Genomic DNA, 180,607 nt, shown 5'->3' on the forward strand with positions numbered 1-180,607 from the left:
TGACCGAGATCAAGCGCACCGGCGGGCTGGTCGACGCGCTGCTCGCCGACCACGGCCTGTTCCACCTCGAGGCCGACCTGCGGTGGATCGAGCTCACCGCGGCTCGCCTCGACGCCCTCGCCAAGGAGGTACGCCGATGAGCCTCATCGCCGCCCACGACGTCTCGCTGTCCTTCGGGCAGACCCCTGCCCTGCGGGGCGCGAGCCTGGCGGTCGACGCCGGGGAGATCCTCGCCATCATGGGCCCCAGCGGCTCCGGGAAGTCCACCCTGCTGCACTGCCTGGCCGGGATCCTCACCCCGGACGCCGGGGAGATCCACTTCGACGGCCGTCGCCTCGACACGCTTGGCGAGACCGCCCGCAGCGCGCTGCGGCGGGACACGTTCGGCTTCGTGTTCCAGTTCGGACAGTTGGTGCCCGAACTCACCGCCGAGGAGAACGTCGCGCTGCCCCTGCTGCTCAACGGCGTACGGCGGGCAAAGGCGGTGCGGGAGGCACGGGACTGGTTCCCCCGGCTCGGCCTCGACGGCCTCGAGCACCGGCGCTCCGGCGAGCTCTCCGGCGGCCAGGCGCAGCGGGTCGCGCTCGCCCGTGGCCTGGTCGGCCGCCCCCGGGTGCTGTTCGCCGACGAGCCGACCGGCGCCCTGGACTCGCTCACCGGCGAGCACGTCATGGACCTTCTCGTCGACGGGGCCCGCGAGCAGGGCACCACCGTCGTCCTGGTCACCCACGAGCCGCGGGTGGCCGCGTACGCCGACCGCGAGGTCGTGGTCCGCGACGGCCGGGTCCACTCGCTCGCCGCCGAAACGGCCGTATCGTGATCCGCTTCGGGCTGCGCCTCACGGTCGCGGGGGGCCGCGAGGCGGTGCTGCGGCTGGCGATCATCGCTGTCGCGGTGGCGTTCGGCGTCGGCATGCTGCTGACCGCCGTGGCCGGGATGTCCGGCGTCGAACGCCAGAACGACCGCTACGGCTGGGCGAACGCCGCCGTGCAGCCGGACGGCCAGGGCCCGCTCTGGTGGCAGCTGCGGGTGGACAGCTACGACAAGCGGGCCATCGGCCGGGTCGACCTCGCCGCTGCCGGGCCGGGAGCGCCCGTGCCGCCCGGCCTGCCGCGGCTGCCCGGGCCCGGCGAGTTCTACGTGTCGCCGGCCCTGCGCGACCTGCTGGCCACCGAGCCCGCGGACCAGCTCGGCGCCCGCTTCCCCGGCCACATCGCCGGCACGATCGGCCCGGCCGCCCTGCCCGCGCCGGACTCGCTGGTGGCCGTCGCCGGGTACGCCCCGGCGGAACTGTCGAAGCGCCCCGGAGCCGTCCGAGTCTCCCGAATTCCCGACGGCCCTCCGGCGAACTGTCCGGGCGGCTGCTGGGCCGGCATCCCGACCTCCGGACTCCAGCTCATCCTGGCCGTGGTGGCGGCCGCGCTCATCTTCCCGCTGCTGATCCTCGTCGGCTCGGCGACCCGGCTCAACGCCACCCGGCGCGAGCAGCGGTTCGCGGCCATGCGGCTGGTCGGCGCGACGCCCCGACAGGTGTCGACCGTCGCCGCGGTCGAATCCATGGTGTCCGCGCTGGCCGGAACCGTCGGCGGCTTCGGGCTGTTCTACGGATTCCGCGACATGCTGGCCGCCATCCCGTTCACCGGTGCGCCGATGTTCCCGTCGGACCTGTCACCGGGTGTCGCCGGGACCCTGGCCGTGGCGGTGGGCGTACCGGTGGCCGCTGCCCTGGTGGCGCGGTTCGCGCTGCGCCGCGTCCGGATCTCGCCCCTGGGGGTGAGCCGGCGGGTCACGCCGCGGCCGCCGCGGGCGTACCGTCTCATCCCGCTGGCGCTCGGAATCGCCGAGCTGGCGTATTTCATCGGCCGCAAACCGGACTCCACCAACGGCCAGGTCCTGGCGTTCCTGCCCGGCATCCTGATCGTCATGGCCGGCCTCGTCGTCGCGGGCCCCTGGCTCACCATGGCCGGCTCCCGGCTGCTGGCCCGCCGGGCCCGGCGACCGGAGTCGCTGATCGCCGCCCGCCGCCTCGCCGACGACCCCAAGGCCGGATTCCGCGCGGTCGGCGGCCTGGTGCTCGCCCTCTTTGTGACCAGCGTCGCCGTCGGTGTGATGACGACTCTCGCGGCGGACCATCACCAGCCCGGGGTGGGCTACAACGGCGAGCTGGGCCTGATCTTCCGGGAGCAACGGACGGCGCCCACCGGGCCGGTCGTCCCGGCCGGGCTCCCGGACCTGCCCGGGGTACGCGCGGTGGCCGTCGTCCGCGTCGCACCCGACGACCTGCCGCGGCCGCCGGGACGCGCGGACATGTTCTTCTTCCCGGACGGCCTCGCCGCCTGCGCGGACGTCGCCCGTACGACCGGGGCGCGGCAGTGCGAGCCCGGCGCGGAGGTCGCCTGGGTGTGGTCCGACCTGGTCGGACCGGACGAGTTCACCGGTCCCTGGCCGGCCGCGGACCTGCCCGCCGCCCGGCTCCGGGCACTGCCGGCGATGTCGCTGGTGGCGGAGACGGACGGTACGGCGGCCGCCGTCGAGCGGGCCCGCACGGTGATCACCGCCGCGTATCCGACTCGGTGGGGACCGATCACGCCGGCCGAGTGGGAGGCGGACGGGGCGAAGGTCTTCGACGGCTGGCAGCGCCTGGCCGACGTGGTGGTGCTGACCAGCCTCGCGATCGCCGGCCTCAGCCTCGCTGTCACCGTGGCCGGCGGCCTGGCCGAACGCAAACGGCCGTTCAGCATGCTGCGCCTCACGGGGATGTCCCTCGGCACCCTGCGGCGGGTGGTGGCGCTGGAGAGCCTGACGCCGCTGCTGACGGCGGCGCTGGTGTCCGCCGGTGCGGGGTTCCTCTGCGCGCATCTGTTCCTCGAGGCGCAGATGGACCTGTCGCTGAGGGCGCCGGGGGTGGGGTACTACGTGATCGTGGCGTTCGGGCTGGCGGTGTCGGTGGCGGTGATCCTCTCGATGCTGCCGCTGCTGCGCCGGGTCACGGGTCCGGAGGCGGCGCGCAACGACTGACGCGCGGGCTCGGGGCTCACCCGGCGGTGCGGTGCATGATGTGCCCGGTCACGGGCCTGCTGACCGCGCCGCCGGGGTCCCCGGCCGGCAGAGGCGGGTCTCCGGCCGACAGGGCCGGGTGCCCGCGCGGCTGGCAGGCGCGAGGGTGTGGGGTCAGGGGACGCGGGCGACCACGCCGTTGCAGGAGACGTCCTCGATGGAGGGGCGGGGTTTCGGGGCGCCTTCCGCGCGCCAGCGGGACACCGACACCAGGCCGGGCTCGAGGAAGTCGAGGCCGTGCAGCAGTTCGCCGAGACGCTCGCCGGTGCGGGGGACGAAGCGCCCGTCGCGGTTGTTCGCGCTCAGCTCGGCGATCGCCTCCGGGGTCTGGTATTCCCAGGTGGCGTGCGACGCGACGACGTAGCTGCCCGAGGGCAGGGCGCCCACGAGCTTGTCGATGATCCCCTGCCGGTCCTCGTCGTCGCGGATGAAGTGCAGGACCGCGACGAGCAGCAGCGCGACCGGCTGGGTGAGGTCCAGGGTGGCGTGCAGGTCGGGGTGGGCCAGGATGTCCTCGGGACTGCGCAGGTCGGCGTCGAGATACGCGATCGCGCCCTCGGGCCCGCTCGTGATCAGCGCCCGGGCGTGGGTGAGCACGATCGGGTCGTTGTCGACGTACACCGTGCGGGTGGTGGGCTGGAGCGACCGGGCGACGTCGTGGGTGTTGCCCGGGGCGGGTATGCCGGTGCCGATGTCGAGGAACTGCCGCACGCCCTGCCCGGCCAGGAACTCCACGGCCCGCCCGAGGAACATCCTGTTCTCCACGGCCATGAGCCGGATGGTCGGCATGGCGGCCTCGATGGCGTCCCCGGAGGCCCGGTCCGCGGCGAAGTGGTCCTTGCCGCCGAGCCAGTAGTTGTACCGCCGGGCCGGATGCGCGACCGTCGAGTCGAACCGGTCCGCACCGGATTCCGCATTACCGCCGCTCACGCTGCCTCCCACCGCCGGACGGGGAAACGTCCCGTACCGATCTTAATGACTGGATCGAACGAGATCACGCCGCCCGTTCGTGGACCAGCTCGAGGCCGTCCTCGTCGTCCCACTGTTCGCCCACCAGGGTGAAGCCGAAGCGGTGGGCGAGGGCGAGCGAAGCCGCGTTGTCCGGGCCGATGCTCAGCAGGACGGTCCGCACGGCCGGCTCGCGGGCCGCGCGGTCGAGCAGGACGCTCAGCGCAGCGGTGGCAAACCCCCGGCGGCGGAACGCCGGGTCGATCGCGTACCCGATCTCCACCAGGCCGGACGGCGACGGGCGGCCGTGGAAGCCGGCGCGCCCGACCGATCGCCGGCCGTCCTCGTCCCAAACGATGCCGGTGACCCAGTCCGCCTCCGCCAGGTCGGCCGAGGCCTGCAGATGGCGCCGGCGCCAGACCCCGGCATTCTCGGGACCGGCCAGGTACGCCGAGAGCGGCACCGGACTCAGCGCCTCCGCGGCCGCAAGGTCCTGCCGGGCGAGTGCCTCGAAGATCGGGGCGGACAGCTGCACGATCCGGACGCGGACGGGGGCGGCACCCGTCACGGCAGGAGCGCGCGGAGGATGACGACGGCGAGGAACACGACGATGAAGGCCAGGTCGATGCCGATGCCGGAGAAGCGCAGCGGGGGCAGCACCCGGCGCACGGGGGCGAGCAGCGGCTCGGTCGCCGCCCGGACACCGGCGGACAGGCGGGAGCGGACGGAGCCGGGCAGGCTCGGACCGGCGATCGCGACGGTCCAGTCGAGCACCGCCCGGGCGATCAGCAGCACCTCGACCAGCAGCAACAGCAGGCTCACGATGGCGAGCACGATACCCATGGGGCACCTCCAGAGAGCCGGTGGGGTGGCTCCACTATGCGGGCTTTGTTGTGAAATCGCTGAGTCCCTGATGAGAAGGGGGTGGACGGCAGCTGATCGCCGCCGCCCAGCCCGGGGACCAGGCGGTCACCGGCCCAAGTGGTAGCGGCCTTATGGCGCCGACCCTAATTGGCCGTGTCCACCAGGCGACCGCCGCGCTGGGCGGGCGCCGGGCCGCTGGGGCTGCGCGGCTGGGGCTCAGGCGGCTGTGGCTGAGGTGGCTGGGGCTGGGGCGGCTGGGGCTGAGGTGGCTGGGGCTGAGGTGGCTGGGGCTGAGGTGGCTCGGGCCCGGGTGGCTGGAGCCCTGCGGCTGGGGGCGCGGCGGCTGCGGCGGACGACCCGTTCGGCGACCGCGAGGTTGATGACCCAGCCGGCGAGCATCAGGAACGAGCGGGTGAACGGGCTCGGCGTGCCGAGGAACAGGAGCCAGGGCACGTGGGTGAGGAACTGGGTGCCGGCGCCGAGGCCGATCGCGTAGCCGCGGATCATCCACGCCTCGTGGCCCCGGAAGTCCCGGCGGCGGACCGCCGCGAGGCCGAGCAGGATCGACGCGAGCATCCCCGTTCCGAAGATCACTCGGTAGACGTTGGTGGCCGTGTTGTCGGCGGCCGGCAGGTCGTACGCGAAGGTCATCCAGAGGCCGGAGGCCGCCGTGACCAGGCCGCAGAGCACCAGTACGCGGCCGGCGAGGCGGTGCCATCGGGGCCACCGGCGGCGCACCGCCGCGGAGAACTGGAACGCGCCGACGATGCAGAAGGGCACTGCGCCCAGGATGTGCAGGATCACCGGCAGGGGCAGGTCGAAGAACCGCTGGTTGGCCTCGGTCACCTCGGCCCCGGCGGCCAGCTGGGTGAGGCGCGCGGCGCCTGCCACCGACGGGACGAGGGAAAGCGCGACGAGTCCGGTGGGCACGAGCCAGGTTCGGGAAGCCATGGATCGATCGTCGCGGGGGAGCGGGGTGCGGCTCATCGGTGCAGAGGCCGGAGCTTTCTCGTACCGGGGACTGAGGCGCGAGCCGTACTTATGGCCGGGTCACGCGGCGGTGCTCGTACGCCCACATCGCGATCTCCACCCTGTTCCGGGCGCCGAGCTTGGCCATGAGGCTGGCGACGTGGGTCTTCACCGTGCTGAGGCTGATGTGCAGTTCGCCGGCGATCTCGCTGTTGGTACGCCCGACCGCCACCGTCCGCAGCACCTCCTCCTCCCGGTCGGTCAGCGGGTCGACCGGCTGCCGTTGCGCCCCGGCGGGCCCGGCCGCGGCGAAGGTCCGCAGCAGGCGCGCGGTGATGCTCGGCGCGATCAGCGCGTCACCGGCTGCGGCGGCGTGCACGGCCTCGGCCAGCATCGCGGCGCCCGCCTCCTTGAGCAGGAAGCCACGGGCCCCGGCGCGCAGCGCTGCGTACACGAGTTCGTCGAGGTCGAAGGTGGTGATGACGACGACCGCGAGGGGATCGGCGACGCCTGGGCCGGCGAGCAGGCGGGTCGCCTCGATGCCGTCGACGCCGGGCATGCGGATGTCGAGGAGGCACACGTCGGGGCGCAGCTCCCGGGCCAGCTCCACGGCGCGCTGACCGTTGGCCGCCTCGCCGACCACGGTGATGTCCGGATGGGCGTTGAGCAGGATCGTCAGCCCCGTGCGGACGATCTCCTGGTCGTCGGCGACCAGCACCCGGATGCTCATCCGGCCGCCCCGGCGAGTCCTGACGCGCCAGCGACTCCGGACGCGCCAGCGACTCCGGACGCGCCAGCGACTCCGGACGCGCCAGCGACTCCGGATGCCCCAGCGACTCGGGACGCCCCGGCGAGCCCTGACGCCCCAGCGACTGCGGATGCCCCGGCGGCGCCTGACGCCCCGGCCAGTGGCAGGGTCGCGGTGACCGTCCAGCCCCGGTCGGGCCCGGGACCCGCCGCGCAGGTACCGCCGAGCAGGCCGGCCCGCTCGACCATGCCGGTGATGCCGAACCCGCCGCCGCCGAACCCGCTGCCGGCCGAGCCGCCGCCGGCCGGGCGTCCGTGCCCGCCGTCGCCGTCGTCGCTGACCCGGAGGCGGACCTCCTCGTCGCCCGCGTCGACCCGGACCTCGATGCGGCTCGCGTGGCGGGCGTGCCGCCGGGCGTTGGTGACCGACTCCTGGGCCAGCCTGTAGACCGCGGCGCCGACCGAGGGCGGCACCCCGCTCACGTCGCCGGTGATCCGCACGTCCACTTCTGGACCCCCGCGCGCCCGCCCGGCGAAGGTCGTCACGTCGCCCATGCCCGGGCTGGGCGCCAGGTCGAGGGGCTCGCCGCGGCGCAGGACGCGGACCATCGCGCGCATCTCGGCGAGCGCCTGCGCCGCCTCGGTCTCGATGAGGCGCAGGGCGTCGGTCGCGGCGGCGGGGTCGTTCGGGGAGGTGGCCAGGCCGGCCTGGGCCCGGATGGCCATCGCGGAGACGTGGTGGGCGACGGTGTCGTGCAGGTCGCGGGCGAGCCGTTCCCGTTCCAGGAGCTTCACCTGGTCGAGCTCCCGGGCGCGGGCCCGGGCGCGGTTGCGGAAGGCGAGGCCCAGCGCGGTGACCGAGGACATGACGATCAGGCCGGTGAGGGCGTCGTCCAGCACCAGCTGACTGATCGCCACGGCGATGAGGATCTTGGACGCGATGACCGCCGCGCCGAGCACGATCTCCCGGCCCGAGCCCCATCTGACCAGCGCGTACGGCAGGACCAGCAGGTAGGCCATCGTGTAGAGCTCGGGGCTGACCCCGCCGGTGACCAGCGGGAGCAGGGCCGTGGTCCCGAACGCTACGGCGACCGCCGCCAGGGGCCGCTCCCGGCGCCACAGCAGCGCCGGTAGCAGCGCGACGAGCAGCGCCGCGCCGGCGATCCGCGCGGGCAGGGCCGGCCGGAGCACGGCCTCGAGCGGGATCAGGACCGCGAGGGCGGCGGCCAGCAGCCAGTCGCGCCACATCCGCGCCGGGGCCGCGGCGGGGCGCGGTTCGTCCCAGACAGAGCGGAGTAGTGATCGCACGCTCTGATGGTAGGAGCCGGCAGGCACTAGTGATAGGTGAGCTCGCCCGCAGGGATCGGCTCGGTGAGGGTGTTCTCGGGTGGGGCCAGCGGGCAGAGCCAGGCGTCGTCGTACGCGCAGCTCGGGTTGTAGAGGTAGTTGAAGTCGAGCCGGACCCGGCCGGAGCCGAGCATCTCGACGCCGCGCCCGTGGGTGCCCTTGACCGTGTCCGTCAGGTAGCGTCCGCCGCCGTACGTCTCCTTGCCGCTGGTCGCGTCGCGGACCGGGAGGAACAGCCCACCGCCGTACGCCGCGAGCCACCACAGCGACAGCGGGCCCCACGGTGTGTCCAGGATCCCCACCCGGTCGTAGTGGCAGATACCGTCCTCGCCGCCCGTGTCGATGTCGATGGCACCGGGGGCCTCGCGCAGCTCCGCCTCGGTGACGTACTCGTCGGCGGGCGGGTAGTACCTCAGTCCGCGGAACGGCTCGCCGCGAGGGATCGCCGACTGCGGGTGGGTGGCGAAGAGGGCGTCGCGGCGGGTGCGGAAGTCGGTGAGGTCGGCCGCGGTCAGGTAGAGCCGGGCGACCGCGGCCCGGTAGTCGGCCAGTTCGAGTGCCTGCACGGCTTCCACCGTAGCCCCAGACCCTTGAGTGGATCTTAGAACTCCGCCTACCCTCGAAGGGCCATCGTATTGAAACGTTTAAATGCATAACTGGAGGTTCGCATGGCAAGAACCGCCCCGGCCAGAGCCGCAGCAGCCGTCCTGGCCGCCATCATCGCGCTCCCGCTGTCCGCCGCCCCCGCCGCTGCCCGGCCGATTGAAATGCGCATTGAAACGCTGACCGGCGCGCACTGGATCTGGTTTCCCGAGGGCGACCCCGCCACGGGCGCCCCCGCCGCCACCCGCTACCTGCAGCGCGCCTTCACCGCCCCGGCCGGGCCGTACACCGAGACCGAACTCCTCCTCACCGGCGACGACACCGTCGACGTCTGGCTCAACGGCACCTGGCTCGCCGGTTCCCCGCGCGCCGCCGACTCCTGGAAGCGGGCGCAGTCCGTCGATCTCGCCGCCGCTCTCCAGCCCGGTGCCAACACGCTCATCGTCGCCGCGCGCAACACCGGGGGCCCGGCCGGCGTCGTCGGGCGCCTGCGCGTCGCCTCGGCGCAGGGGGTCATCGACCTCGGCACCGACGGCGCCTGGCAGGCCGCGGACGCCGTGCCGCAGCGCTGGGTGCCCGCGAAGGACCTCGGCGCGTACGGCACCGGGCCCTGGCGCTCGGACGTCACGGTGCCCGCCGCGGACGCCGCGTCGCCCGTCACCGTCGGCGGGCTCACCACCGAGCGGCGTACGGACCCGGTGGGGATCGACGCGGCGAAGCCGCGCTTCGGCTGGCGGCTCAGCACCGCCGCGAAGGGCCAGGTCCAGGGCCGCTACCAGGTCATCGTCGGCACGAGCCCGGGCGCGGCCGACGTCTGGGACAGCGGCCGGGTCGCCTCGCGGCAGTCCGTCGACATCGCGTACGGCGGACCCACGCTGACCGCCGATCGCACCTACCACTGGCGCGTACGGATCTGGGACGCGCAGGGCCGCCCCAGCCCGTGGAGCGAGTCCGCCCGCTTCGACACCGCGCTCGCCGGATGGCAGGCCGGCTTCATCGGGGCGCCGGGCACCGCGACCCTCGCCGGCGCCTCCTGGATCTGGTACCCCGAGGGCGATCCGGCGGCCGGCGTCCCGGAGGGTACGCGCTACTTCCGGCGTACGGTCGACGTCGCCGCCCCGGGGCGTACCACCCTGGTCGTGACCGGCGACGACACCGCCGACGTCTGGGTCAACGGCGCCCGGGTCAGCGCGTCCCGGCGGGTCGCCGACTCGTGGAAGCGGGCCACCACAGTGGACGTGACCGCGCAGGTACGGGCGGGCGCGAACACGATCGCGATCGCCGCCACCAACACCTCCGCCGGCCCGGCCGGGGTGATCGCCCAGCTCCAGGGCGCGGCGACGAGCGGCACCGACGCGGCGTGGAAGGCGTCGCAGACCGCCCCGGACGGCTGGCAACAACCCGGCTTCGACGACGGTGCCTGGCCGGCCGCGCGGGTCGCCGCCGCGTACGGCTCCGGCCCGTGGGGTGACCAGGTCGTCGTGCCCAATCCGGCACCGCGGCTCGCCAAGACCTTCAGCGTCGCCAAGCCCGTCGCCCGCGCCCGGCTCTTCGCCACCGCCCTGGGCCTGCACGAGACGTACCTCAACGGCGCGAAGGTGAGCGAGGAACGGCTCGCCCCCGGCTGGACCGACTACACCAAGCGCTTGCAATACCGCGCCTATGACGTGACCGCCGCCCTCCGGCAGGGTGACAACACGCTGTCCGCGCTCCTGGGCAACGGGTGGTACTCCGGCAGCCTCGGATTCGCCGGGAGCCGGCGTTACGGCAGCTCGCCGTGGTACTCGGCGGACCTCGTCATCGAGTACGCGGACGGGACGCGGAGCGGTGTGCGTACCGATGGATCCTGGTCGGCGACCGCGAGCCCGATCGTCTCCGACGACCTGTACCACGGCGAGGACCAGGATGCCCGCATCGCGGGCGGTCCCGCGCAGCCGGTGACCGTGCGCAGCGGGCCGGCGCCGCGGATGGTGGCCCAGGTCGACCCGGGCGTGACCGTGCAGCAGGAACTCCGGCCGGTGCGGCTCACCCAGCCGAAACCCGGCGTGTGGATCGCCGACCTCGGCCAGAACTTCGCGGGCTGGAACCGCCTGCGCGTCCAGGGGCCGGCCGGCACCACGGTGACGCTGCGGCACGGCGAGATCCTGAACGCGGACGGGACCCTCTACACGGCCAACCTCCGGGCGGCCCAGGCCACCGACACGTTCACCCTGGCCGGCGGCGGGATCGAGACGTTCGAGCCGCACTTCACCGTGCACGGCTACCGCTACGTGGAGCTGACCGGCTTCCCGGGCACCCCGGCCGCCGAGAGCCTCACCGGGCTGGCGGCGTGGACCGCCGGCGCCGAGACCGGCACGTTCACCACCTCGGACCCGCTGGTGAACCAGCTCCAGCACAACATCCTGTGGGGTGCCCGCTCCAACATGCTGTCCATCCCGACCGACTGCCCGCAGCGCGACGAGCGGCTCGGGTGGACCGGCGACATCGCGGCGTTCGGGGCCACGTCGACGTTCAACTTCGACACCCACGGCCTGCTGGCGAAGTTCGCCGACGACCTGGCCGACGCCCAGCACGCCGACGGCGCCTTCACCGACGTAGCGCCGGATGTGCTCGGCGGGGCGGGCAAGGCCGGCTGGGGCGACGCGGGCGTCATCGTGCCGTACGTGGTCTGGCAGCGCTTCGGCGATCTGTCCGTCGTGGACCAGCACTTCGACGCGATGGCCCGCTGGGTGGACTACCTCAGGGCGACCGCCGGCCCCGACCTCATCCGCAACCAGGACACCTACGGCGACTGGCTCAACGTCAATGACAACACCGCCAACGATCTGACGAGTACGGCGTTCTTCGGCTGGTCGGCACGCCTGGTGTCACGGATGGCGGCGGCGACCGGGCGTACCCAGCAGGCGGCCACGTACGGCGACCTCGCCGACCGGATCGCCGCGGCGTTCACCGGCCGCTTCGTCGGCGCCGACGGCACGGTCCGCGGCAACAGCCAGACCGGCTATGTGCTCGCGCTCGCCTTCGGCCTGGTGCCGCAGGATCGTACGCAGGCGGTGGCGGACAAGCTCGCCGCGAAGGTGGCCTCCCGCGACGGTCACCTGTCGGTCGGCTTCATGGGCGTCGAGAACCTGCTGCCGGTCCTCGCCGAGCACGGGCATCTCGCGACCGCGTACCAGATCCTGCAGCAACCGGACTATCCCGGCTGGGGCTACATGAGCTCCCGGGACGCGACCACGATCTGGGAGCGCTGGGACGGCATCCGGCCGGACGGCTCGCTGCAGGACCCGGGCATGAACTCCTTCAACCACTACGGTCTCGGGTCGGTCGGCGACTGGCTCTACCGCACGGTCGGCGGCATCGCCCCCGGTTCGCCGGGATACCAGACGTTGCTGATCGCACCCAAGCCCGGCGGTTCGCTCACGGCCGCGACCACGTCCCTTGATTCCGGGTACGGCCAGACGCGCACCCAGTGGACGCGAAACGGCGGAAAGCTGACCCTGACCGTCGTCGTGCCACCGAACACCACGGCGACGATCGAGGTCCCGGCGCCGTCCGCGGCCGCTGTCACCGCCCCGGCGGAGGCTGTGCCACAGGGCTTCACCGGCGGCGCCGCCGCGTACGCGCTCGGCTCGGGCTCGTACACCTTCACCGTGGCCTGATCACCGCCGGTGACCAGCCGCAATCGTCCTGGCAGGAGGGACGGTATGAGCCCCACGCCGATAACTCGTTCGGTCGGACTGCGCATGCGACATTGTGCAAAGCGCCCGGAAGGAGAAACCTGGAGAGGTTCGCGATGTGGCTCCAGCGCCGGGAGGGGTACAGACCCTGCATGACCGTCCGTGACGAACGGCCAAGGTTGGCGGAACGCAATCGGGACATCACCGTCCGCAATGGGCGCCCGGTGCCCGTCGCACCCCCGTCGGGCGCCGATGACCTGCCGCGATACCTCCGTGCCCTACGCCGGCTGTCGAACGCCGACGACCTGGCGGTCGCGTATGCCGGCTGCTCGCTCGCCGTCGAGGTGGCCGGGCGGGAGGGTACGGCGGCGGGGCTCGTCATGGCGTACTCGGAACGCAGCTCCGCGGCCCGCCGCCTGGGCGACCTGCCCGCCGCGCGCCGCGACGCGGAGGCCGCGGCCGAACTGCTGGAGGTCTCCGGCGCCGATCCCGAGGGCGCCACGGCGGCGCTGCTCACGTCCCGGCGGATCGCGGTCCGCCTCGACCTGGGCGACGCCGAGTCGGCGGATGCCCTGCTCGCCGCCGGGCCCTTCGGCGGCGACCTGCCCGACGACACGGAGTTCCTGCTCCTGCGCTATGTCCGCGGCCGGTTGCACACCGAGGCCGGCCGCCCCGGTGAGGGCCTCGCGGACATGTACCAATGCGGCGAACGGGTGGCGGCGCGCCGCTCCGACCACCCGGGCGTGCTGCCCTGGCGCTCGGCCGCGGCCCTCGTCCTCACCGGGCTCGGCGCCGCGGAGGCGGCCGAACGGCTCGTCGCCGAGGAGGTGTCGCTGACCCGCCGGCACGGGCTGGCGTCGGCCCTCGGGCGCGCGCTGCGGATCCAGGGCCAGGTGCGGCCCGGGCCGGCGGGAATGAGCTCGGCCGAGGAAGCGGTACGTGTGCTGCAGGGCACGCCCCGCCGCTTCGAACGAGCGGCGGCGCTGGTCGACCTCGGGGGCCTGCTCAACCTGGCCCGCCGCCGCCCGCAGGCGCGCCGGGTGCTGCGGGACGGGCTGGAACTGGCGGAGGCCTGCGGATCGCCGGCGTTGGTGGCGCGAGCGCGGAGCTATTACGCCGGGCGGTCGCCCGGCCGGTGACGCCTCGTCAGGCGGCCAGGGGTTCGCGAGGTGCCCACTGGGTGTGCTCGGCGAAGGTGCGGTAGCGGTGCAGGGCGACGAACAGCCAGCCCAGGCTCAGGATCGCCAGGACGACGAAGGGGATCACGCCCCCGAACGTGTCCCAGGCCGTGTGCATGGCGACGGCGCCGATGAACGTACCGATGAAGGCAAGCAGCTTCTTCACGGTCGGGGTGGCGACCAACGCCCAGAGCGCGCCGCAGGTGAGACCGGTCCACGCGGTGTGGCCGGCTGGAGCGGTCAGCCCGCGGACGAACAGCGTCTCCTGCACGGCGTTGATGTTGCCCTTCGACGCCAGGAGGGCGCTGAACCCGTACCCCATGGTCTCGAGCGCGGCGAACCCCATCCCGGACGCGACCCCGATGACCAGCCCGTCCGACGGGAGCCGCCGCCCTCGGCGCGCGAGCAGCGCGAAGAGCAGCACCACCGGAATGATCATCTTCGCCGCCTCCTCGATGACCGCGACGAAGAGCATGGGCAGCGCCCCCAGCCCCCGGAGAGCGTCGTACTCGAGCGTGCCGGCGACCACGACCCCGATCACGCCGCCGAAGAACGCGGCGATGACCAGTGCGGACGACGGGACCTGCCATCGTCCGGTCCGGGCCTGGGCGAAGGTCAGGAAGGCCAGGGGTACGACGGTCGCCCCGAGCAGGAGCAGGGACGGCACGAAGTTCGGGTTCTGGGTCCGTACCAGCGTCCTGAGGACGACGACGTAGAGCGCGAGCCCGATGACGAGGACGCCCAGCCAGGCCGAGCGGCGGGAGAGATCTCGCATGCCCGGAGTCTTTCGCAAGCCCTGGCTTTGCGCTACCCGGCCTCACCAATCATTGCAGCCGGCGCCCGGGCCTTGCTGACGTGCTCCGCTCGATGTGCCTGCACAACGTGTGGTCCGGGCGTGCGACCATCCATGCCGTGGGATCGAACCCGACCGCCTCCCCGGGGTGGCGCTGATGCCGCCCGACGCGGAGCTGGCCCGCCTGCTCGACGACCTGCGGCCCGCGGAGATGGCGTTACGGGACTGGGTGCGTACCCGGTTGAACGCGTCGATCGTGCGGGAGATCGCCCACCTGGACTACGGCATGCGGGTCGAGGAGCACCGGCAGGGGATCGAGGCGATTCTGGTGGCCCGCCGACTGCCGGAGGAGCTGGGGTTCGTCCCGGGTGAGGTCCTCGACCTGGCGAGCTTCGAGGTGCCCGCCGACCCGGAACGCCAACCGGGTTCGAAGGGATGGCGTGACCATGTCGCGCGGCTCTTCTCCTGCCTCGTCCTCGTCCACGCGAAGGAGACGATCGTGCCCGCCGGAACTCTGGCGGGACTGGTCGAGTCTGCGCTGGAACTCGGCCCGGAGGCGACGGACCAGGCGATGCACTACCTGGCATGGTGCCGCCTGCACGAACCGGGCGCCTGGCGCCACGATCCCGAGGCACTGCCGTTCCTGACGCTCGGGTTGCTGCTGCTGTACGTCATGGCACCGGGCCGAGAAGACCCGGCCGTCGCGGCCGCATTGGCCCGGACGTTCGTGGCCGAGGTGACGCAGCTCCCCGGGCAGTGGTGGCCGGACCAGCCGCCGACGGCGCTGCTCAAGGCGACGGCCGGTGCCGAGGGCTGGCGGATCTGGCGGGCGTTGATCCACCGCTGCCTGACCGACGATCCGGCCGGCCGCGGCGGTCCGGACGACCGGCAGGCGTCCGTAGCGACGCTGCGCACCTGGGCCGGCGGGTGAGCGCCAGCTCGAGCCTCCTGGTAGTTCAGCGGCTGATCCGGCGCCTCCCTACCGGGTCGACCTTCCACCGTGATGGAGACGACGCCCCCGCGGCGATCAGCTTCGGGCCGCCCGTGCCGTCCGCCGGAACGGACCAGACCCCGCCGTCGCGACCGTAGGCGACGGTGGTGTCGTCCAGCCACTCGATCTGGTCGTCGAACGGCCTGGTGTCCGCGAGCCGGGTGACCTTCCCGGTCGCCAGGTCGAGCACCGCCGGATACCACTTGCCGTCGATCTTCACCTTGTACGCGATCCGCGTCTCGTCCGGCGACAGCGACGGACACTCCACGTCCGGCGCCACCGAATCGGCGCGCCAATGGTCGGTGTCGCCCCGGATCAGCCAGGTCTTGCCGCCGAAACCGACGGTCGCGTAGAAGAAGTTGTCGTCGACGAACGTGATGCCCCAATAGTTGAGGTCGGGTGCCGTGAATCGCTTGCCCTCTATGTAAAGAGCGATCGTCTCCATCGTCGTCACGAGGTAGCCGGTCTCGATCGTGTAGAACGACGTCCGGGTGCTGAAGTTCCCGCTCGCGTACGTGTCGCCCACGGTGAACCGGGTCCACGCCACGACCCGCCCGGAAGGCGACACCCGGGCCCGGCTCGGCACCCCGGGGAACCGGATCTCCTTGAGCTGCCGTCCCTTGTCGTCGTACAGCGTCATCAAGGTCTGCGGCCCCGCCAAACCTGGCACACCCTGGATGCAGATCATCGTTCTGGCGGCCTGGTAGGTCCGGTCACAGGCCGGCCCACCCGCGTCCCGGACGCCGCCCCTGATCGACGCCACCCGCCCGGTCGCGGAGTCCCGCACGAGGAGATCTCCGCCTGGCCGCCAGCGGCCAACCGCCGGGGCCGCCGGGCCGGTGGCAGGGCGCGTCATCACCGCGTAAATCGTGGCCACGAGGACGAGCATCAGGGTTCCGCCGATGGCGACCAACCGCCGGGTACGGGGCTTCACGCGGCCACCTGCCGCAGCAGCGCCATCGACCCGCCGAGCGCCGCCACCAGGCCTACCGCGGCCACGAGCACAGCCGTGCCGGGTCCCCATACCGTCCAGGCGGCACCGAAGCCGATGCCGCCGACCAGCCGGGCCACCGCCTGCGCGGTCTGCACCATCGCGAACCCGGTCGTCGCCGACTCGACCGGCAGGGACGGAGCCAGCAGGGCCATCAGCACCCCATCCGTCGCCGCGTAGAACGTGCCGTGCAGGGCCAGCACGATCACGGCGAGAACAACGCCGGTGGCTGGGCCGAGCAGTACCGCGTACACAAAAAGCAGTGCGACGTGACCTGCGATGAAGAGCGTCCGGCGGCCGAACCGGTCGGCGAGCCGGCCGAACGGCACCGCGAGCACCAGGAACCCGGCGGCGGTGCCGACCGGCAGCAGCGGGAACAACGTGGGGGACAGGTTCATCCGCTGCTGGAGCAGCAGGTAGACGAAGGCGTCGCCGATGGTGACCGCGCCGAGCAGTGCCGTGGCCGCGCACGCCCGGCGGACCGGCGGCGTCCAGGCCCACGGCACCCTGGCCTTCGGGATCGCCGGCATCGGCGGCGGCACGTCCCGGACGAAGAGCACCAGCAGCAGTACGGCGACCATCGCGATGCAGAAGCTGGCGACGAAGACCGTGTCGTACCGGCTTCCGGTGGTCGCCAGCAGCCCGACGGCGACCAGCGGCCCGCCCAGCGCGCCCACCGTGTCCATCGCCCGGTGCACGCCGAACGACCGGCCCAGCATCCCGGGCGAACTGCTGGCGGCGATCAGCGCATCGCGCGGCGCCGTCCGGATGCCCTTGCCGGACCGGTCGACGGCGAGCACCCCGCCGAGCATCGGTACGGAGGCACCGGCGGCGGGCAGCAGCAGCTTGCAGACGCCGGAGAGGGCGTAGCCGATTCCGGCGACGAGCTTGCGCCTGCGGGTACGGTCCGCGGCCCGGCCGGCCGCGATCCGGACGATCGCCGTCACGCCCCCGTAGAGGCCGTCCAGGAAACCGAACTGGAGCGGGCTGAGACCGAGGCCCAGCACGAGATACAGCGGCAGGACGGCGGTGACCATCTCGGAGGAGATGTCGGTGACGAGGCTGACCACCCCGAGCGCCAGGATGTTCGCGGCGACCCGGCCGCGACCACGAGGCGCCCGGAGGCGGTCAGTCGTGTTCTGGTGCGCCAGGTACATCAGTGGCAGGTGTACGTCGGGCTGCTGTCCAGCGGGGTCTGGCTCGTGCCGGTCGGCAGGAAGTCCCACTTGAAGGTGGTCGCCCCGAAGTGCAGCTTGACCACGCCGAGCTTGCCGTACACGGTCTTCTGGCTGTTCGGCGCCTTGGCGTCACCCGGGTCGTAGAAGGGCGCGCCACCGGCACCGTTCACCAGCTCGACGATGCCGCCGGCGGTCGCCCTGCCGTTGGGATCCTGCGGCCCGAGCCGCTCGTACGAGTGGTCGTGACCGTTCAGGAAGAGGTCGGCCCTGGCCGCATAGAGCGCGTCCCAGTACGGCTTCATCCCGCTGTTGTTGCCGTGGTCACCGGAGGAGAACCGGGGGTGGTGGGCGAAGGCCGCGATGCACGGCTTCGTGGTGGATGCCAGGTCCCTCTTCAGCCACTCCAGCTGCTTCTTCGAGTCGACGTCGCTGCCTTCCTCCTCGATGAAGTTCGAGTCGATCGCGATGAAGTGCCAGTTCTCCCTGTCGAAGCTGTACCAGGTCGTACCACCCGGCCCGGTGCCGTTGCTGCCGAAGTACCTTTTGAAGCCGTCGTAACCGTCATCGTCGTACAGGTCGTGGTTGCCGACGACGGCCTTCGTCCTGGATTTCAGCCGGCCCCAGGTCTTGTCGTAGTAGGTGTTGTAGAGCGTGAGGTTCGAGTCGTCGTACTGCGCGTCTCCCATGACCAGGACGAGGTCCGGGCTCTCGGCGATGGCCCGGTCCGACGTCAGCTTGTGCGCACAATTGGTGGCCGTCGGCGTCTTGCACTTGTCCAGAACGGCCTGTTCGGCCGAGTCGTCGGACTCCTTGTTCGGGTCGACGGCCAGGTCACCGACCGCGATCGCAGTGAACGGCTTGGCGCCGCCGCCAGGGGGCGGGCTGGTCGGCGTCGGGCTCGGAGACGGAGATGTGGCGGTGCTCCCGTACACCTCGAACTCGAACATCGAATAGCCGTAATCGGTGGCGCGCTCCTGCGCCAAGATCCGCACGTAGCGACCGGTGGCCGACAGCGCCGAGGTACTGTCGACGCCGCCGTCGCTGGCGCTGGTGGACCACACGCGGGTCCAGCTCTGGGAGTCGTCGGAGACCTCAAACCGGTACGCCTTCGCATACGCGGCCTCCCAGACGACCCGGACCTTGCTGATGTCGGCGGTCTCACCGAGGTCGACGGCGATCCACTGCTCGCCGGCGCCTTCCTTACTGGCCCACCGGGTGGAGCTGTTGCCGTCGACGGCCTTACTGGCCTCGAATCCGGCACCTTCGGTGGAGGACGCTGTCGCGGGGCGCCCCGCGGTGAGCAGGGTCTCAGCCGCTTCAGCGGAATGAGCCAGCACCACACCGCCGGCCACGGCGAGCGCGGCCACGGCACCAGCGCCGATGAATGATTTCCAGCGAGCAACCACGTCGCCTCCTGGTCAGAGAATCCAGTTCGCTAGCGAGCAGGAGGCAGAAGCTCACACTGGCGGGGACCCGGCCTCCAAGCCACCCTGCGGGTGACGGCACCCGTCTCCACTGCCCAGAAGGAGCGGGCATGGCAGACGCGAGACGGCCGGGTCAGAACGAATTCACTGAGCGCGTCACACCCGAGAGCCGGATGCCGCGCCGAGCCGTGCCGTGATTCAACCCAAGTTCATAGGCACCTGTCAATGAGGGAACTGTCGTGGGGGGTTCACCTGTGAAGATGACCTGGTGCCGGACTTCAACTACGACGCCGTCGGCGGGACGCAGCCGGAAGAGGCAAGCTGGCCGGCACACCCCGTTGGCTATCGGTGCTTCGAGCGAACCGTGTGCCTCGGCCAGGGCGCCGAGCGATGGGAGACGGTGGCCGCCGCCGTTCTGCGCTGGCAGGTCAAGACCCGTAGCGGCTTCCACGTCCACCCCATCGACGGCGCCATCGAGGCACGCCGTGATGCCGACTACGAGCTGACGGCGAGGTTCGGACCGGTGACCGTTCGCGAACCGGTACGAGTGGTAACCGTCGTCGACCGACCGGCCCGGCGCGGCTTCTCGTACGGGACGCTCCACGGTCATCCCGTCAGCGGGGAGGAAGCCTTCATCGCGAGCCGCTCCTCCGACGGGAGGGTGTGGCTCACGATCAGATCGCTGACCAGGCCGTCGGGAGGCGCATGGCGATGGGCGTTTCCGGTGCTCCTCATCGCCCAGCGGTATTACCGCAGCCGCTATCTCCAGGCGTTGACCCGTACGGGTTGACGAGCCGACCGGCTGGTTCGGAGAGTGGGCGGCCGCCACCGGCTGGGCCGTGGTGCTCGCCGAACTGGCCGTGCACTCTCTCTCGCATGGCGTTCACGATGAGCCTTGAGGCGCCTGGCCTGGTGGCTAAGCGCCACCGTCGAGGGGTTGAGCACGGCCGCGCGAGGCGAACGCTGAAGATCATGTGGTGGCATGCTGTGTGCCATGACGGGAACGGACCAGTCTGCCAGCGATGCCGCCCGATTGGACCCTGCACCCCGGTGGGTCGCACCGGTGTTCGCCGTGCTCGGTGCGGCTGCCGTCCCGTGGACCGCCTACCTCGCGATGTCACTTCCAGAGCAGGCACGTACCCACAACTACCGGACGGCTTGGGTGGGCTTCGACATGATGCTCATCGTGCTGTTGCTACTCACCGCGTACGCCGCCTGGCGTGGCCGGCCGATCGTCGGGATCCTCGCCGCAGCCACCGCCACCATGCTCGTCCTGGACGCCTGGTTCGACGTGACCACGTCACGCCGCATCGATGTACCCACAGCGGTCCTGTCAGCCCTGCTCGTCGAGTTACCCCTTGCCATCGTGTGCGGCTGGATCGCCCTGCACGTCGAGCAGGTCGTCGAACGTCGACTCCGCCAGCTCGCCAGGCGCGCCGCACGGGCACCGCGAGCACACCGTCGGCCCGGGCTCCCGTTGCGGTCCCACGATTCTTCGGACTGAACGCCGTGGGGTGACCGACGGCGTGATGACAAACGAATGGCCGAGAGTCATCGGCATCTGGACGAACGACCGCGAATCTGCGCTGGCCTGGGGCGACGAACTCGCCAAGACGTGCGCCCACACACTGCCAAAGCTGTCCGTACCCCGAAATTATCCACCGCGTACCGGCGTCGGAACAGCACGACGGCCCTCCGACAGGAGGGCCGCTGTGTGCTCAGCCGGGCCAGGGGATCTCAGCCACACCGACCCAGACGGTTACTGAAGCCAGACTCACAGCCTTACCTCAAGCCCAGCGCAAGCCCACCTCACAATCCCGTTTTTTCGTGCTCGCCGGAAGTGTCGGGTGATCGACCGGCGTCGTAGCGGCCCTGCTCGTACCCGGACCAACCGGCAACCGGTCCCGGCCAGCCCGCCCGCCCGGGGCGATCCTCGAAACCGTCCATCACTCAACGTAAGTTGGCAGCGGATGGCCTCTACCGTGTGCATTGTCATGCCGAGATGAGGCCGTCTCGGCCCGACCTGGAGAACGGGGGCCGCCGATCTCCGGGGAAGTGGTTAGGCTGCCGCGGTGATGAATCGGGGGCGTATTCGTGGAGTGATGTTCGATGCCGGCGGTGTCCTGACACGGCCGATCGGTGGGCGATGGAATCCTCGGTACGACTTCGAGGACATCGTCATGTCGCACCATCCTCAGGTACGGCAGGGCCTGTTCCCACGAGCTATCGAAGCCGGGCAGGATTTCCTGGACGCTGCTACGGCAACAGCGAACCGGACCGACTATCACCGGACGGTGCTGGCGACACTCGGTGTCGAGCGCCCATCGGAACAACTGCTGCGACAGTTGGAGGCTCCGGCCGCCGGACCGGTCATCGAGCTCTATCCCGATGTTCGCCGCGTGCTCAGTCAGCTTCAGCTTCGAGGCATCCGCATGTCGGTCGTCTCCGACAACTGGGTCGGTCTGGAGGCCACGTTCGCCGACCTGGACATCCAGAACTACTTCGAGGGCTTCGCGATCTCTGAAGCGCTGGGCTGCCGCAAGCCCGACCCCCGGATGTACGCCGAGGGAAGCCGCCTGCTCGGGCTCGAGCCGCACGAGTGCCTGTTCATTGATGACGACCCGCAGTTGGTCGACGCAGCCCAGGAACTCGGATACCAGGGCATCACGCTCGACCGTGAGGCACAGCGCACGACCACGAGCGTCATCGTGTCTTTGGACGACCTCCTGCCCATCATCGAAGCCTGGCGAACCACCGGCACAAGTGGCTGAGCAGGCCACAGCGAATCTCAGGCACCTGGCCAACCTATGGCTCAGCCAGAGCCTCTATGTCTTGATCCAATGCACTGTTCTGCCGCGGACAACGTGAGGCTCGGGTCGGTCGATGCGCGGCCTGAAGGCCAGGAGGCGCGGCCGCGTAGCGGTAGTGTCCCCAGCGTGGGCCTTGATGTTGAGCTTTTCACGTTCGAGCAGGAGGGCACGAGCCCACGGCGACGCCGATCTGTCGAGCTGGCAGTGATCGGTGACACGCGTTTCCGGTTCGCGCAGGCTGTCGAACGTGCGCAGCACTGCGGGTCGACGCCGATGCTTGACCGTATCGACCCGTATGGAGTTCTGGAACTCTCCTCGGACGAGATGCCGCAGTTCCTGAGCGAGTTGAACCAGATGCTTGCCGCGGCTGTCGACGACCGGGATCGTCAGGTCCTCGAGGCGGTACGCAGTCTTGCGGAACGGTGCCGGGATGACCGGCATCTGTCCCGGCGGTTGGTCGGTGACTGAGCCTGTCCGGCGGCCGACCTTTCCAGATCACGCGCACTCAACTGCCGCGAGGCGCTCGCTACGTAGCGTTATGTAACCGGGGGGCCCCGGCGGGCCTCGGCGCGGGTTCGCTGCTCCTGCGTTCGCTCGAACGCTTGTTACCGGCGAGGAATGAAGCATTCAGAGTGCACCCAGTCGGGCATGCTTGGATTGTTGGTCATGGCCAACCCTTTGCAGCGCCGCGCCGGTCACCCCGGGTCGCGCATCTTGAGCGTCGCCACGTACCGCCCACGGACCGAGGTGGGCAACGAGACGGTCGCCGCCCTGATCGACTCGAGCGACGAATGGATCCGCCGCCGCTGCGGCATCGAGTCGCGCCGGCGCGCCGCACCCGACGAGGACCTGGTCACGATGGCCGCGGCGGCGGCCTCCAAGGCCCTGGCCGGCGCCGGCGTCGATCCGCGCGACGTCTCGGCCGTGCTGGTGGCGACGATGTCCCACCGCGGCCGCGCGACCACCGCGGCACCCCTGGTGGCCGACGCGCTGGGCGCCTCCGCGGCCGCCGCGATGGATCTAGGAGCGGCGTGCGCCGGATTCCCGTACGCCCTTGCGACCGCCGACGCGCTCGTTTGCAGCGGCGCGGCCGGCTACGTGGTCCTGGTCGGCGCCGAGCGCATGACCGACATCATCGACGAGCGCGACCGCGGCACGGCGTTCCTTTTCGGCGACGGCGCGGGTGCGGTGGTCGTCGGTCCGGCGCAGACGTGCGGCATCGGCCCGGTGGTGTGGGGCGCCGACGGTTCCCGAAGCGAGCTGCTGCGCTACGACGAGGCGGGGATCCTGCGTATGGCCGGCCCTGAGGTCTTCCGCTGGGCGACCGCCGTCATTCCCGACCTGGCCAGGCGTGCGCTGGATGCGGCCGGCATCTCCGCTGCCGACCTTGCGGCCTTCATCCCCCACCAGGCCAACCTGCGCATCACCTCGGTCGCCGCCAAGGCCCTGGGACTCGGCCCGCACGTCCGGGTGGCCACCGACATCACCACCAACGGCAACACCGGCGCGGCCTCCATTCCCCAGGCAATGGCAGCCCTGCCCGACACGACGGGTCCCGCGCTGCTCGTGGGCTTCGGCGCCGGCCTCTCGTACGCGGCTCAGGTCGTCACATTGCCCTGAGCTGCTCGGGACGTCGCGCTGTCCCGACTTTCCCGCCGATATGGGTGCGTCGCAGACACAACAGAGGCCGGGTGCGGGAAGACGAGCCCTCCAGCGTGAATCAAGTGACGGATGCTTCGCGAGCAAGCGACTGGAGATAGTTGTTTCGCCGCAGTTCCGGTTGCTCCCAGACAACAATCTGAGGGCGTCGGCCAAGGCCACGTCCACAAGCTGTTCAAACACCTCGACCGGGCACGAACCGTTGATCCAACCTCCATCGACTCCGCCCCGGATACGCAACCACACCAACCCGCGCTGTCTTGAGAACCACCACTGGTCACCCCGGTCTGACAAATCGATCTCGGCAGTTCCCTGCCGCCGCATGATCGCCTTCGCGGCTTGCAACATCAGGACGAAGTCCAGAATGCTCACGGGTAGGGAAGTCATGCTCTGGCTGAAATCGACCCCGCCGAGCTTGAAGATGACTCTGACCCGGAAATTGGTCCATATGAACGCCGATTGCGGCAGGTCTTCGATCGGAGTCGGATGAGAGAGGGCGTCCGCGGGAACCCCAGTCCCGCCTCCATGACGGGTCTTGCCGGTCCAGGCTGAACGTGACGAATGTATCCGCCGGCATCGTTGCTGCTTCCCTCGCTCGATCCGCTCTGGATGAACGATAGGAGCCAGCCAGGTCCCGCGTCCGTAGTTCTGGCTAACTGTCCTCGACCACTTGGCTCGACTCTGCCCTTACTGCCGCCTATCCGCCCTGATCCAGTCGAGTCCTACTGAGACAAGGGAGTGAAGGCCTGCTCGAAATCGGGTGGTATGAATTGCGAGCCGCCGCTCAGCCACCAGGTGTCGGAGCTGCGATAGAGCACGGTGTATGTCCGCGGGCCGTCCCGGAACGCTATCTGCCGGCCGTGGGTGCGTTCACCGTTGCGAGTCCAAGTGAACTCCCACATGACTGCGGGCTTGCCGCGATACGTCCAGCGCCGGCTCGTCTTCAGCTTCTTGTACTGGTCCTCGGCGTGCTCCTTGGCGAACAGCTTCTCGTCCTGGGTCAGCCGTACCCATGGGTCCACGCTTTCGTAGCTGTGCACTTCGAAGTTTGCCTCGATCATCGTGTCGTTCGACTCGACGAACGTGGTGGGGCCCACGGTGTACGCCTTGTAGACCGTAGGCACGCCGACGGCATACCCGCCGACCGGGTTCCGGGCGGATGAGTAGTTGTCCGGCAGGTCCTGGCCGGGCGCGTCGGCGTCCTCGGTAGTGACCTCGAGCACGCCCTGGCGCCCGACATGTCCCGCGCCCAGCCCCTGGGAGGGTAGATCCGCGGCGGACGGAGCCAGCTCCTCCGAGGTGGTTCCGTTCCCGGAGTCGGCCCTGGAACCGTCGCTGGCCTTCGGCTGACTTGCCGAGGTGTCGGCGTGCTCTCCTATCGCCGTGTCGGCCTGGTCGTCCGCCGTCCGGGTCGCCGCCGGTTCCTGGCTCTGCCGACCCGCCGCCGCGCCACCGTTCCGGCCCGGCGACGCGGAATCGCCCCGCAACAGGAGGAAAGCCACCGCTGCGAGCCCGGCCACGAGGAGTCCGACCAACCCCACGAGAACCCCCGCCAAGCGCCACGGTTGATGCTGTCTCAATGTCCCACCCTTCATCGCGACCGCAGTCCGATCAAGATCGCTGATGAACCCGGCCGACCCACTTCGCATGACGCCTGCATCTCGGCCCGGGCGCGTGCTACATGCTCGGCCAGAGTCTCTGCCGCTCCCGTTTCGCGAGGTCACCGCGCCGCCCGTCGCCTCACCCACCCCGGCGCCGATTCGCCGGACGCTGTGGCCGAGTCAGAATCGTGCAGGATCGCTCCGGCCTTCGCGTCCGTGTAAGCACGTAGATCTCGATTTACGTACGGACGCCGCCCAGGGATCTCGGTGGGCTCCGCCTCCAGCGCCACCACAAGCGGCCACCGTCACGCCGCTGATGACGGAGTTCGATCGCAATGAGGGCGCCATCACCAGCGGCCTCCGCCGCATCGGCGTCACGGAGGTGGAACACACCGGGCGGTCCCTCAGCCTTGAGGCCGTGACCCAACGTTCCCGCAGGTCACGGCCTCAACTAGAAAGCGCGCCCGAAGGCGACTCGAATCACTGACCTTCTGATCCACAGGGTCCAGATGGGGCGGTTACGTCCGGCCCGGTCCGTTGATTCCGCCACGTCAGCGCTAGCCGACCCAGCACCATGCTCCAGGGGTTCAGATCCCGTCGGCGAGCAGAGCCCGTACGAGAAAGCCGGCGAAATGCTGGTCGCCGTCGTCGCTGGTCCACCTCTCCGCCGTCTGCACCCATGCCATCGCGCCAGAGCCTCGTACTGGCTGCGGATCGAAACGACAGTGCACCGTAGCGATCGACACCACCGTGGCCGCTCTCAGCGGGCTGCCGCCGTGGTGGTCTTCGACAGCGCCGACGGTCGCCGCGACACCGGGGGACAAGACGACGTCGAGCCATTCCAGTCCAGTCGCCGGTCGCAGCTGCCACTGCACCTCGGACCCCGTGTGGAATGGAACACCACAACACTCCATCTGCCAATGGTCCATCCACACGTTGATCTCCACCCGCCAAGCCTGCCAGGGACGACGGGCGCGACGCTGCTGAGGCCAGGACCGCCTGCCCAGCGGCCACTCATCTTGCACCGCGTAGTGCAGTCGCTGGGCAGGACGAGAGCCTGTCCTCAACCGTTCGTGCCGCTGTTGGGCCGGCTGCTCGCTCCCGGAGCCCGACCGGAATCGAGTCGGTCAATCGGCCACGTGCTTGTCGAAGCCGATGTACAGGCGGGCCGCCGCGTTCTCGCCCAGGGCGCCGAGCGTTTCCAGCTCGCGGAGCCGGAGCAGGGCCGGGTGCTGCGCGTACGCCTCGGCTGCCGCGGCCAGCCGACGCAGCGCGTCCACCTCGGCGTCGGCGCGGATGCGCTTGGCCTCAGCGTCCGCCTCGGCGCCGACCCGGGTCGACTCGGCGCGTGCGGCGGCCTCGAGCGTCTCCCGGTCGGCGCGTGTGCGCGCCTCGACCATCTGCGCCTCGGCCATCCGCTGCGCGGTGAGCACGCGATTCATGACCTCCTGAAGATTGCCCGGGAAGACCAGGTCCTTCACGTCCGCGCGGATGATCTCGACGCCGTAGCCGGCCGAGACGCCCTCGACGTCGCGCAGGATGTCCTCGCTGAGCTGGTTGCGGTTGGTCAGGATGGCCTCGAGCGTCATCGACGCGAGCGATCGCCGCGCGGCCAGCTGGACGTCGCTGTAGATGCGGTCGTCGAAGTCGGCGACCCGCTCCTTCGCGGCGACCGGGTCGACCACCCGGAAGTGCGTGATGATGTTGACCCGTACGGCCACCTTGTCGGCGGTCAGGATCTCCTGGCCCTTGATGTTGAGCTCGCGCTCGCGCACATCAACGAGCACGATTTCGACGCGCGGCACTCGCCGGCCACCGAACCGCCGACGGGGCAGTTCATATCGGCCCGGCTCGAGCACTTCGCCGAGTCGGCCGTCCACATAGCGAAGACCACGGAATCCGCTGCGAATGATCACCTCTGGGTGATTTGTCATGGAGCACCTCAACACAGGAACGAAAGAATTGGGCGGCCCCGTAGCGGATCCGATGGGAAGGATCGGTCGCCGTGAAGGCAGCGGATAAGCGCGGTGTGATCGCCAGGGCATCCGCCACGGAGGCGCTTTCTTCTGAGTCCGCCGGGGCCGAGTAAAGGATCTCAAGGGCGCCGATCATCCACAACGCAATATCACACACAGCCCGAGCCGGCCGGCCCCTCGTGCCTATCGACGACCCACGGTGCTCCAGGACCAGGTGGAGAGTGTGGGCGCACGCGACTTACTCCGTCGACTCGTCTGCGATCGGTGCGGAACCCGCAGAACCGCCGAGTCGGCCGTTTACCGGCATGCAGCGGTGATCGCATAGGCTCTGCCCGTGTTCGAGGCTTCGCGGATCTGCCGCTGCGTCATCTGCCACGACTACGGCGATCGCGACGACTACGACGCGGCCGACTGTGGCGTGATCGGCAACGTGGAGAAGTTCGGGTGGAGCGTCACCGGAGTTCCGGCGGACGAGCAGGGGCCGGGGTGGACGTACACCATCGGCCGTTGGCACAGCCGTGGCGGGCCGGAACTGGCCATGTTCGGCCTCGACCTGCGCGTCATGCAGTCCTGCTTGAACATCCTCGCTCAACGCGACGGACTCGCCGACGGCCAGGTCCACGACGATGTCGTCAACGGCTATCCGGTGCGCCTGAGGACCATCGAGCCGGCCTGGTACCGGGCCTTCTTCGGCCACGGTATCTGGTTCTACCGGCGCCCGCCGATCCCATTTCTCGAGGTTGTCTGGCCGGACCGCGACGGCGCGTTCCCCTGGGACACCGGCAGCCTCGCCCAGCCACACCTCTGGCTCGCGCCCGGCGAGCACGCGCAAGGGATCTGGACCCAAGACGTCTGACCACTTCCACCTCGTCCGCCGTGACCCAAGCCAGCCGGATAGGTAGCTGTTCTCGTCACGTCGTACCGCTTGCCCCAATCTTTCGGCGTCGCATGCATGAGCGTCGCGCGGCAGTTACGCGCCGTCGTTGCCGTCGCGCAGGGAACGGACCATGCTTTGCAGGATCCGGAACGCGCCTGACTGCTCGGTCTCGGTCAGGCCGGCCAGCATCCTGACTTCGACGGACCGGACCGCTACGGTCGCCTTCTCGAGACTCCGCCGGCCGCGAGGCGTGAGCCGCGTGGGAAGAACCTTCCCGACGGGCGCCTCCGCTGGCCTGGTCACGTACCCCTCTCGTTCAAGGGCCTGGAGCAGCACGTTCATCGACTGCCGGGTCACGAACGCGCCCCGCGCGAGCTCCGAGTTCGACAACCCCGGTCGTTGAGCCAGCAACTCTAGGCAGGAGTAGCGCGTCACGTTCATCCCGAGCGGCCGCAGCACTTCCTCCATGGCCACGCGGAGGGCACTCGAGGCCTCTTTCAGCAGGTAGCCCAGTGACGTCTCCAGGTCGACGCCCGTCCTGTCTTGACTCATGTCAGCATTCTGACATAGATTGCCTCGTGTCAGTTACCTGACACGAGCAAAGGAGCATCATCATGCCCGCCACCGGCCCCGACTTCGTCTCGCTGCAAGCGCGCGACCTTGACGCCTCACGGGCGTTCTACGAGCAGTACCTCGGCCTCGTCCGCTCACAGGCCGGACCTCCGCACGCCGTCGTCTTCGACACGAAGCCGATCGCGTTCGCGCTCCGCACCGTTGTTCCCGGCACCGATCTCGCATCCGTTGCTCAGCCCGGCATCGGTGCCGCGATCTGGCTCCACGCCACAGACGTCCAGGGCATTTACGATGCCCTCGTCGCCGACGGTCACACCATCGTCTCCGCACCGATCGACGGCCCCTTCGGCCGGACATTCACCTTCGCCGACCCCGACGGCTACCAGGTCACTCTCCACGACCGCACCTGATGAGCCAAACGCCGCCGGATGATCGCCGTTCCCGGATCTCTCCCGTCAACGGTGTTTCCGGCGGTTCCCATCAGTAGTTCTTCGGCAGCGGCTCTACCCCCGCCACCGCGCAAGGGCCGGGGCTGCAGGCGCGGAGGTCTATGGATGGGCGGGCGCGACCGTACATCGGCGGTCGTGTTCTGACCGCAATGGTTGGCACGATGAGTCCCATGACACCAACGTGGAAGATCGAACTCATCCCCGTGCCGGTCACCGACGTAGACCGCGCCAAGGCGTTCTACCAGCAGATCGGCTTCAATGCCGACCACGACCACGAAGTGCATGCCGACCTGCGGTTCGTCCAGCTCACGCCGCCCGGTTCGGCCTGCTCCATCGTGATCGGTGCTGGCATCACCGACAAAGTGCCGGGCACCCAGGAGATTCAGGTCGTAGTGGCTGACGCCGGCGCCGCCCGCGAACAACTGTTGGACGCCGGCGTCGAGGCCGGTGACATCGACGTGCAGCCGTGGGGCCAGTTCGTCCACTTCCGGGACCCCGACGGCAACAGCTGGTCGCTGCAGGCGATCCAGTCCAGGCCGAATGGCTGATCGGCGCGCGAGGATACCCGGAGGGCGCCCCGATGGCCGGCGTCGCGGCGGTCCATCGACAAGAGGTGACCGAACGCCTCCGGGTATCCACTCTGCCGAGATCCGAGCGGGTGGGCTGGACGCTCAGCGCCTGATGCCGACGTCTGCGCATCCGGCATCGCTGCCATTCGAACCGTGGCTCATCGAACGATAGGTGCGACGGCGACGTTGTTGGACGGGTTGCTGTCACCGGTGACCAGTAGCCGGACGGTGAGAGGTGCGCAGGAACAGTTCCCGGGCGATGAGTTGATTTCGACGACGAGCGCCATGGTGACTGACCGCTGGGGCACTGGGATCGTCTTCGACGGAATGGCGCATCGGGCCACGTCTGTCCCACCGGGTCGGGTGACTATGCGGCATGGCAGTCCGTTCACGGTGACCTGATGAAGCCGGGACACCGTGTCCACCTCGATGCTCGCGGCGGATGGCCGGGTGGTGCCGAAGTTCGTGATCGTGACGGTGGCGACGCCGGAATCGGGAAGCGTCGCAGGAGGCTGGAACTCCAGCGGGGACGTTCCGACCGCCAGGTCGAGGCTGGCCGTCGCGGCTCCGGCGAGACTGGTGGTTGCGAGGACCGCACCGGCCGCCAAGATCGCTGTCCGTGGGGTGTGGTCGTGGTCTGATTCCCGCTTGGCGTTCAAAGGATTCCGGTTCATGCCAAGGTGGTCATGGCGGTGGCGCGGTTTCGGTGACTACAGACTCGGACTGTCGGCAGCGAGAAAGCTCCGCTCTGACCCGGCTGCACTCAACTGCAGCGAGGCGAGCGTGAACCGGGTCCCGGCTGACCGACCGGCAAGCGGCAAACGGAGAGGGCACCCGAGAGATGGCAAACGACGACCGACCGGTCCAGTGCACCTTCTTCGGCACGACGTCGGTATTCGTGAGCGACGCGACGGCCGGCATCTTCACCGACGCGTTCTTGAGCAGACCACCGCTGCTGCGCGTCGCCCTGGGACGCATCGCGCCCGATCGCGGCCGAATCAGCCAGGCGTTGGCCCGTGGACACGTGGAGCGTCTGGACGGCATCTTCGTCGCCCACTCCCATTACGACCACGCCTTGGACGCACCCGAGGTGATCAGGCAGCTCGGCGGCACGCTGTACGGGTCCGAATCGACCCTCAACGTCGGACGCGGCGCCGGCCTGGGCGAGGACAGCCTGCAGCGCATCGCCGACGGCGATGAGCACACCGTCGGCGACTTCGGCGTACGGGTCTTCGAGGGCCTGCACAGCCCCGGCAACCGGTACCCGGGCACGATTGATGAGCCCCTCACCACCCCGGCCAGAGCGAGCAGCTACCGCGACGGCGGCTGCTACTCCTTCCACATCGCCCATCCCACCGGGTCGGTCTTCATCCATCCCAGCGCCAACTTCGTCCCCGACAAGTTCAAAGGTGTGCAGGCCGACGTGCTATACCTCGGGATCGGTGCGTTGGGGGCGCAGCCAGAGCACTTCCGCGAGGGGTACTGGCATCACGTTGTCGAAGCCATCAGCCCCAAGCTCATCATCCCGGTGCATTGGGACAACTTCATGCACCCGCTCACCAAAAAGCTGCGCCCGATGCCGGCGTTCATGGACAGGCTCACCGACACCAAAGACTTCCTCGACCGCAAGAGTGCTGAAGGCGGTTGGACCGTCCGCTTCCAGGACCCCTTCGAGACGATTACGCCCTTCGTCCCCTGAACCGTGGCGGCGCTCTCGCGGGCCCTCCAGCGTGATGCCAACGCAGGCGCGGGAACGAATGAGAGCACGCCCGCTCGCCGCCGGCTGAACCTGACAGCCGACTATCCGGCGGCAGTCATGCAGCAGCGAGGGACAACGACGGATCTTGGTCGTACTAGGCTTCGCGCCATGGCCTTGCGTCCGGACCAGTTCTATGAGCACGCCGTCGCCGTCGCGGACAACGAGCGGCGGCTTCCGCTGGCTCGCATGACGGGATGGGACATCAGCCCCTTCGAACAGGATGGACTTCGCGTCGCACCGCTGCGCCCGCCGGTGCTTCCCGAACCTGCCCGGCACGGCGAGGACCCGACGAATTGCAGGAACTGCCAGGAGCGCGACGAGGGAATCTGGTTCAACGATCACTGGCGGCTGGCCCGGGTTCCAGGAGTGGGCGTGCCGCTGGCGCTCATGCTGTACCCGCGTGATCACTACGACATGGCGGATCTTCCCGACGAGCTGGCCGCGGAGCTGGGCCTGTTGACCACGCGGATCGTCAGGCACGTGCAGGCCCTGCCGCATGTCTCGCGAGCCCACGTCTATCGCATTGGCGACGGCGCCGCGCATCTGCATGTCTGGTTCTTTGCCCGGCCCGAGGGTCAGGCGCAGCTTTACGGATCCTGGCTGGTCGTCTGGGACGACCTCCTGCCGGAGTACCCCGCCGACGTCGCCGAAGCAGACGCCGCGAATGTGGCAGACGCCTTGGTCGGCTCTCACGGGGGCCGCCGATCAGCCGCCGCGTAGCCGGATGCGTGAGCGGCATCCTCATCCGCCGCAGTGAAGGCGCAGTTCCACCGAGCGGAGCCAGCGGCGGTGAGTGGCGGTGGCGATGCCGTGCACCAGGCGGGCGAAGTCGGCTGCGCCGTCCGGATCATCAGCGCGGCGGACAGTGGTGAGGATGGGACGGACCTCGTCGAGTTCGACGTCGGCACACAGCAGCACGAATTGCAGGACCAGGCCGCCCAGGCGGGCGTTGCCGTCGTCGTACGGGTGGAAGAACGCGACGTCGAGATAGGCCCGGGCCGCACGGGCCACCACCGGGATCGTCAGGTCCGAGGCTCCCGACAAGCACGATTCGTACCGCCGAGGGGTGGTGGCCTGCAGCCCGTACCGATCCCGGCCGTTCTTGGCGAAAGCCGGGCCCCGGCGGAAAGCGGCGGCCGGAATGCCACGCAGCATCGCGTTCGAGCGGGCCGTCAGGTCCGCGGTGAGACCGGCACCGGTAGCCGCCGCACGCCGGACGTCGTCGTGCGCGGCCACCAGCAGACTCTGCCGTCGTTGATCCTCGCCGATCGCGGCATGGGCGGTGAACCCGTCCCGGACAGCGAGTACCGGGGTTTGCAGGTGCGGGACGACGTCGCGCCACGGCACCTGCTCGCGGACCCGCTGCCAGGCCGTGAGCTGGTCAGGCACCGGACACCTGCCCGGCAAGTCGCTCGGCCACCGACGCGATGAGCTTCCGGTCCGGCTCGGCCCAACTGGCGAACCGGCCGCCGATCGCGTGCTCGAGCAGCTTGTCGTGCTCGCCAAAGGAGATGCCGGCCGCTTCCAGGAACCAGCCGAGGACGGTGGTGCAACAGCGGTACCAGGCGGACTCGTACTGGGTTCGGTCCCCGACGGCGGTCACCAGGTGAGCGACCGCGCGTTCCCAGCCGTCGAGGTTGTCGGAGGCCAGCGGGAGGAAGCGGTCGAACCGTTCGGCGGTGTCTTCCAACCAACCGCGCCACTCGATCAGTGAGGCGCAGACAGTGGCAGCGGTTTCCTCCGTGGTCGTGACCGAGTGCGGAAAACAGCACCAGTTGCCGACCGGCCCGCCGTCGAGGTCGCCCTCGCCGACTGACCAACGCCAGCCGACCGTCCACGGCCCGTACCGTTCGGTGAATCCGATCGATATGTTCTCCAGCCACAGGTCCCGCAGACGCCAGTCCGCGTCCTGCCCCGGGAGATTCTCGGCCGTCACGAGTTCGGCCACCACGGCCGCAACCGTCGCCGGATCGAAGTCCCGGCCTCGCGGATCGACGTCGATCCAGCTCAGGCTTGCCGGGTGGGGAACGCTCCGGGTGAAATGCGCGGGGTTGAAGCGGCTGATGCCGGGTGACTTGACCGCCCGCCAGGCCACCGGGTCGCCGGTGCTGCCGGTCGTGGCCGGCGCTGCCGCGGCGAACCGGCCGCAGGCGTCGGTGGCGAGTTCGACGGTCAGTTCGTGCCAGGCCACCAGGGCCTGGGCGAGGCGGTTCAGTGTCTCGGCCGGCGTCGTGATCGTCAGCTCCACGTCCCACCAGATCGGGATGACGCCGCGGCCCGGGTAGTCCTCCATCACCACCGTGTACTGCCAGCCCACCGCCCACTCCCCGAGGCGCTCGACCAGGGCCGCTGTCATCCGATCCCGCCAGAAATCGGCGAGCCGCCAGTCGGTGCCGGCCGGTGGGACCTCGGCGGCCAGGGGCAGCGACCGCACCAGCTCGGCCACACCTGCCGGATCAAAATCAGGGCGGGTGGCAGGGTCGACGTCACGCCAGGTAAGCAGCCGGAAATCGGGCAGGTGGACACGATCAGCGGCCAATGCGGTCAGCCTTCCATGGGACAGCTGACCAGAATATCGGGTCGTCGCGTCCGCCCGCTGCCCCAAGAGCTCGGAAGGTGCCGCGATGGGTGGTGCCGGAGAGTTTGCAGAGCGCTCTCCTGCGCGACCTGAGCTGCGGTTTTTCCGTACGGGCAGAATGGGTCGGTGATCGGATTCCGAGCCCATCGCTTCGCTGTCCTGCTCGCCCTCGCGGCGTTGCTCGCCGGCTGTGCTCCGCCGGCGACCTCGTCCGCCTCGGAGCCGGTCGCGTTCCCGTCGAAGCCGGTGCCCTTCCGGTCCGGCCGCGCCACCCCGTCGGTGACCGCCGTGACCTGCCCGCCCGAGGGTGTCCGGTTCGAGGTGGGCGAGGGGGACGCCGCGATGGGGCTGCGGGTGCTCGGCATCACGCTGGTCAACTGCGGGTCGCGGACCTACCCGCTGAACGGCTATCCGGCCGTACGGTCCCTCGGCGAGGACCGGGTGGCGCTGAAGGTCCGGGTCCTGCACGGGGTGAAAGAGATCATCGGCTCGGTCATGCCGTGGGACGGCCGGCCGCAGCCCGTGGTCTTGAAGCCGGGACAGCGGGCCGGCGCGGCCGTGGCCTGGCGCAACACCTACGACGACATCCGGAAGCCGCCGGTGACTGTGAGGTTCCTCGACATCGCCCCGCTGGCCGGCCGCCCGTCTCAGGTCGTCGCTCCGGACGGCGGTCTCGACCTGGGCAGCACCGGCCGGATCGGGGTCAGCGCGTGGGAGCTTCTCCCGGACACCGACGCCCCGGCGTCTCCGGCCGGCCCGCCGGTCCCCGGCGCCTCCGCCTCGGAACCTGTGGAGACCGGCGGCCCGCTGCCGTGATCCGCCCCCAGCGGGCGGGTCAACCGGCGGGCCTCCTCATTTGACGCGGTGACTGCGATCCGGGTGGCCAGTCGAGCGGCGTTCCTTTCCTGCCGATGCTCGCCGCCCCGGTCGATGGTCGCTGCTTTGCCGGCTACGTCCCCGTTCGGCCGGTAGGTGTCGCGGCGCCGGCCGAGTCGGCGGGCGGTCAGCACGGTGGTGCGACCGCCGCGGTCGTCCGGTCACCCGTGCAGTCGAGTGCGACAAGTCGTCAAGTTGCGGCTCGGCTGGCCGAAAGGAGGCGCCGGACCCCCGTCTACACGCTGTTGGAGCCGCACGTGACCCACGAATACCCGCAGCCCTACGGTGGCGCGTACCAGCACCAGTGGCCATCGCCAACTCAGCCCGTGCCGTACGGATATCCCGCAGTGATGCAAGCGCCTGGTTATCCGCATGCGCCGGCGAGAAAGGCTCCGGGTGTGGTGCTGATCGTCCTGGCCACCTTGTTTTCCGGCATCCTCGGCCTGGCTCTGGTCATCCACCGCGCCAGGACCGCGCGCCACATGGGCCTGCCGACTCGCCGCTACTGGCTGGCCTGGGTCATCCCGCTGACCGTCTGGTTGCCTCTGGTCATCTACATCAACGTCTTCGCCGCCGACCCGAGCTGCTCCTGCTGAACCGCTCCCGACCTGCCGGTCGGCCGGCGAGGCCCTGAAGGTGGGTGGGGACGCGGACCTCGCGGCGAGCGGATAACGGAAGTCTCAGGGCAAAGCCGACTTCATCGCTGATAAGAAAAACTTCTGGCAGGGTGTCGAACAGGCCGGCCGCCGTTCGACGCGTAGGTGAGAAGACACCCTGACATGAGGAGACAGCGATGCGGTTCATGGTGATCACCAAGGCCACCGCGGAGAGCGAAGCCGGCGTGCTGCCCGCCACCGAGGATTTCGACAGGATGGGCAAGTTCCTCGAGGAGCTGGTCGACGCCGGGGTGCTGCTGGCCGCTGAGGGCCTCCAATCCAGCGCGAAAAGCGCCCGGATCTACTTCGACGGCGACAAGAGGACCGTGGTGGACGGGCCGTTCACCGAGACCAAGGAGCTCATCGCCGGATTCTTCCTCGTCGAGATGAAGTCGCTCGAGGAGTGCGTCGAGTGGTTCAAGCGCTGCCCGGTCCAGAGTCCGGGCGGGGAAGCCCAGAACATCGAGATCCGGCGGGTGTTCGAGGCCGAGGACTTCGGCGAGAACTTCACCGCCGAGCAGCAGCAGGCCGTGGACAAGCGGCGCGCGAAGGCCGGCGGAGAAAACTGATCAGCACAGCCTGGAATTGTTGCGTCTGTTCGCGCGGTGGGATAGTCGGGGGTCGTGGCCACTGACACCCACCGTGCGATCGAGGCTGTCTGGCGGATCGAGGCGCCTCGGCTCATCGCCGGACTGACCAGGCTCGTCCGCGACGTCGGCGTGGCCGAGGAGCTTGCCCAGGATGCGCTGGTCGCGGCGCTGGAGCAGTGGCCGGCGGGGGGCGTGCCGCACAATCCGGGCGCGTGGCTGATGACCACCGCCAAGCGCCGGGCCATCGACCAGTTCCGGCGTGCCGAGACCTTCAAGCGCAAGATCGAAGAGGTCGGACGGGAACTCGAGGAATCCACCCCGGACATCGGCGCGATGGTCGCCGAGGACGACGGCATCGGCGACGACCTGCTACGGCTGGTGTTCGTGGCCTGCCACCCGGTGCTGTCCACGGAAGCCCGCGCCGCGCTGACCCTGCGGCTGCTCGGCGGGCTGACCACCGACGAGATCGCCCGGGCCTTCCTGGTGCCGGAACCGACCGTGGCGCAACGGATCGTGCGGGCCAAGAAGACCCTGGCCAAGGCCCAGGTGCCGTTCGAGGTGCCACAGGGCGACGAGCTCGCCGCCCGGCTCTCCTCGGTGCTCGAGGTCGTCTACCTCATCTTCAACGAGGGCTACTCCGCCACCGCCGGCGACGACTGGATGCGGCCCGCGCTGTGTGAGGACGCCCTGCGGCTGGGCCGGATCCTGGCCCGGCTGGCCCCGCGCGAGCCGGAGGTGCACGGCCTCGTGGCGCTGATGGAGATCCAGGCCTCCCGGGCTGCCACCCGCACCGGCCCGGGCGGCGAGCCGATCCTGCTGGCCGACCAGAACCGGGCCCGCTGGGACCAACTGCTGATCCGCCGCGGCCTGGCCGCGTTGGGGCGGGCCGAGGCCCTGATCGACGGCAAGCCCGGCCCGTACGTCCTGCAGGCGGCCATCGCCGCCTGCCACGCCCGCGCCCGCCACTTCGAGGACACCGACTGGGAGCGCATCGCCGGGCTCTACGAGCACCTGGCCCAGGCGATGCCGTCCCCGGTGGTCGAGCTGAACCGCGCGGTGGCACTGTCCATGGCGTTCGGGCCGGAGACCGGGCTGGCGCTGCTCGACCAGCTGATCGCCTTCCCGGCCATGCGGAACTACCACCTGCTGCCCAGCGTGCGCGGCGATTTCCTGGCCAAGCTGGACCGGCACGCCGAGGCGCGGGTGGAGTTCGAGCGGGCGGCGTTGCTGACCCGCAACGAGCGGGAGCGGACGCTGCTGCTGAACCGCGCCGCCGCCTGCGCTCAGCCGGCGCGAACGGACCCTTCCGGCTGACTGCGAAGGGCCTGGCCGCCGCGGGAACCGGCGGCGGGACAGCAGTCCCGCCGCGGTCGATTTACCCGTCGGTCAGCACTGGAACCAGGAGCCCCAGCCGGGGCCGGCGTTGCGGGTCGAGCACCAGATGCTGTTCGAGCCCGCGACGTAGACGCTCACGCCGCGCCGGCCGTCGTTGGAGTAGTAGGCGGTCCAGGTGTCGTCGGCCCGACCATTGTTCGGCATCTGCTTCCACCCGCCAGATCCCGGCCAGGCGTGCCAGATGGTCCGGCTGGGGGCAATGCCGAAACATTCATCGATGCTCGTGCCGGCGTCCTCCCAGTCGACCAGCAAGACGTCCGACCCGTCCTTGAACGTGCCGGTGTAGCCGAAGCAGGCGGCGTCATAGCTCAGGGTGCCGACGCCTCCGGATACCGGAACCTTGGTGACGTGCGGGCCTGCGGCCCCGGCCGCCGGCCTCGGATCCGCTGTGACGTCCGCGTGCGCCGCGGACCCGGTGGAGAGCATCGCACCGACCAGCACCACCGCTGACATGACTCGCACAATCGCAATTTTCATGCTGTCCCCGCTTCTGTCGCTGTCGTACGGCAATCGACAGGCATCACTTTAAACCAACCGTCCGCATTGGACTATCGAACGGCGGGAATGTCGCCATGGCGACAGAGGACGTGCCGCAGGAGGCATCCGGGTGTGCGAGCAACCTCCGCTGCGCGAGATCTGAAGCCGGAACCCCACTGCCGAGCGCCGGCCCAACCGCGAGGCAGGCGACTTCTCCATGGGCCAAGAGGGGCCGCCGTCCGTCGTGCTGAGAAAGGCAGGAGCGCCGTCGACTCGTCTCGGTGCTACGGATCGGCTACTTCGGCGAGGAAGCGACTCGGGCGACGAGGAACTTCGGGGCCATCTCGCAGTAGCTGTCGGTGAGAAGCTCGGCGATCTCGGTCCAGTCGGTGTCGTCGGCGAGGAAGGCCCCGACGACGTCGCGACCCCAGCCGGCGCGGAAGAACGGGAAGCCGCTGCCGGTCAGGCCGAGCAGGTCGTCGGACGGTACGCGAAATGTCATCAAGGTCGGCGGTTCGCCGGCGATCAGATGCCGGGGGTAGAACAGATTACGTTCAGGGTCCGCGGTGTAGACATGGGCGAATGTCCGTTTGCGGATCCGCCAGCGGACGCCGATCCAGGCCGGCTCCTCGTACGTCTCCGGCAGCCTCCGGCAGATCGGTCGCAGCCGGTCCAGAATCTCCGGTGGCACGTCTCCAGGGGCGGACATGGGCCGACAGTACCGGCCGCCGGCGAACCTCGGTCGACCGCTTTCCTGAAGTGCGATTCTGGGTCCCCCGCAACAAGACCGTCGCCTCCGGGCGGTGCAGGATGGCTGCGGTCGCGGCCGGCGGTCAGCACTCCTCTCATCAGACCCCTTCGAGGTTGCCGACGGTCCCGGTGGCGTCGGGCGAGTCGCATGCGGCTGAGGCGGCACGCTCACCCAGTGGGCCGTAGCGCCGCCCGAGCCCGTGGTCGGCCGGCGATCGCGGATCAGGACGCGCTGATTCAATTCGGCATACAGCCCGCAAATCGCGTCCGGGTATTCCTGGGCGCGACCGGACCGCGCAATCAGGTACGCAGCTTGTCGTAGCCGTAGTGGGCTGGGTCGATCTCGTCATATCGATGAAGTTGCTCTAGCGTGTTGCCAACCGTTCACACTCTGTCCTCCCACAATGAGGGTCACCCACCTACCGTCCGTGGGTCGGCTCGCGCTCGTGGGAGTCGTGTCATTCAATTTGGAGGTCGGGTCCGTTGTCCCCTGCGCTCATGAGGCGTTCAACAATCGGGGCCGTTGCAGTGTCGTTGTCCGTTGTCGGGGTCGCCGCACCGGCGTTCGCCGACACGGCCGGCACCGGCCTGGTCATCACCGAGGTCTACGTCAACGGCGGCTCGTCCGGAGCCACATACAGCAACAAGTTCGTCGAGCTCTTCAACCCCACCGCGAGCGCGATCTCGCTGGCCGGGGACTCCCTGCAGTACCGGGCCGCGACGAGTACCGGTACGCCGGCCGGCTCGCAGGTGTTCGCGCTGTCCGGGTCGGTGGCCGCGCACGGCCACTTCCTCGTCCAGTTGCCGGGTAACGGCGCGAGCACCAACCCGGGTGCCGCGCTGCCCGCGCCTGACCTGAACACCGGCGCCAGTGTCAATCCGGGGGGCGCTGGTGGCACCCTCTACCTGGCCGCGAGCGCTTCGGGCGTACTGCCCACGGACACCGCGGTCATCGACCGGATCGGCTGGGGCACCAGTAACGCGCCGGAGGGCACGGCAGCCGCCGGTAATTCGCTCGTGCTGAGCTATCAGCGCGCTGCGTCCGGCCTGGACACCGACAACAACGGCGCGGACTTCACGGCGGCCGCGCCCACGCCGCAGAACTCGTCGGACGGCGGCACGACGCCGCCGGTGTCCGTCACGGTGACCAGCCCCGGTACGCAGAACGCGACGGCCGGCACGGCGATCACGCCGCTCACGATGAAGGCCGCGGGCGGGACCACGCCGTACACGTGGAAAGCGGTTGATCTCCCCGCCGGTCTGACGATCTCGGACGCGGGGGTCGTCTCGGGGACCCCGACCACCGCCGGTACGTCGAAGGTGACCGTGACCGCGACGGACGCGGCCGGGGTGAGCGGTTCGGCGACGTTCGACTTCCAGGTGGCCGCGCCCGCCGTGGCCGTGACGATCGCCGCGCTCCAGGGCACCAACACCGACACCTCGCCGTATGCGGGCCAGGCCGTCACCACCGAGGGCGTCGTGACCGCCGCCTACCCGGCCGGCGGCTTGAACGGCTTCTTCCTAGAGACCGGCGGCGCGGGCGGTGACGACGCCACGCCGGGCGCCTCGGACGCGGTATTCGTGTTCGGCTCGCAGGCTGCCGCGCAGGTCGCCGTGGGCGACTCGGTACGGGTGACCGGCAAGGTCGCCGAGTTCCAGGGCGAAACCGAGATCACCGCTCCGGCCGTGACGAAGCGCGACACGCCGCTGCCGGCAGTGCAGGCGGGCATGCTGCCGTGGTCGCAGCTCACGACGGACGCTCAGAAGGAGGCCCACGAGGGTGAGCTGATCACGCCGCAGGGCGCCTTCACCGTGACCGACAACTACGACGCGAACTTCTACGGCTCGTTCACGCTGGCCGCCGGCGACAAGCCGCTGCGCCAGCCGACCGATGCCGGGCGGGCCGGCAGCGCCGAGGCGCAGGCCGCGGTCGCCGACAACGCCGCGCGCACGATCACTCTCGACGACGCGGCGAGCTTGAACTACAGCACGAGCGCCAACAACGGCCGCCCGCTGCCGTGGCTCACCCCGGACAACCCGGTCAGCGTCGGTTCGAAGGTGGAGTTCCACCAGCCGGTCGTGCTCGACTACCGGTTCTCGCTGTGGAACTTCCAGCCGACCGCGCAGGTCACCGGCGACGGCTCGGCGGTGGCGACGTTCAGCGACACGCGCACCGGCAACCAGAAGCCGGCCGCGCTTGCTGGCAACGGCCACCTGGCCACGTTCAACGTCGAGAACTACTTCCCGATGACCGGTGAACGGTACGTCGCCGCGGGCCTGGGCACGTGCACGTACTACAACGACCGGGCGGGCAACCACATCGGCGTGAACACCTGCACCGGCAAGGACGGCGGCTCAGGACCGCGCGGCGCGGCCGACGCGGCCAGCTTCGCCCGTCAGCAGTCGAAGATCGTCACCGGCGTCAACCGGCTCGGCGCGAGCATCGTCTCGTTGGAGGAGGTCGAGAACTCGGTCAAGTTCGGCGAGCCGCGCGACACCGCGCTCGCCGGCCTGGTCGACGCCCTCAACACCGCCGCCGGCTCGGCGGTGTGGTCGTACGTGCCGTCGCCGGCCGCCGACCAGCTGCCGCCGCTGAACCAGCAGGACGTCATCCGCACCGCGTTCATCTACAAGAAGGCGGAGGTCGCCCCGGTCGGCCCGTCGGTCGTGCTGACCACCGAGTCGGACCCCGGCGAGCCGTTCTCGATCGCCCGTCAGCCGATGGCGCAGGGCTTCAAGAAGGCCGGCGCCGGAGACGGGGACGCCTTCCTCGTCGTCGCCAACCACTGGAAGTCGAAGGGCAGCGGCACCCCGCTGTACCCCGGTGACGTCGAGGACAAGTCGTCACCGGCGGCCGATCAGGGCGCGTTCAACGAGACCCGGGTGCACGAGGCCGAGGCCGTGATCACGTTCGCCGCAAAGACGGCGGACACCCTGCGCACCAACCGGATCTTCCTGCTCGGCGACTTCAACGCCTACACCCACGAGGACCCGATCGAGAAACTGTACGCGGCCGGCTACACCGATCTCGCCGGTGCCTTCGACGTGGACGAGCACACGTACATGTACAACGGTCTCGCGGGCTCGATCGACCATGTGTTCGCCAGCCCGGCCGCCAAGGCCATGGTCACCGGCGCCGACGTGTGGGAGATCAACGCGCAGGAGGCGGTGGCGTTCGCGTACAGCCGCTACAACTACAACGCGACGCTGCTGTTCAACGGCAACGACCCGTTCGCCGCGTCCGACCACGACCCGGAGATCGTCGGCCTGAATCTGCCCTCGACCCCCGCCTGGAACGCCAAGAAGATCTACAAAACCGGCGACCTCGTCAGCTACGACGGTTCGACGTGGCGCGCCCTCTGGTGGACGACCCTCCTCCCGCCCGGCTCCCCGTACGGCGCCTGGGAAGAGATCGCCGTCATCTCGGACGGCACCGCAGTGTGGACGCCCTCGCGCGTCTTCGTGGCCGGTGACACCGCCGTCTACCAGGGCAAGAAGTATGTCGCCCGGTGGTGGAACCGCAACGAGAAGCCGACGAGCTCCGGTCCCCACGGGCCCTGGAAGCCCGTCGCGTAGCGCGACACGTCACCGATTCGGGCCGCCTTCGCTCAGCGGGGGCGGCCCGGAAACGTGGACCCGGATGGTGTCGGCGCCGTCGGCGCCCGGCGTGTTCGTGAATCCGAACCAGGGCATCAGTGCTGACGGCGGCCCCACGGTCCGGTGATGGCGAAGACGTAGCCCGGCCTCCCAGCGTAGGGATGCCAGCAGAACCATTCGTCCAAGACATTACATTGAGATGTCCTGACAAAGGAGACGGTCGATGTAAGTTCGCAGTGTCGGCCGGACCCGCGCGAGCCGGAGGTGCACGGCTTCGCGGCCAGAATCCGTTGTCCCGGACGCATTGTTGACCGCGCGAGCGACCCGACCGGCTGCTTCGGTCAGTGGGCGGCCGCCACCGGCTGAGCCGAAGTGTCAACGGGTAACGACCACGGCCGGACCACTGCGGCCAGCACGAGGTTGGCGGCGAGCATGCCCCCGGCGATGACAAGGCCCATGCTGACCGCGCCGGTCCCCAGCACCCCGACCAGCGGTGCCGCCAGCGCACCCACTCCGAATTGGACCGCCCCCAGGAGCGCAGCCGCCGTTCCGGCCGCCTCCCCGTGGCGGGACAGCGCAAGCGCCGGGGCGTTGGGAAACGCCAGGCCCGCGGAGGCCAGGACGACCCACAGCGGCACCAAGATCCCGACGAGGCCGCCGAAGTCCGTGAGCGCAAAGATCAGCAGGACGACTCCCGCCACCGCGCCGACCGCCAAGGCGGTGACGAGGATGCGGGACGGGCTCCAGTACCGGAGCAGGCGGACGTTCAGTTGGGTGGCTGTGATCAGGCCGACCGCGCCGGCGCCGAAGACGAAGCCGAATTGCTGTTCTGTCAGGCCGTACTCGTCTTGGAAGACGAAGGACGAGCCTGCCACGTATGCGAACAGCGCCGCCATCGTCAGGCCCGCCACGATGATGAGGCCGAGGTACACCCGGTCGGTGAACAGTCTGCCGTAGTCGCGGATGGTGCCGGCGAATCCGCCGTTGCGGCGGCGGTCTGCGGGCAGTGTCTCGGGCAGCACCAGTGCGGTCACGGTCAGGATCGCGATGCCGAAGAGCGTGAGTACGACGAAGACGCCACGCCATGACGTCCAGGTGAGGGTGACGCCGCCCAGGGTCGGGGCGAGGATCGGGGCTGCGCCCATGACCAGCATGAGCCGGGAGAGGAGCTTGGCCGCCGCGAAACCGGTGAAGAGGTCGCGGACGATGGCCATGGCGACGACCGTGGCCGCCGCGGCGCCGAGGCCCTGGAGGACGCGCAGGGTGCCGAGGATCGCCAGGTTGGGTGCGATCACGCAGAGCACCGACGCGAGGATGTGCACCGCGATGCCGGCGAGCAGGGGAGTGCGCCGCCCGAGGGCATCGGACACCGGGCCGACCAGCAGCTGGCCGAGCGCCAGGCCGGCCAGCGTGCCGGTCAGGGTCAGCTGCACGGCCGCGGCGGTTGTCTGCAGCTCCGCCGTGATGGTGGGCAGGGACGGCAGGTACATGTCGATCGTGAGCGGGGCCAGCGCGATGAGGAAGCCGAGCACGAGGACCAGCCGGAGCGGTTCGCGGGAGGGCGAGGTTGCCGGGTCGGCCGTCGGTGCTGCGAGGCGTTCTGGCGCCTGCGTCATGAGGAATCCCATTCGAATCGTCTTGCCGGTCCCCGTACGGCGACCGGCACAAGTACGACAAGTTGGGTGGCTCACCCATGATTCCCCGGGAGGCGAAGACGTGGGGGCCGTCACGCATGACGGCCCCCACGCACGTCAGAACGGGGTCAGGACGATTCCGGCCTGCCGCGGGTCGCCGTCGTGCACCAGCGACTCCTGGTTCTGCACGTCGTCGAACGCGAACGCGTACGCCTTCCCGTCCGCCATCTGGTCGTGGATGACCCGGGCGTAGACGTTCGCCGGGTCGCCCTTGTAGAAGTCCGCCGCCTGGCCGCTCGGCTGGGTGTCGAGCCTGCCCAGCGTGGTGCGCTGCACGGCCGCGCAGAGCGTACGGGCGATCGGGCCGACGACCAGGTCGTTCGGGGCGCCCAGGGCACCGTCGCAGCCCCACACGTTGGCCGTCGACGGCTTGGTGAACGACGCCACCACCCGGCCCGAGCTGTCCGTGAAGTTCATGACCGATCCGCTGGTGCGGCCGAAGAACTTGGTGTTCGGGCGGTCGCCGAACGGCACCACGGTCAGGGTCTTGGTGGCGTACGCGTTCCAGGCTCGGTTGATGTACGGGTCCAGGTACGTGGCGCTCATCAGGCCCGCGTCCGCCGCCTTGCCGGGGGCGAGCACGCGCAGCACCGTACCGTCGGAACGGGTCTGGACGCTCTTGGCGAAGTCGGGCTGGGACTTGAGGGTGTTGATCACCTTCTGCCGGCCTCCCGCCTTGAGCTCACCCGTCTTCCGGGTCACGCCGTCGCCGCCTTGGACGCTGACGATGTGCGGGACCGCGAACATGTCGACCTGGGAGCTGTTCAGGAACAGGCCCGAGTCGTTGAGGGTGAACTCGCTCCAGTCGAACAGGATGTCCTTGTTCGGGTCGCCGCCGGCCCACGGCGCGGGCTGGACCAGGCCGTCGTTGCTGAGCCGGAAGTCGAGCTTCCTGCCGAACGCCATGTAGATCCGGCCGGAGAGGTTCTTCGGGATCCTGATCGTGGTGCTGGCGCCGGTGCGCGGTCCAGGGATGGACACGTCCGGGGCGGCCACCGGTGTGGCCGCGCCGCCGCTCCACGGGGTGAATGTGCCGCCGGCGTCGACGTGGCCGAGCTTGCCGGTGGTCAGGTTGACGCCGAGGACGTAGAGGTGGACGGCCTCCGGGCGACCGGTGTTGTTGGTGACCTTCACGGGCAGCAGGTTGCCCGCCGGCGGGGGCTTCGGATTGTCCGCCGGCGGCGTCGTGGGTGCCGTGGTCGGCGCCTTGGTGGTGGGCGCCGTGGTAGGGGTGACCGAGGGTCTGGTCGGTGCGGGCCGGGTGGGCGCGGTGGCCGTACCCGTGCAGGGTCTGCCGTTGATCTTGCAGTTCAGGGGTGTGCCGCCGGAGCCGATGAAGCCGAACGACACCTTGCCGTCGACCGCGACGGAGCCGTTCCAGGGGCGGTTGGTGAACGTACGGTGCCGGCCGGACGCCACCATGTCGGCTTCCCAGAAGCTGCCGACGGTGGCCCTCGCGGGCAGGTCGAACTCGACCTTCCACGACGTCAAGACCTTCGGGCCACCGTTGGTGATCGTGACGGTGCCCTGCCAGCCCGTGCCCCAGTCGGAGGCCTTGCTGAAGACCGCCGTCGTCGCGGCTGCGGACGCCGGCATGGCGATCCAGGCGGTCCCGGCCGCCGCCAGCACGGCGGCCACGGAGAGGATGAGTGTTCGCTTGCGGCGCATCGGACGATTATTGGCGAGGCGCGGTCACCGGGCCGTTCATCGAGGAAAGATTAAAGTTCTCTTCATGGAAAAGCGCCGCCCACCGGCCGTGGAATGCGTGGCCGGCGGGCGATAACACTTTCTCGTAAAAAGATTCTATGAGCGCCGCCACTTTTGATTGGCGGTGCCGGCGCAGTCCCACAACTGCAGCAGTGCGCCGTCGTTGCCGTTCCAGTCCTTGATGTCGACGCACTTGTTGGCCTGCGGGTTCACCAGGTCACCGGCCGCCGAGAGGACGAACTGCTGGGCCGGGTTGCCGCTGCAGCCGACGATCTGGATCGCCGCGCCGTTCGCGGTCGAGCCCCAGGCGACGTCCATGCACTTGTTGTTCGAGGTCTGCAGTGTGCCGTTCACGAAAGTCCACTTCTGGGCGCCCGTGTTGTTGCAACCGTACATCTGCAGTTGTACGCCGTCGGAGAAGTTCGAGTTCGGTACGTCGATGCACTTGTTGTTCCAGTTGCTGACCACCGAACCGGAGCTGCCGCCCCCGCCGCTGGTGGTCAATGACAGCCCGTAGACGCCGAGGATCTCGTTGACCGGCTGGAACCACATCGTGCCGCCCGAGGTGCAGTTGCCGGTACCGCCGGAGGTGACGCCCTGCGCCTGGTTGCCGGTGATCCAGGAGCCGCCGGAGTCGCCCGGTTCGGCGCAGGCGTTGCTGCGGGCGAGGCCGGAGACGGCGCCCTGCGCGTACACGACGGTCTCGTTGCGTCCGAGGATCGTGCCGCAGCGCCATCCGGTGGTGCGGCCCGAGCGGCAGACCGAGCTGCCGACCGCCGCCTCCTGCGAACCGGTGACCACCACGTTGCCGCCCGAGTAGTTGTTGACCCACGGCTGCGGCGTCCAGTTGCCGTTGGTACGGATCCACGAGTAGTCGTTGCCGGGGAACGACGAGCCGGCGAAGGTGCCCTGGGCCACGTTGTTGTAGCCGAGGGTCGGGCTGTTCACGCCGCCGCAATGGCCGGCGCTGACGAAGCCGCCCGCGACGGAGAAGCCCACCGAGCACAGGGTGTTGCCGTTGATGACGTACTGGTCGCCGCCGCGGATGTCGTACACGGGCCGTGGCTGCTCCGCGACCGCCACGACGGTGACCGCGCCGGCGCCGCTGTCGGCGGCGAACTTCCGGGCCTGCGCCGCCGCCCCCGGCTTCGCCATCACGACGACGCTGTTGGTCGCGGTGTCGACGTACCAGCCGCGGACGGCGGTGCCGCGGGCCTCGGCCGCGTGGTGGTCGAGCTTGGCGCGGGCCGCGGCGAGGTCGCGGTCGCTACGGTCGACGATGACGGGTACGGCGCCGGCCGCGCGAATCTGTGCGGCGCGGGCGGCGTCGGTGGTGGCGACGGTGAGGCGGTCGGCGCCGGTGGGGATCCAGGCGCCGGCGAACGTGGCGCCGAGCAGGGCTTGCAGCCGCTTCTCGACGACGGGTGCCGCGGCCTCGGTGGCGAGGCGGCCGGCGATCTGGTCGTCGGTCAGGTGGAGGTCGCGGCGCAGGGCCTCGACCATGCCGGGCGCCATGTCGAACCGGGGCGCGGCGGTGGGTACGGCGGGTGCGGGTGTCTCGGCGGCGAGGCCGGGAGCGGGTATGAGACCGACGAAGGCCAGAGCGAAGGCGGTGGCGCCGATCGCCTGGAGGGAACGGGACATGGGGGGAGTCCTTCCGCTGATCAGGGGAATCGCGGGAGGAGAGCGCTCTCCATATCGAAGTGTTTCGATTGTTGACAACGCTGTCAAGAAACTTTCACAATTCGCGGACCCGGTACCGGTTCCGAGGGCGCTCGCCGTCGTCCCGCCGACGTGGAAGGCTGAACGCATGGGAATGGTCAAGGTCGTCGGGCTCGTCCTGCATCCCCGCCGCGACTGCGGCGCGGCGATCGATGCGATCGTGCAGTGGGCGCAGGCGCGCAACGTGACCGTGCTCGGCGTGCATGACGAGATCACCCGGATCGACTGCGAGGCGGTCGCGGTCTCCGCCGAGGAAATGGTCGACCGGGCCGGGCTGCTGGTCAGCCTTGGCGGCGACGGCACGATGCTGCGGACCATGCGGCTGGTCGAGGGCCGCAAGACCCCGGTGCTCGGTGTCAACGTCGGGCGCCTCGGCTTCCTCGCCGAGGTCGACCTGCCCGACCTGCCCGGCGCGCTTTCGATGATCGACGAGCACCAGTTCACGGTCGAATCGCGTACGGCGGTGCGCACGGTGCTCCCCGACGGCAGGGAGGTGTCGGCGTTCAACGACATCGCGCTGGTACGGGTGCCCGGCGACGGCCTCGCCCACATCGGCATCAACGTCGAGGGCAGCAACTTCGTGCGGTACGCGGCCGATGCGGTGATCGTCGCAACACCGACCGGGTCGACGGCGTACAGCTTCTCGGCGGGCGGCCCGATCGTGTCGCCCAACGTGGAGGGCATCCTGGTGAGCGCCTCCGCGGCGCACTCCTCGTTCAACCGCTCGCTGATGCTCTCGCCCGACGAGCAGCTCGAGCTCGAGGTGGCGGCGACCAGCGGCCGCCTCGCCATCGAGGTCGACGGCATCATCCAGGGGTACGCCGGCGCCGGCGACCACCTGAGGATCATCCCCGTGCCGGCCGCCGCCCAGGTCATCCGCTTCGGCCGGACCTCGTTCTACGAGCGGGCCCGGCGCAAGCTGCGGGTCGAGGGCAGCGCCCAGGTGAGCGGTGGCGACCCGGGCGACGCGGTGGTCGTCGACAGCTTCGAGCAGTCCCGCTACGAGATCGTGCTGGGCGGCGAGGTCGCCGGCGTCCTGCACTACCGCCGCCAGGGCGAGCGGATCGAGCTCGCCCACACCGAGATCGACCAGGCCTTCGAGGGTCGCGGCCTGGCCGGCCGGCTGGCCTCGGCCGCCCTGGAGGACGCCCGCCGCCGGTCCACCCCGGTGCTGGTCACCTGCCCGTTCGTGACCGGGTACGTGGAGCGCCACCCCGAATTCAGCGATGTGCTCGACACGGGAGGAACACCCTCATGACCGGTTCCGTCTGCACGCACCTCGACCAGGCCGCGGACGTCACGCCGTCCGGCGACGGCTGCGTGGAATGCCTGGCCGCCGGCGGCCGCTGGGTGCACCTGCGCGTCTGCATGACCTGCGGCCACGTCGGCTGCTGCGACTCGTCGCCCGGCAAGCACGCCACCGCGCACTTCCACGCCGAGGACCATCCGCTCGTGCAGTCGTACGAGCCGGGTGAGGACTGGTGGTGGTGCTTCCAGGACGAAGTGGCGTTCAAGGTCGCCGACTCCCCGACATTTACCTACGGCTGAGGATACATATGGGACATCCCGCCATCCTGACCGTCGACGACGACCCCTCGGTGTCCCGGGCCATCGCCCGCGACCTGCGCCGCCGCTACGGCGAGAAATACCGGATCATCCGCGCCTCCTCGGCCGCCGACGCCCTGGATGCCCTGCGCGACATCAAGCTGCGCGGCGGCCGGGTCGCCGTCATGCTCGCCGACTACCGGATGCCGCAGATGAACGGCATCGAGTTCCTGGAACAGGGGATGGACCTCTTCCCGAACGCCCGCCGGGCGCTGCTGACCGCGTACGCCGACACCGACGCCGCGATCCAGGCGATCAACGTGGTGGACGTCGACCACTACCTGCTCAAGCCCTGGGATCCGCCCGAGGAGAAGCTCTACCCGGTCATCGACGCGCTGCTCGACGCCTGGCAGGCCACCGGCGACCGCGAACTCGAGGACATCCGCGTCGTCGGGCACCGGTGGAGCGAGCCGTCGTACCAGATCCGGGACTTCCTGGCGCGCAACCTGGTGCCGTACCGATGGCTCGGTGCGGACGAGCCGGAGGGGCGCCGCCTGCTCGAGGCGGCCGGGGTCGGCCCCGAGTCCATCCCGCTCGTGGTCACCGCCGACGGCCGGGCGCTGGCCCGGCCGACCCCGCCGGAGCTGGCCGAGGCCGCCGGCCTGTCCACCGCGCCCAACCGCGACTTCTACGACCTGATCATCGTCGGCGGCGGCCCGGCCGGGCTCGGTGCCGCGGTGTACGGCGCCTCCGAGGGCCTCAAGACGCTGCTCGTGGAGCGGCAGGCGGTCGGCGGCCAGGCCGGGCAGAGCTCCCGGATCGAGAACTACCTCGGCTTTCCCGACGGCATCTCCGGCGCCCAGCTGACCGACCGGGCCCGCCGGCAGGCCGGCAAGTTCGAGGCCGAGGTGCTCAACACCCGGGAGGTCACCGGGCTGCGCCCGGACGGCTCGGCGCGCACGCTGACGTTCGCCGACGGCGGCGAGGTGTCGGCGCATTCCGTCGTGCTGGCCACCGGCGTCGCGTACCGTCCGCTGGTCGCAGACGGTGTCGCCGACCTGACCGGATCCGGCGTCTACTACGGCTCCGCCTCGACCGAGGGCCCGTCGTGCGCGGGCAACGACGTCTACATCGTCGGCGGCGCGAACTCCGCCGGTCAGGCCGCGCTCTTCTTCTCCCGGTACGCCCGCAGCGTCACCCTGCTGGTCCGCGGCGACTCGCTCGAGGCGTCGATGTCGTACTACCTCATCCAGCAGCTCAACGGCATCGACAACGTGCAGGTGCGGACCCGCTGCGAGGTGGTCGGCGCGCACGGCGACGGGCACCTGCAGGCGCTCACGATCTGCGACAGCAAGAACGGCCTCAAGACGACCGTCGAGTGCGGCTACCTCTTCGTCTTCATCGGGGCGGAGCCGCGTACGGACTGGCTCGGCGACGCGGTGGCGCGCGACGAGAAGGGCTTCGTCTACACCGGCCCGGATCTGTTGACGAACGGCACACGGCCGCGGGGATGGGATCGGGACCGGGATCCGTTCTACCTGGAGTGCAGTGTTCCCGGCATTTTCGCGGCCGGCGACGTCCGGGCCAACTCGGTCAAACGGGTGGCCTCGGCGGTCGGCGAGGGCGCGATGGCCGTCACGCTGGTCCATCGGTACCTGGAGGCACAGTGATGAGTGACGTCGAGGAGATCCGCCTGCAGCCCTGCGAACCCGGCAAGCTGACGCCCGCCGAGCTCCGCACGCTGTTCCTCTTCGAGAAGCTGACCGACGAGCAGCTCGCGTGGATCGCCGACCACGGCTGCACCATGCACGCCCCGGCCGGCTCGCTCGTGCTCCGCGAGGGCGACCCGGCGGAGTCGTTCTTCGTCCTGCTCAGCGGCACGATCGCGCTCTCCCGCCGGGTGGGTCAGGACGACGTGCAGACCACGCGTACGGAGCAACGCGGCGTGTACATGGGCGCGACCCAGGCGTACATCCGCGACGAGGGCGTCGAACGCAAGTACATGGCGACCATGCGCGCTCTCGACGACGCAGACTTCTTCATGCTCTCCGCGGCCGAGTTCGGCTGGATGATGCGCGAGTGGTTCCCCATGGCGATCCACCTGCTCGAAGGCCTCACCCTGGGCATGCGCAGCACGCAGGCGGCGATCAGCGAGCGCCAGCGGCTGATGGCTCTGGGCGCGCTGTCGGCCGGGCTGATGCACGAGCTGAACAACCCGGCCGCGGCCGCCTCCCGAGCCACCGGCGCGCTGCGTCAGCGGGTCGCCGGCATGCGGCACAAGCTGGGCATGCTCGCCCACGGCAAGGTCGACCCGGACCGCCTCGACGCGCTGGTGGAGCTGCAGGAGGAGGTCATCGAGAAGGCCGCCAAGGCGCCTGCGCTGACCGCCATGCAGGCCGCCGACCGCGAGGACGAGCTCGGCGACTGGATGGACGAGCGCAACGTCACCGGCGGCTGGGACCTGGCCCCGGTCTTCGCCCAGGGCGGCCTGGACGTCCAGTGCCTCGACGACATCGAGGCCAAGGTGGGCACGCGCGAGCTGCTCGACCAGGCCATCCACTGGATCGGGTACGCGCTGGAGACCGAGCAGCTGATGAGCGACATCGAGGACGCCACCGGCCGCGTCTCCTCCCTGGTGTCGGCCGCGAAGCAGTACTCGCAGCTCGACCGGGCCGCGCACCAGTGGATCGACGTGCACACCGGCCTGGACAGCACGCTGGTCATGCTGGGCCACAAGATCGGCACCGGCGTCAAGATCGTCAAGGACTACGACCGTACGTTGCCCCAGGTGCCGGCCCACCCGGCCGAGCTCAACCAGGTCTGGACCAACATCATCGACAACGCGGTGCAGGCGATGAACGGCGCGGGCACGCTCACCATCCGTACCTTCCGCGAGGACGACCACGTCATCGTCTCCATCGGTGACACCGGCCCCGGCGTCCCCGAGGAGCTGCGCAAGCGGGTGTTCGAGCCGTTCTTCACCACGAAGGCGGTCGGCGAGGGCACCGGGCTGGGCCTCGACATCTCGTACCGGATCGTGGTCAGCGGCCACGGCGGGGACATCGTCCTGCAGTCGAAGCCGGGCGACACCCGGTTCCTGGTCAAACTGCCGCTCGCGGAGCCAGCCTCACGCTGAGTGCTCGCCCGGCAACGCTCAGGTCGGATCCGCAGCGACCGACCTGAACCGGCGACAACGGGCGACACGGGGGAGAGCTGCTCATGATCGGTATTCGGCGCAAGGTCCTGGCGGTGGGCGCGGTGGCGATGATCACCGCGGCCGGGCTGGTCGGTTCACCCACCTCGGCCGTGTTCGCCGAGGGGGCGGCCGTCACCGACTGGATGCAGACCCAGTCGGACGTCGACGCCGCTCAGGGCACCCCGGGCAACAGCAGCAACCAGGGTGGCTGGGCCGACATGGCCGGGGGCCTCACCGCCCGCCCGTACGTGACCTCGATGAGCGTGATCAACGGCGGCGAGACCACCCCGATCTTCACCGCGAACGCGCCGGTGGCGGCTCAGGTGGCCCCGGGCCGGCTCGGCGCCGTGGTCGCACCGGTGAACCTGTGCCCGGCGGGGCAGGCCGAGCAGCCGGGTCACTGCTATTCGACGCCGAACCGCGTGGCCCTGACCGTCGTCTACGGCGCCGAAGGCGGCGGCAACGGCTGGGACTTCAGCTCCGAGCGCGCGCAGACGGTCACGCCGGCCGTCACCGAGGACACGATCATCGACATGACGATCGCGTTGAACACGCTCGGCAAGAGCCTGCGGTGGAGCTGGCTCAACGGCCACCTGACCGACTGGCGCACCGACAACCTCGGCCAGGACGACGCGACCGTGCACGTACGGTTCCGGCCCGCGACCATCCCGTCCGTCGACTGGGCGAGCCTGCCGGCGGGCAACGGCTGTACCGCCACACCGATCTTCAACTGCGAGATCGCGCAGGCCCAGGACGAGATGCTCGGCGCCACGCTGCTGTTCAGCCTCGACGACACGCTGGACCCGGCGCTGACCGGCTCGGTCTTCGCGACCCGCAACGCCATCGCCGGCTTCCTGCAGCCCGGCGGGAGCGCGGCGGCTCCGCTGCTCGACATCCAGGCTGCCTCCACGCACCTCACGTCGCTCGGCGAGCTCCGCAAGGGCACCATCGAGGCGTTCCTGCCGGCGGGTGCCATGCTCAACCTCTACGGCGTGTTGCCGACCGACGCGGCCTGGGTCTTCAGTACCACCCGCACCGGCAGCGCGGGCACGAACGACGCGCCTACGTACGCGCCGTGGGCTGCTTCGCCCGAGCGTTCCGAAGGCGTGCTCGTGACGGTGGACAACATCACGTTCAGCGTCCCGACGTACAAGGTCAAGAGCAGGCTCAAGGCGGTGTCCACCTCGGCCAAGACGGCCGGAAAGACCACCACCGTGCGCGCCGGCGTCACCGGCTGCTCGAAGCAGGCGCCGTGCGTGGCGACCATCTACGAGGTCACCAAGGCGAAGTCCTTGCGATACCGCGGCGCGCGTACCGCGGTGCTGAACCGGACCGTGACGGCAAAGACGGTTGCGCTCAGCGTCCGTTCCACCGTCCTGAAGAAGGGCGACCGCTACCTGCTGGTCGTCCGCAACGCGAAGACCAAGCGGCCGGTCGCTTCCTCGCTCGGCGCCGTCAACTGAGGTTCGCCCGGACGAAGCCGCCGCCGCCCGAAATCACGTGATCGGGCGGCGGCGGCTGTCTAGAGCAGACCGCGCACGTAGGCCGCCTGGCCCGCGTGCTGGACGTCGTCGTCGAGGATGCTCACCAGTCGTACGCCCAGCGTGACCGGTGGGTCCCACGCTTCGTCGACCACCCTGTCGAGCGCCTCCGCGGTGAGGCCCGAGACGTAGGCGACCGTGCGATCGTGCACCGCCCGGTAGTAGTCCGTCAGCGCCTCGGCGCTCTCGGGGCGGACGGCGGCGACGTCCTCGGGGGAGTGGCCGTAGCCCGTGTCGTCCGGGTCGGGCTTGCGGCCGAACCGGGACGCCCGGTCGCCGGCGAGGTAGATCTGCTCCTCGCCGAGCAGCTCCGCGATGTGGCTGTCCTGGACGCGGGTCAGGTGCCAGACGAGCCAGCCGACCGTGTTGCCGTGGCCCGCCGGCGCGGTGCGGAGTTGCTCCGCGGTGAGGCCGTGCACGGCCGTGCGGACCAGGTCGGGCAGGCGTCCGTACGCCTCGGTCAGCAGCTCGGTGACGTTCATGGTGGGCACCTTCCTACTCTGTCGCCGGGTCCTGCTCCTGCTGCGGTGCGATCTGCTGATCGGGTTGCCCGTCCGCGGGCGGCGTCTGCTCCGGCGCCTGCGTGGTCGTCTGCGTGGAGTCCGGGGTCGGCTCCGTGGTGGCCGGCGTCTCCTCCGGGGTGTCCGTCCCCGCCGACTCGCTGGACGAGGGGTCCGGCGTGGACGATTCCTCGTCCGACGGCGTCTGCGAGACCTTGGGCGACGGCTTCTCCTCGTCGTCCGACTTGCCGCCGCTGCCGAACAGCGTCGTGCCGGTCGCCGAGGTGTTGCGCACGGTCGCCGATATCGGCTTGTCGGTGATCGCCTCGAAGACGCTCAGCGCGCCCATGGAGAGCACGAACAGGGTGAGGGCGGCGAGGCCGATGTGACCCCACCTGATCCGCCGCCCGGGCTCCGCGGCCACCGTGTGCGAGGGGTTCTCGTCCTCGCTGGCCGCCGCGACCGGCGGGGTGCCCACCGCGGCCGGCACCTTGATGAAGGCCGGCGCCACCGTCTGCAGATGCTTGGTGCTGCGTTTCAGGGAGTTGTTGAAGAGCTCCGTTCCGACCGAACCGACCACACTGGCCAGCGCGGCCCCGGCCAGGGTCCCGGCGACTCCCAGGAAGGAGCCGAGCACCGCTGCGGCCACCGCCGCGAGTGTGCCGGCGATAACCTTGCTGATCTGGATGCCGGACCACAACCGGTCCGGTGCATGCTCGCTCATGTCCTCCTCACAATGCGACTCCGTCGAGTCGGCGCAAACCATCAGCCTTTACCGAGCCGCTCCGCACTAAACCATCCTCTTTCGACGAGGATCTCGCGCAGCGGGCGTACGTGGATGCCCTCGGCGGCCATGCGCTGCCGGGCCAGCCGGCGGGTGCGCAGGATTCCGGCCACGCCGATGGCGCCGATCGCGTACTGCACCGCCATGGCGGCCTTGAAGTCGGCGATGTCGTAATCGGCACGTCCGCCCGTGCGGGCGTCCAGGATCAGGCCGACCAGCATGATCGTCAGGAGCGACGCCACGAAGCCGCCGACGTTGACGATGCCGGTGGCCGTACCCAGGCGGTGGGGCGGGTTGAACGTGCGGGCGAACTCGAAGGCGATCATCGAGCCCGGGCCGCCCAGGCCCAGCGCGATCACCAGCAGCACCACCACGGCCAGCGGGGCGCGACCCGGCCAGGCGAGCACCAGGCCCCAGCCCAGGCCGTTGGCAGCGATCACCCCGAGCACGAGCCACGAGCGGCGCATCGGATGCCGCTGCACCAGGATGCCGAGCAGCGGGCCGCCCACCATGCCGACGAGCACGAAGAGGGTGAGCAGCGTGCTCGCGGTGCCACGGGACAGGCCCTCGCCCGCGACCAGGAACGGATAGCCCCACATGAGGGCGAAGACCGTGCCCGGGAACTGGCTGGTGAAGTGCGTCCACAGCCCGAGCCGGGTGCCGGGGTGCTGCCACGCGGCGGCCAGGTCGGCGCCGAGCCGCCGGAGGGTGACCGTGTCACCCGAGCTGACCCGGCGCTCCGGGGTGTCGTGCAGGGCCACGGCGGCCACGATCGCGATGAAGAATCCGGTCGCGGAAGCGCAGACGAAGGCGGTGGTCCAGCCCGCGCCGGCCAGCAACGCCGCCAACGGTACGGCGCTGAGCACCTGCCCGACCTGTCCGACGATGCCGGTGAGCTGGGTGACCACCGGCACCCGCCCGGACGGGAACCACTGCGGCACCAGGCGCAACACGCTGATGAACGTCATGGCGTCGCCCGCGCCGACCAGGATCCGGGCGGTCACCGCCCCGCCGACGCCGTCGGTCACCGCCATGAGGGCCTGCCCGGAGGCCATGACCAGGGCGCCGGCGACGACCAGCCGCAGCGAACCGAACCGGTCCAGCAGCAGGCCGACGGGCACCTGAAGGCCCGCGTACACGAGGAGTTGCAGCACGGCGAAGGACGCCAGCGCGCCCGCACCGATGGCGAACCGATGCTGCGCGTCCAGCCCCGCCACGCCCAGCGACGTGCGGTGCAACACGGCCACCACGTACGCCGAGAGCCCGACGGCCCACACCGCCCAGGCCCGGGCACCGCCCTGCATGAAACCCACTCCGTCCGCTCGCGTGCCGTTCCACCCTTTCGCGGAGGGGCCGGAGGCGCCAACGACGAGCGTCACAAATCGGACGTGTGCCTGGTCATAGATCGAATGGGGGTCACGGCGTGCGGGCGGCCGTGCCCAGGTGCTCGGTCAGCCAGCCCACCGTCTCGCGCAGATATTCCGCGCGCGACGAACGGTGCAGCAGCTCGTGGCCCTCGCCCGGGAAGAGCAGATACTTGTGCCGCACACCGCGCGCGGCCAGGGCGGCCACCACCTGCTCCGCCTCGATGACCGGGACGTTGCTGTCGTTCTCGCCGTGCACCACCATCAGCGGCGCCCGCAGCCGGTCGATCCGGGTGATCGGCGACAGCTCCCGCAGCAGGTCGGCGTCGGCGATCGGGTCGCCGTACTTGGACACCGCCGCCGCCGCGATCCACGGCTCGGTGTGCTCGTAGAAGGTGGCGAAGTTCGACATGCCGCAGACGTCGATGCCGACCGCGAACAGCTCCGGGTACGTCGTCAGCGCCGCCAGCGTCAGGTGGCCGCCGTACGAGCGACCCATGCATCCGACGCGCGCCGGATCCGCGATGCCGGAGCTGACGAGGTGCTCGACACAGGCGGCGACGTCGGCGACGGCCGCCCAGCGCAGCGGGCCGTTGTCGGCATTGACGAAGCTGCGGCCGAAGCCCGACGAGCCCCGCACGTTGGCCGCGAACACCGCGATGCCCCGGTCGACCAGCGACTGGAACAGCGGGCTGTGTCCCGGGCGCTCCTGCGCCTCCGGGCCGCCGTGCAGCCACAGCACCACCGGGTGCGGGCCGCCGGCGGCGGGTGCGAAGAGCCAGCCGCTGATCTCGAGGCCGTCGTGCGAGGCGAACCGGCGCAGCGCCGGCTGCACCGCGCCGGGCGCCGGCTCCTCGGCCGACACCGGGTGGGTCCGCTCGCCGTCCCAGGTCCACACGCCGTGCGGCTGTCCCGGGCCTTCGGCGGTGAAGGCCAGGGTGCTGCCGTCGTGGCTCCAGACCGGCCCGGAGACCACCGTGCCCGGCAGGGTGACCGGGGTCGTGGTGCCCCCGGCGAGCACGGTGAGCTCGGACCGGCCGCCGTCGACGTTCCAGAGCACCGCCACCCTGGTGCCGTCGGAGGTGAGCGCGAACGCCTCCACCTCCCCGGTGTCCGAGGCGGCCAGGATCTCGGCGGCGCCGCCGTACGCGCGCAGCAGCACCGGGCGCTCGCCGGCGTCGCCCCGCGCGTAGACCGAGCCGTCCGGGGCGAAGCAGGCCTGCTCGCCGCTGGTGACGTACTCCTCGACCTCGCTCTCGAGGTCACGCAGGGCCACGAAACGGTCGCCGCGCGGGCCGCGCCGGAGCAGGGCACGGCGCCGGTCCGGCGAGACGTCGAAGAGGGAGATCAGCTCACCCTCGGCGACCGTCTCGCGGGTGCCGTGCTCGGCGTCGACGAGCGTGGTGGTGGTCAGGTTCTCGGTCACCGCGAGCAGCGGCCGACCGGGCAGCCAGCGCGGGTTCTCGGCGCCGTCCGCGCCGAAGCCGGCGACCTGGTGCAGGGCCGAGCCGTCCGGGCGGACCAGCCAGACCTCGGTGCGCGGGGCACCGCCGGGAGCGATCACGCACGCCAGCCAGCCGCCGCCGGTGGACCAGTGCACCGAGGCGACCGGTTCCTCGCCGGTGTCGACCAGGAAGGTCAGCTCGCTGCCGACCGGCTGCACCCAGACCTTGGGCGAGCCGCTGCGGTCGGAAACGTATGCCACGTGCCGGCCGTCCGGCGAGAGCGTCGGCGACCAGCTGCCGCCAGCCTCCGAAGGATAGGAGCCCTTCGTCGTCCATCCTGCGGGCAGCACGGTGACGTCGACGCGGCTGAGCTGACCGGTCATACGGGTCCTCCTTCGGCTTCTCAGATTCCCTTGTCCTGCAACCACATCTCGAGCAGGGCGAGCTGCCACAGCTGGTTCGCCCCGAGGGTCGTACGAGGAGTGTTCGGGTCGGCCAGCAGCGCGTCAACGTACTCCTTGCGGAAGAGATTCCGCGCGCGGGCCGCCGGTGCGTGCAGCGCCTCGCGGACCATCTCCAGCATCGGCCCCTCCAGGTGCCGGATCCCGGGAACCGGGAAGTAGCCCTTGGTCCGGTCGATCACCTCGTCGGGCACGACCCCGCGGGCCGCGTCCTTGAGCACCCCCTTGCCGCCCTGGGCCAGTTTGAGCTCCGGCGGGCAGGCCGCCGCGAGCTCGACAAGCTCGTGATCCAGGAACGGTACGCGCGCCTCCAGCCCCCACGCCATCGTCATGTTGTCCACCCGCTTGACGGGATCGTCGACCAGCATGACCTGCGAGTCCAGCCGCAACGCCGCGTCGACCGCGGTGGTGGCGCCGGGCCGGGCGAAGCTCGCCGCCACGAACTCGCGGCTGACGTCCTCGTCAAGGAACCACTCCGGGTTCAGCTGCCGGGCCAGGTCACCGTGGGGGCGGTCGAAGAACTCCTTCGCGTACGCGTCCACGGCGCGGTCCCGGGGCACGTCGGCGAGCGGCGGGTACCAGCTGTAGCCGGCCAGGATCTCGTCCGCGCCCTGCCCCGACTGGACGACCTTCACCTGCTCGGAGACGTCCTCGCTGAGCAGGTTGAAGGCGACGCAGTCGTGGCTGACCATCGGCTCGCTCATCGCGGCGACGGTACGCGTGACGGCGGGCAGGAACCGGTCCCTGCCGATCCGGATCTGGTGGTGCCGGGTGTCGAACTGCTTGGCGATGATGTCCGAGTACGCGAACTCGTCGCCGCTCTCGCCGGCCGCGGACTCGAAGCCGATGGAGAACGTGGTCAGCCCGCGCTGCCCCTGCTCGGCCAGGAGCGCCACGATGTACGAGGAGTCGAGCCCGCCGGAGAGCAGCACCCCGACCGGCACGTCGGCGACCATCCGCCGTTCGACCGCCGTACGCAGCTTGACGTGGATCGCCTCGGCCCACTCCTCTCGAGTCGTCGGGGCGTCGGCGCGGGTGTGGGACGCCTCCCAGTAGACCTTCGATGTCGACGTACCGTCCGGCTTGATGATGCGGACCGTCGCCGGCGGCAGCTTGCGGATGCCGGCGACGATCGTGCGCGGCGCCGGCACGACCGAGTGGAACGTCATGTAGTGCTGCAGCGCCACCTTGTCGATCGACGTGTCGACGTCCCCGGCGGCGAGCAGCGCGGGCAGGGTGGAGGCGAAGCGCAGCCGGCCGGGGGTCTCGGCGAGGTACATCGGCTTGATGCCGAGGCGGTCGCGGGCCAGCATGACCGTTCCGGTGGCGTGCTCGGTGATCGCGAAGGCGAACATGCCGAGGAAGTGCTGGACGCAGTCGGCGCCCCAGCGGTGGTACGCCTTCATGATCACCTCGGTGTCGGAGGTGGAGACGAAGGTGTAGCCGTGGCCGCGCAGCTCCTCACGGAGCTGCCGGTAGTTGTAGATGCAGCCGTTGAAGACCAGGGTCAGGCCGAGCTGCTCGTCCGTCATCGGCTGGCCGCCGGCCTCGGACAGGTCGATGATCTTGAGCCGCCGATGGCCGAACGCGACCGCGCCGCGGTGCCACAGGCCCTCGCCGTCGGGGCCGCGCGACTCCAGGCGCGGCAGCATCCGCCGGACGGCCTCGGGGTCGGCCGCCCGGTCGTCGAACCTGAGCTCGCCGCCGATTCCGCACATGATGGATCAACCTCCACGGTTTGGAGTTTCGAGGGGATTTCTGGGCTGTGAAGGGGCCTCAGCCCAACAGCCAGGTGTCCTTGCTGCCGCCGCCGCGGGAGGAGTTGACGATCATGCTCCCGGCGGGGGCGACCCGGGTCAGGGCCGCGGGGGCGACCACCGACTCCTTGCCGGTGAAGACGAAGGCGCGCAGGTCGACGTGGCGGGGCGCGAGCTCCTGACCGTCGAACACCGGATGGGTCGACAGGTTCACCACCTCCTGCGCGACCCAGCGGTGCGGGGCGGTGTGGATCTGCCGGCGTACGGCGGCCAGGTCGGCGGAGGTCGCATGCGGGCCGATGACGATGCGGTCGCCGCCGTAGCCGTCGACCGGCTTGCAGACCAGCTCCTCCAGCCGGCCGAGCACCTCCGCGCGCTGTTCCGGGATGCCGCACAGGTACGTCGGCACGTCGGCCAGCAACGGCTTCTCGCCCAGGTAGTACTCGATGAGCTTGGGCACGTACGCGTAGACGGCCTTGTCGTCGCCGATGCCGTTGCCCAGTGCGTTGGCCAGCACCACCGACTCGGCGTGCAGGGCCGTGACCAGGCTCGGGCCCAGCGGCATCCCGTCCGCACCGGGCGAGTGCACCAGGCTGTCCTCACCCATGCGCAGGTAGATCACGTCGACGCGGTGCTTGCGCCCGCTCGCGATCCGGAACACGACGCGGTCGTCGACCAGCAGCTCGGTGCTGCGGACCAGGGGTACGCCCATCTCGTCGGCGAGCATCCGGTGCTCGAACCACGCCGAGTCGTCGGTGCCCTGGCTCAGCACCACCACGCCCGGTTCGTCGCCGGCGGCGGGCCCGGCGGCCTCGACCAGCGCCCGCTTGAGCAGCCGCGGCGTCTCCTCGGGGCTGAGCAGGCCGGCCGGGCGGGGGAACTCCGGCAGCACGCTCTCGGTGAGCCGGCGGTTCTGCATCGCGTACGCGATCCCGGACGGCACTCGCAGGTTGTCCTCGAGCACGCACCAGGTGCCCTCGCCGTCGCGCACCAGGTCGACGCCGGCCACCTGCGCCCGGGGTCCCGGCCGGCTCACCAGGGCGCCGCTGGGCCGCAGCTCGGGCGAGCCGTCGATGACCCACTCCGGTACGACGCCGTCGGCGACCACGGCGCGGTCGCCGTACACGTCGTTGATGAACGCGTCGAGGGCGCGGACCCGCTGGATCAGCCCACCGTGCAGCCGGCTCCAGTCGCGCTCGGGCACGATGCGCGGCACGAGGTCGAACGGGAACAGGCGGGTCGCGGCCTCGCCGGCCACGCTGAAGGTGATGCCCCGGGCGCGCTGCTCGTCGTCCTTGGCGTCCTCGCGGCGGCGCAGCCCGGCCGGGCCGAGCGCGCTCAGCACGTTCAGGATCGGCTGGTACGCGGGCACGACGTCGCCGCCCGGGAACGCCTCGTCGCCGATCGCCGCGTACGGGGTGAGCCCGGCCGGGACGGTCTGCCCGCCCGGCCCGACGCCGGTGGCGCCGCCGCGGGTGTCGGCGACCACCAGGTCCACCACGTCCGAGATGCGGCCGCGGCGGGTCAGGGCGCGCCGCTGCCGGGCGGCCGAGCTGCCCCGGCTCAGGGCCTGGACGGACAGGTCGAAGACCTGCTCCCAGTCGCCCAGCTCCTCGAGCTGCGGGCGCAGATCGCCGACGAGGCGCTCGACCGCGACGGCGGCCGGTACGGGCACCGGCGAGCGGGGCAGGTCGAGCAGGTCGCCCTCCAGGCCGGAGCGGGCGGCGCGCCACATCGCGGCCCGGTGCAGCGGCGGGCGGGTCGGCACGAGCGGGCGGCCGGCGCGGTGGTCCTGCCGGGCGCGCAGCACCAGCGCCCGGAAGAGGCCGGCCAGCAGTACGACCGTGTCCGCGTCCGGGCTGGAATCCGTGACTCGCAGCTCCACGGTCGGCAGGTGGGCCGACGGGCGGACGTCGAAGTACACCATCTTGGGGTCGGTGATGGTGCCGGACGCGATCAGGTCGGCCACCAGCGCGTCGTGGTCGGCGGCGTCCCGGACGACGCCGCTGTCGCCGGCGGTCGGCCAGCGCATCCAGACCAGCGAGCGCACGCTGGCGTAACCGCTGTCCTCACCCATCCAGAACGGCGAGCTCGCGGAGAGTGCCAGCAGCACCGGAAGCGCCGGGGTGACCCGCTGCGCGATGGCGACGGCCTCGTCACGGTCCGGGATGCCGACGTGCACCTGCGCGCCGCAGATGAGCTGTTCCCGGGCCAGCATCTGGTATTCGTCCAGCATCCGGCGGTAGCGCGAGGTCGGCGTCACCGGCAGCGAGTCCAGGTCGACCACCGGCACCGTGCCGGCCGCCACGAGGCCCAGCCCCAGCGACTCCGCGACGCCGATCGCCCGGCGGCGCAGCGTCACGATGCCGTCGCGCAGATCGTCGAGGGTCTCGGCCACCGGCGTGTTGGTCTCGACCACCGAGCGGTGCAGCTCGGCGGAGAAGTGCCCCTCGTCCAGCTGGGCGAGCACGTCCGGCGCGCGGGGCACGAGCTCGCGCGTCTTGAGGTCGACGACGTGCAGCTCCTCCTCCACGCCGAGCGTAAGGTCGGTGCCGACGGCCTCTTCCTCGCCGCCCTCGCTGACCCTGAGTGACTCCGTCATGTGTCAACCGCCTATGTCGCATCGTCCGTTGGTCCGGAGCCTCGTCAGCTCATGTACCGAACCTGTGACGTGCCCATTTCCGGCTGCGCCCAAGCGTGACCGACTGCACCCGCGACGGTGCGGGGGGACGGACCCCGCCGGCGGGGACGGCTTGACGGGTCCGTGCGCGCGGATGCTCGAAGTCACGCTCTTCCGCGCCCATCTACGCGAAAGCTTGTGCAATTCTTCACGAATGCTAGGGCCTCCGGTGGCGCCGCACCTACCCTCCGGGACACCATTAACGAGCGTTCGGCGTGGTGGCAATGGGAGGCGACAATGGCCGGGGAGAAGTACGTCTACGATTTTTCGGAAGGTCACAGGGATCTCAAGGACCTTCTTGGCGGCAAAGGCGCGAACCTGGCGGAGATGACCCGCCTGGGGCTTCCCGTTCCGGCTGGTTTCACCGTCACCACGAGTGCCTGCCAGGCGTACCTGTCGACCGGGCGCAACCCGGACGGCCTCGACGCCGAGATCGACGGGCATCTCGCCGCGCTGGAGGCCGCGATGGGCCGCCGGCTCGGTGATCCGGAGGACCCGCTGCTGGTCTCGGTGCGTTCCGGCGCCGCGTTCTCGATGCCCGGCATGATGGAGACGGTGCTCAACGTCGGCCTCACCGACGCCAGCGTCGTGGGCCTGGCCGCCCAGGCCGGCGGCGACGACCGGTTCGCCTGGGACTCGTACCGCCGGCTCATCCAGATGTTCGGGAAAACCGTCTGCGACGTGCCCGGCGAGGATTTCTCCGACGCCCTCGAAGAGGCGAAGAAAGCCAAGGGTGCCACCGACGATCTGCACCTGGACGCGGCCGACCTGCGCGCCCTCGTGGACCGGTACAAGCACATTTTCGCCAAGCACACCGGATATGAGTTCCCGCAGGATCCCCGCGAGCAGATGCGCCTGGCGATGGAAGCTGTCTTCCGCTCCTGGAATGCCGAGCGGGCCGTGCTCTACCGTCGCCAGGAACGCATTCCGGCCGACCTCGGCACGGCCGTGAACGTGGTGGCGATGGTCTTCGGCAACCTCGGCGCCGACTCCGGGACCGGCGTCGCGTTCACCCGCGACCCGGCGTCCGGCGCCCAGGGCATCTACGGCGACTACCTGGCGAACGCTCAGGGCGAGGACGTGGTCGCCGGCATCCGCAACACCATGCCGCTCGAGGACCTGCAGGGCCTGGACCCGCGGTCCTACGAGGAGCTGCTGGGCATCATGGCCAAGCTCGAGGGGCACTACCGGGACCTGTGCGACATCGAGTTCACCATCGAGCGCGGCAAGCTGTGGATGCTGCAGACCCGGGTCGGCAAGCGCACCGCCGCGGCCGCCTTCCGGATCGCGGCCCAGCTGGTCAACGAGGGCATGATCAACCTGGACGAGGCGCTGCGCCGGGTCTCGGGCGCCCAGCTGGCCCAGTTGATGTTCCCCCGCTTCGACCTCTCGGGCGATCCGGTCGCGCTGACCCGGGGCATCGGAGCCTCGCCGGGCGCCGCGTCCGGCAAGGCCGTGTTCAGCGCCGAGCGGGCCGCCGAGCTCGCCGGGGCCGGCGAGGACGTCATCCTCGTCCGCCGCGAGACCAACCCCGAGGACCTGGCCGGCATGATCGCGGCCCGCGGCATCCTCACCGCCCGCGGCGGCAAGACCAGCCACGCGGCGGTCGTGGCCCGCGGCATGGGCCGCACCTGCGTCTGCGGCGCCGACCAGCTGGAGATCGCGGCGGACCGGTTCACCGTGGACGGTTGCACCGTCAACGAGGGCGAGGTCATCTCGATCGACGGCACCACGGGCCGCGTGTACGTGGGCGCGGTACCCGTACGCCCGTCCGAGGTGGTCCAGTACTTCGAGGGCGACGAGGTGGACTCGACCCTGGTCGAGGCGGTGCACACCATCATGAGTCACGCCGACGCCACGCGGCGGCTGGCCGTACGCACCAACGCCGACACCGGCGACGACGCCGCCCGGGCCCGGCGCTTCGGCGCGGAGGGCATCGGGCTGTGCCGCACCGAGCACATGTTCCTCGGCGACCGTAAGGAACTCGTCGAGCGGCTGATCCTCGCGGTCAGCGAGAGCGCCCGCAACGACGCCCTCGCCGCGCTGCTCCCGTTGCAGCGCGCCGACTTCGTCGACCTGTTCCGGGCCATGGACGGGCTGCCGGTCACCGTGCGCCTCATCGACCCGCCGCTGCACGAGTTCCTGCCGTCGCTGGAGGAACTGGCCGTCAACGTGGCCGTGGCCCGCGAGCGCGGCGAGGAGCACTCCGAGGACGAGCGGCTGCTCGACGCCGTACGCCGGATGCACGAGCAGAACCCGATGCTCGGCCTGCGCGGCGTACGCCTCGGCCTGGTCATCCCGGGCCTGTTCGCCATGCAGGTACGTGCGATCACGGAGGCGGCGGTCCAGCTCGCCGGCGAGGGACTGAACCCGCGCCCGGAGATCATGGTGCCGCTGGTCGGCGCCGTGCAGGAGCTCGAGATGGTCCGGCAGGAGTGCGAGCAGATCGTCGCCGAGGTCGTCGCCGGCAGCGGCGTCCAGGTGCTGATCGGCACGATGATCGAGGTGCCCCGGGCGGCCCTCACCGCCGGTCAGATCGCCGAGGCCGCGGACTTCTTCTCCTTCGGCACCAACGACCTGACGCAGATGGGCTGGGGCTTCTCCCGCGACGACGTCGAGGGGGCGTTCTTCTGGCGCTACCTGGAGCTCGGCATCTTCGGCATCTCGCCGTTCGAGTCGATCGACCGCGACGGCGTGGGCCGGCTGATCCGCATCGCCGCGGAGGAGGGCCGGGCGGTACGCCCCGACCTCAAGCTCGGCGTCTGCGGCGAGCACGGCGGCGACCCCGAGTCGGTGCACTTCTTCCACGAGGTCGGACTGGACTACGTGTCCTGCTCGCCGTTCCGGGTGCCGGTCGCGCGCCTGGAAGCGGGCCGGGCGGCGATCACCGGGGGCGACTCCGACAGCCGCTGATCCGGCCGTCCCTCCGGCGGAACCGGCAGGCTGTGTGCCAAATCCGCCGGAGGGATTGAGGTCTGCGCGCGTACGGCCCAAGGTGACGAACATGGAGACGCCGCCGAATCTTTGTCGGAGAGGTCGGTTTACGCCGTCCTCCAGCCCGGCATCCATGAGCCATGACTGACGAGGGTCAGGGGCTGCGGCCGGGCGACGTGGTGTTCGTCGGACGGGCGGCCAGCGTGCAGTTCACCGGCCGGTCCGGATTCGTGTTCCGCATCATCGCCGTCGACGACCGTCCGACGTACGCCGGCTGGGTCTGGCTCGACGGCTATCAGCTCGACCGCCGCGGCCAGGCAGTGGCCCGCCGTCGCATCTTCGTCGTCAAGGCCGGCCTGCGCCGCGCCGGCACACCGGGATCGTCGCTGCGGATGGACCGCCGGCACTGAGAACCGGCGGGGCCCGCGCCGGGGGACTCGGCGCGGGCCCTCTCTTCCGTTGGGGGAGCGGCTAGTTGCGGTTGATGGTGAACGTGGACGTGGTGTTCTCGATGTCCCGCCAGTTGTTGCTCAGGCGCAGGTTGGTGAAGGTGGCCGAGCCGACCGCCGGGCCCTGGTTCGCCTCCGGCATCGGGTTGGCCCAGATGCCGAAGCCCGACTTGGCGTCGAACTCGTCGCCGCTCTTCTGCGCCCCGCTGATCGACACGTTGGTGAAGACCGTGTCCTTGATCGGGTTCTGCGGGCGGCCGCTGCCGTCGTAGTTGGTCTGGAACATGATTCCCGAGTACGTCGGGTCGACGATGTCGACGTTGCTGACCCGGATGCCCTGGAACACCTTGGAGGCCGAGAACACCCAGATCGCCGGGAAGGTCTGGGCGCCCCAGAAGTGGCCGCCGGCGCGGACGATCGAGATGTTGTCGAAGACCGTCGGCGGGTCGGCGCCGAAGCCGTTCATGGGGTAGCCGAAGTCCAGCGAGCTGATGGTGATGCCCGAGTAGACCAGGGTGTCCGCGATGTAGATGTTCTTGAACGTATTGGCGTAGCCGCCGTAGACCGCGATGCCCGCGGCGCGCCAGGTGAGCGTGGTGGACAGGTTGGAGTAGACGTTGTTGATCTCGTCGGCGCCGCCCGCGTCGATCGCCGAGAACAGCGCGAAGCTGTCGTCGCCGGTGGCCCGGGCGTCGTTGTTGTCGACCAGGTTGTCGGTGCTGCCGTTGGTCATGTTGACCCCGTCGGCGAACAGGTTGCGGATGCGCGAGTTCTTGATGACCATGTGGTCGGTATTCGCGCCCCAGTAGAGGCAGACGGTGTGCTCGGCCCAGATGTTGTCGATCGTGATGCCGGAGACGTTCGAGAAGTCGAACACCTTGCCCGGGCCGTCCTGCCGGATCGTGTAGTTGCCGAAGAAGGCGAAGTTCTTGAACGTCGAGCCGTTGGCGGTGCCGTCGGCGCGGAAGCCCGCGTCCGTCTCCGACTGGTTCTGCGGCGTGGAGAACCTCGTGTACCAGGGGCCGGCGCCGACGACCTGGATCGCCCTGCCGTACACCTGGAACTTGCTCGTCGTCTGGTAGTCGCCCGGCGGCAGGTAGACGCCGGCCTTGCCGCTGTCCGTCCGGGCCGCGTCCAGCGCCGCCTGCACGGCCTGCTGGTCGAAGCCGTTCGGGACCACGTACGTGGCGGGATTCGGGTTGGTGACCGGCGCGACCTGCTCGGTGTTGATGAAGTCGATCGCGATGTTCCCCCCGTTGCCCGAGTCCTTCTGCAGCTTGATCACGCTGCCGGCCGGGAACGAGCCGGTGAGCATGATGTTCGCCTCGTCGTAGATGTGCCGCGGCCCGGTGCCCGAGTTCTGCGGCGCGCTCTCGTTGCCGTAGAGCCAGGCGTACCGGGAGGTGAGCGGGAGCGTCTTGTTCAGCGAACCGTTGACGTAGACGTTGATCGAGCTGGTCGTGGTGTCCGGGATGGAGAACCGTGCCACGACGGTGTTGGTGGCCGCCCGGGCCGTCCACTGCACGTACGCGCCGGTGGCGTTGAGCGTCACCGCCCTGCGGCCGGACGCCTCGCCGGCCAGATCACCGATCTTGCGGTTCGGGCCGACCACCTGAGCGCCGCCGCCGACGGTGCCGTCCTCGGCCTCGTACATGTCATAGGGCATGTTCGCGCCGCGGCCGACGAAAAGCGGCTTCTCGCTCGTGTTGTTGGCCTGCTTGACCGGCAGCTCGTTGCCGTCGTTCGCGAGTACGGTCCGGACCGTGTACCTGCCGTTGACCGCCGTCCACGAGCCGACGCTGATCGCCGGCGAGGACGCGCCGGCGGCGAGAGTGCCCGACCACGAGCCGGTCAGGGTCTTCACCACCGAGCCGTTGTCGCCCAGGACGGTCACGGTGACGTCGTGCGCGCCGCCGGCCGAGGCGGCGCTGCCCTGGTTGCGGATGGTGACACTGAAGGCGACCGGCTGGCCCGCCGACGGGTTCGACGGCGACCAGCTGACCACCGCCGCGACGAGGTCCGAGCTCGAGACCGGCGTCACGACCAGGTCGTTCGGGTTGGTGTAGCTGTTGTTCGTGTCGTTCTGCTCGATGACGGTGCCGGCCTCGTCCACCGTGGCGCTCAGCGGGTACGAGCCCGCGTCACGCGCGCCGATGCTCGCGGTGACCGTGGCGGACGCCCCGGCGGCGAGGGCCCCGACGTTCGCGCTGCCGGCTTTGGCCGTACCCAGATAGAAGGTGACCGTGGTTGCCGGACTGCCGGCGCTCCCGGCGTTGCGGACGGTGGCCGACAGGGTGATCTGGTCGGTCTCGACCGGCGCGGACGGGGAGACCGCCATGCCGGTGATCGTCAGGTCCGGGTTGGGTGCCGGCTCGCCGATGACCTGGAACTCCGCCACCTGCCCGCTGGGCGCCCCGGTGTTGGCGGTGAAGCTCAGCCGCACGTCCGCCGCGGTGGCGCTGACCGGGATGGTCACGGTGTTGCCGGTGGCCGGGTCGAACGTGTACGTCGCGGAGCCCACCAGCGTGGTGAAGCCCGGCGCGCTTTGCTCGCGGCCGAGGACCGAGAACGTCTGGGTGCGAGTACCCCACTGGGTCGACGGGTTGAGCTTGACCACGACGGAGCTGGTCGTGGCGTTCGCGCCGAGGGACACGGTCAGGTTCGCCGGGTACGCGCTGCCCTCCCAGTACGTGGCGGTGTCGTTGTCGTTGGCGTTCGTGGCGACGAAGGTGAAGACGGTCGACGAGGCGGTGATCGGCTTGCCGGCCGCCAGATTCGTGCCCCCGGTGCCGGAGCCGGTGCGGGTGACCGTGTTGCTCGCCGCGGACACGTTGCCCGCGGCGTCGCGCGCCTTCACGTAGTAGGCCACGGCCGCACCGGCGGGCCGGTTGTCGGTGTACGTCAGCACATTGCCGGCGACCGTGGTGAGCAGCGACCCGTTGGCGTAGATCTCGTACCCGGTCACCCCGACGTTGTCGGTGGAGGCGTTCCAGGTGAGCCGGATCTGCCCGGACTGCGGCTGGGTGTACGCCAGCCCGCCCGGCGCGCCAGGTGCCTGGGTGTCGCCGGTGGCCGGACCGTAGACCTCGAGCTCCGAGACCTGACCGGCGGGCCAGCCGGTGTTGCCGCTGACGGCCAGGCGCACGTACCGGGTGGTGGCCGCGCCGAAGTCGATGGTGACGGTGTTGCCGGTGGCCGGGTTGAACGTGTAGCCCGTGCTCGCCTTGAGGTCGGTGAAGCCTGAGCCGGTCGCGCTGCCCTGCACGGCCAGCGTCTGCGTACGGGTCTGCCACGCGGTGGACGGCGGCAGCTTCACGACGGCCTGGTTGACGGAGACGGACTGGCCGAGGTCGACCTGCAGCCACTGCGGGAAGGCGTTGTTGGCGCTCTCCCAGTAGGTGCTGGCGTTGCCGTCGCCCGCGTAGCCGGCGCCGTACACGTCGACGAAGCTGCTGGCGCTGAAGGGCTTGCCGGCGGCGAGGTTGGGGCCCGCGGCGGCGGCCGGGGCGGTGGGGGAGACGGCCTGGAGGACGGCGGTGGCGACGATGGCGGCGGCAGCCGCCACCATCATTCGTCGCATTCTGGAGATGGCCATGGGGGAGCCCTTTCGTCAGGTGGCCAGGCGCAGCCAGACGGCGGTGTCCGGGGGAAGACGATCGCCGTCGAGGGGGCCGCTGGTGAGCAGGACGGATCGGTGGGCCGGCAGCGCGACGGCGGCCGGGGACAGGTTGAGGACGCAGGCGAAGGCCGCGCCCCGGGTGTACGCGAGCACGCCCGGCGCGCTCGCCAGCCATTGCATGGGCGGTTCGTGCAGACCCGGCTCGGCCTTGCGCAGGGCGATGGCCGAGCGGTAAAGCTCGAGCATCGAGCTGGGGTCGCCGGTCTGGGCCTGGACCGTGCGGTCCTTCCACTCGCGCGGCTGGGGGAGCCACGGTTCGGCGGTCGAGAAGCCGAACGGCGGTTCGTCGCCGCTCCACGGCAGCGGCACCCGGCAGCCGTCGCGGCTGTGCCCGCGGCGGGCGTACATGGGGTCGCGCATCCGGTCGGGTGGGATGTTCTCGTTCTCCCAGAGGCCCAGTTCCTCGCCCTGGTAGACGTAGGTGGCGCCGGGCAGCGAGAGGGAGAGCAGGGCGGCGGCCCGGGCGCGGCGGGTGCCGAGCTCGAGGTCGACCGGGGTGCCGTCGAGGTTGTCGTCGAAGCTGAAGGTGGTGGTGGTCCGGCCGTACCGGGTGACGTGCCGGGTGACGTCGTGGTTGGACAGCACCCAGGTCGGGGGCGCTCCGACGGCGCGGTGGGCGTCGAGCGTACGGTCGATGCACTCGCGCATCGGCCCGGCGTCCCAGGCGCAGCCGAGGAAGTCGAAGTTGAACGCGGCGTGCAGCTCGTCCGCGCGCAGGTAGCCGGCGAAGCGCTCGACCTCCGGCAGCCACACCTCGCCGATCAGGGCGCGGTCCCGGTAGCCGTCCGACACCCGCCGCCAGGCGCGGTAGACCTCGTGCACCTCGTCGAGGTCGTGGAACGGGTGCGGCCGGCCCTCGACGACCGGCGGCAGGGCCCGGTCCTTGATCAGCAGCGCGGCCGAGTCGATGCGGATGCCGTCGACCCCGCGGTCGAACCAGAACCGCAGGATGTCCTCGAAGTCGGCCCGGACCGCCGGATGGTCCCAGTTGAGGTCCGGCTGCTCGGGAGTGAACAGGTGCAGATACCAGTCGCCCGGCGTGCCGTCGGGGTTCGTGGTGCGGGTCCAGGTGGTGCCGCCGAACTCGCCGACCCAGTCCGTCGGCATCTCGTCGCCGTGCTTGCCGCGCCCCGGGCGGAACCAGAACAGGTCCCGCTCCGGCGCCCCGGGGTCGGCCAGCGCCTTCCTGAACCACACGTGCTCGCTCGAGACGTGGTTGGGGACGATGTCCACGATGGCGCGGATCCCGAGCTCGTGCGCCTCGGCGATGAGGGCCTCGGCCTTGGCGAGGGTGCCGAAGACGGGGTCGATGTCGCGGAAGTCGGCGACGTCGTAGCCGGCGTCCGCCATCGGGGACGGGTACCAGGGGCTCATCCAGATCGCGTCGACGCCGAGGCCGGCCAGGTGGCCCAGGCGCGCCCGGATCCCGTCGATGTCCCCGACGCCGTCGCCGTCGGAGTCGGCGAAGCTGCGCGGATACACCTGGTAGATGACGGCGTCGCGCCACCAGGAACCGGGCTGGGAATGGGGCACAGTGACCTGCTTTCGCCGGAGTTCAGCCCTTGAGGGAGCCGGCGGAGAGCCCGCCGATGATGCTCCGCTGGAAGATCAGGAAGACGACGATCATGGGAAGGCTCGCGATGGCCAGGCCGGCCATGAACTCGGTCGGCGGCACCTGGCTGGTGTTGGCGAGCCGCGCCAGGGCCACGCTCAACGTCTGCGACTCGGGGTTCTGGAGCACCAGCAGCGGCCAGAGGAAGTCCTTCCACATCGCGACGATGATGAAGATGGACGTGACCCCGAGCACCGGCCGCGACAGCGGCAGGATGACCGACCACAGCTGGCGCAGCCTGCCCGCGCCGTCGATCGCGGCGGCGTCGAGCAGGTCGTCGGGGATCTGGTCGAAGAAGCGCTTGAGCACGTAGACGTTGAACGCGTTGGCGGCGGCCGGCAGCCACAGCGCCCACGGCGTGTTCAGCAGGTTGACGTGCAGCAGCGGCAGGTCCACGACCGTCTTGTACGCCGGCACGAGCAGCGCGGCCGCCGGGAGCATCAGGCTCGCGAGCATCGCGCCGAGCACGACTCTCCCGAAGATCGGCTTCAGCTTGCTGAGCGCGTACGCCACCCCGACGTCGACCAGCAGCGAGATGAGCCAGCCGCCGACCGCGTAGAACACCGTGTTGGTGAAGTACTTGGCGATCCGCATGTTCGTCCACGCCGTCGCGTATGTCTCCGGGTGCCAGGACTCCGGGATGAAGGTGGGGGTGCTCTGGGCGTACTCGACCGGCGACTTCACCGCGCTGCTGACCATCCAGTAGAGCGGGAAGAGGAAGACCAGCGTGAAGACCACCAGGGTCAGGCCGAGCACCGCGAGGTAGAGCCGGCGGTGCCGCTGCAGATCAACGGCGGAGATGAGGGTACGGCCGGCAGCGCCGTTGGTGGAGAGCCGCCGCTTGGGACGCGAAGGTACGGGTGCCGGCGCCGGGGCGCCGACCGGGGCTGCGGGCGGGGCGGTCAGGGTCATCGTGCTCTCCTCAGTCCCCGCTCCGGGTCAGCCGCAGGTACAGCGCCGAGAAGGCACCGAGCACCACGAACAGCAGCACGCTCATGGCGGCGGCGAGGCCGAAGTCGTTGTTGACGGTGAACGCGTAGCGGTAGACCAGCACCATCACGGTGATCGTGTCCGGGTTCGAGGTGCCGGTCAGGGCGTACGGCTCGATGAAGACCTGCATGGTCGCGATGATCTGGAGCAGCAGCAGGACCAGCATGATGAAGCGCATCTGCGGGAAGGTGACGTGCCGCAGCCGCTGCCAGATGCTCGCGCCGTCCAGCTCGGCGGCCTCGTACAGCTCGCCGGGGATGCCCTGCAGCGCGGCGAGGTACATCAGCGTGGCGCCGCCGAGGTTGGCCCAGGTGGAGACCAGCACCAGCGAGATCATCGCGGTGCCGGAGGACTGGGTCCACTGCGACTCCGGCAGGCCGGCCTCGCGCAGCAGCGTGTTGAACAGGCCGTTGCCCGGGTCGTAGAAGTACCTCCAGAGCAGCACGGCCACGATCGGCGGCAGCATCACCGGCAGGTAGACCAGCACCCGGAAGTAGCCGCTGAAGTGCCGGAACTCGTTGAGCAGCACCGCGATGAAGAACGGCAGGGCGAAGCCGAAGATCAGCGCGAGCCCGGTGAACAGCAGTGTGTTCTTCCACGCGGTGTAGAACAGCGGGTCGTCGAAGAGCGCCTTGTAGTTGTCGAGTCCCACCCAGTACGGCGGCACCACGAAGTTGTCCTGCTGGAAGCTCAGGATCACGCCCTTGACGAGCGGATACCACGAGAAGAAGGCGAAGCAGGCCAGGCCCGCGGCCAGGAACGCGTACGCCAGGAGGTTGTCGGAGATCTTGCGCCGCAGGCGGCCCGCGCGCGCCTCACGCGCGCGGGCCATCGTGGACAGGGAACTCACTTGACGCTTGCCAGGATCTGGTTGGCCTGCGTTTCAGCGTCTGCCAGCAGCTGGTCGACGTTCGCGTTCTTGTCCGTGAGAACCTTCTGCATCGCCACGTCGAGGGCTGCGTAGATCTGCTGGGCGTTCGGCGGCTCGAGCTTGACCGGGATCGCGCCCAGGCTCGCCACGAACGGCGCGTAGTTCTCCTGCGGGATGTTGGCGTACTTCTTGTCGGCAGCGGCCTGGGTCTGCGCCGCCGCGCCGGTGAAGATGGCCGGCTCGGGCAGGCCGACAGGCTGCTTGGTCTCGCTCGACCACTTGTTCTCGGCCTCGTAGCGGTCCGCCGACGTGAACCAGAACGTCAGCCACTTGAGACCAGCCTGGATCTTCTCGGGGCTGAGCCCGGCCTTGAACATGTAGCCCTCGCCGCCGCCCAGCGTGCCCTTGCCGTCCGGGATCGGGCCCAGGCCGTACGTCTCGTACTTGCCCTTGTACTGGTTGACGATCGTCGGGATGTTGTCGGCGGTGGCGAGGTACATGCCGAGCTTGCCGGAGCCCATCTGCTGCAACAGGTCGGCCCATTCGAGCAGCTGCTTCTGGCCCATGGCGTTGTCGGTCCAGCGCATGTCCTTGAGCTGCTGCAGGACCTGCTTGCCCTGGGGGCTGTTGAACGCCGCCTTCCAGGTGCCGCCCTGGTCGACCGCCACCTCGCCGCCGAGCGAGTAGAGCTCGGTGGTGAAGTGCCAGCCCCCGGTGTTGTTCTTGCTGTAGTCGCCGTAACCCACCGTGCCGTCACCCAGGCCGGCGATCTTCTTCGCGGCAGTTCGCACGTCGGCCCAGGTCTTCGGCGGGCTGTCCGGGTCCAGCCCGGCCTTCTTGAACAGGTCGCGGTTGTAGAGCAGACCCATCGAGTAGTTCTTGTACGGCAGGCCGTACGTGCCGCCCTTGTCGTCCTGGAACACCCGCAGCACCTCCGGCTTGAGCTGCGAGGTGATCGGGTAGTCCTTGAGGTACTTGCTGACGTCGGAGACCTGGCGCTTGGCGATGAGGTTGGCCGGGTCGGTGAAGTAGACGTAGAAGACGTCCTCGAGCTGCCCGCCTGCGAGCTTGGCCGGGAAGGTCTGCGGATCCATCTTGCCCTCGCGGGCGTCGATCTTGATGGTGGGGTTCGCCTTCTCGAACTCGGCGACGTTGGCGAGGAAGCGGTCGTGGGTGGCCTTCTCGGTCCCCGGCGGAAGGCCGTTGATCACCAGGGTGACCTTGCCGTCCTTGGACGTCGTCGATTCGTCGTCACCGCCGCAGGCCGCGGCCGACATGGCCACGCCGGCGACGAGCAGGAGCCCGAGGGCACTGCGCAGCCTTTTCCTGAACATGGGGGTTACGCCCTTCTCGCAGTCTGTTTCGTGGCGATGACGATACAAAGACAAACGAGGGCCCGCAAGAACTCGACGGATAGAAGAAAAAAGCTGACCGCTGTGGTCGGGCGCGCAAAGAAGAGGGCGGACCCGCCGGGCCCGCCCTGGTGAAGGTGATGAATGTGCTGGTCAGGCCGCCCGTGCGGGAGCCGGTGCCGGTCCGGTCGAGCCGCGCACCACCAGCTCGGGCTCGAAGAGCAACTCGTCGGTGGTGGCCGCGGCGCCCTCGATCTGGTTCACGAGTACGTCCACCGCGGCCTGGCCCATCAGCTCGATGGGCTGGCGCACCGTGGTGAGCGGCGGATCGGTGCACGTCATCAGCGCGCTGTCGTCGAACCCGACCACCGAGACGTCCCTCGGCACGTCGAGGTTGAGGCGGCGGGCGGCCCGGATCGAGCCCAGGGCGATCACGTCGCTGGCGCAGATCAGCCCGGTGGCGCCGCGCCGGATGAGGCGGGTCGCGGCGAGCCGGGCGCTCTCCATGGAGAAGCTCGTACGCTCGACGAGCCACTCCGCCGCCGACCCGGTCCACTGTGCCGCCTCAGCGACCGCCGCCAGCTTGCGCCGGGACGGGACGTGGTCCTCCGGGCCCAGCACCATGCCGATGCGCTCGTGGCCCAGCGACCGCAGGTGCCCGTACGCCTGCTCCACGGCCACGGCGTCGTCGGTGGATATGTGCGGGAAGCCGAGGCCCTCCACGCCCGCGTTCACCATCACCACGGGCATCCGCCGGTCGAGCAGTTGCTTGTAGTGCCCGTGCTCGGCGGCGGCCAGCGCGTACGACCCGCCGGCGAAGACGACGCCGGACACCTGGTGGTCCAGCAGCATCTCGATGTAGTCGCGCTCGGGCACGCCGCCGATCGTGCGAGCGCACAGGGCGGGGGTGAAGCCGCGCTGGGCCAGGGAGGCGGTGACCACCTCGGCGAGTGCGGGAAAGATCGGATTCTGCAGCTCGGGCAGGACGAGCCCGACCAGGCGGCCGCGCTCGCCGCGCAGCTTGGTCGGCCGCTCGTAGCCCAGGACGTCGAGGGCGGTGAGCACGGAGGCGCGGGTCGCCTCGGACACGCCGCTGCGGCCGTTGAGCACCCGGCTCACCGTCGCCTCGCTGACGCCGGCTTTCTTGGCCACCTCGGCCAGGCGTTTGATCACAGCGGAATCCTACGTCAGAAAGCTGCAAGACCCGAACTGAGTCTTGCAGCATACGACGGATTGCTGCCATGTCTTGCGGATGCTGTGAGTTCCCATCGCGAGCGGAATGCATTCCATACGCTCGAAGCAGGGCTGTCCCGCCGTCCGATTCGAGGAGGAGACCACATGGTCAGGAAGGGCTCCGCGCGAGCGGGTCAGGACGTACCGGCGCTTCTGCGTTCCCCCGAGATGGTGCTGGCCGCGCTGCACGCCGCCCCGACCGTGCTGATCATCGCCGACTCGAACGGCGACATCGTCTACCGGAACATCGCCGCTGATCAGCTCACCCGGCACACCATCGAGGAATACGGCGAAGGAGTGCTGCTGCACTTGCGGGACGGGCTCAAGAACATCATGCGGACCCAGACCGAATTCCCGCTCACCACGCACATCCCGATGGAGGTCAACGGCAGGAAACTGCACGGTGGCACCACCATCCACCGCTTCGCCGGCGGCTACGTCGTCACGTGGTCCGACGAGACCGACAAGGTCGAGGCGACCGAGCTCGTCAACTCTCTGGTCACCGAGCTGAACCGGGCCAGCAACGAACTCGCCGAGGCGGGCCGGCAACTGGCCGAGGCCGCCGGGCAGAGCGCCGAACGGGCCGACGCCATCTCGCGGAACTCCAGCGAGATGGCCGAGAGCATCCGGGAGATCGCCACCCGGGTCACGAGCGCGACGACGAGCACGGACACCGCTGTCGTGTCGGCGCGGACGACCGCCACCAGCATGGAACAGCTTCAGGGCTCCAGCCAGGAGATCGGCAACGTCACCAAGCTCATCATCGCCGTGGCCGAGCAGACCAAACTGCTGGCCCTCAACGCGCAGATCGAGTCGGCGCGCGCCGGGGCGGCCGGCAAGGGCTTCGCGGTCGTGGCCGGCGAGGTCAAGGAGCTGGCCGGGCGCAGCGCCGAGGCCACCCAGCAGATCATCCGCATGATCGAGGCCATCCAGGGCGAGAGCCTGCAGGCGGTCGACGGCATCTCCGGCATCGTCGGGCTGATCGAGAACATCGCCGAACAGCAGACCATGATCGCCGCAGCGGTCGAGGAGCAGACCGCGGTCAGTGCGGAGATGTCCGGCGGCATGCACGCCGTGGCCGAGTCCGCGTCCGCGGCAGCCCGCGGCGCCGAGACGGTGCTCGCCGCGGCCGCCAACCTCCGCGAGCAGGCGGACCGGCTCCGGCAGCTCACCGCCTGAACCCTCGGCTCAGGCCATGGCCACCCGGTTGCGGCCGCCTTCCTTGGCGAGATAGAGGGCGTGGTCGGCCCGGGCGACGAGAGTGTCGAGAATGTCGTCGTCCGGGTCGAGGGACGCCAGGCCCACGCTGATGGTGACCGTCACCGGCCCCGTCCGGGTCGGCACCGGTTCGGCCGCGACGGCCGCCCGCATGCGCTCGGCCAGCTCCGCCCCGCCGTCCCCGGCCTCCGGCAGGATGATCAGGAACTCCTCGCCGCCGTACCGGCCCAGCACGTCCGACGAGCGGATGACGCCGCCCAGCCGGGCCGCCACGTCCCGGATGACGTCGTCACCGCAGCCGTGGCCGTACCGGTCGTTGATGGTCTTGAAGTGGTCGATGTCGGCCATGACCGCGGTGAGCGGCCGCCGGCTGCGGCGGGCCACGCCGAACAGGGTCTCGCCCAGCTGGAAGGCGTGCCGCCGGTTGGCGATGCCGGTCAGCCCGTCGGTGGTGGCCAGCCGCTCCACCCGGCTGAACAGCTCGGCGTTGTCGTAGGCGCTCATGCCCTGACCGGCGAGCGTCGACACGACCTGGCGGTGGCCGTCGTCGAACTGCTCGCCGCCGAGGAACAGCACGGCGACCAGCCCCTCCCTGCTGCGCAGCGGGACGACGAGCCACGCCGCCGGGTCGCCGAGCACCTCCGCGACGACGGCGGGCGCGTTCGCCGCCCAGCCGCCCGAGACCAGCGAGGTCGTCACCAGGTCGGCCGTCTGGAGGTCGCCGGCGAGGGTCACCTCGTACCCGCATTCGACCGTGCCCGGTCCCGTGGCCGTCACCACCGTCAGCGCACTGTCACCGGCGCGCAGCAGACAGCTCCGGCTCGCCCCGGCCTGCTCGACCAGCGTGCCGGCGAGCCGGTGCAGGACCTCCTGCGGGTCGAGGATCGCGCTGAGCTCGGCGAGGCTGGACCGCAGCGTCTCGGCCAGCTCCTGCTGCCGGATCGCGACCTGGACCGCCAGCTCGAGCTGCGCCGCGCGGGCCGTTTGGAGCGCCACCGCGACATGGCTCGTCACCGTGGCGAGCACGTCGATGTCCTCCTCGGTGAAGACGCCCCGGGCCAGGCGGCTGTCGAGGTACACCACGCCGAGCAGCCGCGCTTTCAACTGCACGGGTGCCACCATGATGCTGCGCAGGCCGTGGGCGACGACGCTGCGCGAACCCAGGGCCGCGCCCTCCTCCGTGCCGGTCACGACCAGCGGCTCGCCGCTGCGGCGCACCCGGTTGAGCAGTGTGGAGCCGAAGTCGCTCACCGCGTCCAGCTCGGCTCCGGTGGCGTCGAGCCCGGCGTAGAGCGCGAGCCGGTCGTCGTCCCCGACGAGGAAGAACAGGGCCCGCTCGGCGCCGAAGATGCGCAGGGTCTCGGCGAGCGTCACCCGGGCCAGCTCGCGCGGGTCAAGCACGGTGGCCGCGGCAAGGGCCACCCGCTGCATCGCCTCCAGGTCGCGCTCCCGGGCGCGCTCCCGGGTGCGGTGGGAGGTGCCGCCGGCCGCCGTACTCGATTCCACCTCGCCGAACTCCGCACGGATCTGCTGCGCCCGGTGCTCCAGGCCGTAGGAGGTGGCGATGGAGTAGGCCAGGCGGGCCTGGCGCTGGGCCTCACCCGTGATGCCGAGCGCCCGCAGCGAGCGAGCCCGGATCCGGGACGCCTCCAAGGTCACCAGCGGGCTGTCGAGCGGACGGGCCTTCTGCTCGGCCGTGTCCGCGAGCTCCAGGGCGCCCGCCGGGTCGCCGGTGAGCTGGCAGAACCCCGCCCGGGCCAGCTGGTGGCCGACCTTGAGCAGCGGGGTGTCGGCATGCCGGCCCAGGTCCTTGATCGCCCGGCGGGCGACGGCGATCCGGGCCGGCCGTTCCTCGGCGGGCGCCAGGCGGCACTGCGCCAGGCGGCCGTGCGCCAGGAAGAGGAAGAAGTACTTGTGGATGGCCATCATCCCGGAGCGGCGCAGCCCGATCGCCTCGAACTCGGCGATCGCCTCGTCGAAGGGCGCGCCGAACTCGCCCTGTTCCACCAGGCTGTGCAGGGCCGCGACGGCCAGGTTCGCGCGCTGCGCAACCGCTGCGCCGTCACCGATAGAGGCTCGCATGGTCGCCAGGGCGGCCGCCGCCTCGCCGCTGTGGCCCTGTTGCGCCGGAACCATGACCCGCGCCATGCCGATGCTGGTGCCGTTGATCCGGCCGGCGGTTCCGGGCAGCAGGGACTCGCATTGCTGCAGCGCCGCCGCGGCCTCGACGGGCCGGCCCCGAAGGAGCAGCCGGATGACCACGGTGCCGAACCCGCCGAGCAGCTGGGCCGGGGCCAGCAGGCGGGCGTGCTTCTCCACCGCCTTCTCCCACGCCCCGCCGTCGTCGTGGCCGCCGAAGAGCAGGCCTGTGCCGCGGACCCAGTCCACGAAGGCGACCAGCACCGGGTCCGCCAGGTCGCGTGCTGCGCCGGCCGCCAGTGCCCAGCACCGCTCCGCCGGCCGGCGCCGGCCGATGAGCGCCGGCACGAGGCCGAGCAGCGCGTACGCCCGGGCGAAGTGCGGCCCGGGACCGAGCCGGTTGACCAGGTACAGCGTGCGCAGCACGTACACGAGGACATGGGGGACCCGCATGCCGATGACCGAGCCGTACGCGCACGCCTCGAGCAGCGATGCCCGGATCAGGAACTCCTCGCGCTGCCGGCCGCGTACCGTGCCGAAGCCGATCCCGGTGCGGCGGACGAACGAACCCGCGATCGCGGCACCGATGGTCGACAGCACCAGCCGGATCCGGCCGCTCGGCGTCGCGTGGCCGAGCTCGGCCAGCGCCGTGGAGGCCGCGGCGACCGCCTGGTCGTCCGCATATTCGATCGTGTGCACCTCGGCCATCGCGTTCCAGAGCTTCGCGCGCCACCACGGGTCGGTCTCCGTCTTCAGGGCCTGCTCGATGCGATCGCGGGCGGAGTCCACCCGCCCCACCCGCAGCGTCGCGGTGACGATCGCGTGGCGCACCTCCGAAGCCACCGGCAGGGAACCCGCCCGGGCCGCCTCCTCCGCCCGCTCCAGGAACCGCAGGGCCTCGGCCGGGGAACCGTCGGCAAGAGCGGTCTGCCCGGCCACCACGAGGGCGCGGTACAAAGCCGCCTCGTCTCCGTCGCCGGCACCGCGGACGTAGTGATCGGCGACCGAGTACGCGTGCTCGGCGTCCCGGGTGGCCGGATCCTGCGCCTCCACGACCTGGGCGATGCGGCGGTGCAGCCGGCGGACCCGGTCGGCGTCGGCGGAGTCGAGCAGAGCCGTACGGACGCCGGCGTGCACGAAGCCGTACCGCCCGTCCTCGCGGACCTCGAGGAGCCGCTGCGCCGTCGCGGCCTCGATGGCGATCGTCACCTCGCCGTCGCGGCGCTCCGCGGCGGCCGCGAGCACCTCGCCCCGGAACCGGTTGCCGATGCAGGCGGCCACGACCAGGACGTCCACGACCTCCGCCGGCAGGTCCGCGATCCGCGACACCAGCAGGTCCTTGCCCGCCGCCGGCAGCGCGTCCAGCCGCGAGTCGTCGAGCTTCCACGTCCCCCAGTACGGCGCGAGCAGCGCCTTGTCGACCAGCGCGCGCAGGTACTCGACCACGGCGAGCGGCAGGCCACCGGTCCGGGCGAGGACGTGCGCGGTGAGCGCGGGGTTGACGGCCGCGCCGGGCAGCCGCGAGCTGATCAGCTCCGCCGTCGCGCCCTGGCCGAGAGCCCCGGTGACCACCTCGGTGTCGAGCACGGCACCGTAGGCGGCCCGCAGCGGAGCGGCCGGAGCGCCCTCCGCCGCGGTGAGCACCACCAGCATCGGCGTGCCGGGCAGCAGGTCGGCGAGCCGGGCGAGGACCTGCCCGGACCGCTCGTCCAGGTCGTGGGCGTCGTCCAGGACCAGCAGGGCACCCGCGCCGCCCCGGGCCAGCTCGGCGAGGAAGACCGCGACGGTCTGCGCGAACTGGTCCTCGCCGGCCGTGGCACCCTCGGGGACGTCGGCGAGCACTGCGGCCAGCCGGGGGGAGAGCGCCTTCACCAGGCCCGCGCCGGCCGTCATCGCCGCGTCGCGGACCCGCTGGTGGGCTGGGTCAGTGCGCGGCAGGGCCGCCACATCCGCGAGGTGCTTCTCCACCGCTTCACGTACCGCCGCCAGCGGCCCGCTTTCCCCGGCGCACCGGGCGCTCAGCACCGCTCCGCCCGCATCGGCCACCACGTCGGCGAGGGCCTGGGCGAGGTGGCTCCGGCCGCCGCCGGCCGGCCCGCGGACCAGCGCCATCCCGCCGCGACCGGCCCGGGCCGACTCCCACCGGGTCCGCAGGACCTCCATCTCGGCCTGCCGGCCGCACAGCGGCCAGCGGTCCGAGGCGGTCACGGGAGCGGCATCGCCGGTATCGCAACACCGGGCCAGGTCGGCGAGCAGCTCCGGCGCGCCGCGGTAACGGTCGTCGGGGTCCTTCGCGAGCAGCCGCGTGATGACGGCGCCGAGCTGCGCCCCGGCCTCCGGTCGCAGGCCGCAGACGTCCGGTACGGCCTGCACGGCATGCATCCGCAGCAGTTCGCCGACGTTGTTCGCCTGGAACGGCGGCCGCCCGGTGAGGCACTCGTACAGCACCACGCCCAGGGAGTACAGGTCGGAACGGTGGTCCACCGGGCGCTTGAGCATCCCCGTCTGCTCGGGGGCCGCGTACACGAAGGTGCCCGTGGCGGTGTCGGCGTCGGAGGGCTGACTCGCCATCCCCGCGAGGCCGAAGTCGATCAGTTTCGCGGGTCCCACCGGCGGCACCATGACGTTCTGCGGCTTCAGGTCCCGGTGCACCACCCCGCCGCGGTGGGCGGCGGCGAGCGCGTCGGCCAGCTCACGGGCCAGCTGGACCACCCGGTCCACCGCGAGCGGCCCGTTCGCCAGGAGGCTCGCCAGCGACTCGCCCGGCACCAGCTCGGTCACCAGCGCGGGACGGCCCTCATGCAGGCCGGACGCGTACGTGCGCAGAATCCCGGGATGGTCCAGGCTCGCCAGCAGGGCCGCCTCCCGCCGGAGGTCCAGCACCGCATCGGGGGAGTCCGCCGCCGCGCCGCGCAGCAGCTTGACCGCGTACCGGTCGTCGCCCCGGCGGGCCAGGAAGACGCTGGTGTACGCACCGCGCCCCAGCTCCGACTCCAGCACCAACTCGCTGAGATCGGCTACCGTCACGCGCCTCACCATCCCGTCCTCAGCGTTCGTCCCTCCCATCGACCGCAGAGCGGTACGCCTGAGAAGGATGCGCCCGATTAGCCGGAAACGCCCGCGAACTCCCTGGGCAAGGTGCGATGTTGGTAATCGCGACGAAGGATGGGGCGGGATGCGATGAGTGAGTGGCAGACCGGTACCGAGGAGTGGTCCGAAGAGGCTCCTCTGGAGACCGGCCAGTACACGACGGACGTGCGGGACTCGGTGCACCGGCTCGCGGACGTCAGCAGCGACATGGCCACGGCGACCCGGTCGGCGGTGCGTGCGGCGGAGACGGCCGTCGCGGTCATCCAGCGGCTGGACGCGAGCAGTACCGAGATCGGCAAGGTCGTGCAGCTGATCGCCACGATCGCCAAGCAGACCAACCTGCTCGCGCTGAACGCCACGATCGAGGCGGCGCGGGCGGGCGAGGCCGGTCGCGGCTTCGCGGTGGTGGCGAGCGAGGTCAAGGATCTCGCGAACGAGACGGCGACCGCGACCAACGAGATCGGCGGGCAGGTGGGCGGCATCCGCGCCGACACCCAGAACGCGGTCTCGGCGATCGAGGAGATGCAGTCGCTGATCGAGGAACTGGACCGCTGCCAGAAGGTGATCAGCGGGATCGTGGCGGAGCAGCAGGCCGGCTGACCTCGCGCAGGAGGTCAAGCCGCTGCGTCGAGCCGCGCACGCAGGCTGTCGTCCACCTTGAGCTCGGCTGCGTCCATCGCCTCGTCGAGGCGCTCGACCGTGGTGGCGCCGAGGATCGGGTGCACCGGCGGGTTGCCGCCGAGCAGCCAGGCCAGCACGACCTGATGACGGGTCGTCCCCGTCTCGGCCACGACCGCGTCGAGGGCCGCGAGGCGCCGGGTGGTGCCCGGGTGGGCGTACGCCTCCTCGAGCCGGTCGGCGCGTGCGTACGCCCCGTTCACGAGCGTTGTGTACGCCCACAGCACGAGGTCGTCCGTGCCGCGTACGAAATCCAGGGTCTCCTCGGTGACGTGCACGTGCGCCGAGGATTCCAGCGGGGCGCCGGGCCGTGGCCGCAGATAGGAGTGCCGCAGCTGCAACGCGCTCCAGCCGGCCACTCCCTGCCGGGCGGCGGTCGCCCGGCCGCGCTCGACCCGCCACACCGCGTGGTTCGACGCGCCCAGCCGGCTCACCGCTCCCCGCTCAACCAGCTCGCCGAAGACGCCAACGGTCTCCTCCAGGGCCACCGACCGGTCCTCGATGTGCGCCCAGTACAGGTCGATCCGGTCGACGCCGAGGCGCTTGCGGCTGCCGTCGACCGCGCGCCGGACGACCGGCGCGGACAGCCCCTCCCCCGAAGCCAGGCCGAGGCCGGCAGCGGTGGGCTGGGCGCCCACCTTGGTGCTGATCCGCATCCGGTCGCGCAGCCCGGGGCGTGCGGCCAGCCAGCGGCCCACCACCTCCTCGCTCTGCCCGCCGAAGCCGCTCGGGTGGGTCCAGAACACGTAGTTGTCGGCGGTGTCGATCCACCGCCCGCCGCGCTCCGCGAACCGGTCCAGCAGGGCGAACGACTCGCGCTCGCCGATCCGGTTCCCGAACAGCATGGCACCCAGGACGATCTCGGTCATGCGGCCGACGCTGCCACCTGGAGCGCGCTCCAGGTCAAGGGCAGAATCGCGGGAATGGCCACTTACACCCCGGGCGAGATCGCCGAGCGGACCGGCTTCAGCCTCGACACCCTGCGCTATTACGAACGGATCGGCCTGCTGGCGGGCATCGCCCGCACCGCCGGTGGGCAGCGGGTCTTCAACGACGACGACATCGCCTGGCTGATGATCCTGCGCTGCCTGCGCGACACCGGCATGCCGATCGCGCAGATGCGCCGCTACGCCGACCTGAGCCGGGACGCGTCGACCGTCGCCGAGCGCCGGGAGCTGCTGGAGGAGCACGATGCCGGGATCGGCCGGCGAATCGACGAGCTGGTCCTGCAGCGCGCGCACATCCGTGAGAAGATCCGCTACTACCGGTCGCTCGGCGTGCCGGTTGGGGAAGAATAGGCGAATGGCCCGACGTGCAACGCGGCGCCGGCCGGTGGCCGCGCCTGGAATCGACGAGACCGCCGCCTGCCCCTGCGGGCTCGGTCAGCCGTACGGCGAGTGCTGCGGCCCCGCCCACCGCGGCAGCGCTCCCGCGACCGCCGAGGCGCTGATGCGCTCGCGGTACGCCGCGTTCGCGCTGGACGACGCCGACTACGTGCTGCGTTCGTGGCATCCCGACACCCGGCCGGACTCCGTCGAGGCGGACTCGGCGATGCGGTGGACCGGCCTCGACGTGCTGGAGGCGAGCGGTGGTGGCCTCTTCGACGCCGAGGGCGTGGTCGAGTTCCGCGCCCATTACCGCGACGGCGGCCGGCCCGGGGACATGCGCGAGCGCAGCCGTTTCGTACGGCACGACGGTCAGTGGGTGTACTGGGGTCCGCTCCTTACCGGCGGGACCCTCGCCAACAGCTGACCTCGTGTGATCTGCTGCAAGGGGATCATCGTCGGGAGGTCATCGTGTCGTCGCACCAACGGCCGCTGGAGCCGGGCATCGTCCGGGACTTCAAGGTCAATCTGTCGTACGGGAAATATCTGGATCTCGACCGGATCCTCACCGCGCAGCACCCGGTCAGCGTGCCCGAGCACCATGACGAGCTGCTCTTCATCCTGCAGCACCAGACGTCGGAGCTCTGGCTCAAGCTGGTCCTGCACGAGCTGCGCGCGGTCCGGCGGCAGCTGGCCGAGGACCAACTGCGGCCGGCGCTCAAGGGTCTGGCCCGGGTGAAGCACATCCAGCGCTGCCTCACCGAGCAATGGTCGGTGCTCGCCACCCTGACGCCCAGCGAGTACGCCGAGTTCCGCAGCTTCCTCGGCACCTCCTCGGGCTTCCAGTCCTACCAGTACCGCGCTGTGGAGTTCACCCTCGGCAACAAGGACCGGCGGATGCTGTCGATCTTCGACGACGATCCGGCGGCGCAGGAGATGCTGGTCGAGGCGCTGGAGACGCCCAGCGTCTACGACGAGTTCCTGCGCTTCCTGGGTCGCCAGGGCCACGACGTCCCGGTCGAGCTGTTGCAGCGCGACGTGACGCTGCCGTGGCGGTTCCATGAGGACTTGGTGCCCGTCTTCGTGACGATCTACGAGAACAAGGACAAGTTCTGGGAGGCGTACGAGGCCTGCGAGGAGCTCGTCGACCTCGAGGAGAATTTCCAGCTCTGGCGCTTCCGGCATCTGAAGACCGTCGAGCGCACGATCGGCTTCAAGCGCGGCACCGGCGGCTCCAGCGGCGTCGACTTCCTGCGCAAGGCCCTCGACCTGACGTTCTTCCCCGAGTTGTACGCCGTCCGTACCGAGATCGGCGTGGTGGAGCTGTGACGGACGAGCTCCTGGAGCGGGCCGAGGCGCTGGACGCCGCCGATCCGCTGGGGCCGCTGCGTGACCGGTTCCTCGCCCCCGCGGACTTCGACGTCGTCTCCTATCTGGACGGCAACTCGCTGGGCCGGCCGCTGCGCGCCACCGAGGAGCTGATGGCGCAGTTCCTCCGCGAGCAGTGGGCGGGCCGGTTGATCCGCGGCTGGACCGACGGCTGGCTGGAGTGGCCCCAGCGGCTCGGCGACCGGCTGGGCGCGATCGCCCTCGGTGCCGCCGCGGGGCAGATCGTGGTCGCCGACTCCACCACCGTGCTGCTCTACAAGCTGGTGCGGGCGGCGGTCGACGCCCGTCCCGGCCGCCGCCGCATCGTGCTGGACACCGACAACTTCCCGACCGATCGGTACGTTTGTGAGGCCGTGGCCGCCGAACGCGGCGCCGAGCTGGTCTGGGTCGACACCGACCCGTCCGCCGGCATCACGCCGGAGCAGGTGTCCGACGTGGTGGACGACGACACGGCGCTCGTGCTGTTCAGCCACGTCGCGTACCGCTCGGGCTGGCTCGCCGACGTCGCGGAGATCAACCGGATCGCGCACGCCGCCGGGGCGCTGACCCTCTGGGACCTGTGCCACTCGGCCGGCTCGGTCGAGGTCGAGCTGGACGCGTGGGGTGTGGACCTCGCCGTCGGCTGCACGTACAAGTACCTCAACGGCGGTCCGGGGGCGCCCGCGTTCGCGTACCTGCGGGCCGGCCTGCAGGACGAGGTGCGGCAGCCGATCTGGGGCTGGATGGGCCACCGGGCGTCGTTCGAGATGGGACCCGGGCACGAGCCGGCCCCGGGCGCCCGCGCGCTGCTCAGCGGCACACCGCCGATCCTGGGCATGGTGCCGCTGCACGCCAGCCTCGACCTGTACGAGGAGGCCGGGATCGCCGCCGTACGCGCGAAGTCCCTGCTGCTCACCGACTATGTGCTGGAGCTGGCCGACCGCTGGCTGGCGCCGCTGGGTGTCGAGGTGGCCGGTCCGCGCGAACCCGGCCGCCGCGGCGGTCACGTGACCCTGCGCCGACCCGGCTTCCACGAGCTGCTGGAGCCGCTGTGGGACCGCGGGGTGATCCCCGACTACCGCCGCCCCGACGGCTTGCGCATCGGCCCGGCCCCGCTGAGCACCGGCTTCGGGGAAATCCACCGGGGACTGGGTGTGTTGCGGGAACTGCTCGAGAAGCACCCATGACGTGGTGGGTGCCGGAATCGGTGTGGTGGGACGGGCGGCTGCACACCGGTACGGCGCTGCGCGACGGCGTGCTCGCCCCGGCCGGTAGCCTGCCGGCCGGGGAGGAGCGGGTTCGGCTGCCCGGCACCGTGCTGCGCGGGCTCGGTGACGCGCACGTGCACTCCGCCCTGGTGGACCTGCCGACGCTGCGGGCCGGCGGCATCGCCTGGGCGTGGGATCTGGGCGGCGCGCCCGGCGCGGTGGCGGCGGTGGCGGCCCGCCACCCGTGGCTGCGGTTCGCCGGGCCGTTCCTGACCGCGCCCGGCGGCTACCCCGGCGACCGGGCGTGGGCGCCGGCCGGGAGCTGCCGCGCGGTCCGCTCGGCGACCGACGCAGGCGAGGCGGTCGGTGAGGCGCACGCCGGGGGAGCGACGCTCATCAAGGTGACCGCGCACGCCGGCGGCCCGGTCCTGGCTCCGCCCGTGCTGACCGCGGTGGTCGCCGCGGCACACGAGCGGGACCTGCCGGTGGTGGTGCACGCCGAGGGGCCCGGGACGGTCGCGGCCGCGTACGAGTCCGGTGCCGACCTGCTAGCCCACACACCCTGGACCGAGGAGCTCGACGACGCGCTGGTGCGGGCCTGCGCCGCGCGGATGACGTGGATCAGCACGCTCGACATCCACGGGTACGGCAGCCCGGTGCCGGAGCGGGCCACCGCCGTCGGTAACCTCCGGCTTTTCCTCGGCCACGGCGGAAAAGTCCGGTACGGCACCGACCTCGGCAACGGCCCCCTGCCGCCGGCGATCAACCCGCGCGAGGTGCGCGCCCTGCAGGAGGCCGGCCTCACCCCGGCGGACGTCCTGGCGGCCATGACCGACCCCGGCCGCAGCGAGCTGAGCTGGCTGCCCGGCGGCCTCGACCTCGACCCCGCGCGCTTCGCCGACTCCCTGGCCACCGCCCGGGTACTGGGCCCCGAGGTCCGCCCCCGGCATATCGTCTGAACCATGCCTACGACAGTGGTGAGCGGCGCGACCGGCCGCCTCGGTGGCCGGGTCGCGGCCCGGCTGGACCGTCCGCAGCGGCTCCTCGTCCGTGACGCCGCACGCGCCCCGCGCATCGCCGGCGCCGAGGTCGCCGAGGCCGACTACGGTGATCCGGCCGCGGTCCGTGCCGCCTTGAAGGGCGCCGGGACCGTCCTCATGGTCTCGGCGTCGGAGAGCCTCGACCGCGTCGACCGGCACCGCGCCTTCGTCGACGCGGCGGCGGCCGCGGGCGTCGCGCACCTCGTCTACACGTCCTTCGCCGGTGCGCGACCGGACGCAACCTTCACCCTGGCCCGCGACCACTGGGCCACCGAGGAGCACATCCGCGCCAGCGGGCTGCCTTTCACGTTCCTGCGCGACAACCTCTACGCCGACTTCGTGCCGGGGCTGGCGGGCGAGGACGGCGTGATCCGCGGCCCGGGCGGGGACGGCCGGGCCGCGGTCGTGGCCCAGGACGACATCGCCGACGCGATCGTCGCGGTGCTGCGCGATCCGGGCCCGCACGCCGGCCGGACGTACGACCTCACCGGCCCCGAGGCGCTCACCTTCGCGGAGATGGCGGCAGCGCTCACCGAGGCCACCGGCTACGAGTTCCGCTACCACGACGAGACGGTCGAGGAGGCGTACGCGTCCCGCGCGTCCTACGGCGCACCGCCCTGGCAGGTCGACGCGTGGGTGAGCACCTACACGGCGGTGGCCGCCGGCGAACTGGCCATCGTGGACCCCGCGATCGAACAGCTCACCGGTCGGCGTGCCAGGACGCTCGCGGAGCTGCTGCACGCATCCTAGAGTCGGCGGGGTGAGACACGGCGGCATGGTGCGGCTCGACCGCGGCGACGAGACGCTCATCGGCGCGGAGTCACCGGTCCGCTACCAGCTCGCCTCGGTGAGCAAGCAGTTCACCGCCACCGCAGTCCTGCTGCTGGCGCAGGACGGCCGGTTGCGGCTGGACGACCCGCTCGGCCGGTGGTTCGCCGGGTGGCCCGGGGTGACCCTGCACCACCTGCTCGCGCACACCTCCGGGATCGGGCACTGGCACGACTACCCGATGATCGACCTCGAGCGCCGGGTCGGGCCCGCCGAGCTGGTCGAGACCTTCCGCCGGGTGCCGCCGCTGTTCGCCCCCGGGGCGGGATGGCGCTACAGCAGCCCGGCGTACGTGCTGGCGGCCCAGGTCGTGGAGCGCGTCGCCGACGTGCCGTACCGGGACTTCCTCGCCCGCCGGGTCTTCGGGCCCGCCGGCCTGACCGCGACGTTCGCCGGCTCGCCCGGCGACCTCGACGACATCGCGCCCGGGCACGACGAGAACGGCGAGCCGCTGCCGTCCTGGGAGCTGGACGTGGTCGGCATGGGCGCGGGCGACGTCTGGAGCACCACCGGCGACATGGTCGAGTGGATGCGCCGACTGTGGGCCGGTGACGTGCTGCGCGAACCCTTGCGCACGCTGATGCTCACCGAGCGCGCGGCGACGGGCAACGCCGACGACCATTCGCGCGGCTACGGGTACGGCTGGTTCGTGGGCACCTACAACGGCGAGCCGTGGTTCCAGCACAGCGGGCACAACGCCGGATACAAGACCTTCGTCGCCTGCCTGCCCGAGTCGGACCGGCGCCTCGTGCTGCTGAGCAACAGCGAGGCGCTGGACCCGTCGTCGATCTTCGCGCTGCTGGGGCGGCTGCTCTAGAGGTCCACGGTCTCGCCGGTCGCGGCGCTCATCCGGGCCGCGTCGAGGACGTCCATGTTCCGCACCGAGTCCCACGGGTCGACCGGCAGCGGTCCCTCGCCCCGTACCGCGGCCGCGAACGCCGGGTAGAAGCTGTCCCAGCGGCCGCGCTCGCTGCGTACGGGCGCGCCGGTCGTGCCGCGGTAGAGGCGGCCCCACGCGTGCTCCGGCTCGACGCCCCAGCGGTCACCGAGGGCGGCGGGGGAGCGGCCGGCCTTGAGGGCGGCCTCCTGACCGTCGATGCCGTCGACGATGTACGTGCCGGTCGTGCCCGTCACGCGGAAGCGGGGGCCCGGCGCCGCCTGTCGCCAGCTGCCCCACAGGTGCGACTCGACGCCGCTGCTGTGGTGCAGTGCCACGAAGACGTCGCTGTCGAGGTCGCCGTCGCCGCGCATCTCCGCGTACACCCGGGAGGCCGGGCCGAAGAGCAGGTGGGCCTGGTCGACGAGGTGGGCACCGAAGTCGAGCAGGGTGCCTCCGCCGGCGGCCGGCGGCTGCCGCTGCGGGTCCCAGCGCTCGAAGCGGGACTCGAAACGGCGGATCTCGCCGAGAACGCCCTCGGCCATCAGCCGGCGCACGGTGAGCAGGTCGGCGTCGAAGCGGCGGTTCTGATAAACGGTCAGCAGCACGCCTTGGTCGGCGGCAATGGTGGTGACCTCGCGGGCCGCCTCGGCGTCGAGCGCGAACGGCTTGTCGACGACGACGGCCAGCCCCTGCGCGATCGCCTCGCGGGCGAGCGAGGCGTGCGTCGCGGCCGGGGTCGAGATCGCCACGGCGTCGGCCCCCGCGGCGGCCAGGTCGGCGATCGAGTCGTACGCAGGCACCCCGGGATGGGCCTTGGCCAGCTCCGCGCGCCGCTCCGCCGAACGCGTCACCACACCGGCGAACTCGACGCCGTCCGCCGACGCGATCAGGGGTGCGTGGAAGATGCGCCCGCCCGAGCCGTACCCGACGAGGCCGATCCGTGTTGCCGTCATGTTTCGGAATCTTACAAACCGCGACCCCGGCCGGCCGTGACGCGGAACACGCCGCGTCCGGACGCGGCGCCGCAGGCCGGACGCCGGTTACGAAACGTGAACGCGGCGTGTCGGAAGGTTGACGTCTGCCCGTCGCGCGGCTCTTCCCGAGCCACCATGGGCGCCATGGAGCCCGCACAGCTGGACCGCACGCCGTTCGCGGACCTCGACCGGATGCCGCCCGACATGTTCGCCATGCTCGTGGCGGCGCTGGAGTCGATGTCCCGCCATCCCGAGATCCGCCGGGTCCGGCACACGGCCTGGGAGGCGCTGCGCCCCTCGCCCGGCCAGCGGCTGCTCGACGCCGGCTGCGGCGCCGGGGACGTGTCCCGGGAGCTGGCCACCGCGGTCGCCCCCGACGGCGAGGTGGTCGCGCTCGACTTCTCCGCCGCCACGCTGGCCGCCGCCCGCGCGCGGGACACCGGAGATGCCATCCGCTATGTCACCGGGGACGTCTGCGCGCTCGACTTCGACGACGAGAGCTTCGACGGGGTCTGGTGCGAGCGGGTGCTCCAGCACGTCGAGGACCCCGACGCCGCCATCGGCGAGCTGGTGCGGGTCACCCGGACCGGGGGCCGGGTCTGCCTGCTCGACACCGACTGGGCGTCGCTCGCCTTCGACGGCGTCGACGGCACGCTGGCCGGCTCGGTCATCGGCCACATGCACGGCCGGCTCACCCCGCGGCAGCTCGACATGGGTCGTACCCTTCGCCGCCGCCTGCTCGACCACGGCCTGGAGGACGTCGTCGCGACGCCGGTGACCTGCTACTTCCCCGACCCGGACTCGGCGGCCGTGGTGCTGCCGATGGTCAACCACGACGTGCCGGAGGGCACCTGGGCGAGCCCCGCCGGACTGCGCGACGAGTGGTTCACGCAGGTGGACTCGGCCGGGGAGCGGGGCGACTTCCTCGCCGTCCTGACCATCTGGGTGGTCGCCGGAACGGTGTGAGAGGCGGTATGTTACCGGCGAGTAGCTTCGAGAGGAGTGTCATGCCGACGCTGGACCGCCACGAGGACGTCTTCGTCCTCGACCTGGGTGACGGGGAGAACCGCTTCCATCCGGACTGGATCGCCGAGGTGAACGCCGCCCTGGACCGGGTGGAGGCCGCCGGCGGCGCCCGCGCGCTGGTCACCGCGGCCACCGGAAAGATCTTCTCCAACGGCCTGGACCTGGACTGGCTGGGGCGCAACGGCGACCGGTTCCAGGAGTACGCCGTCTCGGTGCACGAGCTGTTCGCCCGGGTGCTGTCGCTGCCGCTGATCACCGTCGCCGCCCTTCAGGGCCACACCTTCGCCGCCGGGGCGATGCTGTCGCTCGCTCACGACTTCCGGGTGATGCGCGCCGACCGCGGATACTGGTGCCTGCCCGAGGCGGACATCGAGATCCCGTTCACGCGCGGCATGTCCGCGCTGATCCAGGCCCGGCTGGCGCCGCGCACCGCGCACGAGGCGATGACGACCGCCCGCCGGTACGGCGGCAGTGACGCCCTGGCAGCCGGCATCGCCGACCAGGCGGTCCCCGAGGACGAGGTGCGGACCGCCGCGCTCGCGCTCGCCGCGGCGCAGGCCGGAAAGGCCGGCGACACCCTCGCCACCATCAAGGCCCGCATGTACGCGGACGTGCTGGACACGTTGCGCGACAAGGAGAACCCGCTGGGCTGACGTGGCTAGAGCAGCACCTGGGCCACCCCGGGCACGGACAGCGACCCTGCGACCGCGCCCGGGATCCCGTCGTCCAGGGGCAGCCACGTCACCGTCCCGGAATGCTGGTTGGCCACGTACAGCCAGTGGCCGGTGGGGTCGAGGGCCAGGTGCCGAGGCCAGTTGCCGCCGCATGCCGGGCCGGCCACCCGCTCGAGGCTGGTGCCGCCGTCGCCGGTCGCGAAGACGGCGACCGTGTCCGTGCCGCGGTTGCTGACGTAGACGTGCCGGCCGTCCGGTGAGACGGCGATCTCGCCCGGGTAGTTCTCGGCCCCGGTGTCGTGGGCCGCCGCGATCACCTGGCCCGGCTTGAGCGCGCCGTCGCTCCACCCGCACACGGTGACGGTCGAGTCGAGCTCGCCGGCCACGTAGGCCACCTCGCCGTTCGGGTGGAAGGTGAGGTGGCGCGGGCCGCTGCCCGGTGCCAGCGCGGTCCGGGCGACCTCGGTCAGTGTCCCGGCCCGGGCGTCCAGGGTGTACGTGAAAACGCTGTCGCGGCCCAGGTCGACGGCGAGCACGTACGTCCCCAGCGGATCGATCACCACCTGATGGGCGTGCGACTGCTGGCGGCGCGTGCCCTGCGGACGGGTGTCCGTGGCGGCGCCGACCGTGCCGTCGGTGCCGATCGGGTGGGTGACCACGGCCCCGGCGCCGTAGAGCGACACGAACAGGAAGCTGCCGCCGGGATGCACTGCGACGTGGGCCGGGCCGCCGCCGGTCGCGACGGTGTTGAGCACGGTGAGCTGCGCGGTGAGGGCGCTGACCGTGCCCTCCTCCTGCTCGCTGACCGCATAGAGGATGCTGCCGGCGGGGCTGGTCGCCAGCCAGGACGGGTCGCTCACCGCGGCCGTGGTGCCCTCGACGGCGGGCGCGCCGGTCGCCGGATCGATCCGGCCGCGGGCGATGCCGGGACCGCCCGCGGACGTATAGCTGCCGAAGTGGAATCCCGTCAACGCTGCCTCCTCGCCGGCGACCGCGGGCAGGGCCGTGGCGGCACCGGCCCCGGCGGCGGTCGTCGCGGCGGCGCCCCCCAGTTGGAGGAGGGCGCGCCGCGAGATCCTCAACCCATACACGAGTATCAATGTATAGGAGGGGGCGGCGCCGGCCGGTGGCGGGTCAGGGCACGACCACCATGGCGTCCAGGAGCCGGTCCAGCGGCATGCTGGCGAAGCCCACCCGTACGTCGCTCGCACCGTACGGGAGCCACAGCCGCCCGTCGTGCACGACGCCGCCGCAGGAGTAGACGACGTTGGGGACGTACCCCTCGCGCTCGATGTCGTCGGGCTCCAGCAGCCCGTGCGGGAGGTCGGCGATGACCCGCTCCGGGTGGTCGAGGTCGAGCAGCATCGCGCCGATCGCGTACCGGCGCATCGGCCCGACGCCGTGGGTCAGCACGAGCCAGCCCGCCGGGGTCTCCACCGGCGAGCCGCAGTTGCCCACCTGGATCAGGTCCCACCCGCGGTGCGGGACGAGCAGCGGAACGGCCTCCTGCCAGCGGTTGGACGCGTCGCACTCACTGAGCCCGAGCGTCTCGCCGTCCGAACGGCACAGTGCGAGGCGGCGCCCGTTGACCGTCCGCGGGAACAGGGCCATGCCCTTGTTGCGAGCCGCCGGCCCGCGCAGCGCAACCACCTCGAAGTGCCGCAGGTCCCGGGAGTGCAGCATGCGCCCGCCGATCTGACGGCCGTCGTATGCGGTGTAGGTGGCCAGGTAGGCCATCCGCCCGTCGGGCTCGGCGACCTGCACGAACCGCGCGTCCTCCATGCCGTTGCTCTCGGCCGGCGCGGCGGGCCAGAGCACACGCTGGTGCAGCGGCACCGAGGCCGCGAACGTCACCGCGTAGTCCGTGGCGGTGATGTCCCGCAGCAGAGCGAGCGTCTCCCCGGTGGTGGGGCGGGCCAGCAGCTCGCCGGGGAGATGCCCGAGGACGTCCTCGAACTCCTCGTCGGAATACCGTTCCGGCAGGGAGCCGAGGACGCTGCACGTCAGCTCGTTGTCGATCTCCAGCTCGGCGAGGCCGGCGGCGAGCAGGTCCCGCTGGTGCTTGGCCCCGATCCGCTCGCCGATCACGAGCGGGCCGGTGCGGTCCTCCATCCGGATGGCGTCGTGCGGCCCGAGGACGGCCGAGCAGAAGCCGATCGAGGAGATGTGCCCCTCGCCGATCTGCCGGAGGCTGATCGCCACCCGAAGCTCGCCGGGCTCGACGCCGCTCTGGTCGGGGTGCGGCACCATCGACGGGTTGCACAGCGCCGCGGCCTCGACCGCGAACTCGTGGCTGAAGTACGCCCCGATCAGCGTCCGCGCGTTCGGCGACAGCTCGACGTCCGGCGGCACGCGGTGGTGCACGACGTCGTAGTGGTGCTGGAACGTGGCGAGGATGTCGTGGTGCCGCCCGGAGAATTTCTCCAGGACGTCGTCGAGCAGCCGGCCGATCTCGTTCTCGTCGAGCTGGAGGATCCGCTCGATGAGGCTGGACGCGCGGTTCTGCGCCAGCTGGGCGTCCTCGCCCGGCACGAACAGTTTGATCACCACGCGCCGCCCGTCGGGCTGCATGGTGAGCGCATGGCGCTGGACGAGGGTGGTGGTGCGGACCCCGTACGGGTCGATTGTTGCGGTCACGCTAGGCCGCCTGACGGTCGGGTCGCGCCGCGGCCTGCCAACGCACGAGCGTGCTGCAACGTGGAGACCAGCGCGAGAGTGGATTCGGCACCTTGGTTCAGATTAGGCCCATCGGGCGTCAATCCGTCATATCCTCCGCCGGTCAGGGGGTCGTACATCACCGTGCCGGTGTCGTTGTCGCCCAGGAACCACGCGATCGCCTGCACGAGCGGCGACTCCCAGCTGTCGTCACCGGTCACCGCCGCCGCGGTGGCGCAGGCGTCGGCGGTGGCGGCGGCCTCGATCGGCTGCTGGTCGAAGCGGTGCCGCTCGGCGTCGGGGCGCCAGCCGCCCACCGGCACGGTCGACAGGTGGCCCTGGTGGCTCTGCATCCGGCAGAGCCAGCCCAACATCCGCAGCCCGTCGGCGAGCAGCGACTCGTCGCCGAGCAGGTCGCCGGCGTGGATGAGAACCTCCGGCAGGGCCGGGTTGGCGTACGTCAGCTCGCGCTCCGGCCAGACCCACTGCGGGTCGCGGCCGGGGAGCCCGATGACCGTGGCGGCGTCGCCGAGCAGTTCCGCCGCGTCGCCCGCCCGCGAGTCGACACGCAGCACCTCGGCCGCACCCAGCCCGGCGAACGCCATCGCCCGCGGCCACGGCGAGCGCTGCTGGACGGCGACCGCGAACGCCTCGCGGGCCTCCTTGCGGATCCACGGGACGGTGCTGCGGCCCGCGGCGGTGCCCAGCCCCCAGACGGCGCGGCCCCACCAGTCGCCCGTGCTCGGTTCGTCGAGCCAGCGGCGGTCGTACGAGAGCCGGTTGCGCACCCTGCCGTCCGAGGCCGTCGCGTGGTTCAGGAACGCGAGGTAGCGCTCGGCCAGGCCGACGACCTGCGCGGTCGGCTGGGGTTCCCGGCTGGCGACGACCAGGCCCCGGGCCACGTCGTCGACGCAGTACCCGTGCTCGCGGCGGACGATCGCGTTGCGCGCGTGCTCGAGCAGGCCGGTGTCGTCGGAGAGGCGGGCGACGTGCGACCAGTTGGGCTCGGGCGCGTCGATCAGCTGGAGCGGCGGCGGTACGAGCCGCAGGGAGACGCTCACGCCAGCACGGAGGCGGCGACGGGCGTACGGTCCGCGATCAGCCGGGCGGCGAGGCTCTGGTAGCGGGCGGCCACCGCGGGCCAGCGCAGGGTGGGCCCGCCGGTCAGGCCGGTCAGGCGGCTCGCCGCGTCCGGGGCCTGGAGCAGGCGCCGGATGCCGGCCGCCATCGCCTCCGGGTCCTGGTGGGGCACGAGCAGGCCGGGCCCGTCGGCGAGCAGCTCGACGGCGTGCGGGAACTCGGTCGCGACCACCGGCACCCCGGCGCCGACCGCCTCGATCAGCACGCCCGAGGTCACCTGCTCGGTGGAGTCGTACGGCAGCACGACCACGTCCGCGGAGCGGATCAGCCGGCTGAGCGCGGCCTGGTCCAGGTAGACGTCCTCCCACCGGAGGTGGTCGGTCACGCCCAGCTCGGCGGCCAGCGCCTTGAGCGAGTCCCGGTAGACGCCGCCGTGCTGTTCGAGCACCTTCGGGTGGGTCCGGCCGGCCACGGTGTACACCGGCGCCGGGTTCATGTCGCGCAGCAGGGACAGCGCGCGCAGCGCCCACTCGATTCCCTTGCCCGGGCCGAGCAGGCCCCACGTCAGCAGGTGCGGCACGTCGAGCGTCCGGCGTGGGGCGCTGGAGTGGCTGCCCGCGCCGTGCGGGATGACCGTGACCTTGCGGGAGTCGACCCGGTAGCCGGCCGTCAGCCGGTGGCGGGCGGTGTCCGTCATGGTCACCACCGCGTCGGCGGCGGCGACGATGCGTTCCAGCACGGACCGCTGCATCGGCGACGGCGTGCTCAGCACGGTGTGCAGGACCACGATCGTCGGCACCTTCAGGGCGCGCAGCAGGGGCAGCACCTCGTCGCCGTCGACGCCGGGGTAGATGCCGTACTCGTGCTGCACGACCGCGACGTCGAAGCCGTTCAGGGCCTTCGCCGCGGCGGCCCACCCGCCGGGCCCGTCGGTGTGCCAGGTGTGCACGACCCGTGGGGCCATTCGATCGACTTCCAGCCCGCCGCCGGCCGCGTCCGCGGAGAGCAGCCGGACCACGCCGCTGCCGGGCGCGCCCCCGGTGAGGTGGGACGCCAATGCCGCATTGAACGTCGCCAAACCGCATTGGGTCGGGGGATAGGTGCTGAGAAAGCCGTACGTGGCGGGCATGACGGGCCCTTTCTGGTCAGGTTTGCTGCCTCCCCGCAGCGTGCTGGGAATTCTGGAGGAATCACCGCAAATCAGTAACAGAACGGTAACAAGAGCGGCCGAATCAGCCGACCAGTTCGCGGTAAATCTTCAGGTAGTCGTCGACCATGCGGTCGGCTCCGAAGCGGCTGCGGGCCCGTGCCCGGCACGCCGCCCGATCGATGCGCCCGATGTCCGCGACGGCGGCCACGGCCTCCTCGACACCGGCGACCAGCCGGCCGGTGCGGCCCTCGTCCACCACCTCCGGCATCGAGCCCCGCCGGTACGCGATCACCGGCGTCCCGCAGATCATCGACTCCACCACGGACAGGCCGAACGGCTCGGCGAACCGGATCGGGTGCAGCAACGCCGCGCTGCCGCCGAGGATCCGTGCGCGGTCGCCGGGGCCGACCGATCCGAGATAGACCACCCGGTCCCCGTCGATGTGCGGCTCCACCTGCTCGTGGAAGTAGCGCTCGTCCTGCACGATGCCGCACAGGGTGAGCCGGCGTCCCGCGCGGTGCGCGATCTCGATGGCCGCGTGCGTGCCCTTGTCCGGGTGGATCCGCCCGAAGCACACCAGGCCGTCGCCGCCGTCCGCGCTGAACGGCAGCTCATCGAGGTCGACGCCGTGGTAGACGGTGGCCACGTACTCCAGGTCGGGGGAGCGGTCGGCGTCCGAGATCGAGACGAACGCCGAGCGGGACCGCCGGTACGCCGGCAGGATGTTCGGGCCGGAGAAGCCGTGGATGGTGGTGAGCATCGGCGCCCGGCAGTGCCCGGAGAAGGCCAGCGGCAGCCAGTCCAGATGGTTGTGCACGAGGTCGAAGTCGCCGGAGCGCTCCAGGGCGTACGCGACGTGCAGCGCCTCCCACACCCGGCCGTCGATCTCCGGGTCCTCCTCGTAGCCGCGCGAGACGACGCCGTCCAGGGTGGCCTTGGTGACCGAGTCGAGCGTCGCGAACAGCGTCACGTCCACGCCCCGCGCCGTCAGCCCCTCGGCGAGCAGGCTGGTGACGAGCTCCCACGGGCCGTAGTGGACGGGCGGCGTACGCCACGCGATCGGTCCCAGCAGCGCCACCTTCATGATCCTCAGTATGCGAGGCGATCAGGTGTTTCGTCCGGGGTTCGCGTGTTAAAGAGGGACCATGGAGAACCCCTGGTGGCACAGTGGCGTCGTTTATCAGATCTATCCGCGCAGCTTCGCCGACGCCGACGGCGACGGCATGGGTGACCTCAAGGGGATCATCCGGCACCTCGATCACATCGCCGGCCTCGGCGTCGACGTCATCTGGCTGTCGCCGATCTACCGGTCGCCGCAGGACGACAACGGCTACGACATCAGCGAGTACCAGGACATCGACCCGGTGTTCGGCACCCTCGAGGATTTCGACGAGCTGCTCGCCGCGGTGCACGAGCGCGGCATGCGCCTGGTCATGGACCTGGTGGTGAACCACTCGTCGGACGAGCACGCCTGGTTCGTCGAGAGCCGGGCGGGCAAGGACAGCCCGAAGCGCGACTGGTACTGGTGGCGCCCCGCCCGCGCCGGGATGGAACCCGGCACGCCCGGTGCCGAGCCGAACAACTGGGGCTCGGTCTTCGGCGGCTCCGCCTGGGAGTACGACCCCGCCTCCGGGGAGTACTACCTGCACATCTTCAGCCGCAAGCAGCCCGACCTCAACTGGGAGAACCCCGAGGTCCGCGAGGCCGTGTACGCGATGATGAACTGGTGGCTCGACCGTGGCGTGGACGGCTTCCGGATGGACGTCATCGACCACATCTCCAAGGACACGGCGCTGCCCGACGGCGCGGTGCCCCCCGGCTCGCTCTACGGCGTGGGCGCCCCGCACTACATGAACGGGCCGCGCAACCACGAGTTCCTGCACGAGATGCACGAGCGGGTCTTCGCCGGCCGGGACGAGATGCTGACCGTCGGCGAGATGCCCGGCGTCACCGTCGAGGAGGCGATCCGCTACACCGACCCGGCGCGGGGCGAGGTCGACATGGTGTTCGGCTTCGAGCACGTGTTCGTGGACCGTGGCCCCGACCCCTGGCTGCTGTATCCGTTGCAGCTCACCAAGCTGAAGGCCATCTTCGGACGCTGGCAGGCCGGGCTGGCGGAGGTCGGCTGGAACAGTCTCTACTGGAACAACCACGATCAGCCGCGGGTGGTGTCCCGCTTCGGCGACGACTCACCGGAGTACAGGGTCCGCTCCGCCAAGATGCTCGGCGCGGTGCTGCACCTGCACCGCGGTACGCCGTACATCTACCAGGGCGAGGAACTGGGCATGACCAACGCGCCCTTCGCCACCATCGCCGACTTCCGCGACATCGAGGCGCTCGGCCACTACGCCCAGGCGGTCGATCACGAGGGCCGGTCGCCGGAGGACGTGCTCACCGTCCTGCGGGCGCGGGGCCGCGACAACGCCCGTACACCGATGCAGTGGGACTCCTCGCCGCAGGCGGGTTTCACGACCGGAACGCCGTGGCTGGCGGTGAACCCCAATCACACCGAGATCAATGCCGCGGCGGCGGTGCAGGACCCCGACTCGGTCTACCACTTCTACCGCCGGCTCATCGAGCTGCGGCACAAGGATCCGGTCGTCGTGTACGGCGACTTCACCATGCTGCTGCCCGGCGACGAGAAGCTGTACGCCTTCACCCGCCGCCACGGCGACGCGGAGCTGCTGGTGATCGGCAACTTCTCGGGTGAGCGGGTCCGCGCCGAGCTCGCCGACGCCGAGGCATGGGCGTCGGCGGAACTGGTGCTGACCAACGCCCCGGCGCCGGCCGATCTCGAGCTGGAGCCCTGGCAGGTGGTGATCTACCGGCGCAGCGCTTGACCTCAACCTCACTTGAGCTTGCAGAGTGACGCGCATGAAAGCTGCCGTGTTCGACCGTTTCGGTCCGCCCGACGTCCTGCGCCTCGCCGAGCTCCCCGACCCGGAACCGGGACCCGGCCAGGTCAGGGTGCGGGTCCACGCCGCCGGTGTGCAGCCGTTCGACGTAGGCGTACGGCGCGGCCGGTTCGCGCCGGTCCCGGTCCGCTTCCCGCAGCAGGTCGGCCAGGAGTACTCGGGGGTGGTCGACAAGCTCGGCGAGGGAGTGACCGGGACCGGCGTCGCCGTCGGCTCCGCGGTTCTGGGGTCGACGATGATGAACGGGCACGCGACCCACGTGGTGGTGGACGCGGCGCAGGTCGTACCGAAGCCGCCGGAGCTCGACTTCGCCACCGCCGCGGCGCTGGTCGCCGCCGCCCAGACGGCCTCCGGTGCGCTGCGGGAACTGGCGGTCGGCGAGGGGGACGTCTTGCTCGTGCACGCCGCCGCGGGCTCGGTGGGCACGCTCGCCACCCAGCTCGCCCGGCGGGCCGGGGCCTCGGTGATCGGTACGGCGAGCGAGGCGAACCACGCCTACCTGCGGGAGCTGGGCGCGGTCCCGGTCGCGTACGGCCCGGGGCTGGTGGCGGACGTGCGCGCCATCGGCCCGGTGACCGTCGCCCTGGACGCCGCGGGCGGGGAGGCGATCGCCCAGTCGGTGGCGCTCGGCATCGCCCGGGACCGGATCGGCACGATCGTCGACGACAAGGCGGCCGCCGAGCACGGCACCCGGGTGGTGCGGCCCGCGCGCTCGTCCGTACGGCTGGCGGAGGTGGTCGGCCTGGCGGCCCAGGGGCTCGTCACGATGCCGGTCCGCGCCTATCCGCTGGCCGAGGTGGCGCGGGCGCACGCCGCGGTGGAGTCCCGGCACGGGCGAGGCAAGGTGGTGCTGATCGTGAACCCGTAGGTGGTCAGCGCACGGAGGCGCGGCGGATCAGGTCGGCGTGGTCCGCGGGCAGCTGCGGGCGGCCGTACAGCCAGCCCTGGGCGAGGTCGCAGCCCTGCTCGCGCAGCCAGTCCCGCTGCAGCTCGGTCTCCACGCCCTCGGCGACCACCCGCAGGTTCATCGCCCGGGTCATGGCGAGCACGGCGCGCACGATCGACTCGTTCGCGCCGTGCCGGCCGACGTCCGAGACGAACGAGCGGTCGAGCTTCACGATGCCCACCGGCAGCCGGTTGAGGTAGCTCAGCGAGGAGTAGCCCGTACCGAAGTCGTCGATGGCCAGGGTGACGCCCAGCGCGTGCAGCGCGTCCAGGGTGGCCAGCGCCGTCTCCAGGTCCTCCATCACGCCGGACTCGGTGATCTCCAGCCACAGCGCCTCGGGCGGCAGCCCGGTGGCGGTCAGCACGTCGCGGACGACCTCGGCGAGCGCGTGGTCGCGCAGCTGCCGGACCGAGACGTTGACCGAGACGTGCAGCGGCCGGTCCCGCGGTCCCTGCTCGGCGCGCCACGCGGCGAGCTGCCCGACCGCCTCGCGCAGCAGCCAGGCGCCGCTCTCGACGATGAGGCCGGTCTCCTCGGCGACGGGGATGAAGTCCATCGGCGACACCGCGCCCAGGGTGGGGTGCTGCCAGCGCATCAGCGCCTCGAAGCCGTCGAGCTCGCCGGTCGCCAGGTCGACGATCGGCTGGTAATGCACCGACAGCTCGCCGCGGGACAGGGCGCTGCGCAGCGCCTGCTCGAGGTTCATGCGGTCGCGGACCTGGTCGCGCAGCGAGGTGTCGAACAGCGCGTAGGCGTTGCGCCCCGAGCCCTTCGCCTTGTACATCGCGGTGTCGGCGTCGCGGATCAGCTCGAGCGCCTGCGCCCCGCCCAGGGACTTCGCGACCCCGATCGACGCCGAGACCACCACGTTGCCGACGGACAGCTCGAACGGCCGGGAGAACTCCTCGAGCACGCGGCCGGCGAGCGACTCGGCGAGCTTGGTGTGCGACGGGCTGGCCAGCGCGATGACGAACTCGTCGCCGCCGATCCGGCACACCAGGTCGGCGTCGCGGACCTGGGCACCGAGCCGGCCCGCGACCGCGCAGAGCAACTCGTCGCCGACCTGGTGTCCCCAGTGGTCGTTGACCATCTTGAACCGGTCGAGGTCGATGAAGAGCAGGCTCACCTCGAGCTGCTCAGCCGCCGCCCGATCACCCCAGCTCGCCACGGTCTCGGCGAGCAGTTCCCGGTTGGGCAGGTCGGTGAGGGCGTCGTGGGTGGCGCGCCGCCGGGTGGCTCTCTCGGCGCGGGCCCGGGAGTTGTTGGACCGGACCACCCGGTAGAACACCGCGAGGATCAGCGCTACGCAGAGGCCGGCCCGGACCGCGCCGTTCACCAGGGTTCCGGCGGGCTCGACCGTCGTGATGACCACCGGTACGACCACCACGAGCGCGATCAGCGCGGTGCGTACCTTGCTCAGGTCCTTGACGATGATCTGCTGAGGCGCCGTGAGGCTGCGCATCGACGGGTGCAGCCCGGCCGCCCCGACGAACAGGAAGGTGGCGGTGAAGAGCACGTCGATGGTGTGCTGCGGCACGTCGGCGATCGCGCCGTCGCGGAGCATGAACAGGAAGTCACCGGCGAACATCGCGGCCGCGGCGGTGAGCAGCAGCCACAGCGAGAGCTGCCGGACGCCGCCGGAGAGGGCGAGCTGCGCGGCGAGCACCAGCAGGACGACGTCGAAGACGGGGAAGAACGAGTTGGCCACCCGCAGCGGGGTGAGGTCGGTCTGCGCCATCGAGGGGACCATGACGTACGTCCAGCACATGAACGCCGCCGCGAGGCCCACCAGCAGCGCGTCGACGCGGGCCGGATCGTCCTCGACCGCGCGCCGGCTGCGCAGCATGCTGCCGAACGCGTACCCCATGATCAGGTAGCCGGGCAGCGCGAAGGCATCCGGGATCAGCGCCATGCTCGTGGGCGGGGACGCGCCCGCGCCGGGCACCACGGCCCGGATGACGATGGCGACGAAGAAGAGCCCGGCCGAGGCGAGCAGGCACATCCAGGGGCCGCGTTCGCCGGGCGCCGCCATGCGCCGGGCGCCGTACGCCATCGCCGCCAGCCCGCCCAGGACCGCGACCGCCATCAGCGGGCTGCTCAGCCACGAGGGTCCGACGGCCAGCGCCGCCAGCAGAATGCCGGCCGCGGCGAGGTACGACCAGGCCAGCGTCCGGCTGCGCCGGGGTAGCGCGGACCCGGCTCGGACGGCCACGACGGACGCGGCTTCCGGGCGCTGCGGGGCCAGCACGGAGGGCACGTCCTTTCATCGGCAGCCCGGACAGGGTCATTAACCATCCGTTTCGTGTCCCCCGGAAAGGGCCACACGGCCTGCCGGAGACGCGTACGTTTTCTCCCTATCTGAGCCGGTCCGAAGTCTTTCGCGGGGGGATACGCGTGGAGCGAGTGCACAGGCGAGTCATCAGTACGGCTCTGGGCACAGCCGTCACCTTGAGCGGCGCCGTGGTGGTTCTGGGGAGCGGTAGTCCGCTTCCGGCCGACCTGACGGCGGCCGTCACCGGGACGCAACCGACGTTGCAGACCATCGACCTGAGCCCGGCCGGAGGCTCGTCGCCGACCGGCCGGACCTTCTCGGCCCCCGGCGTGCTGCGGGCCGAGTCCGCGGCGGCCGGGCGGGCGGTATCACCGCGCGCGACCCGGCGGTTCAGCCTGGTCGGCGCGACCTGGACCGATCCGGCGCGCCGGCTCACCGGGACCGTGCAGGTACGGGCCCGCTCGCTCGGTGGCGGCACCTGGACGCCCTGGCAGTCGCTGGAGGCCGACGAACCGAACCCGGCTGAGCCCGGCTCCCGGGATGCCGACGGCGCCCGGGGCACCACGGACCCGATCTGGGTGGGTCCCTCGGACGCCGTCGAGGCGCGCGTCGCCGCCGACGCCGGCCGGACCACGCCGCTGCCGCCCGGTCTGCGCCTGGACCTGATCGACCCGGGAGAGCCCGGCGCCGCGCCCGTGCCGAGGGCGTACGAGCTTCCAGCGGCGCGCACAGCGATCCCGGCCCGGCCGGTGCCGAACGTGGTCACCCGGGCCCAGTGGGGAGCGAACGAGAAGCTGGTGCGGGCCGCGCCGGAGTACACGACCGACGTGCAGGTCCTCTTCGTGCACCACACGGCCGAATCCAACAGCTACAGCTGCTCGGAGTCGGCGTCGATCATCCGGGGCATCCAGGCGTACCACGTCAAGAGCAACCACTGGAACGACATCGGCTACAACTTCCTCGTCGACAAGTGCGGCACCCTCTTCGAGGGCCGGCGGGGCGGGATCACCCGGGCCGTGCTGGGGGCGCACACGCTGGGCTTCAACGCGCACAGCGCCGCCATCGCGGTGCTCGGCAACTACAGCTCGCGCGGGGTGTCCGCGAAGGTGCGTACGGTCATCGCCCAGGTGGCCGCGTACAAGCTGGGGGCGTACGGCAACACGCCCGCCGGCCGGACCGCACTGATCTCCAGCGGCAGCGACCGGTACGCCGACGGCAGCCGCGCGGTGCTCAACCGCATCTCCGGGCACCGTGACACCGGCAAGACCGAGTGCCCCGGCACCACCCTGTACGGCCAGCTCGGCTTGATCCGCGGCATCGCCTCGGCGGCTCCGGCCGACCTCGGGGTCTCGAAGATCAACGGCGCCACGCGGATCGGCGCCACGTACTTCACCCGCGGCACCATCCGCCCGTTCTGGCAGGTGGACACGGCGACGACGCTGATGAACCGCTACGACGTGTCCGTCGACGGCACCCTGACCGCCTCCGTTCCGGCCGGGCAGCGCCAGCAGCTGCTGCGGCTCTCGCCGGGGCGGCACACCGTACGGGTGCGGGCGGTCGCGCTCAACGGCCGCGTCGCGGTGACGGACACCGCCGTGTACGCCGATCAGGCCCTTCCCGAGTTCACCAGCGGCCCGACCGTCACGCTGCGACCCGGCTCGCTCAACGGCATCGTCCCGGTCCGGCTCCGCTGGGCGGTCCAGGACGCGGGCGGGCTGCGGACGGTACGGCTGACGACCCCGGCCACGGCGAACCTCGGCACCGCCGCCACGATCTGGGCCGGATCGGTGAAGCCGGGCGTGGAGACCACGTACGGCCTGCGCGCCACGGACCGGGCCGGCAATGCGCGCTCGGTCGCGGCGGTCCGGACGGCGGTCCTGGTCGCGGAGACGCGGGCGGAACGCGGCGGCACGTGGCGGTCGGTCGGCAACCCGGCCTACCTGGGCGGTTCGGCGCTCCGGGCCACCGCCAAGGGCGCCTCGCTGACCTGGACCTTCACCGGCCGGTCCGCGGCGCTCGCGGTGAGCCGCACGTCGGTCTCGGGCCGCGTCCAGGTGTACGTGGACGGTGCGCCGGCCGGCATCGTGGACCTGCGCTCGCCGGACGCCGTGTACCGCCGCGCGGTGTGGACCCGCTCGTGGAGCTCCAGCGACCGGCACACCGTGAAGATCGTCGTGGAGGGCACCGCGGGGCGGCCGGGTGTCATCTCCGACGGGCTGGTCTACCTGCGGTAGGCGGCTTTTCCGGCCGGAGGACCGGCGACTTGCTGGTCGAGGACGACCCGCAGGGCCCGCATGGCGAAGTACAGGCTGGACTTGAGGGAGCTGACCGGCACGCCGCGCGCCTCGGCGGCGTCCTCCAGCGAGACGCCCTGAAAGAACAGTTCGAGGAGGATCTCGCGGTGCGACTCCGCGAGGTCCTCCATCGCCCGCACGACCGTGGTCTGCGGCCGGGGGGACGGCGAGCGCTCCGCCGGCGCGACGACGGGGCGGTCGTCGTGCCCTGCAGGAGCGGAGCGCTCGCCGTCGCGCAGCACCGTACGGGCCGTGAGCACGAGCCACGGCCGTACGGCGGAGGCCCGCGGGGGGTAGCGGGCAGGATCCTGTGCTGCACGGTAGAAGGTCTCCTTGAGCACGTCCACGGCGGCCGCCTCGTCGCCGCCGGTCAGGCGCAGCACGTACGCCTCCAGCGCGCGCCGGTGCGGCGCCACCAGCTCGTCGAACGCGTCAGCTGCCCGTTCCCGCGCCACCCGATCGGGGCCGACAACGCGGGCGGTGGCGGCCATCGGGTTGAAGAGGTCGGCATGCATCGGCGGCCTGCCGGGCCGGTCGGCCGCGTGGCGGCCCATGGGCGCCCCTTCCCTCGGTGATCGGTCGAGGGGTCCCATCGTGATCCACGGCCGCGCCGGCGACACCGGGAGAAGTACCCGCGTCCGCGGATTCGGGTATCACCCGGGTAGTTTCCCGGTGTCCGCCGGGCGTGTCGCGACGAACTCTTGCTGCCGGAAGGGAGCGAGATGCTGTGCAGTCACGTGCCGCCCTGTCCGAAGGCGGCGGACACCGACCATGAGGCCGCCCGGGTGGTGGCCACCCACCCTGAGCAGGGCTGGAGCCTGCTCTGCAACGGCGTGGTGACCTTCGATGACTCCGGTGAGCTGATGCCCGACGGGCGGGCCGTCGCCGCCCGGGCCCTCGCCGGCCTGGCCCTCGCGGCGCACGCGGGCGCGTCGGTGGGTATCCGGCAGACCGCAATCGGAGGGCGTACGCACTAACGTGCTCGTATGAGCACCGCCACGAGCGCGCGCGGTTCCCTCGGCAACCTGCCGGCCGAAGTGACCAGCTTCGTGGGCCGGCGGCACGAGATGACCGGCGTGCGGCGGATGCTCTCCACCAGCCGCCTGGTCACGCTGACCGGCGCCGGCGGCGTGGGCAAGACCCGGTTGGCCCAGCACGTCGGGCTCGAGATGCGCCGCGCGTTCGCCGACGGGGTGTGGTTCGCCGAGCTGGCCGAGCTGCGCGACCGGGATCTGGTCGCGGTGACGGTCGCCGAGGCGCTGGGCGTGCGCGAGGAGTCGGTCAGCCCGGACGCGCCGGGGCTGGCGACCTTTCTGGCCGACCGGCAGGCCCTGCTCATCCTCGACAACTGCGAGCACCTCGTGGCGGCCTGCGCGGATCTCGCCGAGACGCTGCTGCGCGCCTGCCCTCGCCTGCGCATCCTGGTGACGAGCCGGCAGGCGCTGCGGATCGCCGGCGAGGCGACGCTGACCGTGCAGCCGCTGTCGGTGCCGGAGGCCGACCTCGAGTGCACCCCGGCCGACCTGGCCCGGTACGAGGCGGCGAGCCTGCTGGTGGAGCGGGCGACCGCGGTGCTGCCGGGCTTCGAGGTGACCGACGCCAACTGCGCCACGGTCACCGCGCTCTGCCAGGCGCTGGAGGGGATGCCGCTGGCCATCGAGCTGGCCGTGGCGCGGCTGCGGGTGCTGTCCCTCGACCAGATCCTCGAGCGGCTGACCGACCGTTACCGGCTGCTGACCAGCGGAGCCCGCAACGCCCCCGCGCGGCAGCAGACCCTGCGCGCTCTCGTCGACTGGAGCTGGGACCTGTGCAGCGGCCCGGAGCGCCGGCTCTGGTCGCGGCTGTCCGTGTTCTCCGGCGGCTTCGAGCTGGACGCGGCGGAGCAGGTGTGCGCCGCCCCGCCGCTGGAGGCCGAGTCGATCCTGGACCTTCTCGCGTCCCTCGTGGACAAGTCCGTGATCTTCCGCGTCGGCGACGGCCCGCGAGCCCGCTACAAGATGCTCGAGGTGGTCCGCGAGTACGGCGCCGCCCGCCTCGCCGAGGCCGGCGAGCAGCACGACGTGGCGCAGCGGCACTGCGACTGGTTCGCGGAGCTGGCGCACTACGGCGACGTGCACTGGGCGAGCCCCGACCAGGCGGCGATGATGCAGCGGCTGCGCCACGAGCAGGCCAACCTGCGCATCGCCCTGGAGTACGCGGTCAGCTCCGACCCGCCGGAGGTGGCCCTGCGCTTCGCCGCCGACCTGCAGAACCACTGGTTCGTCCGCGGCTTCCTGTCCGAGGGGCGGCACTGGCTGGACCGCGCCCTGGCGATGCCCCCACCTGCGCACTGGACCCGCGTCCGTGCGCTGCGGGTGGCCTCCTGGATCGCCTGCGTACAGGGCGACCGCGGCCGGGCCTCGGCGCTGCTGACCGACGCCAAGGACCTCGCCGCCACCCTGCCGCCGTCGCCGGAGCAGGCCTTCATTCCGGTGATCGAGGGGAACATCGCGATGTTCGCCGGCGACCACGCGGCGGCGCTGCCGCTCTTCGAGCAGGCGCTCACGGGCTTCCGCGCCCTGGACGCGCGCAGCGGCGAGTTGTGGTGCCTGGCCGTCCTGGGCCTCGCCCGCGGCCTCGCCTCGGCATCACCCTCCGACGGGTACGCCGACCTGGCAGCCTGCCAGGAGCTGGCAGCGGCCAACGGCGAGGTGTGGTGGCGCTCGTTCGCGCTCTGGGCGTTGAGCGTGCTCCGCTGGCGCGCGGGCGACAACAGGGGTGCCGCCGACGCCGCGAAGGAGAGCCTGGAGATCGGCACGATCGTCGAGGACGAGCAGTTCACGGTGGGCCTCTCGCTGGAGGCACTGGGCTGGGTGGCGGGCAGCGAACGCCGCGACCAGCGCGCGGCGCAGCTGCTCGGCGCCTCGGACCGCATGTGGCGGGCGATGCACGCGTCGCTGTCGTCGTTCCGCAGCCTGCACGACTTCCACGACGAGGCGACCTCCCAGGTCCGGGCCCGCCTCGGCGACCGGGCGTTCGAGGCGGCGTACGGCCGCGGCACCGCCCTGCCGACCGCCGAAGCGGTGTCGCTGGCCCTGGAAAGGATTCCGGCGCCGCGTACGGCACCCACCACGGCGGCGGAACCGGCCCGGCTCGGCGACCTCGGCCTCACCCGCCGCGAGCAAGAGGTCGCGACGCTGGTCGCGGAGGGCCTGACCAACCGCGAGATCGCCGCGCGCCTGGTGGTGGCCCAGCGCACGGCGGAGGGTCACGTCGAGAACATCCTCAGCAAGCTCGGCTTCACGTCCCGCGCCCAGGTGGCGGCCTGGCTTGCGTCTCGGCGTACCTGACAGAGGTTGTCAGCTTCTCGGGGCAGGATCACCGGTGACGCATTCGCATCGAGAAGAGGACCACCATGCCCGGCTTCGCCACACTGGCAATGATCAACCTGGATGCCACCGACCCCGCGGCCCTGGCCGACTTCTACTCCCGGGTCCTCGGCTGGGACGTCCTGCACACCGACGCCGACTACGCCATGATCGGCGACGGCTCCACCAGCATCGGCTTCGGGCGGGTGCCGGGTTACTCGGCCCCGGGCTGGCCGCAGGAGACCGCACCGAAGCGCTACCACCTCGACTTCTACGTCGACGACCTGGACAAGGCGGAGGAAGAGGCGCTGGCCCTGGGCGCGACCAAGCCGGAAGACCAACCCCAGCCGGACCGCTGGCGCGTCCTGCTCGACCCGGCCGGCCACCCCTTCGACATCTGCGTGCGCTCCTGACGTCCGGGGGCCGGCGCCTGGCATCATCGGCCGGTGATCGCGCTTCTGCACCGGATCGTGTCCAGGCTCCGGCCCCACGACGACCTCGAGGCCGCGCACATCGCGGACACCTTGGACTGGCTCGCCCACACGGACGACGTACCGCCGGGCGAAGCCGGCCACGCCGCCGCGGCACCTGGTGTCGTACGTGGTCCCGATGGACCCGTCCACCGGCGACGTCCTGCTGGTCGATCACCGCAACGCCCGGCTCTGGCTGCCGCCGGGTGACCAGAACGGTGGGAGTGGACGCCGGGCACACGGACGTGAGCCTCTGGTACGCCGCCGAGCTGACCCGGGACACAGGGCTCGCGGCCGACGAGGGCGAGTTCGCGGCTGTTCGCTGGTGGACCCGGGCCGAGATCACGGCGGCGGACCCACGCCGGTTCGACCCGCACCTGGGCCGGTTCCTCGCGAAGCTCGGGTGAGGCTCAGCGGGCTCTCAGGCGTGCTGCCGCAGGATGACGCGCATGCCTCCGCGGTCAGTCGGCCCGCCAGATCGCCGCGTTCAGCGCGGTCGCGAGCGCGAGCCCGAAGCCGAAGAAGATCGGGGTCCACAGCGCCGGGGCCTACCCGACGAGTCCGGTGATCATGCGTGCGGCGACGTCCTCGAACGACGGCGGGGCCTCGGATCCGCCCTCGGCCAGCACCGCGGCCAGCTCGGGGTAGGCGCCGGTCGCGATCGCGGCTCGCAGCCGGTCGACCTGCGCCGCCACCTGTTCCGGGGCGGTGACGCCGGCGCGGGCCTGGGCGAGCTCGTGCGTCACGTAGCCGACGACGAAGCCGGTGACCAGGGCGAGGATCTCCATCTTCGCCGGGCCGGGCAGCCCGGTGCCGGCCAGTGCCGCCAGGCCTCGTTCGAGGAAGCCCAGCATGTTCGGTCCTTGCAGGCTCCGGCCGGGAACCGCGGTGGGCAGCCACGGGTGGCGCAGCATGAGGTCGCGCTGCCAGGTCGCAAGGTGCAGCAGGGTGGGCGCCGGCGGGCCGTCGTAGTCGCTGACGTGGTCCACCATCAGGTCGACCAGCTCCTCCTTGTCCCGCACGTACGTGTAGAGCGACATCGGGCCGGCGCCCAGCTCGGCGGCGAGGCGCCGCATGGTGAGCGCGTCCAGGCCCTCCGCGTCGGCTATGGCGACGGCCGCGGCGACGACTTCGGTACGGGTCCGCGCGGGCGGGCGGCCACGGGGCACTGCGTCCCTCCGATGTGGGATACCATTTCCAGTACATCGTACGGGAAAGGGGTCGGGTGATGGAGCAACTGCCATTCTTCCTGCGAATGATGCGCCGCCGCGCACGGGCGGCCGCCCGCTATGACGTCGAGTGGCAACCGGGTCTCGAGGTGCCCGCCGCGGACGGCAGCCCGCTGATCACCGACCACTACGCGCCGGTGACCGACGAGCCGTGCCCGGTCCTGCTGGTGCGCAGCGCGTACGGCCGCGGCTTCCCCTGGAACTCGCTGTACGGCGCGGAGTACGCCGCCCAGGGCTTCCGCGTGCTGCTTCAGAGCACCCGCGGCACCGGCGGCTCGGGCGGCGAGTTCCACCTGTGGCGTCACGAGGCGGCCGACGGGCAGGCGACCGTCGAGTGGCTGCGCAAGCAGGAGTGGTTCCCCGGCGCCTTCGCCACGATCGGCCCGAGCTACCTCGGCTACGTGCAGTGGGCGCTCGGGCTGGACCCGCCGCCCGAGTGGCGGGCCGCCGTCCTCCAGGTGCCGGCGCACGACTTCTACGACGGCTTCCATCCGGACCGGCAGTGCACGCTGCGGCTGGAGATGTGCCTGATCAGCGGCGCGGCCTTCTTCCACCAGTCGGCCGGGGCGGTCGCTTACACGCGGGCCCTGCTGCGGCTCGCCCGGCACCTGCGGCACGCCGTACGCGCGGTGCCGCTCCTCGACTCCTACCGCCGGGCACTCGGGGGCCGGCGGCAGGAGTTCGAGGACTGGGTCGGCCACCCGTACCCGGACGATCTGTTCTGGGCCGGTGCCGACGCCGGGCCGGCGGCCGACCGGATGACCGTGCCCGTCAGCCTGGTCACGGGCTGGCACGACCTCGCCCTCGGCCAGACCCTCCAGCAGTACCACCGGCTGCGCCGCGCCGGCCGCGAACCCACCCTGATGATCGGGCCGTGGACCCACACGTCGCTGTTCGAGCGGGGCCGCGCCGAGGTGCTCGCCGATTCGCTGGAGCACCTGCGGGTGCACCTGTCGGGCCGGGGCGAGCGGACCACGAAGGTTCGCGTGCACATCGCCGGCGAGTGGCGCGAGCTGCCGGAATGGCCGCCGCCCAGCACTCCTGCGCGGTTCCACCTCCGTCCGGAGGGCGGTCTCGGTGAGCTCGCCGACGGCGCGACGAGCTTCGCCTACGACCCGCGCGATCCCACGCCGTCGTTCGCCGGCCAGCTGCAGTCCCGCACGGCCGGCGCCCGGGACAACCGCCGCCTGGAGGCGCGTGCGGACGTCCGGACCTTCACGACCGGGCCGTTGCCCGAGGCCCTCGACATCATGGGTACGCCCGCAGCAGACCTGTACGCGACCGGCAGTACGGGCCATTTCGACCTGTTCGTGCGCCTGTGCGACGTGGACCCGCAGGGCCGCTCGGTGAACGTGTGCGACGGCTTCGCCCGGCTCACCCCCGACCACTCCGACGAGGACGTCGTGCACGTCCCGCTCGGCGCGGCGGGACACCGGTTCGCCGCCGGGCACCGCATCCGCCTGCAGATCAGCGGCGGCGCACATCCCCGGTTCGCTCGCAATTACGGCACGGGCGAGCCGCTCGCGACCGCCACCCGCATGGTCGCCACGATGACGACCGTGCACCACGGCCCGGCCCATCCGTCAGCGCTGACGCTGCCGGTGGTTTGAAAGATCTCGATCTCCGGGTATGTGCGGCGCCGCCGTGACAACCCGAGAATGAATCGAGGCTCTCCATGTCGATCCAGGGACTCTTCTACGTGATCGCCGTCATCCTGCTCGTGCTCGCCGCGCTGCCGATCGGCACGCGCGGGGTTTCCCTCGCGCTGCTGGGGGCTGCGTTCGCGCTGCTCGGCTACTCGTGGAACACCATCACCGGCTGAGCGCCCGCCGAGGACGGCCGGGCCCCCAGCCTGTCTGAGGCTCAGCGTGGCGTTGTCGGCGGATACCGACCTGCAACCGGAATGGTCCAGAACCGCACCATGCCGACGGTTTGATGGTCGAACGGCCATGAGCTGCTCGGCTCGGGAGCGCGTCGAAGGCGGTTCTGAATGGAATGGTCTGTGGCGCCGCCACCCCTGGGTGGATCCGGGCAGCGGCTGATGGGTCCCGGCACGTGGGCGGCGTACCTTCTCGTGGGCATCCTCGGCGTGCTGGTGTTCCTGTTCTGCCCGCGCGTCGCCGGCATCGTGGTCTTCGCCCTCGTCATGGGATCGGGCGTGATGGCCGCGATTGTCGGGGTGCGGCGACACCGGCCCGCACGTGCCGCCGGATGGTGGTTGCTGATCGCCGCGCTGGCAGTGTCGGTGCTGGCCAACACCATGTTCGCGATCGGTTTCGAGGTTGGCGGTCAGGCCGTCTTCGGGTCCGTCGTGGACGGGGTCTACTTCCTGATGTACGCGCTGCTGATCGCCGGGCTGACGGTGATCGTGCCGCGGCGCTCCTGGGCGTGGACGGTGGCCGAGTTGATCGACGCCGGAGTGGTCACCGCCGGCGTCGCGGCGATCTGGTGGACCGTGGTGATGCAGCCGTTCCTGCACCAGCCCGGCGCAAGCTCCGCCATGGTGGGCATCTGGTCGGCATATGCGGTGTGCGATCTGCTGGTCCTCACCGGCCTGGCCCGGCTGATCTTCACGACCGGCTCCCGGCGCCCGGCCAGCGGGCTGCTGACCGGTTCGATGTTCGCACTGCTCGCCGGCGACGTCGTGTACTTCGCGCGGGTCGGGCTGGACGGCTACATCTCGGTGAGCAATCTCGACAACGCCCTGTGGCTCACTTGGGCCCTGCTGTTCGGCGCCGCCTCGCTGCACCCTTCGGCCGCAAGCCTCGGCCGGGTCCGCCGGGCCACCCGCGGCGCCCGCCCCGGCCGGCTGCTGGCCTTCGCCGGTCTCGCTTTCCTGTGTCCACTCGCCGTCGTCACCGGCGTACGTTTCGCCCACCGTTACGCCGCGAGCACCGCCTGGTACGACACGCTCGTGCCGACACTGCTGGGCGCCATCATCTCCACCCTGCTCGTGGTGCGGCTCGGGATGCTGGCCCGAGTCGCCCAACGCCGGGCGGCCATGCTGGACCGGCAGGCCGGCGAGCTGACGAGGGCCCTGCGCGACCAGGAGATGCTGCAGCGGCAACTCACCCACCGGGCGCTGCACGACCCGCTCACCGGACTGCCCAACCGTGCGCTGCTGCTCGAGCGGCTGGAGCGGGCGCTGGCCCGCCGCCCGGTCACCGGATCGCCGGCGTTGCTGCTGGTGGGCCTGGACGGCTTCGCCGACCTCAACGACACGCTCGGCCACGAGATCGGCGACCAGGTGCTCGTCGAACTGTCGGCGCGGCTGCTGGGTCTGCTCAGCGAGTCCGACAGCCTGGCCCGGGTCGGCGCTGACGAATTCGCGCTGCTGCTGGAGGACCCGGCGGCCACCGATCCCGCGCTGCGCGCCGCACGGATCGTCGCGGCCAGCCGTATCCCGTACGCGCAGGGCGACCGCGAGGTCGTCGTCACCGCCAGCGTCGGATACCGCGTGATGGATACGCCGCTGACCGCCGCCGAGGCGCTGCGCGACGCCGGGGTGGCCCTGCGTGCGGCGAAGGCCGACGGCCGTAACCGGGTCGCCGCCTTCGACGTCGAGCTGCGCAGCAACCGGCTGGACACGGCCCGGCTCGTGGACGACCTGCGCCGCGCCCTGACCGATGGCGAGTTCCGCGTGCACTACCAGCCGGTGGTCGACTCGCGCACCGCCGAGGTGCGCTCCCTGGAGGCGCTGCTGCGCTGGACCAAGCCCGACGGCACCAGCGTCCCGCCCGACGAGTTCATCCCGGCAGCCGAGGACAGCGGGCTGATCATCCCGATCGGCGCATGGGTATTGCGCCACGCCATTGCTCAGGCCGCCGAGTGGCATCACCGTTTCGGTCTGAGTCTGTCGGTCAACGTCTCAGGCCACCAGCTGCCCGACCCCGGGTTCGCCGAGACGGTACTCGACGCGCTGTCGGCCGGCGGGCTGCCGCCGACCGCCCTGATCCTTGAGATCACCGAGACCGCGCTGGTCGCGGTGACCGGCTCCGCGGCGACCGACGTGCACACCTGCCTGCAATTACTCCGCGACCACGGGATCCGCATCGCCATCGACGACTTCGGCACCGGCTATGCATCGCTCTCGTACCTGCGGCACCTGCCCGTCGACATCCTCAAGATCGACCGCTCGTTCGTCCACTCCGACGGCGGCAGCGCCCCCGGCCCGGAGGACCACGCGTTCATCCGGGCGATCCTGCACCTCAGCGAGAACCTGCGGCTGAGCACCATCGCCGAAGGCGTCGAGACTCCCCAGCAGGCAGCCCTCCTTCAGCACATGAACTGCCACCTGGCACAGGGGTTCCTGTTCCACCGCCCGATGACTCCCGAAGCCATTGACCAACTGCTCGCCGCCATGACCTCCGGCCCGGAGCACAGCTCGCCGAGGCCGACGACCGCCCCCGCTCCGGTCGGCACCCGGACCGCGTAGGTTGCCGGCGATGCAGCCGACCGGGATAAGTGGTCCCGCCGCCAACGAGAAGAATCACCACCTGCGCTGCATCCTGCCGCAGGTCTGGCGGTGCCGCGTCGGGTCCTGCACCAACGTCCCACAGAAGCGTAGAGATTTCGGTAGCCCGGCCCGGAGGGGGGTCTTGGGCATACCGTCGATGGTATGACAAGTTCGGCTGCCGCCAACGGTGACGAGATCCGGTTCGTCCATGTGGGCCGTCAACCGATCTACGATCGCTCCGGTGACGTGATCGCCTACGAGTTGCTGTTCCGCGACGCCTCGGACGCCGAGAACGCATCACAACGATCCGCGCAGGCGACAAGCCGGGTGATCATCGCCGCGTTCACCGAGTTCGGTCTGGCCGAGCTGGCGGGCTCGAAGGCCTGCTTCGTCAACGTCACCCGGGAGTTTCTCGTCGGCGACCTACCGGTTCCGTTCGACGCCAACCAAGCCGTACTCGAGATCATCGAAACGGTTCACGTGGACGACACTGTCGTCGCCGGGGTCCAATCGCTGGTCGACAGAGGTTTCACTCTCGCGTTGGACGACTTCGTGCGGGGCACGGAAAGTGAGCGCTTACTCGATCTGGTCACCTACGTCAAGATCGACATGTTGGACTCCGACGCGACCGAGGCGGCCGAGACGGTCCGGCGCTGCCGCGAGTTCCCCCACCTGCAGTTGATCGCCGAGCGGCTCGAGACGGAGGACCAACTGCAGGGCGCAATGGAGTTGGGATTCGAATTCTTCCAGGGGCACGTACTGGGACGCCCGCACATCCTGTCGAAGGCCTCACTGTCGCCGACACGGATCGGTCGCCTGCAATTGATCGCCGCCCTCAGCGCGACCGAGCAGGATCTCGACGAGGTCGTGACCTTGATCAGCCGTGACCCTGCGATCACCTATCGACTGTTGCAGGCGACGAACGCGGCCGCGTCCGGGCTGAGCGCCCGGGTGTCCTCCGTGCGCGACGCGGCCGTGCTGCTCGGCACGGACACCCTGCGGCAATGGGTGACGCTGATGCTGTTCAGCGATCTCACCGAAGCCACCGAGGAACAACTGATGGCGACCATGATCAGGGCTCGGTTGTGTCAACTCGTCGCAGAAGACGCAGGAATCGCCGGCGGCGCCGCTTTCACGGTCGGTCTGCTGTCCGGAATCGCCGACCTGCTGGCCGAGTCGACCGGCGATCTCATCTCGCAGCTGCCGCTCTCCGCCGCGGTCGCTGAAGCTCTGACGGACGGCATCGGCGACTTGGGGCAGGTTCTTTCCGTGGTGCGTGCGTACGAGCAAGGAGAGCCGGCCGCCGCGCTCAGAATGGTCGGCATCGAGAACATGGTCAGCACCTATCTGTCGGCTGTCGGCTGGTCCAGGCGCACTCTGGACGGTGCTCTGGGCACAGCGGCGGCGGGTGCGTCCGGTGCAAGCGCGCCGTAGCGCGCCACCGCTGCGAGGCCCTCACGCTGCTCGGCGCCGCGTTGCCCGCGGCCGGGCTCTACCCGGCCGACGCGGCCCGGCGGGGACGCGCCCGTAAGGGCCGTCGCGGAGCGCCTCGCGGTGACCGTGGCTCGCCGCCATGCCGGAGGCGGCCCAACGGCCCGGACCGGCGCCGTCGTCGCCGGGTCGAGGCGGCGCCGGACACCGCCCGTACCGTGGAGAGAGCGGAAGCGACCCGCCGAGCGGATGCATCCGGCGGACGCCCGGTCACGATCTGGGGCAGGCCCGGGCCCCGCGGGCGGGGCATCGCTACGGTTGTCGGGTGTCTGAGATCCCGTGGTGGGGCCTGCCCCTCATCGCCGCCGTGTTCGCCCTGGTCGGGGCGGGTGTGACGGTTCTCGTGTCGGCCCGCGACAACTATCTGCGCCGCCGCGCCAAGCGGACCCGGCGGTGGTACGCCGAGCGCCGGGACGCGTACGTGGCGTTGCTGACCCAGTTCGAGCGGGCGACGTACAGGGCTCGTGCCGCGCTGGACGCGGGCCGCCCGCTGCCCGGACCGTTCGCCTATCTGGACGACGTGGGCCCGGCGCTGATGGAGGTGCGCCTGCTGGCCTCGGGGCAGGTACGCAGCGCCGCCCTGGCCGTGCACCTGCTGCTGGAGAAGCTGTACGGGGAGCGCCCGACCCCGCCGCCGGGCGTGGATCCGGCCAAGTCGGTGCGCGAGATGCTCGGGCACGTGCCGCTGGTGATGCAGCAGCTGGAGGCCGCCATCCGGGAGGAACTGGGCATCGAGGCGTCGCCGCCGCCCCCGCCGGCCGAGCAGCCGCCGCGATCGCGCCGGTCGTACATGCGGCGCGGCCCGGCGTCCCAGGAGTCGAGCGTCACTGGCTGAGCCCGGCCGCGGCGCGCGATCATCGGGTCAGGTGGTGGAACTCGTGGGGAGGCGTCCATGTCGGACTTGTCGGTCACGGAAGCGGTGGTGCGCAGCGGCGTCGTGGCGGTCCTGCGGGCGCCGACCGCGGACGCGTTCTCGGCGGTCAGCGACGTGCTGGTCGGGGCCGGCATCACCGCGCTCGAGGTGACCCTGACCTCCCGGGGCGCGCTCGAGGCCATCGCCGGACTGCGCCGCCAGCTGCCCGGGCACGTCGTGGTCGGCGCGGGCACGGTCCTCAGCGCCGACGACGCCAAGGCGAGCATCGACGCCGGCGCCGCCTTCCTCGTCTCGCCGGTCGCCGTGCCCGGTCTCGAGGGGTACGACGTGCCGGTCTACCCGGGCGCGTTCACCCCGAGCGAGATCTTCGCCGCCTCGCGTACGGGTGCGCCGCTGATCAAGCTGTTCCCTGCCTCGGCGGTGGGACCCCGATACCTCAAGGACCTGCACGGGCCGCTGCCCGGCGTACGCATCATGCCGACCGGCGGCATCGAGATAGCCGACGTGACCACCTGGCTTGCGGCCGGTGCCGCGGCGGTCGGGCTGGGCGGTCCGCTGCTCGGGGACGCCGCCTCCGGGGGCAGCCTCGCCCAGCTCGCCGACCGGGCGCGGCGGGCGGCTGACGCGGTCGCGTACGCGCGCTCATGACCGGCCTGCTCACCTTCGGCGAGACCATGGGCCTGGTCTCCGCCGACAGCATCGGCCCGCTCGAGTACGCGCGCGGCTTCGGCTTCGGCATCGGCGGAGCGGAGAGCAACGTCGCGATCGGCGTCGCCCGCCTCGGCCTGCCGGCGACGTGGATCGGCCGGGTCGGCCCCGACGCGACCGGCGACCTGATCGCCCGCCGGCTGCGCGCGGAGGGCGTCGACGCCGTGGTCATCCGCGACCCGTCGTTCACCGGCCTCATGGTGAAGCACCGCCGGACCGGCTCCCTGCTGCACGTCGACTACCACCGGGCGGGCAGCGCCGGCTCCCGGCTCGCGCCCTCCGACATCCCGGTCGACGCCCTGCGCTCGGCGGCGATCGTGCACGTCACCGGCATCACGCCGGCCCTGAGCGACTCCGCCCGGGCGGCCGTCTTCCAGGCCGTGGAGACCGCGCGGGCCGCGGGCGTGGCGGTGTCGGTGGACGTGAACTACCGGGCCAAGCTGTGGTCCCGCTTCGACGCCGGGCCGGTCCTGCGCGACCTGGTCTCCCGGGCCGACCTCGTCTTCGCCGGCCCGGACGAGGCGGCGCTGTTCGTGGACGGGCCGCCCGTCGACGGCCTGGCGGCGCTCGGCCCCGCCGAGGTGGTGGTCAAGGACGGCGCCCGCGGCTGCACCGCCCTCATCGACGGCGAACGGCACTCGGTCGAGGCGCTGGCCGTGAGCGTGGTCGACCCGGTCGGCGCGGGGGACGCCTTCGTCGCGGGCTACCTCGCCGACCGCCTGGCCGGCGCCGCACCCGCCGCCCGGCTCGCGACCGCCATCGCAGCGGGGGCGTTCGCGGTGACAGTTCCCGGTGACTGCGAGGGCCTGCCGTCCCGGGCGGACCTCGCGGCCCTGACGTCGGCCGCCGACGTGTCCCGCTGACCGGATCGTTCCGGTGCAGGACGCGTCCGTGCCTTACCCCGGTGCCCGCCGGTGACGCAGGATTGCCGGTATGACCAACGCGCTCATCGTCATCGACGTCCAGGAGTCCTTCCGCGCCCGCCCGCTGTGGCAGGCCGTCAGCAACCCGGAGATCGCCGAGCGGGTGCAGCGGCTCGTCGACGCCGCCCGTACCGCCGGCGACCTGGTGGTGTGGGTGCTGCACGCCGAACCCGGCAGCGGCGGCGTCTTCGATCCTGCGAGCGGCCACGTCCGCGTCTTCGCCGAGCTCCCTCCGCGCGCCGGCGAGCCGATCATCACGAAGACCTCTCACAACGCCTTCACCACGACCAACCTGCAGCAGCTGCTGACCGCCCGCGGCGTGCGTCACCTGACGGTCTGCGGCATCCGTACGGAGCAATGCGTCGAGACCACCACCCGGGTCGGCTCGGACCTCGGGTACGCCGTCACCTTCGTCACCGACGCCACCGCCACCTTCCCGATCCCGCACTGGGACGCCCCGGCGGACCAGACGCTCGAGGAGCTGCTCGCGGACCCGCGCACCCTGCCCGCCGAGGACGTGGTGTCCCGCACGGAGTACGCCCTCGCCGGCCGCTTCGCTACCATCGCCACCGTGGCCGAACTGACGGGGGAGCTGACCGGATCGTGAGCCGCGTCGTGTTCGTCCTCGTGCCCGGGCTGCACCTGCTGGACCTCGCCGGTCCCGCCCAGGTGTTCTCGACCGCGGCCGACGTCGGGCACGACCACCCGCTGTCCTACGTCGCGGACCAGCCCGACGTCGCCACCCACCAGGGCGTCGGCCTGCGCGCCGAGACCAGCTGGCCGGAGCTCACGCCGGCCGACCTGGTGGTGGTGCCGGGCTGGCGCTCGCCGCACCTGGCCGGAAGCGGCCACCTCGAGCGCCGCACGCTCGACCGCATCGCCGCGCACCACGCCGCCGGCGGCACGGTCGCCAGCATCTGCGCGGGCGCCGACGCCCTCGGCCGCGCCGGCCTGCTCGACGGCCGGCGCTGCACGACCCACCACGACGTGCAGGACGAGCTCGCCCGGCGCTACCCGCGCGCGCAGTTGATTCCCGACGTGCTCTACGTCGAGGACGACCGGGTGGTGACGTCCGCGGGCATCGCCAGCGGCATCGACCTCGCCCTGCACCTGATCGCCGTCGCCCACGGCCCGGCGGTGGCCGCCCGGGTCGCCCGCCAGATGGTCGTGTACGCCCGCCGCAACGGCCACGAGCAGCAGTCCAGCGCCATGCTGCGGCACCGGGCCCACCTCAGCGACGCGGTGCACCGGGTGCAGGACCGCATCGACGCGGGCTTCACCGAGCCGTTGCCGCTGACCGAGCTGGCCGCGGCGGCCGGGGTGAGCGAGCGGACCCTGACCCGGCGGTTCGAGGCGGCCACCGGCCAGACCCCGCTGCGCTACCAGCAGCTGCTGCGGGTGGAGCGGGCGGAACACCTCATCGGGCACGGCGCCACGGTGGAGGCGGCCGCCCGGGCGGTGGGCTTCGGGGACGCCCGCATGCTGCGCCGGTTGCGCTCCCGCGTGCCCGTCATTTGAGTGCGGTGCTCCGGCGTACCAGGGCCGCCAGCTCGTCGCGGGTCGGTGTCGCGGGCACCGGCGGGCGCCAGCCGCCCGCGAAGATCTCCCGCGCCCGCGGTTTCACCTCGGCCAGCGTCGCCGGCAGCGCCTTCATCGCCAGGTACGGCCCGACGATCCGCATCAGCGACGGATCGGCCTGCGCGGCGGCGACGACGTGACCGGAGGTGAGCGGGCGGTCCAGGTCGACATCCTCGCCGGCCCACTGGCGGATCTCGTCGGCGTCCCAGGCCACGTGGTCGTCGAACCAGGGCCGGATGTGGCCGGTGCACCACTCGTCGAAGGCCACGGTCGCCGACTCGACGTCGCCCTTCAGCGTCCGGACGAACTGCCGGGCCTGCATGAGCGACGTCGCGATGCCCCGGCCGGCGGTCGGATTGGTGGTGCAGACCGCGTCGCCGAGATGCACCAGGCCGGGCAGGGGAACCCTGCCACCGGCGTCGAGCTGGCCGCGGAACGAGTTGTGCAGCCCGGCGCCGGCCAGCACCGGCGTCGTCGGCCGGGTCCGGTCCGGCTCCGTCCATTCGGCGATGCCCGGGAGGACGCGTACGGCCGCGTCGAACGCCTCTTGGTGGCGCAGCCCGGCGAGTTCCCGGTCGGAGCTGAGCCGCGCGAGGAACACCGACACGGTCCGGTTGTCCTGGAGGAACATCCCGGCGAGGAAGCCGTGGAACCGGGTGATCAACCCGAGCGGCGAGTTGACCGGCCCGTGTTCCGCGCCGGGCAGCAACGCGTAGTGGCGGGACACATAGGACATCCCGCAGTCCCCGCCCTCGGCCGGGGCGCGCAGGTCGTCGGTGATCCGTCCGGCCCGGCCGGAGGCGTTGACCACCAGGTCGGCCGCCAGCTCCCCGCCGTCGACGCGCAGACCGGCGGCCCGCCCGCGGGCACGCAGCACGTCCTCGGCGCTGCCCTGGACGATCGTCACGCCGGCCTCGGCGATTGCGGCCTCCCGCAGCACCCGCTCGAAGACCATTCGGCGGCAGCGCAGCCCGACCGCCATCGCCGGGCGCCCGTCGGCCGCCGGCACGATGGACCGCTCCGCGCCCGCCGCAAGGAGGGCCGCCTCGACCTCCGGCATCTCCGCCCGGATCGCCTGGAGGACCTGCTCGCGGACGCCGTGCGGATGGTGGAACTGCATGACGCCGCGGCGCGGCCAGCTGCCGTCCGCCGCGGGTCCCGGATCCCGGTCGACCACGGCCACCGGGTGTCCGCGGCGGGCCAGCGCGATGGCGGTGAAGAGCCCGGTCGGCCCGGCACCGACAATTGCTGCCTTCATGCGCCGACAGTAGGCAACCCGGCAAATCCGCGCTGTCGACGAGTCGGGTTGCCGTCACGGGGCTAGGCTCGCCGGCATGGAGATCGCCGGGCTGGTCCTCGCCGCCGGCGCCGGGCAGCGGTACGGGATGCCCAAGGCGCTGGTGCCCTGGCAGGGAAGCCTGCTCGTCGAGCGCGCGGCCGCGGTCGCGACCGAGGCGGGCCTGGCCCGGACGATCGTCGTGGTGGGAGCCGAGGCCGCCCGGGTCCGTGCGGCGGTTCCCGGCCTCGCGTACGTCGACAACCCCGCCTGGGCGACCGGCATGGCGTCGTCGCTGCGGGCCGGCCTCGCCGCGCTGGCCGGCACGCCGGCCGCCGCGGCCGTGGTCCTGCTGGTCGACATGCCGGGCGTCACGGCCGCAGCGGTACGCCGGGTCGCCGCCCTCGCCTCGCCCGCTGCGCTCGCCATGGGCGGGTACGCCGGCCGCCGCTCCCACCCGGTACTGCTCGGCCGCGACCACTGGGACGGGGTGGCCGCCGCCGCGACCGGCGACCGCGGCGCCCGCTCGTACCTGCGCGACCATGCCGCCGAGGTCCGGGTGGTGCCGGTCGGGGACGTCGCGGACGACACCGACCTCGACGTGCCCGGTGACCTTGGTGCCGAGGTGACCGGCCGTGCGTGATGTTCTCGGCGAGCTGCTGCGCGCCTGGCGTGCGGGCCGGCCGGCCGCGCTGGCGACCGTGACCGCGACCTGGTCCAGCGCGCCCCGCGGCCCCGGCGCGTCGATGCTGGTCCTCGCCGACGGCACCACCGTGGGCAGCGTCTCCGGGGGATGCGTCGAGGGCGCGGTGCACGACCTGTGCCGCGAGGTGGCCGAGACCGGCGCCGCCTGCACCGCGCGGTACGGCGTCAGCGACGACGACGCCTTCGAGGTGGGGCTGCCCTGCGGCGGCACGATCGAGCTCTTCGTCGAGCCGGCCGGCTTCCCGGAGCTCCCGATGCTCGTTGAGGCGGTGGACGGCGACCGGCCGGTGGCCCTGCTGGCCTGTGTGGAGGGTCCGCCGGACCGGGTCGGGCGGCACCTCGTGGTCACGCCGGACGGGCGGCACGGCTCGCTGGGCGGCGACCGGATCGACGACGCCGCCACCGACGACGGCCGGGGCCTGCTGGCCGCCGGGCGTACCGGGCTGCTGCACTACGGGCCGGACGGTCAGCGGCGGGGGACCGGGCTGACGGTGTTCGTCCACTCCTTCGCACCGGCCGCGCGGATGCTCGTCTTCGGCGCCACCGACCACGCCGCCGCGGTCGCCCGGATCGGCGCCTTCCTCGGCTACCGGGTCACCGTCTGCGACGCCCGGCCGGTGTTCGCCACCGCCGGACGGTTCCCCGGCGCCGACGAGGTGGTGGTGGACTGGCCGCACCGCCACCTCGCGGCAGAGGCGTCGGCGGGCCGGCTGGACGGGCGTACGGTGGTGTGCGTCCTGACCCACGACCCGAAGTTCGACGTGCCGGTGCTCGAGGTGGCGCTACGACTGCCGGTGGCGTACGTGGGCGCGATGGGCTCGCGGCGTACCCACGACGAGCGGCTCAAGCGGCTGCGCGAGGCCGGACTGGGGGAGGACGAGCTGGCCCGGCTCTCGTCGCCGATCGGGCTCGATCTCGGCGGCCGGACCCCGGAGGAGACCGCGGTCAGCGTGGCCGCCGAGATCGTGGCGCTGCGCTGGAACGGCACCGGCGGGCGGCTGACCGGCACCTCCGGGCCCGTCCACGGCTGACGGATGGTTCGATGACCGGGTGCTGCACCTCCGGATCATCTCGCCGCCGGCCACCACCGAGGCCGTCGAAAAGCTGCTGACCGCGGACGACGCGGTCACCCACGTGGTCGTGCTCGCGGGCACGGCCCGGGACCCGGTCGGCGACCTCGTGCTCTGCGACGTCGTCCGGGAGGGCGCGAGCGACATCATCGAGCGGCTGCGCGAGCTGGGCATCGAACGGGACGGCTCGATCATGCTGGAACGGGTCGACACCACCCTCTCCGCGTCCGCCGCCCGGGCCGAGAAACGCGTCCCCGGCCTCGGCGTCGACGCGGTGGTGTGGGAGGAGATCGAGCACACCACGGCCGCCGAGAGCGAACTCTCCGGCGCCTTCCTGACGTTCATGATCGTCGCGACGGCGATCGCCGGCATCGGCGTCCTGCTGGACCAGCCCATCCTCATCGTCGGCGCGATGGTCGTCGGTCCCGAGTTCGGCCCGCTCGCCGCCCTCTGCGTCGGGGTCGTGCGCCGCCGGTGGACCCTGGTCCGCCACGCGCTCATCGCGCTGACCGTGGGATTCGCCGCCGGCATGGTGGCCACCGTGGCCACCACCCGGCTGCTCGACGCGCTGGGCCTGGTGGAGAAGTCGATGCTGCTGAGCGAGCGGCCGCTGACCAGCTTCATCTGGCAGCCGGATGCGCTCAGCTGGGTCGTCGGCTTCCTCGCCGGCATCGCCGGCATGCTCTCGCTGACCTCGGCCAAGGCCGGCACGCTGGTCGGGGTGCTGATCTCGGTGACCACGGTCCCGGCCGCGGCCAACGCGGCCGTCGCCCTGGCGTACGGGGTGACGAACGAGGCCGCGGGCTCCGCGCTGCAGCTGCTGATCAACGTCGCCGCGATCGTGGCCGCCGGCGTGCTCACCCTGCTCGTGCAGACCTTCGGGCGCCGGCCCGGCCGGCGTTCTGCTCGTCGCGCCACGTGAGCCAGCGGCGCAGCTCGTCCAGGTCGTGGTCCGGCCCGTGGGTGAGCACGGTGAACATCCCGACGCCGTGCTCGCGAAGCTGCGGTCCGACGGTCCACGGGTCGCCGTCCACGAACGACGACCGCTCGATCTCGGCCGGGTCCCGCCCCAGCTCCCGGCAGTAGCCGTCGAGCTGCCGCGCCTTCTCGCCGAGTGCGTCACCCTTCGCGAAGGTGTGCCAGATGTCCGCGTACCGGGCCACCGAGCGCAGCGCCTTGGGCCCGTCGGCGGCGACCAGTACGGGAATCTTGCGCGTGGGCTGCGGGTTCAGCACGGCCAGCCGTCGCTCGATGCGGTCCAACGCGTTCCGCAGGTCCTCGACGCGCTGGGCCGGTGAACCGAAGTCGTAGCCGTACTGCTCGGCCTCCCACCCGCGAAAGCCGGCCCCGAGCCCGAGAATCAACCGCCCGCCGCTGATGTGGTCGACGGTGCGAGCCATGTCGGCGAGCAGGTCGGGATTCCGGTACGCGACACAGCTGACCAGGGCGCCGATCTCGGCACGTCCGGTGGACTCGGCCCACGCGCCGAGCGTCGTCCAGCACTCGAAATGCTTGCCGGTCCGGTCCTTGCCGAGCGGAAAGAAATGATCCCAGGTGAAGATCGCGTCGGCGCCGAGCCGGTCCGCTTCGCTCGCCGCCTCCCGGATCCGGGCATAGTCCGCCCGCTCCGGCGCGATCTGGACCGCCACCCGCACTGTGCCCGATTGCATCGCCATGATCGAGAAGCTTAGATCGACGTGGCGTTCAGGAGCGGGCCGAGGTCGCGCAGGGTGATGAGGCGGGTGGGTTCGCCGGGCGGTCCGGTGCCGAGCCGGTCCAGGTGGGCGGCCCGCAGCCCCGCGGCCCGGGCGGCGGCCACGTCGTACGCGTGGTCGTCGCCGACGCTGAGCACCTCGGCCGGCGCCAGACCCCAGCGGGAGCAGGCCCGCGCGAACGCCGCCGGATCCGGCTTCGCGGCGCCGAGGTCCTCGACCGTGAAGACCGGTCCGACCCGGCCGCCGAGACCGGTCCGCTCCAGCTTCTTGCGCTGCTGCACGGTGGAGCCGTTGGTCAGCACCGCGGTCGCCAGCCCCGCCTCGGCGATCGCCCGCAACGCGTCGGGAACGTCGTCGTAGGCGCGCCAGGCCGCCTCGTAATGGTGCAGGTAGCCGGCGAAGATGTCGTCCAGCTCGGCGTCTGCTGCGGTCGTACCCAGGAAGTCGCGTAACCGGCGACGGCGCTGCTCCGCGAAACTGATCGTGCCCGCCCGCCAGGCCGCGAGGTGCGGTTCCTGGAGGGCCGTCCAGCGGGCGACCGCGGCGTCGGTCGCGGCCCGGCCGATCTTCGGCAGCCAGGCCCGCAGCCCGGCGTCGGCGGCCGACGCGTGGTCCACCAGGGTGCCGTCCAGGTCGAGGAGCACACCCCGCAGTTCCACGCCCGGCATCCTATGCTCGGCACCGTGGATGTCACCCCGATCCCCCTGGGCAGCTGGCCGACCCCGCTGGAACCGGCCCCGCGCCTCGCCGCGGCGCTGGGCCTCGACGAGTTGTGGATCAAACGCGACGATCTCACCGGGCTGGGCGGTGGCGGCAACAAGGTGCGCAAGCTGCAGTACACCTGCGCAGAGGCGCTGCGGGCGGGCGCGACGCGGCTGGTGACCACGGGGGCGGCGCAGTCCAACCATGCCCGGCTGACCGCGGCGGCCGCCGCCCGGCTCGGCCTGCAGTGCACGCTCGTGCTGCGCGGCGAGCCGCCGGCGAATGCGCGCGGCAACCTGATCCTCGACGAGATGGCGGGCGCGTCGGTGGTCTGGGCCGGCGCCGACCCGCTCGACGAGGTCGCGGCCGCGCAGGACGGCTATGTCATCCCGTTCGGCGGCACATCGCCGGTCTCGGCGCTGGGGTACGTCGACTGCGCCCGCGAGTTGCTGACCCAACTGCCGGACTTCGCCACGGTGGTGGTCGCGCTGGGCTCGGGCGGCACGATGGCCGGCCTGGTGGCCCACCTGGGCCCGCACCGCGTGTACGGCGTGGACACCGGCGCCCTCCCCGACCCCCGGGCCACGGTGGCCGCCCTGCTCGACGGCATGGGGGCGAAGGCCGACCCGGCGGAGCTGCAGATCGACGAGTCGCACGTCGGCGCGGGATACGCGGCGCTGACCGACCCGGTGCGCTCGGCCCTGATCCTCGCGGCTCGCACGGAGGGGCTTTTCCTCGACCCGACCTACACCGGCCGCGCCCTCGCCGGTCTGCGGGCGACCCCGCCCGACGGCAAGGTGGTGTTCCTGCACAGCGGGGGCCTTCCGGGGCTGTTCGGCCACCCCGCGATCGGCTAGCGGACGGCGGCCGGCAGGCCCCGCAGGGCGGCCAGGCCGAGGGCGCTGCGCGGCTGGTAGGCGACCCGCCACAGCCCGCCGTGCGCGGCGCCGACCGTCTCGTCCTGCCAGGCCTGCGCCGCGGCCGGACGCGGATTGCGGAGCTGGTGCACGAGCAGCGCGGCCATCAGCTTGGTGCTCGTCGCCGGTTCGAAGATCTCCACCCCGAACAAGTGCGCTCCCGCGTACGCCGCCGCGAGGAGGCGGTTGCTGGTCACGGACCTCGTCCGGGTGGGCGGCGCGACGGAGAAGCTCACCGTCGTGCCGGCGCGCCGGGCCGTCGACGCCCGCCACCGTTGGATGCGTTTGGCGAGGGCGTAGTTCGGGCCCTGCTGCGGGACGAGGCTGTCGGCGATGCCGGGGTCGGCGCCCGGCGGATAGTTGGGTGTCAGCAACCGTTCCGCGGAGACCAGGTGGGCGAGCCGGGCCGCCCGGGAGCGCCGGCGGTAGCGCTCGGTCGCCTGGCCGACGGCGTCGCCCGGCACCGCGAAGACGTCGGTCGGGGTGGCGAGGAAGGCCAGGGCGGTGTCCGGGCGCTTTGCGGTGAGGCGTACGGCCAGCGCGTCCACGGCCGCGGAGAGCCGGGCGTACGCCGCGCCGGGCGCGTACACGTAATTGCCGAGCACCAGGCGCCCCTCGATGCCGAGCAGCCACCGCTCGACCTCGGGCAGCCCGCTGAGCAGGTCGGCGCCGGCCGTGTCGATCGAGGCGCCGGGCGCGATGAGCGTGCCGGCGCCGCGGCGGGCCGTCGCGGCCACCCTGGCCCACACGGCGGGCCGGGGGAGGTCCACGCCCACGACCGTGCCGCCCCACCCGAGCACCGCCGGCAGCGGGCCCATCTCGCTGCCCGCGCCGAGCACCACCAGGCGCAGGTCGGAGAGGTCGAGCTAGCCCGGGTTGGCGGCGACCTCCCGGACCATCTCCGCGCAGGAGGCCTCGATCGTCCCGGCGGCGACCCACCTGTCGAGCTGCCGGTGCAGGCTGTCCCCGCGAAGGGTCTCACCCCGGTACGGCACCGTCAGCTCCCGCTCCGGCTTCTCGTCGCCGGCGACGGTCACCGTCCCGAGGGGTGCCGGGTCCGCGTCGAACACCTCCGCCAGGGGTACGTCGTCACCGTCGTGCTCCACCCGCATCCGCTCGTGCACGGATGCCAGGCCGGCGGCTGCCACGGCGTACCCGTCTCCGGCCTCGACCAGGGCCCGGAAGTGGCGCAGGTAGCCCTTGCGCCAGTCACGTTCCGCCGCGGCGGCGCCGGCGGCCGCCAAGTCCGCTGCGCGCAGCGCGTCGGCCACCACCTGCCGGCCCAGCTCCGAACTGCTGCGCCGACCGTCCGTACCGCGCGGGAACACGACCTCGTTCACGCCCGCCAGTATGGCCACCCGGCTCCTACCCAGGGAGGAGGGGACGGGCCCGCGGGCGGACGATTCCGGCCGTGACGCCGGACAGCATCGGCGGTATGACATCCGTGACGCGCCTGCACCGCCCCCTGATGGTCTTCACCGCCGCGATGGCGGCGCTCGCCCTGGTCGCCGCGGTCGGCCTCATCGCCGATCCCCGGGTGCTGGTCGGCATGCCGATCTGGGCCAAGCCGTTCAAGTTCGCCGTGTCCTTCGCCCTGTACGCCACCACCCTCGCCTGGATGCTCTCCCTGCTGCCCCGGCGCAGCCGTGCCGCGGAGTGGGCTGCCACCGTGGTCGTCGCGGCGAGCGTGCTGGAGATGGTCGTCATCGTGACCCAGGTCGTGCGCGGCAGGACCAGCCACTTCAACGAGGCCACGCCGCTGGACGCGGCACTCTGGCAGGTCATGGGCGCGGCGGTCATGGTGCTCGTCGCCGGTCATTTCGTGGTCGGGATCGTCGTGCTGCGGGCGCGGATCGCCGACCGCGTCGCCGCTCACGCCGTACGGTGGGGCCTCGGGTTGTCCATGCTCGGGATGCTGGTCGCCGTACCCATGACGCTGTCCTCGGCGGTCCCGCCGGGCCGAACCGACATCTCCGGCGGGCACAGCGTCGGCGTGGCCGACGGCGGTCCGGGACTTCCGCTTCTCGGCTGGAGCACGGTCGGCGGCGACCTGCGCATCGGCCACTTCGTCGGACTGCACGCCTTGCAGGCGCTGCCGCTGCTCGCCCTGCTGCTGGGGCGCCGGTTCGACGCGCTCACCCGGGTGCGGCTCCTCGCGGTCGGCGGCGCTGCGTACGGTCTTCTCACCCTGCTCCTCACCTGGCAGGCCCTGCGCGGCCAGCCGCTGCTGCGGCCCGACGCCGTGACCCTCGCCGCCGCCGGGGCGCTGGCCGGGGCGACCCTGCTGGCCGCGCGTACCGTGGTCCGCCGCCGGCAGCCGGAGCTGGAACTCGCCGCATGACGCCTAGGGTGGTTCCCGTGGGATGGGTGGGCCGGCTCTTCGACGCGCGCGACACGCTCGTGCGGATGCTGCTGCTCGACCTCAGCGGCCTCAGCTACCTGCTGTTCACCGAGGGCGACCGCCGGACGACCGGCCAGCAGTGGTTCCTCGCGCTGCTCGCGTTCACCGCCGCGCTCACCCTGCACCGCCACCGCCTGCCGAATCTGCTCGTCCAGTCGGCCCTGCTGGCCGTGGCGTTCGCGATGCTCGACGATCCGACGATCCATCGGGTGGGAACCGGCTGGGCTCTGTTCGAGCTGACCATGGCGGCGTCGCGCCCACTGCTGATCTGGGGTGGCGCAAGCCTCGTGGCGGCCATCTACCTCGTCGCGGGCTATACGCGCGACTTGGCCTCGTGGGTCTCGCCGCTCTCCGGCGCGATCGCGATGATCGGCCTGCCGGTCCTGCTGGGACTGGTCATCCGGACCACCCGCGAGCTGGGCCGCCAGGCCGAGGCCAAGGCCGCGGCCGAGCACCAGCAGCGCGAGTCGGAGAGCCGGGCGGCGCGCGCCGACGAACGCAGCGCTATCGCCCGTGAGCTGCACGACGTGGTCGCCCACCACGTCGCCTCGATGGTGCTGCGGGTGGGCGTGGCCCGGCATGTGCTGCCGGATGTCGATCCCCGGGTCGCGGACGTCTTCGACGACGTCCACCGCACCGGCACCGCGGCCCTGGCGGACCTGCGCAAGCTGGTCTCGGTGTTGCGGGATCCCACGGTACGCACGGACGCGGCGCTCACCGCGATCGACCCGACGTCGCTGCCCACGGCGCTGGCGGCGGCCGTGTCGACGGCGGAGCAGGCGGGGCTGACCGTCGACTGCGCGATCGGCGACGGGGCCGCGACCCTCGACGCGGTCCGCGGCATGGCGGTGCTGCGCCTGACCCAGGAGGCCCTGACGAACGTCGCGAAGCACGCGGGCCCGGCGGCCCGAGCCCGCCTGCGGGTGGACCTCGTCGACGGCGACGTGCTCTGGTCGGTGAGCGATGACGGCGGCGGCACCGCACCGGCGCTGCCGTCCGGCGGCGGGCACGGGCTGACCGGGATGCGCGAACGGGTCGAGGTGCTGGGCGGCCGGCTGACCGCCGGCCCGCACGACGGCGGCTGGCGGGTCGAGACCGTGCTGCCGGCCACGGTTCCGGCCGACCGGCCGGGCGGCGCCGGATGATCCGCGTCCTGCTGGTGGACGACCAGCCGCTCATCCGCGCCGGCCTGCGCATGCTCTGCGAGGCCGAACCGGACCTGACGGTGGCCGGCGAGGCCGGGAACGGCCGCGACGCGATCACGCTGGCGGCCCGCCTGACCCCCGACGTCATCGTCATGGACCTGCGCATGCCCGGGGTCGACGGCATCACCGCCACCGCCCGCATCCTGGCCGAGCGGCCCGCCGCCCGGGTGGTGGTGCTGACCACGTTCGGCGACGACGACCACCTCTACCCGGCGCTGACGGCGGGAGCGTGCGGCTTCCTGCTCAAGGACGCACCCCCGGCGGAATTGCTGGACGGGATCCGGCGCGCGGCATCCGGCGACAGCCCGTTCAGCCAGGACGTCCTGAGCCGGCTGGTCCGCCGCGCCGTCGACGCCCGGGTGGGGGAGCCGAAACGGGTCCCGGGCCTGACCGCCCGGGAGCGCGACGTGCTGGACCTGGTGGCGGAGGGCCTGTCGAACACCGAGATCGCCGAGCGGCTCCACATCGGAGTGACGACGGTCAAGACCCACGTCACCAGCCTGATGGCCAAGACCGACAGCCCCAACCGGGTACGCCTCGCCCTCTACGCCCGCCGCTGAGCCCGATCGCTCCTAGAGCTGGTGGCGGGCCAGCCATGCTTCGACGTCGTCGATGACCGGGCCCGGGGCGCGGCGGGCCCACAGGAAGTGGTCGGGGACGGCCTCGATGCGGGCCCGGTCGACGTGCGGGGGCAGTCGCCGGGCGAGGTGGTCCACCGCGGCCGTCGGAATCATCCGGTCGCCCGCGATGCCGGCGAGCAGCACGGGTATCTCCATCCGGGCCAGCGCCGCCTCGTAGTCGGTGCGGTCGCCGTGCAGCCGGTACCGGCCGTGCCGGGCCTCGTACGCCCAGTCGGTGATCAGCGTGCGCGGTTGCCGGCCCGCGAAACCGAGCCGGTGACCGGGCCAGTAGCCGAGCGAGCAGGTCACCGCGCCGACGAAACGTACGCCGGCCGCGCGGCGGGCCCGGCCCAGGGTGCTGCGCCGGGCGGCCGTGGAACTGGTGCCGGTGCCGAGGGTGACGACGGCGTCGGGGCGTACCGTGCCGGCGGCCCCGGAGAGCAGGGCCAGCTGGCCGCCGAGGCTGTGTCCCACCAGGACCACCCGGCCGGCGGAGGCGACGGCCGGGTCGGCGAAGACCGCGGGCAGGTCGACCCGGACCAGGTGGGCGTACCCGAAGGACTCCTTGCGCAGGTTGCCGACCGGGCTCTGCGGCATGCCCCGCAGCTCGACGCCGACCACGTGCCGGCCGCGGGCGGTCCAGGCCGCGAAGAGCTTGCCGTAGTAGGCGAGCGGGACGCCGAGGGCGGGCAGGAAGACGATCGAGGCGGCAGTGCCGGGTGCGCCGTACTCCTCGACGGTGAGGGTGAGCCCGTCCGGGGTGGCGACGGCGTGCAGGCGCGGTTCCATCCGGACAGCCTCACACACATGATCAAAGGCCGGGAACCCGTGGCGGCGAGTTCCCGGCCTCGCGGGCTCCACGGTATCGCGGATCGGCCGGTCAGGCGGGCCGGACGCGGTCGGTGGCGAGGTGGACGGCGATCGCGCCGAGCACCGTACCCATCAGCCAGCGCTGCATCCGGAGCCAGCCGGGGCGGCGGGCGAGGAAGACCGCGACGGTCCCGGCCGCGCAGATGATCGCGAGGTTGACCGCCAGGCTGACCAGGATCTGTACGCCCCCGAGCACGAACCCCTGAGCCAGCACGTGGCCGGCCTCGGGCCGCACGAACTGCGGGATGAGCGACAGGTACAGGATCGCGGCCTTGGGGTTGAGCAGATTGGTGAGCAGCCCCATGGTGAACAGCCGGCGCGACGAGTCGACCGGCAGCTCGCCCGGCGTGAAGACCGACGTCCCGCCCGGGCGCAGCGTGCGGATGGCGAGCCAGCCCAGGTACGCCGCCCCGGCCAGCTTGACCGTGACGTACGCCTCGGGCACGTGCACGAAGACGACCGACAGGCCCAGATTCGCCGCGGTGAGGTAGGCGAGGAACCCGAGCGCGACGCCGCCCAGGGAGACGATGCCCGCCCGGCGGCCCTGAGTGATGCTGCGCGAGACGAGGTACATCATGTTGGGCCCGGGCGTCAGCACCATGCCGAGTGCGACCGCGGCGACCCCGAGCAGCGAGGCGACGGTGATCATCCGCCCAGCCTGCCGGGGCGCCGGGGGGACCACGAGTACCAATACGTCACCCGTGGCCCGCCGGACCCCCTGGGCTCAGGCGGCGACGTCGACGAGGTCGCCGTTGGTGAGCACGTTGCGCAGGGCGCCCAGGTCCACGCCTTTCTTCTGCAGCAGCTTGACCAGTTCCGTCGCGCTGGAGGCCTGGCTGCTGACGTCGTCCTCGCCCATGTCCAGCAGCTCGCTGAGCCGGCTGAGCTTGGACGAGTCCTGCACCCCGGTGTTCTCGCCACGCGGGCCGCCCGGCGGGCGCGGCGGCATGCCCTTGGTGGAGGCGATCTTCTCGGCCATCGCGGTCGCGTCCACGCCACCGGTCCCGAAGACGGCGTCGCTCGGCATGCCGGCCTTGATCGCGGTGATCAGGTCGTCGTGCGAGACGCCCTGCGCGGTGGCGACGTCCTCGAGACTCTTGCCGTCTTTGAGCTGACTCTTCAGATCGTCGGCGCTCAAGCCCAGCTTCTCGGCCACGGCCGCCATCGGGTTCTGGCGCTCGCCACGCCCGGCCGGCGGGGGCGGCGGCGTGCGGTACGTGCTGGTCGCGGAGCTCAGCGAGCTCATCGACGTCATGGGTGTTCTCCTCCTCGGCGGGACCGGCGGTCGGCCCGTACACCAGGGGGATTCGGCGCGGCCCGTTACGGCCTGCGGCTTTGACAGCGCCTTCATAGGAACCCACAGGTTCCCCACGGCTACGCCCCGATGCGGGCCTTGATCGCGTCCACCGCCTGCTTCGCGGTGAGCAGATCGGCGCCCGTCTCGGCGCGGTACGCCCGCACGGCGTGGACCGGCCGGCCCTGCCGCACCAGCTCCTCCACGGCCGGGTACTCCGGTTCCGGCACGGTCGCGCCGAGGTGGGCGATCACCGCGTCGAGCTTGTGCTCGATGGCGGCCAGGCGCGCGGCCGTACGCCGGCGGTCGCGGTTCGTCGACGCCGACGCCGAGAACACCGCCATGATCAGGCCGAGGATGAGCAGGACCAGCGGGGCGACGACCAGGAACTCCATGCGCCGATCCTGACAGGCACCAGGCGAGTCAGCGAGCCGGTCGGCGCACTACGCACTCCGCTTCAGGTGCGCGTAGCTGCCGTCGTGATAGACGAGCGGGGTTACCGAGGCGTCCTCGTGGTGCTCTCCGGACGACGGCGTGGCCAGCACGATCGTGTGGTCGCCGGCGTCGACCCGCTGGGTGACCCGGCAGACCAGGGTGGCGAGCACGCCCTCGAGCAGCGGTACGCCGTCCGGCCCGGTTCGCCACGCGCCGTGCGTGGCGAACCGGTCGATGCCGCGGGTCGCGAAGGTGCGCGCGACCTGCTCCTGCTCGCGGGTGAGCACGTGGACCGCGATGGTCTCCGCTGTCTGCACGGCCGGCCATGCCGAGGCGGTCCGGGCGAGGCAGAAGGAGACCAGCGGCGGGTCGAGGGAGACCGAGGTGAACGAGGTGGCCGTGAAGCCGGCCGGCGGGGTGCCAGGCGCGGTGATCACGACGACAGCCGCGGCGTGGCGCCGCAGCAGGGAACGGAAGAGGTCGGCGTCCACGAGCGAGCTGACGGTCATGGGTTCCCCTTCGGGCGGTGACGAGGGTGTGGTCCACCAAGTGGGACGATTGAAGCCTTGGCGGGGCTCGAGCATCCGCCGTAGGGAGTGGGCATGGGCCCTACCGTGCCCCCCTCGCTGGAAAGATGTCAATGTCGATCCCATATCCTAGTAAACCTATGGGGTACGGGTTACATATCGAGCCGAAATCGCTTAGAGTTGGCCTCGAGGCAGGTGCGATCGGGAAGGGAGGCGGGCGCCAGGTGCACATCGGGGCGGTCAGCGACGACACTGGATGCATGGTGGACACCAGCCGTACCTCCGCGACCGTCCGTACCGTCGGCGATCTTCCCGGTCCGCGGCCCCTTCCCGTCCTCGGCAACCTGCCGGAATTCGTGCGGGGCGGCGTCGCGAACCGCGTGCTGGAACGGTGGTGTGACGCCTACGGGCTGACCTACCGGTTCCACCTCGCCCGCCAGGAGGCCGTCGCCACCGCGGACCCGGCCGTGGCGGACGTCGTGTTGCGGCGCCGGCCCGGCGACTTCCGGCGCAGCGCGGTGATGTCGCGGATCATCGACGAGATGGCGCCGCACGGCGTGTTCACCGCCGAGGGGGATCGCTGGCGCCGCCTGCGCAAGGTGGCCGCGCAGAGCCTCAACGCCGCTTACCTGCGCCAGTACTTCACCACCATCACCCGGGTCACCGAGCGGCTGGAACGGCTGTGGCGCGCCGCCGCGGACTCCGGGGATCGGGTCGACGTGCTCGACTGCACGATGCGCTACACGCTGGACGTGACGGTCGGCCTGGCGATGGGTCACGACCTGAACGCGCTGGAGCACACCGGCGACGGGCTGCACCGCCGGCTGCCGATGCTGTTCCCGGAGCTCGCGCGGCGGATCCAGGCGCCGTTCCCGTACTGGCGGTATGTGAAGTTGCCGCGCGACCGGCGCCTGGACGCGACCGTGCGCGAGATCGAGGATCTGGTCCGCGACCGGTTCGCCGAGGCGCGGAACCGGATCGCGGCCGGTGCGGCGCCGGCCACGTTCCTCGAGGCGCTGGTCAAGCCGCTGGAGAACGAGCCGGCCGCCACCGACGAGGAGGTCTTCGGCAACGTCCTCACCATGCTTCTCGCGGGCGAGGACACCACCTCGTCCACCGCGGCCTGGGCGATCCACTACCTCGCCGAGAACCCCGCTGAGCTGCGCAGGGTCCGCGCCGAGGCCGACGAGGTGCTCGGCGCCGAGTGGTTCCCGTCCGACCCCGCCACGGTGAGCCGCCTCCGGTACGCGCAGGCCGTGGTCGACGAGACGCTGCGGCTTCGGCCCGTGGCGCCGTACCTGGTCCTGCAGCCGACGGCCGACGTCACGCTGGACACTCAGGACGGTCCGCTGCGGGTGCCCGAGGACAAGCTGATCTTCGTGCTCACCTCGTACGGCGCGCTGCGGGACCGTGGACGTTTCCCGGAGCCGGACGTGTTCCGCCCGCAGCGCTGGCTCGACGGGGACCTGCCCGCCGAGTCCCTGCCGTTCGCGCCGTTCGGCACCGGCCCGCGGTTCTGTCCCGGCCGCAACCTCGCCCTCATCGAGGCCGCCGTCATCGTCTCGGTGCTGTCCCGCGCGTTCGATCTGGAGCCGGACCATTCCGCGGGACCGGTCACCGAACGGACGACCTTCACGTCCTTCCCGCAGAATCTGAACGTCCGGGTACGGCACCGCGCAGATCGGCGAGAACCGTGATGCGAAATGGTCAAATGTGTGCGGCGTCACTTTTCCGGGCATCGATGATCAACCCAGGTGCTTTCGGGGGAAAATACTCCCGCATCGTGGATTTGTTTTGACCGGAGTGGACGCAGCGAGAAGGATTGATGACATGCGGTTGCGCGACGTACGACTGACGTCCCGCCTCGCCATCGATCTACTCCGGTGTGCGAGCGCCAGATGTTGCGCTGTCGGGCCGAACCGGTGAGCTGAGTCTTCCGGATGCTGTGCTCGGGTCGGCGATGATGCCTTTCCCGGCCGTTCCCTCTTTCGCGTGAACCTGTGCGCATCGATGCGCCACTAAACCTATCCCACACATGGGAGAAGTATTGTTCACCCGCCGCCGACACCCGGCAGCGGTGACACCCTCCGGAGGCAATGCATGTCTGTTCTCGCCGTCGCCGACCTGTCCCTGAGCCGTACGGCCCCCGCCCGCCGCGGCCCCGCCGGTCGGCCCCGCCTCACCCGGTTGCGCCCGCTCTCCGCCGGCAACGCCTCGTCCGTGACGGTCACCATCACGCTCGGCTCGCCGGGATCCGAGGAGAGCGAGCGGGTGCTCGCCGCCCTGCGCGACCTGGTGGAGGCCGCGGGCCCCGGCACCGACGTGGCCCTGGACCCGCCCGCGCCCGTGGTGGCGGCCCGCCCCGAGCCGGCGTCCGCCGGCCTCCGCCTGGATCTGCGGCCGCGCAGCGCCACCCTGGACGGCCGGACGCTCGACCTCAGCCGGCTGGAGTACGAGCTCCTCGTCTTCCTGGCCCGCAACCCGCGGCAGGTGTTCAGCCGCAGCCAGCTGCTGGGCCACGTCTGGGGCCACACCCACACCACCGTGCGGACGGTGGACGTGCACGTGAGCCGGCTGCGGACCAAGCTCGGCGACCCGGACTTCGTCACGACCGTGTACGGGGTCGGCTACCGGCTCTCCGAGGACGCCGCGATCACCGTCAACGAATTCTGATCTCCCCGGCCGCCGGCGTTGCCGCGCCCGCGGCCGGGGCGCTCAGCCGGTGCGGTGGTGCTTGCGCACGAAGGTGTAACCGGGGGCGAGGGGATCCGCCACCTCTTCCTCCTCGACGGCCCGCTCGTGCAGCGACACCTGCCGCTCCGACGGGTGGGCCCCGGGCGGGAGCCTGCGGACGAAGCCGTTCACCCGGTGCTCCCGGCGGTCCGCGTCCGGCGCATCCTCGTCGTCCGGATACGGTGCCGGCTCCACCAGCGGTGCGTAGAACAGCATCTCGGCCGGCTTCTGTCCCTCGACGGCGGGATAGGACGGGTATCCCGCCGAGTCGAGGCTGCCGGGCACGCGGGTGAGGTATCCCTCGCGGATCAGCTGGTCGACGGCGTTGCGCAGCAGGAACGTCCCGCGGGCGCCCCGGCCGAGCCCGCAGTGCTGCCCGAGCCCGGGCTCGGGCAGCAGCGCGCTGCCGTCCTCGAAGATGCGGCCCAGCTTGCGCACCGCGTGCAGCACCTTCCCGCGGTTGGAGCCGTCCGCGGCGAACTCCCGGGTGACGACGCGCGGGTCGTATTCGTGGAAGTAGTCGACGCCGTCCACCCGCATCGGTTCGTCCAGGGCGGTGGTGCGCACCAGGATCTCGTCCTTGCCCGCCTGCCACGAGACGCTGACCAGCACGCCGGGGCGGACGTCGGACGGCCAGGCGATGCCGCTGAACTGCCATTCCACGTCCTGCCGCAACGGAGCCTCGAAGACCTCCCGCGTGGGCGTGTTGCCGCGGTCGCGATGCTCGAGCACGAGCGGGGTGTGCTCCCGGCCGCGCAGGCTTTCGACGCACTCCTCGGGGGCGGCGCATACGCCGCCGTCGAGATCTGCCTGCCAGAGGGCCGAGCGACGGGTCACCCTTCCCATGATCCACCTCCCTGAGCCGGCGGCGCGCACCGAAGATACCCCGCCACTCTCCCGGGGAGTCGCCCGCACAGCGAGAAGCAGTCACAGGCCGGTCGCCCCCGAGCCGAGGGGGCCGGCGGCGGCCATCCGGATGGTGGGACCGGATGGCGTACGGTGACGAAACCGGCGTGCTCCCTGGCGCGAAAAGGCGATTTTCCCTATCGTGTTGATAGGAGATAGGGAGGTGCCATGCGGCGCACGGTGGCGGTGGTCGGAGGCGGGTGCTCCGGCGTTCTGATGACGCGGGAGCTGCTGCGATGCAGCGACGACGACGTCGTCCTCGTCGAACCCGGGGAGCCGGGCGGCGGGGTGGCCTACGGCAACGCCCAGCCCTGGCACGTGCTCAACTCGCGAGCCGGCGCGATGAGCGCCGATCCCGGCGACGCCGATCACTTCGTGCGCTGGTCCGCAGCCGCCCCGGCCGAGTTCCGGCCGCGCCGCGAGTACGGCCGCTACCTGCGTGAGGTCTTCGACGAGGCCGTCGCCGGCGAACCCGGCCGGTTCCGCCTGCGTCCCAACCGGGCGACCCGCATCGCGGGGGACGCCGACGGTGGCACGGTCGTCCTCGACGACGGTACGGCGGTACACGCCGACCACGTCATCCTGGCCACCGGCGGCCTGGCCCCTGCCCGCCAATCCCTGGAACACCCCCGCTCGATCGACGATCCGTGGGCGCCCGGCGTGCTGGAGGCGCTCCCGCCCGACCGGCCCGTACTGCTGGTCGGCACCGGCCTGACCGCCATCGACGCCGCCCTCACCCTCACCGCCGACGGGCGCCGTACCGCGCCGGTGGTCGCCGTGAGCCGGCGCGGGTTGCTGCCGCTGGCGCACACCGCCGAGGCCACACCGCCGGCCGCCCCGGCGCTGGACGACTGTGCCACGCTGCGGGACGTCGTCCGGGCCGTACGGTCCGCCGCGGGGGAGGCGGGGGACTGGCGGCCGGTCGTCGACGGGATGCGGCCGTTCCTCGACCGGCTCTGGACCGCGCTGACGCGTGCGGAGCAGGACGCCTTCCTGCGGCACCTGGCCCGGGCCTGGGAGTGTCACCGGCACCGGATGGCCCCCGAGATCGCGGCCCGGGTGGTCGCCCTGCGCGAGGCGGGGCTGCTGGAGATCCGCCGTGGCGGGGTCGCCGCCTGGCCGGGCCTCGCGGACTACGCCGCGGTCGTGAACTGCGCCGGGCCGGGACGGCTGCCGGGCGCCGCGGACCCGCTCGTCGGTGGCCTGCTCGACACGGGCCTCGCCCGGGTGGGTCCGCACAGCCTGGGGCTGGACATCGACCCGGCGGGCCGGCTGGTGGGCGCCGACGGCCGCCCGCACGAGCGGCTCTGGCTCATCGGCCCGCTGCGCCGGGGCGCGCAGTGGGAGACGACAGCGGTGCCGGAGATCCGGGCCCAGGCGCATCGCCTCGCCACCGATCTCCAGGCGCGCCCGGTGCCGGTGGCCGCATAGCAGACGATCGTTAACGCTCGTCGGCATCCCGGTTGAGTGATAACCCGATGCTATGGCACCGACGAATCCCCAGGTCAGGGCCGGTTTGATGAACATCTAGGTGAGGCTCGTGAGTCTTGAGTTGTCATCGAAAGTTCTCAATACTGCGGATGGCACTCGGTATGCCGGGCTTCCGGCGTACCGCCCCCATCCCCCTGGGAGGACCCCGTGCGTAACCCCGGCTCCAAGCTCGGCCGACCGATCGTCGGCCTGGCCGCCGTCCTGCTCGCCGGCAGCGCCTTCGCGTCACCCGCGTCCGCCGCCCCGGCAGGCCCCGCCGCCGACCCCTCGTTCGCCACCTCCGCCCTCGCCACCAGCCTCGACACCCAGCTCGGGGCCAGGACCGCCGGCTCGTACGTCGACTCGGCCGGCAAGCTCGTCGTCAACGTGACGGACGCCGCCACGGCGCGGTCCGTCACCGCCTCCGGTGCCACCGCGCGCTACGTGCCGCGCAGCGGTGCCGCGCTGGCCGCCGCCGACTCCACGCTCAAGGCGACGCTCAAGACGCCCGGCACCTCGTTCGCCCTCGACCCGGTGAGCAACCAGATCCTCGTCACCGGCGACAGCACGGTGACCGGCGCGAAGCTCGCCACCGTCAAGGCCGTCGTGGCCAAGCTCGGCGACAAGGCGCGCTTCGAGTCGGTGCCCGGCACGCTGAGCCCCACCATCGTCGGCGGGGACGCCATCTACACCGGCGGTGCGCGCTGCTCGCTCGGCTTCAACGTGCGCAGCGGCAGCACGTACTACTTCCTGACCGCCGGTCACTGCACCAACATCGGCTCCTCGTGGAGTGACGGCTCCACGACCATCGGTTCCCGGTCCGGCACCAGCTTCCCGGGCAACGACTACGGCATCGTGCGCTACACCAACACCAGCATCTCGCACCTCGGCTACGTCGGCGGCCAGGACATCACGAGCGCCGGCACCCCCGCGGTCGGCAGCACCGTCTACCGCCGTGGCAGCACGACCGGAACCCACTCGGGCCAGGTCACGGCGCTCAACGCGACCGTGAACTACGCCCAGGGCTCGGTGTACGGCCTGATCCGCACCACCGTCTGCGCGGAGCCCGGAGACTCGGGCGGCTCGCTCTACTCCGGAAGCACCGCGCTGGGTTTGACCTCCGGCGGCAGCGGCAACTGCTCCTCCGGTGGCACTACGTTCTTCCAGCCGGTGACCGAGCCGCTCGACGTCTACGGCGTCTCCGTCTACTGAGCATTCCTCCACCACAGAAAGGCCCCGGCCGCCCGCCGGGGCCTTTCTGCACCCTGATCAGAGCCGCCCGAGCGAGCGAACGACCGCGGTCGCCGTACGGGCGATGAGGGTGTTGTCGTAATCGTCGTCCGCCGCCCGCCGGTTGGTGTAGATGGCCAACACGAGCGGCGCACCCGTGGGCGGTTCGACGAGCGCGATGTCGTTCGCCGCGCCGTACGCGTCCGACGAGCCGGTCTTGTCGCCGACGGTCCAGTCCGTCGGCAGCCCGGCACGGATGCGCGCGTCGCCGGTGGTGTTGTTGCGCAGCCACCCGACCAGTCGGGCGCGGTCCTCGCGATGCAATGCCGTGCCCAGCGTCACCGCCTGAAGGTTGCGTCCCATCGCCTTCGGCGTGGTGGTGTCGCGGATCTCGGTGGGCGACCAGTCGTTGAGCTCGGTCTCCCACCGGTCGAGGCGGGTGACGGGATCGCCGAGGCCGCGGGCGTAGCGCGTCACGGCCTCAGGGCCGCCGAGCTGCCGCAGCAGCAGATTGGCCGCGGTGTTGTCGCTGTAGGTCAAGGCGGCCTCGCACAACGCCTCGACGGTCATGCCGTCCTCGACGTGCAGGCTGGTGATCGGCGAGTACGCCACGACATCCCCAGGCATGTGAAACGGCGGCCCCCACGCGGGAGGGCCGCCGTTGCCGGGCTGCTAGTCGGTGCCGCAGCCGGCGTACACCTTGAACTCCCAGAGTGAGTAGCCCCAGGGCGTTCCTCGCTCCGTGCCGCTCATCCGGACGTAGCGGGCGGTGCCGGTGACCGGCACCGTCCGGGTCCCGGCCGCGCCGTCGGTCACCGTCGCGGCGGTGGTCCAGCTGGTGCCGTTCGTGCTGGTCTGGATCTGGTACGCCTTCCCGTACGCCGTCTCCCAGTTCAGCTCGACCCGGCCGAGCTCCTGCGCGGAACCGAGGTCGACCTGCAGCCACTGCGGGTCGGCGAACGAGCTGGACCAGCGGGTGGCGGTGTCGCCGTCGACGGCGAGGTTCGCCGGGAACGCGGCGGACTCCGTCGACGACGCGGTGGCCGTGTGGCCCTGCGAGAGCAGCGGTCCGCCGGTGCACGGCGTCTCCGGATCCGTTGGCGGGGTGGTGGTTCCGCCCCCCGTCGCGTTGCCGCCGGTCCAGTTCAGCGCGCCGGTGGCGACCGTACGCCCGGCCGGCACGTTCAGCGTCCTGCCGTCGGAGAAGGTCACGGTCAGGGCCGTGTTGGTGATGTTGGATGCCACGTACGTCCGCGCGCCGTTCTTGGTGAAGACCTTGGCCAGCGGGTGGTTCGCGGTCACGCCGGTGTCGACCTGGCCGAGGGCGGCGAGGTTGCGGATCCAGTGGAACGTGTGGGCCTTGCTCTCGCCCTCCTCCGGCGTGTACGAGCCGGTGGCCCGGAACTTGGCGAGCGCCGCGTCCGGGTCGCCCAGGGCGAGGTACTGCCAGAGGATGTCGCGCCAGGCCGTCGGCTCGCCGCCGTTGTTGCGGACCATCTCGGCGTACGTGTCACGGACGGCGGCCGGGTAGTCGCCGAGGTAGAGCTGCCCGCCGGTCATCGGCAGCATGTTGATGCCCACGACCATCGCGTGTTCGCCGGAGAACCAGGTCGCGTACGCGCCGCCCGAGCCCCAGACGATCGCCGAGTAGTTGTGCCCCCAGGTCGCCGGGAAGTTCTCGTTGCGGACGTCGAACCAGTATTCGTTGATCGCCGCGGCCTGCGTGGTGTGCAGCCAGATGCCGGCGTCGCGAACCTTGGTGTTGCCCGTGGCCTGTCCCCACTGGATGAGCGCGTTGGCGAAGTTCTGGCCCTCCGACGAGGACTCCTGGTTGTTGCCCGCCCCGAACGCGCCGTGCCCGGAGGCCCAGTCGTGACCCTCGTAGATGTCGAAGTCGCGCAGGTACGGGAACCGGGTGTCGCCGCGGTCGTAGTTGTTGGCGTCGCGGATCAGCAGGTCCACCATGCCGCCGTAGCGGGCGCTCGAGGCCCACGACGGGTCGAACTTGGCGAGGGTGGCCGCCGCGGCGACGTAGTAGCCGTAGTGGAAGTGGTGATCATTCAGGTCCTCGTCGGAGGCGTACGACGCCGGGTAGCCGATCAGCGTGCCCCAGTTCTTGTCGTAGTAGAACACCCGCGACGTCTTGCCGGCGGAGGCGGTGAACCAGTCCGTGAGTCGCGTGCGGATCTCGTTCAGCGCCGAGTCACGGACCGAGGTGAGGTTGAGCTGGTCGGCGATCTCGGCGATCCGGGCCGCGCGGCCCAGGCCCTTGCCGGTCCAGTAGGTGTCGTCGCCCCGGAAGTCCGACGGGTTGTTGAGCTCGTCGGTGAGGAACGTCGTGATCTGGGACTGGTCGGTGCCGCTCGAGTCTGCGACCGCCGGGATCTCGGGGAGTACGCCCGTGTACTTCATCGACGTGCTGAACGACGTACCCGTGACGACCTTCATCGCTCCGCGCGGCGAGACGTAGGTGCGCGCCAGCGGGGTCGCGCCGGTGAGGGAGCGCCACTGGTGGGGGTAGAGCGCGATGACCGTGCCCGAGCCGCTGCCCTCGCGCGCTGTCGTGGTCACCGAGTACGTCGTGTTCACCGTGCCCGCGTTCTGGTCGTACGTGTACGAGACGCGGGTGCCGGTCACGTGGTTGTGCGCGTACTGGCCGAAGGTGTCGGCGAGGGCGATCTTGTCCGCCGTGCTCGCGCTCGACAGGGTCGGGAGCACCGCGACGGAGAAGTAGCCCTTGCCCGCCAGGCTCGACCGGATCGTGCTGCCGCTGACCGTCCACGTCGAACCGGCCGGCCCGTACGCGACGTAGTCGTGCCCGCCGATCGAGAAGCCGACCCGGTTGCCGCTGTTCTCCCACGCGGTCGGCGGCCCGGTGATGGTCAGGAGCGCGTCGCCGCCGGTGATCTGGTAGTACGACATCGGCAGGCCGTGACCGATGGTGGCCTTGAGGGTGCGGGTCCCGTCGTTCCACGAGGGTGTGACCGTCCAGTCGGTCCACCCGTCGACCAGCGCCTGCGAGGCGTTGAGCCCGGCGACCCCGACGACCACGTGCTGCGCGTACGGGTAGTGGTACTCGCCCAGCCCGGTGGCGCTACCGCTGATCGCGGCGTCCGTCTGGTAGGACAGCCCCAGCCCGCTCGCCACCGGCCGGTACGAGGCCGGCCCGGCGAACAGCGGCTGCGAGAAGTTGCAGTCGTCGCCCTTCTTGAACAGCAGCGACGACCACCAGTCGTTGGTCGGCACCGCGCCCGTGGGCGCGTTCGGAGTCACGTACTGCCGCGGGTTGGTGGCCAGCGAGCCACAGCCGTTGGGGAGCTTGGCGCCGGCGGGCAGCGTCTCGGTGTAACTGCCGGCGCCGATGGTCGCCGCGTCGGCGGATCCGGCGACGGTGACGGCGAGTACGCCGGAGCTGAGCGTGACGATCGCGGCGGTGGCCAGGCCGGCGAGGCGGCGCCGGCGTCGGGGGAGCGGGGGATGCATCAGGTGCCTCCGGTGGGGTCGGGGGGCCCTGAACCGCGGTGGGGGACTCCGCGGTGAAGGGTGTGAGAGCGCTCTCACGATGCGGTGAGGCTAACTGTCACACGCTTTTTTCGTCAATGTTAACGGCTATACATTGACATGGCGGATCCTCGCCTCCGGAGGAAGGACCGCGACGCCGGCCCCGAGCTGGGCGACCCTCGTGTCGTAGGGGTCGAGCTCGCCCGGCTCGAAGCGACACAATTTGACGGCCCACCAGAGAATGTCGCCGGGTTCTCCCGACAACTTGTAACTCCCGTCCGGGAGAAGAGCCGCGTGGCCGCCCTCGGGCAGCGGGACGAGAGTGACGAGGAGATCGCCCGCCGCGCCGTCCCAGATCCGCACGGTTCCGTCGTTCGAGGTCGTGGCGAGCAACCTGCCGTCGGGGGAGAAGGCCACCCCGTACACCGCGTCGACGTGTCCGGTGAGGACGGTCCGGACGGCGCCGGTGGCGACGTCCCAGATCCGTACCGCTCCGTCGTTGCAGGCGGCGGCCACGACCGAACCGTCAGGGGCGAAGGAGAGGCCCCAAAGCTGCGTGTGGCCGGACAGGACCGTCCGGACCTGGCCGGTCGCGACGTCCCACAGGCGGGAGGCCTCGTGGTCGGGCGAGGTGGTGGCCAGCAACCTGCCGTCGGGCGAGAACGTCACCCCCCAGAGACGTTGCGAGCGGCTGTTGCGAAGGGTGTGGCGAGTGGCGCCGGTGGCGACGTCCCAGATCCGGGCCTCCCCTCGGACCGATGTGGCGGCCAGCAGGCTGCCGTCCGGGGAGAAGGCCACCCCGTAGACCGCGTCGGTGAGGCCGGTGAAATCCTTGCGGCTGCGGCCGTTCGCGACGTCCCAGGAGAGCACGTTCCCGTCGCCGCAGGCTGCAACCAGCAAGCGGCCGTCCGGGGAGAACGCGACTCCCCACAGCAGTTTGCTCATGCTGGTCTTCCGGCGGGCACCCCTGGTGAGAGCGGAACGGAAGGCGCCGGTGGCCGTATCCCAGAGGCGCGCGGTCCCGTCCTTCGACGTCGTGGCCAGCAGCGTGCCGTCCGGGGAGAATGCGACGCCGGTCGTGTCCTCGGTGTGGCCGGTGAGATGCGCCCGGGTGGTGCCGGTGCCGATGTCCCAGATCCGCGCGGTGTTGTCGGCCGAGGTGGTGGCGAGCAGGGTGCCGTCCGGCGAGAACGCCACCCCCCAGGAGAAGTGGTGAAAGACCCTGGTGGTCTGGACCCGGACGGCGCCGGCGGCAATGTCCCAGATCTGGGCGGTGTTGTTGGCCGAGGTGGTGGCGAGCAGGGTGCCGTCCGGGGAGAACGCCACGCCGGTCACGTCGTCGACGTGACCGGTGAGGGCGGTATGGCCGGTGCCGGTGGCGACGTCCCAGATCTGCACCGTCTGGTCGTTGGACGCGGTGGCCAGCAGCGTGCCGTCCGGCGAGAACGCGACCTCGTTCAACGTGGCGAAGTAGACGGAGGAGGTGGCGAGGGTGGTGCGGATGGTTCCGGTCGCGATGTCCCAGATCCGTATGGCGTCGAAGCTGGCGGACGTGGCCAGCAGCGTGCCGTCCGGGGAGAACGCCACTGCGTTGACGCCGGTGGGGTGCCCGGTCAGAGTCGTCATGACGGTGCCGGCGCCGACCTGCCAGATCCGTACGGTGTGGTCGTTGGAGGCGGTGGCGAGCAGCGTGCCGTCCGGTGAGAATGCCACTCCCCGTACCGCGTCCTCGTGGCCGGTCAGAGCAATGCCGGTGCGGGCGCGGACGTTCCAGATCCGTGCGGTGTGGTCGGCGGATGTGCTGGCGAGCAGGGTGCCGTCGGGCGAGAACGCCACGCCGTTCACCGGCTTGGTGTGCCCGGTCAGCACGGCGTCGCTGGTGCCGGTGCGAATGTCCCAGATGCGTACGGTGTGGTCGTTGGACGAGGTGGCGAGCAGCGTGCCGTCCGGGGAGAACACCACGCCGTTCACGCTGCCGGTGTGACCGGACAGGATCCTGAGGAATCGGCCGGTGTCCACGTCGGCGATGCCCGCGTTGCTGCCCACGGCCAGGGCGAGGAGGTCACCCGCGGCATTGAAGGCGAGCGCGGCCGGCCGGCCCGACGGGAGGATCATCGGCTCGCTCCGGTCGACGCCGACCACGGCCACGGAATCCCACTCCACCGGTGCTTCCGTGTCGGATCCCACGGTGTCGATGCCGTCGACTCCCAGCAGGCCGGCCCGCCGCCAGCTGCTGCCGGTCAGCACCGCCTCCCGCAGCGAGCCGCCGATCAGCTGGGCGCCGTCCAGGCGCGCCTCCGTGAGGTCGGCGCCGGCCAGGTCGACGTCGATGAGCCGCATGCCCCGCAGGTCCGCCCCGCGCATGTCCGTCTGCCGCAGGTCCCGGCCCGCGAGGTCCTGGCCGCGCAGGTCGACTCCGGCCAGCTGCTGCCGCTCCAGCACCTCGAACTCGTCGGGCAGGGTCCGGGCGACGCGCGCGAGGACGGCCAGGGCGTTCTGTTTCGCGGTGGCCGGCGCGTCCGTCGCGGCGACGATCGTCCGGGCCCAGAGGTGCGCCCTCCCGGGATCGGCCAGGTCGATGAAGAAGTCGACCATGAGCCGGGACATCTGCCGGCTCCCCAGGAGGTCGTGCGACCCGTCGGTGACGACCTGGCGGGCCGCGGCGTCGGCGACGAGCCATTCCATGACCGAGGCGTGGACGAACGCGAACCCCCCTTCTTCGGTACGCACCAGCAGCGAGCCCGAACCCACCGCGTGGGCCACCTGGTCGATGTCGTACCCGCGATCGGCGAGGGCCGTCAGGGTAGAGGCGACCGTGGCCGTCAGCGTGCCCAGCGCGATGACGGGCGATGTCGAGGACCACAGGCGCACGGCGAGCTCCGTGCAGGCGGCCAGGCGTTCCCGCGCGGCCAGCGTCGGCAGGCCGTGCCGGTGCGTCTGCCGCGTGGTCTCCCCGATCAGCCAGTGATCGACCAGCTCGTGGTAGAGCTCGGCGGCGCTGATCCGCCCGGACTGGGACTGGATCTCCCGCAGCCGGTCGTCGTCGAGCGCGGAGATCCAGGCGAGCATCCGGGGATTGCGGGACAGGCCGAGCAGGTCCTCGATCTCGTTGAGGACGGCGAAGCGGGCCGCCGCCCGGGCCTCGTCCCCGCCGTACTGGTTGGCGAGGAAGGTGAGGATCTGCTCGGGGGTGAAGTCCTCCAGCACGACGATGCGGGACGCGCCCAGGCCGGCGATGCGCTGCCCGAGAGCTGTACGCACCTGGTCGTCCGAGAGGAAATGCTGGGTACGGCTCGTGAGCACGACCTTGGCCTGACCGGTCACCGAGCTCAGCAGCACCTGCAGATAGTCGGCGGCGTTGTCGTAGCCGACCCGCAGCTCGAGCTCGTCGAATCCGTCGAACAGCAGGGCGACCCGGCCGGACCGGATCATGTACTCCAGCTTCCGGGAGTTGAAGTCCTCGACACCCTGGCGGATCAGATACTGGGCCAGCAGTTCGTCGATCGAGGGCGCCTTCTCGAGGCTGCGCAGCTCGATCAGGATCGGCAGGACACCGGGCAGCGCCTCGGACATGGTCCGGGCAAGCTGGCGAAGCAGGGACGTCTTGCCGCGGCCGAAGTCGCCCAGCACCATCAGGAACCGGGCGGACTCCGCCCCCAGCCAGTCGATGACCTGGTCGAGGAGGTTCTCCCGGACCTCGCCGGCGCGGGCGCCGAGCAGGCGATAGCGCTGCTGCACGTAGAGGCTGCCCGGATAGAGCGGGTCGGCGGCGAGCCGCTCGGACTGGCGCTCGGCCAGCGTACGGAGATCGAGCAGGCCCTGGTATTCCACGAAACTGCGCACGGTGCGAAGCCCGGCGTGCCGCGCGTAAAGCACGAGTCCGGGGCCCGGTGGCCGCCCACTGCAAACCAGTTCGGACGGTACGGTCGGATCCGCCGCCGCGAACTGGGCATGGACGGCGGCGAAGTCGTCGACTGAGGCCTCGGTCAGCTCGCCGTCCACCACACCGACGGGCCACTGGATCGTCACGCCGTCCGTCCGGCAGGTGACCCGCAGATATCCGCGGTCGGGGATCGGCGTGACCACGGCCGTGGGGAAACGGATGGCCGTCGCCTCGAGGACCCGGTCGAGGAAGGACATGCTCGGCGCGGTCGCGGGTTTGCCGGTCGACTGCGCCGACTCGCCGAGCTTGTGGGCAGCGTCGGGGAAAGTGGCGTGGACGCCGTCGAACCTCTGCCGTTCGCGCACCCGCCAATCCGAGCCGCTGTCGCTGATCCGGGGATCGCTGATCCAGCGCTTCTGGCCGACCGCGTACTGGCGGGCACAGCGGGTCACGCCCTCGCCGTCGATGGTGAGCAGCTGGTACTGGTTGGGCACCTCGGTCGGGCGCGCCGGCGCGTCGACCGCCGCGCTCCCGGTCGACAGTGCTACCAGCCCGGACGGGAGCCGGTGCAACCGCGCGTCGTGGGTGTGACCGTGCAGCAGCAAATTGAGCAGGCGGGGCTGCCCGAGCCAGCGGTCGAGATCGTCGGCGTCCCGCAGGTTCTCGTCGTCCCGCGCCGCGCCGCGCACCGCGTTGTGGTGCACCACCCCCAGCCGCAGCCACCCCCGGTCACGGTAGGACTCCAGCCGATCGGCGAACCACCGCAGCTGCTCCTCGCCCAGCCAGCCGTAGTGGTCCTCGTCCCGGTGGCTCTCGGCCATCGTGGAGTTCAGGCCCGCCACGACCACCGCCAGGTCGGGCATCTCGAACAACGTCCAGGGCTCCCCAGGGCTGAAGACGACACCGGGCACCGGGTCGTAGAAGCCGCGGAACATCTCGGCGAACGGTTCCCACTTGGGCCAGTACGGAGGGGCGACCGGCTGCTCCTCGCCCTCCTGGCGCAGGAAATAGCCTTCGCACAGCTTGCGGTTCACGTCGTGATTGCCCGGGACGACCACCACCCGGTGCCGCGGCAGTTGCACCGCCTCGGACAGGGCGACGAGGAACCTGCCGACCTCCTCGAACTCGCTGCGCAGCCCCCACTCGGCGAGGTCGCCGGAGACGACCACGAGGTCCGGGCGCAAGCCGGGATCCGCCGCCAACCGGTCGAGGTCGTCGTGCAGCCGCTGGAAGAGGGTGTCCCGGGCCTGGTCGGCGGCGGTGAGGCCGTTGCCGCCGAACAGGTGGTGGCGGCCGAACTGCGGGTCGGACACGTGGAGCACCGTCAGGGGACCTTGCCGGGTACCACCGTCGCCGCCGGGCCCCTTCGCGCCGGCGTACGGGCCGGACTTGCCGCTGGACCGGGCGAAGACGTCCGGCCACACCTGGCGGAGCCGGTCGGCGCTGATCGCGTAGCCGTCCCTGACTCCGGTGCGGCCGGGCGTGGTCTCGGCGAACAGTCCCGCCACCCGGCCGGTCACGCCGTCGAACACCGGGGTGCCGCTGAAGCCCCGCTGAGCCTGCCACGCCGCGTCGGCGTCACCGTCGAGCTGGATCCGGCCGTTGCCCACCGTGCCCCGGATGATGGCAGGGGCCCACACGCCGCCGGCGCGGTGCAGGGGACGGCCGAACATGTGCACGTCGGCACCCCGGGCCGGCGGATTCACCAGCAGCAGCGTCGGCCGCGCCCCCGCCGGAGGACCGGTCAGCAGGGTCAGCAGCGCGATGTCGTCGCCGGCGCTGCGATCGCTCGAAGGGGGGACCCACCGCTCCACCCGGGCCTCCACCACGTCGGAGGAGTGGTCCCCGAGCAGCGGAAAGCCGACGCTCACCACGTCCGTCGGCGGCTGCTGCGCACGCTCCGGACGCTGCAGGGCCGCGTTCACCACGTGCGCGCAGGTGAGCACACGGCGCTCGCCGAGCAGAACGCCCATGCCGACGGACTGCCCCGTCGCACCGACGACGCAGACGATGGCTGCCTGGGCGTCCTCGTCGGACCAGCGTTCAGGCAACGGGCCCGGTCCCTCCCGGTCGGCGGCTGCCGTTCTTCCATTTCAGGGTGACGGTGAAATGCACTTCGGTCGAGCCCTTCGCGACGACCACTCCGGTCTCCGCACCGAGCACAATGCCGAATTCGACGGTGACCTCGTCCGGCGTCATCGCCATCAGGCGATCATGAACGGCCTCCACCGCCGGCTTGAGCTGATCGAGCGCGTCCTCCAACGGCTGCGCGGCACGGGCGATGATCTCTCCCGGGCGTACCGCGGCCAGTTCCAGCTCATCGGGTATGTCCTCGGGGGTCACCTGCACCAGAAGGCGACCACCGGAATGGACTGGGACCTCCACCAGATATGTCATTTCCCGTCCCGTATCGCGGCAGATGGTGAGCGGGGGAGTCGTACCGTATCACCGAATTGGAGGGTCCAACATGGCCGGTTTATCGGAATGGGGCTCGGCAATTCAGCCTTGTTCCGCTCAGCCCTCTTCCGCCACCCGCTCCTCGCCCCGCCGGCGCAGCAGCTTGAGCCCCGGCAGGCCGATGATCGCCAGGTGCAGGTCGTTGGTGACCTCGAGCAGGGCGTGCAGGTCCGGCCCCACCTGGTCGAGCTTGCCGAGCAGCGGCATCACGTCGTGGCTCAGGTGCTCCCGCAGGCGGGGCAGCTCGTCGATCATCTTGATCGCCGCCGTGACCTCCTCGGGCGTCAGCTCCTCGATGAACCGGGCGGCCAGCGGGGCCGCCCGGCGCAGCGTGGGCGCGTAGCCGTCGAGCAGCTCGCGGGCCTCCGCCGACGTGGTCTGCGCCTGCTCCACGATGCCCGCCGCCGTGCCGGTGATCCGGGCGACCTCGTCGACCGCCAGCGCGACCGCCGCCAGGATCGCCTTGGTCTCCCGGATGGCCTCCGCAGCGTCCACGGCGGTGCCCCCGACGCCGGCGACCAGCATCCCCGCCTCGCCGGCCGTCCGGTCGACCCGGGCGATGAGCCCCTCGGCGTCGGCGGCCGTGCGGTCGACGCGGGCGACCATGCCCTCCACCGCGATCGCGGTGCGGTCGACCCGGCCGACGAGCGTCTCCGCCTCCGCGGCCGTGTGGTCCAGGCGGGACATGAGGGTCTGCGCGCCGCCGACCGTGCCGCCGACCCGGGCGATCAGCGCTTCGGCGTCGCCGACCGCGCGCTCCACCCGGCCGATCAGGCCGTCGGCGCGCTCGGCGAGCACGGTGATGCGGCTGACCAGCAACTCCGTCTGGCCGAGCAGGCCCAGCAGCCGGATCGGCACGGTGGCCACAGCGGCGGCCGTTTCCACCACTTGAACGACGGCATATCGGGAGAATTCGACCAGGGCGGCGGGGGAGGGCAGCAGAGCCATGCCCACCATTGTGCCCAGAACCTTCGTCACCAACCGTGCACGTGATCATGCCGAGAGTCGACCGGTTTGGGATCTCGCGCCGGGCACGGCACTATGCATGGGTGCGACGTACCCGACTCTGGATCTTCGCGGTGGCGGCGGCGGTGATCGTGGGCGGCGGCGCCCTGATCGGCCTGGGCATGCGGGACGACAGCGGCGGCACCGGCGGCGGCTTCCTGCCCAGCTCCCTGTCCTTCGGCGATGACGGCCGCGCCCCGAGCGCGGCCCCGTCACCGACCGGACCCAGCCCCGAGGAACTCGCGAAGGCCAAGCGGGCGGCCCAGGCCAAGAAGCTCGACGCCGCCCTCAAGAAGCTCGCGGCCACCGCCCCCGAATTCTCCGTCGCGATCCTCGACAAGAAGACCGGCGAGCGCTACTCCTACCGGGGCGCCGAGCGGTACGACACCGCCAGCATCGTCAAGGCCCAGGTGCTGGCCTGCCTGCTGCTGAAGTCCCAGGACGCCGGCCGCGAACCGACGTCCGGAGAGATGAACCTGGCCCGGCCGATGATCCGGCTCAGCGACAACAACGCGACCACGTCGCTCTTCCAGCACCTCGGCGGCCGCGGCGCGATCACCAAGTGCAACCAGCGCCTCGGGCTGACCCAGACGACCGTCAACACCGCCTGGGGCCTGACCAAGACGACCGTCAACGACCAGGTCAAGCTCCTCTCCGAGCTGGTCGACACCAAAGGGCCGCTGGACGCGGACTCCCGGAAGACCGCCTTCACCCTGATGAACTCGGTCGACGACGCCCAGGACTGGGGCGTCCCGTCGATCGCCCAGGCCGGCGAGGCGGCGACCGTCAAGAACGGCTGGGACACCCGATCGGCAGACGGTGGCCTCTGGGCGATCAACACGATCGGTCGGGTGGTCTCGAGCGACAAGGAGACCGACGTCTCGGTGGCGGTGCTGTCGCACAACAACCAGTCGATGGAGTCCGGCATCGCCCTCGTCGAGAAGGTCGCCAAGCTGACCCGCCAGCACCTCGAGTACTGACCCCTCGCGTCCGTTCGCCTCGATCCTGCGCGAGTCCCACGTCCGAGTGCGAGACGTGACAGCTCTTGATCACCCTTGCGCACGCCGATTCGGCACGGGAGCACCTGGAACGTCAGCTGAATCGCCCGGCGGTGCGTCCCCGGACGACGCCTGCTGATCTGTCGTCAGCACGTGGCCGAGGGGGCGTGAACCGAGATATCGCAGAAAGGTGGAGTGCCGAAACTCGTAAGTGGCACCGGAGCGCCTGAGTACACCTCGACGGTGCGCGTCTTCCATGAACGCCACCATGCGCAGCGGCAGGCGGCGAGTCATCGCCAGGAACAGCTTGGTCCAGGCGAACCGTAGCCACGGCACACCGGCCTGAGCGTAGGCACAACCGATCAGCAGGAAGACCGCCGTACGGCCGAATTGTTGCACCCCCGATCCCGGATTCCACTGGGCGGCAGAGCGAAGGCCCGACAACCCCGAGATCACCAGAACGGTCAGCAGCAGAGTTCGGTCATCGCGAAGCGACGCACGCATGTCGAAGTCATCGTCGTCTCTCGTGCGACCGGCGAGAACATTGACCATGAGTGCGGTCGCCAAGCTGATCACAAGCCCGAACAGGACGGCGACGAAGAGCGAGCCGTCGGGGATGAGGAACGCGGCGGCCATGATCGCGGCCGCACCGCCGACCACGGCCCCACCGATGATCCCCCCGGCGCGCAGTTGGGCTCGGACAGGGCGAGGAGCGGGTTGCAGCGAACCAAGCGCATTCCTTGCCGCGAACGCGAATCCAACACCGATGAGCAGGCCCCACCGCAAGCCAATGAAGACCAGAGCCGCGAGAGAGACAGCGGACCGCAGCGTCACGATCGCGGCAGTGCTGAGTTCGGGCAGTCGCCACCAGGACAGCCCGGGCATGTCTCGGGCAACCATGCGCCGGGCAAGGAACCGTAACCATCGCTCGGCCTTCACCACGGGATAATGCCGGAGAGGCCGGTCGGCGCGGTTCTGCAACCCACCGTAGACCGCCGGGATGAACGCTCCCATCAGCACGGCGCGTGCCTGGGGAACCGTCATCGCGATGAGGTCGCCAGGATCCGTTCGCGGGTCTTCGTAGGCGGTGCGAGCCAGATAGATCATGAGAGGTGACGACAGCAGCAAGGCGAGCCCTCCCCTCGGCTTTCCCTCGACCCGCTCAATGACGGCTTGCCACCGCGCCTCGCCGCCGTGCTGACCGGCCCGGAGGAAGCTCGCGGACTCGTCGGCGCGAAGTGGCTGCACCTCGACCTCTGTCGCTCGAGGAAGTGTCGACCCGGCTTGTTCCACCGCGGCTCGAAACGGCTTGTCCTGCGAGATCAGGACGAGTGGCCGGCCCGCGGCCAGTTCGGCGCGGAGCCGTCTCAGGGTCGGGACCTGCGCTTCTGGGGGAATCTCGTCGAACGCGTCGAGGATCGGCAGCACCCGGCTCGCGGCGCACGCGACGGCTGCCTTGCCGAAGCGCTGATCGTCGGCCAGCTCGGGATGCTCGCGGAGCAAGGCCGCGGCCAGCCACGCGTCGAGGCTCTGCGTCGGACCCCAGGATGAGAGTGGCAGGACCACCGGGACGAGGCCGGACCCGTCGAGCAGATCGATCGCCAGCCGCAACGCCATCGCACTCTTGCCGCTGCCCGCCGCGCCCAGGACGACCATCTGACGCACGGAAAGACTCAGATAGAACGCAGCGAGATCATGGACATCGCCGGATGCCGCCTGACCGGCCCAGCGGATCGGTTGCAGGAACGGTGGATGCAGTCCCTGGCGTGCCGCCTCCTCGCCCAGCAACCGCGACTTCCGCCGCGCAAGATGGTCAAGTACAGCCTTCTCCTGCTCACTGGCCGCCCACGACGGCGCACAGGCGCGCTGGCCCGCCCAGGATCCGATCGCCACCAGCAGGCCCGCCAGGGCGACCACCAGCGAGAGACCGCTGGAGATCTTGTCGACCCGATCGAGCTCGGCCGCCGGAAGCCACCGGAGCCACTGCAGAAACGCCAATCCGGAGATCATCGACGCCAGCGCCAAAGCGACCGACATAAGGTGCCGCACCAAGCCTCGCAGCATGGTGACATTCTCGATTTCCGGAGCGAGACCGGCCAGGACTCGAAAAGTCGGCTATCCGACGGTGGCGATCACGGTGAGGTGTCGCCGCCCGAGGCGCTCGGCAGTTCGGCTGCGCCATCCGCCTCCACCCGGGCCGACCGGCGCTTGCTGACCAGGTTGACCACCTGGCTGATCACCAGGACGAGGATGATCGCCGCGACCACGCCCTGCCACGGTTCCGGGAAGATGGAGCCGCCCGCCACCCCGATGCCCGCGTACACCACCGACCAGAGCGCGCACGCCGGCAGGTTCGCCACCACGAAGGTGCGCCAGCTCAGCCCCAGGAAGCCCGCTGCCAGCAGGACCGGTACGCGGCCTCCGGGCAGGAGCCGGGAGACGAGCAGGACCGGTACCTGGCTCCGTTGCAGCCGTTCCTGCACCGCCCCCAGGTGTTCCCCGTCGCGCAGCCAGCGCAGCCGGCGGGCGAGTTGTTCGCCGCCCGCGCGGCACATCGCGTACATCACCAGGTCGCCCACGTAGGCGCCGGCGGCGCCCGCGGCGATCACCAGGACGATCAGGAGCGGGTTGTCGTGGAAGGCCAGCGCCGCCGCGCCGCTGACGGCCGCGCCGGTGGGCACGACCGGCACTATCGCGCCGAAGGACACCACCACGAAAAGCCAGCCGAGGGCGGTCAGTTCGGAGATCACGCGGCCGGCCCGATCGTGAGGGTCTCACCGTGGCCCAGGACCCGGACCTGGGCGTCCGGGGCGGTCAGGGCCGCCCGGCGGGCGAACTCCGTGCCGGGGTCGCGGAACATGTGGGTGCGGATGCGGCCCATGCCGACCGGCCAGAACGTGCCGTAGTGCACCGGCACCGCCCAGGCGGCTTTGACCCGGCGCAGGGCCTCCGCGCCGTCGGTCGCGTCGAGGTGGCCGTGGGCGGCGAGGGTCGGACCCCACCCGCCCACCGGGATCAGTGCAAGGTCGAGCGGGCCGAGGTTCGACATGCCGTCGAAGAGGCCGGTGTCGCCGCCGTACCAGGTGCGGGCGGCGCCCTCGACGACGAAACCCATCGCCACCGACTGCAGGCGGGACCAGGGGCCGCGGCCACCGTCGTGCGCCGCCGGTACAGCTCGGACCGTCACCGCGCCGACGGTCGTCTCCTCGCCCGGTTCCAGTTCGACGCAGCGGTTCCCGTACCCGGGTCCCAGGCTCTTGGCGACGAAGGCCGCCGCCCCGCGTGGCACGACGAGCAGCGGCGAGCCGGGGACGGCCTTGAGCGACGGCAGGTGGAAGTGGTCGGCGTGCAGGTGCGAGACGAGCACCGCGTCGGGCGCGCCAGGGAGCACCGGCGTCGGGCCCGCCATCCGGCGCAGGTGGATCAGCCGGTCGGTGAGCAGCGGGTCGGTGAGCAGGGACGTCCCGGAGTCGGCCAGCCACATCGTGCTGTGCCCCCACCACGTGACGCTCGCCTCGCTCACGGATCAACCGTACGGGACTCAGCACACAGCTTCTTGAGAGCGCGGCCGCAGAGTCGTGCGTACAGGTGCTGGGCGACGACCGCGGCGGGCCCGCCGAGCCGCATGAGGCGGGTGGCGGGGCGGCTGAAGGCGGTCACCGAGAACCACACCCGGCCGCGGGCGTCGCGCTCGACCGTGAAGGCCTCCTCGCCGGTGGCCTGGTGGCCGGGGAGGGTGCCGTACCCGAATCCGGCCCGGTCCTTCTCGTCCGCGGTCCACACCACCTCGCACGGGACGCTCAGCGGCCCGGCTCCCACGGTGAGCCGGACGCCCGGCGCGGCCCGCCCGGCCTCGGTACGGATGCGCGCGCCGGTGCGGCGGTGCATGCCGAACGTCAGGATCGCCTCGGCCGCGCGGTCGAAGACGTCCTCGCCGCCCACGTAGGTGCGGTAGTGCAGGTGCCGGTAGCCCGCCGGCAGCGGTTCGTGCAGTGTCGCGCCGACCTCGGCGTACGTGAACGCGGTCATCGTCGTCCTTTCTCTGTGCTCAGACCATTGCCCCGGCGCGGCGCCAGCCCACCATGCCGCACACCGCGAATCCGAGGGCGTTCGCCACCCCGTGCGTCGCGGCCATCCAGGCGAGCGACGGGTGCGGCAGGCCGGTTGCCTCGCCCAGCGCCCACGCCACCGCCAGCACCATCGAGCCGGCCAGCACCAGCGCCGAGCCGCCGAGCAGCGCCGCAGTGAGCCGGTCCGGCGCGCCGGTGCGGGCGTGCCGCCAGGTGAGCCAGCCGACGGCCCACATGCCGGCGGTCAGCACCAGCGCGCCGGCCAGCTCCACCCACTCGGCGGTGAAGTAGCCCAGCAGCACCAGCAGCGTGCCGGCCGGGACGGTGAGCGCGGCGGCGTCCGCGGCGGGCCCCGGCCGGACGCGGGTCTGCAGGCCGGCGATCAGCGCCGCGGCGAAGCCGGCGAAGTGGAAGTGCGCCACGGTCAGGCTCAGCACGCCGAGCTCGAACCCGAACAGGTGATATCCGCTGCGCTCGGCGACCAGGGCGCTCGCCGCGACGGCCGGGCCGATCAGGGCGGTCAGCACCGCGGCCTCGGCGGGCCACTCACTCCTCGGCCGGGCCGGTCTGCTGATCGCGTACGCACAGAGCACCGCGGCCGTGATCGCGTAGCCGGTGGCGAGCGCGGTGGCGACGCTGCCGCGCGGCAACCAGAGGCTGACCACCCCGGCCGCGGCGCCGAAGGGCCAGAGCCGCCGGGCGAGTCCGGCGCCCGGATCGGCCAGCAGCCGCAGTCCGGCCGGCACGACGATCAGCATGCCCACCGAGATCAACAGGTTGACCAGCACCCGCATGGCGATCACCCCTTCTTTGAACGTGTTCAAGTTCCCCGCCCACTGTAACCCCTCGATGCCGGGGTTTCCGATGGGAGGTCCGCTGGGCACACTGTCGCCGTGACTGGACCCCGTACCGCCGTCGTCGTGAACCCCGTCAAGGTGCCCGACCTCGACCTGCTCCGGCGCACCATCGTCGAGGGCCTCGCCACCGCCGGCTGGCCCGAGCCGCTCTGGCTGGAGACCACGCCGGAGGACCCGGGCCGCGGCCAGGCGCAGCGCGCGGTCGAGGACGGCGCCGAGCTCGTCTTCGTCTGCGGCGGCGACGGCACGGTCATGGCGGTGATCTCGGCCCTGGCCGGCACCGACGTGGCGCTCGCCGTGATCCCGGCGGGCACCGGCAACCTGCTCGCCGCCAACCTGGGACTGAACGGCGACGCCGCCACCGGCGTCGAGATCGCGCTGCAGGGCGGCCGGCGCCGCATCGACGTGGGCGTCTGCGGCGACAAGTCCTTCGCCGTGATGGCCGGGATGGGCTTCGACGCGCAGATGCTCGCGGGCACGTCCGAGACCGCGAAGAAACACATCGGCTGGATCGCGTACGTGGGCGGCGCGCTCAAGCATCTGCGCGACCGACCGATGCCCGTGGTCATCTCGCTGGACGGCAAGCCTCCGCTGAGGCGCCGGCCCCGGACGGTCATCGTCGGCAACGTCGGGCGGCTGCAGGGCGGCGTACGGCTGCTCACCGAGGCCGACCCGGCGGACGGCCGCCTCGACGTCGCGATCCTCAGCCCCCGCAACCTCGCCCACTGGGCCGCGCTGAGCTGGGCGGTGATCCGGCGCCGGGACCGCATCCCGCGGATGGAGACGTACACGGCGGAGCGCATCGAGATCCGCAGCATCCGGCCGCAGCCGCGGCAGCTCGACGGCGACCTGATCGAGCCGGGCGCCGCCATGTCGATCGGGGTACGGCACCGGGCGCTGCTGCTCTGCGTGCCGCAGCCGGACAGCGACCCCGACCTCGCCTACGACAGCGGCGCCGCCGAAAGGGCCGCCGAGGAGGTGCGCGCGGCGGCGGAGGACGCCAAGTGAGTAGTACCTCCCCGGTGCCCGAGACGAAGATGATGCCGGGGAACGAGCTGTCGGCGGACGATGCCTTCCTCGCGCTGCGGCACTACGGGCGCTGGCATCTGCTGCGGGACGCGTTCGTACGCTTCCGCTACGGCGACGGCTTCAGCCACTCCCGGGCGCTGGCGCTGCAGCTGTGCCTCGCCATCGTGCCGTTCATGATCGCGCTGTCCGGCCTCGCCACCGACCTCGGCGTGGAGGAGGGCGGGCAGGTCGTCGCCGACACCGTGTACGCCCTGACGCCGGGCGCCAGCGAGCCGCTGGTCCGGGAGCTGCTCAACGACGACGACCGTACCGAGAACGCCGGCGAGCTCGCCCTCGCGCTGGGCCTGCTCACCGGGCTGGTGGCGCTGACCACCGCGATGGCCCAGATCGAGCGGGGCGCCAACCGCATCTACGGCGTCGAGCGCGACCGCAAGGCCCTGGAGAAGTACACCCGGGCGGCGGTGCTGGCGGTCATCGCCGGCCTGCCCGCCCTCTTCGGCTTCCTGCTGCTGGTCGCCGGGCACGCCACCGGCGACTCGATAGCCCGGCACTTCGGCTGGGGCCACAAGACCCATCTGACCTTCGACGTCGTCCGATGGCCGCTCAGCCTGCTGCTGATCGTGTTCGCGGTCGGGCTGCTCTTCCGGCACTCGCCCCGCCGCCGCCAGCCGGGCCTCACCTGGCTGCTGTTCGGCGCCACGCTGTCGACCGTGCTGTGGTGGGTCGCCAGTCTGCTGCTCGCCGGGTACGTGCAGGTCAGCGACGGCTTCGGCGCCACGTACGGGCCGCTCACCGCGATGATGGCGCTGCTGCTGTGGGCCAACCTCACCGGCGTCGCCCTGTTCCTCGGGATCGCGTTCGCCGCCCAGCTCGAGGCGCAGCGGGTCGGCGTCACCCGGCCGGCGCTGCGCGACCACTGGGAGCCGGGCGACAAGGAATCCGGTGTACCGGAGAAGCGCGCGGGGTAAATCGGGCGCACCCCCCCGAGAGCCAGGAGCCCGACATGGTGACCGACCAGCAGCCGAGAACGGCCGCCGAGGAACCCGCACGCCGGCGACCGTTGCTGCACTTCGCCGAGCGCAGCGTGCTGGGCCTGCTCGTGGTCGTCGCGCTCGGCCTCGGCTTCGGCGCGCTGCTGCTGCTCGTCCGCTCCCACTGGGGTCCGCTGGACCGCCTCGACCACGGCGTCGCGGACGCGCTGAACCGGCTCGTCGCCCCGCACCCCCCGGTCGTCGGCGCGCTGGAGTTCGTGGCCCGCCTCGGCGGCCGCCCGATCATGATGTGGCTGGTCACCATCGCCGTGGTGGCGCTGCTGATCCGCAAGCGGATCCGCCTCGCCGTCTACCTGGTGGTCACCGGGATCGGCGCGCTGCTGCTCGACCCGTCGCTCAAGGCCCTGGTCGCCCGGGTACGCCCGGTCGTCGAGGACCCGGTCGCCCACGCGCCGGGCAACAGCTTCCCGAGCGGCCACGCCCTCGGTTCGATGATCGTGTACGGGGCCCTGCTGCTCGTCTTCCTCCCGGCGGTCTCGGCGCGGCACCGCAAGTGGTTCGTGACCGTGATGGCGGTGATCGTGCTCGCGATCGGGCTGACCCGGATCGCGCTGGGCGTGCACTACGCCTCGGACGTGCTCGCCGGCTGGTTCCTGGGCGCCGCGTGGCTGGGCGTCACCGCGTACGCCTTCCGCGTCTGGCGCCGGGAGATCGGCCGCCCGGAGGTGCCGCTGGAGAACGGCCTCGAGCCGGAGGCCTCCGCCGACGTCCGTCCGGGCCTCCCCGGGGAGAGCCTGCTCCCGCACCCGTGGGCGGGCGCGATGGAGATCGTCGTCGGCTGGGTCCTCACCTTCGGTCTGCTGTACGCGCTGGGCTGGACCCTGACCGACCACATGCCGTCCTGGCTGCAGAGCTTCGACGACGGCGTGCCGCGGTGGTTGCAGGGCTTCCGTACCCCCGGATGGGACGACTTCAGCTACGCGTGGAGCAAGGCCGGCGACACCCACGCCATCCTCATCGTCTCGTTGGTGTTCTGCCCGATCGCCCTGGCCGTGTGGCGGCACTGGCGCATGGTGCTCTACGTCGTGCTCGCCATGTTCGGCGAGCTGACGCTCTTCCTGTGCACGGCCGCCGCCGTGGGCCGCCCGCGCCCCCCGGTCGAGCAGCTCGACGGCAAGCTGCCCACCTCGTCGTTCCCGTCCGGCCACATCGCCGCGACGATGTGCCTGTACGCGGCGATCGCGGTGCTGCTGGTGCCGCGGCTGCGGGCGTACTGGTGGCGCTGGATCTTCGTGGTCCTCGCCGTCGTCATGCCGCTGGGCGTCGCGGTCTCCCGGATGTACCGGGGCATGCACCACCCCACCGACGTGCTGGGCGCGGCGCTGCTGACCGCGGGCTGGCTCACCGTGCTCTACTTCTCGATCCGGCCGAACGCGGACGTGCGCCGTGACGCATAGCCTGCTGACCTGGAACATCAAGACGGGCGGCGGCGGGGGCCGGCTCGACGCGGTCGTGGCGCTGCTGAACCGCGAGCGTCCGGACATCGTGGCCCTCCAGGAGCTTCGCGACTTCCAGCGCCACGACGGCCGGCGGATGCGCGAGGTGGCGGACGCGCTCGGCATGGTGGCGCACCTCGCGCCCTCCGCCTTCGGCCAGCCGGTCGCCGTCTTCGTACGCCCACCCCTGACCATCACCGGCCGGGCCACGGTCCGCTGGCGCCTGCATCACGCCGCGGCCGCCGTCGAGGTGCCCACCCCGGCCGGCCCGCTGACCGTCGTGAGCACGCATCTGAACCCGTTCCGCCCGTACCGGCGGCAGCGCGAGGCCCGCTGGCTCGCCCACCGCCACCGGGCGCCGCTCACCCTGATCGCCGGCGACCTGAACGCACTCGACCCGGACACCGCCCACACCGAGCGCCTCTCCCGGCTGCCGGAGCTGTACCGCCGCCGGCACCTCGACCGCGACGGCCGCCCGGACACCTCGGCGATCGGTGCGCTGCGGGCGGCGGGCTTCGTCGACGTCTGGCGTGCGGCGGGCGAGGGTGACGGCCTCACCGTGCCGACCACCAAGGGCGGCGGCCACGAGTTCTCGAACGCCGGCATGCGCCTGGACTACGTCATGGCCCGGCCCGAGCTGGCCGCCCGCGCCTCCCACGCCCGGGTGATCCACGGCGACGAGGCGGAATGGGCCTCGGACCACTACCCGCTCACCGTCGACCTGGACCTCACAACACCGTATTGAGCAGCACCGTCAGCAGCACTGACAACAGGACCGACACGAGGATCATCGCCAGACAGCCGAGCCCGCCGCCGAAGACCCGGACCTCGGTGTTCCCGATACGCATGGCAACCGACTACCCCGTCGTACCGAAAGCACTCCTCGCCGGGGCGAGGTGAGCGGCGATCGCGTCCGCGGCCGCCGGGCCGGCGGTCGTCAGGGCGTTGTGGGCGGCCCCGGGCAGGGTGACCGACACGCCGCCGGTGAGCTGCGCGACCCGGGTACGCCAGGCGAGCGGCGCCACCGTGTCGCGGTCGCCGCCGAGGACCAGGGTCGGCGCCGTCACGCGGCGCAGGTCGTCCTCGACCCGGTTGCGCACCGAGTGGCCGATGGTGGCCCAGACCCGCCACGGCCGGGCGTCCCACACGTCGCGGGCCAGGATCGCTGCCTGCCGCGGGTCCTCGGCGGGCAGGTCGCCGAACCAGCGTCCGACAAGGCCGCGTCGGCTGCGGGCGGCCGGGTCCGCCGTCGGGCCGGCCAGCACGAGCGCCGCCACCGCGTCCGGGCGCAGGACGGCCAGCGCCGCCGCGACCTCCGCGCCGAACGAGTGACCGACCACGGCCACCCGGGACAGCCGTTGAACGTCCAGCCAGGCGGCGACGAACCGGGCGTGCCGCGGCACGTCGAACGCGACCGGTGGTTTGCTGCTGAGCCCGAAACCCGGCAGATCCGGTACGAGCACCGGGTGCCGGTCGGCGAGCGCGTCCGCCGTGGGCATGAGGTAGCGATGGGACACCGCGAGGCCGTGGAGCAGCACCACGGGCAGGCCGTCGGCGGGACGGGCGGGGACGCGTACGTGCGTACGGACCCGCCCGACCGTGGACCAGCGGCTCACCCAGCCCCCGCGGGGTCTCGGCGCGGACAGGGTGAGGGGCAGCATCATCCCGTGATACCCGCGCCGGGGGCGCTCAGACGTCGGCGACGACCCGGTCTCGGCCTTCGCGTTTGGCGACGTACAGGTTGCGGTCCGCCAGGGACAGCAGCGCGGACGCCGAGCCCCGGCCGTCGTCCGAGGTCGTCACCCCGATGCTGGTGGTCACCGGGAGGGCGCCGGTGATCGGCTCCCAGGCGTACGCCCGGATCCGCAGGCGCAGCCGCTCGCAGCGCTCGACCGCCTCCTCGGCGGTCAGGCCGGGCATGACCAGCAGGAACTCCTCGCCGCCCATCCGCGCCGCGATCATCGATTCGCTCGCCGCCGCCAGCAGGAGCTGGGCCACCTGCTGGAGGACGACGTCGCCGGCGCTGTGCGACAACGTGTCGTTCACCCGCTTGAAGTGGTCGAGGTCGAGGATCGCCAGGGAGATCGGCGTCCGCCGGACCAGGGCCTCACCCAGCAGGGCGGGCAGGCGTTCGTTGACGTAGCGGCGGTTGTAGAGACCGGTGAGGGCGTCGCGGTGCGCCATCTCCCGGAAGTGCTCGCTGGCACGCCGGGCCTCGGTCGCCTCGAAGACCGCCTGCAACGCCCGGGCCCGAGCGTCGCGCTGTGCCGAGTGCAGCGCCGACGCCGCCTTGTGGAATGCGCAGTGCTCCTCGTAGGCCTCCCGGAAGCGGCCGGCGGTGGCGTACAGGGCGGCCTGCTCCTCGCGGGCTCGGGCGCGTACCCGATCCAGGCCGCGCTCCTCCGCCATCCGGACGGCCTCATCGAGGGCTTCCTGGGCCGCCGCGAAGCGGTGGTCCAGCCGGCGGGCCTCGGCCAGGGTCAGCAGGCACACCGCGGGCGCGTCACCCTCGTGGGCCTCGACCTTCGACTGGCCGTCCTCGAGCATGACGTGCAGCGTCTCCTCGGCCGCGCCGTAGTGACCGCTCATCATCTCGATGCGGGCGATCGTGTCCAGCTCGAGCGCGCTGAAGTTGCGCGGGCTGCGAGCCTGCACCTCGCGCATGTGCGCGACCAGGTCCCGGGCGCCGGCCTCGTCGTCGTTCTCGAACGCCGTGTACGCCATGTTGTTGAGGATGTTGAGGGTCAGCTCGAGGTCGCCGATGGCGGTGGCGATCTGCAGTGCCTCGCGGAACCGCCGGTCACCCTCCTCGGTGGACCCGCTCTCGTCCAGCGCGACGGCGAGCGTCATCAGGTGCCGCGCCCGGATGCTGGGCGGTTCGTCGTCGGTCAGGTGCGCGAAGCACTGCACGGCGTGGGTGAGCCCCTCGGCGATGTCGCCGACCTGCCGGTAGAAGTTGGACAGGACCCGGTGGGAGCGCGCCAGCAGGTAGGGGTGCTCGTGCTCCTGGGCCCAGGCCAGCACCTGGTGCGCCCACTGCCCGCCCCGCTCGGAGCGGCCCTCGCGGACGAGCACGTCGGCCCGCAGCATCTTGGCGTGCATGACGAGGTCGTCGAGACCCAGCGTGCCGGCCCGTCGCTCGGCGGCCGCGGCGGGCGCGGCGACGCTGCGGAACTTGGACGTGGGGCGCGCCTCGAGCTCGGCGAGGGTCGCCTCGAGCGAAGCGCGGTCGTCCGCGACCAGGCTGGAGCCGACCTCGGTCACCGCCTCGGTGGTCACAAGCGTCCCGCCTCTCCCGGTCGGTCCCCGGCGGGGTCCTCGACAGCCCTCTCCGATCGGGCGGCGGGGGTGAACAATGAGGTGTTTCCGGGGAGCAGTTCGGTTGCCGGCACCTCGGGCCCGCTCACTTGCGAGTGGTGCAGACCGGTGGCGAGGCGGCGACCTCGTCGACGGTGTAGACGACGGCGACGGTGAAGCAGTAGTTGTTCTGCTCGTTGAGCCCGTAGACGACGTAGTCGGTGGTGCCGGCGGCCAACTGCTGGAAGGCCCGCTGTTCCTGGCCCCCGCGGCCGCCGGAGATCAGCACCGGGCCCTCCGAGCCCTTCGGATAGCGCCAGCTGAGCGAGACGCTGTCGCGGTTGTCCCGCAGCTTGACGTCGATCGGCGCGCGCGGGTCGGTGCTCACCGAAGGGCTGGGCGCAGCAGACGTCGCGCCGTCGCGGGCGGTGCTGGTCGCCGGCGCCGGCGGGGGAGCGGTGCCGGCCCGGTCGCCGCGCGGCAGGGTCACCGCGACGATCGCGGCGGCGGCCGCGACCCCGGCCACCAGGACGGCAGCCAGGATGAAGGGCTGCCGGCTCGGGGCTTTCTCCACGGGTACGGGCAACCGGCGCTCGACGACGGCGGCGCTGGCCCGGTCGACGGGCGGGCGGGGGCCGGGGGGATAGGTGCCGGGCGTGGCGACCACGGCGACCGTGGCGGGCACGGAGTCCGGCGGGAACGGATCGGCCCGCGGCGTCCCCACGGTCTCCCCGCGCGCGGTCTCGGCGTGCCCGGTCTCGGCGTGCGCGGTCTCGCCGTGGCCGGCGAGCACCTGGGCGACGTGGCCCTGGGCCGGCCATTCGGCGGCGGGCGTGCCCGGCTCGTGCTGCGGCGGCGGGAAGTACACCGGTGCGGCCGGGGGCAGCGGCTCGCCCGGCGCGGGCCGGGACGGGGCGGGGGACATCAGGGGCAGCGGGATCGCGGGCTCCGTGCGGGCGTGCCGGCCGGTGGGATCGCCGGGTGCCTCGGGCGTCTGTCGGACGGGCAGGGCATCGGGGGCGGGCGCCGGCACCCGGGTCACGCCGGCGGCCGGTCCGTCCGGCTCGGGGCCGGTCGAGCGCTGTACCCGGCCGCAGCTGTGGCGTCCCGACGGCGGGCTGCCGGCGAGCCGGGCGACCTGTTGCGCCAGGGAGTGGTCGGCCGGTAGGTACCGGGCGCAGAACTCCTGGGCCAGCGTCAGGTGGGCGGTGGCCTCGTCGGGCCTGGAGCACTCGCGTTCCATCGCGCCCAGCCGGGCCAGCATCTTGATGCCACCGGCGGTGGCGTCGCCGTACACCTCGCGGTAGCGGGTCCACGCGTCGGTGAGCCGGGCCCGGGCGGCCGTGCAGTGCCCGGCGGCGTGCTCGGCGATCGCCAGGTCGGCCTCCGCCGCGAGCACCCGGGGCGACAGCGGCCCGTCCAGCGCGGTGATCTCGCCGACGAGGTCGTGGTAGAGCTGGGCGGCCCGGCCGTGGTTACCCACCCGCTGCAGCACCGCGGCGTGCGTGGCGGCCGCGGCGATCGTGCGCTCGTCGTGCGGGCCGTGCAGCCGCTCCTCGGCGGCGTGCGCGAACCCGGCCCAGATCCGCGCGGCGTGCGCGTCGCCGAGGGCGATGAGGATGCGCGCCTGCAGGGCGGCGGCGAGAGCCAGGTCGGGCGAGGCGCGCTGCGGGTCGGTCTCGGCCGGATCGAGGACGCCGGCCAGCACGGCGCGGGCGCCGGCGAGGTCGCCCTCGGCCGTCAGCGTCTGCGCCTGGGCGGTCAGGGCGGCGAGCGGAGGGGGCACGTGCCTCATAGTGTCTGCTCAGCCACCCTAGGTACAAGTCCTGGGGCGTGTCCCCGTTGTGGCCCGTCACACGGTAGAACTCGGTTATGAGCGCCGACAGCGTCGCTGACGTCAAACGCGAAATCCTGGTCCGCCACCTCGAGGCATGGGCGCCGGCCGCGCTGCACCGGGCCCGCCGGGCCGTCTACGCCCACGGGTACGCCGACACGACCCGCCCCCTCGCAGAGGCGGCCCTGGGTGTCTTCACCGACCAGTCCGACCTGGTCAGGGGCAGGGAACTGACCGTGGTGACCGTCGGCGGCGAGGTGGGCGGGGGCGCCGCGGCGGCCGGGCTCAACGTCCACAGTGTGCCGGGTCCGACCGCGGACACGTGGGCGGCGGCGTTGAAGGCGGCCGGTGCTGTGCGCGTACCCGTGCTGGGTTTTCTGGATGCGACCGCCGCAAGCGAACCGCCCGGCGCGCCCCTGCTCGCGGCCGTGGCAGCGGGGAAACCGGCCGAGGCGCTGATCGTGCTGCCCGGCTCGGCGCCGGTCCCGCAGACGCGCGCCGCGCTGCGGGAAGCCGGCTTCCCCCTCGTCGCCGCCGTGGAACTGGCGAACTCAGACGATCCGGGGGAGGTGGTGCTCTACGCGACGACGCTGGGCCGCAGCCTCGAGGCGTTCAAGGATCTGCTGTGGGCGGTCGACGAGTACGCGGGCGTCCGCTATCGCGATCCCGGAGACCCGGAGCGGCACCTGATCGACATCTCGCTCAGCCCGCACCCCGGCCCGCTGCGCCGCGAACTGCTGGCCCATCTGGGCGAGGTGGGGGAGGCGACGGTCGCCGAACTGCGGACGTTCGCGCTGACCGAGACGGTCTACCGGGCCGCGGACGTCACCCGGGTGCTGCACACGTTGCTGGACGCCGGGACGGTGACCCGGCGCCCGGAGCACGGCCGGCTCGGCGGAGACGTGGTCATCTCCGCCTGAGATCCGTCACTTGTCCTGCTTCCACGACAGCGGGCCGGGCAGGTCGACGCGGTGCGCCTTGGCCTTCGAGTTCCAGGACCAGCGGCCGATCTTGATGGTCCAGGAGGAGAGGCCCCGCTGCGTGAAGTTCAGAATCAGCGGCCCGAGCTTCTTACGACTGCGGTACATGATGCCCATCGGGGGGTCCTTCCGTGGAATCGCCAGATGACCATGAGATTCCCGATGACCGATTTTCCGAAACCGCCTACCGGGGCTGCCAGGCGTCCGGGCGGGTCGTGAGCTTGCGGACGTGCGCGGGCATCCGGCCGCTGATCAGCTCGGCGAGGCTCACCTCGTCGACCACCTCGCGCACCGCGGAGCGTACGGCGACCCAGAGGTTGGGGAGATTCTCCGCGGCGCCGGAATACTGGGTCTCCTCCGGACGAAGACCGCGCACCCCTGCCAGCGGCCCGTCGACGGCCCGCAGGACCTGCCCGATGGTCACGTCGCGTGGCGACTGTGACAGCGTGTAGCCACCTTCCGCTCCGCGCTGGGCGCGCACCACACCGGCCCGGCGGAGATCCGCCAAAACGGCCTCGAGGAACTTTCTGGGCATGTTCTGGTCCTGGGCGATGGCCTGGGCGGACATCAGGGCCGGGTAGGCGTTGGCCAAGCTCAGCGCCGCCCGTACCGCGTAGTCGCCGCGCGCGGAGATCTGCACATCACCATCATGCCCCGTCCGTGCTCGTCTCCCTCGTCCACCCCGGGAAATATGGGAATTCGGGCATCACTCAGCGTCAGGGATCGGTGGCAAAATCAGTCTTTCGGGGGTCTTGCCATCCTGGCCGGTCCGCTTCCCGCTTCTTGCGGCCGGCCCGGCTTCCCGCATTCTGCGGCCGGCTCGGCCCTGCTTTCTCCGGCCGGCTTTCTCTGGGCGGCTCCGGGCTTTATTCGGCGGCGAGGCGTTGGGTCGGGACCCGGGCGCCGATGTCCGCGACGTCGTCCGGAACCTCGGCCGGCATCGGCGCGACCGCTCCCGCCCGGAACGCCCCCGGGCTCATCCCGACCTCGCGGTGGAAGAACCGGCCGAAGTTGGTCGGCTCGCCGAAGCCCAGCCGCCGCCCGATCTCGGCGACCGACAGATCCGTGCACGCGAGCAACCGCCGCGCCTCGAGGGCCACGCGGTCGTCGACGACCTGTTTCGCCGTACGGCCCGCCACCGCCAGGCCGGCCCGGGTGAGCGTGCGCACCGAGCAGCCGATCCGGGCCGCATAGTCCTCCACCCGGCGAGTGTGCGGATGGTCGTCCTCCAGGTCGCGGCGGAACCGCGCGAACGTCCGGGCCTCGGACGTGGAGGCGCCCGGGTGCTCGCCGCTCAGCAGGGCGATGCGCAGCAGCAGCACCGCCAGCTGGTGCCGGAGCAGGCCGGCCGCGATCGCTCCCGAGGGGTGCCGGGCGCAGTCCACCCCCAGCTGCGCCACCTCGGTGATCACCGCGTCCTCGTCCTCGCCGGCCAGCTGCCAGCGGGTGGGACCGGGCAGGTCGTCCACCGGTACGCCGCGCACCTCCGCCGCCGACAGCAGGTCCCGGCTCCAGGTGACCAGGGAGGCGTCCAGCCCCGGCTCGACGCCGAAGCGCACGGCCTGGCCGGGCCGGATCCAGAGCAGCGTCCCCGGCCGTACCGGAAGAGGGACGAAGTCGATCTCGACCGTGCCGTGTCCGGCGGTGGTCAGGGCGAGCAGGTGGTACGGCAGCCGCCGGGGCCGCGGCTCCTCGGCGGTCAGGTCGGTCTCGGACAGCGTGCAGGTGCCCACGCCGGCCCACTGCGGGGCGGGCGCGGACCTGGTGCGCCGCTGTCCGGGGATGACCATCGAGGGCGACGGTATCCGGCCGTGACCAGGGATGCACGTGGGAGACCCGAGGTCAGCGGATATCCGCCAGACGATCCGGAAAACGAGCACACAATCGGACAAATAAGACGCGAATAGCGGCATGAAAAAGCGACCCGCGCGGACCGGCAGTGTCCGCGCGGGTCGCCCCGTGAATTCCGTTGTCGCTATCGACCGGCCAGCAGCCGGTTGACCGCCGCGTCCACGTCCAGGTGATCGGACTCCCGGCCCCGCGGAACCACCACATAGGTGCGCCGCAGGAACCGGACCAGAACGCTGCGTGGTACTTCGAACAGCGCATTGCCGTCAGGCGACGACAGTGCAAGGGCTACGAAGTCGCCCCGCGGCGTGGCCCACGGCCACACCCGGACGTCCCCGATCCCCGCGGGCTCGTCGAGCCCGGTAACGAGAAGTTCCCGCGCGAAGGACCAGCTCACGGCTTCCCCACCGGCTGATTCTGCGTGGAACAACACGTGGACCGCGTACGGGTCGGCTGGGTCGTACCGCAGGCTGGCACGCACGGGCAGAGCCGTGGCATCAGGCGCTACGAGCCGCAGCGATGTTTCGACCTCGACGGTCGTTGGACGAATGGTACTCATGGACGAACTCCCCCCGGCACCGCTGCGAGGCTGGTGAACCCCGCGTTTCCCATACTCAGGTGATCCCTGTCATTACGCTCCGCCATACGCTGATCTCACCCAGTAGTGGGAAGACGGTTCCGATAAGCTCACCGAACGAGCCGTTAAACGGTATCTTGTCCTGTTCTGCCCATGTACTCGGTTCCGCCCGGCGTCGGGTGGTCCAGCAGTTGACTCACTCCGGTAACGTCCATTCCTCCCGGGTAGTGACGGGGAGGCGGGACACTGGGGGATGAAATGACGGGGAGCGCGCGATCTTTGCCGGGAAAGTGAACGAGATGTCCCAATCCGACTCCGTGACCGAAACCCGTACGCCCACCGGCATCCTCGACCGGATCCGGGCCAACCCGACAGGCCGCCTGGCCCTCAAGATCGGCGTCGGCGTCCTGGGCGGCCTCGTGGTCGCCCTCGGGATCGTCCTCATCCCGTTCCCCGGACCCGGCTGGGCCATCGTGATCCTCGGCCTGGCCATCTGGGCGGTCGAATTCGTCTGGGCCCGCCACCTCCTGCAGTTCACCAAGCGCCACGTCCAGGGCTGGACCCACTGGGTGCTCAAGCAGAGCCTCCCGGTCCGCGCCCTCATCGGCCTGGTGGGCTTCGTCTTCATCTGCGCCGTGGTCTGGCTGTCGGTGAAGCTCACCATGCACATCGACCTGGCCGTGGTCATCCGAGACTTCCTCGCCGGCCGGTGACGCGCCGACCCCTGGTTCGCACACGAGCCGGGAGGTCCGGTACAGTCTGTCGCGGCAAGGGCGATTAGCTCAGCGGGAGAGCGCTCCGTTCACACCGGAGAGGTCACTGGTTCGATCCCAGTATCGCCCACCGGAGTTTCTGCAGGTCAACGGCTCGTTACCGGTGTTAGGGTAACGGGCCGTTCGCTTGTTGCTCCTTACGCTGGGAGCACATTGGGAGCACAAGATCATCATGTCTGCCCGGGTGCTCGCCGCGACGCTATGTCCTCACCCCTGATCCCCGCGCCTACCGCCCCGCGGGCGAGGACCTACCGATCACCGGACTCTTGGTCCGGCTCGAGGTGCGAGTGCTGGTTCGAGACGTCGGCTGCTATGCGGCCATGGTGACCGCGTCGTTCCACCACCAGGCTCCGCCGTTGACGTAGAGGCACGTTCTCTATGGGCCGACGGCTCTGATCGTGAGTTTTTCCAGCTCAGGCGTTGCCGCCGGTGGCCGTATCGATCGCCACATGTGTGGTGCAAGGGAAACTGCCCGCCGCGGCCAGTGCTCGGGTCGCGTCCACTCCGCGCTCCTGAGCGGACGGCGGGCCGCTATCCGGCCGACCGGGCAAGGCCGTCGAGGATGAGATCCAGGCCGTACTCGAACTCGTCGCCGAAGTCGTACCCGGGTCGCATGACGTGCTCGGCGGTGAACGCCACGAGGTGCGGGTACACGGCGGCGGCCTCAGCCGGCATCATCGACTCGGCCAGCTCGGCGATCTTGTCCGGGTCGTCGATTGGCAGGGTCGACTCGGTCAGCGCGAACCCGTACACGTAGCTGTCGATCAGCGCGAACGCGTGGGCGGTCAGCTGCACGGAGAAGCCGCCGGCGCGCAGCGTGCCGATGACCGCGTCATGGTGGCGCAGCGTCGCGGGCCCGGGACTGGTCCGCGAATGCAGCAGCGTGATGGCCCACGGGTGGCGTCGCAACACCCGCCGGGCGGACGTGGCGCGGCGGTGCATCTCGGTACGCCAGTCGCCGTCGGTCCGGGGCAGGTCCATCTCGGCGAAGACCAGGTCGACGATGCCGTCGAGGATCTCCTCCTTGTTCGCGACGTGGTGGTAGACGGACATCGGCTTGACGCCGAGCTCCTGGGCGAGCGACCGGATCGTCAGTGACGCCAGCCCGCCGGCGTCGGCCACGGCGACGGCGCCACCCAGTACTCGCTCGCGGCTCAGCGTTCCGACCTTCGCCACACGCTCCTCCGATCGCCTGATGGCTGTCCCGTACTTTGTACGATAACCTCTCGTACTAAGTACGGGCAGCAGGCACACCGAGAGGTGATCATGAGAACCGACACACGACCATCCACCGGGCACGACACGATGCGGGCGATCGTGCACGAGACGTACGGCGACGCCGACGTGCTGCGCCCCGCCCGGATCGCCCGCCCCGAGCCCGGCAAGGGCGAGGTGCTGGTACGCGTCCACGCCGCGGGACTCGACCGCGGGACGTGGCACCTGATGACGGGCAAGCCGTACGTCGTCCGCCTCGCGACCGGCCCCCGCCGCCCGCGATACGGGGTGCCCGGCCGCGACCTGGCCGGGACCGTGGCCGCCGTCGGCCCCGGCGTGACCCGGTTCGCGGTCGGCGAGGAGGTGTACGGCATCGGTCGCGGCACGTTCGCCGAGTACGCCACCGCACCGCAGGACAAGCTCGTCGCCAAACCGGCCAACCTCACGTTCGCGCAGGCAGCCGTCGTGCCGGTCTCCGGCATCACGGCATTGCTCGCGCTGACCGACGCGGGCCGAGTCCAACCGGGACAGAGTGTGCTGGTCCTCGGCGCGTCGGGCGGCGTCGGCAGCTACGCCGTACAGCTCGCGACAGCGCTCGGCTCGCACGTCACCGGCGTGTGCGGCACCGCGAAGCTCGACCACATACGCAACCTCGGCGCCGAGCACGCCCTGGACTACACCCGCGACGACTTCGCCGCCGGCTCCCGCCGGTACGACCTGATCCTGGACATCGCCGGCAACCCGACGCTGTCGCGGCTACGCCGCGCCCTCACCCCCCGGGGCACGGCCGTGATCGTCGGCGGCGAGGAAGGCGGCAACTTCAGCGGCGGACTGAACCGCCAGTTCCGCGCCCTGGCGGTGACACCGTTCATCGGTCAGCGGCTCACGATGGTGATGCCCAGTGAGCGGGCCACCCACCTCGAACGCGTCACCGAATTCGTCGTGGCCGGCACGGTCACCCCGAGCGTCGACCGGGAGTACCCGCTGGACCAGGCCCGCGACGCCATGCGGCACCTCGCGGCTGGCCACGTCCGGGGAAAGGTCGCCATCACGATCTGAGCGTCCCTAAAGGACGGTCCAGTACCGACTCCCGGATGACGGCTCCGCGTGGACGCTTGGCTCATCAGACCCCCGCTTCTCTCGATCCATCAACGTCGGGTCACCGAACAAGCACCCCCAGAGAAGTGCTGCATGTGGCCCCCGTAGTACGACCGATGCAACGTGCCGCTACAGACCCGAGACCCTTAGAGAAGGCAGGGCGCGTGTGCGGTGAGGTCGTCGCGGACGCGCATTAGCTCGACGCCCGGCATGAGCAGCCGGGTGATGCTGCCGTCGGGCCGGGGCAGGTCCCAGCCGAACCGGCCGTCGCGGTCGGCGGCGGGGTCGCGGATCGGGTCGCCGGCCAGTTCGCCGCCGCGCTTACCGACCGCCTTCAGGAATACCGCGAGGTTCGTCACCGCGAGGTCCTCGCGGGCTCCGTCGACGGGCAGCGTGCCGGGTTGACCATCTTCTTACGGTAGCGCTGAGCTGGTATTTCAGCGCTCTCCCCGGGCGTCGTACCCAGAACCACTGCGTGCCGTTCCTGCTGGTGCGATGGTCGTAGGGCACCCACTCCCCATACGCGGCACGGACGACCAGGTTGTTCATCCGCTGAGGCACCCACCGCAAGTGCCAGCCCGGGCAGCGGCGGCCCTTCTTCTTGTCCGGGCACAGCTGCCCGGTCTCCCCGCACCGGTCGCGGACCAGTCCGCGCGCCGCTAGGCCCGGTGCCGGGACGTCGACGAGGTCGGCTAGGTCGTAGCCCATCCGCGCGAGCAGCCGCTCGACCCCGGCGATCGACAGGTCCTCGATGACGTTGTCGTGCACAGGGTCGACGAGCCGATACCACAATGAGGAGCGGGACCGCGGACGCAGGTCCAGCTCGACGCGCCACACGCCGTCCGGGTCTGCGTCGCTGCACTGCCCGTGACGGGGCATCAGGCCAAGATCAGTTAGGCGTTGAGCAGATGAGGGCGGCCCCCCGCGGCGTCCGCCGCCGGCCAGGTCCGCGACGACGAGGCCGCGCCGTTGCAGGTGCCAAAGCCGGCCGCGGCGGTTCCGATGGGCTTGCGCCTACCCGCGACGCTCGCGGCCCGGATGCCCACCGAGCTAGCCGAGGGCAGACGACCCCGCTGTCCGTACTGCGAACAGCGATCGCCGAAACCGACCCGCGTTGATCAACTACTCGGGCTGTAGTTCAGCCACGGCCCTTGGCGGCCACGAACGCGCAGGTCACAGTGGATGTGAGGGCTGTGAGTTCTCGATGGATCTGAGCTGTTCTCATTGGATCTGATCCGTTTCTGACCCTCAGCGATTCTGGTCCGGCGGGGGGTGCTTGGTGTCCGTTCTCAGTCGGGTTGGCGGAGTCTCAGCCATTCCGCCACGTGCGCGGCCGGCTTCTCCGGCGACGTGGCAGAAGCCGTCCCGATCATCCCATTTAGGGCCGGATCTCGTCTCATCGGAGTTGGCGAGTCTCCGTGGATCGATGACCCGCGACGCCGCGACTTTCCAGATCGTTCTGTCAAGGATTCACCCGTCGCCGGAGCGGCCCCACAACGCCTTCGCGGTCGGCTTCGGTGGCGTGGCGCTGGCTCGCCGCCGGTGTCGAGGCCGGCGCCGACGATCGCGTGGAGGTGAGCTCTCGTGTCAGCGCCTCACGGTACGCATCTGTGCACATGGCTGCGATCGCCGGGCGGCTCAGCGCAGCTGCTGGATGCGGATCAGGTTGCCCGCGGGATCGCGGAAGGCGCAGTCGCGAATCCCGTACGGCTGCTCGACCGGCTCCTGGACGACCTCGGCGTCGCTGGCCTGCACTCGCTCGAAGGTGCCGTCGAGGTCCTTGGTGGCCAGCAGGATCCAGCCGTAGGTGCCCTTGGCCATCATCTCGGCGATGGTGCGGCGCTCGTCGTCGGTCATGCCGGGGTCGGTGGCCGGCGGAGCCAGGAGGATGGACGTGTCAGGCTGACCGGCGGGCCCGACGGTGATCCAGCGCATCTTGCCCTGTCCGACGTCGCTGCGGACCTCGAAGCCGAGGGTGTCGCGGTAGAAGGCCAGGGAGGCGTCCGGGTCGTCGTGTGGGAGGAAGCTCGCGTGAATGGTGATGTCCATGGCGTCACGCTAACTGCCGCTGCGTGACCGGCGCTTCTCGATTCCTGATCGGTCTGGTCACCTGCTTCGCCACGCATGGCGGCATCCCCGCCGTCGCGGGAGCTGTCTGGCTCCGGTAGGTGCTGGGCGGCATGCCCACCAGTTCGGTGAAGCGAGTGCTGAAGGTGCCCAGCGACGCGCAGCCGACCGCGAAACAGACCTCGGTAACGCTGAGGTCGCCACGGCGCAGCAGCGCCATCGCGCGTTCGATCCGCCGCGTCATCAGGTAGCTGTACGGCGATTCGCCGTAGGCGAGCCGGAACTGGCGGCTGAGGTGCCCGGCCGACATGTTCGCGCCGCGGGCGAGCGCCTCGACGTCCAGCGGCTGTGCGTACTCCCGATCGATCCGGTCGCGGACGCGGCGCAGCCGCGCAAGGTCGCGCAGGTGCTGCTCCACGGCTGGTCTGCTGGTCACACGCAAGACCGTACGCCAATCTGCGCGGCCCCGGCGCCGTCGCGGCGCTGTCACGGCCGTCATCGACATGGCCCCGCTCCGCGGCCACGCCGCCGGCACCGAGCCAGGATCAAACAAGGCCACGGCTGCCCGTGCGGCGTCGGCGTTGCCAGGTGGCGCGGGATGGCTCTCTCGTTCCTCCGGGGCAGACGCGGACCAGCTCGCGGGGTCGACGACAGCGAAACCGCAAGCTTCAGCGAGAATCTCACCGTCCTGGTCTCAATCCACCTGTCGCGACGCCGTTCGCACCCATAGGCCGATGACATGATCCTTGGGACATCGACGGGTGACACAGCGCCGCGTGATGAGCTGGGCTGCCGGCAGGCGCGCCGCCGTCTCGACCGACTTGTCATGCCCGAGGTCACGGGCATGATCGATCGACATGATTTCTGGGACCGGACACTTGGTTAGCCTGTTTGTACGATCCGGGCGGTCCTGATGGAGGGCGCACGGTTGTGTGGAGTGGTCTGGCTGCCACACGGGCCTCCAGCACACGACCGGTGACGATCCTGGAGGCAGGATGCCGGTGTTCCTCAGCGTCGCTCTTGGACGCGCTGGCGCATCTGCGGCTCAAGTCCATACCCGTTCCCGTCCCCGGCGACAACGTCCTGCAGTCGCTCGGGGAAGATTCTCCGCCTGTCTGGACCGTTGAGAGATCCATCGCCGGGAACCTCGGCGGCCGGCGGGTCGGAGAGATGGATTGCCACCGGCAATGACGATTCGGTGTTCACCTCAGTGCCGACGGTCGAGCACATCGCCCAAACAAAAACTGTGCGCGCTTGCGCTGCCTGGACGACCGCCGGCGGATCAGTGCCCAGCACCCGAACGGCGCATGCCAGCCTACCTTCGTCCGGCGTCAGGTTCGCTGACGCGCCTGCCTCGAGCGCGTCCCTCGCCCGGATCGTAAGGCTGGCGCGCACGGCCGGCGAAAGCTCGTCCTCCAGAGCGGGCCCTCGGTATTTGATCCACCAGACCAGGACACCAGCAGCCAGAACGGCAGCAACAGCCGCCGTCACCCACCGACCGCGCTTTGCCGCTGTCACCTGAATGACGGTAGCTGCCGGTCAGCCCTCCGAACTGACGATCGCGGGCGCTAGCACCCGGTTCAGAGCCCAAGATCACGGAGCCAGTCCGACACCTGACAGCCGCCAGCGACGATCCCGGCAAAGATCAGATCGACTGAGAAGAACCCGACCACTCGTTCTCATCAAAACTGATCCGCACCAGCAAGAAGCGCCTCCATCCAGGTCAGACCCCGTGAGAACTCACAAGGGCAGGCCCGGCGGGCGGAAGCCATGCGGCCTATGGATGTCATCCGCACCCACCTGACCGGGCCGCCCGCCCAGCCCCAGCCGCTGTTCCTCGGCGGCCGCGCCGAACAAAACTCCCTGTCCGACGAACGCCTCCTCAGCGGCCTGCGCGACCGAAGGCGCGCTCAACTGCCGCTCACCGGCTTGGGACACCGACTGTCGCATGCTCTTGCCCCGATCGGTGCTGAACTCAACGTTTGCGCATGTCACCGCCATATTGATGGCTGGCGTCGGGGCGTGCTCAAGCCGCCGGTCGTGCCCGTTCGAGCCGTCGGCGTACCGGAGCTGCACGCGCCGGCGGCGATGAGTGCGCGGGCCGCCACGTACCGGGGTTGCGGCGCGGTCAGCAGGTCCGTCCGGTACGGCAGCTCACGGTGGAACCAGCCGGCCTCGGACCAGTCGTAACCCACCTTGCCGCAGGTGACCAGCGCGGCCAGGGCCCCGCGGACCTGCTCCCCGGTCAGGCCGTCGATGCGCGCCCGCCGCCGCGGCGGTGGTAGCGCGCACCGAGCGCCCCAGGGGCAGCGGGGCATGACCAATCTGGGTGCGCAAAACGACGACGAACTCCGGTATAGCCATGTGAGCAACCCTATGGACCCTTGCTGCGAGCCTGGGGTTCGGTTTGAGCTGGCCCGAGTGCTACTCGGCGCCAAGGCGAATGGCTGGCGGCATGGACGTCCAGTCGATGATCAGGGCGGCGCCTCCAAAGCCAGCCGATATGAACGTCGGGCCCGGTGGCGCAACCAGGCGGCGAAGGCGACGATCGCCAACGCCCAGAGGATGCCGCCGTCGTGGGATTGCCACACCACAATGGCCAGCGGTAGCTGAGTTAGCGCACCGGCGTTGAGCATCCATGCGCGCACTCTCAAGCCACCGGAGGTGTTCCGCGGCAGCACGGTCAGGGCGAAGAGGATGAATAGCCATGCCAGGCCGGTGAGCATCGCTACGGTGGGCGAGAAGCCGCTCATTCATGATCCTTCAGTAATGGAGGAGCCCACCTGAAGTAACGACCGGGCAGGAGCGACGCACTACCCGATCCCCAGGCGTCTGTCGATTCCAAGGCCCTGGAGGACGGTGAGCCAGGCAGAACGGATGAGAAGGTCTGCGCGACGTCACGCTGCGATACATTGCGCTCGTCATCTGGAGGTCACCCCTCGCGGACGCCCAGTGCGGGGGCTCCTGAGCGTCGCCTGTGGGATGTGGCCTGATGGCTTGGCTCATCGCTCTCAAAGGACGCCCTTCATGCCCTCGTACACCATCACCATCGCGCCGAACGACGCCAGCGGAACCACCACCACCCTGATCGTGGACACCTCCGACACTGAGGTCCGGATCACCGACGTGCACCTGCACGCCGACAACGGTCTTGTGGGCGGCCGTATGCCCACCGTGGACGTCGGCTTGCTGCTGCAGGCGGTGAACCCGTCAGCCCCTGCGCCGACGCCGCGCCGGGCTGCCTCGGCCGATCAGCCCGTCGCCGCCATCCCGACGCCCAGCCCGGCCCGCGCGCTTGAGGCGCCGCCGACGCCAGCCGACGGGACCGTCCCGGACATGCCGGTCGCCGCGCCGGCCAAGCGCCGCCGCGCGGCGAGACCAGCGGCGGCGCCGGCCAAGGCGGCCATCGCCATGCCCGCATCCGGGCCCAGAAGTTCGACCGGCTGGCCGGGTCGGGTCGGGTCAGTCCAGCCAGGCGAGTCGGGCCACCCCGCCGGCGACCGTGACCACCCTCGCCCGAAGCAGCGCGTCGTTGATGTTCAGGACTACGTGTTCCTTGCGGGCTGGGCCCTGCTGGGCGCCGGACACCACGCAGGCTATCCGGGTCGGCTTGGCGGTGACCGGCTGGGCGCCGACGCTGGACCACAGAACCGCGTCGGTGCTGGTGCCGTCCCAGGTGCGGGTGGGGCGAGTGAAGACCAGGTGCTTGGCCAGCTCCGACTCCTGCATGCCGATGTCGGTGTAGGCGAAGTGGGCCTGCCGGTCCTGCACGGTGATACAGCGGGCGATTGCCAGCAGCGGCTGATAGGAGCCGTCTATCCGTACCGCCACGTCGACTCCCTCTGGTGGCGCGTGGTCGAGCACAGCGGCGAAGCCGCCGACCGACACGTCGAGGGTGTGACCGACGCTCTCCACCGAGGTGTCGGGCCACCACACCGTCACCGGAAGGTTCAGCTCCCGTCGGGGGTACTGGCGCCGGTCGGTCTCATCACGGGCAGGGCGGCCCAGTCGAACCGATCCGTCGCCGACCGTCCGCACCGCCGCCCACCATCGGCTTACCGGCGGCGTGTGGATCAGCTGTACCACATCAAACGGACTGACCCCAAGGTCATCTTTAACTTCGACGTCCAGGGTGCCGGTTGTCGGATCCGCCGCGATCAGGACGGCGGAAACGCCGTTGACAGTGACCGTCGAACCGACCCGCTCTCCCCAACTGTTCACCCGATCAGCGTAGAACCGAGCAGGGTCTTCTCGCGGGCAAAGCAACGCTACGCCCCTGTCGTCGGCGGCCAACACGGGCCGACGTCCGCATGCGGCCGACCCCGGCCGCCGCGGCTTCGCCTGGGTTCGACGGGCACGCCTGGCGCGAAGGCACATACGGCTGGTGGGCCGCTCCGGCACCCGACGCGGTCACCTTCCGGCTTCGCGGGGGTTTCGGATCGGCGGCACCGTGACGGCGATGCGAGCGGCAGAGACCAGCTCGACAAGCCGATAGTCGTGCTCAACGGTCAAGCGCCGCGCGTGCGGGGTTCGAGCGGCTGGCGTGGGCGCACTGGCGGGCTGGCCAGCCGGCTGCCCCGGTCACCGCGCTGCGCGCTGGTGTAGGACGGTGCGGATGCGGTGGAGCAGGTCGCGGCTGGTGAAGGGTTTTTCGACGATGGTGACGCCGTCGGGCAGGGTGCGGTTTTCGGTGAGGACGGGTTGGGCGTACCCGGACATGTAGAGCACCGGGATGTCGGGGCGGATGGCTTGGATGCGGGCGGCGACTTCGTTGCCCATCATTTTCGGCATGATGACGTCGGTGAGGAGTAGGTCGATCGGCTCGGGGTGGGTTTGGGCGATGTGGATGGCCTGGGCGCCGCCGTTGGCGGGTAGGACGTTGTAGCCGGCTCGGGTGAGGATGCGTGCGGTGACCTGGCGTAGGGCGTCTTCGTCTTCGACCATCAGGATGGTCTCGTGTGGTCGTGGTTCGGTGGCTGCTTGCAGGACGGGTTCGGCGTCGGGGACGGTGACGTCGGCGGGGGTGTCGACGGCGGGTAGCAGGATGGTGATGGTGGTGCCGATGTCGGCTTCGGAGTACAGGTGCACGTCGCCGCCGGCGGCGGTCGCGATGCCGTAGACGGTGGCCAGGCCCAGTCCGGTCCCGGAGCCTTGCGGTTTGGTGGTGTAGAACGGTTCGAAGGCTCGGTCGATGACCTCGGGTGGCATGCCGGTGCCGGTGTCGCTGACGCGTAGGCGCACGTATCGGCCCGGCTGCAGGGGTCCTTGGTCGATGTCTTCGAATTCGAGGGCGGCGTTGGTGGTATCGATGGACAGGGTGCCGCCGTCGGGCATCGCGTCGCGGGCGTTGACCGCGAGGTTGACCAGGATCTGCTCGATCTGGCTGGCGTCGGCGTAGGTCGGCCACAGCTGCCGGTCGAGTTGGGTGATCAGGTGGATGTGTTCGCCGAGGGTGCGGCGCAGCATCTGCTCAACGTCGCCGATGACGTGGTTGAGGTTGAGGACTTCGGCTTGGGTGATGTCGCGGCGGCCGAAGGCGAGCAGTTGTTTGGTCAGTCGGGTGGCGCGTTCGGCGGCTCGGCTGATCTGCCCGATGTCGTTGCGGGCGGCGGCTAGATCCTCGGTGCTGACGGCCGGGGTGTCCAGGGTGTCGAGCAGCAGTTCGCTGTAGTTGGCGATCACGGCGAGGATGTTGTTGAAGTCGTGCGCCACGCCGCCGGCGAGCTGCCCGAGGCTTTCCAACCGGCGGGCGTGTTGCAGGCGCCGTTCGGCGGCGTCACGTTCGGCCTGGGTGATCAGCCGTTCGCGTTCTTTCTGGGCGTGCAGGCGTTCGGTGACGTCGCGTATGGCGGCGGACACGATCACGCCTTGGTCGGTTTGCAGCGCGGACAGGCTGATCTCGACCGGGAACTCGCTGCCGTCTTTACGCAGGGCGGTCAGGTCCTTGCCGCCAGCCAACTGCCGGGGTCGGGGGTCGGCGAAGTAGGCGTCGCGCTGCTGGGGTTGGTGGGCGCGTGCCTGCTCGGGGATCAGGATGTCGATCGACTGGCCGATCAGTTCTTCGCGCTGGTAGCCGAACATGCGTTCGGTCTGGGCGTTGATCAGGGTGATGGTCCCGTCGCGGGTGGCACCGATGATCGCGTCGGGAGCCGCTTCCAGCAGGCCGCGGAACATCGCCTCGGCGCGTTGCCGCTCGCTGATGTCTCGCGAGATCGACGCCACGCCGGTGATCTGAGCGTGCCG

The 180,607-nt window shown here is 71.3% G+C and carries 157 protein-coding genes and 1 tRNA gene (1 of these 158 only partly in view); 75 read left to right on the forward strand and 83 right to left on the reverse strand.

Annotation, left to right across the window (positions count from 1 at the left end; all coding sequences use genetic code 11):
• The 3 genes in view from AB0368_RS25785 to AB0368_RS25795 are tightly spaced (each overlapping or abutting the next) and all read left to right on the forward strand, a layout consistent with a single transcriptional unit that may run on beyond the window.
• Positions 1-140 carry the 3' end of a PadR family transcriptional regulator gene (locus AB0368_RS25785; RefSeq protein ID WP_366156526.1) on the forward strand. 385 nt of this gene lie to the left of the window's left edge, so the window shows 140 of its 525 coding nt (coding positions 386-525); its start codon lies beyond the left edge, outside the window; the stop codon is at positions 138-140.
• Positions 137-820, forward strand: a complete 684-nt coding sequence (locus tag AB0368_RS25790; RefSeq protein WP_366156527.1) for an ABC transporter ATP-binding protein — start codon at positions 137-139, stop codon at positions 818-820. The genes AB0368_RS25785 and AB0368_RS25790 overlap by 4 nt, the downstream gene beginning before the upstream one ends.
• Positions 817-3,018 (forward strand): FtsX-like permease family protein, encoded by a 2,202-nt coding sequence (locus AB0368_RS25795; RefSeq protein ID WP_366156528.1) that lies wholly within the window; start codon positions 817-819, stop codon positions 3,016-3,018. The genes AB0368_RS25790 and AB0368_RS25795 overlap by 4 nt, the downstream gene beginning before the upstream one ends.
• Before the next feature lie 153 nt (positions 3,019-3,171).
• Here the strand turns inward: AB0368_RS25795 and AB0368_RS25800 are convergent, their stop codons facing one another.
• The 7 genes from AB0368_RS25800 to AB0368_RS25830 all read right to left on the reverse strand — a co-directional run bounded on the left by AB0368_RS25800 (position 3,172) and on the right by AB0368_RS25830 (position 8,498).
• Positions 3,172-3,987, reverse strand: a complete 816-nt coding sequence (locus AB0368_RS25800; RefSeq protein WP_366156529.1) for an SAM-dependent methyltransferase — start codon at positions 3,985-3,987, stop codon at positions 3,172-3,174.
• Positions 3,988-4,051: 64 nt separating this feature from the next.
• A complete protein-coding gene (locus AB0368_RS25805; protein ID WP_366156530.1) occupies positions 4,052-4,573 on the reverse strand; it encodes a GNAT family N-acetyltransferase in 522 nt (173 codons plus the stop codon).
• Positions 4,570-4,848, reverse strand: a complete 279-nt coding sequence (locus tag AB0368_RS25810) for a YggT family protein (protein ID WP_366156531.1) — start codon at positions 4,846-4,848, stop codon at positions 4,570-4,572. Before AB0368_RS25810 ends, AB0368_RS25805 begins: the two co-directional genes overlap by 4 nt.
• A 237-nt stretch (positions 4,849-5,085) precedes the next feature.
• Positions 5,086-5,820, reverse strand: a complete 735-nt coding sequence (locus AB0368_RS25815) for a DUF2306 domain-containing protein (RefSeq protein WP_366156532.1) — start codon at positions 5,818-5,820, stop codon at positions 5,086-5,088.
• Positions 5,821-5,908: 88 nt separating this feature from the next.
• Complete coding sequence (locus AB0368_RS25820; protein ID WP_366156533.1) at positions 5,909-6,568, reverse strand: response regulator transcription factor; 660 nt, start codon at positions 6,566-6,568, stop codon at positions 5,909-5,911.
• A complete protein-coding gene (locus AB0368_RS25825) occupies positions 6,565-7,893 on the reverse strand; it encodes a histidine kinase (protein WP_366156534.1) in 1,329 nt (442 codons plus the stop codon). Before AB0368_RS25825 ends, AB0368_RS25820 begins: the two co-directional genes overlap by 4 nt.
• Positions 7,894-7,919: 26 nt before the next feature.
• On the reverse strand, positions 7,920-8,498 hold the full coding sequence (locus tag AB0368_RS25830) for a DUF1684 domain-containing protein (RefSeq protein ID WP_366156535.1): 579 nt from the start codon (positions 8,496-8,498) through the stop codon (positions 7,920-7,922).
• Between the two features lie 102 nt (positions 8,499-8,600).
• Between AB0368_RS25830 and AB0368_RS25835 the strand changes: the two genes are divergently transcribed.
• Both AB0368_RS25835 and AB0368_RS25840 read left to right on the forward strand, forming a co-directional pair.
• Positions 8,601-12,194 (forward strand): family 78 glycoside hydrolase catalytic domain, encoded by a 3,594-nt coding sequence (locus AB0368_RS25835; RefSeq protein ID WP_366156536.1) that lies wholly within the window; start codon positions 8,601-8,603, stop codon positions 12,192-12,194.
• A 170-nt stretch (positions 12,195-12,364) separates the two neighbouring features.
• Positions 12,365-13,351, forward strand: coding sequence for a hypothetical protein (locus AB0368_RS25840; protein WP_366156537.1), 987 nt, complete (start codon positions 12,365-12,367; stop codon positions 13,349-13,351).
• 7 nt (positions 13,352-13,358) lie between these two features.
• On the opposite strand, the gene AB0368_RS25845 is transcribed toward AB0368_RS25840, so the two are convergent.
• Positions 13,359-14,165: a PrsW family glutamic-type intramembrane protease gene (locus AB0368_RS25845; RefSeq protein ID WP_366156538.1), complete on the reverse strand. Its 807-nt coding sequence runs from the start codon at positions 14,163-14,165 to the stop codon at positions 13,359-13,361.
• A gap of 175 nt (positions 14,166-14,340) precedes the next feature.
• Here AB0368_RS25845 and AB0368_RS25850 point away from each other — a divergent pair, with 175 nt between their 5' ends.
• Positions 14,341-15,114 (forward strand): hypothetical protein, encoded by a 774-nt coding sequence (locus tag AB0368_RS25850; protein WP_366156539.1) that lies wholly within the window; start codon positions 14,341-14,343, stop codon positions 15,112-15,114.
• Positions 15,115-15,139: 25 nt separating this feature from the next.
• Here the strand turns inward: AB0368_RS25850 and AB0368_RS25855 are convergent, their stop codons facing one another.
• Genes AB0368_RS25855 through AB0368_RS25865 form a run of 3 tightly spaced genes read right to left on the reverse strand, consistent with a single transcriptional unit; the run spans position 15,140 to position 18,749 of the window.
• Positions 15,140-16,108, reverse strand: a complete 969-nt coding sequence (locus tag AB0368_RS25855; protein WP_366156540.1) for a hypothetical protein — start codon at positions 16,106-16,108, stop codon at positions 15,140-15,142.
• Positions 16,105-17,322 carry an MFS transporter gene (locus AB0368_RS25860; RefSeq protein WP_366156541.1) on the reverse strand — a complete coding sequence of 406 codons (1,218 nt, stop codon included), beginning with the start codon at positions 17,320-17,322 and terminating at the stop codon, positions 16,105-16,107. The genes AB0368_RS25855 and AB0368_RS25860 overlap by 4 nt, the downstream gene beginning before the upstream one ends.
• Entirely contained in the window at positions 17,322-18,749 is a 1,428-nt protein-coding gene (locus tag AB0368_RS25865) for a discoidin domain-containing protein (RefSeq protein ID WP_366156542.1), read from the reverse strand. Before AB0368_RS25865 ends, AB0368_RS25860 begins: the two co-directional genes overlap by 1 nt.
• A 286-nt stretch (positions 18,750-19,035) precedes the next feature.
• Here AB0368_RS25865 and AB0368_RS25870 point away from each other — a divergent pair, with 286 nt between their 5' ends.
• From AB0368_RS25870 to AB0368_RS25890, 5 genes are all read left to right on the forward strand, one after another.
• A complete protein-coding gene (locus AB0368_RS25870; RefSeq protein WP_366156543.1) occupies positions 19,036-19,557 on the forward strand; it encodes a DUF1990 domain-containing protein in 522 nt (173 codons plus the stop codon).
• Positions 19,558-19,761: 204 nt separating this feature from the next.
• Entirely contained in the window at positions 19,762-20,271 is a 510-nt protein-coding gene (locus AB0368_RS25875) for a hypothetical protein (RefSeq protein WP_366156545.1), read from the forward strand.
• A gap of 598 nt (positions 20,272-20,869) precedes the next feature.
• On the forward strand, positions 20,870-21,538 hold the full coding sequence (locus tag AB0368_RS25880) for an HAD-IA family hydrolase (RefSeq protein WP_366156546.1): 669 nt from the start codon (positions 20,870-20,872) through the stop codon (positions 21,536-21,538).
• 165 nt (positions 21,539-21,703) lie between these two features.
• The gene (locus AB0368_RS25885) at positions 21,704-22,045 is read left to right on the forward strand and encodes a hypothetical protein (protein WP_366156547.1); all 342 of its coding nucleotides are present in this window, start codon (positions 21,704-21,706) and stop codon (positions 22,043-22,045) included.
• A gap of 198 nt (positions 22,046-22,243) precedes the next feature.
• The gene (locus AB0368_RS25890) at positions 22,244-23,197 is read left to right on the forward strand and encodes a beta-ketoacyl-ACP synthase 3 (protein WP_366156548.1); all 954 of its coding nucleotides are present in this window, start codon (positions 22,244-22,246) and stop codon (positions 23,195-23,197) included.
• Positions 23,198-23,958: 761 nt separating this feature from the next.
• Here the strand turns inward: AB0368_RS25890 and AB0368_RS25895 are convergent.
• The 3 genes from AB0368_RS25895 to AB0368_RS25905 form a co-directional block, all read right to left on the reverse strand.
• Positions 23,959-24,777, reverse strand: coding sequence for a hypothetical protein (locus AB0368_RS25895; RefSeq protein WP_366156549.1), 819 nt, complete (start codon positions 24,775-24,777; stop codon positions 23,959-23,961).
• Positions 24,778-25,424: 647 nt separating this feature from the next.
• Complete coding sequence (locus tag AB0368_RS25900; RefSeq protein WP_366156550.1) at positions 25,425-25,784, reverse strand: DUF6578 domain-containing protein; 360 nt, start codon at positions 25,782-25,784, stop codon at positions 25,425-25,427.
• Positions 25,785-25,964: 180 nt separating this feature from the next.
• Positions 25,965-26,882 carry a slipin family protein gene (locus AB0368_RS25905; RefSeq protein ID WP_366156551.1) on the reverse strand — a complete coding sequence of 306 codons (918 nt, stop codon included), beginning with the start codon at positions 26,880-26,882 and terminating at the stop codon, positions 25,965-25,967.
• Positions 26,883-27,147: 265 nt separating this feature from the next.
• Here AB0368_RS25905 and AB0368_RS25910 point away from each other — a divergent pair, with 265 nt between their 5' ends.
• Positions 27,148-27,669: a DUF4262 domain-containing protein gene (locus AB0368_RS25910; RefSeq protein WP_366156552.1), complete on the forward strand. Its 522-nt coding sequence runs from the start codon at positions 27,148-27,150 to the stop codon at positions 27,667-27,669.
• Positions 27,670-27,783: 114 nt separating this feature from the next.
• Here AB0368_RS25910 and AB0368_RS25915 read toward each other — a convergent pair whose 3' ends face one another.
• Positions 27,784-28,242 (reverse strand): MarR family transcriptional regulator, encoded by a 459-nt coding sequence (locus AB0368_RS25915; protein ID WP_366156553.1) that lies wholly within the window; start codon positions 28,240-28,242, stop codon positions 27,784-27,786.
• A 62-nt stretch (positions 28,243-28,304) separates the two neighbouring features.
• Here AB0368_RS25915 and AB0368_RS25920 point away from each other — a divergent pair, with 62 nt between their 5' ends.
• Entirely contained in the window at positions 28,305-28,673 is a 369-nt protein-coding gene (locus tag AB0368_RS25920) for a VOC family protein (RefSeq protein WP_366156554.1), read from the forward strand.
• 209 nt (positions 28,674-28,882) lie between these two features.
• Positions 28,883-29,260, forward strand: a complete 378-nt coding sequence (locus AB0368_RS25925) for a VOC family protein (protein ID WP_366156555.1) — start codon at positions 28,883-28,885, stop codon at positions 29,258-29,260.
• A gap of 179 nt (positions 29,261-29,439) precedes the next feature.
• On the opposite strand, the gene AB0368_RS25930 is transcribed toward AB0368_RS25925, so the two are convergent.
• Positions 29,440-29,955, reverse strand: a complete 516-nt coding sequence (locus tag AB0368_RS25930) for a hypothetical protein (protein ID WP_366156556.1) — start codon at positions 29,953-29,955, stop codon at positions 29,440-29,442.
• Between the two features lie 167 nt (positions 29,956-30,122).
• Here AB0368_RS25930 and AB0368_RS25935 point away from each other — a divergent pair, with 167 nt between their 5' ends.
• Complete coding sequence (locus tag AB0368_RS25935; protein ID WP_366156557.1) at positions 30,123-30,980, forward strand: MBL fold metallo-hydrolase; 858 nt, start codon at positions 30,123-30,125, stop codon at positions 30,978-30,980.
• Positions 30,981-31,148: 168 nt separating this feature from the next.
• Positions 31,149-31,760 carry a hypothetical protein gene (locus AB0368_RS25940; protein ID WP_366156558.1) on the forward strand — a complete coding sequence of 204 codons (612 nt, stop codon included), beginning with the start codon at positions 31,149-31,151 and terminating at the stop codon, positions 31,758-31,760.
• 21 nt (positions 31,761-31,781) lie between these two features.
• On the opposite strand, the gene AB0368_RS25945 is transcribed toward AB0368_RS25940, so the two are convergent.
• Entirely contained in the window at positions 31,782-32,429 is a 648-nt protein-coding gene (locus AB0368_RS25945) for a hypothetical protein (protein WP_366156559.1), read from the reverse strand.
• Positions 32,422-33,645, reverse strand: a complete 1,224-nt coding sequence (locus AB0368_RS25950) for a hypothetical protein (protein WP_366156560.1) — start codon at positions 33,643-33,645, stop codon at positions 32,422-32,424. Before AB0368_RS25950 ends, AB0368_RS25945 begins: the two co-directional genes overlap by 8 nt.
• 99 nt (positions 33,646-33,744) lie before the next feature.
• Between AB0368_RS25950 and AB0368_RS25955 the strand changes: the two genes are divergently transcribed.
• The 4 genes from AB0368_RS25955 (at position 33,745) to AB0368_RS25970 (ending at position 37,054) form a co-directional block, all read left to right on the forward strand.
• A complete protein-coding gene (locus tag AB0368_RS25955; RefSeq protein WP_366156561.1) occupies positions 33,745-34,434 on the forward strand; it encodes a DUF4232 domain-containing protein in 690 nt (229 codons plus the stop codon).
• A 458-nt stretch (positions 34,435-34,892) separates the two neighbouring features.
• The gene (locus AB0368_RS25960) at positions 34,893-35,090 is read left to right on the forward strand and encodes a hypothetical protein (protein ID WP_366156562.1); all 198 of its coding nucleotides are present in this window, start codon (positions 34,893-34,895) and stop codon (positions 35,088-35,090) included.
• A gap of 197 nt (positions 35,091-35,287) precedes the next feature.
• A complete protein-coding gene (locus AB0368_RS25965) occupies positions 35,288-35,719 on the forward strand; it encodes a YciI family protein (protein WP_366156563.1) in 432 nt (143 codons plus the stop codon).
• A 54-nt stretch (positions 35,720-35,773) separates the two neighbouring features.
• Positions 35,774-37,054: an RNA polymerase sigma factor gene (locus AB0368_RS25970; RefSeq protein ID WP_366156564.1), complete on the forward strand. Its 1,281-nt coding sequence runs from the start codon at positions 35,774-35,776 to the stop codon at positions 37,052-37,054.
• 72 nt (positions 37,055-37,126) lie between these two features.
• Here AB0368_RS25970 and AB0368_RS25975 read toward each other — a convergent pair whose 3' ends face one another.
• Both AB0368_RS25975 and AB0368_RS25980 read right to left on the reverse strand, forming a co-directional pair.
• Positions 37,127-37,588, reverse strand: a complete 462-nt coding sequence (locus AB0368_RS25975; protein ID WP_366156565.1) for a hypothetical protein — start codon at positions 37,586-37,588, stop codon at positions 37,127-37,129.
• A gap of 319 nt (positions 37,589-37,907) precedes the next feature.
• Positions 37,908-38,321, reverse strand: a complete 414-nt coding sequence (locus AB0368_RS25980; RefSeq protein WP_366156566.1) for an MmcQ/YjbR family DNA-binding protein — start codon at positions 38,319-38,321, stop codon at positions 37,908-37,910.
• A gap of 569 nt (positions 38,322-38,890) precedes the next feature.
• Between AB0368_RS25980 and AB0368_RS25985 the strand changes: the two genes are divergently transcribed.
• Positions 38,891-41,938 (forward strand): ExeM/NucH family extracellular endonuclease, encoded by a 3,048-nt coding sequence (locus tag AB0368_RS25985; protein ID WP_366156567.1) that lies wholly within the window; start codon positions 38,891-38,893, stop codon positions 41,936-41,938.
• A 362-nt stretch (positions 41,939-42,300) separates the two neighbouring features.
• On the opposite strand, the gene AB0368_RS25990 is transcribed toward AB0368_RS25985, so the two are convergent.
• The 3 genes from AB0368_RS25990 to AB0368_RS26000 all read right to left on the reverse strand — a co-directional run bounded on the left by AB0368_RS25990 (position 42,301) and on the right by AB0368_RS26000 (position 47,004).
• A complete protein-coding gene (locus AB0368_RS25990; protein WP_366156568.1) occupies positions 42,301-43,575 on the reverse strand; it encodes a multidrug effflux MFS transporter in 1,275 nt (424 codons plus the stop codon).
• Between the two features lie 135 nt (positions 43,576-43,710).
• A complete protein-coding gene (locus AB0368_RS25995; RefSeq protein ID WP_366156569.1) occupies positions 43,711-45,321 on the reverse strand; it encodes a beta-1,3-glucanase family protein in 1,611 nt (536 codons plus the stop codon).
• Positions 45,322-45,456: 135 nt separating this feature from the next.
• Positions 45,457-47,004, reverse strand: a complete 1,548-nt coding sequence (locus AB0368_RS26000; protein WP_366156570.1) for a ricin-type beta-trefoil lectin domain protein — start codon at positions 47,002-47,004, stop codon at positions 45,457-45,459.
• A 166-nt stretch (positions 47,005-47,170) separates the two neighbouring features.
• Between AB0368_RS26000 and AB0368_RS26005 the strand changes: the two genes are divergently transcribed.
• The 5 genes from AB0368_RS26005 (at position 47,171) to AB0368_RS26025 (ending at position 53,286) form a co-directional block, all read left to right on the forward strand.
• Positions 47,171-48,340 carry an NAD(+)/NADH kinase gene (locus tag AB0368_RS26005; protein WP_366156571.1) on the forward strand — a complete coding sequence of 390 codons (1,170 nt, stop codon included), beginning with the start codon at positions 47,171-47,173 and terminating at the stop codon, positions 48,338-48,340.
• Positions 48,337-48,630 carry a UBP-type zinc finger domain-containing protein gene (locus AB0368_RS26010; protein WP_366156572.1) on the forward strand — a complete coding sequence of 98 codons (294 nt, stop codon included), beginning with the start codon at positions 48,337-48,339 and terminating at the stop codon, positions 48,628-48,630. Before AB0368_RS26005 ends, AB0368_RS26010 begins: the two co-directional genes overlap by 4 nt.
• Positions 48,631-48,638: 8 nt before the next feature.
• Entirely contained in the window at positions 48,639-50,297 is a 1,659-nt protein-coding gene (locus tag AB0368_RS26015) for an FAD-dependent oxidoreductase (RefSeq protein ID WP_366156573.1), read from the forward strand.
• The gene (locus tag AB0368_RS26020; protein WP_366156574.1) at positions 50,297-51,763 is read left to right on the forward strand and encodes an ATP-binding protein; all 1,467 of its coding nucleotides are present in this window, start codon (positions 50,297-50,299) and stop codon (positions 51,761-51,763) included. Before AB0368_RS26015 ends, AB0368_RS26020 begins: the two co-directional genes overlap by 1 nt.
• An 83-nt stretch (positions 51,764-51,846) precedes the next feature.
• Complete coding sequence (locus AB0368_RS26025; protein ID WP_366156575.1) at positions 51,847-53,286, forward strand: hypothetical protein; 1,440 nt, start codon at positions 51,847-51,849, stop codon at positions 53,284-53,286.
• 59 nt (positions 53,287-53,345) lie between these two features.
• Here AB0368_RS26025 and AB0368_RS26030 read toward each other — a convergent pair whose 3' ends face one another.
• The 6 genes from AB0368_RS26030 to AB0368_RS26055 all read right to left on the reverse strand — a co-directional run bounded on the left by AB0368_RS26030 (position 53,346) and on the right by AB0368_RS26055 (position 62,277).
• Positions 53,346-53,846 carry a DUF664 domain-containing protein gene (locus AB0368_RS26030; RefSeq protein WP_366156576.1) on the reverse strand — a complete coding sequence of 167 codons (501 nt, stop codon included), beginning with the start codon at positions 53,844-53,846 and terminating at the stop codon, positions 53,346-53,348.
• 13 nt (positions 53,847-53,859) lie between these two features.
• Entirely contained in the window at positions 53,860-54,588 is a 729-nt protein-coding gene (locus tag AB0368_RS26035; RefSeq protein WP_366156577.1) for a hypothetical protein, read from the reverse strand.
• 41 nt (positions 54,589-54,629) lie between these two features.
• Entirely contained in the window at positions 54,630-55,952 is a 1,323-nt protein-coding gene (locus AB0368_RS26040) for an MFS transporter (RefSeq protein WP_366156578.1), read from the reverse strand.
• A gap of 112 nt (positions 55,953-56,064) precedes the next feature.
• The gene (locus AB0368_RS26045; RefSeq protein ID WP_366156579.1) at positions 56,065-57,840 is read right to left on the reverse strand and encodes a S9 family peptidase; all 1,776 of its coding nucleotides are present in this window, start codon (positions 57,838-57,840) and stop codon (positions 56,065-56,067) included.
• A 20-nt stretch (positions 57,841-57,860) separates the two neighbouring features.
• Positions 57,861-59,636 (reverse strand): N-acetylglutaminylglutamine amidotransferase, encoded by a 1,776-nt coding sequence (locus AB0368_RS26050; RefSeq protein WP_366156580.1) that lies wholly within the window; start codon positions 59,634-59,636, stop codon positions 57,861-57,863.
• Positions 59,637-59,694: 58 nt separating this feature from the next.
• Positions 59,695-62,277 (reverse strand): carboxylate--amine ligase/circularly permuted type 2 ATP-grasp protein, encoded by a 2,583-nt coding sequence (locus AB0368_RS26055; RefSeq protein WP_366156581.1) that lies wholly within the window; start codon positions 62,275-62,277, stop codon positions 59,695-59,697.
• Between the two features lie 315 nt (positions 62,278-62,592).
• On the opposite strand from AB0368_RS26055, the gene ppdK reads away from it, so the two are divergent.
• Both ppdK and AB0368_RS26065 read left to right on the forward strand, forming a co-directional pair.
• Positions 62,593-65,268, forward strand: coding sequence for a pyruvate, phosphate dikinase (gene ppdK, locus AB0368_RS26060; protein WP_366156582.1), 2,676 nt, complete (start codon positions 62,593-62,595; stop codon positions 65,266-65,268).
• Positions 65,269-65,429: 161 nt separating this feature from the next.
• Positions 65,430-65,699, forward strand: coding sequence for a hypothetical protein (locus AB0368_RS26065; protein ID WP_366156583.1), 270 nt, complete (start codon positions 65,430-65,432; stop codon positions 65,697-65,699).
• Between the two features lie 61 nt (positions 65,700-65,760).
• Here the strand turns inward: AB0368_RS26065 and AB0368_RS26070 are convergent, their stop codons facing one another.
• From AB0368_RS26070 to AB0368_RS26095, 6 genes are all read right to left on the reverse strand, one after another.
• The gene (locus AB0368_RS26070; RefSeq protein ID WP_366156584.1) at positions 65,761-69,333 is read right to left on the reverse strand and encodes a discoidin domain-containing protein; all 3,573 of its coding nucleotides are present in this window, start codon (positions 69,331-69,333) and stop codon (positions 65,761-65,763) included.
• 15 nt (positions 69,334-69,348) lie between these two features.
• Entirely contained in the window at positions 69,349-70,950 is a 1,602-nt protein-coding gene (locus AB0368_RS26075) for a glycoside hydrolase family 13 protein (protein ID WP_366156585.1), read from the reverse strand.
• A gap of 22 nt (positions 70,951-70,972) precedes the next feature.
• Positions 70,973-71,941: a carbohydrate ABC transporter permease gene (locus AB0368_RS26080; protein WP_366156586.1), complete on the reverse strand. Its 969-nt coding sequence runs from the start codon at positions 71,939-71,941 to the stop codon at positions 70,973-70,975.
• Positions 71,942-71,951: 10 nt separating this feature from the next.
• Positions 71,952-72,851 (reverse strand): sugar ABC transporter permease, encoded by a 900-nt coding sequence (locus AB0368_RS26085; protein ID WP_366156587.1) that lies wholly within the window; start codon positions 72,849-72,851, stop codon positions 71,952-71,954.
• 14 nt (positions 72,852-72,865) lie between these two features.
• The gene (locus tag AB0368_RS26090) at positions 72,866-74,224 is read right to left on the reverse strand and encodes an extracellular solute-binding protein (protein ID WP_366156588.1); all 1,359 of its coding nucleotides are present in this window, start codon (positions 74,222-74,224) and stop codon (positions 72,866-72,868) included.
• Between the two features lie 171 nt (positions 74,225-74,395).
• The gene (locus AB0368_RS26095; RefSeq protein ID WP_366156589.1) at positions 74,396-75,415 is read right to left on the reverse strand and encodes a LacI family DNA-binding transcriptional regulator; all 1,020 of its coding nucleotides are present in this window, start codon (positions 75,413-75,415) and stop codon (positions 74,396-74,398) included.
• A 165-nt stretch (positions 75,416-75,580) separates the two neighbouring features.
• On the opposite strand from AB0368_RS26095, the gene AB0368_RS26100 reads away from it, so the two are divergent.
• Positions 75,581-76,654 (forward strand): methyl-accepting chemotaxis protein, encoded by a 1,074-nt coding sequence (locus tag AB0368_RS26100; RefSeq protein WP_366156590.1) that lies wholly within the window; start codon positions 75,581-75,583, stop codon positions 76,652-76,654.
• A gap of 9 nt (positions 76,655-76,663) precedes the next feature.
• Here AB0368_RS26100 and AB0368_RS26105 read toward each other — a convergent pair whose 3' ends face one another.
• Entirely contained in the window at positions 76,664-81,859 is a 5,196-nt protein-coding gene (locus AB0368_RS26105; protein ID WP_366156591.1) for a diguanylate cyclase, read from the reverse strand.
• A gap of 153 nt (positions 81,860-82,012) precedes the next feature.
• Here AB0368_RS26105 and AB0368_RS26110 point away from each other — a divergent pair, with 153 nt between their 5' ends.
• Complete coding sequence (locus AB0368_RS26110) at positions 82,013-82,522, forward strand: methyl-accepting chemotaxis protein (RefSeq protein WP_366156592.1); 510 nt, start codon at positions 82,013-82,015, stop codon at positions 82,520-82,522.
• Between the two features lie 14 nt (positions 82,523-82,536).
• Here AB0368_RS26110 and AB0368_RS26115 read toward each other — a convergent pair whose 3' ends face one another.
• Entirely contained in the window at positions 82,537-83,469 is a 933-nt protein-coding gene (locus AB0368_RS26115; RefSeq protein WP_366156593.1) for an aldo/keto reductase, read from the reverse strand.
• 54 nt (positions 83,470-83,523) lie between these two features.
• Here AB0368_RS26115 and AB0368_RS26120 point away from each other — a divergent pair, with 54 nt between their 5' ends.
• From AB0368_RS26120 to AB0368_RS26150, 7 genes are read left to right on the forward strand one after another with little or no spacing between them, the layout of a single operon-like run.
• On the forward strand, positions 83,524-83,898 hold the full coding sequence (locus AB0368_RS26120) for a MerR family transcriptional regulator (RefSeq protein ID WP_366156594.1): 375 nt from the start codon (positions 83,524-83,526) through the stop codon (positions 83,896-83,898).
• Positions 83,899-83,902: 4 nt separating this feature from the next.
• Entirely contained in the window at positions 83,903-84,352 is a 450-nt protein-coding gene (locus AB0368_RS26125) for a YchJ family protein (RefSeq protein WP_366156595.1), read from the forward strand.
• 44 nt (positions 84,353-84,396) lie between these two features.
• Positions 84,397-85,254, forward strand: a complete 858-nt coding sequence (locus tag AB0368_RS26130; RefSeq protein ID WP_366156596.1) for a tryptophan 2,3-dioxygenase family protein — start codon at positions 84,397-84,399, stop codon at positions 85,252-85,254.
• Complete coding sequence (kynU, locus tag AB0368_RS26135; protein WP_366156597.1) at positions 85,251-86,480, forward strand: kynureninase; 1,230 nt, start codon at positions 85,251-85,253, stop codon at positions 86,478-86,480. Before AB0368_RS26130 ends, kynU begins: the two co-directional genes overlap by 4 nt.
• Entirely contained in the window at positions 86,477-87,460 is a 984-nt protein-coding gene (locus AB0368_RS26140) for an amidohydrolase (RefSeq protein WP_366156598.1), read from the forward strand. The genes kynU and AB0368_RS26140 overlap by 4 nt, the downstream gene beginning before the upstream one ends.
• A 3-nt stretch (positions 87,461-87,463) precedes the next feature.
• On the forward strand, positions 87,464-88,291 hold the full coding sequence (locus AB0368_RS26145; protein WP_366156599.1) for an SDR family oxidoreductase: 828 nt from the start codon (positions 87,464-87,466) through the stop codon (positions 88,289-88,291).
• Positions 88,292-88,316: 25 nt separating this feature from the next.
• Complete coding sequence (locus tag AB0368_RS26150) at positions 88,317-89,186, forward strand: serine hydrolase domain-containing protein (RefSeq protein WP_366156683.1); 870 nt, start codon at positions 88,317-88,319, stop codon at positions 89,184-89,186.
• Here the strand turns inward: AB0368_RS26150 and AB0368_RS26155 are convergent.
• A complete protein-coding gene (locus AB0368_RS26155; RefSeq protein ID WP_366156600.1) occupies positions 89,183-90,202 on the reverse strand; it encodes a Gfo/Idh/MocA family oxidoreductase in 1,020 nt (339 codons plus the stop codon). The two genes, AB0368_RS26150 and AB0368_RS26155, sit on opposite strands and share 4 nt — an antisense overlap.
• A 165-nt stretch (positions 90,203-90,367) precedes the next feature.
• Here AB0368_RS26155 and AB0368_RS26160 point away from each other — a divergent pair, with 165 nt between their 5' ends.
• The gene (locus tag AB0368_RS26160) at positions 90,368-91,189 is read left to right on the forward strand and encodes a methyltransferase domain-containing protein (RefSeq protein WP_366156601.1); all 822 of its coding nucleotides are present in this window, start codon (positions 90,368-90,370) and stop codon (positions 91,187-91,189) included.
• 41 nt (positions 91,190-91,230) lie between these two features.
• Positions 91,231-91,902, forward strand: coding sequence for an enoyl-CoA hydratase-related protein (locus tag AB0368_RS26165; RefSeq protein WP_366156602.1), 672 nt, complete (start codon positions 91,231-91,233; stop codon positions 91,900-91,902).
• Between the two features lie 5 nt (positions 91,903-91,907).
• On the opposite strand, the gene AB0368_RS26170 is transcribed toward AB0368_RS26165, so the two are convergent.
• From AB0368_RS26170 to AB0368_RS26190, 5 genes are all read right to left on the reverse strand, one after another.
• Positions 91,908-93,014 (reverse strand): lactonase family protein, encoded by a 1,107-nt coding sequence (locus tag AB0368_RS26170; protein WP_366156603.1) that lies wholly within the window; start codon positions 93,012-93,014, stop codon positions 91,908-91,910.
• Positions 93,015-93,057: 43 nt separating this feature from the next.
• On the reverse strand, positions 93,058-94,560 hold the full coding sequence (locus AB0368_RS26175) for a glycoside hydrolase family 130 protein (protein ID WP_366156604.1): 1,503 nt from the start codon (positions 94,558-94,560) through the stop codon (positions 93,058-93,060).
• Complete coding sequence (locus AB0368_RS26180; protein ID WP_366156605.1) at positions 94,557-95,639, reverse strand: glycosyltransferase; 1,083 nt, start codon at positions 95,637-95,639, stop codon at positions 94,557-94,559. Before AB0368_RS26180 ends, AB0368_RS26175 begins: the two co-directional genes overlap by 4 nt.
• On the reverse strand, positions 95,636-96,787 hold the full coding sequence (locus AB0368_RS26185; protein ID WP_366156606.1) for a glycosyltransferase: 1,152 nt from the start codon (positions 96,785-96,787) through the stop codon (positions 95,636-95,638). Before AB0368_RS26185 ends, AB0368_RS26180 begins: the two co-directional genes overlap by 4 nt.
• A gap of 103 nt (positions 96,788-96,890) precedes the next feature.
• On the reverse strand, positions 96,891-97,892 hold the full coding sequence (locus AB0368_RS26190) for a glycosyltransferase family 4 protein (RefSeq protein WP_366156607.1): 1,002 nt from the start codon (positions 97,890-97,892) through the stop codon (positions 96,891-96,893).
• 61 nt (positions 97,893-97,953) lie between these two features.
• On the opposite strand from AB0368_RS26190, the gene AB0368_RS26195 reads away from it, so the two are divergent.
• Positions 97,954-99,648, forward strand: coding sequence for an alpha-glucosidase (locus AB0368_RS26195; RefSeq protein ID WP_366156608.1), 1,695 nt, complete (start codon positions 97,954-97,956; stop codon positions 99,646-99,648).
• A 34-nt stretch (positions 99,649-99,682) separates the two neighbouring features.
• On the forward strand, positions 99,683-100,591 hold the full coding sequence (locus tag AB0368_RS26200; protein WP_366156609.1) for an NADP-dependent oxidoreductase: 909 nt from the start codon (positions 99,683-99,685) through the stop codon (positions 100,589-100,591).
• A gap of 4 nt (positions 100,592-100,595) precedes the next feature.
• Here the strand turns inward: AB0368_RS26200 and AB0368_RS26205 are convergent, their stop codons facing one another.
• Positions 100,596-102,926 (reverse strand): EAL domain-containing protein, encoded by a 2,331-nt coding sequence (locus AB0368_RS26205; RefSeq protein WP_366156610.1) that lies wholly within the window; start codon positions 102,924-102,926, stop codon positions 100,596-100,598.
• Positions 102,927-103,129: 203 nt separating this feature from the next.
• On the opposite strand from AB0368_RS26205, the gene AB0368_RS26210 reads away from it, so the two are divergent.
• Complete coding sequence (locus tag AB0368_RS26210) at positions 103,130-105,175, forward strand: N-acetylmuramoyl-L-alanine amidase (protein WP_366156611.1); 2,046 nt, start codon at positions 103,130-103,132, stop codon at positions 105,173-105,175.
• Here the strand turns inward: AB0368_RS26210 and AB0368_RS26215 are convergent.
• Positions 105,163-105,789: a sigma factor gene (locus tag AB0368_RS26215; protein WP_366156612.1), complete on the reverse strand. Its 627-nt coding sequence runs from the start codon at positions 105,787-105,789 to the stop codon at positions 105,163-105,165. The genes AB0368_RS26210 and AB0368_RS26215 overlap by 13 nt on opposite strands.
• Before the next feature lie 171 nt (positions 105,790-105,960).
• Here AB0368_RS26215 and AB0368_RS26220 point away from each other — a divergent pair, with 171 nt between their 5' ends.
• The 4 genes from AB0368_RS26220 to AB0368_RS26235 all read left to right on the forward strand — a co-directional run bounded on the left by AB0368_RS26220 (position 105,961) and on the right by AB0368_RS26235 (position 109,459).
• Positions 105,961-106,212, forward strand: a complete 252-nt coding sequence (locus tag AB0368_RS26220) for a DUF5999 family protein (RefSeq protein WP_366156684.1) — start codon at positions 105,961-105,963, stop codon at positions 106,210-106,212.
• Between the two features lie 9 nt (positions 106,213-106,221).
• Positions 106,222-108,564 carry a LuxR C-terminal-related transcriptional regulator gene (locus tag AB0368_RS26225; RefSeq protein ID WP_366156613.1) on the forward strand — a complete coding sequence of 781 codons (2,343 nt, stop codon included), beginning with the start codon at positions 106,222-106,224 and terminating at the stop codon, positions 108,562-108,564.
• Between the two features lie 65 nt (positions 108,565-108,629).
• Positions 108,630-108,995 (forward strand): VOC family protein, encoded by a 366-nt coding sequence (locus AB0368_RS26230; protein ID WP_366156614.1) that lies wholly within the window; start codon positions 108,630-108,632, stop codon positions 108,993-108,995.
• Positions 108,996-109,258: 263 nt separating this feature from the next.
• The gene (locus AB0368_RS26235; protein ID WP_366156615.1) at positions 109,259-109,459 is read left to right on the forward strand and encodes a hypothetical protein; all 201 of its coding nucleotides are present in this window, start codon (positions 109,259-109,261) and stop codon (positions 109,457-109,459) included.
• 141 nt (positions 109,460-109,600) lie between these two features.
• Here the strand turns inward: AB0368_RS26235 and AB0368_RS26240 are convergent, their stop codons facing one another.
• The gene (locus AB0368_RS26240) at positions 109,601-110,221 is read right to left on the reverse strand and encodes a TetR/AcrR family transcriptional regulator (RefSeq protein ID WP_366156616.1); all 621 of its coding nucleotides are present in this window, start codon (positions 110,219-110,221) and stop codon (positions 109,601-109,603) included.
• Positions 110,222-110,280: 59 nt separating this feature from the next.
• Here AB0368_RS26240 and AB0368_RS26245 point away from each other — a divergent pair, with 59 nt between their 5' ends.
• The 9 genes from AB0368_RS26245 (at position 110,281) to AB0368_RS26285 (ending at position 120,251) form a co-directional block, all read left to right on the forward strand.
• Positions 110,281-111,891, forward strand: coding sequence for a CocE/NonD family hydrolase (locus tag AB0368_RS26245; RefSeq protein ID WP_366156617.1), 1,611 nt, complete (start codon positions 110,281-110,283; stop codon positions 111,889-111,891).
• Positions 111,892-111,956: 65 nt separating this feature from the next.
• A complete protein-coding gene (locus AB0368_RS26250) occupies positions 111,957-112,103 on the forward strand; it encodes a hypothetical protein (RefSeq protein WP_366156618.1) in 147 nt (48 codons plus the stop codon).
• A gap of 168 nt (positions 112,104-112,271) precedes the next feature.
• The gene (locus AB0368_RS26255; RefSeq protein ID WP_366156619.1) at positions 112,272-114,716 is read left to right on the forward strand and encodes a bifunctional diguanylate cyclase/phosphodiesterase; all 2,445 of its coding nucleotides are present in this window, start codon (positions 112,272-112,274) and stop codon (positions 114,714-114,716) included.
• A gap of 183 nt (positions 114,717-114,899) precedes the next feature.
• The gene (locus tag AB0368_RS26260) at positions 114,900-116,171 is read left to right on the forward strand and encodes an HDOD domain-containing protein (RefSeq protein WP_366156620.1); all 1,272 of its coding nucleotides are present in this window, start codon (positions 114,900-114,902) and stop codon (positions 116,169-116,171) included.
• A 322-nt stretch (positions 116,172-116,493) separates the two neighbouring features.
• Positions 116,494-117,063, forward strand: coding sequence for a hypothetical protein (locus AB0368_RS26265; protein WP_366156621.1), 570 nt, complete (start codon positions 116,494-116,496; stop codon positions 117,061-117,063).
• A 57-nt stretch (positions 117,064-117,120) separates the two neighbouring features.
• Complete coding sequence (locus AB0368_RS26270) at positions 117,121-117,750, forward strand: bifunctional 4-hydroxy-2-oxoglutarate aldolase/2-dehydro-3-deoxy-phosphogluconate aldolase (RefSeq protein ID WP_366156622.1); 630 nt, start codon at positions 117,121-117,123, stop codon at positions 117,748-117,750.
• Positions 117,747-118,673 (forward strand): sugar kinase, encoded by a 927-nt coding sequence (locus tag AB0368_RS26275; RefSeq protein ID WP_366156623.1) that lies wholly within the window; start codon positions 117,747-117,749, stop codon positions 118,671-118,673. The genes AB0368_RS26270 and AB0368_RS26275 overlap by 4 nt, the downstream gene beginning before the upstream one ends.
• 70 nt (positions 118,674-118,743) lie before the next feature.
• Complete coding sequence (locus AB0368_RS26280) at positions 118,744-119,340, forward strand: cysteine hydrolase family protein (RefSeq protein ID WP_366156624.1); 597 nt, start codon at positions 118,744-118,746, stop codon at positions 119,338-119,340.
• Positions 119,337-120,251: a DJ-1/PfpI family protein gene (locus AB0368_RS26285; protein WP_366156625.1), complete on the forward strand. Its 915-nt coding sequence runs from the start codon at positions 119,337-119,339 to the stop codon at positions 120,249-120,251. The genes AB0368_RS26280 and AB0368_RS26285 overlap by 4 nt, the downstream gene beginning before the upstream one ends.
• On the opposite strand, the gene AB0368_RS26290 is transcribed toward AB0368_RS26285, so the two are convergent.
• On the reverse strand, positions 120,244-121,569 hold the full coding sequence (locus tag AB0368_RS26290) for an FAD-dependent oxidoreductase (RefSeq protein WP_366156626.1): 1,326 nt from the start codon (positions 121,567-121,569) through the stop codon (positions 120,244-120,246). The two genes, AB0368_RS26285 and AB0368_RS26290, sit on opposite strands and share 8 nt — an antisense overlap.
• 76 nt (positions 121,570-121,645) lie before the next feature.
• Here AB0368_RS26290 and AB0368_RS26295 point away from each other — a divergent pair, with 76 nt between their 5' ends.
• Genes AB0368_RS26295 through AB0368_RS26305 form a run of 3 tightly spaced genes read left to right on the forward strand, consistent with a single transcriptional unit; the run spans position 121,646 to position 124,284 of the window.
• On the forward strand, positions 121,646-122,230 hold the full coding sequence (locus AB0368_RS26295; protein ID WP_366156627.1) for a nucleotidyltransferase family protein: 585 nt from the start codon (positions 121,646-121,648) through the stop codon (positions 122,228-122,230).
• A complete protein-coding gene (locus AB0368_RS26300) occupies positions 122,223-123,323 on the forward strand; it encodes an XdhC/CoxI family protein (RefSeq protein WP_366156628.1) in 1,101 nt (366 codons plus the stop codon). Before AB0368_RS26295 ends, AB0368_RS26300 begins: the two co-directional genes overlap by 8 nt.
• A 19-nt stretch (positions 123,324-123,342) precedes the next feature.
• Positions 123,343-124,284: a DUF389 domain-containing protein gene (locus tag AB0368_RS26305; RefSeq protein WP_366156629.1), complete on the forward strand. Its 942-nt coding sequence runs from the start codon at positions 123,343-123,345 to the stop codon at positions 124,282-124,284.
• Here the strand turns inward: AB0368_RS26305 and AB0368_RS26310 are convergent.
• Positions 124,220-125,038 carry an LLM class F420-dependent oxidoreductase gene (locus AB0368_RS26310; protein ID WP_366156630.1) on the reverse strand — a complete coding sequence of 273 codons (819 nt, stop codon included), beginning with the start codon at positions 125,036-125,038 and terminating at the stop codon, positions 124,220-124,222. The genes AB0368_RS26305 and AB0368_RS26310 overlap by 65 nt on opposite strands.
• A gap of 11 nt (positions 125,039-125,049) precedes the next feature.
• A complete protein-coding gene (locus tag AB0368_RS26315) occupies positions 125,050-125,736 on the reverse strand; it encodes an HAD family hydrolase (RefSeq protein ID WP_366156631.1) in 687 nt (228 codons plus the stop codon).
• Positions 125,737-125,760: 24 nt separating this feature from the next.
• Here AB0368_RS26315 and AB0368_RS26320 point away from each other — a divergent pair, with 24 nt between their 5' ends.
• Entirely contained in the window at positions 125,761-126,636 is an 876-nt protein-coding gene (locus AB0368_RS26320) for a pyridoxal-phosphate dependent enzyme (RefSeq protein ID WP_366156632.1), read from the forward strand.
• On the opposite strand, the gene AB0368_RS26325 is transcribed toward AB0368_RS26320, so the two are convergent.
• Together AB0368_RS26325 and AB0368_RS26330 are read right to left on the reverse strand one after the other, a co-directional pair.
• Positions 126,633-127,538 carry a hypothetical protein gene (locus tag AB0368_RS26325; protein WP_366156633.1) on the reverse strand — a complete coding sequence of 302 codons (906 nt, stop codon included), beginning with the start codon at positions 127,536-127,538 and terminating at the stop codon, positions 126,633-126,635. The genes AB0368_RS26320 and AB0368_RS26325 overlap by 4 nt on opposite strands.
• Before the next feature lie 24 nt (positions 127,539-127,562).
• Positions 127,563-128,036 (reverse strand): hypothetical protein, encoded by a 474-nt coding sequence (locus tag AB0368_RS26330; protein ID WP_366156634.1) that lies wholly within the window; start codon positions 128,034-128,036, stop codon positions 127,563-127,565.
• Positions 128,037-128,131: 95 nt separating this feature from the next.
• Here AB0368_RS26330 and AB0368_RS26335 point away from each other — a divergent pair, with 95 nt between their 5' ends.
• The 3 genes from AB0368_RS26335 to AB0368_RS26345 are packed head-to-tail and all read left to right on the forward strand — an operon-like array spanning position 128,132 to position 130,862.
• Positions 128,132-129,037, forward strand: coding sequence for a hypothetical protein (locus AB0368_RS26335; protein ID WP_366156635.1), 906 nt, complete (start codon positions 128,132-128,134; stop codon positions 129,035-129,037).
• A 17-nt stretch (positions 129,038-129,054) separates the two neighbouring features.
• Positions 129,055-130,242, forward strand: a complete 1,188-nt coding sequence (locus AB0368_RS26340; RefSeq protein ID WP_366156636.1) for a histidine kinase — start codon at positions 129,055-129,057, stop codon at positions 130,240-130,242.
• The gene (locus AB0368_RS26345; protein WP_366156637.1) at positions 130,239-130,862 is read left to right on the forward strand and encodes a response regulator transcription factor; all 624 of its coding nucleotides are present in this window, start codon (positions 130,239-130,241) and stop codon (positions 130,860-130,862) included. The genes AB0368_RS26340 and AB0368_RS26345 overlap by 4 nt, the downstream gene beginning before the upstream one ends.
• Positions 130,863-130,874: 12 nt before the next feature.
• On the opposite strand, the gene AB0368_RS26350 is transcribed toward AB0368_RS26345, so the two are convergent.
• From AB0368_RS26350 to AB0368_RS26370, 5 genes are all read right to left on the reverse strand, one after another.
• Positions 130,875-131,711, reverse strand: coding sequence for an alpha/beta fold hydrolase (locus tag AB0368_RS26350; protein ID WP_366156638.1), 837 nt, complete (start codon positions 131,709-131,711; stop codon positions 130,875-130,877).
• 91 nt (positions 131,712-131,802) lie between these two features.
• The gene (locus AB0368_RS26355; RefSeq protein WP_366156639.1) at positions 131,803-132,441 is read right to left on the reverse strand and encodes a LysE family translocator; all 639 of its coding nucleotides are present in this window, start codon (positions 132,439-132,441) and stop codon (positions 131,803-131,805) included.
• Positions 132,442-132,516: 75 nt separating this feature from the next.
• The gene (locus AB0368_RS26360) at positions 132,517-133,047 is read right to left on the reverse strand and encodes a hypothetical protein (RefSeq protein ID WP_366156640.1); all 531 of its coding nucleotides are present in this window, start codon (positions 133,045-133,047) and stop codon (positions 132,517-132,519) included.
• Between the two features lie 119 nt (positions 133,048-133,166).
• Positions 133,167-133,481 carry a hypothetical protein gene (locus AB0368_RS26365; RefSeq protein ID WP_366156641.1) on the reverse strand — a complete coding sequence of 105 codons (315 nt, stop codon included), beginning with the start codon at positions 133,479-133,481 and terminating at the stop codon, positions 133,167-133,169.
• Between the two features lie 48 nt (positions 133,482-133,529).
• A complete protein-coding gene (locus AB0368_RS26370; protein ID WP_366156642.1) occupies positions 133,530-134,030 on the reverse strand; it encodes a flavin reductase family protein in 501 nt (166 codons plus the stop codon).
• Positions 134,031-134,308: 278 nt separating this feature from the next.
• Here AB0368_RS26370 and AB0368_RS26375 point away from each other — a divergent pair, with 278 nt between their 5' ends.
• Positions 134,309-135,745: a cytochrome P450 gene (locus tag AB0368_RS26375; protein WP_366156643.1), complete on the forward strand. Its 1,437-nt coding sequence runs from the start codon at positions 134,309-134,311 to the stop codon at positions 135,743-135,745.
• Between the two features lie 403 nt (positions 135,746-136,148).
• Positions 136,149-136,721 (forward strand): winged helix-turn-helix domain-containing protein, encoded by a 573-nt coding sequence (locus tag AB0368_RS26380; RefSeq protein WP_366156644.1) that lies wholly within the window; start codon positions 136,149-136,151, stop codon positions 136,719-136,721.
• A gap of 42 nt (positions 136,722-136,763) precedes the next feature.
• Here AB0368_RS26380 and AB0368_RS26385 read toward each other — a convergent pair whose 3' ends face one another.
• Positions 136,764-137,627: a hypothetical protein gene (locus tag AB0368_RS26385; protein WP_366156645.1), complete on the reverse strand. Its 864-nt coding sequence runs from the start codon at positions 137,625-137,627 to the stop codon at positions 136,764-136,766.
• Between the two features lie 228 nt (positions 137,628-137,855).
• Here AB0368_RS26385 and AB0368_RS26390 point away from each other — a divergent pair, with 228 nt between their 5' ends.
• Entirely contained in the window at positions 137,856-139,118 is a 1,263-nt protein-coding gene (locus AB0368_RS26390; protein WP_366156646.1) for an FAD/NAD(P)-binding protein, read from the forward strand.
• A 207-nt stretch (positions 139,119-139,325) separates the two neighbouring features.
• Positions 139,326-140,369, forward strand: a complete 1,044-nt coding sequence (locus AB0368_RS26395; protein WP_366156647.1) for a S1 family peptidase — start codon at positions 139,326-139,328, stop codon at positions 140,367-140,369.
• Between the two features lie 57 nt (positions 140,370-140,426).
• Here the strand turns inward: AB0368_RS26395 and bla are convergent, their stop codons facing one another.
• The 5 genes from bla to AB0368_RS26420 form a co-directional block, all read right to left on the reverse strand.
• On the reverse strand, positions 140,427-141,014 hold the full coding sequence (gene bla, locus AB0368_RS26400; protein WP_366156648.1) for a class A beta-lactamase: 588 nt from the start codon (positions 141,012-141,014) through the stop codon (positions 140,427-140,429).
• Between the two features lie 45 nt (positions 141,015-141,059).
• A complete protein-coding gene (locus tag AB0368_RS26405; RefSeq protein ID WP_366156649.1) occupies positions 141,060-143,870 on the reverse strand; it encodes a glycosyl hydrolase in 2,811 nt (936 codons plus the stop codon).
• A gap of 126 nt (positions 143,871-143,996) precedes the next feature.
• Positions 143,997-149,822, reverse strand: a complete 5,826-nt coding sequence (locus AB0368_RS26410; protein ID WP_366156650.1) for a metallophosphoesterase — start codon at positions 149,820-149,822, stop codon at positions 143,997-143,999.
• Complete coding sequence (locus AB0368_RS26415; RefSeq protein ID WP_366156651.1) at positions 149,815-150,168, reverse strand: CU044_2847 family protein; 354 nt, start codon at positions 150,166-150,168, stop codon at positions 149,815-149,817. Before AB0368_RS26415 ends, AB0368_RS26410 begins: the two co-directional genes overlap by 8 nt.
• 117 nt (positions 150,169-150,285) lie before the next feature.
• Positions 150,286-151,176, reverse strand: coding sequence for a hypothetical protein (locus AB0368_RS26420; protein ID WP_366156652.1), 891 nt, complete (start codon positions 151,174-151,176; stop codon positions 150,286-150,288).
• Between the two features lie 101 nt (positions 151,177-151,277).
• On the opposite strand from AB0368_RS26420, the gene AB0368_RS26425 reads away from it, so the two are divergent.
• Complete coding sequence (locus AB0368_RS26425; RefSeq protein ID WP_366156653.1) at positions 151,278-152,213, forward strand: serine hydrolase; 936 nt, start codon at positions 151,278-151,280, stop codon at positions 152,211-152,213.
• Positions 152,214-152,282: 69 nt separating this feature from the next.
• On the opposite strand, the gene AB0368_RS26430 is transcribed toward AB0368_RS26425, so the two are convergent.
• The 5 genes from AB0368_RS26430 to AB0368_RS26450 all read right to left on the reverse strand — a co-directional run bounded on the left by AB0368_RS26430 (position 152,283) and on the right by AB0368_RS26450 (position 157,125).
• Positions 152,283-154,295, reverse strand: a complete 2,013-nt coding sequence (locus tag AB0368_RS26430; RefSeq protein ID WP_366156654.1) for an NACHT domain-containing protein — start codon at positions 154,293-154,295, stop codon at positions 152,283-152,285.
• Positions 154,296-154,363: 68 nt separating this feature from the next.
• Positions 154,364-154,981, reverse strand: a complete 618-nt coding sequence (locus AB0368_RS26435) for a VTT domain-containing protein (RefSeq protein ID WP_366156655.1) — start codon at positions 154,979-154,981, stop codon at positions 154,364-154,366.
• A complete protein-coding gene (locus tag AB0368_RS26440) occupies positions 154,978-155,754 on the reverse strand; it encodes an MBL fold metallo-hydrolase (RefSeq protein WP_366156656.1) in 777 nt (258 codons plus the stop codon). Before AB0368_RS26440 ends, AB0368_RS26435 begins: the two co-directional genes overlap by 4 nt.
• Positions 155,751-156,260: a DUF1990 domain-containing protein gene (locus tag AB0368_RS26445; RefSeq protein ID WP_366156657.1), complete on the reverse strand. Its 510-nt coding sequence runs from the start codon at positions 156,258-156,260 to the stop codon at positions 155,751-155,753. The genes AB0368_RS26440 and AB0368_RS26445 overlap by 4 nt, the downstream gene beginning before the upstream one ends.
• Before the next feature lie 19 nt (positions 156,261-156,279).
• Positions 156,280-157,125, reverse strand: coding sequence for a YndJ family protein (locus AB0368_RS26450; RefSeq protein WP_366156658.1), 846 nt, complete (start codon positions 157,123-157,125; stop codon positions 156,280-156,282).
• 69 nt (positions 157,126-157,194) lie between these two features.
• On the opposite strand from AB0368_RS26450, the gene AB0368_RS26455 reads away from it, so the two are divergent.
• From AB0368_RS26455 to AB0368_RS26470, 4 genes are read left to right on the forward strand one after another with little or no spacing between them, the layout of a single operon-like run.
• Positions 157,195-158,166: a diacylglycerol kinase family protein gene (locus AB0368_RS26455; RefSeq protein ID WP_366156659.1), complete on the forward strand. Its 972-nt coding sequence runs from the start codon at positions 157,195-157,197 to the stop codon at positions 158,164-158,166.
• Positions 158,163-159,155, forward strand: coding sequence for a YihY/virulence factor BrkB family protein (locus AB0368_RS26460; RefSeq protein WP_366156660.1), 993 nt, complete (start codon positions 158,163-158,165; stop codon positions 159,153-159,155). The genes AB0368_RS26455 and AB0368_RS26460 overlap by 4 nt, the downstream gene beginning before the upstream one ends.
• 35 nt (positions 159,156-159,190) lie before the next feature.
• A complete protein-coding gene (locus AB0368_RS26465) occupies positions 159,191-160,636 on the forward strand; it encodes a phosphatase PAP2 family protein (RefSeq protein ID WP_366156661.1) in 1,446 nt (481 codons plus the stop codon).
• Positions 160,626-161,420: an endonuclease/exonuclease/phosphatase family protein gene (locus AB0368_RS26470; protein WP_366156662.1), complete on the forward strand. Its 795-nt coding sequence runs from the start codon at positions 160,626-160,628 to the stop codon at positions 161,418-161,420. Before AB0368_RS26465 ends, AB0368_RS26470 begins: the two co-directional genes overlap by 11 nt.
• A 112-nt stretch (positions 161,421-161,532) precedes the next feature.
• Here the strand turns inward: AB0368_RS26470 and AB0368_RS26475 are convergent, their stop codons facing one another.
• The 3 genes from AB0368_RS26475 to AB0368_RS26485 form a co-directional block, all read right to left on the reverse strand.
• Positions 161,533-162,336 carry an alpha/beta fold hydrolase gene (locus AB0368_RS26475; RefSeq protein WP_366156663.1) on the reverse strand — a complete coding sequence of 268 codons (804 nt, stop codon included), beginning with the start codon at positions 162,334-162,336 and terminating at the stop codon, positions 161,533-161,535.
• Between the two features lie 28 nt (positions 162,337-162,364).
• Entirely contained in the window at positions 162,365-163,954 is a 1,590-nt protein-coding gene (locus AB0368_RS26480; protein ID WP_366156664.1) for a GGDEF domain-containing protein, read from the reverse strand.
• A 124-nt stretch (positions 163,955-164,078) separates the two neighbouring features.
• A complete protein-coding gene (locus AB0368_RS26485) occupies positions 164,079-165,767 on the reverse strand; it encodes a fibronectin type III domain-containing protein (protein ID WP_366156665.1) in 1,689 nt (562 codons plus the stop codon).
• A gap of 77 nt (positions 165,768-165,844) precedes the next feature.
• Between AB0368_RS26485 and AB0368_RS26490 the strand changes: the two genes are divergently transcribed.
• Positions 165,845-166,726 (forward strand): hypothetical protein, encoded by an 882-nt coding sequence (locus AB0368_RS26490; RefSeq protein ID WP_366156666.1) that lies wholly within the window; start codon positions 165,845-165,847, stop codon positions 166,724-166,726.
• 6 nt (positions 166,727-166,732) lie between these two features.
• Here AB0368_RS26490 and AB0368_RS26495 read toward each other — a convergent pair whose 3' ends face one another.
• From AB0368_RS26495 to AB0368_RS26510, 4 genes are all read right to left on the reverse strand, one after another.
• Positions 166,733-166,903 (reverse strand): DUF4236 domain-containing protein, encoded by a 171-nt coding sequence (locus AB0368_RS26495; protein WP_366156667.1) that lies wholly within the window; start codon positions 166,901-166,903, stop codon positions 166,733-166,735.
• A 67-nt stretch (positions 166,904-166,970) separates the two neighbouring features.
• Positions 166,971-167,426, reverse strand: a complete 456-nt coding sequence (locus AB0368_RS26500) for an Rrf2 family transcriptional regulator (RefSeq protein ID WP_203766310.1) — start codon at positions 167,424-167,426, stop codon at positions 166,971-166,973.
• A 226-nt stretch (positions 167,427-167,652) separates the two neighbouring features.
• A complete protein-coding gene (locus AB0368_RS26505; protein WP_366156668.1) occupies positions 167,653-168,576 on the reverse strand; it encodes an AraC family transcriptional regulator in 924 nt (307 codons plus the stop codon).
• Between the two features lie 185 nt (positions 168,577-168,761).
• Positions 168,762-169,193 carry an SsgA family sporulation/cell division regulator gene (locus AB0368_RS26510; protein WP_014446635.1) on the reverse strand — a complete coding sequence of 144 codons (432 nt, stop codon included), beginning with the start codon at positions 169,191-169,193 and terminating at the stop codon, positions 168,762-168,764.
• A 317-nt stretch (positions 169,194-169,510) separates the two neighbouring features.
• On the opposite strand from AB0368_RS26510, the gene AB0368_RS26515 reads away from it, so the two are divergent.
• Positions 169,511-169,924, forward strand: coding sequence for a TIGR02611 family protein (locus AB0368_RS26515; RefSeq protein ID WP_366156669.1), 414 nt, complete (start codon positions 169,511-169,513; stop codon positions 169,922-169,924).
• Positions 169,925-169,982: 58 nt separating this feature from the next.
• Positions 169,983-170,054: transfer RNA gene (locus AB0368_RS26520), tRNA-Val, on the forward strand.
• A gap of 461 nt (positions 170,055-170,515) precedes the next feature.
• On the opposite strand, the gene AB0368_RS26525 is transcribed toward AB0368_RS26520, so the two are convergent.
• Positions 170,516-171,160: a TetR/AcrR family transcriptional regulator C-terminal domain-containing protein gene (locus AB0368_RS26525; RefSeq protein ID WP_366156670.1), complete on the reverse strand. Its 645-nt coding sequence runs from the start codon at positions 171,158-171,160 to the stop codon at positions 170,516-170,518.
• A gap of 90 nt (positions 171,161-171,250) precedes the next feature.
• Here AB0368_RS26525 and AB0368_RS26530 point away from each other — a divergent pair, with 90 nt between their 5' ends.
• The gene (locus AB0368_RS26530; protein ID WP_366156671.1) at positions 171,251-172,258 is read left to right on the forward strand and encodes an NAD(P)-dependent alcohol dehydrogenase; all 1,008 of its coding nucleotides are present in this window, start codon (positions 171,251-171,253) and stop codon (positions 172,256-172,258) included.
• A gap of 185 nt (positions 172,259-172,443) precedes the next feature.
• Here the strand turns inward: AB0368_RS26530 and AB0368_RS26535 are convergent, their stop codons facing one another.
• From AB0368_RS26535 to AB0368_RS26570, 8 genes are all read right to left on the reverse strand, one after another.
• On the reverse strand, positions 172,444-172,656 hold the full coding sequence (locus AB0368_RS26535) for a hypothetical protein (protein WP_366156672.1): 213 nt from the start codon (positions 172,654-172,656) through the stop codon (positions 172,444-172,446).
• A gap of 1,279 nt (positions 172,657-173,935) precedes the next feature.
• Positions 173,936-174,346 (reverse strand): VOC family protein, encoded by a 411-nt coding sequence (locus AB0368_RS26540; RefSeq protein WP_366156673.1) that lies wholly within the window; start codon positions 174,344-174,346, stop codon positions 173,936-173,938.
• 4 nt (positions 174,347-174,350) lie between these two features.
• The gene (locus AB0368_RS26545; protein ID WP_366156674.1) at positions 174,351-174,800 is read right to left on the reverse strand and encodes a helix-turn-helix transcriptional regulator; all 450 of its coding nucleotides are present in this window, start codon (positions 174,798-174,800) and stop codon (positions 174,351-174,353) included.
• A 572-nt stretch (positions 174,801-175,372) separates the two neighbouring features.
• A complete protein-coding gene (locus AB0368_RS26550; protein ID WP_366156675.1) occupies positions 175,373-175,882 on the reverse strand; it encodes a hypothetical protein in 510 nt (169 codons plus the stop codon).
• Positions 175,883-176,355: 473 nt separating this feature from the next.
• Positions 176,356-176,682, reverse strand: a complete 327-nt coding sequence (locus tag AB0368_RS26555) for a hypothetical protein (protein ID WP_366156676.1) — start codon at positions 176,680-176,682, stop codon at positions 176,356-176,358.
• A gap of 156 nt (positions 176,683-176,838) precedes the next feature.
• Positions 176,839-177,117 (reverse strand): hypothetical protein, encoded by a 279-nt coding sequence (locus tag AB0368_RS26560; protein ID WP_366156677.1) that lies wholly within the window; start codon positions 177,115-177,117, stop codon positions 176,839-176,841.
• Positions 177,118-177,826: 709 nt separating this feature from the next.
• Complete coding sequence (locus AB0368_RS26565) at positions 177,827-178,660, reverse strand: PilZ domain-containing protein (RefSeq protein ID WP_366156678.1); 834 nt, start codon at positions 178,658-178,660, stop codon at positions 177,827-177,829.
• A gap of 285 nt (positions 178,661-178,945) precedes the next feature.
• A complete protein-coding gene (locus AB0368_RS26570; RefSeq protein ID WP_366156685.1) occupies positions 178,946-180,538 on the reverse strand; it encodes a PAS domain S-box protein in 1,593 nt (530 codons plus the stop codon).
• Between the last annotated feature and the right edge of the window lie 69 nt (positions 180,539-180,607).

Source organism: Actinoplanes sp. NPDC051475 (assembly GCF_040689425.1).
GTDB lineage: Bacteria > Actinomycetota > Actinomycetes > Mycobacteriales > Micromonosporaceae > Actinoplanes.

Excerpts from the sequence above, each read along its gene's own strand:
- AB0368_RS25790 (WP_366156527.1), top strand. The coding sequence starts at position 137 with ATGAGCCTCATCGCCGCCCACGACGTCTCGCTGTCCTTCGGGCAGACC.
- AB0368_RS25810 (WP_366156531.1), bottom strand. The coding sequence starts at position 4,848 with ATGGGTATCGTGCTCGCCATCGTGAGCCTGCTGTTGCTGCTGGTCGAG.
- AB0368_RS25815 (WP_366156532.1), bottom strand. The coding sequence starts at position 5,820 with ATGGCTTCCCGAACCTGGCTCGTGCCCACCGGACTCGTCGCGCTTTCC.
- AB0368_RS25820 (WP_366156533.1), bottom strand. The coding sequence starts at position 6,568 with ATGAGCATCCGGGTGCTGGTCGCCGACGACCAGGAGATCGTCCGCACG.
- AB0368_RS25835 (WP_366156536.1), top strand. The coding sequence starts at position 8,601 with ATGGCAAGAACCGCCCCGGCCAGAGCCGCAGCAGCCGTCCTGGCCGCC.
- AB0368_RS25840 (WP_366156537.1), top strand. The coding sequence starts at position 12,365 with ATGACCGTCCGTGACGAACGGCCAAGGTTGGCGGAACGCAATCGGGAC.
- AB0368_RS25845 (WP_366156538.1), bottom strand. The coding sequence starts at position 14,165 with ATGCGAGATCTCTCCCGCCGCTCGGCCTGGCTGGGCGTCCTCGTCATC.
- AB0368_RS25850 (WP_366156539.1), top strand. The coding sequence starts at position 14,341 with ATGCCGCCCGACGCGGAGCTGGCCCGCCTGCTCGACGACCTGCGGCCC.
- AB0368_RS25860 (WP_366156541.1), bottom strand. The coding sequence starts at position 17,322 with ATGTACCTGGCGCACCAGAACACGACTGACCGCCTCCGGGCGCCTCGT.
- AB0368_RS25875 (WP_366156545.1), top strand. The coding sequence starts at position 19,762 with ATGACGGGAACGGACCAGTCTGCCAGCGATGCCGCCCGATTGGACCCT.
- AB0368_RS25880 (WP_366156546.1), top strand. The coding sequence starts at position 20,870 with ATGTTCGATGCCGGCGGTGTCCTGACACGGCCGATCGGTGGGCGATGG.
- AB0368_RS25890 (WP_366156548.1), top strand. The coding sequence starts at position 22,244 with ATGGCCAACCCTTTGCAGCGCCGCGCCGGTCACCCCGGGTCGCGCATC.
- AB0368_RS25905 (WP_366156551.1), bottom strand. The coding sequence starts at position 26,882 with ATGCCCTGGCGATCACACCGCGCTTATCCGCTGCCTTCACGGCGACCG.
- AB0368_RS25915 (WP_366156553.1), bottom strand. The coding sequence starts at position 28,242 with ATGAGTCAAGACAGGACGGGCGTCGACCTGGAGACGTCACTGGGCTAC.
- AB0368_RS25920 (WP_366156554.1), top strand. The coding sequence starts at position 28,305 with ATGCCCGCCACCGGCCCCGACTTCGTCTCGCTGCAAGCGCGCGACCTT.
- AB0368_RS25925 (WP_366156555.1), top strand. The coding sequence starts at position 28,883 with ATGACACCAACGTGGAAGATCGAACTCATCCCCGTGCCGGTCACCGAC.
- AB0368_RS25930 (WP_366156556.1), bottom strand. The coding sequence starts at position 29,955 with ATGAACCGGAATCCTTTGAACGCCAAGCGGGAATCAGACCACGACCAC.
- AB0368_RS25935 (WP_366156557.1), top strand. The coding sequence starts at position 30,123 with ATGGCAAACGACGACCGACCGGTCCAGTGCACCTTCTTCGGCACGACG.
- AB0368_RS25940 (WP_366156558.1), top strand. The coding sequence starts at position 31,149 with ATGGCCTTGCGTCCGGACCAGTTCTATGAGCACGCCGTCGCCGTCGCG.
- AB0368_RS25965 (WP_366156563.1), top strand. The coding sequence starts at position 35,288 with ATGCGGTTCATGGTGATCACCAAGGCCACCGCGGAGAGCGAAGCCGGC.
- AB0368_RS25975 (WP_366156565.1), bottom strand. The coding sequence starts at position 37,588 with ATGTCAGCGGTGGTGCTGGTCGGTGCGATGCTCTCCACCGGGTCCGCG.
- AB0368_RS25980 (WP_366156566.1), bottom strand. The coding sequence starts at position 38,321 with ATGTCCGCCCCTGGAGACGTGCCACCGGAGATTCTGGACCGGCTGCGA.
- AB0368_RS25990 (WP_366156568.1), bottom strand. The coding sequence starts at position 43,575 with ATGACGCAGGCGCCAGAACGCCTCGCAGCACCGACGGCCGACCCGGCA.
- AB0368_RS25995 (WP_366156569.1), bottom strand. The coding sequence starts at position 45,321 with ATGCGCCGCAAGCGAACACTCATCCTCTCCGTGGCCGCCGTGCTGGCG.
- AB0368_RS26000 (WP_366156570.1), bottom strand. The coding sequence starts at position 47,004 with ATGTCCCGTTCCCTCCAGGCGATCGGCGCCACCGCCTTCGCTCTGGCC.
- AB0368_RS26005 (WP_366156571.1), top strand. The coding sequence starts at position 47,171 with ATGGGAATGGTCAAGGTCGTCGGGCTCGTCCTGCATCCCCGCCGCGAC.
- AB0368_RS26010 (WP_366156572.1), top strand. The coding sequence starts at position 48,337 with ATGACCGGTTCCGTCTGCACGCACCTCGACCAGGCCGCGGACGTCACG.
- AB0368_RS26015 (WP_366156573.1), top strand. The coding sequence starts at position 48,639 with ATGGGACATCCCGCCATCCTGACCGTCGACGACGACCCCTCGGTGTCC.
- AB0368_RS26020 (WP_366156574.1), top strand. The coding sequence starts at position 50,297 with ATGAGTGACGTCGAGGAGATCCGCCTGCAGCCCTGCGAACCCGGCAAG.
- AB0368_RS26025 (WP_366156575.1), top strand. The coding sequence starts at position 51,847 with ATGATCGGTATTCGGCGCAAGGTCCTGGCGGTGGGCGCGGTGGCGATG.
- AB0368_RS26030 (WP_366156576.1), bottom strand. The coding sequence starts at position 53,846 with ATGAACGTCACCGAGCTGCTGACCGAGGCGTACGGACGCCTGCCCGAC.
- AB0368_RS26035 (WP_366156577.1), bottom strand. The coding sequence starts at position 54,588 with ATGAGCGAGCATGCACCGGACCGGTTGTGGTCCGGCATCCAGATCAGC.
- AB0368_RS26040 (WP_366156578.1), bottom strand. The coding sequence starts at position 55,952 with ATGCAGGGCGGTGCCCGGGCCTGGGCGGTGTGGGCCGTCGGGCTCTCG.
- AB0368_RS26045 (WP_366156579.1), bottom strand. The coding sequence starts at position 57,840 with ATGACCGGTCAGCTCAGCCGCGTCGACGTCACCGTGCTGCCCGCAGGA.
- AB0368_RS26050 (WP_366156580.1), bottom strand. The coding sequence starts at position 59,636 with ATGTGCGGAATCGGCGGCGAGCTCAGGTTCGACGACCGGGCGGCCGAC.
- AB0368_RS26055 (WP_366156581.1), bottom strand. The coding sequence starts at position 62,277 with ATGACGGAGTCACTCAGGGTCAGCGAGGGCGGCGAGGAAGAGGCCGTC.
- ppdK (WP_366156582.1), top strand. The coding sequence starts at position 62,593 with ATGGCCGGGGAGAAGTACGTCTACGATTTTTCGGAAGGTCACAGGGAT.
- AB0368_RS26065 (WP_366156583.1), top strand. The coding sequence starts at position 65,430 with ATGACTGACGAGGGTCAGGGGCTGCGGCCGGGCGACGTGGTGTTCGTC.
- AB0368_RS26070 (WP_366156584.1), bottom strand. The coding sequence starts at position 69,333 with ATGGCCATCTCCAGAATGCGACGAATGATGGTGGCGGCTGCCGCCGCC.
- AB0368_RS26080 (WP_366156586.1), bottom strand. The coding sequence starts at position 71,941 with ATGACCCTGACCGCCCCGCCCGCAGCCCCGGTCGGCGCCCCGGCGCCG.
- AB0368_RS26085 (WP_366156587.1), bottom strand. The coding sequence starts at position 72,851 with ATGGCCCGCGCGCGTGAGGCGCGCGCGGGCCGCCTGCGGCGCAAGATC.
- AB0368_RS26090 (WP_366156588.1), bottom strand. The coding sequence starts at position 74,224 with ATGTTCAGGAAAAGGCTGCGCAGTGCCCTCGGGCTCCTGCTCGTCGCC.
- AB0368_RS26100 (WP_366156590.1), top strand. The coding sequence starts at position 75,581 with ATGGTCAGGAAGGGCTCCGCGCGAGCGGGTCAGGACGTACCGGCGCTT.
- AB0368_RS26110 (WP_366156592.1), top strand. The coding sequence starts at position 82,013 with ATGAGTGAGTGGCAGACCGGTACCGAGGAGTGGTCCGAAGAGGCTCCT.
- AB0368_RS26115 (WP_366156593.1), bottom strand. The coding sequence starts at position 83,469 with ATGACCGAGATCGTCCTGGGTGCCATGCTGTTCGGGAACCGGATCGGC.
- AB0368_RS26120 (WP_366156594.1), top strand. The coding sequence starts at position 83,524 with ATGGCCACTTACACCCCGGGCGAGATCGCCGAGCGGACCGGCTTCAGC.
- AB0368_RS26125 (WP_366156595.1), top strand. The coding sequence starts at position 83,903 with ATGGCCCGACGTGCAACGCGGCGCCGGCCGGTGGCCGCGCCTGGAATC.
- AB0368_RS26140 (WP_366156598.1), top strand. The coding sequence starts at position 86,477 with ATGACGTGGTGGGTGCCGGAATCGGTGTGGTGGGACGGGCGGCTGCAC.
- AB0368_RS26145 (WP_366156599.1), top strand. The coding sequence starts at position 87,464 with ATGCCTACGACAGTGGTGAGCGGCGCGACCGGCCGCCTCGGTGGCCGG.
- AB0368_RS26150 (WP_366156683.1), top strand. The coding sequence starts at position 88,317 with ATGGTGCGGCTCGACCGCGGCGACGAGACGCTCATCGGCGCGGAGTCA.
- AB0368_RS26155 (WP_366156600.1), bottom strand. The coding sequence starts at position 90,202 with ATGACGGCAACACGGATCGGCCTCGTCGGGTACGGCTCGGGCGGGCGC.
- AB0368_RS26160 (WP_366156601.1), top strand. The coding sequence starts at position 90,368 with ATGGAGCCCGCACAGCTGGACCGCACGCCGTTCGCGGACCTCGACCGG.
- AB0368_RS26165 (WP_366156602.1), top strand. The coding sequence starts at position 91,231 with ATGCCGACGCTGGACCGCCACGAGGACGTCTTCGTCCTCGACCTGGGT.
- AB0368_RS26185 (WP_366156606.1), bottom strand. The coding sequence starts at position 96,787 with ATGCCCGCCACGTACGGCTTTCTCAGCACCTATCCCCCGACCCAATGC.
- AB0368_RS26190 (WP_366156607.1), bottom strand. The coding sequence starts at position 97,892 with ATGAAGGTGGCGCTGCTGGGACCGATCGCGTGGCGTACGCCGCCCGTC.
- AB0368_RS26195 (WP_366156608.1), top strand. The coding sequence starts at position 97,954 with ATGGAGAACCCCTGGTGGCACAGTGGCGTCGTTTATCAGATCTATCCG.
- AB0368_RS26200 (WP_366156609.1), top strand. The coding sequence starts at position 99,683 with ATGAAAGCTGCCGTGTTCGACCGTTTCGGTCCGCCCGACGTCCTGCGC.
- AB0368_RS26215 (WP_366156612.1), bottom strand. The coding sequence starts at position 105,789 with ATGGGCCGCCACGCGGCCGACCGGCCCGGCAGGCCGCCGATGCATGCC.
- AB0368_RS26225 (WP_366156613.1), top strand. The coding sequence starts at position 106,222 with ATGAGCACCGCCACGAGCGCGCGCGGTTCCCTCGGCAACCTGCCGGCC.
- AB0368_RS26230 (WP_366156614.1), top strand. The coding sequence starts at position 108,630 with ATGCCCGGCTTCGCCACACTGGCAATGATCAACCTGGATGCCACCGAC.
- AB0368_RS26245 (WP_366156617.1), top strand. The coding sequence starts at position 110,281 with ATGGAGCAACTGCCATTCTTCCTGCGAATGATGCGCCGCCGCGCACGG.
- AB0368_RS26250 (WP_366156618.1), top strand. The coding sequence starts at position 111,957 with ATGTCGATCCAGGGACTCTTCTACGTGATCGCCGTCATCCTGCTCGTG.
- AB0368_RS26255 (WP_366156619.1), top strand. The coding sequence starts at position 112,272 with ATGGAATGGTCTGTGGCGCCGCCACCCCTGGGTGGATCCGGGCAGCGG.
- AB0368_RS26260 (WP_366156620.1), top strand. The coding sequence starts at position 114,900 with ATGACAAGTTCGGCTGCCGCCAACGGTGACGAGATCCGGTTCGTCCAT.
- AB0368_RS26270 (WP_366156622.1), top strand. The coding sequence starts at position 117,121 with ATGTCGGACTTGTCGGTCACGGAAGCGGTGGTGCGCAGCGGCGTCGTG.
- AB0368_RS26275 (WP_366156623.1), top strand. The coding sequence starts at position 117,747 with ATGACCGGCCTGCTCACCTTCGGCGAGACCATGGGCCTGGTCTCCGCC.
- AB0368_RS26280 (WP_366156624.1), top strand. The coding sequence starts at position 118,744 with ATGACCAACGCGCTCATCGTCATCGACGTCCAGGAGTCCTTCCGCGCC.
- AB0368_RS26290 (WP_366156626.1), bottom strand. The coding sequence starts at position 121,569 with ATGAAGGCAGCAATTGTCGGTGCCGGGCCGACCGGGCTCTTCACCGCC.
- AB0368_RS26295 (WP_366156627.1), top strand. The coding sequence starts at position 121,646 with ATGGAGATCGCCGGGCTGGTCCTCGCCGCCGGCGCCGGGCAGCGGTAC.
- AB0368_RS26310 (WP_366156630.1), bottom strand. The coding sequence starts at position 125,038 with ATGGCGATGCAATCGGGCACAGTGCGGGTGGCGGTCCAGATCGCGCCG.
- AB0368_RS26335 (WP_366156635.1), top strand. The coding sequence starts at position 128,132 with ATGACATCCGTGACGCGCCTGCACCGCCCCCTGATGGTCTTCACCGCC.
- AB0368_RS26345 (WP_366156637.1), top strand. The coding sequence starts at position 130,239 with ATGATCCGCGTCCTGCTGGTGGACGACCAGCCGCTCATCCGCGCCGGC.
- AB0368_RS26350 (WP_366156638.1), bottom strand. The coding sequence starts at position 131,711 with ATGGAACCGCGCCTGCACGCCGTCGCCACCCCGGACGGGCTCACCCTC.
- AB0368_RS26355 (WP_366156639.1), bottom strand. The coding sequence starts at position 132,441 with ATGATCACCGTCGCCTCGCTGCTCGGGGTCGCCGCGGTCGCACTCGGC.
- AB0368_RS26360 (WP_366156640.1), bottom strand. The coding sequence starts at position 133,047 with ATGACGTCGATGAGCTCGCTGAGCTCCGCGACCAGCACGTACCGCACG.
- AB0368_RS26365 (WP_366156641.1), bottom strand. The coding sequence starts at position 133,481 with ATGGAGTTCCTGGTCGTCGCCCCGCTGGTCCTGCTCATCCTCGGCCTG.
- AB0368_RS26370 (WP_366156642.1), bottom strand. The coding sequence starts at position 134,030 with ATGACCGTCAGCTCGCTCGTGGACGCCGACCTCTTCCGTTCCCTGCTG.
- AB0368_RS26375 (WP_366156643.1), top strand. The coding sequence starts at position 134,309 with ATGGTGGACACCAGCCGTACCTCCGCGACCGTCCGTACCGTCGGCGAT.
- AB0368_RS26380 (WP_366156644.1), top strand. The coding sequence starts at position 136,149 with ATGTCTGTTCTCGCCGTCGCCGACCTGTCCCTGAGCCGTACGGCCCCC.
- AB0368_RS26385 (WP_366156645.1), bottom strand. The coding sequence starts at position 137,627 with ATGGGAAGGGTGACCCGTCGCTCGGCCCTCTGGCAGGCAGATCTCGAC.
- AB0368_RS26390 (WP_366156646.1), top strand. The coding sequence starts at position 137,856 with ATGCGGCGCACGGTGGCGGTGGTCGGAGGCGGGTGCTCCGGCGTTCTG.
- bla (WP_366156648.1), bottom strand. The coding sequence starts at position 141,014 with ATGCCTGGGGATGTCGTGGCGTACTCGCCGATCACCAGCCTGCACGTC.
- AB0368_RS26405 (WP_366156649.1), bottom strand. The coding sequence starts at position 143,870 with ATGCATCCCCCGCTCCCCCGACGCCGGCGCCGCCTCGCCGGCCTGGCC.
- AB0368_RS26415 (WP_366156651.1), bottom strand. The coding sequence starts at position 150,168 with ATGACATATCTGGTGGAGGTCCCAGTCCATTCCGGTGGTCGCCTTCTG.
- AB0368_RS26420 (WP_366156652.1), bottom strand. The coding sequence starts at position 151,176 with ATGGCTCTGCTGCCCTCCCCCGCCGCCCTGGTCGAATTCTCCCGATAT.
- AB0368_RS26430 (WP_366156654.1), bottom strand. The coding sequence starts at position 154,295 with ATGCTGCGAGGCTTGGTGCGGCACCTTATGTCGGTCGCTTTGGCGCTG.
- AB0368_RS26445 (WP_366156657.1), bottom strand. The coding sequence starts at position 156,260 with ATGACCGCGTTCACGTACGCCGAGGTCGGCGCGACACTGCACGAACCG.
- AB0368_RS26465 (WP_366156661.1), top strand. The coding sequence starts at position 159,191 with ATGGTGACCGACCAGCAGCCGAGAACGGCCGCCGAGGAACCCGCACGC.
- AB0368_RS26475 (WP_366156663.1), bottom strand. The coding sequence starts at position 162,336 with ATGCTGCCCCTCACCCTGTCCGCGCCGAGACCCCGCGGGGGCTGGGTG.
- AB0368_RS26485 (WP_366156665.1), bottom strand. The coding sequence starts at position 165,767 with ATGAGGCACGTGCCCCCTCCGCTCGCCGCCCTGACCGCCCAGGCGCAG.
- AB0368_RS26490 (WP_366156666.1), top strand. The coding sequence starts at position 165,845 with ATGAGCGCCGACAGCGTCGCTGACGTCAAACGCGAAATCCTGGTCCGC.
- AB0368_RS26495 (WP_366156667.1), bottom strand. The coding sequence starts at position 166,903 with ATGGGCATCATGTACCGCAGTCGTAAGAAGCTCGGGCCGCTGATTCTG.
- AB0368_RS26505 (WP_366156668.1), bottom strand. The coding sequence starts at position 168,576 with ATGGTCATCCCCGGACAGCGGCGCACCAGGTCCGCGCCCGCCCCGCAG.
- AB0368_RS26510 (WP_014446635.1), bottom strand. The coding sequence starts at position 169,193 with ATGAGTACCATTCGTCCAACGACCGTCGAGGTCGAAACATCGCTGCGG.
- AB0368_RS26515 (WP_366156669.1), top strand. The coding sequence starts at position 169,511 with ATGTCCCAATCCGACTCCGTGACCGAAACCCGTACGCCCACCGGCATC.
- AB0368_RS26530 (WP_366156671.1), top strand. The coding sequence starts at position 171,251 with ATGAGAACCGACACACGACCATCCACCGGGCACGACACGATGCGGGCG.
- AB0368_RS26540 (WP_366156673.1), bottom strand. The coding sequence starts at position 174,346 with ATGGACATCACCATTCACGCGAGCTTCCTCCCACACGACGACCCGGAC.
- AB0368_RS26555 (WP_366156676.1), bottom strand. The coding sequence starts at position 176,682 with ATGCCCCGCTGCCCCTGGGGCGCTCGGTGCGCGCTACCACCGCCGCGG.
- AB0368_RS26560 (WP_366156677.1), bottom strand. The coding sequence starts at position 177,117 with ATGAGCGGCTTCTCGCCCACCGTAGCGATGCTCACCGGCCTGGCATGG.
- AB0368_RS26570 (WP_366156685.1), bottom strand. The coding sequence starts at position 180,538 with ATGTTCCGCGGCCTGCTGGAAGCGGCTCCCGACGCGATCATCGGTGCC.